This window comes from Bacillus massilinigeriensis (genome assembly GCF_900117315.1).
Taxonomy (GTDB): Bacteria; Bacillota; Bacilli; order Bacillales; family Cytobacillaceae; genus Bacillus_BE; species Bacillus_BE massilionigeriensis.
The window spans coordinates 1331946-1562631 of record NZ_LT630337.1 but is presented as its reverse complement, the minus strand read 5'-3'; the positions used below and the strand labels follow the sequence as shown (position 1 = coordinate 1562631).

236 protein-coding genes, 1 pseudogene and 1 other annotated feature (2 of these 238 only partly in view) are annotated in these 230686 nt (G+C 36.3%); of the genes and pseudogenes, 197 read left to right on the top strand and 40 right to left on the bottom strand.

Annotated elements, in window-relative coordinates:
- Nucleotides 1–364, top strand: partial view of a sporulation integral membrane protein YtvI gene (gene ytvI, locus BQ6100_RS07840; RefSeq protein WP_075981146.1) — the 3' portion only. 668 nt of this gene lie to the left of the window's left edge; only the last 364 of its 1032 coding nucleotides appear in the window; its start codon lies off the left edge, out of view; its stop codon occupies nucleotides 362–364.
- A gap of 31 nt (nucleotides 365–395) precedes the next feature.
- On the opposite strand, the gene BQ6100_RS07835 is transcribed toward ytvI, so the two are convergent.
- A complete protein-coding gene (locus BQ6100_RS07835; RefSeq protein ID WP_075981145.1) occupies nucleotides 396–701 on the bottom strand; it encodes a hypothetical protein in 306 nt (101 codons plus the stop codon).
- Nucleotides 702–885: 184 nt separating this feature from the next.
- Between BQ6100_RS07835 and BQ6100_RS07830 the strand changes: the two genes are divergently transcribed.
- From BQ6100_RS07830 to BQ6100_RS07795, 8 genes are all read left to right on the top strand, one after another.
- Complete coding sequence (locus tag BQ6100_RS07830; RefSeq protein WP_075981144.1) at nucleotides 886–990, top strand: YjcZ family sporulation protein; 105 nt, start codon at nucleotides 886–888, stop codon at nucleotides 988–990.
- Nucleotides 991–1012: 22 nt separating this feature from the next.
- Nucleotides 1013–1165, top strand: a complete 153-nt coding sequence (locus BQ6100_RS07825; protein ID WP_075981143.1) for a YjcZ family sporulation protein — start codon at nucleotides 1013–1015, stop codon at nucleotides 1163–1165.
- Between the two features lie 324 nt (nucleotides 1166–1489).
- On the top strand, nucleotides 1490–2122 hold the full coding sequence (locus BQ6100_RS07820) for a nitroreductase family protein (protein ID WP_075981142.1): 633 nt from the start codon (nucleotides 1490–1492) through the stop codon (nucleotides 2120–2122).
- A 187-nt stretch (nucleotides 2123–2309) separates the two neighbouring features.
- Nucleotides 2310–3890 (top strand): peptide chain release factor 3, encoded by a 1581-nt coding sequence (locus BQ6100_RS07815; protein ID WP_075981141.1) that lies wholly within the window; start codon nucleotides 2310–2312, stop codon nucleotides 3888–3890.
- Nucleotides 3891–4211: 321 nt separating this feature from the next.
- Nucleotides 4212–4979, top strand: a complete 768-nt coding sequence (locus tag BQ6100_RS07810) for a TerC family protein (protein WP_075981140.1) — start codon at nucleotides 4212–4214, stop codon at nucleotides 4977–4979.
- Between the two features lie 203 nt (nucleotides 4980–5182).
- Entirely contained in the window at nucleotides 5183–6385 is a 1203-nt protein-coding gene (locus BQ6100_RS07805) for a DUF5667 domain-containing protein (RefSeq protein WP_075981139.1), read from the top strand.
- 123 nt (nucleotides 6386–6508) lie between these two features.
- Nucleotides 6509–7264, top strand: coding sequence for an RNA polymerase sigma factor SigI (gene sigI / locus BQ6100_RS07800; protein WP_075981138.1), 756 nt, complete (start codon nucleotides 6509–6511; stop codon nucleotides 7262–7264).
- Nucleotides 7261–8358, top strand: a complete 1098-nt coding sequence (locus tag BQ6100_RS07795; protein WP_075981137.1) for an anti-sigma factor domain-containing protein — start codon at nucleotides 7261–7263, stop codon at nucleotides 8356–8358. The genes sigI and BQ6100_RS07795 overlap by 4 nt, the downstream gene beginning before the upstream one ends.
- A 43-nt stretch (nucleotides 8359–8401) precedes the next feature.
- On the opposite strand, the gene BQ6100_RS07790 is transcribed toward BQ6100_RS07795, so the two are convergent.
- Entirely contained in the window at nucleotides 8402–8605 is a 204-nt protein-coding gene (locus tag BQ6100_RS07790; RefSeq protein WP_075981136.1) for an alpha/beta-type small acid-soluble spore protein, read from the bottom strand.
- A gap of 213 nt (nucleotides 8606–8818) precedes the next feature.
- Here BQ6100_RS07790 and BQ6100_RS07785 point away from each other — a divergent pair, with 213 nt between their 5' ends.
- Complete coding sequence (locus tag BQ6100_RS07785; RefSeq protein WP_075981135.1) at nucleotides 8819–10174, top strand: TrkH family potassium uptake protein; 1356 nt, start codon at nucleotides 8819–8821, stop codon at nucleotides 10172–10174.
- Between the two features lie 53 nt (nucleotides 10175–10227).
- Here the strand turns inward: BQ6100_RS07785 and BQ6100_RS07780 are convergent, their stop codons facing one another.
- The gene (locus tag BQ6100_RS07780) at nucleotides 10228–10626 is read right to left on the bottom strand and encodes a DUF3905 domain-containing protein (protein WP_084780547.1); all 399 of its coding nucleotides are present in this window, start codon (nucleotides 10624–10626) and stop codon (nucleotides 10228–10230) included.
- Nucleotides 10627–10729: 103 nt separating this feature from the next.
- Here BQ6100_RS07780 and BQ6100_RS21425 point away from each other — a divergent pair, with 103 nt between their 5' ends.
- Nucleotides 10730–10891, top strand: a complete 162-nt coding sequence (locus BQ6100_RS21425; protein ID WP_097677904.1) for a hypothetical protein — start codon at nucleotides 10730–10732, stop codon at nucleotides 10889–10891.
- Nucleotides 10892–11026: a hypothetical protein gene (locus BQ6100_RS21825; RefSeq protein ID WP_261798573.1), complete on the top strand. Its 135-nt coding sequence runs from the start codon at nucleotides 10892–10894 to the stop codon at nucleotides 11024–11026.
- Nucleotides 11027–11088: 62 nt separating this feature from the next.
- On the opposite strand, the gene BQ6100_RS07775 is transcribed toward BQ6100_RS21825, so the two are convergent.
- Nucleotides 11089–12846 carry a B12-binding domain-containing radical SAM protein gene (locus BQ6100_RS07775; RefSeq protein WP_075981133.1) on the bottom strand — a complete coding sequence of 586 codons (1758 nt, stop codon included), beginning with the start codon at nucleotides 12844–12846 and terminating at the stop codon, nucleotides 11089–11091.
- A gap of 192 nt (nucleotides 12847–13038) precedes the next feature.
- Here BQ6100_RS07775 and BQ6100_RS07770 point away from each other — a divergent pair, with 192 nt between their 5' ends.
- Genes BQ6100_RS07770 through BQ6100_RS07760 form a run of 3 tightly spaced genes read left to right on the top strand, consistent with a single transcriptional unit; the run spans nucleotide 13039 to nucleotide 15954 of the window.
- The gene (locus BQ6100_RS07770) at nucleotides 13039–13758 is read left to right on the top strand and encodes a (Fe-S)-binding protein (RefSeq protein WP_075981132.1); all 720 of its coding nucleotides are present in this window, start codon (nucleotides 13039–13041) and stop codon (nucleotides 13756–13758) included.
- Nucleotides 13759–13806: 48 nt separating this feature from the next.
- Nucleotides 13807–15231, top strand: coding sequence for a LutB/LldF family L-lactate oxidation iron-sulfur protein (locus tag BQ6100_RS07765; protein WP_075981131.1), 1425 nt, complete (start codon nucleotides 13807–13809; stop codon nucleotides 15229–15231).
- A gap of 3 nt (nucleotides 15232–15234) precedes the next feature.
- Entirely contained in the window at nucleotides 15235–15954 is a 720-nt protein-coding gene (locus BQ6100_RS07760) for a LutC/YkgG family protein (RefSeq protein WP_075981130.1), read from the top strand.
- A gap of 39 nt (nucleotides 15955–15993) precedes the next feature.
- Here the strand turns inward: BQ6100_RS07760 and BQ6100_RS07755 are convergent, their stop codons facing one another.
- Nucleotides 15994–17031 (bottom strand): acyltransferase family protein, encoded by a 1038-nt coding sequence (locus tag BQ6100_RS07755; protein ID WP_075981129.1) that lies wholly within the window; start codon nucleotides 17029–17031, stop codon nucleotides 15994–15996.
- A 301-nt stretch (nucleotides 17032–17332) separates the two neighbouring features.
- Here BQ6100_RS07755 and BQ6100_RS07750 point away from each other — a divergent pair, with 301 nt between their 5' ends.
- From BQ6100_RS07750 to BQ6100_RS07740, 3 genes are all read left to right on the top strand, one after another.
- The gene (locus BQ6100_RS07750) at nucleotides 17333–18346 is read left to right on the top strand and encodes a 2-oxoacid:acceptor oxidoreductase family protein (protein WP_075981128.1); all 1014 of its coding nucleotides are present in this window, start codon (nucleotides 17333–17335) and stop codon (nucleotides 18344–18346) included.
- Nucleotides 18347–20641 carry a thiamine pyrophosphate-dependent enzyme gene (locus tag BQ6100_RS07745; RefSeq protein ID WP_075981127.1) on the top strand — a complete coding sequence of 765 codons (2295 nt, stop codon included), beginning with the start codon at nucleotides 18347–18349 and terminating at the stop codon, nucleotides 20639–20641. It abuts the gene before it with no gap.
- A 225-nt stretch (nucleotides 20642–20866) separates the two neighbouring features.
- The gene (locus tag BQ6100_RS07740; RefSeq protein WP_075981126.1) at nucleotides 20867–22666 is read left to right on the top strand and encodes a methyl-accepting chemotaxis protein; all 1800 of its coding nucleotides are present in this window, start codon (nucleotides 20867–20869) and stop codon (nucleotides 22664–22666) included.
- Between the two features lie 98 nt (nucleotides 22667–22764).
- On the opposite strand, the gene BQ6100_RS07735 is transcribed toward BQ6100_RS07740, so the two are convergent.
- Nucleotides 22765–23547, bottom strand: coding sequence for a carbon-nitrogen family hydrolase (locus BQ6100_RS07735; RefSeq protein WP_075983473.1), 783 nt, complete (start codon nucleotides 23545–23547; stop codon nucleotides 22765–22767).
- 244 nt (nucleotides 23548–23791) lie between these two features.
- Between BQ6100_RS07735 and BQ6100_RS07730 the strand changes: the two genes are divergently transcribed.
- Nucleotides 23792–24022 carry an aspartyl-phosphate phosphatase Spo0E family protein gene (locus BQ6100_RS07730; RefSeq protein WP_235816500.1) on the top strand — a complete coding sequence of 77 codons (231 nt, stop codon included), beginning with the start codon at nucleotides 23792–23794 and terminating at the stop codon, nucleotides 24020–24022.
- A gap of 86 nt (nucleotides 24023–24108) precedes the next feature.
- Here BQ6100_RS07730 and BQ6100_RS07725 read toward each other — a convergent pair whose 3' ends face one another.
- The 3 genes from BQ6100_RS07725 to BQ6100_RS07715 form a co-directional block, all read right to left on the bottom strand.
- Nucleotides 24109–24843: a ZIP family metal transporter gene (locus BQ6100_RS07725; RefSeq protein WP_075981124.1), complete on the bottom strand. Its 735-nt coding sequence runs from the start codon at nucleotides 24841–24843 to the stop codon at nucleotides 24109–24111.
- A gap of 148 nt (nucleotides 24844–24991) precedes the next feature.
- Complete coding sequence (locus BQ6100_RS07720; RefSeq protein WP_075981123.1) at nucleotides 24992–26221, bottom strand: MFS transporter; 1230 nt, start codon at nucleotides 26219–26221, stop codon at nucleotides 24992–24994.
- 219 nt (nucleotides 26222–26440) lie between these two features.
- Entirely contained in the window at nucleotides 26441–27934 is a 1494-nt protein-coding gene (locus tag BQ6100_RS07715; protein ID WP_075981122.1) for an ATP-binding protein, read from the bottom strand.
- A 212-nt stretch (nucleotides 27935–28146) separates the two neighbouring features.
- Here BQ6100_RS07715 and BQ6100_RS07710 point away from each other — a divergent pair, with 212 nt between their 5' ends.
- Nucleotides 28147–28587 carry a MarR family winged helix-turn-helix transcriptional regulator gene (locus BQ6100_RS07710; RefSeq protein ID WP_075983472.1) on the top strand — a complete coding sequence of 147 codons (441 nt, stop codon included), beginning with the start codon at nucleotides 28147–28149 and terminating at the stop codon, nucleotides 28585–28587.
- 69 nt (nucleotides 28588–28656) lie between these two features.
- Nucleotides 28657–30351 carry a M3 family oligoendopeptidase gene (locus BQ6100_RS07705; protein WP_075981121.1) on the top strand — a complete coding sequence of 565 codons (1695 nt, stop codon included), beginning with the start codon at nucleotides 28657–28659 and terminating at the stop codon, nucleotides 30349–30351.
- Between the two features lie 52 nt (nucleotides 30352–30403).
- Here the strand turns inward: BQ6100_RS07705 and BQ6100_RS07700 are convergent, their stop codons facing one another.
- Nucleotides 30404–32545, bottom strand: a complete 2142-nt coding sequence (locus BQ6100_RS07700; protein WP_075981120.1) for an ATP-dependent Clp protease ATP-binding subunit — start codon at nucleotides 32543–32545, stop codon at nucleotides 30404–30406.
- A gap of 198 nt (nucleotides 32546–32743) precedes the next feature.
- Here BQ6100_RS07700 and BQ6100_RS07695 point away from each other — a divergent pair, with 198 nt between their 5' ends.
- Nucleotides 32744–33781 (top strand): YkvI family membrane protein, encoded by a 1038-nt coding sequence (locus BQ6100_RS07695; RefSeq protein ID WP_075981119.1) that lies wholly within the window; start codon nucleotides 32744–32746, stop codon nucleotides 33779–33781.
- Between the two features lies 1 nt (nucleotide 33782).
- On the opposite strand, the gene BQ6100_RS07690 is transcribed toward BQ6100_RS07695, so the two are convergent.
- Nucleotides 33783–34394, bottom strand: coding sequence for a CPBP family intramembrane glutamic endopeptidase (locus tag BQ6100_RS07690; RefSeq protein ID WP_075981118.1), 612 nt, complete (start codon nucleotides 34392–34394; stop codon nucleotides 33783–33785).
- A 264-nt stretch (nucleotides 34395–34658) separates the two neighbouring features.
- Between BQ6100_RS07690 and BQ6100_RS21680 the strand changes: the two genes are divergently transcribed.
- Complete coding sequence (locus BQ6100_RS21680) at nucleotides 34659–34787, top strand: DUF6254 family protein (RefSeq protein WP_222705719.1); 129 nt, start codon at nucleotides 34659–34661, stop codon at nucleotides 34785–34787.
- A 97-nt stretch (nucleotides 34788–34884) separates the two neighbouring features.
- On the opposite strand, the gene BQ6100_RS07685 is transcribed toward BQ6100_RS21680, so the two are convergent.
- Nucleotides 34885–35076, bottom strand: coding sequence for a YkvS family protein (locus BQ6100_RS07685; RefSeq protein ID WP_075981117.1), 192 nt, complete (start codon nucleotides 35074–35076; stop codon nucleotides 34885–34887).
- A gap of 240 nt (nucleotides 35077–35316) precedes the next feature.
- On the opposite strand from BQ6100_RS07685, the gene BQ6100_RS07680 reads away from it, so the two are divergent.
- Both BQ6100_RS07680 and BQ6100_RS07675 read left to right on the top strand, forming a co-directional pair.
- On the top strand, nucleotides 35317–35511 hold the full coding sequence (locus tag BQ6100_RS07680) for a hypothetical protein (RefSeq protein ID WP_075981116.1): 195 nt from the start codon (nucleotides 35317–35319) through the stop codon (nucleotides 35509–35511).
- A gap of 271 nt (nucleotides 35512–35782) precedes the next feature.
- Entirely contained in the window at nucleotides 35783–36382 is a 600-nt protein-coding gene (locus tag BQ6100_RS07675) for a cell wall hydrolase (RefSeq protein WP_075981115.1), read from the top strand.
- A gap of 92 nt (nucleotides 36383–36474) precedes the next feature.
- Here the strand turns inward: BQ6100_RS07675 and BQ6100_RS07670 are convergent, their stop codons facing one another.
- Together BQ6100_RS07670 and BQ6100_RS07665 are read right to left on the bottom strand one after the other, a co-directional pair.
- Complete coding sequence (locus BQ6100_RS07670; protein WP_075981114.1) at nucleotides 36475–37113, bottom strand: TetR/AcrR family transcriptional regulator; 639 nt, start codon at nucleotides 37111–37113, stop codon at nucleotides 36475–36477.
- Nucleotides 37114–37329: 216 nt separating this feature from the next.
- Nucleotides 37330–37704, bottom strand: a complete 375-nt coding sequence (locus BQ6100_RS07665) for a PilZ domain-containing protein (RefSeq protein ID WP_075981113.1) — start codon at nucleotides 37702–37704, stop codon at nucleotides 37330–37332.
- Between the two features lie 527 nt (nucleotides 37705–38231).
- Between BQ6100_RS07665 and BQ6100_RS07660 the strand changes: the two genes are divergently transcribed.
- From BQ6100_RS07660 to BQ6100_RS07625, 8 genes are all read left to right on the top strand, one after another.
- A complete protein-coding gene (locus BQ6100_RS07660; RefSeq protein WP_075981112.1) occupies nucleotides 38232–38498 on the top strand; it encodes a phosphocarrier protein HPr in 267 nt (88 codons plus the stop codon).
- Nucleotides 38498–40216, top strand: coding sequence for a phosphoenolpyruvate--protein phosphotransferase (ptsP, locus tag BQ6100_RS07655; protein ID WP_075981111.1), 1719 nt, complete (start codon nucleotides 38498–38500; stop codon nucleotides 40214–40216). Before BQ6100_RS07660 ends, ptsP begins: the two co-directional genes overlap by 1 nt.
- 219 nt (nucleotides 40217–40435) lie before the next feature.
- Entirely contained in the window at nucleotides 40436–41146 is a 711-nt protein-coding gene (locus BQ6100_RS07650; protein WP_075981110.1) for an ABC transporter ATP-binding protein, read from the top strand.
- Nucleotides 41140–41898 carry an ABC transporter permease gene (locus BQ6100_RS07645; RefSeq protein ID WP_075981109.1) on the top strand — a complete coding sequence of 253 codons (759 nt, stop codon included), beginning with the start codon at nucleotides 41140–41142 and terminating at the stop codon, nucleotides 41896–41898. The genes BQ6100_RS07650 and BQ6100_RS07645 overlap by 7 nt, the downstream gene beginning before the upstream one ends.
- A gap of 73 nt (nucleotides 41899–41971) precedes the next feature.
- A complete protein-coding gene (locus BQ6100_RS07640) occupies nucleotides 41972–42508 on the top strand; it encodes a PadR family transcriptional regulator (protein WP_075981108.1) in 537 nt (178 codons plus the stop codon).
- A gap of 185 nt (nucleotides 42509–42693) precedes the next feature.
- Nucleotides 42694–43152 carry a hypothetical protein gene (locus BQ6100_RS07635; RefSeq protein WP_075981107.1) on the top strand — a complete coding sequence of 153 codons (459 nt, stop codon included), beginning with the start codon at nucleotides 42694–42696 and terminating at the stop codon, nucleotides 43150–43152.
- A gap of 68 nt (nucleotides 43153–43220) precedes the next feature.
- Nucleotides 43221–44096 (top strand): NAD(P)-dependent oxidoreductase, encoded by an 876-nt coding sequence (locus BQ6100_RS07630; protein ID WP_075981106.1) that lies wholly within the window; start codon nucleotides 43221–43223, stop codon nucleotides 44094–44096.
- 96 nt (nucleotides 44097–44192) lie between these two features.
- Nucleotides 44193–44372, top strand: a complete 180-nt coding sequence (locus BQ6100_RS07625; protein ID WP_075981105.1) for a hypothetical protein — start codon at nucleotides 44193–44195, stop codon at nucleotides 44370–44372.
- 33 nt (nucleotides 44373–44405) lie between these two features.
- Here the strand turns inward: BQ6100_RS07625 and BQ6100_RS07620 are convergent, their stop codons facing one another.
- A complete protein-coding gene (locus tag BQ6100_RS07620; RefSeq protein ID WP_075981104.1) occupies nucleotides 44406–45554 on the bottom strand; it encodes an aminotransferase A in 1149 nt (382 codons plus the stop codon).
- Between the two features lie 199 nt (nucleotides 45555–45753).
- On the opposite strand from BQ6100_RS07620, the gene corA reads away from it, so the two are divergent.
- The 3 genes from corA (at nucleotide 45754) to BQ6100_RS07605 (ending at nucleotide 48366) form a co-directional block, all read left to right on the top strand.
- Nucleotides 45754–46752 (top strand): magnesium/cobalt transporter CorA, encoded by a 999-nt coding sequence (gene corA / locus BQ6100_RS07615; RefSeq protein WP_075981103.1) that lies wholly within the window; start codon nucleotides 45754–45756, stop codon nucleotides 46750–46752.
- 124 nt (nucleotides 46753–46876) lie between these two features.
- The gene (locus BQ6100_RS07610; RefSeq protein ID WP_075981102.1) at nucleotides 46877–47347 is read left to right on the top strand and encodes a DinB family protein; all 471 of its coding nucleotides are present in this window, start codon (nucleotides 46877–46879) and stop codon (nucleotides 47345–47347) included.
- 113 nt (nucleotides 47348–47460) lie between these two features.
- Nucleotides 47461–48366: a chemotaxis protein gene (locus tag BQ6100_RS07605; protein ID WP_075981101.1), complete on the top strand. Its 906-nt coding sequence runs from the start codon at nucleotides 47461–47463 to the stop codon at nucleotides 48364–48366.
- Between the two features lie 72 nt (nucleotides 48367–48438).
- Here the strand turns inward: BQ6100_RS07605 and BQ6100_RS07600 are convergent, their stop codons facing one another.
- The 3 genes from BQ6100_RS07600 to BQ6100_RS07590 form a co-directional block, all read right to left on the bottom strand.
- On the bottom strand, nucleotides 48439–48909 hold the full coding sequence (locus BQ6100_RS07600; RefSeq protein WP_075981100.1) for a YkyB family protein: 471 nt from the start codon (nucleotides 48907–48909) through the stop codon (nucleotides 48439–48441).
- Between the two features lie 160 nt (nucleotides 48910–49069).
- A complete protein-coding gene (locus BQ6100_RS07595; protein WP_235816499.1) occupies nucleotides 49070–49912 on the bottom strand; it encodes a metallophosphoesterase in 843 nt (280 codons plus the stop codon).
- 244 nt (nucleotides 49913–50156) lie between these two features.
- Nucleotides 50157–50984 carry a C39 family peptidase gene (locus tag BQ6100_RS07590; protein ID WP_075981098.1) on the bottom strand — a complete coding sequence of 276 codons (828 nt, stop codon included), beginning with the start codon at nucleotides 50982–50984 and terminating at the stop codon, nucleotides 50157–50159.
- Nucleotides 50985–51171: 187 nt separating this feature from the next.
- On the opposite strand from BQ6100_RS07590, the gene BQ6100_RS07585 reads away from it, so the two are divergent.
- From BQ6100_RS07585 to BQ6100_RS07575, 3 genes are all read left to right on the top strand, one after another.
- Nucleotides 51172–52389: an EAL domain-containing protein gene (locus tag BQ6100_RS07585; RefSeq protein ID WP_075981097.1), complete on the top strand. Its 1218-nt coding sequence runs from the start codon at nucleotides 51172–51174 to the stop codon at nucleotides 52387–52389.
- A gap of 86 nt (nucleotides 52390–52475) precedes the next feature.
- A complete protein-coding gene (locus tag BQ6100_RS07580; protein ID WP_075981096.1) occupies nucleotides 52476–52715 on the top strand; it encodes a hypothetical protein in 240 nt (79 codons plus the stop codon).
- Nucleotides 52716–52906: 191 nt separating this feature from the next.
- A complete protein-coding gene (locus BQ6100_RS07575; protein WP_075981095.1) occupies nucleotides 52907–53419 on the top strand; it encodes a DUF3993 domain-containing protein in 513 nt (170 codons plus the stop codon).
- A gap of 55 nt (nucleotides 53420–53474) precedes the next feature.
- Here BQ6100_RS07575 and BQ6100_RS07570 read toward each other — a convergent pair whose 3' ends face one another.
- The gene (locus BQ6100_RS07570; protein WP_075981094.1) at nucleotides 53475–53714 is read right to left on the bottom strand and encodes a glutaredoxin domain-containing protein; all 240 of its coding nucleotides are present in this window, start codon (nucleotides 53712–53714) and stop codon (nucleotides 53475–53477) included.
- Between the two features lie 53 nt (nucleotides 53715–53767).
- Entirely contained in the window at nucleotides 53768–54727 is a 960-nt protein-coding gene (locus BQ6100_RS07565; protein ID WP_075981093.1) for an MBL fold metallo-hydrolase, read from the bottom strand.
- 184 nt (nucleotides 54728–54911) lie between these two features.
- On the opposite strand from BQ6100_RS07565, the gene BQ6100_RS07560 reads away from it, so the two are divergent.
- From BQ6100_RS07560 to BQ6100_RS07530, 7 genes are all read left to right on the top strand, one after another.
- Nucleotides 54912–55148, top strand: a complete 237-nt coding sequence (locus tag BQ6100_RS07560; RefSeq protein ID WP_075981092.1) for a YkuJ family protein — start codon at nucleotides 54912–54914, stop codon at nucleotides 55146–55148.
- A 297-nt stretch (nucleotides 55149–55445) separates the two neighbouring features.
- Nucleotides 55446–55898 carry a cyclic-di-AMP-binding protein CbpB gene (gene cbpB / locus BQ6100_RS07555; RefSeq protein ID WP_075981091.1) on the top strand — a complete coding sequence of 151 codons (453 nt, stop codon included), beginning with the start codon at nucleotides 55446–55448 and terminating at the stop codon, nucleotides 55896–55898.
- A gap of 104 nt (nucleotides 55899–56002) precedes the next feature.
- The gene (locus BQ6100_RS07550; protein ID WP_075981090.1) at nucleotides 56003–56887 is read left to right on the top strand and encodes a LysR family transcriptional regulator; all 885 of its coding nucleotides are present in this window, start codon (nucleotides 56003–56005) and stop codon (nucleotides 56885–56887) included.
- Between the two features lie 70 nt (nucleotides 56888–56957).
- Nucleotides 56958–57668 carry a 2,3,4,5-tetrahydropyridine-2,6-dicarboxylate N-acetyltransferase gene (gene dapD, locus BQ6100_RS07545; RefSeq protein ID WP_075981089.1) on the top strand — a complete coding sequence of 237 codons (711 nt, stop codon included), beginning with the start codon at nucleotides 56958–56960 and terminating at the stop codon, nucleotides 57666–57668.
- Nucleotides 57669–57728: 60 nt separating this feature from the next.
- Nucleotides 57729–58850, top strand: a complete 1122-nt coding sequence (locus BQ6100_RS07540) for an N-acetyldiaminopimelate deacetylase (RefSeq protein WP_075981088.1) — start codon at nucleotides 57729–57731, stop codon at nucleotides 58848–58850.
- A gap of 2 nt (nucleotides 58851–58852) precedes the next feature.
- A complete protein-coding gene (locus BQ6100_RS07535) occupies nucleotides 58853–59308 on the top strand; it encodes a TlpA family protein disulfide reductase (RefSeq protein ID WP_075981087.1) in 456 nt (151 codons plus the stop codon).
- Between the two features lie 148 nt (nucleotides 59309–59456).
- Entirely contained in the window at nucleotides 59457–60116 is a 660-nt protein-coding gene (locus BQ6100_RS07530; RefSeq protein ID WP_075981086.1) for a potassium channel family protein, read from the top strand.
- 56 nt (nucleotides 60117–60172) lie between these two features.
- Here BQ6100_RS07530 and rnjA read toward each other — a convergent pair whose 3' ends face one another.
- From rnjA to def (BQ6100_RS07515), 3 genes are all read right to left on the bottom strand, one after another.
- Complete coding sequence (gene rnjA / locus BQ6100_RS07525; RefSeq protein ID WP_075981085.1) at nucleotides 60173–61840, bottom strand: ribonuclease J1; 1668 nt, start codon at nucleotides 61838–61840, stop codon at nucleotides 60173–60175.
- Between the two features lie 3 nt (nucleotides 61841–61843).
- Nucleotides 61844–62056, bottom strand: a complete 213-nt coding sequence (locus BQ6100_RS07520) for a DNA-dependent RNA polymerase subunit epsilon (protein ID WP_075981084.1) — start codon at nucleotides 62054–62056, stop codon at nucleotides 61844–61846.
- A 518-nt stretch (nucleotides 62057–62574) separates the two neighbouring features.
- A complete protein-coding gene (def, locus tag BQ6100_RS07515; RefSeq protein ID WP_075981083.1) occupies nucleotides 62575–63129 on the bottom strand; it encodes a peptide deformylase in 555 nt (184 codons plus the stop codon).
- A 305-nt stretch (nucleotides 63130–63434) separates the two neighbouring features.
- On the opposite strand from def (BQ6100_RS07515), the gene BQ6100_RS07510 reads away from it, so the two are divergent.
- The 5 genes from BQ6100_RS07510 (at nucleotide 63435) to lpdA (ending at nucleotide 69575) form a co-directional block, all read left to right on the top strand.
- The gene (locus BQ6100_RS07510) at nucleotides 63435–64091 is read left to right on the top strand and encodes a YkyA family protein (RefSeq protein WP_075983471.1); all 657 of its coding nucleotides are present in this window, start codon (nucleotides 63435–63437) and stop codon (nucleotides 64089–64091) included.
- Nucleotides 64092–64661: 570 nt separating this feature from the next.
- Nucleotides 64662–65777: a pyruvate dehydrogenase (acetyl-transferring) E1 component subunit alpha gene (gene pdhA, locus BQ6100_RS07505; protein ID WP_075981082.1), complete on the top strand. Its 1116-nt coding sequence runs from the start codon at nucleotides 64662–64664 to the stop codon at nucleotides 65775–65777.
- 3 nt (nucleotides 65778–65780) lie between these two features.
- Nucleotides 65781–66758: an alpha-ketoacid dehydrogenase subunit beta gene (locus BQ6100_RS07500; protein ID WP_075981081.1), complete on the top strand. Its 978-nt coding sequence runs from the start codon at nucleotides 65781–65783 to the stop codon at nucleotides 66756–66758.
- 87 nt (nucleotides 66759–66845) lie between these two features.
- Nucleotides 66846–68159 carry a dihydrolipoamide acetyltransferase family protein gene (locus BQ6100_RS07495; protein ID WP_075981080.1) on the top strand — a complete coding sequence of 438 codons (1314 nt, stop codon included), beginning with the start codon at nucleotides 66846–66848 and terminating at the stop codon, nucleotides 68157–68159.
- Between the two features lie 3 nt (nucleotides 68160–68162).
- Complete coding sequence (gene lpdA, locus BQ6100_RS07490) at nucleotides 68163–69575, top strand: dihydrolipoyl dehydrogenase (RefSeq protein WP_075981079.1); 1413 nt, start codon at nucleotides 68163–68165, stop codon at nucleotides 69573–69575.
- Between the two features lie 98 nt (nucleotides 69576–69673).
- On the opposite strand, the gene BQ6100_RS07485 is transcribed toward lpdA, so the two are convergent.
- On the bottom strand, nucleotides 69674–70057 hold the full coding sequence (locus BQ6100_RS07485) for a hypothetical protein (RefSeq protein ID WP_075981078.1): 384 nt from the start codon (nucleotides 70055–70057) through the stop codon (nucleotides 69674–69676).
- A 286-nt stretch (nucleotides 70058–70343) separates the two neighbouring features.
- Here BQ6100_RS07485 and BQ6100_RS07480 point away from each other — a divergent pair, with 286 nt between their 5' ends.
- Nucleotides 70344–70583, top strand: a complete 240-nt coding sequence (locus BQ6100_RS07480; RefSeq protein WP_075981077.1) for a hypothetical protein — start codon at nucleotides 70344–70346, stop codon at nucleotides 70581–70583.
- 93 nt (nucleotides 70584–70676) lie between these two features.
- Here BQ6100_RS07480 and BQ6100_RS07475 read toward each other — a convergent pair whose 3' ends face one another.
- The gene (locus BQ6100_RS07475) at nucleotides 70677–71111 is read right to left on the bottom strand and encodes a DUF1885 family protein (RefSeq protein WP_075981076.1); all 435 of its coding nucleotides are present in this window, start codon (nucleotides 71109–71111) and stop codon (nucleotides 70677–70679) included.
- Nucleotides 71112–71324: 213 nt separating this feature from the next.
- Here BQ6100_RS07475 and BQ6100_RS07470 point away from each other — a divergent pair, with 213 nt between their 5' ends.
- Both BQ6100_RS07470 and BQ6100_RS07465 read left to right on the top strand, forming a co-directional pair.
- On the top strand, nucleotides 71325–71624 hold the full coding sequence (locus BQ6100_RS07470) for a DUF3055 domain-containing protein (protein ID WP_075981075.1): 300 nt from the start codon (nucleotides 71325–71327) through the stop codon (nucleotides 71622–71624).
- A gap of 236 nt (nucleotides 71625–71860) precedes the next feature.
- Nucleotides 71861–71986, top strand: coding sequence for a GapA-binding peptide SR1P (locus BQ6100_RS07465; RefSeq protein ID WP_075981074.1), 126 nt, complete (start codon nucleotides 71861–71863; stop codon nucleotides 71984–71986).
- A 225-nt stretch (nucleotides 71987–72211) separates the two neighbouring features.
- Here BQ6100_RS07465 and BQ6100_RS07460 read toward each other — a convergent pair whose 3' ends face one another.
- The gene (locus BQ6100_RS07460; protein WP_075981073.1) at nucleotides 72212–73681 is read right to left on the bottom strand and encodes an aminotransferase class I/II-fold pyridoxal phosphate-dependent enzyme; all 1470 of its coding nucleotides are present in this window, start codon (nucleotides 73679–73681) and stop codon (nucleotides 72212–72214) included.
- A gap of 184 nt (nucleotides 73682–73865) precedes the next feature.
- On the opposite strand from BQ6100_RS07460, the gene BQ6100_RS07455 reads away from it, so the two are divergent.
- Together BQ6100_RS07455 and BQ6100_RS07450 are read left to right on the top strand one after the other, a co-directional pair.
- Entirely contained in the window at nucleotides 73866–74825 is a 960-nt protein-coding gene (locus tag BQ6100_RS07455) for an NAD(P)H-dependent flavin oxidoreductase (RefSeq protein WP_075981072.1), read from the top strand.
- Between the two features lie 49 nt (nucleotides 74826–74874).
- Nucleotides 74875–75150 (top strand): UPF0223 family protein, encoded by a 276-nt coding sequence (locus BQ6100_RS07450; protein ID WP_075981071.1) that lies wholly within the window; start codon nucleotides 74875–74877, stop codon nucleotides 75148–75150.
- A 69-nt stretch (nucleotides 75151–75219) separates the two neighbouring features.
- Here BQ6100_RS07450 and BQ6100_RS07445 read toward each other — a convergent pair whose 3' ends face one another.
- On the bottom strand, nucleotides 75220–75849 hold the full coding sequence (locus tag BQ6100_RS07445) for a YktB family protein (protein WP_075981070.1): 630 nt from the start codon (nucleotides 75847–75849) through the stop codon (nucleotides 75220–75222).
- Between the two features lie 192 nt (nucleotides 75850–76041).
- Between BQ6100_RS07445 and BQ6100_RS07440 the strand changes: the two genes are divergently transcribed.
- Together BQ6100_RS07440 and BQ6100_RS07435 are read left to right on the top strand one after the other, a co-directional pair.
- Nucleotides 76042–76236 carry a hypothetical protein gene (locus BQ6100_RS07440; protein WP_075981069.1) on the top strand — a complete coding sequence of 65 codons (195 nt, stop codon included), beginning with the start codon at nucleotides 76042–76044 and terminating at the stop codon, nucleotides 76234–76236.
- Between the two features lie 225 nt (nucleotides 76237–76461).
- On the top strand, nucleotides 76462–77262 hold the full coding sequence (locus tag BQ6100_RS07435) for an inositol monophosphatase family protein (protein ID WP_075981068.1): 801 nt from the start codon (nucleotides 76462–76464) through the stop codon (nucleotides 77260–77262).
- Nucleotides 77263–77305: 43 nt separating this feature from the next.
- On the opposite strand, the gene BQ6100_RS07430 is transcribed toward BQ6100_RS07435, so the two are convergent.
- The gene (locus BQ6100_RS07430; RefSeq protein WP_075981067.1) at nucleotides 77306–77491 is read right to left on the bottom strand and encodes a YlaF family protein; all 186 of its coding nucleotides are present in this window, start codon (nucleotides 77489–77491) and stop codon (nucleotides 77306–77308) included.
- A gap of 216 nt (nucleotides 77492–77707) precedes the next feature.
- Here BQ6100_RS07430 and typA point away from each other — a divergent pair, with 216 nt between their 5' ends.
- From typA to BQ6100_RS07415, 3 genes are all read left to right on the top strand, one after another.
- Nucleotides 77708–79546: a translational GTPase TypA gene (typA, locus tag BQ6100_RS07425; RefSeq protein WP_075981066.1), complete on the top strand. Its 1839-nt coding sequence runs from the start codon at nucleotides 77708–77710 to the stop codon at nucleotides 79544–79546.
- Nucleotides 79547–79867: 321 nt separating this feature from the next.
- On the top strand, nucleotides 79868–80173 hold the full coding sequence (locus BQ6100_RS07420) for a YlaH-like family protein (RefSeq protein WP_075981065.1): 306 nt from the start codon (nucleotides 79868–79870) through the stop codon (nucleotides 80171–80173).
- A gap of 19 nt (nucleotides 80174–80192) precedes the next feature.
- Nucleotides 80193–80483 carry a hypothetical protein gene (locus BQ6100_RS07415; protein WP_075981064.1) on the top strand — a complete coding sequence of 97 codons (291 nt, stop codon included), beginning with the start codon at nucleotides 80193–80195 and terminating at the stop codon, nucleotides 80481–80483.
- Nucleotides 80484–80609: 126 nt separating this feature from the next.
- On the opposite strand, the gene BQ6100_RS07410 is transcribed toward BQ6100_RS07415, so the two are convergent.
- Complete coding sequence (locus BQ6100_RS07410; protein ID WP_075981063.1) at nucleotides 80610–80810, bottom strand: YlaI family protein; 201 nt, start codon at nucleotides 80808–80810, stop codon at nucleotides 80610–80612.
- A 146-nt stretch (nucleotides 80811–80956) separates the two neighbouring features.
- Between BQ6100_RS07410 and BQ6100_RS07405 the strand changes: the two genes are divergently transcribed.
- The gene (locus BQ6100_RS07405; RefSeq protein WP_075981062.1) at nucleotides 80957–81433 is read left to right on the top strand and encodes a pyridoxamine 5'-phosphate oxidase family protein; all 477 of its coding nucleotides are present in this window, start codon (nucleotides 80957–80959) and stop codon (nucleotides 81431–81433) included.
- A 124-nt stretch (nucleotides 81434–81557) separates the two neighbouring features.
- Here the strand turns inward: BQ6100_RS07405 and BQ6100_RS07400 are convergent, their stop codons facing one another.
- Complete coding sequence (locus BQ6100_RS07400) at nucleotides 81558–82145, bottom strand: YhcN/YlaJ family sporulation lipoprotein (protein ID WP_075981061.1); 588 nt, start codon at nucleotides 82143–82145, stop codon at nucleotides 81558–81560.
- A gap of 306 nt (nucleotides 82146–82451) precedes the next feature.
- On the opposite strand from BQ6100_RS07400, the gene BQ6100_RS07395 reads away from it, so the two are divergent.
- The 5 genes from BQ6100_RS07395 (at nucleotide 82452) to pyc (ending at nucleotide 90925) form a co-directional block, all read left to right on the top strand.
- Nucleotides 82452–83780 (top strand): PhoH family protein, encoded by a 1329-nt coding sequence (locus BQ6100_RS07395; RefSeq protein WP_075981060.1) that lies wholly within the window; start codon nucleotides 82452–82454, stop codon nucleotides 83778–83780.
- Nucleotides 83781–84065: 285 nt separating this feature from the next.
- Nucleotides 84066–84347, top strand: a complete 282-nt coding sequence (locus tag BQ6100_RS07390) for a YlaN family protein (RefSeq protein WP_075981059.1) — start codon at nucleotides 84066–84068, stop codon at nucleotides 84345–84347.
- A gap of 170 nt (nucleotides 84348–84517) precedes the next feature.
- Nucleotides 84518–85732: an ISL3 family transposase gene (locus tag BQ6100_RS07385; protein WP_075980355.1), complete on the top strand. Its 1215-nt coding sequence runs from the start codon at nucleotides 84518–84520 to the stop codon at nucleotides 85730–85732.
- A 382-nt stretch (nucleotides 85733–86114) separates the two neighbouring features.
- A complete protein-coding gene (locus BQ6100_RS07380) occupies nucleotides 86115–87326 on the top strand; it encodes an FtsW/RodA/SpoVE family cell cycle protein (protein WP_075981058.1) in 1212 nt (403 codons plus the stop codon).
- Nucleotides 87327–87484: 158 nt separating this feature from the next.
- The gene (pyc, locus tag BQ6100_RS07375; RefSeq protein ID WP_075981057.1) at nucleotides 87485–90925 is read left to right on the top strand and encodes a pyruvate carboxylase; all 3441 of its coding nucleotides are present in this window, start codon (nucleotides 87485–87487) and stop codon (nucleotides 90923–90925) included.
- Between the two features lie 60 nt (nucleotides 90926–90985).
- Here the strand turns inward: pyc and BQ6100_RS07370 are convergent, their stop codons facing one another.
- Nucleotides 90986–91948, bottom strand: a complete 963-nt coding sequence (locus BQ6100_RS07370; RefSeq protein ID WP_075981056.1) for a COX15/CtaA family protein — start codon at nucleotides 91946–91948, stop codon at nucleotides 90986–90988.
- 650 nt (nucleotides 91949–92598) lie between these two features.
- Between BQ6100_RS07370 and cyoE the strand changes: the two genes are divergently transcribed.
- The 7 genes and pseudogenes from cyoE to BQ6100_RS07335 all read left to right on the top strand — a co-directional run bounded on the left by cyoE (nucleotide 92599) and on the right by BQ6100_RS07335 (nucleotide 99477).
- Nucleotides 92599–93537 (top strand): heme o synthase, encoded by a 939-nt coding sequence (gene cyoE / locus BQ6100_RS07365; RefSeq protein ID WP_075981055.1) that lies wholly within the window; start codon nucleotides 92599–92601, stop codon nucleotides 93535–93537.
- Nucleotides 93538–93653: 116 nt separating this feature from the next.
- The gene (gene coxB, locus BQ6100_RS07360; RefSeq protein WP_075981054.1) at nucleotides 93654–94721 is read left to right on the top strand and encodes a cytochrome c oxidase subunit II; all 1068 of its coding nucleotides are present in this window, start codon (nucleotides 93654–93656) and stop codon (nucleotides 94719–94721) included.
- A 57-nt stretch (nucleotides 94722–94778) separates the two neighbouring features.
- Nucleotides 94779–96469, top strand: a pseudogene (gene ctaD / locus BQ6100_RS07355) (cytochrome c oxidase subunit I); the annotation flags it as partial.
- A gap of 175 nt (nucleotides 96470–96644) precedes the next feature.
- Nucleotides 96645–97274, top strand: a complete 630-nt coding sequence (locus tag BQ6100_RS07350) for a cytochrome (ubi)quinol oxidase subunit III (protein WP_075981052.1) — start codon at nucleotides 96645–96647, stop codon at nucleotides 97272–97274.
- A gap of 4 nt (nucleotides 97275–97278) precedes the next feature.
- Nucleotides 97279–97614: a cytochrome c oxidase subunit IVB gene (gene ctaF / locus BQ6100_RS07345; RefSeq protein WP_075981051.1), complete on the top strand. Its 336-nt coding sequence runs from the start codon at nucleotides 97279–97281 to the stop codon at nucleotides 97612–97614.
- A gap of 205 nt (nucleotides 97615–97819) precedes the next feature.
- Complete coding sequence (ctaG, locus tag BQ6100_RS07340) at nucleotides 97820–98734, top strand: cytochrome c oxidase assembly factor CtaG (RefSeq protein WP_075981050.1); 915 nt, start codon at nucleotides 97820–97822, stop codon at nucleotides 98732–98734.
- 275 nt (nucleotides 98735–99009) lie between these two features.
- Nucleotides 99010–99477, top strand: a complete 468-nt coding sequence (locus BQ6100_RS07335; protein WP_075981049.1) for a DUF420 domain-containing protein — start codon at nucleotides 99010–99012, stop codon at nucleotides 99475–99477.
- Between the two features lie 103 nt (nucleotides 99478–99580).
- Here BQ6100_RS07335 and BQ6100_RS07330 read toward each other — a convergent pair whose 3' ends face one another.
- Nucleotides 99581–99940 (bottom strand): YugN family protein, encoded by a 360-nt coding sequence (locus BQ6100_RS07330; RefSeq protein WP_075981048.1) that lies wholly within the window; start codon nucleotides 99938–99940, stop codon nucleotides 99581–99583.
- Between the two features lie 311 nt (nucleotides 99941–100251).
- Between BQ6100_RS07330 and BQ6100_RS07325 the strand changes: the two genes are divergently transcribed.
- Entirely contained in the window at nucleotides 100252–100686 is a 435-nt protein-coding gene (locus BQ6100_RS07325; protein WP_075981047.1) for a CBS domain-containing protein, read from the top strand.
- A gap of 142 nt (nucleotides 100687–100828) precedes the next feature.
- On the top strand, nucleotides 100829–101887 hold the full coding sequence (locus tag BQ6100_RS07320; RefSeq protein WP_235816498.1) for a CAP domain-containing protein: 1059 nt from the start codon (nucleotides 100829–100831) through the stop codon (nucleotides 101885–101887).
- 77 nt (nucleotides 101888–101964) lie between these two features.
- Here the strand turns inward: BQ6100_RS07320 and BQ6100_RS07315 are convergent, their stop codons facing one another.
- Entirely contained in the window at nucleotides 101965–102459 is a 495-nt protein-coding gene (locus BQ6100_RS07315) for a PaaI family thioesterase (RefSeq protein ID WP_075981046.1), read from the bottom strand.
- Between the two features lie 133 nt (nucleotides 102460–102592).
- On the opposite strand from BQ6100_RS07315, the gene ylbD reads away from it, so the two are divergent.
- The 5 genes from ylbD to BQ6100_RS07290 all read left to right on the top strand — a co-directional run bounded on the left by ylbD (nucleotide 102593) and on the right by BQ6100_RS07290 (nucleotide 104637).
- Nucleotides 102593–102997, top strand: coding sequence for a YlbD family protein (gene ylbD / locus BQ6100_RS07310; RefSeq protein ID WP_075981045.1), 405 nt, complete (start codon nucleotides 102593–102595; stop codon nucleotides 102995–102997).
- Between the two features lie 20 nt (nucleotides 102998–103017).
- Nucleotides 103018–103257, top strand: coding sequence for a YlbE-like family protein (locus BQ6100_RS07305; protein WP_075981044.1), 240 nt, complete (start codon nucleotides 103018–103020; stop codon nucleotides 103255–103257).
- Nucleotides 103258–103349: 92 nt separating this feature from the next.
- Entirely contained in the window at nucleotides 103350–103772 is a 423-nt protein-coding gene (locus BQ6100_RS07300) for a hypothetical protein (RefSeq protein WP_075981043.1), read from the top strand.
- A gap of 59 nt (nucleotides 103773–103831) precedes the next feature.
- Nucleotides 103832–104272: a YlbF family regulator gene (locus BQ6100_RS07295; RefSeq protein WP_075981042.1), complete on the top strand. Its 441-nt coding sequence runs from the start codon at nucleotides 103832–103834 to the stop codon at nucleotides 104270–104272.
- An 89-nt stretch (nucleotides 104273–104361) separates the two neighbouring features.
- The gene (locus BQ6100_RS07290; protein ID WP_075981041.1) at nucleotides 104362–104637 is read left to right on the top strand and encodes a YlbG family protein; all 276 of its coding nucleotides are present in this window, start codon (nucleotides 104362–104364) and stop codon (nucleotides 104635–104637) included.
- 80 nt (nucleotides 104638–104717) lie between these two features.
- Here the strand turns inward: BQ6100_RS07290 and BQ6100_RS07285 are convergent, their stop codons facing one another.
- Nucleotides 104718–105107, bottom strand: coding sequence for a DUF7147 family protein (locus BQ6100_RS07285; RefSeq protein WP_075981040.1), 390 nt, complete (start codon nucleotides 105105–105107; stop codon nucleotides 104718–104720).
- Between the two features lie 270 nt (nucleotides 105108–105377).
- Between BQ6100_RS07285 and BQ6100_RS07280 the strand changes: the two genes are divergently transcribed.
- The 3 genes from BQ6100_RS07280 (at nucleotide 105378) to coaD (ending at nucleotide 108230) form a co-directional block, all read left to right on the top strand.
- Nucleotides 105378–106808 carry a stalk domain-containing protein gene (locus BQ6100_RS07280; protein ID WP_075983469.1) on the top strand — a complete coding sequence of 477 codons (1431 nt, stop codon included), beginning with the start codon at nucleotides 105378–105380 and terminating at the stop codon, nucleotides 106806–106808.
- A gap of 367 nt (nucleotides 106809–107175) precedes the next feature.
- On the top strand, nucleotides 107176–107736 hold the full coding sequence (rsmD, locus tag BQ6100_RS07270) for a 16S rRNA (guanine(966)-N(2))-methyltransferase RsmD (RefSeq protein WP_075981038.1): 561 nt from the start codon (nucleotides 107176–107178) through the stop codon (nucleotides 107734–107736).
- Nucleotides 107737–107747: 11 nt separating this feature from the next.
- Complete coding sequence (coaD, locus tag BQ6100_RS07265; protein WP_097677902.1) at nucleotides 107748–108230, top strand: pantetheine-phosphate adenylyltransferase; 483 nt, start codon at nucleotides 107748–107750, stop codon at nucleotides 108228–108230.
- Between the two features lie 76 nt (nucleotides 108231–108306).
- On the opposite strand, the gene ylbJ is transcribed toward coaD, so the two are convergent.
- Nucleotides 108307–109527 carry a sporulation integral membrane protein YlbJ gene (gene ylbJ, locus BQ6100_RS07260; RefSeq protein ID WP_075981036.1) on the bottom strand — a complete coding sequence of 407 codons (1221 nt, stop codon included), beginning with the start codon at nucleotides 109525–109527 and terminating at the stop codon, nucleotides 108307–108309.
- Nucleotides 109528–109714: 187 nt separating this feature from the next.
- Between ylbJ and BQ6100_RS07255 the strand changes: the two genes are divergently transcribed.
- On the top strand, nucleotides 109715–110497 hold the full coding sequence (locus BQ6100_RS07255) for a patatin-like phospholipase family protein (RefSeq protein ID WP_075981035.1): 783 nt from the start codon (nucleotides 109715–109717) through the stop codon (nucleotides 110495–110497).
- Between the two features lie 3 nt (nucleotides 110498–110500).
- Nucleotides 110501–111523 carry a SepM family pheromone-processing serine protease gene (locus BQ6100_RS07250; protein ID WP_075981034.1) on the top strand — a complete coding sequence of 341 codons (1023 nt, stop codon included), beginning with the start codon at nucleotides 110501–110503 and terminating at the stop codon, nucleotides 111521–111523.
- 57 nt (nucleotides 111524–111580) lie between these two features.
- Here the strand turns inward: BQ6100_RS07250 and BQ6100_RS07245 are convergent, their stop codons facing one another.
- Nucleotides 111581–112801, bottom strand: coding sequence for a nucleotidyltransferase (locus BQ6100_RS07245; RefSeq protein WP_075981033.1), 1221 nt, complete (start codon nucleotides 112799–112801; stop codon nucleotides 111581–111583).
- A gap of 159 nt (nucleotides 112802–112960) precedes the next feature.
- On the opposite strand from BQ6100_RS07245, the gene BQ6100_RS07240 reads away from it, so the two are divergent.
- From BQ6100_RS07240 to BQ6100_RS07225, 4 genes are all read left to right on the top strand, one after another.
- Nucleotides 112961–113485: a YceD family protein gene (locus tag BQ6100_RS07240; RefSeq protein ID WP_075983468.1), complete on the top strand. Its 525-nt coding sequence runs from the start codon at nucleotides 112961–112963 to the stop codon at nucleotides 113483–113485.
- 83 nt (nucleotides 113486–113568) lie between these two features.
- Entirely contained in the window at nucleotides 113569–113742 is a 174-nt protein-coding gene (gene rpmF, locus BQ6100_RS07235; protein WP_009791160.1) for a 50S ribosomal protein L32, read from the top strand.
- A 134-nt stretch (nucleotides 113743–113876) separates the two neighbouring features.
- Nucleotides 113877–114635 (top strand): enoyl-CoA hydratase/isomerase family protein, encoded by a 759-nt coding sequence (locus BQ6100_RS07230; protein ID WP_075981032.1) that lies wholly within the window; start codon nucleotides 113877–113879, stop codon nucleotides 114633–114635.
- 81 nt (nucleotides 114636–114716) lie between these two features.
- The gene (locus BQ6100_RS07225; RefSeq protein ID WP_075981031.1) at nucleotides 114717–115361 is read left to right on the top strand and encodes an RsfA family transcriptional regulator; all 645 of its coding nucleotides are present in this window, start codon (nucleotides 114717–114719) and stop codon (nucleotides 115359–115361) included.
- A gap of 112 nt (nucleotides 115362–115473) precedes the next feature.
- Here BQ6100_RS07225 and BQ6100_RS07220 read toward each other — a convergent pair whose 3' ends face one another.
- Nucleotides 115474–115950, bottom strand: coding sequence for an N-acetyltransferase (locus BQ6100_RS07220; RefSeq protein ID WP_075981030.1), 477 nt, complete (start codon nucleotides 115948–115950; stop codon nucleotides 115474–115476).
- A gap of 646 nt (nucleotides 115951–116596) precedes the next feature.
- On the opposite strand from BQ6100_RS07220, the gene BQ6100_RS07215 reads away from it, so the two are divergent.
- The 21 genes from BQ6100_RS07215 (at nucleotide 116597) to ftsZ (ending at nucleotide 139477) form a co-directional block, all read left to right on the top strand.
- Nucleotides 116597–117481 (top strand): 2-dehydropantoate 2-reductase, encoded by an 885-nt coding sequence (locus BQ6100_RS07215; protein ID WP_075981029.1) that lies wholly within the window; start codon nucleotides 116597–116599, stop codon nucleotides 117479–117481.
- A 17-nt stretch (nucleotides 117482–117498) separates the two neighbouring features.
- Nucleotides 117499–117888, top strand: a complete 390-nt coding sequence (locus BQ6100_RS07210) for a DUF3397 domain-containing protein (protein ID WP_075981028.1) — start codon at nucleotides 117499–117501, stop codon at nucleotides 117886–117888.
- 85 nt (nucleotides 117889–117973) lie between these two features.
- On the top strand, nucleotides 117974–119608 hold the full coding sequence (gene bshC, locus BQ6100_RS07205) for a bacillithiol biosynthesis cysteine-adding enzyme BshC (RefSeq protein ID WP_075981027.1): 1635 nt from the start codon (nucleotides 117974–117976) through the stop codon (nucleotides 119606–119608).
- Between the two features lie 201 nt (nucleotides 119609–119809).
- The gene (gene mraZ, locus BQ6100_RS07200) at nucleotides 119810–120241 is read left to right on the top strand and encodes a division/cell wall cluster transcriptional repressor MraZ (protein WP_075981026.1); all 432 of its coding nucleotides are present in this window, start codon (nucleotides 119810–119812) and stop codon (nucleotides 120239–120241) included.
- 149 nt (nucleotides 120242–120390) lie between these two features.
- The gene (rsmH, locus tag BQ6100_RS07195; protein WP_075981025.1) at nucleotides 120391–121323 is read left to right on the top strand and encodes a 16S rRNA (cytosine(1402)-N(4))-methyltransferase RsmH; all 933 of its coding nucleotides are present in this window, start codon (nucleotides 120391–120393) and stop codon (nucleotides 121321–121323) included.
- A gap of 126 nt (nucleotides 121324–121449) precedes the next feature.
- The gene (gene ftsL / locus BQ6100_RS07190; protein WP_075981024.1) at nucleotides 121450–121818 is read left to right on the top strand and encodes a cell division protein FtsL; all 369 of its coding nucleotides are present in this window, start codon (nucleotides 121450–121452) and stop codon (nucleotides 121816–121818) included.
- Nucleotides 121815–124004, top strand: a complete 2190-nt coding sequence (locus BQ6100_RS07185; protein WP_075981023.1) for a penicillin-binding protein — start codon at nucleotides 121815–121817, stop codon at nucleotides 124002–124004. The genes ftsL and BQ6100_RS07185 overlap by 4 nt, the downstream gene beginning before the upstream one ends.
- A gap of 175 nt (nucleotides 124005–124179) precedes the next feature.
- Nucleotides 124180–126108: a stage V sporulation protein D gene (locus BQ6100_RS07180; protein ID WP_075981022.1), complete on the top strand. Its 1929-nt coding sequence runs from the start codon at nucleotides 124180–124182 to the stop codon at nucleotides 126106–126108.
- A 239-nt stretch (nucleotides 126109–126347) separates the two neighbouring features.
- The gene (locus tag BQ6100_RS07175; RefSeq protein ID WP_075981021.1) at nucleotides 126348–127808 is read left to right on the top strand and encodes a UDP-N-acetylmuramoyl-L-alanyl-D-glutamate--2,6-diaminopimelate ligase; all 1461 of its coding nucleotides are present in this window, start codon (nucleotides 126348–126350) and stop codon (nucleotides 127806–127808) included.
- A gap of 1 nt (nucleotide 127809) precedes the next feature.
- On the top strand, nucleotides 127810–128265 hold the full coding sequence (locus tag BQ6100_RS07170; RefSeq protein ID WP_075981020.1) for a hypothetical protein: 456 nt from the start codon (nucleotides 127810–127812) through the stop codon (nucleotides 128263–128265).
- 2 nt (nucleotides 128266–128267) lie between these two features.
- On the top strand, nucleotides 128268–129242 hold the full coding sequence (mraY, locus tag BQ6100_RS07165; RefSeq protein ID WP_075981019.1) for a phospho-N-acetylmuramoyl-pentapeptide-transferase: 975 nt from the start codon (nucleotides 128268–128270) through the stop codon (nucleotides 129240–129242).
- A complete protein-coding gene (gene murD / locus BQ6100_RS07160; RefSeq protein ID WP_075981018.1) occupies nucleotides 129243–130595 on the top strand; it encodes a UDP-N-acetylmuramoyl-L-alanine--D-glutamate ligase in 1353 nt (450 codons plus the stop codon). It begins immediately after the preceding gene.
- A 109-nt stretch (nucleotides 130596–130704) separates the two neighbouring features.
- Nucleotides 130705–131805: a stage V sporulation protein E gene (spoVE, locus tag BQ6100_RS07155; RefSeq protein ID WP_075981017.1), complete on the top strand. Its 1101-nt coding sequence runs from the start codon at nucleotides 130705–130707 to the stop codon at nucleotides 131803–131805.
- Nucleotides 131806–132048: 243 nt separating this feature from the next.
- Entirely contained in the window at nucleotides 132049–133152 is a 1104-nt protein-coding gene (gene murG / locus BQ6100_RS07150; protein WP_075981016.1) for an undecaprenyldiphospho-muramoylpentapeptide beta-N-acetylglucosaminyltransferase, read from the top strand.
- A gap of 65 nt (nucleotides 133153–133217) precedes the next feature.
- The gene (gene murB, locus BQ6100_RS07145; RefSeq protein ID WP_075981015.1) at nucleotides 133218–134126 is read left to right on the top strand and encodes a UDP-N-acetylmuramate dehydrogenase; all 909 of its coding nucleotides are present in this window, start codon (nucleotides 133218–133220) and stop codon (nucleotides 134124–134126) included.
- Between the two features lie 188 nt (nucleotides 134127–134314).
- Entirely contained in the window at nucleotides 134315–135061 is a 747-nt protein-coding gene (locus tag BQ6100_RS07140; RefSeq protein ID WP_075983467.1) for a cell division protein FtsQ/DivIB, read from the top strand.
- 14 nt (nucleotides 135062–135075) lie between these two features.
- On the top strand, nucleotides 135076–135771 hold the full coding sequence (locus tag BQ6100_RS07135) for a DUF881 domain-containing protein (RefSeq protein ID WP_075981014.1): 696 nt from the start codon (nucleotides 135076–135078) through the stop codon (nucleotides 135769–135771).
- Nucleotides 135772–135800: 29 nt separating this feature from the next.
- On the top strand, nucleotides 135801–136514 hold the full coding sequence (locus BQ6100_RS07130; protein ID WP_075981013.1) for a DUF881 domain-containing protein: 714 nt from the start codon (nucleotides 135801–135803) through the stop codon (nucleotides 136512–136514).
- A 19-nt stretch (nucleotides 136515–136533) separates the two neighbouring features.
- Nucleotides 136534–136878, top strand: coding sequence for a small basic family protein (locus BQ6100_RS07125; RefSeq protein WP_075981012.1), 345 nt, complete (start codon nucleotides 136534–136536; stop codon nucleotides 136876–136878).
- A gap of 140 nt (nucleotides 136879–137018) precedes the next feature.
- Complete coding sequence (gene ftsA / locus BQ6100_RS07120) at nucleotides 137019–138302, top strand: cell division protein FtsA (protein ID WP_075981011.1); 1284 nt, start codon at nucleotides 137019–137021, stop codon at nucleotides 138300–138302.
- A 38-nt stretch (nucleotides 138303–138340) separates the two neighbouring features.
- Nucleotides 138341–139477, top strand: a complete 1137-nt coding sequence (ftsZ, locus tag BQ6100_RS07115; protein WP_075981010.1) for a cell division protein FtsZ — start codon at nucleotides 138341–138343, stop codon at nucleotides 139475–139477.
- An 81-nt stretch (nucleotides 139478–139558) separates the two neighbouring features.
- Here the strand turns inward: ftsZ and hmpA are convergent, their stop codons facing one another.
- Entirely contained in the window at nucleotides 139559–140791 is a 1233-nt protein-coding gene (hmpA, locus tag BQ6100_RS07110; protein WP_075981009.1) for an NO-inducible flavohemoprotein, read from the bottom strand.
- 327 nt (nucleotides 140792–141118) lie between these two features.
- Here hmpA and spoIIGA point away from each other — a divergent pair, with 327 nt between their 5' ends.
- The 24 genes from spoIIGA to pyrE all read left to right on the top strand — a co-directional run bounded on the left by spoIIGA (nucleotide 141119) and on the right by pyrE (nucleotide 165232).
- Nucleotides 141119–142057: a sigma-E processing peptidase SpoIIGA gene (spoIIGA, locus tag BQ6100_RS07105; RefSeq protein WP_075981008.1), complete on the top strand. Its 939-nt coding sequence runs from the start codon at nucleotides 141119–141121 to the stop codon at nucleotides 142055–142057.
- A 44-nt stretch (nucleotides 142058–142101) separates the two neighbouring features.
- Nucleotides 142102–142821: an RNA polymerase sporulation sigma factor SigE gene (sigE, locus tag BQ6100_RS07100; RefSeq protein WP_075981007.1), complete on the top strand. Its 720-nt coding sequence runs from the start codon at nucleotides 142102–142104 to the stop codon at nucleotides 142819–142821.
- Between the two features lie 183 nt (nucleotides 142822–143004).
- Nucleotides 143005–143784: an RNA polymerase sporulation sigma factor SigG gene (gene sigG / locus BQ6100_RS07095; protein ID WP_075981006.1), complete on the top strand. Its 780-nt coding sequence runs from the start codon at nucleotides 143005–143007 to the stop codon at nucleotides 143782–143784.
- Between the two features lie 218 nt (nucleotides 143785–144002).
- On the top strand, nucleotides 144003–144269 hold the full coding sequence (locus BQ6100_RS07090) for a YlmC/YmxH family sporulation protein (RefSeq protein ID WP_075981005.1): 267 nt from the start codon (nucleotides 144003–144005) through the stop codon (nucleotides 144267–144269).
- A 110-nt stretch (nucleotides 144270–144379) separates the two neighbouring features.
- Nucleotides 144380–145198 carry a peptidoglycan editing factor PgeF gene (gene pgeF, locus BQ6100_RS07085; protein ID WP_075981004.1) on the top strand — a complete coding sequence of 273 codons (819 nt, stop codon included), beginning with the start codon at nucleotides 144380–144382 and terminating at the stop codon, nucleotides 145196–145198.
- Between the two features lie 10 nt (nucleotides 145199–145208).
- Nucleotides 145209–145880, top strand: coding sequence for a YggS family pyridoxal phosphate-dependent enzyme (locus BQ6100_RS07080; RefSeq protein WP_075981003.1), 672 nt, complete (start codon nucleotides 145209–145211; stop codon nucleotides 145878–145880).
- A 53-nt stretch (nucleotides 145881–145933) separates the two neighbouring features.
- Nucleotides 145934–146371 (top strand): cell division protein SepF, encoded by a 438-nt coding sequence (locus tag BQ6100_RS07075; RefSeq protein WP_075981002.1) that lies wholly within the window; start codon nucleotides 145934–145936, stop codon nucleotides 146369–146371.
- Between the two features lie 6 nt (nucleotides 146372–146377).
- A complete protein-coding gene (locus BQ6100_RS07070; RefSeq protein WP_075981001.1) occupies nucleotides 146378–146641 on the top strand; it encodes a YggT family protein in 264 nt (87 codons plus the stop codon).
- 78 nt (nucleotides 146642–146719) lie between these two features.
- Nucleotides 146720–147493: a YlmH family RNA-binding protein gene (locus BQ6100_RS07065; RefSeq protein ID WP_075981000.1), complete on the top strand. Its 774-nt coding sequence runs from the start codon at nucleotides 146720–146722 to the stop codon at nucleotides 147491–147493.
- Nucleotides 147494–147578: 85 nt separating this feature from the next.
- Entirely contained in the window at nucleotides 147579–148094 is a 516-nt protein-coding gene (locus BQ6100_RS07060; RefSeq protein ID WP_075980999.1) for a DivIVA domain-containing protein, read from the top strand.
- Nucleotides 148095–148142: 48 nt separating this feature from the next.
- Nucleotides 148143–148377 (top strand) — a binding site (T-box leader).
- Nucleotides 148378–148536: 159 nt separating this feature from the next.
- Nucleotides 148537–151302 carry an isoleucine--tRNA ligase gene (gene ileS / locus BQ6100_RS07055; RefSeq protein WP_075980998.1) on the top strand — a complete coding sequence of 922 codons (2766 nt, stop codon included), beginning with the start codon at nucleotides 148537–148539 and terminating at the stop codon, nucleotides 151300–151302.
- Between the two features lie 186 nt (nucleotides 151303–151488).
- Nucleotides 151489–151776, top strand: coding sequence for a TraR/DksA C4-type zinc finger protein (locus BQ6100_RS07050; protein WP_075980997.1), 288 nt, complete (start codon nucleotides 151489–151491; stop codon nucleotides 151774–151776).
- 80 nt (nucleotides 151777–151856) lie between these two features.
- Entirely contained in the window at nucleotides 151857–152321 is a 465-nt protein-coding gene (gene lspA, locus BQ6100_RS07045; protein WP_075980996.1) for a signal peptidase II, read from the top strand.
- Nucleotides 152321–153232, top strand: coding sequence for an RluA family pseudouridine synthase (locus BQ6100_RS07040; RefSeq protein ID WP_075980995.1), 912 nt, complete (start codon nucleotides 152321–152323; stop codon nucleotides 153230–153232). The genes lspA and BQ6100_RS07040 overlap by 1 nt, the downstream gene beginning before the upstream one ends.
- A 203-nt stretch (nucleotides 153233–153435) precedes the next feature.
- Nucleotides 153436–153978, top strand: coding sequence for a bifunctional pyr operon transcriptional regulator/uracil phosphoribosyltransferase PyrR (pyrR, locus tag BQ6100_RS07035; RefSeq protein WP_075980994.1), 543 nt, complete (start codon nucleotides 153436–153438; stop codon nucleotides 153976–153978).
- Nucleotides 153979–154091: 113 nt separating this feature from the next.
- On the top strand, nucleotides 154092–155405 hold the full coding sequence (locus tag BQ6100_RS07030; protein ID WP_075980993.1) for a solute carrier family 23 protein: 1314 nt from the start codon (nucleotides 154092–154094) through the stop codon (nucleotides 155403–155405).
- A 320-nt stretch (nucleotides 155406–155725) separates the two neighbouring features.
- On the top strand, nucleotides 155726–156655 hold the full coding sequence (locus BQ6100_RS07025) for an aspartate carbamoyltransferase catalytic subunit (protein WP_075980992.1): 930 nt from the start codon (nucleotides 155726–155728) through the stop codon (nucleotides 156653–156655).
- The gene (locus tag BQ6100_RS07020; RefSeq protein WP_075980991.1) at nucleotides 156618–157904 is read left to right on the top strand and encodes a dihydroorotase; all 1287 of its coding nucleotides are present in this window, start codon (nucleotides 156618–156620) and stop codon (nucleotides 157902–157904) included. The genes BQ6100_RS07025 and BQ6100_RS07020 overlap by 38 nt, the downstream gene beginning before the upstream one ends.
- Complete coding sequence (locus BQ6100_RS07015; protein WP_075980990.1) at nucleotides 157901–159007, top strand: carbamoyl phosphate synthase small subunit; 1107 nt, start codon at nucleotides 157901–157903, stop codon at nucleotides 159005–159007. The genes BQ6100_RS07020 and BQ6100_RS07015 overlap by 4 nt, the downstream gene beginning before the upstream one ends.
- Entirely contained in the window at nucleotides 158986–162198 is a 3213-nt protein-coding gene (carB, locus tag BQ6100_RS07010) for a carbamoyl-phosphate synthase large subunit (protein ID WP_075980989.1), read from the top strand. Before BQ6100_RS07015 ends, carB begins: the two co-directional genes overlap by 22 nt.
- Complete coding sequence (locus BQ6100_RS07005; RefSeq protein WP_075980988.1) at nucleotides 162195–162974, top strand: dihydroorotate dehydrogenase electron transfer subunit; 780 nt, start codon at nucleotides 162195–162197, stop codon at nucleotides 162972–162974. The genes carB and BQ6100_RS07005 overlap by 4 nt, the downstream gene beginning before the upstream one ends.
- Nucleotides 162971–163882 (top strand): dihydroorotate dehydrogenase, encoded by a 912-nt coding sequence (locus BQ6100_RS07000; RefSeq protein ID WP_075980987.1) that lies wholly within the window; start codon nucleotides 162971–162973, stop codon nucleotides 163880–163882. The genes BQ6100_RS07005 and BQ6100_RS07000 overlap by 4 nt, the downstream gene beginning before the upstream one ends.
- Nucleotide 163883: 1 nt before the next feature.
- Nucleotides 163884–164600 carry an orotidine-5'-phosphate decarboxylase gene (gene pyrF, locus BQ6100_RS06995; protein WP_075980986.1) on the top strand — a complete coding sequence of 239 codons (717 nt, stop codon included), beginning with the start codon at nucleotides 163884–163886 and terminating at the stop codon, nucleotides 164598–164600.
- Nucleotides 164597–165232: an orotate phosphoribosyltransferase gene (gene pyrE, locus BQ6100_RS06990; RefSeq protein WP_075980985.1), complete on the top strand. Its 636-nt coding sequence runs from the start codon at nucleotides 164597–164599 to the stop codon at nucleotides 165230–165232. Before pyrF ends, pyrE begins: the two co-directional genes overlap by 4 nt.
- 70 nt (nucleotides 165233–165302) lie before the next feature.
- Here pyrE and BQ6100_RS06985 read toward each other — a convergent pair whose 3' ends face one another.
- Nucleotides 165303–167012 (bottom strand): Rqc2 family fibronectin-binding protein, encoded by a 1710-nt coding sequence (locus BQ6100_RS06985; protein ID WP_075980984.1) that lies wholly within the window; start codon nucleotides 167010–167012, stop codon nucleotides 165303–165305.
- Nucleotides 167013–167283: 271 nt separating this feature from the next.
- On the opposite strand from BQ6100_RS06985, the gene BQ6100_RS06980 reads away from it, so the two are divergent.
- The 17 genes from BQ6100_RS06980 (at nucleotide 167284) to spoVM (ending at nucleotide 185230) form a co-directional block, all read left to right on the top strand.
- Complete coding sequence (locus tag BQ6100_RS06980) at nucleotides 167284–169962, top strand: calcium-translocating P-type ATPase, SERCA-type (RefSeq protein WP_075980983.1); 2679 nt, start codon at nucleotides 167284–167286, stop codon at nucleotides 169960–169962.
- Nucleotides 169963–170140: 178 nt separating this feature from the next.
- Entirely contained in the window at nucleotides 170141–171016 is an 876-nt protein-coding gene (locus BQ6100_RS06975) for a YicC/YloC family endoribonuclease (RefSeq protein ID WP_075980982.1), read from the top strand.
- Between the two features lie 59 nt (nucleotides 171017–171075).
- Nucleotides 171076–171339, top strand: a complete 264-nt coding sequence (gene remA / locus BQ6100_RS06970; protein ID WP_075980981.1) for an extracellular matrix/biofilm regulator RemA — start codon at nucleotides 171076–171078, stop codon at nucleotides 171337–171339.
- 9 nt (nucleotides 171340–171348) lie between these two features.
- Nucleotides 171349–171963 (top strand): guanylate kinase, encoded by a 615-nt coding sequence (gene gmk, locus BQ6100_RS06965; RefSeq protein WP_075983466.1) that lies wholly within the window; start codon nucleotides 171349–171351, stop codon nucleotides 171961–171963.
- A 2-nt stretch (nucleotides 171964–171965) separates the two neighbouring features.
- Nucleotides 171966–172166 (top strand): DNA-directed RNA polymerase subunit omega, encoded by a 201-nt coding sequence (gene rpoZ, locus BQ6100_RS06960; protein WP_075980980.1) that lies wholly within the window; start codon nucleotides 171966–171968, stop codon nucleotides 172164–172166.
- 182 nt (nucleotides 172167–172348) lie between these two features.
- Nucleotides 172349–173554 carry a bifunctional phosphopantothenoylcysteine decarboxylase/phosphopantothenate--cysteine ligase CoaBC gene (gene coaBC, locus BQ6100_RS06955; protein ID WP_075980979.1) on the top strand — a complete coding sequence of 402 codons (1206 nt, stop codon included), beginning with the start codon at nucleotides 172349–172351 and terminating at the stop codon, nucleotides 173552–173554.
- The gene (gene priA / locus BQ6100_RS06950) at nucleotides 173551–175965 is read left to right on the top strand and encodes a primosomal protein N' (protein WP_075980978.1); all 2415 of its coding nucleotides are present in this window, start codon (nucleotides 173551–173553) and stop codon (nucleotides 175963–175965) included. Before coaBC ends, priA begins: the two co-directional genes overlap by 4 nt.
- Before the next feature lie 62 nt (nucleotides 175966–176027).
- The gene (gene def / locus BQ6100_RS06945; protein WP_075980977.1) at nucleotides 176028–176513 is read left to right on the top strand and encodes a peptide deformylase; all 486 of its coding nucleotides are present in this window, start codon (nucleotides 176028–176030) and stop codon (nucleotides 176511–176513) included.
- Entirely contained in the window at nucleotides 176510–177475 is a 966-nt protein-coding gene (gene fmt / locus BQ6100_RS06940) for a methionyl-tRNA formyltransferase (RefSeq protein WP_075980976.1), read from the top strand. Before def (BQ6100_RS06945) ends, fmt begins: the two co-directional genes overlap by 4 nt.
- Complete coding sequence (rsmB, locus tag BQ6100_RS06935; protein ID WP_075980975.1) at nucleotides 177459–178808, top strand: 16S rRNA (cytosine(967)-C(5))-methyltransferase RsmB; 1350 nt, start codon at nucleotides 177459–177461, stop codon at nucleotides 178806–178808. The genes fmt and rsmB overlap by 17 nt, the downstream gene beginning before the upstream one ends.
- Nucleotides 178809–178810: 2 nt before the next feature.
- Nucleotides 178811–179893 (top strand): 23S rRNA (adenine(2503)-C(2))-methyltransferase RlmN, encoded by a 1083-nt coding sequence (gene rlmN, locus BQ6100_RS06930; protein WP_075980974.1) that lies wholly within the window; start codon nucleotides 178811–178813, stop codon nucleotides 179891–179893.
- Between the two features lie 4 nt (nucleotides 179894–179897).
- Nucleotides 179898–180647: a Stp1/IreP family PP2C-type Ser/Thr phosphatase gene (locus tag BQ6100_RS06925; protein WP_075980973.1), complete on the top strand. Its 750-nt coding sequence runs from the start codon at nucleotides 179898–179900 to the stop codon at nucleotides 180645–180647.
- A 5-nt stretch (nucleotides 180648–180652) separates the two neighbouring features.
- A complete protein-coding gene (gene pknB, locus BQ6100_RS06920) occupies nucleotides 180653–182644 on the top strand; it encodes a Stk1 family PASTA domain-containing Ser/Thr kinase (RefSeq protein ID WP_075980972.1) in 1992 nt (663 codons plus the stop codon).
- Nucleotides 182645–182753: 109 nt separating this feature from the next.
- Complete coding sequence (gene rsgA, locus BQ6100_RS06915; protein ID WP_075980971.1) at nucleotides 182754–183635, top strand: ribosome small subunit-dependent GTPase A; 882 nt, start codon at nucleotides 182754–182756, stop codon at nucleotides 183633–183635.
- 2 nt (nucleotides 183636–183637) lie between these two features.
- A complete protein-coding gene (rpe, locus tag BQ6100_RS06910) occupies nucleotides 183638–184282 on the top strand; it encodes a ribulose-phosphate 3-epimerase (protein ID WP_075980970.1) in 645 nt (214 codons plus the stop codon).
- Between the two features lie 85 nt (nucleotides 184283–184367).
- Complete coding sequence (locus tag BQ6100_RS06905; RefSeq protein WP_075980969.1) at nucleotides 184368–185021, top strand: thiamine diphosphokinase; 654 nt, start codon at nucleotides 184368–184370, stop codon at nucleotides 185019–185021.
- Nucleotides 185022–185149: 128 nt separating this feature from the next.
- Nucleotides 185150–185230, top strand: a complete 81-nt coding sequence (gene spoVM / locus BQ6100_RS06900; protein WP_017551496.1) for a stage V sporulation protein SpoVM — start codon at nucleotides 185150–185152, stop codon at nucleotides 185228–185230.
- 252 nt (nucleotides 185231–185482) lie between these two features.
- Here spoVM and rpmB read toward each other — a convergent pair whose 3' ends face one another.
- Entirely contained in the window at nucleotides 185483–185671 is a 189-nt protein-coding gene (gene rpmB, locus BQ6100_RS06895) for a 50S ribosomal protein L28 (RefSeq protein WP_075980968.1), read from the bottom strand.
- Nucleotides 185672–185971: 300 nt separating this feature from the next.
- On the opposite strand from rpmB, the gene BQ6100_RS06890 reads away from it, so the two are divergent.
- From BQ6100_RS06890 to BQ6100_RS06670, 45 genes are all read left to right on the top strand, one after another.
- Nucleotides 185972–186334: an Asp23/Gls24 family envelope stress response protein gene (locus BQ6100_RS06890; RefSeq protein ID WP_075980967.1), complete on the top strand. Its 363-nt coding sequence runs from the start codon at nucleotides 185972–185974 to the stop codon at nucleotides 186332–186334.
- A 16-nt stretch (nucleotides 186335–186350) separates the two neighbouring features.
- Nucleotides 186351–188024, top strand: a complete 1674-nt coding sequence (locus BQ6100_RS06885) for a DAK2 domain-containing protein (RefSeq protein ID WP_075980966.1) — start codon at nucleotides 186351–186353, stop codon at nucleotides 188022–188024.
- A gap of 233 nt (nucleotides 188025–188257) precedes the next feature.
- Nucleotides 188258–188920 (top strand): L-serine ammonia-lyase, iron-sulfur-dependent subunit beta, encoded by a 663-nt coding sequence (gene sdaAB / locus BQ6100_RS06880; protein ID WP_075980965.1) that lies wholly within the window; start codon nucleotides 188258–188260, stop codon nucleotides 188918–188920.
- A gap of 133 nt (nucleotides 188921–189053) precedes the next feature.
- Complete coding sequence (sdaAA, locus tag BQ6100_RS06875) at nucleotides 189054–189941, top strand: L-serine ammonia-lyase, iron-sulfur-dependent, subunit alpha (RefSeq protein ID WP_075983465.1); 888 nt, start codon at nucleotides 189054–189056, stop codon at nucleotides 189939–189941.
- A gap of 1 nt (nucleotide 189942) precedes the next feature.
- A complete protein-coding gene (gene recG / locus BQ6100_RS06870) occupies nucleotides 189943–191982 on the top strand; it encodes an ATP-dependent DNA helicase RecG (RefSeq protein ID WP_084780268.1) in 2040 nt (679 codons plus the stop codon).
- Nucleotides 191983–192107: 125 nt separating this feature from the next.
- Complete coding sequence (gene fapR / locus BQ6100_RS06865) at nucleotides 192108–192668, top strand: transcription factor FapR (protein WP_075980963.1); 561 nt, start codon at nucleotides 192108–192110, stop codon at nucleotides 192666–192668.
- Between the two features lie 159 nt (nucleotides 192669–192827).
- Nucleotides 192828–193820: a phosphate acyltransferase PlsX gene (gene plsX / locus BQ6100_RS06860; RefSeq protein WP_075980962.1), complete on the top strand. Its 993-nt coding sequence runs from the start codon at nucleotides 192828–192830 to the stop codon at nucleotides 193818–193820.
- A gap of 39 nt (nucleotides 193821–193859) precedes the next feature.
- On the top strand, nucleotides 193860–194804 hold the full coding sequence (gene fabD, locus BQ6100_RS06855; protein WP_075980961.1) for an ACP S-malonyltransferase: 945 nt from the start codon (nucleotides 193860–193862) through the stop codon (nucleotides 194802–194804).
- Nucleotides 194804–195547, top strand: a complete 744-nt coding sequence (gene fabG, locus BQ6100_RS06850) for a 3-oxoacyl-[acyl-carrier-protein] reductase (RefSeq protein ID WP_075980960.1) — start codon at nucleotides 194804–194806, stop codon at nucleotides 195545–195547. Before fabD ends, fabG begins: the two co-directional genes overlap by 1 nt.
- 136 nt (nucleotides 195548–195683) lie before the next feature.
- Nucleotides 195684–195917: an acyl carrier protein gene (locus BQ6100_RS06845; protein ID WP_075980959.1), complete on the top strand. Its 234-nt coding sequence runs from the start codon at nucleotides 195684–195686 to the stop codon at nucleotides 195915–195917.
- A 201-nt stretch (nucleotides 195918–196118) separates the two neighbouring features.
- Nucleotides 196119–196880, top strand: coding sequence for a ribonuclease III (gene rnc, locus BQ6100_RS06840; RefSeq protein WP_075980958.1), 762 nt, complete (start codon nucleotides 196119–196121; stop codon nucleotides 196878–196880).
- Between the two features lie 24 nt (nucleotides 196881–196904).
- Complete coding sequence (gene smc, locus BQ6100_RS06835) at nucleotides 196905–200471, top strand: chromosome segregation protein SMC (protein ID WP_075980957.1); 3567 nt, start codon at nucleotides 196905–196907, stop codon at nucleotides 200469–200471.
- 240 nt (nucleotides 200472–200711) lie between these two features.
- A complete protein-coding gene (ftsY, locus tag BQ6100_RS06830; RefSeq protein WP_075980956.1) occupies nucleotides 200712–201698 on the top strand; it encodes a signal recognition particle-docking protein FtsY in 987 nt (328 codons plus the stop codon).
- A 510-nt stretch (nucleotides 201699–202208) separates the two neighbouring features.
- Nucleotides 202209–202541 carry a putative DNA-binding protein gene (locus BQ6100_RS06825; RefSeq protein ID WP_075980955.1) on the top strand — a complete coding sequence of 111 codons (333 nt, stop codon included), beginning with the start codon at nucleotides 202209–202211 and terminating at the stop codon, nucleotides 202539–202541.
- 11 nt (nucleotides 202542–202552) lie between these two features.
- Nucleotides 202553–203905, top strand: coding sequence for a signal recognition particle protein (gene ffh / locus BQ6100_RS06820; protein ID WP_075980954.1), 1353 nt, complete (start codon nucleotides 202553–202555; stop codon nucleotides 203903–203905).
- Between the two features lie 164 nt (nucleotides 203906–204069).
- Nucleotides 204070–204342, top strand: a complete 273-nt coding sequence (gene rpsP, locus BQ6100_RS06815; RefSeq protein WP_075980953.1) for a 30S ribosomal protein S16 — start codon at nucleotides 204070–204072, stop codon at nucleotides 204340–204342.
- Between the two features lie 14 nt (nucleotides 204343–204356).
- Complete coding sequence (locus tag BQ6100_RS06810) at nucleotides 204357–204587, top strand: KH domain-containing protein (protein WP_075980952.1); 231 nt, start codon at nucleotides 204357–204359, stop codon at nucleotides 204585–204587.
- Nucleotides 204588–204663: 76 nt separating this feature from the next.
- Nucleotides 204664–205047: a YlqD family protein gene (locus BQ6100_RS06805; protein ID WP_075980951.1), complete on the top strand. Its 384-nt coding sequence runs from the start codon at nucleotides 204664–204666 to the stop codon at nucleotides 205045–205047.
- An 11-nt stretch (nucleotides 205048–205058) separates the two neighbouring features.
- Nucleotides 205059–205577, top strand: a complete 519-nt coding sequence (gene rimM / locus BQ6100_RS06800) for a ribosome maturation factor RimM (RefSeq protein ID WP_075980950.1) — start codon at nucleotides 205059–205061, stop codon at nucleotides 205575–205577.
- Entirely contained in the window at nucleotides 205574–206308 is a 735-nt protein-coding gene (gene trmD / locus BQ6100_RS06795) for a tRNA (guanosine(37)-N1)-methyltransferase TrmD (protein WP_075980949.1), read from the top strand. The genes rimM and trmD overlap by 4 nt, the downstream gene beginning before the upstream one ends.
- Nucleotides 206309–206453: 145 nt before the next feature.
- The gene (rplS, locus tag BQ6100_RS06790) at nucleotides 206454–206798 is read left to right on the top strand and encodes a 50S ribosomal protein L19 (protein WP_075980948.1); all 345 of its coding nucleotides are present in this window, start codon (nucleotides 206454–206456) and stop codon (nucleotides 206796–206798) included.
- Nucleotides 206799–206978: 180 nt separating this feature from the next.
- Nucleotides 206979–207530: a signal peptidase I gene (lepB, locus tag BQ6100_RS06785; RefSeq protein WP_075980947.1), complete on the top strand. Its 552-nt coding sequence runs from the start codon at nucleotides 206979–206981 to the stop codon at nucleotides 207528–207530.
- Nucleotides 207531–207552: 22 nt separating this feature from the next.
- Nucleotides 207553–208419, top strand: coding sequence for a ribosome biogenesis GTPase YlqF (ylqF, locus tag BQ6100_RS06780; RefSeq protein ID WP_075980946.1), 867 nt, complete (start codon nucleotides 207553–207555; stop codon nucleotides 208417–208419).
- 158 nt (nucleotides 208420–208577) lie between these two features.
- On the top strand, nucleotides 208578–209354 hold the full coding sequence (locus BQ6100_RS06775; RefSeq protein WP_075980945.1) for a ribonuclease HII: 777 nt from the start codon (nucleotides 208578–208580) through the stop codon (nucleotides 209352–209354).
- 12 nt (nucleotides 209355–209366) lie between these two features.
- Nucleotides 209367–211277, top strand: a complete 1911-nt coding sequence (locus tag BQ6100_RS06770; protein WP_075980944.1) for a hypothetical protein — start codon at nucleotides 209367–209369, stop codon at nucleotides 211275–211277.
- Complete coding sequence (locus tag BQ6100_RS06765) at nucleotides 211274–211558, top strand: EscU/YscU/HrcU family type III secretion system export apparatus switch protein (protein ID WP_075980943.1); 285 nt, start codon at nucleotides 211274–211276, stop codon at nucleotides 211556–211558. The genes BQ6100_RS06770 and BQ6100_RS06765 overlap by 4 nt, the downstream gene beginning before the upstream one ends.
- 257 nt (nucleotides 211559–211815) lie before the next feature.
- Nucleotides 211816–212976 (top strand): ADP-forming succinate--CoA ligase subunit beta, encoded by a 1161-nt coding sequence (gene sucC, locus BQ6100_RS06760; RefSeq protein WP_075980942.1) that lies wholly within the window; start codon nucleotides 211816–211818, stop codon nucleotides 212974–212976.
- A gap of 33 nt (nucleotides 212977–213009) precedes the next feature.
- The gene (gene sucD / locus BQ6100_RS06755) at nucleotides 213010–213912 is read left to right on the top strand and encodes a succinate--CoA ligase subunit alpha (protein ID WP_075980941.1); all 903 of its coding nucleotides are present in this window, start codon (nucleotides 213010–213012) and stop codon (nucleotides 213910–213912) included.
- A 138-nt stretch (nucleotides 213913–214050) separates the two neighbouring features.
- The gene (gene dprA, locus BQ6100_RS06750; RefSeq protein WP_075980940.1) at nucleotides 214051–214920 is read left to right on the top strand and encodes a DNA-processing protein DprA; all 870 of its coding nucleotides are present in this window, start codon (nucleotides 214051–214053) and stop codon (nucleotides 214918–214920) included.
- Nucleotides 214921–215371: 451 nt separating this feature from the next.
- Nucleotides 215372–217447, top strand: a complete 2076-nt coding sequence (gene topA, locus BQ6100_RS06745; protein WP_075980939.1) for a type I DNA topoisomerase — start codon at nucleotides 215372–215374, stop codon at nucleotides 217445–217447.
- A gap of 185 nt (nucleotides 217448–217632) precedes the next feature.
- Entirely contained in the window at nucleotides 217633–218940 is a 1308-nt protein-coding gene (gene trmFO / locus BQ6100_RS06740; protein WP_075980938.1) for an FADH(2)-oxidizing methylenetetrahydrofolate--tRNA-(uracil(54)-C(5))-methyltransferase TrmFO, read from the top strand.
- Between the two features lie 64 nt (nucleotides 218941–219004).
- Nucleotides 219005–219901, top strand: a complete 897-nt coding sequence (gene xerC / locus BQ6100_RS06735; protein WP_075980937.1) for a tyrosine recombinase XerC — start codon at nucleotides 219005–219007, stop codon at nucleotides 219899–219901.
- 12 nt (nucleotides 219902–219913) lie between these two features.
- On the top strand, nucleotides 219914–220456 hold the full coding sequence (gene hslV, locus BQ6100_RS06730; protein WP_075980936.1) for an ATP-dependent protease subunit HslV: 543 nt from the start codon (nucleotides 219914–219916) through the stop codon (nucleotides 220454–220456).
- Nucleotides 220457–220469: 13 nt separating this feature from the next.
- The gene (hslU, locus tag BQ6100_RS06725) at nucleotides 220470–221876 is read left to right on the top strand and encodes an HslU--HslV peptidase ATPase subunit (RefSeq protein WP_075980935.1); all 1407 of its coding nucleotides are present in this window, start codon (nucleotides 220470–220472) and stop codon (nucleotides 221874–221876) included.
- Nucleotides 221877–222081: 205 nt separating this feature from the next.
- On the top strand, nucleotides 222082–222861 hold the full coding sequence (gene codY / locus BQ6100_RS06720; RefSeq protein WP_075980934.1) for a GTP-sensing pleiotropic transcriptional regulator CodY: 780 nt from the start codon (nucleotides 222082–222084) through the stop codon (nucleotides 222859–222861).
- Nucleotides 222862–223218: 357 nt separating this feature from the next.
- The gene (gene flgB, locus BQ6100_RS06715; protein WP_075980933.1) at nucleotides 223219–223614 is read left to right on the top strand and encodes a flagellar basal body rod protein FlgB; all 396 of its coding nucleotides are present in this window, start codon (nucleotides 223219–223221) and stop codon (nucleotides 223612–223614) included.
- Between the two features lie 2 nt (nucleotides 223615–223616).
- Entirely contained in the window at nucleotides 223617–224075 is a 459-nt protein-coding gene (gene flgC / locus BQ6100_RS06710; protein WP_075980932.1) for a flagellar basal body rod protein FlgC, read from the top strand.
- Between the two features lie 69 nt (nucleotides 224076–224144).
- The gene (fliE, locus tag BQ6100_RS06705; RefSeq protein ID WP_235816574.1) at nucleotides 224145–224405 is read left to right on the top strand and encodes a flagellar hook-basal body complex protein FliE; all 261 of its coding nucleotides are present in this window, start codon (nucleotides 224145–224147) and stop codon (nucleotides 224403–224405) included.
- 68 nt (nucleotides 224406–224473) lie between these two features.
- Nucleotides 224474–226075: a flagellar basal-body MS-ring/collar protein FliF gene (gene fliF, locus BQ6100_RS06700; protein ID WP_075980930.1), complete on the top strand. Its 1602-nt coding sequence runs from the start codon at nucleotides 224474–224476 to the stop codon at nucleotides 226073–226075.
- Between the two features lie 11 nt (nucleotides 226076–226086).
- The gene (gene fliG / locus BQ6100_RS06695; protein ID WP_075980929.1) at nucleotides 226087–227103 is read left to right on the top strand and encodes a flagellar motor switch protein FliG; all 1017 of its coding nucleotides are present in this window, start codon (nucleotides 226087–226089) and stop codon (nucleotides 227101–227103) included.
- The gene (gene fliH, locus BQ6100_RS06690; protein ID WP_097677901.1) at nucleotides 227087–227863 is read left to right on the top strand and encodes a flagellar assembly protein FliH; all 777 of its coding nucleotides are present in this window, start codon (nucleotides 227087–227089) and stop codon (nucleotides 227861–227863) included. The genes fliG and fliH overlap by 17 nt, the downstream gene beginning before the upstream one ends.
- On the top strand, nucleotides 227860–229179 hold the full coding sequence (gene fliI / locus BQ6100_RS06685; RefSeq protein ID WP_075980927.1) for a flagellar protein export ATPase FliI: 1320 nt from the start codon (nucleotides 227860–227862) through the stop codon (nucleotides 229177–229179). Before fliH ends, fliI begins: the two co-directional genes overlap by 4 nt.
- A 4-nt stretch (nucleotides 229180–229183) precedes the next feature.
- Nucleotides 229184–229627: a flagellar export protein FliJ gene (gene fliJ / locus BQ6100_RS06680; protein ID WP_075980926.1), complete on the top strand. Its 444-nt coding sequence runs from the start codon at nucleotides 229184–229186 to the stop codon at nucleotides 229625–229627.
- A gap of 8 nt (nucleotides 229628–229635) precedes the next feature.
- Nucleotides 229636–230241, top strand: coding sequence for a MotE family protein (locus BQ6100_RS06675; RefSeq protein WP_075980925.1), 606 nt, complete (start codon nucleotides 229636–229638; stop codon nucleotides 230239–230241).
- A gap of 30 nt (nucleotides 230242–230271) precedes the next feature.
- Nucleotides 230272–230686 carry the beginning of a flagellar hook-length control protein FliK gene (locus BQ6100_RS06670; protein WP_075980924.1) on the top strand. The gene runs 962 nt beyond the window's last position, so only the first 415 of its 1377 coding nucleotides appear in the window; its start codon is at nucleotides 230272–230274; its stop codon lies off the right edge, out of view.

Genomic DNA, 230686 nt, shown 5'->3' with positions numbered 1-230686 from the left:
TTCCATTCTTAAAGCCTCACATGTTGTGCTTCTATCGTTGTTAATTGTTGTTGTTGATATTCTTCCAATTTTGGGTACTGGTTCGGTTCTTGTACCATGGGGTGTAGTTGCCATTTTACAGCAAAGAGAGCTATTCGGAGTTGGTTTAATCATTCTATTTGCTATCATAACGGTTGTAAGGAGGATAATTGAACCAAAGGTTTATGCATCCAATTTAGGTATTTCTGCTCTAGCCTCTCTTATTAGCCTTTACCTTGGGTTTAAAATCCTTGGATTTATTGGTTTATTTGTAGGTCCGGCTATTGTCATTGTTTTTGACACTTTGAGAAAAGCAAATATTATTCCAACTAATTTTAAATTATAGTACACAAGAATAGGGCAGGGATCTTCCTGCCCTATTTCCAATTATTATAAATGATTTTTCCCCCTGTTAAATCGATCGTGTTTCGTTCTCCCTTATATAGGACTTTTCCTTCCTTCTTAACAATTAACTTTTCATAAGTATATATATCTTTCCCATTAGGCATCTCAACAATGACTTTTCTGCCCAGCTCTTTATTTGGAGCTTCAATTTTGATTAAGCTTTGTAAATAAAGATGAATAGAAAAAAATCCAATAATGACTATAACAATGGTCAAGTTTAAGGAAAATCTTTGGTAAATGAGTTTCTTGTTATTAATGTGACGATCAGACCTATTCATTTTTATCCTTTTCCCCCTGTAAATCTCTTTTTCCCTTGATAAACATATGCATTAAATGAATAAAAATTGCATTATTCTTAAAAATTGTAAAAGATAGGTGGTTGCGGAAAAATGTGTGTTTGTCTATCGCAAATACTGGGTGTACGGAATAGGATATAGGGAAATCAATTAAGGAGGTATGAGCATGTCAGGAGTAGCAGGATATAATGCTGGTTTTGCTTTATTGGTGGTTTTGTTTATCCTTTTAATTATAATTGGTGCTTCATGGGGATACGGAGGATTTTGCTAATAATAAATAAGGGGGTTTAATTATGCCATTTGGTTACGGATATGGTCATGGCTGGGGGGGCTACGGTGGCTGCTGTTATGGTGGCTATGGATTTGGTGGCGGTGGTGCTTTTGCGCTAATCGTTGTATTATTTATCCTTCTCATTATTGTAGGGGCAGCATGCTTTAAGTGGTAAGAAGATTAGAAAAGAGGCAGGGGCAACCCCTGCTTTTTTCGTATGTCAGAATAATACTTTTTTTGAAATTATCTAACATGGTCATGTTCATATTTGATCTTCAATTGGGACTATTGCTAATCATTTTCACTTCAGGATTTAGTAAGTATGATTACATAGCCATTTTCAAACAATAAATAATACCTTATGTCATTTAGCGTTAGTAGTACGTTTATTCTTATAGTAGTATAGTCATTAATCTTGACTTGCCAAGGGAAACTGTGTAATGTAAGAATGTAATGTGATTACTAAAGGTAAGTTAACGATACTAGGGAGGCATCCGAAGTGACAACTGTAGCGAATCAAACGTTATCAGAGGTAATAAAAAAACGTCATTCTGTCAGAAAATATGACTCACAATTTTCTATTTCTAGAAAGGAAATAGAAGATATGCTAAAAGAAGCAACTTTAGCCCCTTCATCAAGTAACCTTCAATCTTGGCGCTTTATTGTGATTCAAGATCAAGAGACAAAGAAAGAACTTAGAGCGATCGCCAATAATCAAGAGCAAGTTGAAACAGCTTCAGCAGTTATTGCTGTTTTAGGTGACAAGGAAATGTATAAAAGTGTGGAAAAGGTATATAGAAGTGCCTATGAAGCAGGATTCATGGATGAAGCCAATATGAATCGATTAATTGCCAGCACCAATAATACTTATCCACATGCATCTGAGGAAGCCCGTAAAAATATCTCATCCTTTGACTGCGGACTTGTTACCATGCAATTGACTTTGATTGCCAAAGAACGGGGCTATGATACAGTAATTATGGGTGGGTTTGATAAAGAGAAATTTATTGAAAAGTTTAACGTCGATGAGCGATTTTTCCCTGTAGTGTTAATTTCGCTTGGAAAAGCTGATGCATCAGCATTTCAAACGACAAGATTGCCATTAGAGGATGTTATCTTACAATACAAATAGAAGGGGGGAGGTCAAACTAGGCCTCCTTTCTTTTTTGCACTTATGACCATCCATTTTATAAATTGGATAAAAATTTTTTCAAGTACTATAGGAAATTCATTAAACCAACATTGCAAACTTTCCACGAGAAAGATAAGATTAAAAATGCGTATGATTATTGTTTGCATGAAGAGAGGATAAGAAATATATGGCAAAAAATTTTAAAGAGGAAGTTTTATCTCGTCGAACGTTTGCAATTATTTCCCACCCTGACGCGGGTAAAACGACATTAACAGAAAAATTGTTGTTATTCGGTGGAGCAATACGTGACGCCGGAACAGTAAAGGGGAAGAAAACAGGAAAATATGCAACAAGCGATTGGATGGAAATAGAAAAGCAGAGAGGAATTTCTGTTACATCAAGTGTAATGCAATTTGATTATCACGGATGTCGTGTGAATATATTGGATACCCCTGGACATCAAGACTTTAGTGAGGATACTTATCGTACCTTAACAGCTGTCGATAGTGCGGTCATGATTATTGACTCTGCAAAAGGGATTGAGGAACAAACATTAAAGCTATTTAAGGTATGTCGTATGAGAGGAATCCCAATTTTTACATTTATTAATAAGCTGGATCGCCAAGGTAGACCACCATTGGAACTACTAGCTGAATTAGAAGAGGTTATGAACATTGAATCCTATCCAATGAATTGGCCAATTGGAATGGGAAAAGAGTTTTTAGGTATATATGACCGCTTCTATAATCGGATAGAGCAATTCAGAGTAGATGAGAGTGATCGTTATATTTCATTAAATGAAGATGGGGAAATTGAAAGGGATCATCCTTTGAAGGTTTCTTCCTTATACGATCAAACGTTAGAAGAGATTATGCTGTTGAATGAGGCTGGAAATGATTTTTCTGAAGAAAGGATAAAAGATGGATCATTAACTCCAGTATTCTTTGGTAGTGCTTTAACAAACTTTGGGGTGCAAACCTTCTTAGAGACCTATTTACAATTTGCACCTTCTCCACAGCCGCGTCAATCATCTGAAGGAGATATCGATCCATTATCAGAGGAGTTTTCAGGCTTTATTTTCAAGATTCAAGCTAATATGAATCCAGCTCACCGCGATCGTATTGCCTTTCTTCGAGTTTGCTCTGGTAAATTTGAACGAGGGATGACAGTCAATATTCCGAGGATAGGTAAACAAATAAAACTAGCTCAATCTACCCAATTTATGGCGGATGATCGCAGCACGGTGGATGAAGCCGTAAGTGGAGATATCATTGGACTTTATGATCCAGGTACCTACCAAATAGGTGACACATTAACGGTTGGAAAAAACTCATTCCAATATGAGCGTCTCCCTCAATTTACACCTGAGCTATTTGTTCGTGTAACTGCTAAAAATGTCATGAAACAAAAGCATTTTCATAAAGGAATTCAACAGTTAGTCCAAGAAGGAGCTATTCAGTTATTCAAAACGGTAAAAACGGAAGAATACTTACTTGGAGCTGTTGGGCAGCTTCAATTCGAAGTGTTTGAGCATCGGATGAAGAATGAATACAATGTTGAAGTTCTAATGGAAAGATTAGGCTCAAAAATTACTCGTTGGGTCGAAAAGGATGAGGTCAATGAGAATTTGTCCAGCTCTAGAAGTTTACTCGTAAATGATCGTTATGATAAAAAAGTGTTTTTATTTGAAAATGATTTTGCATTAAGATGGTTCCAGGAAAAGAATCCAGATGTCCATCTCTTTAATCCAATGGACAATTATCAATAATGCAAAGTAATGTTATAATTAGTGATTTCTTTAATGGATAATCATATATTTCCTTGAATAAATTCCAAGGATATTATACAATAAATACAACTTAATAAATCCAATCCTTTTATCAAAGGGGAGTAGCTTTTAGGGAAACCTAAAACAAAGTCGTCAATTCGTGGATACATAATCCATCGGCTTTGTTGGCATTTACTAATGTCTTGCAAGACCTTTGCCTGTTGGCAGAGGTCTTTTTTAATGCAAAAATGTCCCAAACAAGCCCATGTAGCCCTCTGCCAACAAAGCATTCATAAAAAATTTATTGGAGGGGGAAAGTACATGGATATGGGAATATTAGTAGAATACGGTTGGGTATTACTTGTTCTAGTAGGTTTAGAGGGAATTTTAGCAGCAGATAACGCTGTTGTTATGGCAGTCATGGTTAAACACTTGCCAGATAAAAAAAGGAAAAAGGCCTTATTTTATGGCCTGTTTGGAGCTTTTATCTTTCGATTTGCCACCCTATTTATGATTTCATTTTTAGCAGATGTATGGCAGGTTCAAGCGCTTGGAGCATTTTATCTTCTCTTTTTAACCGGACATCATTTGTATATTCGATTTAGAGGGAAGGAAAAGGAACATAAGCCTGTCGAAAACAAAACTTCATCCTTCTGGTTTACCGTTTTAAAAGTGGAGCTAGCCGATATTGCCTTTGCAATCGATTCAATGCTTGCCGCTGTTGCATTAGCATTAACTTTAACCCCATCTGGTTGGTTTCATATTGGTGGACTTGACGGTGGTCAATTCTTAGTAATGTTTCTCGGTGGCTTCGTTGGATTAGTAATTATGAGATTTGCGGCAAGTTGGTTTGTGTCATTGCTTAATAAAAGGCCACAACTTGAAACAGCTGCCTTTTTAATTGTTGGTTGGGTCGGTGTAAAGCTATCTGTTTTGACATTAGCCCATCCGCAAATTGCATTGATTGATGAGCATTTTCCAGAATCAGTCACATGGAAATTGATATTCTGGGTTATTCTAATCGCTATCGCTGGTGGTGGATTCCTAGTTTCAAATAAAAAGCAGGTTGAAGCAGAGAGTCATCTATAAAAATCTAAACCTTATAAACTGAGAAAAGTTCATATATTCTCGGTTTATAAGGCTTTTTTTATGCCTTCCGTTACAATTGGAATTCAAGTTCAATAGAGAAACTCAAAAAATATTTTATCCAAACCCCCACAAAGAAAATATAATCATCCGTAAAGTTTAGTGAGAAAGCGGCCGCTAAAAAAATAATGAGGTGAACTTAAATTATGAAACAACTAACTAAAAACAATATAAATAAATTATTAAAAGGATCTGTAGCCATTGCCATGGCAGGTGCCTTCACATTTTCACCATCCTTCGCTTTTGCTGAAGAAACAATAAGTGATAACAACCTTCCTGTAGTTGAAATGCCAAATACGAATGCTGATAATACAAGTGACAATACTCAAAATGAATCTGTGCAGCTAAATGAAGATTCACAGACCAACCCGTCTACTTTAGAGTCACCATCATTATTACCAGGTCATTTCTTTTATTTTGCAAAAATTGCATTTGAGAAAATTAAACTAGCTTTTACACTTGATAAAGTTGATGATGCAAAGCTATTAGCTACTTATGCAGCTGAACGTCTTGCAGAGGCAGAAAGCTTATTTTCTTCCGGAGATGAGCAAAAGGCAATTGAAACCTTACAAAAGGCAACGGAATATATGAAAAGTGCAGAAAGCATTGTCAATGATCGTCAGGAAAAATCAGATACAGAAGGAACAGAATCTACAAAAGATGAAACAACTACAAATGAAAATGAGACAGGCAGTGTTGTACCAGTACCAACAGAGGAAGAAAAAGCGGTAGAGGAAAATAAAGACCAGGAAATCAATAAGGAAGAAGAATCAGTTAATGATGTTAAAGTTCTAATATCACAAAATATTGTTGCTTTAACAGCTGCAATGAACAAGGTGAAAAATCCAACAGCTAAGGCTGCATTGCAAAAAAATATTGAAAAAGCCTATAAAAAGCTTCTGAAAAAACAAGCAAAATTAGCGAAAAAAGAAATAAATGAGGATTCTCAAGAAAATAAGGTGGAGGAAAAAGTTCCTGGAAATGACGGATCAACAACAACTTCTCCTTCTACTTTAACAACTGAACCCACTGAAACATCACAACAAACAGTTTCCATTGAAGATGAAACTAAAAAACAAGATGCATTACAAGAAAAAGAAATCTCTACTTCTTCAAAGAAAGCTACGAAAAAGGCTGTAAAAAAAGCTGCAAAAGAAGTAAAGAAAAGCAATAAAAAAGAAATAAAGCAAAAGGTCAAGCAACAAAAAAAGAACTATATTAAACAAGTAAAAAAAGAGAAAACAAGCAAGAAAATGATGGAAAAGCAAAAGCGAAATAAGAGTCAACAACAATCCCATAATCATGCTGTAAAAGGCAATGGAAAGCATAATGGTCAAGAGAAACATTAATAAAAATATGGATCATAAGCAATGGAAAGAAAGCAGCTAAGCCCTTCTTTCCAATACCTCCCCTCTTAAAAAATTGCCCAAATTATCGTATGATAGAATGTAATGATTGAGAGGTGAGGCTACCTGCTAAGTTTATTATTCCTATCCAAAACTAAAAAAAGTGAAAAGACTTTAGAAAATAAGGTAATTTCCATACAACAGGGTGATGTCGGTTTACAAAACGAATTGATTGAATCCTATAAACCATTTATTGCAAAAAATGTATCTGCTATTTGCAAGAGGTATATTAGCGAATCTGATGATGAATTTAGTATTGGCCTCATTGCATTTAATGAAGCCATTCAAAAATATAGTCCTAATAAAGGAAGTTCTTTATTAAGTTTTGCGGAAATCGTTATTAAACGAAGAGTTATAGATTATATTAGAGGACAATCAAGACATCAAACGAATCATCAGCCTGTTAAAAAAAACGAGCAGCATGAAAACGAAAGCAGCGATTCATACTTTGAGGATGAGTTATCAATAAAGGATTATCAGGAAAAAGAAGATAACTCAAAAAGAAAGGATGAAATCGTTCAATTTTCTCAATTGCTACTCCAATATGGATTATCCTTTCAGGATTTGGTTGAGCAATCACCAAAGCATTCGGATGCAAGAATAAATGCAATTATGATTGCAAAAACATTGGTACATGATGAGGAAATGAAGTCTTTATTTGTGGAAAAGAAGAAGCTGCCAATTAAGCAGTTAGAAAAAAGGGTCAATGTAAGTAGAAAAACTATAGAGAGAAATCGAAAATATATTATGGCTATATCATTAATTATGATAAGTGATTTTATTTATCTTAAGGATTATATTAAAGGGGTGTTGGAAACGTGAAAACAGGAATCATAATAGAAATCAACGAACGTTTTTTAACATTGTTAACCCCTGATGGTGAATTCATGCGTGCTTTAAAGCACAATCGACCATACACCCTTGGCGAAGAAATCTCCTTTTCTCCAATGGAGTTAGAACGTAAAAGGTGGTCATTTCTACCGTTTTTTCAAACCTTTAAGGGGAAAGCAGTGGTTGCAGCAGGGTTTGCCATAATATTAGCTGTTAGTACCTTTCTTCCTATGTATCAGGACAATAAGGTATATGCTTATATGTCCATCGACGTTAACCCTAGTATTGAATTAGCGGTTAATGATGATCTTCAGGTTGTAGAACTTATTCCATATAATAATGAAGGAAAAGAAATCATTGAAGAAATTAAGGATTGGAAAAAAAGCAATATCGAAGAAGTAACAAAGAAAATCTTAAGTGAAATAGATGAAAAAGGGTTTACGGATAAGAATCAGGAAATAATCATTGCAAAGGTTTATGCCGGAAAAAGAGAAAAGGTTATTGACCGCAAGCTAAATAACCAAATTAAACATATCAAGAATGAAGTTAAAAATGAAAAAATCGATGTAAATGTCGTTGAAGCAACTCAGGAAGAGAGAGAAAAAGCCAAAAAACAAGGATTAACCACTGGGAAATATATTGAGCAGAAGACAACAAGTTCGAGCACACAAACACTAAAATCAAAGCCTTCAGTGCAAAAACAATCCAATCAAAAGACTGAAAAAGCTGTAAAGCATCCATCAAAGCTTATTAATGAAAATAAAAATAAATATGAAACGAAAAAGAAGAAAGAATTACAGAATGCCTCAATAAAGGAAAAGTCAAAAAAGAATATATTCATGGAAGTAAGGAAAGAAAAGGATACGAAGGGAACAAAACAAGGTATAAGCAATAATGGTCAAGGAAATAAAAAAGAGAAGTCTGAGAAGAAATGGAAAAATAAACGAGAGCAAGTGAAACATAACAGAGAGAACAATGAAAAAAGTACTAAAAGAAGAAATTCAGGCTACTACCAGAAAGATCAGAAATATAAAAATAAAAAGTCAAAAGTGCATTCTTCTAAGAATAATTTTAATAATAATTAAAGGAAAGGTCCGGCAATTAAGCCGGACTTTTTTCCTGTCCATCTTATTGATTATTATTTTGTCCAGAAAGTTGAGCTTGAGCTTGTTGGACTAATCTTTTAGTGATTTCACCACCAACGGATCCATTTGCACGTGATACGGTATCTGAACCTAAGTTTACACCAAACTCCTGTGCAATTTCATATTTCACTTGGTCTAAATATTGTTCAATCCCTGGAACTAATAATTTATTTGAACTTCTAGCCATGAGTTTATCTCCTTATTTTCAATATATTTTACAGAGTGTTGTCTCTGTAGTCGTAGTATTTCACGTAATTACATAATCATGAGTGGAAAAGATTTAAAGAATTAATCTAGTTTTTCGATCGAATGAATATTCTGCCATTTAATTTCAGCTTTTAAAATTCGTTGATATTCATTATATTTATTATAGGTAAGTCTCGAAAGGATTGGATTTTATTTGGGAAAGATAAAGAAAGCAATCAAAATATTAACACCTGCTCAAGTTATTGTCGGCTATTATATTATTGCAGTATCGATCTCTGTTTTGATTTTAAGGATTCCATATGTCCATAAACCTGGTGTAAAAGTGGCTTTTATTGATTCAGTTTTTACTGCAATAAGTGCGGTAAGTGTGACAGGTCTAACTTCAATCAATATTTCAGAAACCTATAGTTTGTTTGGAATATTTGCTATCATGCTGATTTTACAATTTGGTGGGATTGGCGTTATGACTTTAGGAACCTTTTTCTGGCTAATATTTGGTCGGAAAATTGGTTTTAAAGAAAGAAGATTGATTATGATTGACCATAATCAGACTAGCTTGTCAGGTTTGGTTAATCTTATCAAGGAAATCTTAAAGATTATCGTTGTGATAGAGATTATTGGTACATTAGTTCTTGGCTTTTATTTTATCAACTTTTATCCAAGCTGGAAGGAAGCTTTTCTACATGGGATGTTTCTTTCTGTCAGTGCTACAACAAATGGGGGCTTTGATCTCACTGGTGCATCCATGCAGCCTTATGCGGGAGACTATTTTGTTCAAATGATTACTATAGTGTTAATCACACTAGGAGCTATCGGATTCCCGGTGTTAATTGAGTTAAAGCAGTATTTATTTAGTAATCAGCAACTAAACCAGAACTTTCGTTTTTCACTATTTACGAAGATTACCTCCATTACCTTTTTAGGATTATTAGTTATTGGTACACTTGTAATAATAATCTTTGAGTTTAATCATGCATTGAAAGGTCAAGTGTGGCATCGGACATTTTTTTATGCGTTTTTCCAGTCTGCTTCAACAAGGAGTGGGGGCCTGTCCACGATAGATGTTAGCCAGTTTGCAGATCCCACTTTGTTGATTATGTGTATTCTGATGTTTATTGGAGCATCTCCTAGCTCTGTTGGAGGCGGGATTCGAACAACAACTTTTGCTCTAAACCTTTTATTTTTATACCATTTTGCAAATGGGAATAGACATATAAAGATTTTTAATAGGGAGCTGCATGAAGAAGATATTTCGAAGGCTTTAGCTGTTTCATTAATGGCTATTTGCCTGTGTTTTTCAGCCCTTATTGTTCTATCCATTACTGAAAGCCAATCCCTTTTAGAGCTTCTCTTTGAAGTGTGTTCAGCGTTTGGAACAACCGGGTTATCCATGGGGATAACTGCAGATCTTTCAGTGGTAGGAAAGATAGTGATCATGATTCTAATGTTTATTGGAAGAATTGGTTTGCCATCCTTTATCTTTATGATGGGTGGAAAGGAGAAAAAAGTGAATTATCATTATCCAAAGGAAAGAGTCATTATTGGATAAATAAAATTTTTAGGAACAGAGCCATAAATAATGGTACTCTGTTCCTTTTTCTTTTAATCCGTTCCATGACTTACATCTTTCGTTTGGTGCATGAAAGGGTACCCTTTTGGAAGTTTCCTCTCTTCCAGTAGCTCTTTGTTTTCCTCTGTATTCCAACCAATATCATTTGTTGGGTGAACCCATTCATCACCAGACATGATTGCAGGATCTGTGTTTACATTCCAGTTTTCTAAGGGGGAATTAGGTGAGGAATAGTGACTATCACCAATAATTACACCGTGCTTGTTTATAAAAGGTGGCTCTATGTTCATTCCTGTTCCTTTAAAGTCTGGAGAATTGATTTGATGTGGCAAAGTATTATCAATATCTAGTTGAACATTTAAGGTTTTCTTCTTCAAATATACCTCTTCCTTTGACTGTGTTTTAACTATATTATCCGAAGCAATGGACATTTTATGATTGAATTGGATTGGGAAAATAAGGTGCAATGTAAAATACATGTTGAGATTTGAAATGTTTAAAATAATAAGGTAAACACGTAAGGAGGAGATCTTCATGGCAAAACGAAAAGCAGAATATGATGCAGCCGTAAAGCATAGTAAAACGCCAAGAAAAAACTTACAGGAAACGGAATTCTCTGCTGAATATATACATGGTGAAAATCCAATGAAGGGTGCTAATCGCAATTCCAAAAAAGGCAGAGAGGGACGATCCTAAATGGGTAAGAAAAAGGGAAAGGAACAAGCGAATGTTGAATTTGGGATGGAATTTGGAGATGTCAATTCTGCAAAGCAAATGGAATCAGTCATAGCAAATAAATTTGGAGAAAAAAATAAAAAGAGGAAAAAATAAGTTAGAGTTGAATTGTACCTTGCTGAAATGTTAATGAACAGCAAGGTACAAAAATGAAATCTTTATTTGTTAATCATGCTAAAGATGCAGCTATAGATGGTTGTTATTTCATTCTTGCTATCAAAGTAGGCGAGTAAACAAGAAGGTGTTTCAATGATTTTTCCTGATTTAAGATACTCTGATAGATCGAAGGGAACCTCTTCTAAAAGGGTATACTTATAAAGATCCCTCTCTAATAATCCTAGGTTAGCAAAGCCTTCTCCAAGGAGGAACGGGTTGTTCATCAGAGATTGGTAAAATTCAGATCGATCCTTCTTGTCGAAACTTCTATACCACCAAGGTTTTCTTGGCTTGTATTTTGCCTTTTCGAGATAGTCGAGTTTCATTAAGCCTTCCACGATATCAAGGTTTGGTAAGTTTATACTCTTGAGGAATTCGAATAAACGTCTAAAAAGATCCTCTAGCTGATGACCAATCCTTGACCAGCCCATTTCTTCCCAATAGGAACCAAAATCCTGAAAGAAGTTAAATGGAGTATCAAATCCCTTTGAAACTAGATACTCAACGGTGTGATCCATACGATGGTCATTCCAATATTTTTCAAGAACATCTTCAACCTGCTTGATACGAATGACATCACTAAAAGGGAGAATGCGATTGCTGACCATTTCATATGGTGGAAAGTCACTATATACATATTGGTATTCATCTGCTTGTTGGGTTAAGCCAGTTCCTCGCAGCATTTTTAAAAAGCCTAGTTGGAGCTCTTCAGGTCTCAACGCAAAGACGTCATTAAATGTTTTCTTGAATGAATCATAATCCTCTTCAGGTAGACCTGCAATTAAATCTAAATGCTGATCAATCTTTCCGCCCTCTTTTACCATAGTTACCGTTCGTGTTAGCTTTTCAAAATTCTGTTTCCTCTTAACTAACTCATTGGTATAATCATTGGTCGATTGAACTCCAATTTCAAAACGGAAAAGCCCAGGTGGTGCCTCTTTATTTAGAAATTCAATGACCTCAGGTCTCATAATATCTGCAGTTATCTCGAACTGAAAAACCGTTCCGGGAAGATGCTCGTCAATTAAGAAACGAAACATATCCATAGCATAGCTCCGGCTAATATTAAAGGTTCGATCAACAAATTTAAACACCCTTGCCCCATTTTTCATTAAATACAGAATGTCTTCTTTTACTTTTGCCTTATCAAAATAGCGAACTCCTACCTCAATCGAGGATAGGCAAAATTGACAGGTAAATGGACATCCTCGACTAGTCTCGATATAGACAATTCTTTTAGAAAGGTGAGGAAGATCCTCTTCAAATCGAAATGGGGAAGGAATGTTTCGTAAATCTAGCTTGTTTTGTGGTAAATTCATATGGATTTGCCCATCCTTGCGAAAGGCTATCCCACGGACTTTTTCAAGGTTCTGCTCACTATTTAATTCATGAAGCAATTGTTTAAATGGTTCTTCTCCTTCACCAATGACAATTGCGTCAAAATATTCAACCCTTTCTAACCATTCCTGGGCATTATAAGTTACTTCCGGCCCTCCTATTACGATAAAAATAGAAGGGTCAATTTTTTTTAGCATTTGGGCAACCTTTGCCGTTTCTTCAATATTCCATATATAACAGCTGAATCCAATAATATTCGGTTTCCTCTTATACAAATCTGTTACGATATTCATCACGGGGTCTTTAATCGTATATTCGGTTAATTCAATGTCAAACTCAGGTTGCGCATAGGCCTTTAATAAACGAATTGCAAGATTTGTATGTATAAATTTTGCGTTAAGTGTAGTACAAATAATGTTCATTGGGTAACTCCTTTAGAAACAATAGTGAGTAGAAAATAACAACATTTTATTATATCTTATTATCCCCAAAAAGCATAGAAGTTAAAAGCCTTGACTAGTGGTGCAAACAGTTGAAAATACAAGGTTGAATAGAAAGGATGAAAGGCGTAAAGTTATAATAGTAGATTGATAGTTAAAGGGGAGATGGAAAGGATGAGAGTTACTCTTTTTGCAACTTGCTTGGTAGATATGTTTAAAAGCAATGTTGGAAAATCTTCAGTGGAGTTGTTAGAGTACCTTGGGTGTGAAGTAGAGTATCCTGATTCACAAATTTGTTGTGGACAACCGGCGTATAACAGCGGTTACGTAAAAGAAACGAAAGAGGCAATGAAAAAAATGATTGATACCTTTCATGATGCCGAATACATCGTTTCTCCCTCTGGCTCATGCGCTTATATGTTTAAGGAATATCCAAAAATATTTAAAGGGGATCCAATTTGGGAACCTAAGGCAAAAGCTTTAGCTGAAAAAACATTTGAACTAACACAATTTATTGTTGAGGTATTAAACATCCAAGATGTTGGTGCAAGTTTTACAGGTAGTGCCACCTATCACCCATCCTGTCATATGACCCGTCTCTTAGGGGTTAAAGACGCACCTCTAATATTATTAAAAAATGTTAAGGGGTTAGAATATACCGTACTTCCTGGTAAGGAGAATTGCTGTGGCTTTGGGGGCACCTTTTCTGTTAAAATGTCGCAAATTTCTGAACAAATTGTAGATGAGAAAATTCAGCATATTGAAGAGACCGAGGCGGAATATCTTATTGGTGCTGATACAGGCTGTCTTATGAATATTGGAGGTAGAGTAGAGAGAAAAGGAAAGCCAATTAAGGTTATGCATATAGCTGAGGTTTTAAATAGTCGGCCATAAAATAGAGGGATAAGTGAAAGAAAGTCATGTAGGGGAGGGACCAAATTAATGGCGACGAAACTTGAGGGTAACAGCTTTAAAAATCGAGTGGAAAGGGAACTAGAAAAGTCATTTATGCGCGGAGCAGTTGCGAGCGGCCAAGATCGATTGAAATCATTTCGTTTAGTCGCAGCTGAAGAAATAGGAAATTGGGAAGAATGGCGTTCACATGGAGAGGAAATCCGAAAACACGTTCTTGAAAACTTAGATTACTATTTAAACCAGCTTAGTGAAAACGTTGCTAAAAGAGGAGGGCATGTGTTTTTTGCCCAAACGGCTGAGGATGCTAGAAATTATATTACAGAGGTAATAAAAAAGAAAAACGCAAAAAAAATTGTAAAGTCCAAATCCATGATGACGGAAGAAATTGAATTGAATGCTTGTTTAGAGAAAACTGGTTGCCAAGTAATTGAAACCGATCTTGGGGAATATATTTTGCAATTGGATAATCATGATCGACCTTCCCATATAATTGCTCCAGCTATACATAAAAACAAAGAGCAAGTAAGGGATATTTTTGCAGAAAAGTTAGGATATGAAAATACGGAGAAACCAGAAGAACTGACAGCTCACGCACGAAAAATGCTGCGCCCAGAATATTTAACGGCGGACGTTGGAATCACAGGATGTAACTTTGCTATTGCTGAAACAGGCTCCATTACTATCGTAACAAATGAAGGAAATGCTGACCTTTCTACCTCGCTACCAAAGACACAAATTACCGTTATGGGGATGGAAAGAATTGTCCCAACCTTTGAGGAATTAGATATTCTTGTAACTCTGCTTACGAGAAGTGCAGTTGGTCAAAAGCTAAGCAGCTATGTAACCGTGCTCACGGGTCCTAGAGAGGAAGGGGATGTTGATGGGCCTGAGGATTTTCATCTTGTAATAGTAGATAATGGCAGATCGGATATATTGGGCAGTGAGTTTCAACCTATCCTTCAATGTATACGATGTGCTGCATGTGTCAATGTCTGTCCAGTTTATCGTCATATAGGCGGGCATTCCTATGATTCTGTCTACTCTGGGCCAATAGGAGCCGTGTTATCTCCATTATTATTTGGATATGACAAATATAAAGAGCTTCCTTATGCTTCTACCTTATGTGGTGCTTGTACGGAGGCTTGCCCAGTAAAGATCCCATTACATGAATTACTTCATAAGCATCGTCAAGTAATAGTTGAAAAAGAGGGACGTGCACCGATTTCAGAAAAATTACTCATGAAGGCCTTTGGCTTTGGAGCTGCTTCCTCCTTTGCTTATAAAATAGGATCAAAGGTAGCACCAGCTGCAATGAATCCATACACTGACGGGGAGAAAATTTCAAAAGGACCAGGTCCATTAAAAGCATGGACTGAAATTCGAGATTTCCCTGCTCCTAATAAGGAACGATTTCGTGATTGGTTTAAAAATCGCGATAAAGGAGGGGAATAGATTATGCAAGGAAAGATTTATAATAGGGATCCCTTTTTAACAAAAGTTGCCAATCAACTAGGAAAATCTCAAGTGGCGAAAAAGCCGGAGAAATCGGAATGGAAGTATCACCCGGAAAAGCACATTTTAGAGGATGTAACCCAAGATGAGCTTGTTGAAATACTAAAAGAGCAATGCAAAAGCATTCATACACAATTTGTAACTGCAAATAAGGATGATTTAAAGCAAACAATTAAAAAAATGGTTGATGAATATGGCGGCGGTCCAATCGTTGCTTGGAAGGATGATCAATTTCAAAAATTTGGACTTTCTTCATTACTTAATGAAGAATGGCCCAATGAAAACGTGGAGGTTCATATTTGGGACCCTTCAGTAAAAGGAGAAAATATTGAGAGGGCGGAGAAGGCGAATGTGGGCATAGCCATCAGCGATTTGACTCTCGCTGAATCAGCAACGATCATCCTTTTAAGTGACAAGCATAGAGGAAGAACCGTTAGTTTTTTACCGACTACTTCAGTCATCATAGTTCCCAAAAGCACCATTGTACCAAGGCTAACTCAAGCCACACGTTTCTTGAGCGAGAAGGTTAGAAGAGGGGAATTGCTACCATCTTGTATCAACCTCATCTCAGGCCCTAGCTACTCCGCCGATATCGAAATGATGCTCGTACTAGGAGTGCATGGCCCTGTAAAAGTATCGTATATTATAGTTGAAGATTTGTAAGATAAACGAAAAGGGATGGCAATAAGCCATCCCTTTCTGCTAAGAAAGTTTATTCATATATACATGTGCATAATCCTTTGTCTTCATAAAGAATTCCTTCAGCTTTGTCCACCTTAATTCAATAATTGGTTGCGCAAAGGTAGTTAATATTTTGCTAGATAATAAGAGAGTTAATATTAATGAACACCCTGCTAATATTAAATATGCTAAAGGTGAATGAATATAATCTTGAATCTCACTCTCTCTGAAAAAGCGAACAATAAACCCATGAAGTAAATACACGTATAAGGTATTTTTTCCTAGATTCGTGAAAAAATACTTTTTCCTTGGAACAATTGCATAAAAGCTAAAAACCATTAAAAAGCTTAAACAGTAAAAACCCAATCTCATGAAAATAGCCAGATTATTCAAGGAGTCCATTTCATGATAGGATTTTCTTCCTAAAAGCCATTCATAATCGAAATCAGATTGGAAATAGAAAAACACACTAATGGTAATAAATGCTGCCAAAGAAATCATTTTTACCATCGGTTTTCTAAGGTAAGCAAAATGCTCCTTCTGCATCAAATATCCTATTAGGAAAAAAGGAAAATAGACAAATGTCCTTGAAAGGCTAAGGAATTCAGAAAATGTATCTAAGTACCCAATTCCTAACCCCAGAATGATCGCAATGGTAAATGAAATCCATCCTTTCATTTTTGCAAAGGGATAAAGCATGATATTCCAAAAAAACAAACTTAATAGATACCAAAGGGACCAATGTGGTGTAAGTGGGTCCACCTCTAGCTCAGGTTGATTATAGAGAAAATAATAAAAAACAGAATAAATAAGCTGAAAAATTAAATAAGGTAAAATTATTTTTTTACTAATTTTTTTCAAGTACCCCTTTTTTTGAAAACCCTTCGCAAAGTATCCTGAAACCAAAATAAAGGCAGGCATATGAAAGGTATAGATTACTTTGTAAATGGTATATATTTCCTCGCTATCTCCAATAAATGAACGAAGTAAATGTCCAAAAACAACCAAGATAATTAATATAAATTTAGCATTATCAAAATAACTTTCTCTTTGTAACATAATTCCTCCCAAAAGACCACTCTATAACCTTTTAATACTATAGCACTTAAATGTGAAAGGAATATTACAAAAGTATGAATTAAAAAATTGGAAACACACCTGTTGTATTACAAAATTCAAACTGTTATATATTAGATGTATCCGTGTTTTATTAGGTTTTTCGAGGATATTAATTATGTGTTTCAAAAAAAATCACAGAATGTTTGATTTTTATCACAGCAAAACATATTTCGGTAACCTAAAATATTAAATAAGATTTAAATTTCTATTTACTTATTTTTACATATTTAGGAGGGGGAACATGTCCTTTTTACCGAAAAAAAATGATTTAGGCTTTTTTGAGATTCGCCTTGAATCCATTGGTGGTTTAGGTGCAAATCTTGCAGGAAAGATGTTAGCGGAAGCCGGAGTTCTTGGGCTTGGGTTGAATGGGTCCAACTTTTCTTCCTATGGTTCAGAGAAAAAAGGTTCTCCAGTGAAAAGCTTTATTCGTTTCTGTGATTCTGATACAGAAATAAGAGCACATAGTCCAATCGAACAGCCCCATGTCATCGGAGTATTTCATGAGGCATTATATAAAACTGTGAATGTTGTAAGTGGATTATTACCTGATGGAATCGTTCTTGTTAATTCAACCAGGGAATTTGATGAGATCAAGAAAGACCTTCACTTAGAATATGGAACATTGGCCATTATTGATGCACTAACAATCGCAGTAGAGGAAAAGACAAAGGTTAATACCGCTATGTTGGGAGCGCTTTTCCGTATTTGCGACTTTCTAGACCCTGATGCAATGAGGGATGTAATTAGAAAGACATTTGAAAAGAAATATCCACATTTAGTTGAACCGAATATAAGAACATTTAATAGAGGTTATGACGAAGTAAAATTTAAAACTTATGAAACACCTGTAGATGCTGTAGGAAAAGATTTTGTGAGACCAAGACCATTACAGGGCTATAAGACACAAGAAATAGGCGGGGTGATTACAACTCAAGGAAATAGTATTTTAAAAGATTTAAGCGGTTCTCGCCAAGGCTTTTTACCGGAGTGGCATAAGGAAAAATGCATTCATTGTGCAGAATGCGATACTGCATGTCCAGACTTCTGCTTTGTATGGGAAGAAGGAGAAGATAAACGGGGAAGAAAACAGATGTTTCTTAAAGGAATAGATTATCAATACTGCAAAGGATGTTTAAAATGTGTGGAAGCATGTCCTACTGATGCCCTAGGAGATCTCCGTGAAATGCTAGGATATGCCGAAAAAAATCGAGTAAAACAAAACTTTCCCTATGTGACAGGAGGGGTACAATAAATGGCTATTATGGAAAGAGAACTACAAACCAATATTTCAGCTGAACAAATTACTACATTTGAATCAGGCAACGAAATGGCCGCAATGGCCGCAGCACAAATAAACTATCACATTATGGGGTATTTTCCAATTACCCCTTCAACTGAGGTTGCACAATTTCTTGATCAAATGAAAGCTCGCGGTGAACATGATATTAAGCTAATTGCAGCCGATGGAGAACATGGTTCTGCAGGTATTTGTTACGGTGCAGCTGCAACCGGGGCACGTGTATTCAATGCCACGAGTGCAAATGGATTTATGTATATGCTTGAACAACTTCCTGTTCAATCCGGAACACGCTTTCCTATGGTAATGAACCTTGTTACTCGAGCGATTAGTGGACCATTAGATATACGTGGGGATCATTCTGATTTGTATTTTGCTCTTAATACAGGTTGGGTCATCTTAACGGCAAGAACACCCCAGGCTGTTTATGATATGAATATTATGGCATTGAAGATTGCTGAGCATTCAAAAGTACGACTACCAGTCATTGTCGCTTATGACGGATTTTTTACTTCCCATCAAAAGCGTAAGGTGAACTATTTTAAAGATCGTAAGGTGGTTCAGGAATTTGTTGGGGAGTGTCCAACGGATTATAATTATGCCCGAAGTACGAAAAAACCAGTGACCATTGGTGCACATATGAATGGTGAAGCATTAATCAACAACCATTACCAACAGTCTGAAGCAATGTATGCAGCAGGAGAGGTATATAAAGAGGTTGCTGCGGAATATGCAAAAATTTCCGGCAGGGATTACAAGGTTCTTGATCTTTATCGAATGGATGATGCAGATGTCGCATTATTCCTATTAAATTCTGCAGCTGAATCTGCAAAGGATGTTGTCGACAAGCTAAGGGAAAAAGGTATAAAAGCTGGGGTAATAAGCCCAAATATCATACGTCCATTTCCTGCAAAGGAAATTCGCGAGGCATTGAAAAATGTGAAAGCCTTGTTAGTAGGAGAACGTGCGGATTCCTATGGAGCTCATGGTCCAAATTTAACACAAGAGGTTAAATCTGCTATTCAAGAGGATAAAGAAAACCAAACCATCGTCCTAAGTAGAGTATTTGGCCTTGGAGGTAAGGATTTCTATGCCGATGATGCAGAGAATTTCTTCAACATGGCGATAGAAGCTATGGAAAAAGGGTACGCTGAGAAGTCATTTGATTATTATGGCCATGTTCCAGGCGATCCGGAAAAAGTATTAAAGCCTGTTATCAATCCTCAATCAGGAGATGCCTTTAAAACAGGGTTAATCCAAGTGAATATGGATGAGGAAACCAACAAATTAAAGGTAAAAATTCCGCCATTAAGAGCATTGACGTCCAAACCAAAACGACTTGCTTCTGGCCATGGTGCATGCCCGGGCTGCGGTATTTTCCCTGGTTTGGAGTTGTTCTTTAAAGGTATCGAAGGGGACGTTGTCGTCCTTTACCAAACAGGATGTGCTTATGTAACGACAACTGCTTATCCGTATACATCTCACAAACAGACGATGATTCATAATCTATTTCAAAATGGAGCGGCTACCCTTTCTGGAACTGTTGAAGCGTTTCTGGAATTGAAGCGTCGTGGGGAAATTGAAGTATCTGAGGATGCTACATTTGTCATGATTACTGGTGACGGAGGAATGGATATTGGGATGGGGTCAGCACTAGGAACAGCCCTACGAAATCATAAACTAATCATGCTTGAGTATGATAATGAAGGCTATATGAACACAGGTTCTCAAATGTCTTACTCAACACCAATTGGCCATATGACAAGTACAACAAGTGTTGGAAAAACCCAAAAAGGAAAGGCATTCCACCATAAAGATACAGCGCAAATTATGGCAGCATCCAATATTCCGTATGTATTCACTGGTACAGAAGCCTTCCCTCAGGACCTGGTTAAAAAGGCAGCAAAAGCACAGTGGTACGCGCAAAATGTAGGTACGGTTTATGGTAAAATACTGATCACATGCCCATTAAACTGGAAATCAGAAGACCGCTTTGGGGGAACCATTATGGAAGCAGCTGTTAACTCTTGTTTCTTCCCACTATATGAGGTTGAACAAGGCGTAACAAATATAACCTATGATCCAGAAGCGAAGAAGAAAAGAGTCCCATTAACTGAATGGCTCAAATATATGGGTAAAACCAAACACCTATTAAAAGAGGAAAACAAGGAAATATTGGCTGACTTTGATCAAGAAATCGAAAAGAGATGGCATCGACTAAAAGCAAAACATGAAAATCCATTATTGTAATTTGAGAATGTTTGCTTAATCATTTTGGAGAGAATCCTCCTTAAGTGCTAGCACAAAGAGGAGGCCTCTTTTTTGTTCCTTTTAGTTTTTGTAATATTTAAATGGTTTAAAACTATATTTCTTCTCCAAAAATAATTAATTTTCTAGTATAATAAGTGATAAACTAATTAAATAGACTAATATTTGTGAAAATATTGTCTACAAAATGAAAATGGAGGGGAAACGTTGAAAAGGATTACTAAAATAAAGCCAAATAAAACAATAGAGAAAAGAAATGTAAGTAAAGAAAAAAAACGTACTTTTTCCTCTTCTCTATCAACAAATCGATTGTGGTTAAGGCTAAAGCTTGGTCAAAAGTATGGGGTAGCACTTGCTTTAACTATAGGGTTATTCACGATTTCAACCCTGATTACATTTATTTTGCTCACGGTTGCTAATGCCAAGATGGAGGTTGTTAAGAATACAGGAGAAAAAACGGTTTCCATAACTGAGGCTGCTTCCACCTTCCATAATAAAGGGAGTATTATCGGAACTTATATAATAGATTCAAAGCCCATGTACATAGACAAATTTAATGATGTAACAAAAGAATTTGACCAAATAAAAAAGGAGATTCAGCCAAAGTTAACAACCTCCAGCTCTAAAGAAATTTTAGAAGATATTAATGAAAATGATAAAAAGGTAACTGACGTATTTATTAATGATATTAAGGTAGCGCTGCAAAACGGAGAATCCTATAAAGTTCGAATTGGTAAGGAGCAAGTCGACAACATTGTCAATCAAACAGATAAAAAAATAAATGAACTAAGAACGACATTTAAAAAAGAACAGAAGGATGCCATTAGCTCTGCTAAATCCGGTTTACTAACTACCATTATTGTATTGGTCATTTCTATCATTGTATCTGCTTTCCTTGGCATTCTCACGATTCTAATTATCGGAAAATCGATTTCCAGAAAGCTTTCAAAGATCGTTCAAGTTTCAAATGAAATTGCTTCAGGTAATTTAAATATTGAATGTGATGAATATGAAGGCAATGATGAAATAACCGAATTAAGCAAATCAACGAATGCGATGAAAGAAAGGCTACAAGGGATGATTCAAGAAATCTCTGCGGTATCTCATTTTGTTAGCGAAAAAAGCGGAGAATTGAATATTTCAGCGAATGAAGTCAAAGCCTCTAGTCAGCAAGTCGCTTCAACAATACAAGAGCTTTCAGCGGGGGCAGAAGAGCAAGCCACATCTTCTACAGAATTAGCACATATGATGGAAGGGTATTTAGTGAAGGTTGAAAATGCTTCTAATAGTGGTTCCATCATCGAAAATGTATCAAATGAAGTATTATCTTTAACCAAACAGGGGAATATCCTAATTGATGGATCTCAGATTCAAATGCAAAAGATAAATGAAATAATGAAGGATTCAGTTCAAAAGGTTAAAGATTTTAATGAAAATACAAAGCAAATATCAAAGCTTGGCCAAGTTATTCAAGAAATAGCCGACCAAACGAATTTGCTTTCATTAAATGCGGCTATTGAAGCGGCACGAGCAGGAGAACACGGCAGGGGATTTGCTGTTGTTGCAGATGAAGTAAGAAAGCTAGCTGAAGGAGTTTCCCAATCTGTTTCAGATATCACAAATATCGTAAATGAAATTCAGGATGACTCTAGTATTATCGTACAATCACTCGAGCTTGGTTATCGTTCTGTTGAAGAAGGGACAAGCCAAATAGAAATAACCGGAAAAACCTTCAAAGACATATATCAATCTGTTGACCATATGACCAATAATATTAATGAAATTGCGAATAATTTGAAAGAAATAGTGGAAGGATCGGATGCAATGGATAGGAGAATTGAAAATATAGCTTCCGTTTCTGAAGAATCCGCTGCTGGAATTGAACAGACTAGTGCCTCTATTATGCAGACTAACTATGCAATGGAGGAAATTTCTAACAGTGCACAATCCCTTTCAGAGCTCGCTATTCAGCTCAATTCGATGATATCAAAATTTAAATTATCATAATAAAATAAGGATGGCCCAAAAGGTGACTCTATTCTACCTAGAATGGTATATATAGTATTATTTTTTATTAGTGAAGCTTTATATAAAAATAAGCTTCACTAATAAAACTCTGGTCTTCGGTCTTCAAATATTGGAATGGTCTTTCTAACCTCTGTTACCTTGTTTAATTCAATTTCACCCATTAATACCCCCTCATTACCATCAGCTTCTGCAATAATTTCTCCCCAAGGGTCAATAATCATTGAATGTCCTGCAAAAAGATTGCTATCATCTGACCCAGCGCGATTGCAGGCAATCACATAGCATTGATTTTCAATAGCCCTTGCTACAAGAATTGCACGCCAATGAGATAGTCTTTGTGCCGGCCATTCAGCAACAACGAAGATAGCCTTGGCTCCTTTAACTGTGTGAGTCCTTATCCATTCTGGAAAACGTATATCATAGCAAATGAACCCGGCAAACAGTTCACTATTTAATTCGAAAAGACCATTGGTGTTTCCCGGGCTTAAATATTTATGCTCACTCATTAGTTTAAATAAATGTAGCTTACTATATTGATGAATCTCATTCCCGTTTTGATCCACAATAAGAAGTGTATTATATATCCCCTTTGATGTTTTTTTAGGGACGGAACCACCAACAAAGGAAACGTTGTATTTTTTTGCTTGGTCTTTTAAAAAAGAGAGTGCTGTTTTTGCATAATCGTCACTAATTTCTGCTAATCTCGTAAGATCATATCCTGTTGTCCATAGTTCAGGTAAAACGATAATATCTGGTCTATGATTAGAAACGGTTTCAATATAGTTTTCTACCCTCCTGTAGTTTTCAGAAGGATTTCCAAAGGCGACATCAAGTTGAATATTTGCTATTTTCATTGATATGATCACTCCAGAGAAATTTTATTCACCATATTACCTATAAATATACCAAAAAATACAATTCTCCAAATAAATATACATGATTATTATGTCGGAAATTTAGGTGTTTCTACCTATAAAAATTTGTCGATTGGCGAAATTTTTAAAAAATTTTGTCTAATTTTGCGATTCTATTTACATTATTTGAAATTATTGTCATAATGCTTCATGTGGATAAAGCATAAGGGTATATTGGGAGGAAATAAAGGTGTGTCAAACAAGATATCGTATACTTGATGAAATTCAAAGAAAAAGGGAGAAAATGATCTCTTCTGCTGAAAAAAATGGTTTTACTAGTGATGATACTTTGAGATATAGCATGGAGTTGGATAAACTAATCTTTGAATATCAAAGCAATTATAAAGAAGAAATTCAAGAAACTGAAGTTAATTTTTCGATAAAACAAATGATACTAATTTGGCCAAAGGCTTGTATATAATCAATACATAGCTAATAAAAGAATGAAGAGGCTGTCTTAAGGAGGTGCCAAACCATCGGCATCTTTCTCTTTGGGAAAGCCTCTTTTTAAAATAAGTCAATTAATAAAACCATAAATAAAAGTCCAACAATAAAGGAGTAGGTAGAGGTACGTTCATTTCCATCTCCGTGACTCTCTGGGATGAGCTCCTTGTAAATGATAAACAACATGGCTCCAGCAGCAAATGCCAGACCGTACGAAACTAAATTATCTACAAGTGAGGTTAAATAAAAGCCTATTAATGATGTGACGATTTCAATTACACCTGTAAGAGTTGAAACAATAAAGGCTTTTACTTTCGTTATTTTTTGATTAACTAAAAATAGCGCTACTAAAAATCCTTCTGGTGCATTTTGAAAACCGATAGCCAATGCAATTAAATTCCCTGTTTCATGATGGGATTGAGAGGCATAGCTTACTCCAACTGATAAACCTTCAGGAATATTATGTAGAGTAATCGCCGCAATAATCAGCATCGCCTTTTTATCAAATTCAATCCCCATTTGTGAATGATGCAGGTCCATATGTGGAATATTTTTTTCTAAAAGAGTTAAAGTAAATACACCAAGAAATATGCCAATTGTAAGCTGGAGAAAATCCCCGTATTTTAAGGCCTCAGGTATTAATCCCATAGTAGATGCTGCCATCATAATTCCTGCAGAAAATGCAAGCAACAAGTCACGCCATCGATGAGCGATTGACCGATGCATAAATAAAATGATGAGCGCACCTAACCCTGTTGAAAGGGCAGAAAGGGTACTGCCAATAATTACTTGACTCATAATTCGAACTCCTTTTAATGAACTAATCCCATCTATATACATTTATTCATTTAAGGGGAGATAAACACACAATCATTTTATACTATATGCAAAAAAAGGTTCATAAAAATATGATTATTTTCAAAATCAACAAGAGCTACTTTGTCCTTCAGTTATTCCATTCCTTCAGCCTTTGATCAGAGGGTAAAAACATAGTTGTCATTCCGAGTAATGGTAAAAAGCCGGTCATGATAATTGTCTTTGATAGGCCGATAGTATCAGCTAAGCCCCCAAGTCCAACTGAACCAATTGCACCCATACCAAACGCAAGACCAACCGTTAGACCAGCCATTGTGCCAATTTTTCCAGGTACTAGTTCTTGTGCATACACTACAGTTACGGAAAAACTAAGCATTAAAATAAACCCAGTGATTAATAACATAATAATTACAATACTTAGAGGCATAAACGGGATGAGAATGGAAAAGGGAGCTGCCCCTATAAGTGAAATAAAAATGATATTTTTTTTGCCAAAACGGTCGGCTAAAGGTCCTCCAAAAAAGGTTCCAACCGCCCCAGCGACTAAAAAGGCAAATAAGAGTATTTGTGATTCTTTGATTGATAAAGCGTACTTATCAATTGCATAAAAGGCATAGTAATTTGTAATCCCTGATATATACCAGGAGCGTGCAAAGATAAGGAACAAGATTAATATAAGGGCATAGTATATAGATTTAGAAAGGCCTTTTTCTTTATTAAGTCCATTTCTTACTTTGCTTTTTATTGGTTGTAGCTTAATCCTCTCTTTATACCATTTGGCTATATAGATTAGCAGACATACAGCAATAGCTGCGACAATGGTAAAGAAAAATGCACCTTTTTGACCAAAAGGGACCAAAATTAATGCAGTGATAAGTGGCGCCAAGGCTTGACCGGTATTTCCACCAACCTGGTAGATGGATTGTGCTAGTCCACGACGGTTACCAGCACCTAAAAAGGCAACTCTTGATCCTTCAGGATGAAAAACTGCTGAACCTAATCCAATAAATATGACGGATAAAACAACAAATTCAAATTTTGGAGCCAAGGCAAGTCCAAATACTCCAAAAAGAGTAAAGGTTAGACCGATAGGCAACGCAAAAGGGAAGGGCTTGCGATCGGTAATGCTACCAAAAACAGGCTGTAAGATAGAGGCCACGATATTTAAGGAAAAGGCGATCATCCCTAGCTGGGTATAGGACAAATTCATAGTTTTTTCAAGGATTGGGAACATGGCCGGTACAACTGACTGAAGGGAATCATTTAATAGATGACAAAAGCCCATAATCAGTAGGATTCTATACGCCGTTGTTTCTTGGCTTTTTAGTAAAGGTTGTTCAATTTTTGCTGTTTGACTCATTGTTAACGCTCCTAAATATGATATTGATAACCCTAAATTCCAATTGAATAAAAAGATAAGAAATATTATAACTCTTCCAATCTCTATTTTTTCAATTATTTAAATTAAACAAAAAGATATTAATTTGTAATATATATTGAAAAAAGGCAGACTGCAACTACTTCCGTTGTCCTACAAGAAAGAAGTTGGTGCAATATGCCTTATTCATTATTCACTTTTTTAAATAAGTGGAAGGGAAATTTCCACTATTGTTCCTTCGTTCATTTTACTTGAGAGGGAAATTTCTCCACCAAATTCATGTATAATTCTTTTGCATACTACAAGACCTAACCCTGTACCGGATTCTTTTGATGTATAAAATGGAAGGAAAATTTTATCAAGGTTATCTTTAGGTATGCCTACCCCAGTGTCTGAAATCGATATTTTACATGATTTTTTTACTATCTCAACCTGAATGGTTAGTCGACCTCCAGATTGCATTGCTTCAAGAGCATTTTTTGATAAATTTAATATTACTTGTTTCATTTGATCCTTTGAGCATTTAATGATTACTGGTGTATCTGGTGTATGAAAGGTTAAAGAAACATGAAATAAATTTGCTTCAGAGGTGATGAGTGGCTTAACCTCTTCCACTATCTCTCTGATATCTATAATCTCCAATTTTTGAATCGTTGGTTTCCCTAAAATTAGAAATTCACTAACTATCTGATTAATTCGTTCAATTTCCTTTTGAATAACTGAAAAGTAGAATTGATCACTTGGTTCTTTATATTTTTCGCTTAATAATTGCACCAATCCCTTGATCCCTGTTAATGGATTTCGTATTTCATGGGCAGTGCTTGCAGCTAATGATCCAACAAGCTCTAATTTCTGGACTTCATTTTGTTTTTTCTCCTTAGCGGTCTGTCTTCGGAACAAATAGTATTTTATAATCAAAAAGAAAATATGGAAAAGTATTGTAATGACTAATATAGATGAGATTGAATCTATAATGAATTTTTGATCATTTTTATCCATAATCCTTATTTTAATGTTCCAAGGAAGTCGGTCGATGGGTATTGTTAACCAGTGACTATCATTGAAATATTCACCATTATCCACGTTAAAGTTCATTATTACCTTATCGTTTTGATTTGTGACTATCAGCTCGGATTCGGGTGTTAGAACTTTCATCACATTAATGACATAGTCAACTCTTATTTGTGCAATTAAGATAAATTCTAATTGGTTCTTTTTATCGATCAGAGGCTGTGCAACTCCAATGACTTTTTGACCATTATTTAGAATTTCCTCATTATTTGAGATGATAATGTCCTTCGTTTTTATTACTTCTTGGATATATTTCTTATTTGACTGATCTGGTTCATTTATGCTTGAGTTCGATCCAGTTATCATTCTTCCTTTAGAATCGAGAATTAATAGTCCACTATAACGTGGGTCAGATTGCTGTGCTTTTATTAACAGTGGTTTCATTTGCTCTGGGTTGTGAATGGTTGTATCAAAAGCGATGGATAGCATTTTTAATGTGGTTACCGTTTCACTTACTAGTTGATCCCAATGAGTTTCATGGATGGAAGCAATCCATTGGGCATGTGCCTTTCTTATTTCATAATCCTTATCCTCTTGATAATCAATATAGATAAGACTACATATGATTGTAGGTAAAATTACACCAATAAAGTAAATAATGGTCCTATGGATTTTTCTAGTCATTATTGTAACTCCATTACTTTCAGATATTGAATCATTATACCACTATCATGACCATCATTTAAGTGAATGATAAACAATAATGTAAAACAACATTCTTGTTGAATAGAATAATAAAACCAGTAACTGCATTCAATCTGGACATAGATTTTCAATACTTTATAATGAAGGATAGATATTAATGAATGACAACAAAAATAAAGGAATGGATATATATGAGTTCTAATGAAGTCAGCCAATCATTAAAATTATTTATTGTTCTGTCACGAGCCTACCGTGCATTGAATGAAAATGTAAATAAGCTTATTCAAACCTATGGCTTAAATCCAACAGAATTTGCTGTTCTTGAACTGTTGTATCATAAAGGGGATCAGCCACTTCAACAGATTGGTGAGAAGATTTTACTCGCGAGTGGCAGTATTACCTATGTTGTGGATAAGCTTGAACAGAAGGGTTTATTAAATAGAGTAGCATGTCCAAATGACCGTCGTGTCACCTACGCTCAAATTAGTGAGGAAGGGAAGAAATTTATTGAAGATGTCTTTCCAGGACATGAAATGAAAATTCATGAATGCATGTCTAATTTAACAGCTGATGAGAAGGAATCCATGATTAACCTCCTTAAAAAGCTGGGCCTTTCTCAGGGTAAGCAATAGCGTCTTTTGGTTTATTACTAAAACATATATTTTTATTGTATGACCACCATTTGCCAAGGAGGTTTTTTTATGAAATTTGAGGATTATGAGTATATGAAGCCGAATATGGAAGAGGTTGAGAAAAGATTTAATAGTATCTTGAATTCTTTTATCAATGCTTCCACAGTCGATGAGCAGATAGCTGCAATGAATGAAATAAATAAAATTCGAAATAATCTTAGTACAATGATAAATCTTGTGAACATAAGACATTCTATTAATACGAATGATGAGTTTTACAGGGAAGAACAGAACTATATTGATGAGATTCAGCCAGAAATTGAAGGTTTAGTGACTAAGTTTTATCAAGCCCTTGTTACTTCGAAATTTCGAGGTGTACTAGAAAATCAATTTGGGAGACAATTATTTGCTTTAGCAGAAGCACAGTTAAAGGTCTTTGCACCTGAGATTGTTCCTCTTTTGCAGAAGGAAAATAAGTTATCAACTGAATACACAAAGTTAATCGCTTCTGCGAAGATTATGTTTGAAGGTGAAGAGAGAACATTAGCTCAGCTTGAGCCTTTTATACAAAATAAAAATCGGGAAATGAGGAAAAAGGCAAGCGAGGCTCGATTTGGTTTTTTAGCAGAGCATGAACAGGAATTAGATCGTATTTATGATGAACTAGTAAAAGTTAGAACAGAGATTGCCCATAAGCTAGGCTATGATAATTTTGTTCCGTTGGCTTATTATCGTATGTATCGGACTGATTATAATGCCGAAATGGTGAAAAAATTTCGTGATCAGGTGAAGGAATTTATCGTTCCAATTGCCACTCAGCTAAGAGAACGTCAAAGTGAAAGAATTGGTGTTGAAAAGCTAAAATATTACGATGAAGATTTTAATTTCAAAACGGGAAATGCTGCACCAAAGGGTTCGTCTGAATGGATCATCGAAAATGGACAAAAAATGTATAATGAGCTTTCAAAGGAAACGGGTGAGTTTTTTACCTTTATGAGGCAAAATCATTTGATGGACCTTGTTGCAAAGAAAGGAAAAGCAGGTGGTGGATACTGCACCTACATTGAGGATTATCAATCACCATTTATCTTCTCTAATTTTAACGGTACATCTGGTGATATTGACGTTCTAACACATGAGGCTGGTCATGCATTTCAAGTTTATTCGAGTCGATATTTTGAAATTCCAGAATACTACTGGCCTACCTATGAAGCATGTGAAATTCATTCTATGAGTATGGAATTTTTCACTTGGCCATGGATGGAGCTATTCTTTAAAGAGGAAACAGACAAATATAAGTTTTCCCACCTAAGCTCGGCATTACTATTTTTACCTTATGGTGTGTCTGTTGATGAATTTCAACATTGGGTATATGAAAATCCGAATGCATCTCCAGAGGAAAGAAAAACTGCATGGAGAAAAATTGAAATGAAATATCAGCCCCATAAGGATTATGATGGGTTTAGCTACTTAGAAAACGGGGGATATTGGCAAAAACAAGGGCATATATATAATGATCCTTTTTATTATATCGATTACACCCTTGCACAGATTTGTGCGTTTCAGTTCTGGGTTCGTTCCCGCAATAATCAGGCTGAGGCATGGGAGGATTATGTAAAGCTTTGTAAGCTAGGAGGAAGCCTACCTTTTACAGAGCTTGTCAGGGAGGCTAACTTAATTTCTCCTTTTGAAGAAGGCTGTATACAGTCAGTTATTGGGGAAATTGAAGGATGGTTAAATCAAATCGATGATAAATGCTTATAGAAAAAGAAGGTTGACTTTTGGAGTCAGCCTTCTTTTTCATTCATTTTATTGATTATTTTGATTGGAGTGTAATTTGATCATCAATCATGATAACATGGATATCTTTCGCATCAGGGTTATCAATGATCATATCGGCCAGTTTGTCTTCAAGTTGCTGTTGAATTACTCTTCTTAAAGGGCGCGCACCAAAATCCGGATGATATCCAAGCTGAGCTAATTTTTCTTTTACTTCATTTGAAACATGGAGGTCAATATTTTGTTCCTTCATAGAATTTTTGAGTTCATTAAGCATTAAATCTACAATTTTTAATAAATGTTCCTTCTCAAGTGAGCTAAACTCAATGATATTATCGAAACGATTGAGAAATTCAGGTTTAAAATAGCTTCCTAGTTTTTGAAGGAGGTCTGAGTCATTCGTGTTTTGTGATTGATCAAACCCGACATGCACTTCTTTGAAGCCTGAACCTGCGTTACTTGTCATGATAATGACAGTTTCTTTAAAGTTAACTGTACGACCTTGGCTATCTGTCAATCGACCATCCTCTAGTATTTGCAGGAACATATGCTGAACATCGGGATGAGCTTTTTCAATTTCATCGAGTAAAATAATGCTATAAGGATTACGACGTACCTTTTCTGTTAATTGGCCAGCTTCCTCATGTCCAACATAGCCAGGAGGAGAACCAATGATTTTAGAAACGCTGTGCTTTTCCATGTATTCACTCATATCTAATCGAATAAGAGCATCCTTTGAACCAAATAGTTCTTCAGCTAAGGTTTTGGTTAATTCAGTTTTACCTACCCCGGTTGGCCCAACGAACAGGAAGGAACCAATTGGACGGTTCTTTGGTTTAAGACCTGCTCGGCTTCTTTTGATTGCCCTAGCTACCTTTAGAACAGCCTTTTCTTGACCGATGACCTTTTGATTTAAGCGTGATTCTAGGTTTTTCATCTTCATTTGTTCATTTTCATGAATCTTACCAACAGGAATTCCTGTTTTCTTTTCAACAATTTCTTGGATATGTTTCACTTCAACCAATGGAAGGTCATCTATTTTATGATTAAGTGCTATTTCAAGCTTTTCCTCTTCATCACGGAGCTTGGCTGCTTGTTCGTAATTTTCCTCTTTGAGGGCTACTTCTTTTTCTTTTGCAATATCCTTTAATCTTTGTTCAATCTTTTCAGTAGATGAATAGGTTGAATATAAGTTTAATTTTGATCCCGCTTCATCCATTAGGTCAATCGCTTTATCAGGTAAAAAACGGTCTTGGATATAACGATGTGATAGGGTAACACAAGCTTTAATTGCCTCATCAGTAAATTTAACATCGTGATAGCCTTCGTATTTTGACTTCAGACCATTTAATATATGAATCGTTTGTTCAACAGTTGGTTCGTGGACATATACTGGTTGGAAACGACGTTCTAGCGCAGGATCCTTTTCAATTTTTCTATACTCATTAAGGGTTGTAGCTCCTAGTACTTGAAGCTCTCCACGAGCAAGTGAAGGCTTTAATATATTACCTGCATCCATTGAGCCTTCTGCAGAACCTGCACCAACAAGTAAATGGATTTCATCGATAAAAACAATAATATTCTTTCTATCTTGAAGTTCAGCTATGATACCTTTCATTCTTTCCTCAAATTGCCCACGAATTCCTGTGTTGGCAACAAGTGAGGCAACATCGAGTAAATAAACTTCTTTATTAATAAGCTTGGAAGGAACCTTTCCATCCACAATCATCATTGCTAAACCCTCGGCAATTGCTGTTTTTCCAACACCTGGTTCACCAATTAAGACAGGATTGTTCTTGTTTCTACGATTTAATATTTCAATAACTCTATTGATTTCATCTTCACGACCAATGACTGGGTCAATTAACCCTGCTTTTGCTGCAATGTTTAAATTTCTGCCGAATTGGTCAATTAGTCCATCCCTTGTTCTATTCCCTTGTGTTGAAGGGTTAAAACCTGTTTGGTTCATTTCAGCCCCATTATTCTTCATAAATAGATCCTCAAAGGGTGAATGAGAGAATCCAGAAAAATGGTTTAGATTTGTGTGAAAAGTGGAACCGATTTTTTCTCTTTCGGATAGATAACAGCTTTGACAAAGGAATAGCTGTTTTTCATCTCCATTCAAGTTCATTCTTAGCTGAACATTGGCTTGATTTTGTTGACATTTTTGACAAAGCATTTGTTTTCCTCCTTTATTTAATAAGTTAAAGGTGTTTTGACTTTGACTATATTTGACCTTCCTTGATTCATATTATACTTTGACCTTTTTTGACTTTCAAGTATTTTGATTAACATTTTTGTTCCACCTTGTTATGAAAAAAAGCTCGTCTTACTTGAGTTTCTCTTTCATATATTGAAAGGGAAGGAGGAGATTCCGGTGAAGACGAATTGGGGTGCGGCCTTTCAAATTGCAGCGGTATATGTGGGTACCGTTGTGGGTGCTGGGTTTGCCACCGGTAAAGAGATTGTCGAGTTTTTCTCGAGATTTGGTTTTATTGGTTTATTAGGAATTTTAATGAGTGGATATATTTTAACCTTTTTAGGTTCAAAGCTAATGAGAATATCAGCTAGTATCGGTGCAAATTCATATCAAGAGTTTAACATTTATCTTTTTGGGAGTTTTTTTGGACCAATCATTAATATCATCATGCTTTTTATGCTTTTGGGTGTAACAGCAGTCATGCTCTCAGGAGCTGGTGCGATTTTTGAAGAACAGATTGGTTTACCAAAAACGACAGGAATTATTGTTACTTTAGCTTTATCCTTTATTGTAATGATTGTTGGTATTAAGGGGTTATTTGCGGTTAATACAGTTGTTGTTCCGATGATGGTTATGTTTAGTTTTCTACTTATGCTGCTCTCCTTTTCAATACCTGGATTTCTAGAGCAGCAATTAGTCATTCCACAAGTGGAGGATGGTTGGAAATCAGTAATTGCTCCGTTTTCCTACACAGCATTCAATTTGGGACTAGCACAAGCAGTACTAGTCCCAGTTGCAGCTGAAATAAAGGATGATCAAACGGTCAAATGGGGAGGAAGATTAGGAGGAATACTCCTTACTATTATTTTAATTTCAAGCCATACGACTCTCGTCATGCTACCAAATCTCGAATTGTATGAAATACCGATGGCCGTTATCATAAAAAAATTAGCCGAAGGGCTTTACTGGCTCTTTATTTTTGTTATTTACGGTGAAGTATTCACATCGGTGATTGGCAATATCTTTGGATTAGAAAGACAAATTCATTCGATTTATCCATTACGTAGTATTATTACGTTCTCACTCATTTATCTCATTACCTATTTGATAAGCCTGATTAAATATGGGACTTTGTTAGCTCACCTTTACCCAATCTTTGGTTATATCAGTATCATTTTTATTATTCTATTGTGGATTAAACCATTAAAAAATTGACCTAATAGAATGGGAAAAGGATAAAAAGTAAAAGGTCAAATATTAAATGGGATACAATAACAAGCGGGACGCTTTTCTTCCATGTATAGAGCATGCTCCAAAGAATGCCAGAGATCATTGCTGCAAGTGGAAGAATAAGTGTTCCAGAATAAAATTGTACTGATGTGTATAAAAGAACGGAAAGGATAACGGTTGTCGGGAAGTTCAAATATTTTGATAATCTTCTTTGAACAAATCCTCTCCAAAAGATTTCTTCTCCAGGAATAATGATTAATACAAGTACAATGTAATGCCAGGCCACCTTTGGTGAATATGTATCATATAAAGTTTCAATTTGAGATTGAAGGGGCAAATGCAACCAATGAATAAGCGCATTACCAACCCAGAAAACAGCAAAAAGAATAACTCCAGAAATCAATCCAATGATTAATGCATAAAAAAACGGGGCTTCCTTATCTAATTCATCCCTAAAAGTAGAGTAGCTTATCAAAAATAGCATGGACGCTGTGAAAAGATACCAAAAAACAACAGTAGTTTGAAACGTCAATAGGATTAATAGATGCGCCATTAACAATCCTACAATTAAGCGCAAATCCAATGCGCATCTTTTCATAAGGAAAACCCCTTTCTTACAAACAACATTATTGTAGCAAAAAATGTTGAAAAGAAAAATGTGGATTATACCTTGTTCAATGAACTGTCCTTAATATATCCAATATTTCATATCGATATGATTTAATCAAAAGAAAACTGTGAGAATGAATTCGTAATAAAGATAAGCAAAATGGTTCAAGCTAAAATCGTGTCTCATTACTCAATAATAAGATAACGAGTAAAAAAACATAGTATTTGATTAATAAGAAGGTGAGGGTATTATATGACTAAATCACAGAGGGAACAGGAAAGGGAATGGACGGTTAGGAAGCAAGATCAGCATCCACATGGTAAGGTAAAATCATTAAAGGAATTATCAAAGGAAACAAGGACAAATAAAGAGGATTTATAAAAATAGAGGAATATATAAGGGGTCTTACTCTTTTTATTCAATGGTTATTCTCAAAGTAATGAGAAAGCGAATACAGTTTTGAGTAGACCCCTTTCATTCATGATTGAGTCGCTTCTTTTATGACTTTATAGTTTTTATGGTTTACAACTGTTCTTTGGTCTAACTCAAGGTCTCGATAATTATCCATGTAAGTTAAGTCAACAATAACAGAGTTCTCGTTAACCTTTTCGACGATCCCTTTGAGTCCTTCTCTAAATTCAATTACATCTCCAACTCCGGCTTTCTTCAAATGTCTCTCTCCTTTTCCTTCCAGTTTCTATCTTTAATAACAGTTTGACTACTTTCCTCAAATTTGTAAAGAACTTTGTGAAAATCTTAGCCTTACGATTACTAAATTAAGATTGAATAAAGATTAGAATATAAACAATTACGTTATTTTATAATCCTATCGTCCTATTTGTGTCGGCTTTATGGTAAATATTAATTAGACGGAATTTCATAACGAAATAGAGAGAAGAGGGTGTTTTTAATGAAAGAAGACTTAGTTAATGAGGTGCTTGAAAAGCTTAAGAATGGGGAGATATCCGAATACTATGTGAAGAAAGAGGAATTTCTAGAATTTAGAAAAACTTTAGTAAAGCGTTCAGACTTTAAACATTTTCGTGGGGTAGCAAAGCGGGGCGGAGATGTCATTTATCAGTATTTACAGGAGCCAAGGAGCTAATTGTATAGTTTCTTCACGGAAAAGATATGAGTTGTTCGTTGTTACAAATTCGATACATATTGTAAAATATTGACCATATCCAACCACTAAAGGAATTTTTTCTGTAAACTCATATAAAGGGATTTTATTTCCAAGAATTTATTAAAGCTATAATACATATATGCTCAACGTACATAAAGGGATGTATCCATTTATTGGTTAATGCTTATTACTGTTACAATTGTTAGCCTAGTAGTAGAGCAACAAACGAAAACTACTAGGAGGTTCCAAAATGAAAAAACTTAAAAAGATTGTCATCGCAGCTGGACTAATCCTATCCATGTCATCATTCACTTTTGCAAATAAATCGGAAGCAGCAACAACACACAAGGTACAATATGGTGAGACGTATTGGAAAATTGCAACAAAATATGGTGTTCCTATTAATAACTTATTGAAAGTAAATAACACGAACAGTACAGCTTTATATGCTGGTCAAAATATAGTAATCCCTAATTCTACAATTTCTGCTACAGATAAGGATCTACTTGCACGTTTAGTTCGCGCTGAGGCAGAAGGGGAACCTTATGCTGGGAAGGTAGCAGTGGCAACAGTTATTTTAAATAGAGTGAAGCACCCAGATTTCCCTTCAACAGTACGTAACGTGATATATCAAATTGATTCCGGCTACTATGCTTTTACTCCCGTTCAAAATGGATCGATTAACAAACCTGCGGATGCTATATCTAAAAAAGCAGTAAATGAGGCAATTGCCTTTAGTGGAAAAGGAAATGGTTCATTATATTTCTATAATCCAAAAACGGCCAAAAGTGATTGGATTTTATCAAAAAAAGTAACATTAACGATAGGTAATCATCGCTTTGCGAAGTAAGATAACAAAGAGACTGACCCCAAAAGTCGTAATAAACGACTTTTCGTGGTCAGTCTTTTTTTAATCAAATGGAGTATGTCATTTGAATTTTTTCAAGACTTTATTTGATCACCGAAAAATCCTCTCCAAAATACATTTAATATACTATCCACCGCGTCATTCAGACTAGTGAAAATTTGGGAGTCCTCGGATAATTCAATATTTCCAACACGGACGAGAGAGAGATAGGCTTTAGTCGCAAATTTGACGTTTATTTCAGGGATTTCTCCTGCTTCCACTGCTTCAAGTAAACCGAGTTCTATCCCTTCGTAAATCTGTTCTTCTACCTGTTTCATATAATCAATTTGTTCATGTGATAGCATTTTCTTAACTTCCCTAGAAAAGCTATCAAGATTATGGGGTGTTGTTGATCTTAAATGAGCTTCCGTTACATCATAAAGTCGTTCATATAAAGGCTTATTCGAGCTCATCAATCTTTCAACCTGCTCTTTAATTCGCCTCATTAAAGAAACAATAGCTTCCTTATATAATTCAGATTTTGATTCAAAATAGTAATAGATGGTTGCCTTCGTTACATTTGCTTCACTTGCCACATGATCAATTGAAACCTGTTGAAACCCACTTTCAAGAAAGAGGCTTGCAGCTTTTTGTAAAATGAGCTCATCTGTAGGCATTGGTTTTTCTTTTGTTCTCGGTCTTCCCAACGGTTTAGAATTTGAATGATGACTCATAACAGCAGCCTCCCAGAGCATTTCTATCAAAAATAAAATACTTTATTAATTTAATTAACTAACCAGTATATATGATTAATATATCATACATTCTGCTGAATATTAGATGCATTCGTATGTAGAATAGCCGTTCTGGTATAAAACGTTACTGAATGTAAGAAAGGAGGTGCCCGAAATTTACCAATGGGACACCTCCTTTTTCAGTTAATCTAACAGTTATTTTATATGTATGCTTTTTCTTGAAAATTCCTTAAGTTCCTCTACTATTTCAATTTTTGTTTCTTGATCTTCAATACCCTGTAAACCATAGATGAAATGTGGGCCTGCTTCTCTTTTCCAAATGGGGGTTCCAAGAATCCTTATCACCTTATCATTTAATATAAAAGAAACCTCAAGCAATAATTTCTTTTTATCAAAAGGTAAAACAAGCTTTGTTGAGAACTTTAACCCATTTGGACTTAAGTCTAAAATTTCGGCTGTTGCCATTTTTGGTTCATTTAGGCGTTCTCCGTTAATACTTAATATTTTAAATTGACCTAGAATCGGCTTTTTAAATTGAAAACGAAAGGGTTCGTCTCTTCTGTATATCATTTAGAATCACCTGAATTAGAAAAATATTTCCATACTTCTATAAAAAATCATAGCTTTTAAACGAATGATTATCAAGTAAAATAAAGAAATATTCTGTTTTTGCATAAATTAACCATTTCTTAATAAAGAATAATAAATTAAAGCAAAAATAATATTATATAAAGAAACGAAAAAAATGTTAATATTTAGAAGTTTCAAAAAAATAAATCCATGGAGACATTTTTGACAAATGTAAGCGCTTTTTATGAAAGAACTTAAAAAATCCTTAAAAAATTCATTGCCCAAATCCTGCTGGGATGCTATTCTTTTTTAGTAATGTAGGTTGTCTGATGACTTAAACATAGGATTGAAAATACTATTTCATTTTTACATACATGTTTCAATCTACGGGTGGAAAAAATAACAAAAAGTCAGAAAGCAATAGTTATTGTAGAATAACTATTGCAAAAAGACGTATTCTAAGTTATTAGACAGACATTGATACATTTTAAAATCATTTTGGAAATATGAAAGGAGATTTCATTAATATGGCTCAAAAATCATTTAAAGTTATTGCTGAAACAGGTATTCATGCTCGACCTGCAACACTACTAGTACAAGCTGCAAGTAAGTTTAATTCTGATATTAATCTTGAATATAAAGGTAAAAAAGTAAACTTAAAATCCATCATGGGTGTTATGTCTTTAGGTGTTGGTAAGGGTGCAGATATTACAATTTCTGCTGAAGGCAGTGATGAAGCGGCTGCTCTTAAAGGTTTAGAAGAAACAATGAAAAAAGAAGGTTTAGCAGAATAATGAGTTTTTTGAATGGTATTGCTGCTTCTAGCGGAATTGCAATTGCAAAGGCTTATCGTTTAGTAGAGCCTGACCTTTCTTTTGAGAAAAAGTCAGTGGAGAATACAGCTAAAGAAGTTGAACGTTTTCAAGCTGCTTTAAACCAATCGAAGTCTGAATTAGAAGCAATTAAAGAAAAAGCACTAGTGGACTTAGGTGCAGATAAGGCTGCTATTTTCGAAGCACATTTGCTTGTCCTAAGTGATCCCGAATTAATAACACCTATTGAAGATAAAATTAAAACTGATAGTGTAAATGCTGAATTCGCTCTTAAAGAAACGGCTGATATGTTTGTTTCCATGTTTGAAACTATGGACAATGAATATATGAAAGAGCGTGCTGCGGATATTCGTGATGTAACAAAAAGGGTTTTATCTCATTTATTAGGAATTCAAATTGTTAATCCAAGCATGATTTCCGAAGAAACGATTATCGTAGCAGGAGATTTAACACCTTCTGATACAGCCCAATTAAATCGCCAATATGTAAAGGGCTTTACAACTGATATTGGTGGTCGAACATCCCATTCAGCAATTATGGCTCGTTCATTAGAAATCCCTGCTGTAGTAGGGACAAAAACAGCTACTCAAGAAATTAAAAATGGTGATTTAGTTATTGTTGATGGACTAAAAGGAGAGGTACATATTAACCCTTCACCTGAGGTCATCAAGCAATACGAAAATGAACATGCTGCATATGAAGCACAAAAAGCAGAATGGGCAAAATTAGTAAATGAAAAAACAGTCTCTGCTGATGGACATCATGTGGAATTAGCTGCAAACATCGGTACACCAAAAGACTTAAAAGGAGTCTTAAATAATGGTGGTGAGGCAGTTGGTCTATATAGAACTGAATTCCTTTATATGGGGAGAGACCAGTTGCCAACAGAAGATGAGCAATTTGAATCCTATAAGGCTGTGCTAGAAGAAATGAACGGCAAACCTGTTGTTGTTCGAACTCTTGATATCGGTGGAGATAAAGAGCTTCCATATTTGGATTTACCAAAAGAAATGAATCCTTTCTTAGGCTTCCGTGCCATTCGCCTATGCTTGGAGCAACAAGATATTTTTAGAACTCAACTAAAAGCATTGTTAAGAGCAAGCATTTACGGGAACTTAAGAATTATGTTCCCGATGATTGCAACGATTGATGAATTCCGCTCTGCAAAAGCAGTCCTTGAAGAAGAAAAGGAAAAACTTATTCAACAAGGAACTCAAGTTTCAGAAAATATCCAAGTTGGTATTATGGTCGAAATTCCATCTACAGCAGTAATTGCTGATTTATTCGCAAAAGAAGTGGATTTCTTCAGTATTGGTACAAATGACTTAATCCAATATACAATGGCGGCTGACCGTATGAATGAGCGCGTTTCCTATTTATATCAGCCATATAACCCGTCTATTTTAAGACTTGTTAAGAGGGTTATAGATGCTGCTCATAAAGAAGGAAAATGGGCTGGAATGTGTGGAGAAATGGCAGGAGATGAAACAGCCATTCCACTACTCTTAGGATTAGGGTTAGATGAATTCTCAATGAGCGCAACTTCTATATTAAAAGCTCGCTCTTTAATTAAAGGCTTAAATAAAGCTGACATGGAAAAATTAGCAGAAAAGGCACTCAATATGAGTACAATGGCAGAAATTGTAGATGCCGTTAAATCTGCTGTTAATTACAAATAAATAGTAGCTTCTAATTTATTGTGAAGGATCAATGTATTTTCACAAAAAACATTTCTGAGATGTCTCATTATGAGACATCTCTTTTTTTGTCTAATAATGTCGAGTGATTTTTATATTTATACTGTTTACATTTTCCAGAAATTCATGTAAGATGTATTCAAAGGTAATTACTCAACATTGAGTATACAAGTTTGTTTTAATGATTGAAGGAGGATGAACATGTATTATATTCAAGCAAATCAAATTCAAAAAAGTTATGGTTCAAGGAAAGTTGTTAAGGGAATAGACCTTAAGATTGGATACAACGAAATTCTTGCTGTAATTGGACCAAATGGGGCAGGAAAATCAACAACTTTAGAGATAATTGTTGGATTAAGGAAGGCAGATTCAGGAGAGCTAAGCTATTGGAGGAACAGTTATAAATCTCTAATTGGGGTACAGCTTCAATCCGTCCCATTCTTCCCAGGATTAACGGCTTTAGAGAACTTGAAGCTATTTGCTGCTTTTTATAAAAAAAGGTTATCTACAAAAGAAACGGAGAAGGTCATGCAAAAATGTGGATTAGGGGATTGTAGCCATACAGAGGCTTCAAAGTTATCTGGTGGACAACAGAAGAGATTAGCAATAGCTACTGCAATCGTTCATCACCCTGAGTTAATCTTCTTGGATGAACCAACAGCTGCGCTTGATCCGCGCTCTCGATTGGATATTCATAAGCTAATTACAGGGCTACATGAGGAGGGAAAAACGGTTGTATTTACATCCCATGATATGGATGAGGTTCTTAAATTAGCCACAAGGATTATCATGATAGATAACGGAAATCTAATCGCAGAAGGTGAACCAAGTGCATTGTGTAGAGAGCATAATGTCAAAGATTTAGAAGACTTATATTTAAAATTAACTACTAAGGAGGAATTAATATGTTAACGATAATTTTTCGTTCAATGCTAGTGACGTCATTAAGGGATCGAATTACCCTCTTTTATTCTTTAGCCTTTCCATTAGTTATCATGATAGGATTAGGATTATACTTTGATGAAGGTGAGATGCCAGTAAGAATTGTAACAGGTGTCACGGCTATCAGTACAATCTTTTGGGGGATGCAAGGAATTGCATTTCAAGTTCATTTTCAAAGAAATAAAGGGGTTTACAAACTATTAAGGCTGACTCCGATGCCAACTATTTCTTTCATTATCATTATGATATTAGCAAGAACATTTATTGGAATTATGCTAAATATCATGGTTTGGTTTATAGGGATGTTCTTTCTTCAAATTGATTTTGGTTTTCTTACCTTTGCTGCGACTTTATTATTAGTTGTGATAGGCACTCTTTGTTTTACAAGTATTGGTTTTTTCATTGCGAATATGGCTAATAATGAAGGGCAAATTAACATGTTTTCAAATTTACTTCAAATTCCAATGATTTTTATGAGTGAAGCCTTTTATTCTCTTAATTCAGCCCCGGATTGGGTTGCAACAGTAGGAAAACTATTCCCATTTGAATATTATGTGTTGGGCTTAAGAGGAATCGTAAATGGGGATGAAAATACACTATTACTCGGAGTAATGGTTCCGATAATCTACATGTTTGTGGCATTGATTCTCTCAGCTCTTACTTTTAAATGGGAAGGCAATAATATGAGAATAGGAAATAAAAGGGGAAAAATAGCATCCTAAAAAATTTACTCATTTTTACATTTATGCTACAATAATAGTCAAGGCTGAATACTTTTTGTTGGAGAGATAATAAATGACAAGATTAATGGTTTTAGGTTTGCTAAAGAAAAAATCTATGTCCGGATATGAAATACAACAAATATTACAACTAAGCGAAGTAGATCGCTGGGCTGGTATACTTCCAGGCTCCATTTATCACGCCTTAAAAAAAATGGAAAAGGAAGGTCTTGTCGAAGTTGAGACGATGGAACAAACTGGACATCGAATTAAGGCTATCTATAGAATAACTGAAGAGGGTATAGAAGAATATCGACAATTGTTAAAGGAATCACTAGAAATCTCATCTATCCATTTACCTAGCACCCTTTATACAGGATTAAGCTTTGTTCAAGATCTACCTAAAGATGTAGTGATAGAGGCATTATTAAAACAAAAAGATTACTTAATTCATGAGTTAGAGAGGCAAAAACAAGGAATAGAGGTGAAGAGAAAGCATATTCCAATTGATGAAATATCAGAGTTAACCTTTCAAAACATGTATAAACAGTATGAAATTCAAATTGAAATGCTTGAATCATTGGTTGAACTATATGAAAAACAAAAGGGCTAAATTTATTTTAGCCTTTTTCATTTTGAAAAAAATTATAATAATTCGATAATTTGAAGCGATATCCTTTAGAGTTTGAAAAAACTTATGTATAATAATCTCATCTTTACATAGAGGTAGGAAAAATAGTAAATGGTGTTTAGTGGAAATTAAAATAGGATATGGTAACAATGAAGGAGGAATGAGATTTGTTAAATCTATTAAAACTTCTTTTCATTGTTATTATCATTCTGTCTCTCAACAGTTGTGGTCAGCAACAGAGGGAATCGGTCATTAATAATCATTCTGAAGTAATCCTGACAAAAAATAATGAGCTACAATTTCGCTTCAAGCTTAATGAACAAACCTTAGGCAGTGTATCCATGTACAAGCTTAAAATATCTATTCACAATAAAAAATTGGCTTCAGCCTTGGGTAGTGATGAGATTATTTATGGTGAGGATGTTGTTTTTGATGGAGAATATGTCGAGGTGAAACAGGATAAGCAAAATGTGATCATAATGGACCCAATCCCTCTGAAGAAGGATTTACATACTTTTGAATTAGAGAGACTAATTGAAGGCGAGCATGCTATCACGGTACAGATTTATAATAATCAAAGAATATTAGCAAACGCACCATTAACCAATTTTTCTGCTAAATTATAAAAAATATTATAAACCTTTTATTTGTTTAATGAAATAACAGATAGAAGAATGGAGAGGGGAATTTCAACGTGTTAACTAAAGATAATACTGTTATTGGATTTATTGGAACAGGTGTAATGGGAAAAAGCATGGCAGGCCATTTGTTAAAAGCAGGATTTCCAATAGTTGTCTACACAAGAACAAAGGAAAAGGCTATTGAATTGCTAGAAAAAGGAGCGGAATGGGTAAGCTCTCCAAAGGAGATGGCCCAAAAAGCAAATGTGATTATTACAATTGTAGGATACCCTTATGACGTGGAAGAAGTATATTTAGGTGAAAATGGACTTGTTCCAAACGGTAAGGAGCATACTTATCTCATAGACATGACCACTTCAACTCCATCACTTGCCATCAAGATATTTGAGGAAGCAAAGAAAAAAGGCATTCATGCAATTGATGCACCTGTATCAGGTGGAGATATTGGAGCAAAAGAAGCACGTCTTTCCATCATGGTTGGAGGAACCAAGGAGGATTTTGATGCTGTCTACCCGATTTTTCAAGTATTGGGTACAAATATTATTTATCAAGGAAAGTCCGGGGCTGGTCAACATACAAAAATGTGTAATCAAATAGCTATTGCATCGAATATGATTGGTGTTTGTGAAGCCATCGCTTATGCAGAAAAGGCAGGTTTAGATCCAGAAAATGTGCTAAAAAGCATCTCTTCAGGGGCCGCAGGTAGTTGGTCATTATCCAATTTAGGACCAAGAATGGTTAAAGGAGATTTTGACCCAGGCTTTTATATTAAGCATATGATTAAAGACATGGATATTGCTTTAGGAGAAGCAAAAACAATGGGAATGGATACACCTGGATTAGCACTTTCTCGGAAATTATATGGTGAACTCGCTGATCAGGGAGAAGAAAACAACGGGACACAAGCCTTATATAAATATTATAAGTGAAAAATAATACCTAAAAAGGATAAGAAACCACTGAATAGAATAGGGGCCATCTCTGGCAAAATACTAAGGAAATCATGAGAGAGGTGGTAAGGCCTTATGGCTAAAAGAACGAAGAAAAATGATCCACAGCAAAAGAATAAAAAAGGATTTGATTCCGCTGTCATAAATGAAGAATTTGCCCATGAAATGGGAAGTGCGGATACAAATAAAATCCATCATGACAAGGCAAAAAAGGTTAAAATGGCAAAAAATAATGGGAAGTATAAGGGACAATAATAAAGATACAAAATGAGGCTAAGCAATTTAGCCTCATTTTTGCTTTAAATATCTTTCGATTCGATCTAGACCAATTTCTAGTGTTTCCATTGAACAAGCAAAAGAAAGACGAAAGTATCCTTCACCTAAAGGAGAAAAGGAGCTTCCTGGAACAACCGCGACTCCGGCCTTTTTCACTAAATCTAAGCAAAAATCAAAAGAAGGAATCGTAGAATCCGGCTGTTTAATGAAGAAATAAAAGGCACCGTCCGGTTTAACGACATCAAGTCCCATACCAATTAATCTGTTATAAACATATTCTCTTCGTTTGATATATTCGATTTTCATTATTTCCGCATCATTCATACCTACTGTTAAAGCCTCAATGGCAGCCATCTGTGAAATGGAGGTTGCGCAGGTTACATTGTATTGGTGTACCTTTAACATCTCTTTAGACACATATTTTGGAGCAAAGACGAAACCAATTCTCCACCCAGTCATGGAGTGTGATTTAGATAGACCATTAATGACAATCGTTTTTTCTCTTAGCATGGTCCCGATTGAAATATGTGGTTTATCATAAACGAGTTCACTATAAATTTCATCCGCAAGAATAAATATTTCTTTATCCTTTATCAATAGGGCAATATCCTTTAATTCTTCCTTTGTAAGACTCACTCCAGTCGGATTAGATGGATATGGTAAAACAATGCATCGAGTTTTATCCGTAATGTATTTTTCGATAATCTCAGCCGTAAAGCGAAATTGATTCTCTCTTATATCAGCGTGAACTGGGACAGCTCCACATAATCGTATAATTGGCTCGTAACCTGGGTAAACTGGTCCAGGTAGAATTACCTCAGATCCTTCTTCCAGGATGGTTCTAAATGTTATATCAATTGCTTCACTTGCTCCAGCTGTTACAATAACCTCAGTTTCAGAATCATATGTAAGACCGTATTTTTGGTGTACAAAATTGGCGGCAGCTTTTCTTAATGCTATGTCACCTGCATTGTGAGTATAGGATGTAATATTTTGATCAATAGCTCTTTTACCTGCTTCCTTCACATGCTCTGGAGTTGGGAAATCTGGTTGACCTATAGTAAATGAAATCATATCTTCCGTTCCTGCAACCATATTGAAAAATTTTCGGATCCCTGATATTTCTATCTCTTTAACCCTTTTGTTTATTAAGTTCTCCAAAGTAATTGCCCTCCTTTTTCTAGTATTATTCTAACATGTATTAATCATGAAAAAAGGTAATAGTTCATCAATCCCTTTCAAATGTTAATATTTAGTTGTCTTTTTATCAAAAAAAGAGTAAGTTGGGGAAAAGATAGTTATGATGCTGAAAGCATTCTGTGTATGGATAATAAACAATTCGTGAAATCTGGTGTTTAATATGATTCGAACAACGGTTATAAAAGGCGATAATGAAGTCCTATTCAACGTTCCAATGAAGGAACGACATCATCCTGATATTAAATGGTTTTGGGTCGACTTTAATGTCCCAACAGAAGAGGAATCGAGGCTCCTTGAAAAAGTTTTTAAATTTCACCCATTATCTGTAGAGGATTGTCTTGATGAATTCAGTCAAAGACCAAAGGTGGATTTTTTTGAGAAATATATGTTTTTTATTGTTCATGCTATTCATCAAGAAACATTAAATGCTACAGAAATAGATGTGTTTGTTAGCGACCAATATATTATCACCTTTCATCAAACACCTGTTAGAGAATTAAATAACTTATGGGAAAGAGTTCGGAAGGATGAAAAATTGAGGGAATCCCCTTTTCTTATTCTTCATGCCATTATTGATAAATTAGTCGATGATTACTATCCCCCAGTTTATCAAATAGAAGATGAGTTAAATTCTATAGAGGAAAACTCAAAGGATGAGACAATCAATGAATTGATGGAATATTTATTTGAGGTTCGAACGGAATTGTCAAGTCTAAGGAGGACTATTCTTCCAATGAGAGATTTAATCTACCGAATAATCCATTCTGAAAGGATGAGTAATTTGAGTGAACATAAAGTTTATTTTCATGATGTTCACGATCATTTGCTTAAGCTTTCTGAGTTGCTAGAATCCTATCGTGAATTTTCGGCTGACATTAGGGATAATTATTTATCCTTCAATTCAAATTCGATGAATACGATTATGATGACACTAACTGTCATTACAACAATATTTATGCCATTGACTTTTATTGCTGGCATTTATGGCATGAACTTCCATAACATGCCGGAGCTTGAATGGAAATATGGCTATTTTCTAATTTTGGGATTAATGGGTCTGATTGCAATCATTATGGTTTGGATTTTTAAAATCAAGGGTTGGTTTGGTTTAGGGAGAAGGTATTCAAAGAGGAAACATCATCATATCAAAATGAAATGAATATAATTAGACTGCGGAAAATGGTTATCTGACAGTCTTTTTTTGTTGTTAAAAATACGCTCATAAAAAAGGTGATTATTCCTATATGTGGAATTATAAAGGAGGAGGAATAGGAGGATGAAATATGCTGAAACAAGAAATAATAAATCATTATCATGAGATGAACGAATGGCTTCAGACATTGAAGAAAATCAATGAAACTCAGTGGCAAATGCCTATTGGGGAAGGAAAGTGGTCAGTGGCGGCTGTCATTACTCATTTGCTATTTTGGGATAGGTATTCCTTGAAGGAACGTTTTCCGTTATTTCTCGAAGGTGCCAAGTTGGAAGGTTTTCCTGATTATCAAATCATTAATGATTCTGCAAAGGAATATGCAGAGGGTAGTGGAATGAAGGATGATATTATTGAAGAGCTTCTTAAAATTCGATTGGAATTCATCAACCTAATTGAAAAATATACTGAAGCCGACTTGGATATCTCCTTTACCATTGGTAAGCATCCATTAACCATTCGCGATTATTTCAGGGATTTTGTCGAACATGATTTACATCATCTGAAACAAATTGAAGTTGTTTTGCTCTTATCAAGTAATTAAAGTAAATCACGAGTCACAATATTTTACGTTTTTAGCAAAAAAATGGTTTAAGGTAAAATATCCATTCATGATATAGTATTAATATATTATTTTTAGGAAGGGCGAAACAGGGAATGGATAATAAAAAAGGTATTCTATTAGAAAGTGGTACCAATGAGTTAGAGATCGTCGAATTTGGAATTGGCACTAATAAATTTGGCATAAATGTTATTAAAGTAAAAGAGATAATTAATCCTGTTACGATTACTCAAGTACCGCATGCACATAAAAATGTAGAAGGAATCATTGAATTAAGAGGTGAAGTATTACCGATAGTAAATGTCGCTACTGCATTAGGTTTCCCTCCTTCTGATCATCCAGAGCAAGATAAGTTCATCGTTGCTGAATTTAACAAGCAGAAGATTGTTTTCCATGTTCATAGTGTAACTCAAATACATAGAATTTCATGGGATCAAATTGAGAAGCCTTCAGAAATGTATCAAGGACCAGAAAGTCAAATCATCGGTGTCATTAAACTAAACGGAGAAATGATTCTTTTATTAGATTTCGAAAAAATTGTTGTTGAAATAAATCCTGAATCAGGTATCAATATACAGCAAGTACAAAAGCTGGGGACTCGTGAGCGGTCTAACAAAAGGCTTGTGGTCGCTGAGGACTCTCCATTATTAAGAAAACTACTACATGACACTTTAGCTGAAGCTGGTTATCATAATGTGGAGTTTTTTGAAAATGGACGTGATGCATTAAATTACTTGGAAAATATTTCGGAAACTGGAAAGGATGTTACCTCCCAGGTCCAATTGATCATCACTGATATTGAAATGCCACAAATGGATGGACATCATTTAACAAAGAGGGTAAAGGATAATCCAAATCTAGCCCCAATCCCGGTCATTATCTTCTCATCCTTAATTACGGATGATCTGAAACATAAGGGACAAATGGTTGGAGCCGAAGCTCAGGTAAGTAAACCGGATATTGCAGAGCTTGTATTGCTAATTGATCAACATGTATTATAGAATAATGGAGATTTGAAAAAGGCATATCAAAAAAGAAGCTAACAAATTGTTAAGCTTCTTTTTTTGATTATCTTAAAAATAGCTTTCTCCAAGCTTTTTAAATACGGGCTTATGATAATTTGGTTTGTTTTTAGTAGGGGTGTTAAAATTACTTTCTTTAAATCCGGTATAAGAAATCAGAAGCTTCTTGGCTTGACTTAAGGATAGTTTGGATTTTGGGTTCCGAACGTACTGATCCAGTTTGCCTAAGTGGGGTAAAGAGTCAAAATCATTTTTTGAGGGTGGAAGATGAAATGAATACTCCCCGCATACAATTAATACATCTGACTGTTGTTGGCTATACTTAGGATTAGCAGAAAAGTGTAATCCAACTTTTTTCGCCTTACCTTCTATTAAAAGCTTTTGTAATGCTTGATGTTTTAGCTTATATAAGTATTTCGGGTTTGGAGCAGTCTTTGCATGACGGTTCACGATGAAGATTGCTTGAGAGAGGTTTTCTGTTGTCGGTTTTAAACAAGAGGGCTTGGAACTGTCCTGGTTCAATTTGGAGACTCCTTTCAGTCCATTGATTTATTTTTTTGCTATTATTATACTCCTTTTTTTAAAAAGTTAAAAGGTTATGATAGAAAACGCTGTAAAATTCTTTGTCTTTAAGAAGTCTTCCTCATCAAGTTTCTCTCACCTGATGGGGAAGATTCCTTTATCATTGCGTATTTTTTAGAGAAAATACGGTTATTTCAGGCTTAGACATAAAACGAAAAGGCAATCTTGTTGTTCCTAAACCACGATTTACATAAAGAGTTAGAGGGTTATCTTGACCAATAGTATAATATCCTTCTTTGTATTTTTCGCCATAAGGAGGAGTAACAAGGGCTCCAAAAAATGGGATTTTGATTTGACCTCCATGACTATGACCGCTTATTTGAAGGTTGACTCCAAAAGGATGTGCTTGGTCTGCAAGGTCAGGTGCGTGGGACAACAGGATTGTATAGGTATTTTCTGGAACATTTTGTAAGGCTGTTTTGATATCTGGTTTTCCTAGCATAGCATCATCAATTCCCACAATATAAATGCTACTTTTATTTAAAGTTTGAATTTTTTGTGCATCATTTAGGAGAATAGTGAACTCTGATTTATTCATAATCTCTTTATAAATATTTGATCCATAGCCACCATGATCATGATTCCCATATACAGCAAATTTTCCAAAGGGTGCTTCCAACTGTTTTAATAAGGGAATAATACTTGCTGGATTTCCATATTGATTTGGAGCATCCATTAAGTCACCGGTAAACAAAATGAGGTCGGGTTTTAATGAGTTTATACGATTGACTACTTTTTGTAATTGAGTAAGGTCATATTGAAATCCTAAATGGGTATCGCTAAATTGAACGATTTTAAATCCTTCGAATTCTTTAGGGATTTTGGTATGCTTTATGTTAACTTTATTGATTTCTAGTAAATTGGGTTCGATCTTATTGGCATAGTAATATCCACCTACGCTAATTCCCACTATCGAGAGAAAGGAGGCAAGCATCTTTTTCATAAAAGATCTTCTATTCATTTTCTTCTTCGGCATATAATCTACCAACCTATCTTACATTTGTACCTACTAATACTAACAAACAAAGAATTGGAATTGAAGGATTTTCGACAATCTTTTTTGACTATCTAAAGAACAAGGGGATTGTAACAAAGTAAAACTCTATATGTATGACCAATAAAGGGTATTTATATAAATAAAAATGAGTCAAATTCTCTAAAAGAAATTTGACTCAAAACAAATGATTTTAATGGTAGCTAACTGCTCTACTTTTTAAGGCCTTCCAGGAGGATATAAATCTACTTTTTGATACACGAACTTGTTTTCTTCCTGAGAGTGGATCATTAAGGTACACAGATGTTGGATCATAGCCTACTAAAACAACCGCATGCAAATCAAGTGGGGTTTTAATATACTGATTTCCATGAATCCACCCTTCCCAACGATCAGGTAAGCGATAATCCCCAGTTGTCCAAACAACCGCAGGATAGCCCTTTGAAACATGGTCTAGTACCTCATCAAAGCTCCTATTTGTGAGGTTCACTGCTCTTTTTGGCAGGAATTCATTTACAAGATTGACAATAGGTTGATCGAAAACAGCATATCCTGCTTGTCGTCCTGTCATATCTCCAACAAAACCTTCAGCTGGATTTCCCCATCTTAATATATCGCCATTTTTTGCTCGAACTAATTGATCAGGATCTTTTTTTACTCTACGATATAGCTCCATTTTGTCTGTCTTTACACCGGCATATTTCAGAACCATGCTTAAGGACGTTACCTCACAGCCGTATTTTAGTTCTGGATTTTGCTTAACTAATGGAACATTTAATAAAACATGACTTTTTCTAGCTGATGCTACTATAGATTTTGACTTATCTGAATTTGTATTCTGTTTGTCTTCCAACATAGCATCATTCTTGCTTTTGATTGTTTGTGGTTGGGTTTTACCCGAAATATTGACTTGATTCTCTAATTGACTCTTATTAGAATTGGCCTGTTTTTGTTTGAAATCATCATGATAATCGCAACCAAGTAAAGGAAAAAGGGCGAAAAGAATAGAAAGTCTCTTCATTTATGAACCCTCTTTCTCATTTACTCCTTTTTATTATCACAAAAGATGTGATCCTATATGTGAGTAACATATTGCCACTGTTTGGTGTGAATTTTCAGAAATATAATGATATAATTCATTATAATTTCACTGTGGAGTGTTAACATGCTATTCTGAATAATAGCAACGAGAGAGGAGGATTTCATTTTTGGATGCTTTAGATATACTTACGAATTTGGAACATGTGGTGCCTTTTTTTCAACCAATTTTTAGCGCTGATGAGCACAGAATTATCGGTTATGAAATTTTAGGTAGAATTCGGACTGAATCTGGATATGAAAGCCTTGGTCCTTTTTTTCTTGATGAAAATATTCCTGATGAGTATCGTCTGGAAGTAGATAACATCGTATTAACAAAAGCATTAGAAAGAGCGATTATACTTGATGATGATGTCTTGTTATTTATAAATAGAGATGCTGAATTATTAATGATTGATGATGGGGAACATTTATTAGATATTCTTCGCGATTATGAGCATAAGGGTATTTCACTTGAAAGAATCGTTTTAGAGATTACAGAACGCAACTTTACCGGGGACTATGAGCATTTATGCCACCTTCTTAATTATTACAGAACCTACGGGATAAAAATTGCCATAGATAAATTAGGGGAGGATAGCAGCCAGTTAGATCAAATTGGTCAAATTTCTCCTAACATTTTAAAAATCAACCTTATGGAATTGCGCTCCATGAATTCAACATCTACTTTTCAGGATATACTCTATTCTTTATCGATTTTGGCCCGTAAAATTGGGGCGACATTACTATTTGAAAACATTGAATCCGTCTATCAACTTCAATTTGCATGGAAGCATGGTGGTCGTTATTATCAAGGATATTATTTGCATAAACCAGATGGCACCTTTGTTAATCGAGATATATTGAAAAGTAAACTAAAGGTTGAATTTCATCAATTTATTATGTATGAAAAGAAAAAAATAGAAGCTCTCTTCTCAATTACAGATCGTTTTCAAAAGAGAATCCATTCACTCCTTTTGAAAAACAAAAATTTCGAGGATTATGAAGTTTTATTAAAGAATCTGGCAAAAGAAATGAATAATATTGCCTTTAGAATATATATATGTGATGAAGATGGGTTTCAACGATCCCCAAATATCCTAAAAAGGGATGAGGAATGGGTGATCCAGAATGAGTACATGCAAAAAAACTGGAGCTGGCGCCCATACTTCCTGGAGAACATTTTTAAAATGAAGAGTGAAAAGAAGGGGATTTTGTCTGATCTTTATATTGATATTGAAACAGGTGATACGATTCGTACCTTTTCCTATCCACTAAGTCCAAAGGAATATTTGTTTATTGATATCACCTATGAGTTTCTTTATGAAAATGAGGAATTGCTTTATTAAACAAATTTGAATACACCATCTAAGAATAAATGTATTCCTTTTTAGGAATTCTATTAATAGCTAATTCCTAAAGGAGAAAGAAAATCATGAGTATGTACACAATGATTTTATTATTAGTTAGTTTAGGAATATTGTTATTTTCTCTAATCTATACGATGCTAATTATGAAGGAGCAGAAGGCAATCAAAGGGAATCTTGATTCACAAGTCTCTCAGCAAGTACAGGATCATGCTTATATTCGAAATCCTATCTTCTTGGCATATGCAATTTTTTTTGCCTTACTGATTTTAACTATTGTCTTTGTTATGCTAACTGTCAATTACTAAGGTCTCATGTTTCTATTGAGGCCTTTTTTTTTCGCTTTTCTTTTATAAAAATCTTGTCATATCTAGTAGGTTTTAGAGAGGTAAAGTCAATTTATGCCTATATTTTTCGAACGATTACGTCCAAATGTTGGAATATATGTTGGTAAAATATTTAGTAGGAGAGGTAAATTGATGAAAAAGGGAGAAAAAATGTGAGGCTATTATTAAAACTTATCATTGTTGCCAGTGTTATGTTTATTTTTCCAGGGGCAGATAAAGCAGAGGGGGACATCGATTCGAGAGAAAAGGTTATGAAGCTTCTAGAAGACGCATATCTTGCGCAGGTTTCCTTAAATGAAAAACCAAGAAGTATGAAAGAAATAAAGCAAATCTTATCTCCATATTTTACTGAAGGTTATATGAAGCTTTTTCTTAAGGAAAATTTGGTATCAGAGAAAGGGAAATATTTGACCTATGGTTCAGATTTTGCACCATATTATGTTCCATTTTTTGCATTCACAAATAGAACGAAGGTGGTCATTGAAGAAAAAAGGAGCTATGTCTTTGAATATTTTCCAGATAGTGATGTTGGACCAGTGACTTATCCAAGTCATTATGAAGGATTATTATTTAAGAAGATTTCAGGAAAATGGAAAATTTCCAATTATTTGTACGACACCATACCAAAACGTGTGATAGAGAAAGCAAAACGATCCGTAAATTAAATATACGAATGAAGGAGCTCCCATTTAATCAGAGCTCCTTTCATTTATTCAATGATTATTCAATATTCAGGGCTTCCTTTATTTTTTCTTGGTCAAATCCAATAATGATGACATCATCATTAATGACAAAGGTAGGAGTGGAGAAGGAATGATATTTATGAATTAATTCATTTCGAGCTTCCTTATCCTTTTTTATATCTTTAACTATATAGGGAATTCCGGAGTCTTCAAAATATCTTTTTGCATACTCACAGGGTGGACAATCTGGTTGGCTATATAGAACTAATTTTGACATTTTCTACCTCCCTTATTGATCCTATTTGAACTTAGAGTATTTGGTGAATCGATTCAAAGCTTTTGCATCTGCTTTAGTAAGTAATCGATAAGCCCCATCGTACATACCTTAATATCTAATGCAATAATTTCAAATGCTTGATGATCCTCTGCAACTCCTTTATCATATAACTGTTCTTTTATTAATGCTAGTATTCTTTCCGTTGTTAGACTCATCTTTTCCTCAAGGCTTTTTCCTTCTTGAATCGCTTTTTGTCCAACGTCAAGGAAAACCTGAAGCCATGTTTCAACCTGTTTGTATACCTCATTAGGATTTGAAGATAAACCGAAATGACCGAAGAAAATGTATTGAAGATTTTTACTCTTAAATAGCTGAATGGATTGCAGCATCTTTACAGGGTTAAATTGGTTAGGTGAGGTACTCGGTAAATATAACTCGATTCCATCCTGTTCGAGCTCAGGATAGGATACTCCCACAGTGTCTCCAGTGAACATTCCATTTAGGCGGGAGTGATGAATACTGAAATGATGATTGGCATGCCCCGGAGTATCAAAAAAGGTTAATGTACAATCATCACCAATAATTAACACATCTTGATCATCTTTTATTTCTAACCGATTTTCTGGGATAGGCAAAATAGGTTGGAATAATCGATCAAAATCATTACCATATACGGCTTTTGCTCCTTCGATTAAGCGGGATGGGTCAATTAAATGTCTGTAACCTTTTGGGTGAACAATTACTGTAGCATTTGGACAATGCTCTAGAAAAAGTCCTGCACCCCCTGCATGGTCAAGATGAATATGGGTGACGATTATATACTTAATTTCTTCAGGTTTTAATCCAAGGGATTCTAAGCCCCTTAAAATGTAAGGTACACTCGGGCTAGCGGAGGTTTCGATGATGGTTAATTCTTTTTCGGTTAGTACATATGTACCTGTTCGATTTTCTTGACCTAGATCAAAATCATCAATTAAATAAAGATTTTCAGCTAAATGTGCAGGCTTTTTCAAAAAAATCTCCCCTTTTTTCAGCTTTTACTTGTACAAATACATGTGATTATTTTATTCTGTTAATATTGGCATGTAAAGTAAAATGGTAAAAAATTCTGAATTTAATCTATATGGATAGAAACATGTCAAAAGAGAAACCTATTTATATACAGAGTTAGGTTTTGTTTTTGAAAGGAGAGGAACTATGTCACAGCTTCAAGGAATTATTTCTCGTTTAAAAAATTTACAAGAACAGTCTGTTGGCGGAGAAGCCACAGGGCGTTTTTTTGAGGTCAATGGTGAAAGAAAATGTCAGGTGACGTATCACCCAAAGACGGAGACATTTGAATTAGAGGTATACCACGATAAGGAAAAGCCAAAAAGATATCAATTTGATAATATTGATATGATTACGATTGAAATTTTTGATTTAATTCAATAATGAAAAAGGAAGGAGCCCTAGTGGTTCCTTTTATTTTTGAAAATAATCTGTGCATACTATTAATGAGGTGAAAATAATGATGCCGACAGTGAAATGTCCAAAATGTTTTTTCGAGTCAGATATGGATCATGTGTTAACAGCTCAGTCGAATCAAAACGTGATTTTTCATTGCCCAAAATGTCAATATGAATTAAGAAATATTCAAACAAGTAAAGGATAGGGTATAAGAGGAGCAACAGGCATGAATCTGTGATAAAATAGAATAGATCGTAAACCAATTAGAGGAGTTTTCGGCCTATGTATAGTCTTCACAGTGGGGAATTTTTGAAAAAAAATATTAGAGGTTTTATGATATCTTCTGAACGTGTAGCCCATGTTCAAATAGGTAATAACCTAGAGCATGCCTTATTAGTACTTACTAAAAGTGGGTATAGTGCGATTCCTGTATTAGATCCTTTTTATAAATTACATGGATTAATAAGTACTCCAATTATTATGGATTCGATTTTGGGTATTGAGCGTATAGAATTTGAAAAATTAGATTGTAGACGTGTAGAAGAGGTAATGAATCGGAAAATACCAAGACTTAACATTTCGGCAACTGTAGAGGAAAGTCTTAACTACCTCGTTGATCATCCTTTTCTATGCATAGAAACAGATGATGGCATCTTTGAAGGTATACTTACAAGAAGAACGATTTTAGATCAATTAAATCAATATGTACACTATTCAAATGAACGAGGAAAATAGGCTCAAGTTTATAGGGCCTATTTTTTTCTTTTTTTACCATTAACATTAAAATTCAATCTTCATTTGAGATATAATGAACACAAAAAGATAATGAGGGAATCCTTTTGACAACACTTTCTGAATTTCAATTATTATCCATATTGGCATCAGAGATGAATATGAGAAAGGCTGCAGAACGATTATTCGTTTCACAGCCTGCTTTGTCTCAACGCTTACAAACGATTGAGAAGGAATGGGGTACAAAACTATTTGTTCGTTCCCAAAAAGGACTATCATTAACTCCTGCAGGTGAAATTGTCATTGAATTTGTCAATGATGTTCTACAAAAAGAGGAAAGAGTTAGGGAGTCCATTTCAGCATTAAACTCTGAGGTTCATGGTACCTTAAAGATTGCTGTTGCCTCGATTGTTGGTCAAAATTGGCTGCCACAGGTTTTAAAAAAGTATGTCAATCGCTATCCACAAGCGAAAATATCCTTGATTACCGGTTGGAGTAGTGAAATCTTGAGACACCTGTATGATGACCAAGTCCATATTGGAATCATTAGAGGTACACCAGATTGGAAGGGTGTAAAAATTCATCTTTTTAAAGATAGTCTCTATTTGGTAGACAAAGAAATTACAAAACCTGAACAAATACTAGATACCGATCGACCCTTTATTCAGTTTAAGAGTGATTCTAATTACTACCAGGAAATCCAGGAATGGTGGCATCGGCATTTTCAAAATTCACCGAAGCGAACCATTATAGTTGATCAAATCGAAACCTGCAAGCAGATGGCCTTTAATGGAATTGGTTATGCTATTTTACCAGCCATCACGCTAATGTCTGGGGAGCAAAACATATATAAGATTCCTCTGCTAGATGAATTTAAGCAACCGTTAAGTCGCGATACATGGCTTCTAGGATATGAATCAGCCTTTCAACTAAAACAAGTCCAAGCTTTTGTTGAGCTGATAAAAGAGCATATCAAGGAAGAAGGAAAATAGTTTTTTCTTGTTTTCGACACTTTTGTTTGTTAAAGTAATTCTAACAATATACATAATAGGAGGCTCGTCTATGAAAATGATGGATGCAAATGAAATTATTTCTTTTATTCAGAATAGTACAAAAACAACACCTGTAAAGGTATATATTAAAGGTCAACTAGAAGGTATTAACTTTGGTAGTACTTCAAAGGCTTTTGTTACAGGAACCACAGGGATTGTCTTTGGGGACTGGGCTGAAATAAAAGTTGCCTTGGAGGAAAATAAAGATAAAATTGAAGACTATGTGGTGGAAAATGATCGCCGCAATTCTGCGATTCCACTTTTAGATATGAAAAATATTAAAGCTCGTATTGAACCTGGTGCTATCATTCGTGACCATGTTGAGATCGGTGATAATGCTGTTATTATGATGGGGGCTTCCATTAATATAGGGGCAGTAATTGGCGAAGGAACAATGATTGATATGAATGTTGTTCTTGGAGGCCGTGCAACAGTAGGGAAAAACTGTCATATTGGTGCCGGTACGGTCCTTGCAGGTGTAGTTGAACCGCCATCAGCAAAGCCAGTAATCGTTGAAGACGATGTGGTTATTGGTGCCAATGCTGTCGTTCTAGAAGGCGTAACCGTTGGGAAGGGAGCAGTTGTAGCAGCTGGAGCAGTTGTTATAGAGGATGTTCCTCCATATACTGTGGTTGCAGGAACACCAGCTCGAGTAATTAAACAAATTGATGAGAAGACAAAATCCAAAACAGAAATTAAACAAGAATTGCGTCAACTATAGTAGTAAAAGATGAGCGTGGAAAACCTTTCCGCGCTTTTTCAAATAGGAAAGGGAGAGCATATGAATCCATTTGTAAAAATTCGACGTGAGCTACATTTAATTCCCGAGCTAGGGTTTCAAGAATATAAAACACAGGCCTATTTGCTTTCTTACTTAAAGGAATTGTCTCAGGATCGTCTAGAGATAAAGACATGGAAAACAGGAATCTTTGTTAAAATTAGAGGCTTAAATCCTACAAAAACAATTGGTTATAGAACAGATATTGATGGTTTACCAATCCCTGAGGAAACAGAATTACCTTTTCGTTCTACCCATTTGGAGCAAATGCATGCTTGTGGTCATGACTTTCACATGAGTATCGCTTTAGGAGTACTTACCCATTTTGTGAACCATCCGATTAATGATAATCTCCTTTTTATTTTTCAACCCGCTGAAGAAGGTCCTGGTGGAGCCGAACCGATGCTAAAAACAGAGATTATGAACGAATGGAAGCCTGATATGATATTTGCTCTGCATATAGCCCCAGAGTATCCTGTAGGAACCATTGCCATTAAAGAGGGATTACTGTTTGCGAATACATCAGAGCTCTATATAGACCTTAAAGGATTAGGAGGTCATGCAGCATACCCACATCTATCAAATGATATGATTGTTGCTGCCTGTTCCCTTGTTTCACAGCTTCAAACAATCATTGCAAGAAATATCGATCCTCTTGACAGTGCTGTTGTCACCATTGGAAAAATAACTGGAGGTACAGTACAAAATATCATTGCGGAAAAGGCAAGACTGGAGGGAACCATTCGGACACTATCGGTTGATTCCATGAAAAAGGTTAAACAAAGGATTGAGGCTTTGGTAAGAGGGATAGAGATTGCATATGATTGTAAGGCGGAAATTGATTATGGCTGTAAATATCATCAGGTTTATAATGAGAAAAACCTCACAAGTGATTTTATGAGATTCTTAAAGGAAGAGACGAATATTAACCTAATCCAATGTAGAGAAGCAATGACAGGCGAGGATTTCGGATATATGCTTGCTGAAATACCTGGTTTTATGTTTTGGCTTGGTGTTGATTCTGAATATGGACTACACCACGCAAAATTAAATCCTAAAGAGGATGCAATTGATGTGGCCATCAAAACGATAACAAAGTATATTCAGTTTAAAGGGAATGAATAATCATGAAATTGAGAGAACCAATGCCGGAATTAACCGGATCTACCTTATGGATCAATGGGGAGGTTACAAAAGATCAACTTGTTGGTGAAAAACCGACACTACTCCATTTCTGGTCCGTTAGCTGTCATTTATGTAAAGCATACATGTCTAATATAAATAATTTAAGAGACCAATATAAGGGTAAATTAAATGTTGTGGCTGTTCATATGCCACGTTCAGAAGATGATTTAGATGAGGGTCTTATTAAGCTTACAGCTGAAAAAGAGGGAATTACACAACCTATATTAGTTGATGGTGAACATAAATTGAGTGATACAATGGATAATCGATGCGTCCCTGCTTATTATGTTTTCGATAAGGATGGTGTGTTACGTCACTTTCAGGTTGGCAGTGGTGGAATAAAAATGCTTGAAAGGCGTGTTATCCGATTAATAAATGAAGCTGAGAACGTTGAATAAAAACTAGTATAGTTTATCTTTAAAGGTGTCTGGTATCTTAAAAATGCCATTCACCTTTATTTTGTTGAATGATATTATTTCTTTTCTTTTTAACTTATTATGCTAAAATGAGTACATATTTGATTAAGTACTATCCGGAGGAATCATCGTGAAAAAAGAATTTGCTGTCATTGGATTAGGTCGATTTGGGGGGAGTATATGCCGTACACTTTCAGAGCAGGGTATGGAGGTTATGGCTATAGATACAAACGAGGATCGGGTAAATGAGTATTCCATGATTGCTTCACATGCTGTTGTAGGAGATGCAACAGATGAATCAGTAATCAAAAGCCTTGGAATTCGCAATTTTGATCATGTCATTGTTGCAATTGGTGATAATATTCAAGCAAGTATTTTAACGACTATTATCTTAAAGGAATTAGGAGTTAAAAATATAACTGTTAAGGCACAAAATGATTATCATGAAAAAGTATTAAGAAAAATTGGGGCAGATCATGTTGTTCACCCCGAAAGGGACATGGGACGAAGGATCGCTAATAATATTATCTCAAATAATGTCTTAGACTATTTGGAGCTTTCTGACGAACACAGTATTGTTGAGATTGTTGCAAGGGGAAAGCTTGCAGGACACACAATTATTGATTTGGATATTCGTGCCAAGTATGGAATCAATATCGTTGCGATTAAAAGAAACAACGACATAATCGTCTCTCCACAAGCAAATGAAACGATTGAAGAAGATGACATTCTAATTGTAATTGGAGCAGACAATGACATTAATCGATTTGAAAAGAAGGTCATGGCCTAAACAGACTAAAAATTGATACACAAAAAGCACCAAACTTAGCGGTTTGGTGCTTTTGTTCAAACTTCCATAATAATAGGTAAAATCATAGGTCGACGCTTTGTTTTTTCATATAGGAAAGGTGCCAAGGTTTCTGTTATTTCATTTTTTATTTCAGACCACTGGGTAGTCTTTCGTTCCATAACCTTGCTAAGATGCTTAGTTATTAAACTTTGAGCGTCATTAATTAAATCTCCAGATTCTCTCATATAAACAAAACCTCTGGAAATTAAATCAGGTCCAGCAGCAATCTTAAAGTCATTCATATTGATGCTCACTACCACAACCACTAGCCCTTCTTCAGAAAGAATGCGGCGGTCCCTCAGTACTATATTTCCAATATCACCGACACCATTACCATCGATATAAACGGAGCCTGAAGGAATTTTTCCAGCTACTTGTGCACTATCTTCTGATAACGCTAAAACTTCACCGTTATCCATAATAAAACAATTTTCCTCATTGACTCCACAATCAATAGCAAGCTTAGAATGCATTAGCTGCATTCGATATTCTCCATGTATAGGCATGAAAAATTTAGGCTTGATTAATCGAAGCATCAATTTTTGTTCTTCCTGACCACCATGACCAGATGTATGAATATTATTTAATTTTCCATGGATTACATCTGCTCCAGCTTTAAAAAGCATATTAATCGTTCTAGAAACACTAATTGTATTTCCTGGAATAGGAGAAGAAGAAAATACAACTGTATCACCAGGATTAATCTGTATTTGTCTATGCGTTCCATTGGCGATTCTCGATAATGCAGCCATTGGCTCTCCTTGGCTTCCAGTACAGAGGATAGTGACTTGATTTGCAGGTAATCGATTGATCTGCTGAGCATCAATAAAAGTATCCTTAGGTGCACGAATATAGCCTAGTTCAAGACCGATTTCGATTGCAGCTTCCATACTGCGTCCAAATACGGCAACTTTTCTTCCATTCATCACAGCAGCTTCTGTAACTTGTTGAAGCCGGTGGATATTGGATGCAAAGGTTGCAAATATGACACGGCCATCCACCTTACGAAAAATATCATGAATACTTTCGCCAACACGACGTTCTGACATAGTAAAATCAGGAACCTCACTATTTGTACTATCCGATAATAAGCATAGGACTCCTTCTTTACCTATTTCAGCCATTTTGGTTAAATTAGCTGGTTCACCGACAGGGGTGAAATCAAATTTAAAATCACCGGTATGAACGATTTGTCCTGGAGGAGTTTTGACAACAATTCCATAAGAATCAGGAATGCTATGGGTTGTTCTAAAAAAAGTGACAGAGGTTTTGCGGAATTTGATGATGTCATCTTCTTTAATTTCGTAAAGCTTAGCTTGTCTTAATAAACCGTGTTCTTCTAATTTGTTACGTATTAAACCTAATGCGAGCTTCCCGCCGTATATTGGTACATTGATTTGACGAAGAAGATAAGGAATTCCTCCAATATGGTCTTCATGACCATGAGTAACAAATAATCCCTTTATTTTATCCTCATTTTTGACAAGGTAGGAATAATCAGGTATGACATAATCTATGCCGAGCAGTTCATCTTCAGGGAATTTTATTCCGGCATCTATCAAGATGATTTCATCTTGAAACTGCACGCCATAAGTATTTTTACCGATTTCCCCTAGTCCTCCTAGAGCAAATACAGCAGTTTGATCATTTTTTACAAATTTCATACGTTATCCAATCTCCAATACTTTGAATTCTTCCTTTTGTTTTTCATATTCTAAGAATGCTCCTTTAACTTCGGTAACAAACTCAATATTAAATGGTTTGTTTGCCAATTTTGTTCGAACGTCACGTTCAGATTCTGCTTCAATAAATAACGTTTTCGTATTTTCACGTACAGGTATTTCTGTTTTAGTCTCTTGATAAAAAACTTTAAAAATCATGATTTATTCGCTCCTTATTCCGTATAACTTTTTCTATTATATATAAAAATAACACTTATTTCATTTTTTTTCATTTATTATTGAAAATTCTCCTCAATTAGAAGTAAGTGGTAAGAAGTATATATGTATTGAGATGTTAGAAGGAAGAAGCCCTTCGAAAAATGAAGGGCTTTAATATTATGCAATTGATTTTTTTCTAAGCAAATCTCTCCACTGTTTTAGAAGCTTTTTTTTAAGGTTCTTTAACATAGTGGAACATCTCCTTACTCTAATTTTATACGATACTTGTCCAAAGTAAAAGCCTGATTTTTAATAAGCCTTTTTCTTTTATTTTACTACTATTATATGATAAAATAGATATTTTTCTCATGGTTAAAGATGGAATAATCATTTTATTTTTAATGAGTACACAAAAAAACTAACAATCTGTCCTATAAAGAAGAAATTAGATTGTTAGCTTTTTGAATTTTTCTTCTGTTTTGCCCGATATTGAGCATTCTAGGTATGACGTTTATGGATTATCTTTCAACAGGTATTGCATTTTCCACTGGTTTAAATGGATCATCTTTATTAATGTGGTCATAGAACATAATTCCGTTTAAATGATCAATTTCATGCTGGAAACAGATGGCTGCTATACCCTTTAATCGTAATTTGACCTCTTTTCCTTCCAAATCTACCCCTTTGATGGTTACTCTCGCGTGTCTCGGAACATAACCGGGAATCGCTTCATCGACTGATAAACATCCTTCTCCAGAGGTTAAATAAGCACGTTCTACTGAGTGACTTACAATTTTAGGATTGAATAGTGCGTAACTGATTAAGTTGTCTTTTTCATCCTGTAAATGAACGGCAATCATTCTCTTTGAAACATTAATTTGTGGTGCTGCTAATCCAATTCCAGGACGCAAGCCGTATTCCTCTGCTATCTTGGGATCTTGACTATTTTTTACAAATTCAAGGAGACTATTTAAAATATCTCTATCCTCAGAAGAAGCAGGGAGAGGTACCTCTTTAGCTATTTGACGAAGGGTTGGGTGTCCATCCCGTACGATATCTTCCATTGTTAACATGTTTGTTAATCCCTCCAGTGAGTACTAAGATTAAAACTTACAATATGCCAATATTTCAATTAATTGACATTAAGTTTACAGGCAATCTTTCCCTAATAACGATTATTACTTCAGGTATTAAAATAAGTCTAACAGAACCAAAGGATTTTGTTAATATTTCATCATATTTCAAGTGAATTAAACATACTATTCTAAAAAGGACAAGCTTTGAACACGATTCAATTTCTACTTCCATTTTATATTGTCAAATATGTCGATAATCGCTATAGTAAATATCGTATTAGTAAGGGGGAGAAGGCGTGTCAATGTTGAGAAATAAACATCTAATTCTGATGTTTGTGAGTAGTGTATTCTTATTAACAGGGTGCTTTGGTCAATCACCTGAAGAAAAAATTTATGAGGTTTTAGAATTAGTTGCAACAGCTGAAAAAACCTTTGAAGAACAGCAGGATCCTCTAGTTCAATTGGAAAAAGATGAAAAGGTTCTATATGATAAAATTATTTCAATTGGAAAGAAAGACCAGGAACAGATAAATCAACTATCCGATACTGCGTTAGATAATATAGAAAAAAGAAAAAATCTCATGCAAAAAGAACAAGAGAGTATGGACAGCTCTGAAAAAGAATTTAAGAAGGCTGAGAAATTAATTGATGATATTAAGAATGATCAAGCGAAAAAAGAAGTAGAAAAGCTTCAAGATATTATGCAAGACCGGTATAAAACCCATGATTCATTATATGAGAACTACAATCGGGGCTTGGAATATGATCAACAGCTTTATCTTTTATTAAAAAATAAAGCAACGAATATCAATCAACTTGAGGATCAAATCGTTAAGATTAATAAAACCTATGGAAAAGTAATTAAAAATAAAGAAGATTTCAATCGATTAACAAAAAAATATAATGAAACTAAGCTATTATTTTATAAACAAGCAGAATTAAATATTAAAACGAATTAGAAAAGAATCGGCTATAAATAGTAGCCGATTTTTTTATTTCTCTAAGAATTATTTAAAGAAAGAATATTTGAAATGGGGAAAGGTTAATTGACTCGTAATCTAAGGAAAGACCAAAGAATAATTATGTTTTTGGTATAATTATTATTTAATTATCTTTATTATAACAGCTAGGATTATTGTGTTATTTTTATATAACAGTTTAATATAAAATGTGAAACAGATAACATAAAATCAATATTACATCTTCATAGTGAAAAACGTAAGAAACTTAAAACAATATATTTGACGGGATAAAAATCGTATTGTAAACTGATGATGTAAACAATTGGTGTGTTACATTAGTATTTTTTAAAATAGTGATACAGATTACTTTCCTGTGATATATTCTATGGACCTACGATTAATGACGAAAAGTATGAATCCAATAATCTACTCGAAATGCATTACATATAGAAGAACAACGGGAAATAATTATTTTATGTAGTTACTAACTACTTGATAGTTTGGGTATCCTATTTTTGTATTTACTTATTAATTATTATTTTTTATTAAGAAAGGATAGGTGTTTACATGGCTTCTGAAACAAAGAAGGCATTTTTAAATGCTGAAGATCAGTTTGGAATAATAGAAGATCAATTTAAAACCCTACAGATCTTAGATGAAGAAGGAAATGTAGTTAATGAAGCTGCAATGCCTGATTTAAGTGATGAACAACTTCAAGAATTAATGCGCCGAATGGTATACACAAGAATATTAGATCAACGTTCAATATCATTAAATAGACAAGGAAGATTGGGTTTCTATGCTCCTACTGCTGGTCAAGAGGCGTCTCAACTAGCTTCTCAATTCGCACTAGAAAAGGAGGATTTCATTCTTCCGGGTTATCGTGATGTACCACAAATGGTATGGCACGGACTACCGCTTTCTCAAGCATTCTTATGGTCTCGTGGACATTTCCAAGGTGGAAAGATTCCTGAAGGCGTCAATGTTATTGCTCCACAAATTATTATTGGTGCACAATATGTCCAAACAGCTGGAGTTGCATTAGGAATGAAAAAGCGCGGTGCCAACTCAGTTGCAATTACTTATACAGGTGATGGCGGTACTTCACAAGGTGATTTCTATGAAGGAATAAACTTTGCAGGTGCTTATAAGGCTCCAGCGATTTTTATTGTTCAAAATAACCAGTTTGCGATTTCGACTCCTCGTGAGAAGCAAACTGCAGCAAAGACACTAGCACAGAAGGCAGTTGCAGCAGGTATTCCAGGAATCCAGGTGGATGGTATGGACCCATTGGCTGTCTATACTGCTGTGAAGGAAGCTCGTGAACGTGCGATTAATGGGGAAGGTCCAACACTCATAGAAACAATAACATACCGTTATGGCCCACATACAATGGCTGGTGATGACCCTACAAGATATCGTACCTCTGATCTTGATAATGAGTGGGAGAAAAAGGATCCGCTTGTTCGTTTCCGTCATTTCCTTCAGAAGAAGGGACTTTGGAACGAAGAAATGGAAAGTGAAACAATAGAAAAGGCAAAAGAAGATATTAAGGTGGCTATAAAGGAAGCGGATAATGCTCCTAAACAAAAAGTTACTGATTTAATGTCAATTATGTATGAGGAAATGCCTCATAACTTAAAGGAACAATATGAAATTTATAAAGAGAAGGAGTCGAAGTAGGCCATGGCGCAAATGACAATGATTCAAGCAATCACGGACGCTTTACGTACAGAACTACGAAATGATCCGAATGTGTTAGTTTTTGGAGAAGACGTAGGAGTGAACGGCGGGGTTTTCCGTGCAACGGAAGGTCTTCAAAAGGAATTCGGTGAAGATCGTGTTTTTGACACACCACTTGCTGAATCTGGTATTGGTGGTTTAGCTGTCGGTCTCTCTTTACAGGGCTTCCGTTCTGTTCCAGAAATTCAGTTTTTCGGTTTTGTATATGAAGTAATGGATTCTATTTCTGGTCAATTAGCACGTATGCGCTACCGTTCTGGAGGTCGTTACAGCGCACCTGTAACAATTCGTTCTCCTTTTGGAGGAGGAGTTCATACTCCTGAAATGCATGCGGACAGTTTAGAAGGATTAATGGCTCAACAACCAGGATTGAAGGTTGTTATTCCATCAACACCTTACGATGCAAAAGGACTATTAATCTCTGCTATTCGTGATAATGATCCTGTTATTTTTCTAGAACATATGAAACTATATCGTTCTTTCCGTCAAGAGGTACCTGAAGAAGAATACACCATTCCATTAGGTAAAGCTGAGATTAAACGTGAAGGAACGGATTTAACAATTGTCACTTACGGGGCCATGGTACATGAATCTTTAAAAGCGGCTGAAGAGCTTGAAAAAGAAGGTCATTCAGTTGAGGTGATCGATTTAAGAACAGTTAGCCCAATAGATATTGATACAATTATTTCTTCGGTAGAAAAAACAGGCCGAGCTATGGTTGTTCAAGAAGCACAAAAGCAAGCAGGAGTAGCGGCAAATGTGGTTGCTGAAATAAACGATCGTGCAATTTTGAGTCTGGAAGCTCCAGTATTACGTGTAGCTGGTCCGGATACTGTCTTTCCTTTCCCACAAGCTGAAGGGGTATGGCTTCCTAACTTCAAAGATATTATCGAAACTGCGAAAAAGATACTTGAATTTTAATATGAAAATATTAGAGGGGCGTTTTAACCCCCTTTTATACTTAAATTGACTCTAATACAGATTGCATAAATAGGAGGGTGAATTCCATTGGCATTTCAATTTAAATTGCCTGATATCGGTGAAGGTATCCATGAAGGTGAAATTGTTAAATGGTTTGTAAAATCGGGTGATAAGGTTCAAGAAGACGATATTTTATGTGAGGTTCAAAATGATAAGGCAGTAGTAGAAATACCCTCACCTGTGGAAGGTACAGTACTAGAAGTACTAGTTGATGAGGGTACAGTTGCCACTGTTGGTCAGGTTCTTATCACATTTGACGCACCGGGTTATGAAGATTTAAAATTTAAAGGTGAAGAAGATGATGAGACATCGAAGGAGCAACCAAAAGAACAAACTCCAGTAGAAAACACTGCTCAAGAGGAAGCAACTGCACCGGTGGCAAATGGTCAAAATCCTGAGCCGGTTGATCCTGATCGACGTGTGATTGCTATGCCTTCAGTTAGGAAATATGCGCGTGAAAAAGGTGTTGAAATACGAAATGTTGCTGGAACAGGGAAAAATGGACGAGTATTAAAAACTGATATTGATGCATTCCTAACAGGTGGTTCACAAGTAGCGACAGAAGCACCTGCCAAAGCTGAGGAAACTGCTGAGATAGCTGAAACAAATGCTGCGGCTCAACCAATTCCAGCTGGAGAATATCCAGAAACTCGTGAAAAAATGAGTGGTATCCGTAAGGCTATTGCCAAAGCAATGGTAAATTCAAAACATACAGCTCCACATGTAACCTTGATGGATGAGGTTGATGTAACTAAGTTGGTTGCTCATCGGAAGAAATTTAAAGAGGTAGCTGCTAATAAGGGCATTAAGCTTACATTCTTACCATATGTGGTAAAAGCTTTAACCAGTGCATTACGTGAATTCCCTGCTTTGAATACATCCATTGATGATGCGTCTAGTGAGATTATTCATAAGCATTATTTCAATATTGGGATTGCCGCTGACACTGAAAAAGGTCTTTTAGTCCCTGTTGTGAAGGATGCAGATCGTAAATCTGTGTTTAATATTTCAAATGAAATAAATGAGTTAGCAACCAAAGCGCGTGAAGGTAAATTGGCACCAAATGAAATGAAAGGTGCTTCTTGTACGATTACAAATATCGGATCAGCTGGAGGTCAGTGGTTTACGCCGGTTATCAATCATCCTGAAGTAGCTATTTTAGGAATTGGTCGAATTGCCGAGAAACCGATTGTAAGAGACGGAGAAATTGTTGCAGCCCCTGTCCTTGCATTGTCATTAAGCTTTGATCATCGAATTATTGATGGAGCAACTGCTCAACATGCTCTTAACCATATTAAGCGTTTGTTGAACGATCCAGAATTATTGTTAATGGAGGCGTAATAAATGGTAGTAGGAGATTTCCCAATTGAAACTGATACTCTTGTTCTAGGTGCAGGACCTGGTGGTTATGTAGCTGCTATACGTGCAGCACAATTAGGACAAAAAGTAACTATTGTAGAAAAAGAAAATCTTGGTGGCGTTTGTTTAAATGTTGGTTGTATTCCATCAAAGGCTTTGATATCAGCTGGGCATCGTTATGAGCATGCTTTACATTCTGAATCAATGGGGATTACCGCTGAAAATGTAAAGGTTGATTTTACTAAGGTTCAAGAGTGGAAAGCTAGCGTTGTGAAAAAGTTAACTGGCGGTGTCGAAGGATTACTAAAGGGGAACAAGGTTGATATCGTTCGTGGAGAAGGTTATTTCGTTGATGCTAATAATATCCGTGTAATGACTGAGAATTCAGCACAGACTTATACATTTAAGAATGTGATTATTGCAACAGGTTCACGCCCAATAGAGCTTCCTACATTTAAATATTCAAAACGAGTATTGAACTCAACTGGAGCATTAAGTCTGCCTGAAATCCCTAAAAAAATAGTCATCATTGGTGGCGGAGTTATTGGGGTTGAGCTAGGAACTGCTTATGCGAATTTCGGTACTGAAATTGTTATTCTTGAAGGAAGCGATGAGCTTTTTGCGGGTGCATTTGAAAAACAAATGTCATCAATCGTTTCTCGTAACCTGAAGAAAAAGGGTGCAGAAATTGTTACGAAAGCAATGGCTAAGGGTGTCGTTGAAAAAGAAGATGGCGTTCTAGTAACCTATGAAGCAAAAGGAGAAGAAAAGTCCATTGAAGCTGACTATGTTCTTGTAACGGTAGGTCGACGTCCAAATACCGATGAAATTGGACTTGAACAGGTCGGAGTTGAATTAACAGACCGTGGTCTTATTCAGATTGATAAACAATGCCGTACCAATATTCCAAATGTGTATGCAATTGGTGATATTGTTGCTGGACCACAGCTAGCACATAAAGCTTCCTATGAAGCAAAAATCGCTGCAGAAGCCATCTCTGGGCACCCAGCAGAAATTGATTATCTCGGTATTCCTGCGGTTGTATTCTCAGATCCTGAGCTTGCAACTGTCGGATATACGGAAAAACAAGCAAAAGAAGAAGGAATAAGTGTTGTTGCAGCTAAATTCCCATTTGCAGCTAATGGACGTGCATTAGCATTAGATAGTACAGATGGATTTGTAAAGATTGTTACTCGTCAAGATGACAACTTAGTCATTGGTGCTCAGATAGCAGGACCAAGTGCTTCAGATATGATTGCTGAATTAGGTCTGGCAATTGAGGCAGGAATGACTGCTGAAGATTTAGCAATGACCATCCATGCTCATCCAACATTGGGTGAAATTACAATGGAAGCAGCTGAGGTTGCATTAGGAACTCCTATTCATATCGTAAAATAATATGAAAATAAGGCATTCCAATAAGGTGAATAGTACCTTACGGGAATGCCTCTTTTTATGTAAATAAAGAAATACTTTTTTTATCAATTTGAAATTGTTCAATATAATTCTTTTGATAATGCATTTTTAATAGGTTTTATGATTTTTTCTTTAGAAATTTGTCCATCTACACTTGTTAAAACCTTGTTTTGATATACAACAACTATTGCAGGGCATTCCTTTACATCGTATTCGTCTAAGTATTCTTTTGCGTCATCAGAAGAAATAATCAACATATTATTTACTTCATTAGGGAATTGTTTTTTCAATTCAATAATTGCATCATAATAGGATGCTTCATCATCAAAGTTTGTTTCCTTTGAAAAAAATAGTATTTGCTTAATATTATTATCAATGACAATTTCATCTGTTGTTTTTTCATCTGTGAAAAGGATGGATAAATAGATGAATAATGCAACTACTAGTACTAGCAATCCTTTCATAATAGGTTCCCCGCTTTTTATATAAATACTACTTATCCGAACTTAGCCTCATTTTTCATCATATTTTAACATAAGATGAATTATAAATATTTCATTTAATCTAAATGTTACATAAATGATAAGTTTTGTTATATTGTGGGGAATCAAGTAGTATTTTACCGGTTGTCTGTTAGTATCAAAGTTGTTTATGAATTATTAAATAATAGATTTCACATTTCATACATACATTGATATTCTTTTTTTCATCCTAGTAAGGAAATGTAATTATAGACATAGGTGGTGTGAAATGAAGAGCTACACTGTAATACTAATTCAATTGATTATTTGGAGTGGTTATAATTTAATGGAGTGGCTATCCAAACGAGATCAGCCTATTTATAATATCTTGATGTTTCTAATCTTTTTCTATCTTGCTATTATGATTAGTAATACGATTATTAGATCGACTAAAAAAACCTTTGTTCTTACGTTTTTAAGTTTAATCATCTACAGCTCATTTCATCTCACCTTAGTCTATATGAATTAGGGATTGAAATATGGAGTTATCTAATGACAAAAAATAGGCAGTCCCCTTTGAAGTCTGGCACATTTACTTGGGGCTGCCCTTGGTTGATTTAACTTACTTTCGAGGGTAGTAATACATAATTCTACTGTTAAATAAATGTAATTCACCCTTAAGTTTTTTTCCTAGAAACTTGCAGAATTCGGTCGCTTTCCCTTTATCTCCATAGGTTGACGTAGGGGGGAGGGTGACTTGAATAACTGTTTGTTCACTCTTTGTACCATCCCCTTCTATTTTTTCATTATTCACAATCCCTACTAGGATAGCGTGATAGCGGTCCTGGTTGGAATAAAGGTATAACCAATCACCCTTTTCGCCAGTCTTTTCTTCGATTTCATATGGAAAAGCTGCTGCATCATAGTTCCAACCAACCTGTTTACCGGTTTTAGCAGTTATTTCTTTATAATATAGAAAAAGATTCTTTAGTTCCTCTTTAGAAATACTCTCTTTTGCAGAAGCGGGAACTAATTTTATATAGGCATTATTAGTCATTCTCCATCCTCCCGTGTGAAAAAAATTTTCCCAACGATTTCCCTTGATCATGTATATTCTAGCATTGTTTAAAATCTTTAGACAATATAAATACATATAAACCAAATGGGAAAAGAGTACTATGTGTTATTTTGAAATAAATAGTGCTTGAAAAAATCGGGAATATCAATTATAATAAAATTCTAAATATTTAAACATCGAAGGAGGAAATATATGGAGCTATTTAACAAATTGTATGATGAATTTGAAAATGCTAATGTTCGCTTTGTTGGTTTTACCACCGAGAATACAAGATATGACTTCGGAATTATTTTCACCAATATGTTTTTCGGAAAACCTCTAGTTGTTTGCATGCAAACTGGCCGCTCATCTCTCCTCGACCCTAAAGACCTCGATGATGTCGATTATATCAAGAGAGCATTTCATATCCAAGATGAACAGCAGGCTATAGAATTAATAGAGTTCTTTTCATCCGCTTTACCAAGCATTCCATTCCACACTCAGTATGAATAAAGACACTGAAGAAAACCAGCAAGGATTTTCCTTTCTGGTTTTTTATGTGTAAAATATGTCATACTATTTTTCAAACAAAGTGAAATTGGTGAATAAAATATAAAAATCGATAATAAAAAATTAAATGTGTTATACAATTTAGGCTTGAAATTTTAAAAGTGTTATATTATTATTTAAATAAATAATATTTAAAACGCTTTCTTAATGAAAAATTACTTATGAAAAGGGGATTAATAATGGGAACAATCGTGTGCCAAAATTGTGATTCAACAATCGCTTATTTTGAAGATGAAAAGGTAACTGTTTTATATTCAAAATGTGATTGTCCAAATTGCAAGGAAAAACATCATCACGAAAAATAGGTTTTAGGAAATGGGGAAGTACTTTCCGATTGTTTGAAGGTAATTAGTATAGAAAAATAGTATATATATTTCGATTTTATTAGACCTATTCATAATGGATGGGCCTATTTTTATTTTACATACATTTTTCAAATGGCTGTGTTAAAGCTCATTGTTGAAATAGAAAAAAAGAAGCAGATATCAAAATTCAATATCTGCTTCTTGAAATAGTAGTAATAATTATTTTTATTTTATTGCCCGATGTTCCTTTATTACTCTTAACATACTTAAATCATAATCCTCTGGACCTTGGACTGGTAATCCAGCTTCCATATTCTTTTTAATGTAAACAAGATTATCCTCTGTAATAATCTCTCCTGGAATAAAAATAGGGATTCCAGGTGGGTAGACCATAATGAATTCAGCAATAATTCTTCCTTCGGATTCATCGAAAGGTACTAGCTCTGTCTCAGCATAAAATGCATCTCGAGGGCTCAAAGCTAATACTGGAATTTCTGGTAATAGGACGGATGTATGGATCTTTTCAGCTACATCCTTTCTTTCATCAGATAAATGCTTTAAAGCTTTAATTAATGTTTCTGCCTCTTCCTTTGTATCCCCTGGAGTTATGATGCAGAGAATGTTATATAAATCCGACATTTCTACTTCGATGTTATAATGTTCCCTTAACCATCTTTCTACATCAAAGCCATTTAAGCCAAGATCTTTCACTGATATGATTAATTTGGTTGGATCATAATCAAATGCTGATTGTGATTTCAAAATTTCTTCCCCAACACAATAAAGATGATCAATTGTATTGACTTGTTTTCGTATATACTGTGCTAAATTAATTGTACGGTCAATCAATTCTTTTCCTTCAGTGGCTAACCTTTTTCTAGCCACATCTAAGGAAGCTAATAAAAGGTAGGAAGTGGAAGTCGTGGTTAACATACTTAAAATGGATTGAACCCGTTTAACCGAGACAAGCCCTTTCTTTACATTTAAGATGGAGCTTTGGGTCATTGAACCACCAAGCTTATGGACACTTGTTGCAGCCATGTCAGCTCCAGCCTGCATAGCGGATAATGGTAAATCCTCATGAAAATGAATATGAACCCCGTGTGCCTCATCAACTAGTACAGGAATATTATGAGAATGTGCAAGTTCCACGATTTTCTTTAAATCGGCAGAAATTCCAAAATACGTAGGATTAATCACTAACAGTCCTTTGGCATCGGGGTGTTGTTCTAATGCCTTTTCTACAGATTGAATTGTAATTCCATGTGATATCCCAAGGTTTTTATCTACTTCAGGGTGAATAAAAATGGGGATTGCCCCGGAAAAAACAATCGCTGACATAACGGATTTATGAACGTTTCTAGGTACAATAATTTTGTCTCCAGGTCCACAAACAGCCATGACCATAGCCATTATGGCTCCGCTAGTTCCCTGTACAGAGAAAAAGGTATGATCCGCCCCAAAGGCTTCAGCGGCTAAATCCTGTGCTTCTTTTATCATCCCTTTTGGCTGATGAAGATCATCAAGTGGTCCAATATTGATTAAATCAATTGATAGAGCATTATCACCAATAAACTCTCGAAAATCAGGGTCAATTCCTGCTCCTTTTTTATGCCCGGGTATATGAAATTGAACAGGATTTTTTTTTGCATGGTTAAGTAAGCCGCTAAATAACGGTGTTTCATTTTGTAACAATTCTGCTCCACACCTCTTCAAAATAATATCTAAAAAAAATAAAACAAATGCATTATAGCATTATTCATTTTCTTTGCCTAGTGATTTTCTTCATGTCACATTATAGATAGTTTTAGGAATCAAGAGGAAAATAAAACATAAAAGTAGAACTAAATAAAAATATCGTTTTTAGGGAGGGGAGAAAATGAATTGGGAGACAAGAATAACGGATATACTCCAAATTCAATATCCGATCATTCAAGGTGGTTTAGCCTATTTAGCATACTCCGAATTAGCTGCTGCGGTATCTAATGCAGGTGGATTAGGGCAAATAACAGCTATGTCATTAGAAACTCCGGAGGATTTAAGAGCAGAAATACAAAAGGTGAGGGAGCTAACAGATAAACCCTTTGGAGTGAATTTTGCTATTGGCCAACATGGAAGAAAATATTCCCATTTTTTAGATGTTGCCATTGAGGAAGAGGTTCCTGTTATTTCAATGACAGGTGGAAATCCTGCACCCATTTTTGATCAATTAAAGGGAACCAATATTAAAAAGCTAGTATTGGTAGCTGCTAGAAGACAAGCGGAAAAGGCAGAACAATTAGGTGCCGATGCAGTTATGGTTGTGGGACAAGAAGGTGGTGGGCATTTAGGGAGGAATGATACAGGGACCTTCGTATTAATTCCACAGGTTGTAGATGCGGTAAATATCCCAGTAATAGCCTCAGGAGGGATAGGAGATGGCAGAGGCTTAATGGCTGCATTAAGCCTAGGTGCAGAAGGAATTGAAATGGGAACCAGATTTATCGCTACAAAAGAATGTGTCCATGCTTCTGATCGATATAAGGAACAATTAGTAAACGGGACAGAAAATGATACAGTGGTCATCAAAAGAAGCCTTGGTGCTCCTGCAAGGGCAATAAGCAATTCATGGACGGAAAAGATTATGAATATCGAGAAAAATAATGGAGGATACGAGGAGCTTAAGGATTTTATTAGTGGTGAGGCTAATAAAAGATATATTTATGAAGGAAAAATGGATGAGGGATTTGCCTGGGCCGGACAGGTTATGGGCCTTATTAAAGATGTACCAACCGTTAAAGAGCTTATAGATCAGATGATTAATGATGGGGAAAAGATTCGTAATAGATGGAAAGTATAGTATTTAATGATAAGAAAATTCAACAGGAATAACATAATGAGGTGATTTAGTGGAATATCAATATCCAATAGAACCGGACTGGTCCACAGAAGAAATAATTGATGTGATTAAATTTTTTGAAAATGTTGAAAGGGCTTATGAAAGCGGTGTTGACCGTGATTCTTTATTAGAAATTTATCGAAGATTTAAGGAAATTGTACCGAGTAAAGCAGAAGAAAAAAGAATATGTGGTGAATTTGAAGAAATCAGTGGATATTCCTGCTATCATACGGTGAAAAAGGTAAAAGAATCAAGCTCAGGTGAAAAAATTAAAATGAAAAAATAATGTTTTTGAAGAGGTTGACATATAATGGATATACACCCTAAAATTTATAGGTTGTCAACCTCTTACCAACTACTCTTCAGTTAACATGGTATATAAAGGAGCTAAATGTTGGAAAACAGCATCTATCTTATCAAGAAATGCCTTTCCAGATAACCCAATTGCCTCCTCTTTTGTTAAATGATAACCACATAGTATTTCAGCCTTTTTTACACTTTGCAATCTTTCAAACATTGAGAGTAAATCTTCCTTAGAAAGTTCGCCATGCTTGATTGCCTCAGGTTTTGTATGGTCCATAGACCAAACATAATCCTTTGGAATATCTTTATGAATCTTCGAAGTATTCGCTTCAAATATTGTTCCGTATTTTTCTTTCATAGGTGCCTCATAGATAATGGCAAACCAAATAAAAATATGGGTTTCCCATAATCCTATCTGAAAATGGGGCAGCATTTTATATCCCCTTCGGTTATTCGCAAAAGCAACCCATGTATCTTTTGGTGGATTGACTGTTCTTCGCGCATGTTTAGCAACATGTGCAATCATTTCATCACCAGTCAGTACTGAAAGTGTAGGAGCAAAATATGTACCAAATTCCTCAAGCTTTGGTCGAATTTGCTTATTTATTGCATCCATCCTAGCTTCTAAACCATCTATATTAAATACATCAAAATCTGATTGAGTAAATCCGGTAAATGTCATCGTTATCCCCCTCTCCATTTTGTCAAATATTGTAGCATAATCAGATAAAAAAGAAAAAAATAAGACATCCATTAAAACATGAAACCTGCTAGGTTATCGCACAAATTTGTTGCAACAACAACCTGAAACTCATAATATAAAGCATAAGTAGTTAAAATAGTCTGAAAATTAACGAAAGGAGTGCCTCGGTATATGAAACAAGTAGTTAATTCATTAAAAATGGAGAAGAAAGAGAAGGAAAGAAGAGCCGTTTTACGCCTAGAATTAGATTACGAATTAGCAACCTTATTTGATGCGATACAGGAAAATAATGAAGATCAAAAAAATCTTAGCAAGCAAAAATTAATTAAAATCAGGCAGGAATTATTAAGGCTTAAGGCTTTATAAGTACAAACATAAGGATAGGGAAAATGAAAACTTTGATTATTATTTATACATTACGTTTGGAATAACAAGCGGACTCTTATCGAAATGGTGAGGGTTCGTTTTTTGTTTTTCATGAAATATAGCGCGATTAACTTGAAGGGATTAATAAAATCCTATAAGCTTAAAATAAAACTAGTACTAATTACCATTCAATTTTGATCTAGATTTGTGAAGGAAGTTGATTTTATGGTGGATTGGAAAAAAATCGATACTTACGCTAAAAGTTGGATAAGAGAAGCTGGAGAAGAGATTAGACATTCGTTTAATCATACATTGGATATTGAGACAAAGTCCAATCGAAATGACCTTGTAACCAATATTGACAAGCAAACAGAACAATTTTTTATCGAGAAAATCAAGAAAGTATTCCCCGACCATAAAATTCTTGGTGAAGAAGGATTTGGAGACGAATTTGACTCACTTCATGGTATCATATGGATTATCGATCCAATTGATGGAACAATGAATTTCATCCATCAACAAAGGAACTTTGCGATTTCTATTGGAATTTATAAGGATGGAATTGGATATATTGGGTTAATTTACGATGTTGTAAATGATGAGCTATATCATGCCATAAAGGGAGAAGGGGCCTATTTAAACAATCGGAAACTTCACCCACTAAAGGAAACAAAGGTAGCAGAAGCCATTATTGCTTTAAACGTTACTTGGGTTATTAAAAATAATAGGATTGATCCCTCTATTTTAACGCGATTAGCTCTTGATGTACGTGGTACCCGTTCTTACGGTTCTGCTGCCATTGAATTAGCTAGCATTGCAGCAGGAAGAATAGATGCTTATTTTACGTTAAGACTTTCTCCTTGGGATTTTGCTGCAGGACTTGTTCTCCTTGAAGAAGTTGGTGGATTAGTAACGACATTAAACGGAGAGCCGCTTAATTTGTTGGAGCAAAATTCTATTTTTGCTTCCAAACCAGGTCTGCATCAGGAGATAATGGAGAAATATTTACATAATGGGGACTGGTAAAAAAAGATTGGGATGATATATCCCAATTTTTTTTTAGTCTTTATTATAGTTTTCCACTTTCTCTCATTTTTTTCTTCAATGAAAAACCAAAGCCCATGACAAGAATTAAACAGAAGAGGGTAATAAAAATACCTGGAGCATTTCTTTGTCCAATTGCAATTCCAGTACCCATCATACATGCAGCAGCAGCGATTGCAAATAATAAAAAGAGCCACTTAACTTTTTTCAAAACAACCCATCCCTTTAACGTTTTTTAGTAATTGAAAATTACTTGAAAGAATCTTTTATGTTTTATGTAAATTTCTGCTGTCAAAAAGCTTTTCTTATCATTTTACACAAAAAGCTTTTTGTTTTCTATAGGAAAGTGATATAATACTTTAGTTGTGAAAAGAACGTTAATTATGTATTCATGATATTAATGAATTTATTATAGGAGTGAACGTACTTGAAATTAAGAGAAGATATTCGAAATATCGCCATTATTGCCCACGTTGACCACGGGAAAACTACTTTGGTCGATCAATTATTAAAACAAGCTGGGACCTTTCGTTCAAATGAACATGTGGAAGAGCGGGCGATGGATTCAAACGATTTGGAAAGAGAACGCGGGATTACCATCTTAGCTAAAAACACTGCTATTCAATATAAGGATAAGAAAATTAATATCCTTGATACACCAGGACATGCTGATTTTGGTGGAGAAGTTGAACGGATTATGAAAATGGTTGATGGTGTTCTTTTAGTTGTAGATGCTTACGAAGGCTGTATGCCACAAACTCGTTTCGTTCTAAAAAAAGCATTAGAACAAAATTTAACACCGATTGTCGTTGTAAACAAAATTGATAGGGATTTTGCTCGTCCAGAAGAGGTTATTGATGAGGTAATTGACCTATTTATTGAGTTAGATGCAACGGAAGAACAACTTGAATTTCCTGTGATTTATGCTTCTGCGATTAATGGTACGGCTAGTACGAATCCTCAAAAACAGGATGAAAACATGGAAGCACTTTATGAAGCAATTATTGAGAACATTCCTGCTCCAATAGATAATCGAGAAGAACCATTACAGTTCCAAGTAGCATTATTAGATTATAATGATTATGTTGGAAGAATTGGAATCGGTAGAGTATTCCGTGGAACTATGAGGGTAGGACAACAGGTTGCATTAATGAAGCTTGATGGGTCAGTTAAGCAGTTCCGAGTGACAAAAATCTTTGGTTTCTTTGGATTAAAGCGACAAGAAATTCAAGAAGCTATTGCAGGGGATTTGATTGCCGTATCGGGAATGGAAGATATAAATGTGGGTGAAACAGTTTGTCCCATCGAGCATCAAGATGCACTACCTGTTCTTAGAATTGATGAACCAACACTACAAATGACCTTCTTAGTCAACAACAGTCCATTCGCTGGAAGAGAAGGGAAGTTTATCACATCACGTAAAATTGAAGAAAGACTGCGTTCTCAATTACAAACTGATGTCAGCCTTCGTGTAGAAAATACAGATTCACCAGACGCATGGATCGTCTCTGGTCGTGGAGAGCTCCATCTGTCCATCTTAATTGAAAATATGCGTAGAGAAGGCTATGAGCTTCAAGTTTCTAAGCCAGAAGTTATTGTAAAAGAAGTAGATGGTGTTCGATGTGAGCCTGTTGAACGTGTTCAAATTGATATTCCTGAGGAGCATACTGGTGCGGTTATGGAATCAATTGGTGCTCGTAAAGGTGAAATGTTGGATATGATTAATAATGGTTCTGGTCAAGTAAGATTAATCTTTATGGTACCAGCTCGTGGATTAATTGGATATACAACCGAATTCCTAACGTTAACTCGCGGATATGGAATCATTAACCATACTTTTGATAGTTATCAACCAATGGCAGTAGGACAAGTTGGTGGAAGAAGACAAGGTGTACTAGTTTCCATGGAAACTGGAAAGACCTCTACTTATGGAATAATGCAGGTCGAAGATAGAGGAACAATCTTTGTTGAAGCTGGAACGGAAATTTACGAAGGAATGATCGTCGGGGAGCATAATCGCGAAAACGATATTACTGTAAATATAACCAAGGTTAAGCAACAGACTAACGTCCGTTCAGCAACGAAAGACCAAACTGCGACGATGAAAAAACCACGAATCATGTCTCTTGAGGAGTCATTAGAATACTTAAATGAAGATGAATACTGTGAGGTTACACCAGATTCCATTCGTTTACGTAAAAAAATCCTCGATAAGAGCGAACGTGAAAGAGTAGCTAAGAAGAAAAAATACGCTGAAATGAATTAATTAATAATGAAAAATGAAACAGACTCAAAAGGTCGTAAAACACGATTCTTTTGAGTCTGTTTTTTGTTTTGTGTAATTTTAGAAGGAATATTTCATTATTTTTAGTTCATATAACAAAAAGTAAGCCAAGCAATAGAAGGATGAGGATCTTTTTGATATAATATTTTAAAATCTCTATTTATTTTTGTATAGAGTGTGTATTTTAAATTTAATAAAAATCTATTATTCAATTTACGATACATAAGTTTTGCCATATTCGTGAGTATTTCGGGAAATGTAGAAAAACAAACAAACGTTTTAAATAGGGAGTGCATAAGGGACATGGATGTTGGTTCGAGACTATCATTTTTTGCAGCGTTATTTCAAGTAGAACAAAATCCAGAAGTAGGCATGTGGCTTTTGTATCTAACCATCTTAGCTCTTTCCATTTTGGTCTATAATCTAGGATTTGCACAAAAACTGCCAGTATTAAAATCTGTAATCATTTATATTTTTCTTGCTTTAGGCAGCACAATTCTTTCATTCCTTGGTATATTTTTACCTGTTGCTGAAGGGTTAGTGCTTGCAGCCGTCATTCTTATTATATATAAAATTCGACTTCGCTATCATCAAAAGCATGCGGGTTAATCAGGATTAGGGGGAAGAAATGAAATCCTTACAAGACGCTATTTATAATTGGCTTACCATTAAAGTTGTAACGAATGAAAGGCCGGATGATTCAGCTGCAGTTGAAACAGAGAGACTATTTTATGAAATATTGATTGCTGAATTTGGATTAACGAATATTGAAATAATAATGGATGAGGAAATGTATTTCGTGAAGTATAGTCAAAATGGAAAATCAGATAACAAACGTTTTCCGCGTGAGTTAATTGATGTCATGTTAAATCAAATTAACCAAGAACCAGATAAATATGTAAATTATCCAGATGAGTAAAGTTAAATATTAAAAAAGAAATACATATGTCCAAAAACCGCTTTTTCAAAATATGGTACCTCATATCATCAATGGGGGACTTTTTTCAAAGCGGTTTTTGATTAATGGAAAATGGCAGATTACGACCTACCATTCATCCTCTTCTACTCTAGGTCGGTATAACTGAAATTTACCAGTAGCCTTTCTTTCATTTGTTTTCTCTGTAATTCTTTCTTCGCAGGGCTTGCACATATATGTGTGAATTGGACGATTTCGTAACCTTTTTGCTTGGAATGAATAATCTTCTATTGTTTCAATTTTATCGCAGAGAACACATTTAACTCTCATTTACACACCTCAACTATAAAAAAATCAATACTACTAGAGAATAGTATAACACGAAAGCTCTGAAGATTCTTTAAGCCCTATCATACTAAATTGCTGATTTCTTTATTTTGTAGTAAAATAATGGAAAAATCAAAGGAGGATTTGTTATGCCGAATCGGATAGAACCCAAATTAATTACACCATTGTATGAAATATTACAAAAAGAGCATTTTTGTACCATAGCAACGGTGGATTATGAAACGAATGGTCCAAATGTGAACTCTATTTCTTGGGTTTTTGCTTGTGACGACATGACTCTTCTTTTTGCTGTCGACAATAGATCAAGAATTGTTTTAAATATTAAACATAATGAAAAGATTGTTCTTCATTTGATTGCTAATGAATCGACCTATTCTATTAGTGGGGACGCAGTGATTAAGGTCGAAAAGATTGATGGAATTCCAATAAAGCTTGCCTTGATTGAAATGAAAATCAATGAAGTACGGGATGTTATGTTTTACGGTTCAAAGATTTCAGTTGAGCCAAAATATGATAAGACATATGATAAAGTTGCAGCTGAGAGGCTTGATAAACAAGTGATGAATGCATTAAAAAGGGAAGCTCAAATGGATCGTAAAGAATAATGTGAATTAGAATGTGAAGAAAAGCTTAGGTGTTTCTAAGCTTTTTTGTTTAAGTTATTATTATAGGGTTACATAATTAGAAGAGACAGTCCAATTGGGCAGTCTCTTCTAATTGAGTATGAAATTAGTCTTTTTGATGATTCGATTGTTTATCCTGTTTTTGTTCGAGCTGTCTATTATCATTGCTGTTTTGCTTATTCTTCGGTTTATCCGTTTGACTTTTTGTATTAGGATCAATAATGTCAGCAGGGATTTCTGGCATTAATCGACCGGAAATATCCGCCAATTCATTGATAATCCCCTGGATTGGCTCTCCTTTTTGAATATCCTCAGAAATTTCTCTAAGCCTTGCTGTCATATCGGGATCAGCGACAACCATAGCATTTGCACCGTTAGGATCATCTTTTAGGCCTTCAGAAACAGCGTATTTGATGGAACCAACCTGTGACCTATCAATATTGCTATTTACATCGATACCAACGATTGCGTACTTTCCTAATACAACAGCTGTTGCATCGTTGACTCCTTTAATGCTTGTTGCTAAATTGACTAAATGCTTTGAAATCTGCTGCCCTGTTTTTCGATCCACATTTTGAATGGTTGAATTATTGACACTAACCTTACTATTATTGTCCTGATTATTATTGCCATTATTGAAGCCACATCCAGAAAGGAAGAGTATAGAGAGAAATAGGGCTAACCAAATCTTCATAAGGCACCTCCAAGTATGTTCATGCAATTTTCCTTTTAAATGAAACACTTGTTTACATTGTTTTTTCCTTTATCAACCTTCAAAAAAATAATAAGTAATGGTTCTTCCCTGAAATAACTGTGGATACTTTATTTCAGTTAATTCATTCACTAATGCGCAAATTCATTTGCGTGATCTCTGTTATCAATTATTGTGTAAAATTTCTTCTATCTTTATTCGAAAATACATATATTTTACCAAGTCTATCCGTCCACTCGGTTAGTTCATACACAAATAAAGACCCCAAGAGGAGCAGGAGGCATCAGATTGAATAAAATATATGTGTTAGACACAAACGTCTTGTTACAGGATCCGTATTCAATATTTTCCTTTGAAGATAACGAAGTGGTTATTCCGGCAGTTGTTCTAGAAGAGGTGGATTCCAAAAAAAGGTATATGGATGAAATCGGAAGGAATGCAAGACATGTATCTAAACTGATTGACTCTTTAAGACAAACCGGCAAGCTCCATGAAAAAATCCCTCTTGAAAACGGTGGTGTATTGCGAATCGAACTGAATCACCGTTCCTTTAAGCAGCTTCAGGATATTTTTGTTGAAAAGACCAATGATAACCGTATATTAGCCGTGGCAAAAAATTTATCTATTGAGGAAGAAACAAAAGAAAATGGTAGACCTGTCATATTAGTAAGTAAGGACACTCTTGTCAGAGTGAAGGCAGATGCAATTGGATTACATTCAGAGGATTTTTTGAGTGACAGAGTAGTGGAAAATGACCACATATATACTGGAATTATCGAATTATATATGAACGTGGAATTATTAAATAAATATTATGAGAAGGGTGAGTTGCCCCTTTCAGAAATAACAAATCACCCATTTTATCCAAATCAATTTTTAATTATGAGGGATGCATTGGGTAGTTCATCCTCTGCCATTGGGATGGTTGAAAGGACAGGAAAAAAAGTAAAGAAACTCATCTTTGAATATGACCATATTTGGGGGATTCGGCCTAGAAATGTTCAGCAAACCATGGCGATTGAGCTTCTTTTACGAAAGGATTTACCTTTAATTACATTGATTGGAAAGGCTGGTACAGGTAAAACGTTGCTTGCATTAGCTGCTGGTTTAATGCAGACAGAGGATTTAGGGGAGTATAAAAAGCTATTAGTTGCTCGACCTATCGTTCCAGTAGGAAAGGACCTCGGCTTCCTACCAGGTGAAAAAGAAGAAAAGCTCAGACCATGGATGCAGCCGATTTACGATAATCTCGAATATTTATTTAATACAAAAAAACCAGGAGAATTAGATGCTATTCTAGCAGGAATGGGCTCAATTGAGGTTGAGGCATTAACCTATATTAGGGGTAGGAGTATTCCTGATCAGTACATTATTATTGACGAGGCCCAGAATTTAACAAAGCATGAGGTTAAAACAATATTAACCCGTGTTGGAGAAGGAAGTAAAATTGTCTTAATGGGGGACCCTGAACAAATCGATCATCCTTATTTAGACGCTTATAATAATGGGCTTACATATGTAGTGGAAAGATTTAAGGATCAAGCCATTGCTGGGCATATTAAACTCGTAAAAGGGGAAAGATCAGGGCTTGCCCAGCTGGCAGCCGATATATTATGAGCGGAAAATAATTGAGAAATTTTTCATCACATTATTGACTAAAATGAAAAAGAATGGGATGTCGTTAAGCAATCAGAAAACATCGACACAATATTTAGTGTAAATACGTGTTAAATGATTCTAAAAATTGATATTCCTCTAGTTCTGTGCGTCTTTAAGACATCCCATAAATTTAGCAGTCAATAGATGTTGAATTTTATCAAGTCGCTTATAATTCTTGCTTTTTTTATATCAACCGTATAAAATTTAAAGATAAGATAATCGCTCGGAAACGGGGGGATCGTGTTGGCGTCTGATATGGTAATAGATCATCGAGAAAAGGCAAGCGCGTTATTAAAGGCTGACGCTGATAAAATTTTAAAACTAATAAAAGTGCAGATGGATAACCTAACAATGCCACAATGTCCATTATATGAAGAAGTTCTGGATACTCAAATGTTTGGCTTATCTCGTGAAATAGACTTTGCTGTTCGGCTCGAATTAATTTCAGAGAAGGAAGGTAAGACTATTTTAGAAGAATTAGAAAGAGAACTTTCAGCACTTCATGAAGCGTCTCAAAGAAAATAGCGTAAAAACTCAAACGTCTAATAGTAGATGGTTTGAGTTTTTTTTTAAGGCTCTATAATATTTGTTGGGGTTAAGACACAACTTTTCAAACAATAAAAAACACGCAAACATCCATTTCTTTTATACTTGAATTGTCTAGAAACAAGTCAAAAGAATGGAGTTGCGTGCAAATGAATAATAACATGTATTTTCCGGGATTAAAAGATGTAGTTGTGACTAATGTTGAGGAGTCTGGTGAAGTTGTTCAAATTCATGTTGAAATGGAATTAAAGGTGCATCTCTGCCCTAGATGTCAGAAAAAAACGATTAAGGTTCATGATTATCGAATCCAAAAGATTCAACATTTGAAATGGTTTGAGAGGAAGACCCATCTTTTTTATAGAAGACGTCGTTATGTATGTGAGTGTGGAAAACGTTTTTCAGAAAATAATCCATTTGTTAAAAGGTATCAACGGACTTCGATTGAGTGGAATCAAGTCATATCCATTCGATCAATTAAGGGGAAAACTTTTAAAGAAACCGCTGAAAATTATGGAAGTTCAACAACAACAGTAGTTCGTCGATTCGATCAAATATCCAAAAGTGAAATCCATCCAGTGAAGGAATTACCTCCTGTCATAGCCATAGATGAATACAAAGGTGATACCAGTGAGGGAAAGTTCCAATTGATTGTGGCAAATCCGATTACAAAAGAACCTATTGATATCTTACCCAATCGTAATAAAAAAACGATAAAACAGTATTTGAAGGCCCATGGAGGTAATGTTCAAGTAGTAATCATGGACATGAGTCCCTCGTTTAAAGCAGCAGTTCAAGAAGCTTTGGGAAGACCGGTAATTATTGCAGACCATTTTCACTTTTGTCGATATATTTATTGGGCATTAGATGGGGTAAGAAGAAGGGTACAGAAGGATTTTCATAGCTACGATCGTAAGAAATGTAAAAGAATGAGACATATATTTTATAAAGCAAACGAGCGTCTAACAGAGGAAGAACGTTGGTATTTAGATCGTTACTTGAAAATGTCTGATGAATTAAGAAAAGCTTACGAACTAAAGGAAGCCTATCGTGCTTGGTTCTTACACGCAAAAGAGATAGGAGAAGATCAAATTTATACTGTCAAAAAAGAGCTAAAAGAGTTTTATAAAATGGTGGAGGATACTGGAATTAAGGAAATGTGTCAAGCAGTGAAAACATTTAAAAATTGGCAGATTGAAATACTTAACAGTTTTGTCTATAGGTACTCAAATGGCTTTCTTGAAGGAATTAATAACTCCACCAAAGTCCTCAAACGAAATGCATTTGGATTTAAAAACTATGAGCGTTTTCGGGCGAAAATATTATTACAACACAAGTTTAAAAGAATTGGGGTAAACATTGGTTAAGTTGTTTCAATAAGGGCTTACGATTTACCTTTCATTCTGATGAGGAAAAGAACTTTTCCTCATCAGAATGAAAGGCCACCAAGCGTAGCGCGGTAGCCTTTACCCCAACATTTGACGTAGAACCTTTTTTAAAAGATATAGGCTGTAATACTATAAGGAATCCTGAAAAATTTAGCCCATACCGTTGAACTGAATGAGTTGTGTATATCACATTTGGCGATTAGTATAACATAAAATCGGCTAATTAGTATGACATAAATATAGATAAATTTGGATTAATGTGATATATTATTTTTAACTTTTTTCTTTTCTTCAAAGAAGGATTTTATAATGTTATAGTAGAATAAAATATTAGGATGTTAGAAGATGAGGAAGAAGCTGTATGTTTAAGAAAATTTTAAAATCGTACGATTACTCATTATTAATAGTTGTTGTTCTTTTATCAATTTTTGGATTAGTCATGGTATATAGTTCTAGTATGGTAACCGCAGTACAAAGATATGGCTATAGCAGTGATTTTTTCTTCCAGAAACAAAGATTTAATTTACTACTCGCGGGTACCATTTTTGTTCTAGTAGCGCTTTTTCCATATAAAGCATTAAAGAGCAATAAGGTTCTTATTCCTATGGTCGCTTTATCGTTAATAGGATTAATCGCTCTTTTTGCTTTTGGACATGTTGCTGGTGGTGCATTAAGCTGGGTTAAGCTTGGAACCCGTAGCCTACAGCCTTCTGAATTTGTCAAGCTTAGCGTGATCATTTATTTGTCAGCAGTCTATGCAAAAAAGCAGTCTTATATTAACCAATTTAATAAAGGTGTTGTACCACCGCTATTATATTTAATACTTGTATGTATCTTTGTTGCTTTTCAGCCTGATTTCGGTACTGCTGCCATCATCTTTGCTATCTCCATAACTATTATTATGTCTTCAGGAATGAACATGAAAAATATTGCAAAACTAGTTACTATCGGAGTGGTAATCATTCTTCCTTTTATACTCTTCTTAAAGGATGAGATATTCTCTAAAGAAAGATTGGGTAGATTTGAAGCATTGGGAAATCCTTTTGCTATTGAACAGGATAATGGTTATCATCTTGTTAATTCTTATTTAGCTATTGGATCAGGTGGAGTAAATGGATTAGGGCTTGGGCAAAGCGTTCAAAAACTTGGCTATTTACCAGAACCACATACTGACTTTATCATGTCAATCATTGCAGAGGAATTAGGTGTTTGGGGAGTTTCCTTTGTCCTTTTATCACTAGGATTTATTGTTTTAAAGGGTATCATTGTTGCAATAAGATGTAAGGATCCTTTTGGAAGTCTTCTTGCTATCGGAATTTCTAGCATGATTGGTATCCAATCATTTGTTAACTTAGCAGGGATTTCAGGACTTATTCCTTTAACAGGTGTACCGTTACCATTTGTTAGTTATGGTGGTTCCTCCCTATTACAGTTAGCGATTGCTATTGGAATATTAATGAATGTATCCATGTTTGTGAACTATGAAAGAAATTACAAAAATCTACAGGACAAACGAAAGATTCAATCCTCTAAAGCCAATCGACATCCAAACAAAACGCTCTATCCACAGTAGAAAGATCAGCATATATTACTTGCTTTTCTATAAAAATGTTTCTAAAATAACTTATTAATCTAAAAAAATATCTTTTTCTTATTTACCAAGTTTTAAGCTAGGAATAATAATATTTGTAGTTTGAAACAGAAAATACATATACAAAGAGGTGTAGTAGTTTGAGCAGAAGAATTCAAAAACTTATGGTAGCCAACCGAGGAGAAATTGCTATTCGCGTTTTTCGTGCATGTACTGAGCTAAATATTAGAACAGTAGCAATTTACTCAAAAGAAGATTCAGGGTCTTACCATCGATATAAAGCTGATGAAGCCTATTTAGTAGGAGAAGGTAAGAAGCCTATTGATGCTTATTTAGATATTGATGGGATTATCGAAATTGCTAAAAGCACTGGCGTTGATGCCATTCATCCAGGATATGGATTCTTATCAGAAAATATTCATTTTGCGAAAAGATGTGAAGAGGAAGGCATTATTTTTGTTGGTCCAAAATCAAAACATCTTGATATGTTTGGTGACAAGGTGAAAGCCAGAACTCAAGCCATGCTTGCAGATATTCCGGTTATCCCAGGTAGCGATGGACCTGTTCAACGCTTAGAAGAAGTAATTGAATTTGGTGAATCTCATGGATTTCCAATTATTATTAAAGCAGCATTAGGCGGCGGCGGTCGTGGAATGAGGATCGTCAGAAGCATTGATGAGGTCAGTGAGGCTTATGACCGAGCAAAATCAGAAGCGAAGGCTGCTTTTGGTAGTGATGAAGTATATGTAGAAAAATTTGTAGAAAAACCGAAACATATCGAGGTTCAAATAATTGGAGATGACCATGGTAATATTATTCACTTATTTGAAAGGGATTGCTCCGTTCAACGTCGTCATCAAAAAGTAGTTGAGGTAGCACCTTGTGTATCAATTTCTGAAGATCTCCGCCAAAGAATATGTGATGCAGCAGTAAAATTAATGAAAAATGTCGATTATGTTAATGCAGGTACTGTTGAATTTCTTGTAGCAAATGATAAATTTTACTTTATTGAAGTAAATCCTCGTATTCAAGTGGAACACACTATTACGGAAATGATTACAGGTGTTGATATTGTTCATACCCAAATTCATGTTGCAGAAGGATTTGATCTTCATAGCAAGAAAATTGGTATACCAAATCAAGAGGATATAAAAATCAATGGCTACGCTATACAATCAAGGGTCACAACAGAGGATCCATTAAATAACTTTATGCCTGATACTGGAAAAATCATGGCCTATCGTTCTGGCGGTGGCTTTGGAGTACGTCTAGATGCAGGGAACGGATTTCAAGGGTCTGTTATCACGCCATATTATGATTCTTTATTGGTAAAATTGACAACCTGGGCAATGACATTCGAACAAGCTGCAGCAAAAATGGTCAGAAATCTCCAGGAATTCAGAATTCGTGGGATAAAAACAAATATACCTTTCTTGGAAAACGTTGTGAAGAACCAGAAGTTTATTACTGGACAATATGATACTTCTTTTATTGACCAAACACCTGAGCTTTTCTTTTTCCCAGTTAGAAAAGACCGTGGTACAAAAATGCTTTCTTATATTGGGAATGTCACAATCAACGGTTTCCCTGGAATAGAGAAGAAGAAGAGACCGGTATTTGATAAACCACGTATTCCAAAACTTTCTTTGGATAATCAGTATAGCAATGGAACAAAGCAAATACTAGATGAACAAGGACCAGAAGGGGTTGCTAGATGGATTAAGGATCAAAAAGAAGTTCTTTTAACTGATACTACTTTCCGTGATGCCCATCAGTCATTACTAGCAACAAGGGTCCGTACGACAGATTTTAAACATATTGCGCAAGAGTCAGCAAAGCTGTTACCAAATATGTTCTCTTTTGAAATGTGGGGTGGTGCAACATTTGACGTTGCCTATCGTTTCCTAAAAGAAGATCCATGGGAAAGGCTATTAACATTAAGGAAACAAATTCCGAATGTGTTGTTTCAAATGCTTTTAAGAGCTTCCAATGCTGTTGGATATAAAAATTATCCGGATAATGTGATAAGAGAATTTGTTAAGCAATCAGCTGATGCTGGTATTGATGTATTCCGTATTTTTGATAGTCTCAACTGGGCAAAAGGAATGGAAGTTGCCATTGATGCTGTTAGACAAAATGGGAAAATTGCAGAGGCAGCCATTTGTTATACAGGGGATATTTCTGACCCAACAAGGATGAAATATAACTTAAAATATTATAAGGATTTAGCGAAGGAGCTTGAACAGCAAGGGGCACATATTCTAGGGATAAAGGATATGGCAGGGCTATTAAAACCTCAAGCTGCCTACACTCTTATCTCAGAATTAAAGGATACAATCGATATTCCAATCCATCTTCATACGCATGATACGAGTGGAAATGGAATTTTCATGTATGCGAAAGCAATTGAAGCAGGTGTAGATATTGTGGACGTTGCCTTAAGCTCAATGGCTGGACTAACTTCACAGCCAAGTGCAAATACTTTGTATTATGCATTAGAAGGATCAGATAGGAAGCCTAATGTAAATATTAAAGCGTTAGAGGAACTTTCTTATTATTGGGAAGATGTAAGAAAGTATTATCAAGATTTTGAAAGTGGAATGGTATCTCCACATACAGAGGTTTACCAGCATGAAATGCCTGGTGGACAATATAGCAATTTACAACAGCAAGCAAAGGCTGTTGGCTTGGGTGATCAGTGGGATCAGGTAAAGGATATGTATTCCCGTGTCAATAAGATGTTTGGAGATATTGTAAAAGTCACACCATCATCTAAAGTTGTTGGGGATATGGCTCTATTTATGGTTCAAAACGATTTAAATGAAGAGGATATTTTAACAAAGGGCTGGACACTTGATTTTCCTGATTCTGTAGTTGAATTATTTGAAGGATATCTCGGCCAACCATATGGTGGATTCCCAGAAGAATTACAAAAGGTTATTCTAAAAGGGAAAGAGGCAATTACTGTTCGTCCGGGTGAACTTTTAGAGGAAGTTAATCTTGAAGATATAAAAGAAACCCTTTATAAAGAATTAGGTAGACAGGTGACTAGCTTTGAAGTCATTTCTTATGCGTTATATCCAAAGGTTTTCATGGAGTATATACAAATGGTAGAGCGTTTTGGTGATATTTCTGTACTAGATACGCCAACATTCTTATATGGAATGAGACTTGGTGAGGAAATCGAAGTAGAAATTGAAAAAGGTAAAACGCTAATCGTTAAGCTTGTGTCAGTAGGCCAACCTCAAGCAGATGGTACTCGTGTCGTTTATTTTGAATTAAACGGTCAGCGTCGTGAAATCAATATCAAGGATGAAAGTATTAAATCGACAGTAGCAACGAAGATTAAGGGAGATCCAAAAAATGAAAACCATATTTCCGCTACTATGCCAGGAACTGTTATTAAGGTAGTTGTTGAAAAGGGAGAAAAGGTTGAACGTGGCGATCATTTAATTATTACGGAAGCAATGAAAATGGAAACAACCGTACAAGCTCCTTTCTCAGGAGTAGTGAAAGATATTTATGTGAAAAATGGGGAAGCAATTCAAACTGGAGACCTATTAATTGAGTTAAGTAAATAGATGAAAAAAAGTTGCAGTTATAATTAACTGCAACTTTTTTATCATTGGATTTTGTTCCTTTTAGTGTGAGATGGTCTTTTGACTGTTTTTCATATCTTTCTTCATATTTGCCATTGCAATGGAATTTTTATTACTTCTAGTTGCGAGTAAAAAAAAGTAACTCAATACTCCAAATAAACAAGAAATGAAAAATGCATGAGCTAATGCGATGTAAAGATTTAATCTAGAATAAACAATCAATGCTCCAGCAATCACTTGTAATGAAACAAGAATGAAGGCAAAAATCCATCCCCAGTAAATTACTTTTTGATGCTTATAATGTTTGATACTTAAAATCATAATATAAAGAATCCAAAAGAAAATGATACCAGCAGCTAGTCGATGCCCCATTTGCACCCATTCATGCAAATTCACTGGAAGAGACGGTGCACTATTTACACATAACGGCCAATCCCGACAAACAAGGCTAGCTTTTACATGTCGTACTAAGGCACCTGTATAAACCACCGCATAACTATAGACCGTAATCCAAACGATATGTTTTTTCATCCTGTTATCAAGTATTAGTTTATCCGCTTCAAATTTTTTATCAATTTCAAAAATAAGAAGAGTCAAAAGAAAAACGGCTGCAAAAGAAATTAATGAAATTCCGAAATGAAGTGCAAGAACAAAACTATTTTGCCCCCATACAACTGCTGCAGCTCCAATTAATCCTTGAATCACAAGAAAGGCAAATGAAAGTAAAGATAAAAATTTAGTTTCACGAATATGACCTATCGAACGCCATGACCAGATGGCTAGGGTAAGTACCATTATGCCAACAACACCAGAAACTACTCGATGGGCAAGCTCAATAACCAACTCAAGAGTAATTTCACTAGGAATGAGCTGACCGTTGCAAAGTGGCCAGGACCTTCCACATCCCATTCCCGAACCGGTTTTTGTAACAAGCGCACCTCCTATTAATATGAAAAGCATCCCGATTGTTGTCAAAACAGCAAACCACTTAAGTGAACGCCTCAAAAAATTCCACCCTCTTAAATTATATGTTTCATAAATGATAGTGTAAGTAACGAGAACTACAAAAAAATATTTAAACTTATTCAAAAATAAATGATAAATATTATATCTGATTTTGACGAAAAAATCTGAATAGACGACATAGTTCTACCATTTTTGATAGTACACAAAAAAATCAAATAATACAATAAAAATAATTTTTACTATAATAATGGTAATAAAATGGTTGAATAAAAGTGTAGATTTTGCTAGAAATATATAGGAAGAAAATACTATTTTGCAAATATTTCAAAATATTATAATTTAATGGTTTTATTGTATCAAGAAGCAATGGTAAGATCTAATTAATGCATCCCAAAAAGCAAATAAAGTAAGAATGGTTATCAGCTGACACAAATTTTTCAAAATTTATTCAAAAAAAATTCACAAAAACAACCAAAAGTGTGATTTAATAGACAGAAGAGGGAATGTTTTTCTACACAAACGTTTAACAACATTTTTATGTTCATTATAGTAGAAATCATGAAGGATATCTAAGCAGAATCATCCCCTGGTTTTTTATTACTGATATAGCATTGATTATTAATATGATTTATATTAAAAGTAGAAGTATTTTGCTGTATGGGTGATAAGGGATGGAGGAGGAAAAAAATATGTCAAATTCAAGGGTTTTGAATGACGTTGGACTAAACGACAACAAGCAAAACCTTCATGAGGATATACCAAAAGCGACAGCTTTGCAGGATTTCCTAGCATTAATTAAGATTGGTATTGTTAATTCAAATGTTATTACAGCCTTTACAGGCATATGGCTTGCTTTACATTTTACGGGGAATGGATTTCTGAATCATTTAGATATTATTCTTTTCACATTATTGGGTACTTCCTTTATTATTGCTGGTTCTTGTGTGATTAATAACTATATTGATCGAGACATTGACCCATTAATGAATAGAACTAAGTCGAGGCCAACTGTAACTGGGAAATTCAGCAATGGAAAGGTATTATTTCTTGGAACTGCCTTTATTGTTATAGGTACCATTTTTCTTTTATTTACTACTTTATCTGCAACCATCCTTGGTTTAATTGGAGTTTTTAGTTATATTTGCCTTTATACTTTATGGTCAAAGAGATACTTTGTTTCAAATACTGTAATCGGCAGTATTTCAGGTGCAACTCCACCATTAATCGGTTGGGCAGCTGTTGATCCCAATCTCGATATTATTGCTTGGTGTTTATTCCTAATAATGTTTATTTGGCAGCCTCCTCATTTTTACGCACTTGCGATGAGAAAAGTGGAGGATTACAGGGCAGCAAAAATTCCTATGCTTCCTGTAGTAAAAGGATTTAAAGTCACAAAGCATCATATGGTTATCTGGGTTGCAGCCTTAATACCAATTCCATTTTTACTATCTTCACTGGGGATTCCGTTTGTTATTTTAGCAAGTATTTTAAATATTGGTTGGCTTCTTCTTGGATTATATGGTTACAGGATGAAAGATGATCTTAAATGGGCCAGACTAATGTTTATTTACTCATTGCAGTATTTGACAATCATATTTGTTGCTATGGTCTTAGTAACTTTCATTTGAATCAGGTAGAAAATTCTTTTTTCCAGAAATGGAAAAAAGAATTTATCTATATAATTATTTTTTTTGATTTAACATTTCAAAGAAATAATTCACGGAAAGAGGGGTTTGATTAAGCTATGAAAAGGCTTTCGAAATGGCGTCATCTATCCTTGTTTGCGATATTGACGCTCATTCTCTCCGGTTGTGGTGAACCGTTCCTTTCAACGTTAACACCAGCCGGTGAAGTTGCGAAAACGCAATATGATTTAATGATGTTAAGTACGGCAATTATGGTGGGGGTAATTGCGGTAGTAACAGTGATTTTCTTCATTGTTATTATCAAATTTCGTAGAAAGGATGAAAAAATACCAAAGCAAGTCGAAGGTAGTCATAAGCTAGAAATTATTTGGACTACTATTCCAATTCTTTTACTTCTTGTATTAGCGGTACCTACAGTTGCTGCTACATTCAAGTTTGCAGATGTTACAGACATGGATAAAAAGAATGAAGATGGAAAAAGAGACGCATTGGTTGTCAACGTTAGAGCAAGCCTCTACTGGTGGGAATTTGAGTATCCAGATCACAAAATTGTCACTAGTCAGGAGTTAGTTGTTCCAACAGATGAAAAGGTTTACTTTAATTTAAAAGCATCAGATGTTAAGCATTCATTCTGGATTCCTGCAGTTGGAGGAAAGATGGATACGAATACAGAAGTGGTTAATAAATTTTGGCTAGAGTTTGATTCAAAGGGTGCAGATAATGCAAAGGATCAATTTTATGGCAAATGTGCTGAGCTTTGTGGTCCATCACATGCATTAATGGATTTTAAAGTAAAAGCCCTTTCAAGATCAGACTTTGATCAATGGCTGAATAATATGCAAAATGCGAAAGAGCCAAGCCCAACGACGCCTCTCGCACAAGAAGGTCAAGATGTGTTTAACAAAAGCTGTATCGGTTGTCATGCGGTAACTCCACAAGATGCAAGACCTGAAGCAGCACGCCAAGCACCAAATTTAGCAACCTTTGGTGAACGCACAAGAATCGCGGGTGTTCTTGATCACAGTGAAAAAGATTTAAAAAATTGGTTAAAAGATCCTGAAACCTATAAGCCAGCGAACAAAATGACTGGTACATACGGAAATCTAACAGATACACAAATCGATGCTTTGACAGAGTTTTTAATGGGGCTTAAAGTTCAGGATTAATAGGGGATAAGTTTGAAAGGGAGGTAAAACTGTGAGTACCTACGCACAGAAGAAAGGATTCGCGGGAACAATATGGGACTATTTAACAACAGTTGACCATAAAAAAATTGCAATCCTTTATTTAATAGCTGGTGGACTTTTCTTTGTCATCGGTGGTCTAGAAGCGATGTTTATTCGCATTCAGCTAGCGGTACCGAATAATGACTTTGTAAGTGCCGGATTATACAATGAAATTATGACAATGCATGGTACAACGATGATTTTCCTAGCTGCAATGCCGCTTGTATTTGCTTTTATGAATGCGGTTGTGCCTTTGCAAATAGGTGCAAGAGATGTTGCATTTCCATTTCTTAATGCATTAGGTTTTTGGCTATTTTTCTTTGGTGGAGTGTTTTTAAACTGCTCTTGGTTTTTAGGTGGCGCACCTGATGCAGGGTGGACATCTTATGCATCTTTATCATTAGCGTCTAAAGGTCATGGAATTGACTTTTATGCTCTTGGATTACAAATTTCAGGTGCTGGAACGCTAATCGGTGGTATCAACTTCCTGGCAACCATTATTAATATGCGTGCCCCGGGTATGACTTATATGAGAATGCCAATGTTTACATGGGCATCATTTGTAACATCAGCACTAATATTATTTGCTTTTCCACCGCTTACTGTTGGACTATTCTTAATGATCTTTGACCGCTTATTCGGATCAAATTTCTTCGATGTTGCAAATGGTGGGAATACGATAATTTGGGAGCATTTCTTCTGGATTTTCGGTCACCCTGAGGTTTATATTCTTGTTTTACCAGCATTCGGTATATTCTCAGAAATCTTTGCAACTTTTTCTAGAAAACGTTTATTCGGATATTCATCAATGGTATTCGCTACTGTATTAATTGGTTTCTTAGGGTTCATGGTATGGGCTCACCACATGTTTACCACTGGTTTAGGACCTGTTGCAAACGCAATTTTCTCTGTTGCCACAATGGCAATAGCAGTTCCGACGGGGATAAAAATCTTTAACTGGTTATTCACCATTTGGGGAGGAAGTATTAAATTTACTACCCCAATGATGTACGCAGTTGCCTTTATTCCTTCATTTGTTGCCGGTGGGGTTACAGGGGTAATGAACGCTACGGCTGCAGCGGATTATCAATATCATGACAGCTATTTCGTTGTTGCTCACTTCCACTATGTTATCGTTGGTGGGGTAGTGTTTGCCTTACTTGCTGCTGCTCACTTCTATTGGCCAAAAATGTTTGGAACGATGTTAAATGAGTTTCTTGGTAAGATTACATTCTGGTTATTCTTTATTGGATTCCATCTAACATTCTTTGTCCAACATTTCTTAGGTTTAATGGGTATGCCAAGACGTGTTTTCACCTTCTTACCTGGTCAAGGTTTAGAAACAGGGAACCTGGTAAGTTCTGTTGGTGCAGCATTTATGGCAGTTGCAGTAATTCTTCTGTTATTGAATGTAATCATTACAAGCGTTAAAAATGTTAAGGTTGGTAACGATCCATGGGGAGACGGCCGAACACTTGAATGGGCTATTTCTTCACCACCACCTTATTATAATTTCAAACAAACTCCACTTGTTCGTGGGTTAGATGCTTATTGGATTGAAAAAATGGAGGGCAAAAAAGGATTAACTCCTGCTGAACCACTAGGTGATATCCATATGCCAAATTCTTCTTTCATTCCGTTTATGATTTCATTGGGGTTATTCATAGCTGCTTTCGGTGCAATGTATCAATTTGATCAAAAGGCAGATGATGTATTCGCTAATTCTACTGCTACCATTGTGTTTATCGTAGGAATGGCTATTACATTTATCTCCATGTTTGTTCGTTCAGTGAAGGATGATCATGGTTATCATATTCATAAAGAAGATTTAATCGATGAGGATGATAAGGGGGTTAAGGCATAATGCACGCTGAGGAAAAATTGAATTATGAAACATGGCCAGCTGCGCCTGAAAAATCAACCCTCGAGGGGAAAAATAAGTTTTTGGGTTTTTGGTTATTCTTAGGGGGAGAAACAGTTCTATTTGCATCCCTATTTGCAACCTATCTTGCATTGAAAGATAAAGTGCCAAATGCTGACCATGCGTTAGCAAAGGATCTGTTTGAGTTGCCTTTGACTTTTGTTGCAACGATGTTACTATTAACAAGTTCTTTAACTAGTGTTTATGCGATGTATCATATGAAGAACTTTAGTTTTAAGAAAATGCAAGCCTGGTTACTCGTAACTGTATTATTAGGAGCTGGATTCCTTGGCCTTGAGGTTTATGAGTTCAGACACTATATTCATGAATATCATCACACATTTTCAAGTAGTGCATTTGGATCAGCATTTTACACATTAGTTGGCTTTCACGGGGGTCACGTAGCTTTTGGACTTTTGTGGATTACAACGCTAATTGTTCGAAATGCTAGTAGGGGTTTAAGCCTTTATAATGCACCGAAGTTTTATGTAGCTAGTCTTTACTGGCATTTTATCGATGTTGTGTGGGTATTCATCTTTACTGTAGTATATTTAATGGGAATGGTGGGATAAACTGATGGCGAACCAACAATCAAATTCAGGAAACCCAAGAGTAGACATTGAATATCGTCGTAAAAAAAGCGCGGAAGAAATGAGATATCAAGTGGTATCCTTTTCCTTGATGATTTTTTTAACCCTTATTGCATTTATAGCTGTAGGATATGATGGCTTTTCAAACTGGTTTATTGTTCCATTTATTATCCTTTTAGCAGCTGTGCAAGTGGTGTTTCAATTGTACTATTTTATGCACATGAGCCATAAAGGTCATGAAGCACCTTCTCTTTTCCTTTATTCTGGTTTACTTGTTGGATTAGTAACGATATTAGCGTTTATGACTATTGTTTGGTGGTAGTTTGATCAGAAAATCGGCTTTTTATTGGCCGATTTTCTTTTTATAACATTGAAGTGATAAAAATATCCATTTTTCAATGGAATGAAATTGAAAATAAGGATTTATTAGGTCAATTTATTAGCGAAAATAAGAGAATGCAGTCATAATCATGAATATATATTCAAATGATGTTGTAGATCTTTTTATATAAAGAGGGGATTATGTAATGCTAACACTTGAAATATTCGGATTCAGAGCACTATGGAGCCCATATTTCCTTTTTGTTTTAATACTATTATCGATAGGTTATTTTTTAATTACAGTTAAATATAGAAACAGGTTTCAATCAAGCAAACCGTTGACGAAAACCCAAGGCACATTGTTTATACTTGGTATTTTATTTATTTATATTATTAAAGGGTCTCCCATTGATTTGATGGGGCATATTATGTTTTATGTTCATATGATCCAAATGGCTGTTCTATACTTAATTATTCCACAGCTTATTATCGCTGGTATTCCGGAGTGGATATGGAGGAAAGTTCTTATACTTCCAGTAATAAAACAAGTATTTGCAATTCTTACTAAGCCATTATTGGCATTAATCTTATTTAATGGGGTATTCTCGTTTTATCATATCCCATTAATATTTGATGTGATAAAAACAAATATGTGGCTACATGGGGCATATACGAGCATATTGTTCTGCTTAGCTGTAACCATGTGGTGGCCAATTGTAAACAATCTTGAGGAACAGGCATCTTTAAGTGGGATAAAGAAGGTTGGTTATATTTTTGCTAATGGAGTACTATTAACTCCTGCATGTGCTCTAATTATCTTCTCCGATACACCTATGTACCATACGTTTTCCGACCCAAACTCTTGGGCCCAAGCCCTTGAGTTGTGTGTACCATATGGAACTCTTTCTGGAATAGAATTGAGTGGACCTGAAATGTTCAATTCCATGTCTCTTATACATGATCAGCAGCTTGGTGGGGTTATTATGAAGATCATACAAGAAATAGTCTACGGAGTTGTTCTAGGTAGGGTTTTCTTCGAATGGTATAGAAAAGAACAAAAAGTGGATGAAATTGACATTGAAATGCAAAATGCCTATATAAATCCCCGCCCAGTAGAATAATCATTTGTGAACCGAGGGGCTGTCTATATAATTTGCTAAGCATATTATATAGACAGCCCTTTTTAGCATTCACAATCATCATTTATTCAAGAATTTCACACAATCTTTACAATTTTGTCAATTTAAGCAATCTTCCTTTCACAATCTGCTTGTTTATTGAATTATGAAGGAATGTCCATTAATATTAAAGTTGATTACAAAACAATCTGTTTTGCTTAGGTAATCATACATATTTATCATACTATAACTTTAGATGGGGGAAAGAGGAAAACATAATGAACAATTCGCTGCCAGTTTTACCAACGATAAGTACTTCTTTTATCGTACTAAGTGCGATAACAGTTGCAATTGGGTGGGGCTTAATACGTCAAAAAAAGGTTGAAGCCCATAAAAAAACAATGATAACAGCTGCCGTATTTGCTCTAATATTCTTTATTATCTATGCTACACGAACAATTTTCTTAGGAAATACAGCATTTGGTGGACCAAAAGACGTAAAGATATACTATACTCTCTTTTTATTCTTTCATATTTTGTTAGCTACCACTGGTGCAGTTTTTGGAATTGTAACCCTTTTAACTGGGTATACCAATAAATTGGCAAAACACAAAAAACTAGGACCCATCACTAGTATCATTTGGTTTTTTACAGCAGTAACAGGGATAGCTGTATATCTACTTCTTTATGTTATTTATCACGGGGGAGATACGACTTCTGTCATTAAAGCTATTATAGGATTTTAGTAAACTTAGATAAAAGTATTACTTACGACTAATGAAAAAAGGATGTCTCTTAAGGCGTTATGCATCTTAAGAGACATCCTTATTTTTTATGATTCGTCGAAAACTACAATGCAAAACTTTCGATTTTAGCTTTGAGTTCAGCAAGAATTTTTTCGGATTGATCTACAAGAGACTTTGGAAAGGATTCCCCTTCTCCGTATTCAACACCGTGTGGGTAATAGTATTTTCCTAGTAGAGGAGTCATCAGTTGAATTACTGCCTTATTAGCCCCTACATCCCCTTCAGTTGCGTACCCTTGAACGCGAAGGTAGAAAATACCTTCTTTTATATCAAACTTACGATCGTATGTAACTCTTTCATAATCCCATTGTCCTTCACGTACTAGACCGTAATCTGACATTAATTCATCTAAACGAGTTAGATTTGCCTTAAATTTCTCAATCCCTGTGTTCTCGAATCTCATTTTTTGTCCCTCCTACAGTACAATCAGCGAGCATAAAATAAAAATTTAGAAGTCAGAATCTGACCTTTTTATTCAAATTTAATGATAGTAGAAAAATGTAGAAGTTGCAATCACAACATGAAAGAAAACACAGTACTTTCACAATTTTTCTATAAATTATAATGATTTTGATATTTCGGAAATATACCGCGCTAGAAAATTTTGCATAATTCCTGCAGGTGAGGGAATCATATGTAAACGGTAAATGAAAAAATATTTAGTTTTCCTTGATACTGAATACTCAAAAATATGTTTAAGGGAGGCAATAGGTTATGGAACGAGTTGGAGATGTTATGACTAAAGAGGTTGAATGCTGTACATTACTCGATAATGTTTTTGAGGTAGCAACAAAGATGAAGGAATTTAATGTTGGTGCAATTCCTATAGTGGATAATGGGAAATTAGTTGGGATGATTACTGACCGTGATATTGCCGTAAGAGGGGTGGCAGAAAAACATCCAGGTTCTACAAAGGTTGAAGTCATAATGAGTAATCAACTAATAACGGTTTCACCAGAAACAAGTACAAAGGAGGCGGCTGAATTAATGGCGAAGCATCAAATTCGGAGACTTCCTGTGGTGGATAATAATGAATTAGTTGGGATTGTTGCTCTTGGTGATTTTGCGATACGGAAGCTATCAGATGAACAAGCAGGAAAAGCTCTTTCAGAAATCTCAGAACAAGCAGCGCAAGATTTTCAACATTAAGGGCACCTATTAGGTGTCTTTTTATTGCTACTAATTTCTCACAAGTAGATTTCATTATATTGAATGAAATCTACTAAAAGAATAATAATTTCCATTAGTAATCATATAATGATAGAAAAGCGGATTGATAGGGGGAATTATTATGAAGGCAGGAACCCGAAGGATAGTATTTACCGCATTTACAATTGTCTTATTCTTGGTGATTTCAATTAAGATGAATCCTTTTTTTATAAGGGATAGTCAAGCAAATGCCGTAGAGCAGGTGACTAAAGAGTCAGAAACAGGAAAAAATAACTTCGAATGGGATTTTCCAGATGATAGCCTTCTCAATTTGATAGGAAAAGATGTGAAAGAGCTTTACCCTATACTAGGAAAGCCCAACAGAATTGAGCCATCCTTTTATGATTATAATTGGTGGGTATATAATCAGGATTTAGAATCATATGTTCAGATTGGTGTTAGTCAAAATAAGATCGTAACGATGTATTTGAATGGGAGAAATATTAATATTAAACCTTTTCAGATTGGGGATAATTATGAGGAAATCATATCAAAATATAACTTGCAAACAGAAGTAAGCTTTGAACATGAGAAGGGGTCCTATCGGTTTGAATTATCTGATGAAGATTTGAAAACACAGCCGCTACTGCCTATCAATGATTTTTTTGCACAATTATATATTGATAAATTTACAGAAAAACTATCAGGTATCCGTATTTTAGATAAGAATAACCTGATAAAACAAAGGCCTTATGAGCTATTTTACAGAGGCGATTTAATAGAAAACACGACAAAAATTGAAGATAACATCGAGAAGATTGAGCGAGCTAATGAAAAACAAATATTAGATATTACGAATATTATCAGAAAAAGGGAGAAGGCAAACCCGCTGAAATGGGATGTGAAAACAGCAAAAGTTGCATTTTTACATAGCAAGGATATGTATGAAAGTAAAGTGTTCTCCCATGATTCAAAGAGATATGGGGAATTATCTGATCGCTTAAAAGCAGGAGAAGTATTCTACCAATTAGCCGGAGAAAATATTGCTGCCAATTATATTGATGCCCCAGCGGTAGTAGAAGGTTGGCTAAATAGTAAAGGACATAGAGAGAGTTTGTTAAATGAGAGATTTACTCATCTGGGTGTTGGTGTTTATAAAAAACATTATACTCAAAACTTTATTCAAAAATGGGAGCCATGATGGATAAAAAAACAAGGCTGATCCATTGCCTTTGCTGCAATCAGTCTTGTTTTTTCTTGAGAATAAATTTTCCCTTATCAATTAATCGTTCCTGATTCAATAACGAAAAAGCTTCCGGTAGCTTGGGCAATCTTTCTACCGTCAGAACGGAAAACGTCTGATGAAAGCACCATCGTCTTTGAACCTTTATGCTCCATTTTTGCTTTACAAACAAGGTAATCCCCAATGCCTGGTGATAGATAATGGATATTTAAACTTGAAGTAACAGCCCCGTATCCCTCAGGTAGTATCATATTAGCGTATACGCCCATTGTTGTGTCAACTAGTGTTGCTGTGAAACCACCGTGGACAATTCCAAGAGTATTGTTTAATAAAGGTGTAATCGGTATTTTAATTTCAAAACCGTCACCATTCCCTGAACGCTCCATTTTCATTATTTCGCTAATATAGGTAGTTAATGACTCCTTTCTTTTTCTGTTTAAACTTTCTAATAGGTCCATTAACACCCTTTGCTCTTCTTCATTCGCTTCCTCAACATAATCATTAAATAATTGCTCTAACTGTTTTTTCACTTAAGCACACTCCAATCATATCTGCAAAATATCTTATCACTTTTTAAGGATTTTTGAAAACCATCAGAATCACCTTTTTATAACTTACTCATATGGTAATATAGGTAAATGTATTGACCTCGAGGTGACTACATTGGAAAAGAAGAGTCTTCATCCCTCTATTATTAAATTTAAGGAATTTATTAAAGCAAATCCAAAAATTATGCAGGAAGTTAGAAATGGTAAGTATACTTTACAAGAGCTATATGAGGATTGGTATTTATTAGGGGAAGATGATCCAAAATGGGAAGCATTAATAACGGGTAAGGAGGAACCCGAAGAAACTTCAATTGATGATGAAAAGGCAGATTGGGTATCAAAAATTATGAGGAATATATCGAAGGTTGATCCGGACCAACTAAATACTTATATTTATCAAGCGAACCAGGCAATCTCCTCCATTCTTGGTGTCATTTCTCAATTTCAAGGTTCAAGCCAAACAAATCATCAAAAACAGCCTTCACAACCAAAACACCCATTTTCATTTAGGAAAGACTAATGATACCGGAGTGATATGAGATGAGAAAGGATGTAATCGAGTACATCTATAGGAATAAGGAGCTTAAGCAGTTTTTAAGAGAACAATCCAGGTGGTATCGGGAGCTTTCAAGAAATCCGAATAAATTGCAAGCATTTGAAATCGCCTCTCTCCATTACTATAAGAAGACCATTCCTCATCAGGTGGAAAAATTCACTTCTGGTGTACAAATGGCGTCATTAATGATGAGCATGTTTCAGTCAATGAATAATCCATCTTAAATTTTGGCTTTCTCGATTTAGAGAGGGCTTTTTTATTTGGACTAAAAAGATAGGGGTTGCAAACAATAAATCAAAAAGGAGTGTTAATGAGTATGAGAATCTGGATTGTTCATCTATTATTTATCCCGTCCGTTCTGTTAAGCGGCTGTCATAGAGATATCCCTGAACCCGAAGCTAGTGAAGGAAAAGTATCTGTTCAAAATCTATCCGATAATCATGTTTCTCCAGTCTTTCGAATAAATGAGACAAAACCATTTCATGTACAACACCAAGTCAAACAAAATCATGTACTTGTTGAATGCATGATACCTGAAATATCCTTTAGACATAATACAGATAAGGAAACTGGGAAAATCATTGTTTATATTGATGGAAAAAGAGAAATGGAGGTATCTAGTGCAGCATTTATTATAAAGGGGCTTTCAAGTGGCACCCATACGATTAAATTAGAGGTTATTGGAACAAAGAATCAACTGGTTCAGACTGAAACCATTAGTGTGGAAATTCCTTCCTAAGGTTGGATTCTTTTCTGTTGAATCGATTCATGATAAAATATGAATCGGAGGTGAGCTATTTGCTTGCTACATTAGAAAGTATAAAGATTTTAGACGAAGCAAATGAATTGGCAAAGATGATTTTAGAGTCAGATGTTGCTGAAAACTATCGTACTCATTTATATAGAATGAAAACTAATAAAAGCACACAGCAAAAGATTCAAGCATTTGTAAAAATGAAGGATTTGTATGAGGAAGTACAGCGATTTGGCCGTTACCATCCAGATTATAAAAAGGTAATGATGTCCATCCGGGAGACAAAACGGGAGATGGATCTTGATGAGCATGTTGCGAATTTCAAAAAGGCTGAAAATGACCTTCAAAGCTTATTAGACGAAGTAAGTGTTATCGTAGGTCATTCTGTTTCAGAGCATATCAAAGTTCCAACTGGTAATCCATTTTTTGAATCAAGCTGTAGTAGTGGCGGATGTGGTTCCGGTGGAAGCTGTGGATGCTCATAAAACTCCCATCCTCCTTATTCTTTGATTGCTTTTAACAGTTTTCATATGCTAGACTTATTAAAATAAGTCTTAAGAAGGGGAAAAGAATAATGCTAGGTCAGCGCCAAGGAATGATTATCTGGCTACACTCTCTTAAACAAGCAAAAATGCTTCGAAAGTTCGGAAATGTACATTATGTATCTAAACGACTCAAATATGTGGTTCTATACTGTGATCAGAAGGATCTAGAAGGGATTATGGAAAAGATAAATTCCTATAACTTTGTCAAAAAGGTAGAACCTTCCTTTAAACCGTTTTTGAAAATAGAATATGAAAATTCTAAGCCAGATAAAGCAAAAGAATATGACTATAAGATGGGAATTTAAAGGTGAGACCTAAGTGTCTCACCTTTTTTCGTCACTTCTATATAAATAAAATGCTTAAAGAAGTGTTTTCACCTTGGTTATTATTGCATAGGCAAAATAAATCGGTTCATCCTTAATATTCCAATTAAATGCTGGTAAAACAATTCCTTTTCAGCAAACTGCACAGAAGGCTTTACATCTATTTCAATAATTTCTTTTTGTAATTCATTTGCCAGTTCAGCAAATAATTCAAATCTTTTGTTTGGGGTGCTGTGTGGATTTGGAATCCCTTCTCGACAAATATAAAGGGGCTGAAATTTCCCAGGGTCAGTCGGCTGCAAAATTACAACAAGAGATGTAACTTCTCTCTCATCCATGGTAGTATGGAAGGCCATCATATGCTGAAGGCGGTGGCTATTGGCTCTTGTAAGTTCAATTAATTCATAAAGGTCAGAATATCCTTCCCCAAGTTCAATAAATCGTTGAATCAAAATAATCTCTCCCTTATTTTCGTTCCTTCATGTTCAAATTCTAAACTCTACTTTATCATTTTCAATCATAATATAGAAGAATTTTATAGAAACCTTCAAAGAATAAAATGTTTCAAAATAATAAAGTCCCTTGTTTTTAAAAAATTTCATGTGACGTTTTTTATATGATTTGATAAGGTAGTTCTATAATATAATAGTCTAATCGCTTGAAAAAATAATCAAATTATTTTGCATATAGTACTGGAGTTATGGAAAATGAGGAAAAATCCTATGTGGAAAATATCATTAAGTTTATTTTTTGCTTTGTCTCTTATCATAGGAGGCGTGCTTTTTTGGCAATGGAGCACATACTCCGATAAAAAGGCAGACACAAAAAATATTGAATTGGAAAAAGTAGAGCAAGAAATAACAGTCGAAGCCCAAAAAAGGGAGCTTAAAATTACTCAAAAGATTTCAGGTCTGTCTTCAAATAAGGAATATCGAATTCTCGCTCCTGATCGGATTAAAAAGTGGAAATGCATGATTAATGATAAAAAAGCATGCAATTCAAAGGATGAAAACCCAAATACTTTTCTTGCAAAAAATGGGGAAATGCTGCTGCAAATAAATATTTCTATGAAGAGGTATGGAAATTCCTCCTTTTTGTTAAGTGATTGGTTTGTGACGATCCCTAATACAAAAGTAGAGAATTCTACTGTGAAAATTATTGATTATGCAAAAAGGAAGGGTTCTTGGGTTACAGGCCTGCCTCTTAAAGGAAGTAAGAATTTAGATTATATCAGTTACTACCAATATAAAGGCGCTAATGATCCCGGCTCACTTTATTGGCAACCAAAGCCATTAAAGAAAAAGGATTACCCTGTTGGAATCACAGTTTTTTATGAAGGGAAGAAAAGCCCGGATTTTCATTTTGATTCTTTGAAGAATATAGCAAAATTCCCCTATGTTTCTGTCGTTGTGTCGAGCAATTATAACGAATCGAATGGAGAAGGGGTCATCGTAATTAACCGAACGACTCAGCTTAAATTGTTGGAAAAAAGACTGGCTTATTCTTTTTATTTAACAAAATTTGATCAACTACCTCTAGAAGAAAATTGGCTGTTGGATACGCTTGCTTCCTTATCTGTTAATCAAAAAAGTAAAACAGAAAAGGGAAATAGGATGATAAAGGAAATAAGAGAAAATCTCACGAGTGAGGAGATCAAAAATTTTTTAAAGGCCATTCAAAGAGAAGAAGCACTTTTAACAACTGTCAAAATGGATGAGCTCCTAAGTCAAATGCTAGGAAAGGATACACACTTCTTTACATTAAATAAAAATGAAGCTACGAAATTTATCCCGCTTTACCTTTATGATCAAAGAAAAGTGTTGGTTAATGATGAAATTAAAAAGGATGTTCACCTAATATATCAGGATAAAACGAAACTATTCCCATTTGAAATAACAATGAAGGAATTAGGCTATCAGGTGAAAATGATGCCAGATAAACAATCCATCCTCCTAAGCAAAGGAAATAATAACTACCGATTATATTTAAATGATTACATTTTTGTCTATAATCAAGGGACATATGGATTATTAGAAAAACCATTAAAAATATTAAATGGTACGGTTTATGTAGAACAAAAATGGCTACAATCCATCTTTAAAATCGGAGTAACAGAGTCTAATGAGGAAATTCGCTTAACAACTATAGAATAGACGTCATTTTTGAATAATCATCTACAGCTTTTTAATTTCAATAAAATTTTACTACAAAAATAAAAAACCCTGCATTTCTGCAGGGTCCTTCTATATCCTCTGTAAGGAAAGAAGGCAAAGGGAGAGGAGAAACCGGAGGAAGAACTTATGGGGAAACGTAAGTCTTCTCCGCGGTTGGCAACAACACCCTCGAATAGATGTTGTTACTTACATTATCTCCACAAACCAAAGGGTTATACATGGGGTGGGATAATTTTTTCATCTCAATCTCCTCATTTATTTCTGAATATTTTGGATATTGTCGATTCCTATCTAATTATGTTAGGATAAGTGGGAATGAAATTTAATAATGATTGTGGTGATAAGAATGAGAGTAGTGTCCGGAGACTTTAAAGGAAAAGCATTAAAGGCTGTTCCGGGTTCTTCAACAAGACCAACAACAGACAAAGTAAAGGAAGCCATATTCAATATAATTGGTCCTTATTTTGACGGAGGGATTGCTCTTGATCTTTTTGCTGGGAGCGGGGGTCTTGGCATTGAGGCTTTAAGCAGGGGTGTAGAAAAGGCAATTTTCATTGATCGTGACGGCAAAGCGATTCAAGTCATTTGGGAAAATATCAAAAATTGTGGACTTGATGAAAGAGTTGAAGTATACCGAAATGATTCGGATCGAGCATTGAAGGCAATTGTTAAAAGAGAGTTAAGTTTTGACTATATATTTTTAGATCCACCATACAAAAAGCAACAGCTAGAGAAAATAATAGGGATTATTGATAAAAATAAATTATTGCAAAAAAATGGTGTAATCGTATGTGAGCATAGTTCAGATATTACCATGCCCACTCAAATTGGAGATTTTAATAAAACTAAGCATGAAACATATGGTATTATCGCCATTTCAATTTATACATATGAGTTCGAACAATAAGGGGGATGTCAGTGAAACGTATTGCAGTCTGTCCAGGTAGTTTTGATCCGATTACTTACGGGCATATTGATATTATTAAAAGAGCAGCAAAGGTGTTTGATCAAATAAAAGTTGTTGTCATGCATAACTCATCTAAACACCCACTTTTTACACCAGAAGAACGAATGGATTTAATAAAGGAAGTGACAAAGGATATTCCTAATGTCCAGGTCGATACTTCAAGTGGGTTATTAATGGATTATGCAAAAAGTGTAAATGCTAATGCCATTATTAGGGGTTTGAGAGCAGTTTCCGATTTTGAATACGAAATGCAAATTACGTCAATGAATAGGGTATTAGAAGAAAATATAGAAACGTTTTTTATTATGACTAATAACCAATATTCTTTTTTAAGCTCTAGTATAGTGAAAGAAGTAGCCAAATATCATGGGAATGTTTCATCCCTGGTACCGCCTTATGTAGAGCTTGCATTAAATGAGAAGTATGCAAAATAAAAATAATTGATATTTAAAAGGATGAAAAAAGGCTAAAGAAATCATCAGCCTTCTTTCATCCTTTTATGCTTTAAATCTAATTTTCTACCTTCTTCATTCTTTTAAAATAAATGAGAATATAAATGATTAACGCTATTATTGTTAATAATGGACCTGTATCCTTAATAATTATCAAACAATCATACATCCAAGAGCTTTCATTAATCATAAAGGCAGGTAATGCATTCGATTGTTGTTCTATTTGATTATTTCGAGTATAGACGGGTTCCCAAAGGAGAAAAGCAAATATACTGGCGAAAAAGCCGTGACATATTCGGGCAATGAAAAAAGGTTTGAAGCGAATGTCAGTTTGTGCAAGTATACTGGCAACCTGAGCTTGAACACTAAAACCACTGAAAGCTAAAATAAAACTTGTGACAATGGCCTGATGCATTAAACTAGCTTCCTCGACCCCACTAGTCAATTTACTTCCTAACGTAATCTCAAATAATCCAGAAATAAACGGGATGCTAAGTTCTTCTGGTAAACGGAATAGCTGAAAAATATATTCGACGCCCAAGCTCAAAATAGCTGTAATATGTAAAAGAGTTAGGAGCCTGTTTATTACAGAAAATAAAATAATAAACCCGCCGATCATTAATAGTGTTTGAATAGATGACATGACTGCATCACCTAAAAGTTTCCCAATGGGGCGCTTATCGTTAATCCTCGTTCGATGCAAGGCGATAAAGGCTCTTTTTATTGAAATTCTTCTACTTTCTTTCCTTCTTTTACTCTTTAAATCTCTCCCGTAAAAACGCATCATGAAACCGACGCTTAAGTTTCCTAAATAATGCGATAAAGCTAGGAGAATCCCTAATTGAGGGTTATTAAAAAAGCCAACAGATACTGCACCAAAAATAAATAAGGGATTTGACGAATTTGTAAAGGAGGCTAACCGTTCCGCTTCGATTTTTGTTAGTTGCTTTTCCTGCCTTAGTCTTGCGGTGAGCTTTGCACCTGCTGGGTAACCTGATGCCATCCCCATCGCCCACACAAATCCACCTACACCAGGAACTTTAAACAAAGGCCTCATAAAGGGCTCTAATAAAACTCCGATAAATTTTACTACTCCAAAGCCTATTAACAGCTCTGTCACAATAAAAAACGGCAGGAGGGATGGAAAAACAATCATCCACCACATATTCAGACCTTTTACTGAAGCATCTACTGACTCTTGGGGAAATGAAACCATTGAAATGGCTATCATTAGTACAGTAATAGATAGAAATATCGTTTTAAGTTTGGATCGAAACACGCTTTCTTTGCCTCCCTCAAAGGTGAACTTACCGTGCAACTTTTTATAAACAATGATAGAATGTTTGTAATAATTTTTGTATTATGCCTTGTCCTCATATATTTCAATATACTCATAGAAAATGAAATTAGACCATAAGATTGAATTAGTCAGAGGAAAATTGATACACAGTAAGGAGGGTCCTTGAATGCATCAACCTAAAATTGGCCTTGCTCTTGGTTCTGGTGGTGCACGCGGGTTTGCTCATTTGGGTGTAATCAAGGTATTAGTTGAAGAAAGGATTCCTATTGATTTAATATCTGGAAGCAGTATGGGCGCAATGATAGGATGTTTTTATGCCGCAGGACTAGATATTGAGCGATTATATAAATTATCAAAGGTATTCAAACGTAAATATTTTTTGGATTTTACTGTCCCTAAAATGGGGTTTATTGCAGGTAAAAGGGTGAAAGAGTTTATTCGAATGTTTACACACGGCAAAACATTGGAACAACTGGATATTCCAGTTTCTGTAATCGCTACAGATTTATTAAGTGGTGAAAAAGTGGTGTTTAATCAAGGTTCCATTTCTGATGCAGTAAGAGCAAGTATTGCGATACCAGGAATCTTTGTTCCAGAAAAGCATAATGGCCGCCTACTTGTTGATGGAGGTGTAGTGGACAGGGTTCCTGTCTCTGTTGTGAAGGAAATGGGGGCAGATATTGTCATTGCAGTGGATGTTGCACATGTTAAAACAAATACAGAGATTACTTCCATTTTTGATGTTATTATGCAAAGCATCGATATCATGCAAATGGAGCTTGTTACCAACCGTGAAATCGCATCTGATATTATGATACGCCCTAGAGTAGAAAATTATAGTTCAAGAGCTTTTACAAATATCGATGAAATTATTAAAATGGGTGAGGAAGAGACTAGGAAGCATATTCCAAAGATTAAACAATTATTGGAGCAGTGGGAGGAGCAGTAGTTAATGAGGAAAAAGATTTACATCCGTTCTTTTGGCATTATCATCATACTCATTTTTTTAGCAAGTTCGTTCTATTATTTGCCGTTTTATGTTTCTAAACCTGGTATGGCAAAGGAGCTCGAGCCAATTATTAAAGTTGAGGATGCTTTTGAAGAAGAAGGAAGCTTTATGCTAACAACTGTAAGAATGGGAAGAGCCAATATCTATTCTTATGTAATCGCAAAATTAAGCAAGTACCAAGATATTTACCCATTAGAAGCCATTAGAGCAAAGGATGAATCTGAAGAAGAATATAATGTACGTCAGCTTTATTTAATGTCAAGTTCTAAAACAAATGCCATTGAAGTTGCTTATAAGAAAGCAGATATCCCCATCCAATATGATTACAAGGGTGTTTATGTATTAAATGTTGTTGATGACATGCCCGCAGAAGGTAAGCTTAAGCCTGGTGATCGAATTTATAAGGTTGATGGCAAGGATTTTGATTCTACTGAACAGTTTATTAATTACGTAAGCAAGAAAAATGAAGGCGATCGAGTAAAATTAGCTTTTCTTCGTAATGACCAAAAGGGGGACATCACCCTTTCACTTAAAAAGTTTCATGATGACCAATCAAAGGTAGGGGTAGGAATTTCGCTAGTAGATGACAAAGAACTTGAAGTGGAACCAACCGTTCACGTAGAGACTAGCGATATTGGTGGTCCATCAGCTGGACTAATGTTCTCACTTGAAATATATAATCAATTGACGAAGAAGGATTATACAAAAGGTTACAAGATTGCAGGGACAGGGACGATTTCAGTTGATGGTACAGTTGGACCTATCGGAGGGATTGAGCAGAAAATCATAGCAGCAGATAAAGCCGGTGCTGAAATCTTTTTTGCGCCAAATGAAAATGGTGAGAAGAACTCAAACTATCGCGATGCAGTTAAAACAGCAAAGGATATCGGAACGAATATGAAGATTGTACCGGTTGATACATTTGATGATGCTTTGGAATATTTGGATTCCATTAAAGCTAAATAAACAAAAAAATGGGGAGAGGTGTCACTTCTTCCCATTTTTTGATGTAAAATTGGCAATTTAATGCGCTTGATAGTATATAGGTGGTTGTGAATACTCCTTTTCTAGTAGTAATTGTTTTGCATCGCCTTTAGCCCCTAATGCGTATATTCTCGAAGCTTTTATGTCAAGTTGAATAGTGTCCTTTTGGAAGGATGATAGCTTTGAAATTAGTGGTAAAGATAATTGTTCCCTTTTTCCCTTTAAATATTTTCTTCCTTTATCTGACATGCCCAGGAGTCGCAAGTAACTTGGGTTTTCCTCAGCGATTCTCATTTCTTCTTTTTTCGTATTAGTTAAGATATGGACACACATTCTTTGGAGTCTTGTCCATGTATATCTTTTCGTTTTCAATAGGTTCATAAAATCTGTAAATGAGGTGGCCTTCAATCCCGCAGAAAGCACCCGATTCTCTATTCCTTCCTCTACCTCATAAATTTCCTTCAATTCAGCTGCTGACAAACTAATGAGCTGATATTTAAATAAATCCCAATAATCCTCCCACTGATGGAATGCTCCAATTTCCTTTTTATATTGAACAAGCCTTTCAAAGGTAGAATTTGGAACTAATTTACGGATGTGATTCATTTCATTTTTATCCTCAAATAAGGCCTTCCGGATGCTTGTAGCGCTTGCGATTGTTTCAGAGGAGAAATGCTCGTCATGATAATCCGCATTTTTTCTAGAAACTGTTAATACATTTAGGGGAAGCTTTTGCGAATGGACGGATTTCAAATAGTGATATCCTAATATATTGTTGGGTTTGGAAAGATCTAGGATATCTTCATTCGGACCTAATTCATGAAACGCCTGAGAAGCTGCTCTAGGGTAGCTATAACCCATATTCATGAATTTCTTCATTTGCATTTGATATTCTTCATTTTTTTCCTCTAGAAAGCTCAGAGTTTGAATAAAAGGATTAATACTACCGGCTTCACTTCCGAAGCAAAGGGAATCACAGCCAGCTGCTGCGAGAATAGACACTGCACCATTTGCGAATGTTTCGGCCTTTTGCGTAGCAAACTGATAGGGGAGTTCAAAGATAATATCAATACCAGCAGCTAAAGCCATCTCTGTTCGAGTCCACTTGGACACTAAGGCGGGCTCACCGCGCTGGAGAAAGTTCCCACTCATAACTGCAATCACAATATCACTTTTTGAAATTTCTTTTGATTGTTCTAGATGAAAAGCATGTCCATTGTGAAAAGGGTTATACTCAACAATCACACCGACTGCTTTCATAGTTTCACTCCTTGTTCATTCGAATGTTAATTTGTGTTAATATAGAAGATATTTGATTAAAGATGCAGGATAATGACCACATTATACTGTAAAGAAAAAATATTGACAAATAATTATATGAAAGCTATAATTACCTTTGTTGCCTTTGGGGTGATTCGTATGAAATGGACGTTAAGTCAATTATCAAAATATCGAAGCAAGGATTTACCGATTGATGAAACAATCATTGTAGACGATATTAAAGAAGTCGATCAAACAATACGAGATGTTTCACCAATGCATATAACGGGTCGAGCTGATATCGACTCGACAAAAGTGACTTTTCATTTACAAATAAATGGTCATCTTGTTTTGCCTTGTTCTCGTACGTTAGTTGATGTGAATTATCCAATTAATGTTGAAACAACAGAAACCTTTCTCTTAAAGGATTTCGAATACGAAACCGAAGAGGAAGTTCATCAAGTAAAGGCAGATATAATCGATCTCTATCCGGTTATCAAAGAAATTCTTTTACTTGAAGTACCTATGCAAGTTTTTTGCGATGAAAATAGCAGTGAGGAAGGGGCTCCTCAATCAGGTAACGATTGGGAAGTCATAAAAGAAGCGGATCAAACAAAAAAAGTAGATCCACGACTTGCTGGACTTGCGAAATTTTTCGATCAAGATCATTCATCTTCTGATTGAATATCGGAAGAAACAAAGAAGCAAATGAAGTTTTGAAATTGAACTTCATAACTTTCTTAATTCTCTTTAAGGAGGTGGGAATAATGGCTGTACCTTTTAGAAGAACATCTAAAACTGCGAAAAGAAAGCGTCGTACTCATTTTAAATTACAGGTTCCAGGTATGGTGGAATGCCCAAACTGCGGTGAAATGAAGCTTGCTCACCGTGTATGTAAAGCTTGTGGAACATACAAAGGAAAAGAAGTTGTAAACGACTAATTTCTTCGACTGAGATAAGAAGCACAGGAACATAATTGTTCCTGTGCTTTTGTCGTTTTATGTAGAACCCTCTTGTAAAATATATATTTTTGTATATAAAATAAAGAATATTCATATTCTTTAGGGGGAGTATCATGAAACCGTATCTTATTAGCGAGGAGCCAGAGGGATATATTTTATTTACCATTAATAGACCGGATAAGCGGAATGCAATTAATGATGATGTTATGAATGGATTGGCAGAAGCAATCGAAAAAACAGAAAAATCTTCAGCGAAGGCTCTTGTCATTACCGGTGCAGGTGAAAAAGCCTTTTGTTCTGGGGGAGATCTTTCGGTTTTTCATGAGCTTAGAACGGAAGAGCAAGCCTATCATATGCTTTCAAAAATGGCGAAAATTCTCTATCGATTACTGACATTAAATAAACCAACCATTGCTGTTATGAATGGGGCAGCCGTAGGTGGAGGCTGTGAGATAGCAACTGCGTGTGACTTCCGAATGGCCAAAACAGGAATAAAGGCTGGTTTTGTACAGGGAACCCTATGTATAACAACCGGCTGGGGCGGTGGAACAATGCTTTTAGAAAAAATTCCGGTTGCAAATGCATTGAAGATGCTGATGGAAGCACGTGTTTATCAAGCTGATCAATTAGTCGATCTAGGGTTTGTTCAATCAACTTACGAGGGAACCGAAGAGAGAGGATGGAAGAATAAGCTAGTCCCACTATTAAGTATAGAACCTGAGGTTTTACAAGCCTATAAAAATTTATTACTGCAAAAATGGAACTCAAGCAATTTGTGGGTGCGGATGGAAAAAGAGGTTAGGAATTGTGCGATTTTATGGGAAGGGGATAAACATCATCAACAAGTAGACTCCTTTAGAAATCGAAAATAGTTTATCTTCAAGTAGTGATTCGAGTCTATCTTTTCTAGTAGATGCATATGTATGATAAAAAACACTAGGAGGGATTGACGTATGCCAATAACTCGTCAAGATGCATGGTCTCAAGATGAGGATTTACTACTTGCAGAAGTAGTTCTAAGACATATTCGAGAGGGTAGTACACAGTTACAAGCATTTGAGGAAGTAGGTAGACAGTTATCTCGTACATCAGCTGCTTGTGGTTTCAGGTGGAATTCTTTTGTTAGAAAGCAATATAAATCAGGTATTGATTTGGCGAAGAAGCAAAGAAAGGAATTAAAGAAATCTGCTTCACCTGTACTCATGTCTAATGAATCTGTAACAAAAAAATCCAATGAATTTGTAGAGGAATCAACTTCTCAATTGACTGGAAAGGATAGTAAAAGCAGTCTTACCTTTGATGAAGTCATTAATTATTTGCAATCTATATATCAGGAAGCTAAGAAATCAATGAATCATGAAGAAGAAATCGGTGCATATGATCATAAAATACAAGCATTGGAAAAACAAATATATTATCTAGTGGCCGAGAATGAAAAATTAACAAAAGATATTAAGATGATTGAATCCGACTATAAAGCTCTAATAGAAATAATGGAACGAGCGAGAAAGATGGTTGTTCTACAAGAAGAAGATCGACAGCAAAAGGTCAAATTTCAAATGGACAAAAACGGGAATTTAGAACGTGTTGAAAAGTGAGTTTTACTCAAATATTAATAAACAAAGGGACTGATTCAAGTTAGAAGAATCAGTCCCAATTTTTATTTAAATAAGTGATTTGCAAGTGTATGGTTTAACCATATAAGGCTGTTTAACTTGCTGATTTTTCTTGAAGCTCTTCAGGGAATTCATCTGGAAGCCAAACAAGAAAATCATTTTCATCATCTTTATCAATAGGTGAAAAGCCTTTTTTCTCCCAAAACTTTTTTGAATTAACCCGTGGACTAGTTTTAATAGGCAATCCTTTTGATTTTGCAAACTCCACTAAAGCGGTACCGAATCCTTGGTTTTGGTACTCGGGTAATACCTCAAGCTTCCAAAGCTCAAGATAATATTTGGCTGACTTGAAGGAACGATCAAATTTAGCGTTAATCTTGTACAAGCTCATCCGGGCAACTAGTTTCTCCCCATAATAGATTCCGTAAAAAGGAGAATCACTATCATTATCAATGATATTTGCCTCAAGATCCTCTAGCATAGAAAGCTCCTGCAGTCCATACTCCTTAAATTCTTTAAATTCCTCCAGTGTTTTAAAGTTAACTTTTAGCTTCTCGACAGTAAGGCTCAATTTAATTTCCCCTTTGCAATGTTGTAGTAAAAAGAATAACTTCCAACAAGAGAACGTTTACTTTCGAAGTAATATTGCAATCCTGGGTAGATTGATCCCATTATTTTGTTAATGAATTAGGCTTATTTTTATTGAAGTTATAAATATATTGGAGTGAAAAAATGAAACAATGACTTTTCCTTATCATTGACACTATGGGCTTACCTTTTGAAATTCTACTTAAAGTAGTTTAGTAGGAGTAAACATTTAAGGAAGTATCATTTGCTGATTATGACGTTCAACATCTTTCGAAGAAGAGTGATAAGTCAAAAGAAAATTGGCTATGGTTTCGAAGTAAACGCTTTCACTAAACATTATATACTAACTAAACAAAAAATTCTGCACATAATATTGAAAACTTTTACAAAATTAGGAGAGATTATTTTAATTGATGTAAGAAATTATTCTAAAGTTTATTGGCGGTATGAAAGGAAATTCATTTTTTTGCTCCTGTGTACACAAAATCTGTCATACATCTGTTAAAATATGACTTACAAGCCAATAGAAAAATAACCTATTTTTTTCATGATTATTATTAAAATACAATGAAATTTCATTTAAACTAATACCATTTTAATAATTAGTCCTTATAAAAGAGGAGAATGATATGAAAATTGGAATTATAGGCGCAGGTTCCATCGGACTATTATTTGCCTATTATTTGCAAAAACACCATCAGGTTACTATTTATACAAGAACATTAGAACAAAAAATGTCAATAGCTTCAAACGGGTTACATCTATCAGAGAATGGACATGAATACCGAGCATTTGTTGAAGCGAGATGCATTGATGATTGGCATTGCAAGGAAGACTTGACATTAATAACTGTCAAGCAATACCAGCTCCCAAAGGTGATGGAGAAGCTTGAGAGTGATTGCCGTGGGGAGGAAGGTTCATTTCTCTTTCTACAAAACGGAATGGGGCATCTTAAATGGATCAATCAGTTAAAGGCCAAGAATATTTTTGTTGGGTCTGTTGAACACGGAGCTCTGAGAGAAAGCATGAACCATGTGATGTTTACAGGAAAGGGTAAGACGAAGCTCGCGGTTTTTCGAGGAGAAGCTCAGCTAATTTTAGAAATGATTGACCCATACAAACAGGGGTTTCCTTTTGTAATTGAGGAAGATTACTATGAAATGTTAATTTCCAAGCTAATCGTTAATGCGGTAATAAATCCGCTAACTGCAGTTCTTAAAGTGAAGAATGGTGAGCTAATAGAAAATCCTCACTATAATAAAGTTTTTATTCAGGTTTTTGAAGAAATAATGAAAGTGTTAGATGTACGAAATAAGTCACATTACTTTGATTTGCTCGTTTCTGTATGCAGGAACACAGCAACAAATCGTTCGTCTATGTTAAGAGATATTGAAGAAAAAAGGCAAACGGAAGTTGACGCTATATTAGGATATTTATTAGAACTGGCGCATATGAAGGAAAAAGAAGCGCCACTAATGTCAGCATTTTATCATTGTGTAAAGGGCAGTGAATAAAAGGGGAGGGGAATAGGATGGCTTCATTTCTTTCGGCAGTTGTATCTATCTTAATAATCATCCCGTTAATTGGATACCTCCTTGTATTTATCATTAGCAAACTAATGACCAGGCAGCATAAAAAGTCTGTACATATCGCTTTAGATATAAGCACATTTCTTCTAATTATATCTGTCCATTATTTAATTTTAACAATTTGGAATAAATCCTACTTTTGGATTGTAATATTATTTATGCTATTTGAAGCAATTGCTTTTGTCATAGTATATTGGAAGGTGAAAAAAGAAATAAATTTTGCACATGTGCTTAAAGGGTATTGGCGATTTAATTTCTTAGTCTTTTTTTCAATCTATTTTGTGCTAATGCTATTTGGAGTGATAAAAAGTATTAGTCAATCCATCATGTGAGATAAGCATGTTTTTTCCTTTTTTAAGATTTCAATGCTATACTCATGGAAGGAAAAAACAAGTTGACTAGAAAGGAAGTACATGAATGGAGATTTTGAATCTCTCTCTCCCTGCAACTAATCGATTTGCAACGGAATATTTAGCTCAAAATCAAACGATGGAAGGCCTTTTTCATTATAATTTTCTTAAATCCTCTGAATATAAGGAAAGATTATCTGAACTAAATAATAGAACTTTTATTAGGAGCGAGCTCGCAGAACATATTGAACATTTTATGAGCAGATTCCCATCTTCTTTTCAAGTAAAAGAGTCTATAGAAAAGTTGAAAAAGGATAATAGTGTAGTCGTTATAGGTGGACAACAAGCAGGATTACTGACAGGCCCACTTTACTCCATACATAAAGTCATATCGATTATCGTTTTAGCAAAAGAACAAGAAAGAAAGCTGGGTGTACCGGTTATTCCAGTGTTTTGGATTGCTGGTGAGGATCATGACTACCAAGAAGTAAATCATGTTTATATTCACAAAGACAAAAAAGTCGAGAAAAGTATATATCCTGAAAAGATCAGGGAAAAGAAAATGGTGTCAGACATTAAATTAAACAAGGATGTCTGTTCTGCTTGGATTATGAGTCTGATTGAAACATTCGGAGAGACCCAGTATACAAATGAGTTAATCGAATTTACAAACCAAGCCCTTCAACAATCTCATACGTTTGTTGATTTCTTTGCCCATATTGTCATGGAGCTTTTTAAAGATTACGGCCTTCTCATTATTGATTCAGGAGACCCGAATCTGCGGAGACTTGAGAGTGAATACTTTTTGAGACAAATAAGTAATGCAGGGCAAATTACTCATTTGGTAAAGTCACAGCAGCAGGAAATTAAGCAATTTGGTTTTCCACAGGCCATTGACCTATCTGATCACGCAGGAAATCTCTTTTATTATGACGAGCAAGATCAAGAAAGAATACTGCTAGAATATGATCCAGATGCGGCTCTTTTTAAAGGGAAAAATGATTTGGTTCAGTTTTCAACGAATGAATTACTTGAGCTTGCATTAGAATATCCCGAAAAGCTAAGCAATAATGTTGTGACAAGACCAATCATGCAGGAGTGGTTATTTCCAACCTTAGCCTTTATTGCAGGACCTGGGGAAATATCCTATTGGGCTGAACTCAAAAAAGCATTCGAATACTTTGACATGAAAATGCCCATAATTGTTCCTAGATTAAATATTACTTTGCTTGAGAGACATATAGATTCAGACGTAGATTCTTTTCACTTATCCGTTGAAAAAGTACTTATTGAGGGGATATCCAAGAGCAGGGAGGAATTTTTGCAATCCCTTAAGAATAAAAATCTAGAGAGGCTATTTGAAAAGACAAGCAAGCAGCTACTTGAAAATTATGAGCAAATAAAAGAATGCGCCAATATGGAAGACAAAGGGCTGATTCCTCTTATAGAGAAGAACGGCAGCATTCTGGGTGAACAGCTTCAATTCATGAGGAAGAGGATTGAAGAATCCATTCAAAGCAAGAACCTTGTTGTCTTGAATAAATACACTGCGATAGAGAACTCTTTAAAACCATTGGGTTCTCCACAAGAAAGAATTTGGAATATCTATTATTATTTAAATCAATATGGATTTCAGCTTATTCACGAAGTAATGAAACTCCATTTTGAGTTTGATGGCACACATAAAGTAATTAAGATATAAACGACTGTCCCATAAGGTGTCTTTCACCTTGGGCTGTCGTTTTTTTTTGCTTTTATAGAAAACGCATGTATTGCTTAAAAAAAGTCTGAAAATATTACAAAGTAATGGAGGAAAATAATTCCTGTGGTAGAATTTTTATAAATAGGTGGTGAAAAGTGGGGGGATGTGGTACATTTGAAATAGAAAGTGGGGGTAGTGGGTATGTTCATGGGTGAGTATCATCATAACGTTGACATGAAAGGTCGATTAATCGTTCCTGCTAAGTTCCGTGATGACTTGGGAGAAACCTTTGTTATTACCCGTGGATTGGACCAATGTTTATTTGGTTACCCACTTGAGGAATGGAAAATCCTAGAGGAAAAATTAAAGGGTCTACCCCTTACAAAAAAGGATGCTCGTGCATTTACCCGCTTTTTCTTTTCCGGTGCAACCGAGTGCGAACTTGATAAGCAGGGAAGAATAAATATTACAACTCCTCTATTACAGTACGCAAAACTTGAAAAGGAATGCGTCATTGTCGGTGTCTCCAATCGAATTGAAATTTGGAGCAAGCCTTTATGGGAGGACTTTTTTGCTCAATCTGAAGATTCTTTTGCAGAAATAGCAGAAAATATGATTGGATTCGATATATAATGGGAATGTTTTGTAAATAGGTACATACCTCATTCACTCTAATAGGATATACAAGTCTGGCTCGAGGCTAAAATCAATGACCCTCCTGACTATTCATTCCTTTAGACAATCAAAAACTCCCGATTTTTCGGTTAAAAAGGTGGACTAGCATGTTTAAACACACGACTGTTTTATTAGAAGAAGCGGTTAATGGATTAAATATAAACCCTGATGGTATTTATGTGGACTGCACACTAGGTGGTGCAGGGCATTCGGCATTAATATTATCTAAACTCTCCGATAAGGGAAGGTTATTTGCGTTTGACCAGGATGAAACAGCTATTGCAAATGCCAAGGAAAAGCTATCCCAATATGGAGATAAAATAACAATTATTAAAAGCAATTTTAAATATTTAAAAGAAGAGCTTGCCTCACTAGGAATTTATAAAGTTGACGGAATCCTTTACGATTTGGGAGTTTCATCTCCCCAATTAGACACTCCAGAAAGAGGCTTTAGTTATCATAATGATGCCCCTTTAGATATGAGGATGGATCAACAGGCAGAAATATCTGCCTATGATGTGATTAACTATTGGAAGTATGAGGACCTTGTAAAAATATTTTTCAAATATGGTGAGGAGAAGTTTTCTAAACAAATTGCACGCAAAATTGAGAATGCAAGAGAGAAAAAGCCAATTGAAACAACGAATGAATTAGTAGAAATCATTAAAGAGGCTATTCCCGCACCTGCTAGAAGAAAAGGTGGTCATCCAGCCAAGAGAATTTTTCAAGCTGTACGAATAGCTGTGAATGATGAACTGGGTGTTTTTGAGGAATCATTAAAACAAGCAATTGAACTATTGGATAAAAAGGGCAGGATAAGTGTTATTACCTTTCACTCTTTAGAAGACCGAATTTGTAAGGTAACACTTAAACAAGCAAGTGAAACACCAAATTTACCAGTTAATTTACCTATAATACCTGATGAATATAAACCAACCTTAAAGCTCATTACTCGTAAGCCAATCTTACCATCGGAAGAAGAACTAGAGAACAATAATAGGGCTCGATCAGCAAAATTGAGAATCGCAGAAAAGTTATAAAGAAAAGAAATTACCATGGTTTATTCCACTGTACAGAGTTTAGGCTTTTATCCACTCCCCACAAAAAAGGGAGAACGGCAAGATGGATTTTTTTAGAATCATTTCATTTATTAGGAGGCGAATTTCATGAGTAATCTGGCAAGGAAGCTACAACAAGAGCAAGAGCACAGACGTAAAATTGAGCGTAAAGAGTCATCAAAAAAAGCAAGGATTTCAAAATCGTGGCTTTCTCCTGGAGAAAAAATCCTATTATTGATTTTTGGAGCTGCCCTATGCTTCGGAGGAATCCATCTTGTTTCTAACCAAGCTATCATTTATAATATGAACAAAGATATTCAAAAAACAGAAGTTTCCATTCAAAACCAACAAAAGGTAAATAATGACTTAAAAATGCAGGTCAGTGAACTGAGTACATATGATAGAATAATAGCAAAGGCTAAAAACTTAGGACTTAAATTAAATGAGAACAATGTTAAGGTTGTGCAAGAAAGATGATAAAAAAACAAAAAAATATGAATGTAGGAGCAGCGATATTATTAGTAATATTTAGCCTGCTCTTTTTTGTCTTACTGTTTCGGTTTTTCAGTATGCAGGTTACAGGTAAGGTAGGAGGGGTTGACCTTAAGGCAAAAGCACAACAGAAATACATGAAGGTAGAACCGTTAGAGGCAAAACGAGGAACGATCTATGACCGTACTGGGAAGGTTGTTGCTGAGGATACATCCTCCTTTACGATGGTTGCGATTCTTGATAAAGAAATGACCATTATACCGAAGAAGCCACAACACGTTATAGATACTGAAAAAACGGCAAAGGAACTTTCGAAATATATCGATTTAAGTGAATCTGAAATCTATCGAATATTAACAAAGAAGAAGAAACAGGTCGAGTTCGGTAAGGCTGGAAGAGGTCTTACTTATGAACAAAAAAATGATATAGAGGCATTAAAGTTACCTGGAATTATTTTCTTAAGGGAAACGAAACGTTTTTATCCAAACGGTTACTTTGCCTCTCATTTAGTCGGATATGCTGACCAGAATAAGAATAAAATTTCCGGACAGCTTGGGATTGAAAAAAGCATGAATAAAGTCTTAACTGGTTCGAACGGAAGAATGGATTTCGAAAGTGATTTGTGGGGATACCTTCTACCAAATAGTAAAGAAAAGGTCACACCAGCTAAAAATGGAAATGATGTATATTTAACTATTGATAAAAAAATTCAAACCTTTCTTGAAGAGTCATTATCTAAGGTTGTGAATAAATATAATCCAAAAAAGGTCATTGCCATTGTGGCAAATCCTAAGACTGGAGAAATACTGGCAATGGGTCAAAGACCAACTTTTGATCCCATGACTAGGGATGGGATTGAGGAAAGCTGGCATAACCTAGCCATAGAGGAATCATTTGAACCAGGTTCTACCATGAAGGTTTTTACTCTTGCGGCAGCCATTGAGGAGAAGGTATTTAATCCTAATGGTTGGTATAAATCAGGCACTTATGCAGTAGGGCCAAATATCGTGCCTGACCATAACTATGGATTGGGCTGGGGCTCCATCACCTATTTAGAAGGGGTTCAACGCTCTTCAAATGTGGCCTTTGCAAAAATTGCCAAGGAACAGCTAGGATTTACGAGATTTCGCCAATATTTAACGAAATTTGGATTTGATCAACCGACAGGGATTGATTTGCCAAATGAAGCCAGTGGAAAAATTCTTTTTCGATATCCTATTGAAAAGGTTACAACTGCATTTGGTCAAGGAACTGCCATTACGCCGATCCAGCAAATACAAGCGGCAACAGCTATTGCAAATGATGGGAAAATGATGAGGCCCCATGTCGTTGAAAAAATCGTAGACTCAAATACAAATAAAACAATCAAAAAGGTAAATCCGGAGGTTGTAGGACAACCTATTTCGGCGGATACCGCAAAACAAGTAAGGGATATTTTAGAAACGGTTATTACCTCGGAAAAAGGGACTGGATATGAACGTTACAATATTACTGGATATGATGTGGCAGGAAAAACAGGAACTGCCCAAATCCCTGGACCCAATGGACGTTATCTAGAAGGACATAAAAATTACGTGTTTTCATTTTTAGGAATGGCTCCTAAGGATGACCCTGAATTAATTATGTATGTTTCCGTCCAGCAGCCAGAAATAGACGAGAGTACTAATGGTGCTGAGCCAGTATCTCTGATTTTTAAATCGGTAATGAAAAACAGTCTTCAGTATATGAATATTAAACCTGCAAAGCAAAAGAAAAAGGATATTATTACGATCCCAGACTTAACAAACATGTCCATTGAGGAAGCAACAAACATGTTAGAAACGAAAGGTATAGAGGTTGAGGTTTTAGGAATGGGTGACAAAATCATATCTCAGGTCCCAGCTAAGGATTCCACTCTACTAGAGGGCGAAAAGGTCGTTATAAAAGCAACCGGAAAAATGACTATTCCTAATATGATAGGCTGGTCATTAAGGGATGTATTAAAGGTTACAGAAATTGCGAACCTGAAGGTGAATTCTACTGGAAATGGGTATGTCACAAAACAAAATATTAAAGAGGGCACAGAAATTAAAGCTGGAGACTATCTTGTTATTGAGATGCAAACACCAAAGGAACAATTAGAAAGTAAGAAAAAGAAAAAGGATGACAATAAAGAAGTAGTACCCAATTAAATAGTTGAAAAGAAAAGGGATCATTTAGCTTTTAAATATAAAAATAGAAATTGGCTGTTTTAGCCAATTTCTATTTTTTTTTTTGAAAAAGTCCCTGTAGCCTTTTGTACTGGTCTATTAGAAAAGGTACAAGCATATATTGAAACGAGCCAAATGGAGGAGGTTCGGGAATATTATGCGAGTATCGAATGTAACCGTTCGAAAACGATTAACTGTATCATTACTAATAGGGTTTCTTATTTTTTTCATTATTGATGTTCGACTTGGGTATGTTCAGTTTTATTTAGGTGATTGGCTAACAGGACTTGCAAGGAATTCATGGAGTCGCGAAATTCCATTCGAGCCAGAAAGAGGAGATATTATTGACCGAAATGGCATCAAACTTGCCACTAATATAAGTGCTCCTACCGTTTATGTCGTTCCGAGGCAAATGAAAGAACCGGCCAAAACAGCGGAAAAATTAGCTGCTTCACTTAATCTTTCAAAGGAAAAAGTTTATAAGTATATCACACAAAATACATCGATTGTCCGAATAAAGGAAGGCAGGAAAATATCACACGAAAAGGCGAAGGAAATCAGAGGCTTAGGTTTAGAAGGGGTATATATTGGTGAAGATTCTAAGCGCCATTATCCGTTTGGAAATTACTTATCCCACGTTCTTGGTTTCGCTGGGATAGACAATCAAGGACTGATGGGCTTAGAACTATATTATGATAAGGAACTAAAAGGAGAAAAAGGCTCTGTACAATTTTATGCAAATGCAAAAGGTCAGAGAATGAATGATATGGCTGATGATTATCAGGCACCTATTGAAGGGCTTGATCTGAAACTCACCATCGATGCTAAGATTCAAACGATTGTTGAAAGGGAATTAGATATTGCACAAGCCACATATAATCCTGATGGTGTCATAGCAATTGCCATGAACCCAAATACGGGAGAAATACTGGCGATGTCCAGCCGACCAGACTTCGATCCAGCGAATTTTCAAAATGTTGCTCCAGAGATCTATAACCGTAACCTGCCTGTTTGGAGCACTTATGAACCAGGATCCACCTTTAAGATTATTACTCTTGCAGCAGCATTAGAGGAAGGAAAGGTGAATTTAGAAAAAGAACATTTTCATGATCCTGGCTTTGTTGCTGTTGATGGTGCGAGACTTCGCTGCTGGAAAAGTGGCGGACACGGGGATCAAAGCTTTCTAGAAGTCGTTCAAAATTCATGTAACCCCGGCTTTGTAGAACTTGGCCAAAGACTCGGTAAAGATACTTTATTTAAATATATTAAGGAATTTGGCTTTGGAGAAAAAACAGGCATTGACCTTCAAGGGGAAGGAAAGGGAATCTTATTTAATATAAATAAAGTAGGCCCTGTAGAATTAGCAACGACAGCCTTTGGACAGGGTGTTTCTGTTACTCCGATTCAACAGGTTACTGCGTTATCAGCGGCTATCAATGGAGGGACCTTATACACGCCATATATAGCGAAGGAGTTAGTTGATCCAACAACAGGTGAAGTAGTAATGAAGAACTCACCACAGGCGAAAAGAAAAGTGATATCTGAAAAAACATCTAAAGAAATTCGATATGCATTAGAGAGTGTAGTTGCACAAGGATCGGGCAAGAAATCCTTCGTAGAAGGGTATCGTATCGGAGGAAAAACAGGTACCGCACAAAAAGCGAAGGATGGTAGATATTTGGAGAATAACCATATTGTATCCTTCATTGGATTTGCTCCTGCAGATGATCCACAGCTTGTTGTCTATGTCGCTGTAGATAATCCAAAGGGTACCGTCCAATTTGGGGGTGTCGTCGCAGCCCCTATTGTTGGAAATATTATGGAGGATAGTCTAAGAAGTATGGGTGTAAAACCACGTAAAGAACAAATAGAAAAAGAAATAACATGGCCAGATACTCCATTAATCCAAGTCCCTGACGTTGTGGGAATGACCAAAAGAGAACTACAGGAGCAGTTTGTAAACTTAAGGATTGATGCAAGTGGAGACGGAGATATGGTCATAAAACAGTCTCCAGAACCGGGTGTAAAGGTAAAAGAAGGCTCAACGATAAGATTGTATTTTAATGATACAAAAAAGGATAATTAACAGGATAATATAAGGGTGGGTGGTGCTCCAACAGCCCACCTTATTTTGTGCAATAAAGCATTTTACCCGTACAGATAAAGGGGGAAAAATCTTTCTTCTCATATTTCCAATTAATAAATTCACTTCATTCTCAAAAACTGAATAATAAATGGCTAAAAGTTCATTTTTCATGTAAAATAATAGTCGCATGTTTCTACACAGCTTTTTAGTTTTTACTTTTTGAGAGGATTGAATAAAGAATGAAATTACATACTCTTCTAGAGAAGTTACACCCTCTTGTTCCTTTCAGTGGTGGAAATCCTGAAATTACTTCGCTTGAAAATGATCATCGTAAGGTTCAGGAAGGAAGCCTGTTTGTATGTATTAAAGGATACACAGTTGATGGGCATACACTGGCTTTTGATGCAGTAGAAAAAGGGGCTGTAGCTGTTTTGGCTGAAACTCATCTTGATCTTAGTGTTCCAGTCATTATTGTCAGAAGTACAAAGAGAGCATTAGCAATATTGGCGGATGCATTTTATGGTCAGCCAAGTCATAAAATGCACCTAATAGGAATTACTGGAACCAATGGGAAAACAACAACAAGTCATTTGATTGATAAAGTCTTGATGGATGCCGGACAGCAAACAGGTCTCATAGGGACGATGTACACAAAAATAGGCGCTAAAATAAATGAAACGAAAAACACAACACCTGAAAGCTTAACCTTACAAAAAACATTGAAGGAGATGGTTGAAGCAGGTGTGAATTCAGTTACCATGGAAGTATCATCCCATGCCCTTGATGAAGGAAGGGTTCATGGTGTTGATTACAACGTGGCGGTTTTTACAAATCTTACTCAAGACCATTTGGATTACCATAAGACGATGGAGGAGTATCGAAGAGCGAAGGGGTTATTATTTGCACAGCTAGGAAATGTATATCAACATAACCACCCGAAATTTGCTGTGTTAAATATGGATGACCCTGCAAGTGAGGAATATGTTCGCTCGACATCGGCACATATCATTACGTACGGGATCGATCATGATGCGGATTTAACAGCCAAAAACATTGAAATAAATTCAAAAGGGACTGTTTTTGAACTGCATAGTCCTTTTGGAATTCATAAGATCTCGATGCAACTTTTAGGGAAATTCAGCGTCTATAATGTATTAGCAAGTATTGGAGCGGGGTTAGCTTCGGGTATTCCAATTCAATCCATTATTTCAAGTATTGAGAGCATTGAAGGGGTTTCTGGTCGATTTGAATTAGTTAATGCGGGCCAAAACTTTACGGTCATCGTGGATTATTCCCATACGCCCGATAGTCTCGAGAATGCCTTAAAAACGATTAAGGAATTTTCCAAGAAGAGAGTGTTTGTCGTTGTTGGCTGTGGAGGAGATCGAGATAAAACCAAAAGACCGTTAATGGCAAAAATCGCGTGTAAATATAGTACCAATGCGATCTTCACCTCAGATAATCCAAGGAGTGAGGATCCAAAACAAATCCTCTTAGACATGACTGAAGGTGTAAAAGGAGAAAAATATGAGGTCATCGTTGATCGAAAAGAAGCAATTTTTCATGCCATCCAAGAGGCAGAGGAGAAGGATATTATTTTAATTGCTGGAAAAGGACATGAAACCTATCAGCAAATTGGTAAGGAGTTTCACGATTTTGATGATCGTCTAGTCGCTAGAGAGGCAATTGAGGAGAGATAACATGTTTTTGACCAATTCAGATTTAAGGGAATTGTTCCCACAATCTAAGGGATTTGTTTATGGGAGTATGTCATTTCAAACCGTTGCATTTCGTTCATCATATATACAACCAAAGGGATTATTTATCCCTGTTTTTCATGACTCAGGTGAATTACAAGAAGCAATAGAAAATGGTGCAATTGCAGCTTTGTGGGATAAAAATAAAGACATACCCAGATATACACCGAATGATTTCCCTATTTTTTTAACAAATGATTTATTGGAAGGCTTAATGAACATGATAAAACTATATAAAAATAAGATAGAAGAAAACAAGACAGATAAAGACGAGAAAACAAATTTCATTTTTTTAGAGGAAAATCTTCTGAATGAAACAGATGAGACATATGATATAGCTGTGATGGCTAAAAAGCTTAAAGAACTAATCGAACTAGATAAGCAGGAAGGGAGGGAATAAAAATGATGGAGCAGGTTATATTTTTCACCATTTTACTTGGATTTTTAATCGCTGTGTTACTTTCTCCAATTTTTATTCCTTTCTTAAGAAGGTTGAAATTTGGACAAAGCATTCGTGAAGAGGGACCAAAGTCCCATCAAAAGAAAACCGGTACTCCGACGATGGGTGGCGTGATCATCCTTTTTTCAATTTTAGTAACAACTTTGGTAATGACTGAAAAATTTTCAGAACCAACTGTAAAGACCTTTGTACTTTTACTTGTTACTTTAGGTTTTGGACTTTTAGGTTTTCTAGATGATTTTATTAAGGTCGTAATGAAAAGAAATCTCGGATTGACTTCCAGACAGAAATTATTAGGTCAAATTGTGATTTCTGTCATTACCTATTTCATATTACAACAAAATAACTTTTCAACTGAAATTCATATTCCGTTAATTGATTATTCATTAGACTTAGGCTGGGGCTATGCCTTTTTCATAATATTTTGGCTAGTCGGTTTTTCGAATGCGGTCAATTTAACAGATGGATTAGATGGATTAGTGTCAGGGACCGCAGCCATTGCCTTTGGAGCATTAGCCGTTCTTGCATGGAATCAATCGTTATTTGAAGTTTCTATTTTTTCCGTTGCCGTGGTGGGTGCTGTACTCGGCTTTTTAGTGTTTAATGCTCATCCTGCGAAGGTATTTATGGGGGATACTGGATCGCTAGCCCTTGGGGGGGCCATTGCAACGGTAGCTATTTTAACGAAATTGGAAATCTTGCTTATCATCATCGGGGGAGTTTTTGTAATCGAAACACTTTCGGTTATTCTTCAGGTCATATCATTTAAAACAACGGGAAAGAGAATTTTTCGCATGAGCCCACTGCATCATCATTATGAGCTTGTTGGTTGGTCTGAATGGCGAGTCGTGGTGACGTTTTGGACGGTAGGTTTATTGTTTGCAATTATTGGAATTTATATCGAGGTGTGGTTGTAATTGAAAAAGATAAATACGTATCGTCACAAAAAAGTATTGGTTTTAGGATTAGCAAAAAGCGGTGTTGGAGCGGCTTCCCTTTTACATAAGCTTGGTGCATTTGTAACAGTCAATGATCAAAAGCCTTTATCAGAAAATTCTGCTGCCCAGGGACTCCTTGAGCAGGGGATCAAAGTAATATGTGGAGAGCATCCAGTTGAACTACTTGAAGATGGGTTTGAATTGGTTGTGAAAAATCCTGGAATTCCTTATCATAATCCGATGATTGTAGAAGCACTTAGGAGGGACATTCCTGTCATTACGGAGGTTGAACTTGCTTATCAGGTGTCTGAAGCTCCTTTTATCGGAATTACTGGAACAAACGGAAAAACAACGACAACTACTTTAATATATGAAATGCTGCATACTGGGAAAAAAAAGCCTCTTATTGCAGGAAATATCGGAACGGTAGCCTCTGATGTAGCACAAAGGGCCCATGAAGACAATAACATTGTCATTGAGCTTTCATCCTTTCAATTAATGGGAATTGATGAGTTTAGACCAAAAATAGCTATAATTACAAATCTTTATGATGCGCATTTAGATTATCACGGTTCAAGAGAAGAATATGAAAAAGCGAAGGCAAGAATTACAAAAAATCAAAAAGAACAAGATTATTTAATTGTTAATGCGGAACAAGAAGAGGTTATGGATATTGCGAGGGCTTCCAAGGCTCAGATTATCCCTTTTTCAACAAAGAGAGTGCTTGAGAATGGGGTGTATATGGAAAATGGGTGGATTTGTTTGCAGGGAGAAAGAATTATGGAAACGAAGGATGTTGTTCTTCCAGGAGCCCATAATTTAGAGAATATCCTATGCTCTGTTGCTGCCGCAAAAATTTCAGGTGTTGACAACGATTCAATTTATAAAGTCTTAACAACATTCAAGGGTGTTAAGCATCGCTTACAATTCATTGAAGAAATCGAAGGAAGAAGATTCTATAACGATTCAAAAGCAACTAATATTTTAGCTACGACCAATGCTATTAAAGCCTTTGATGAACCTATTATCCTCTTAGCAGGGGGGCTTGATCGCGGCAATGAATTTGATGAATTATTACCTTTATTTAAAAAAGTTAAGGCAATCATTACCTTTGGTCAAACCGCTGAAAAATTAGAGCGTGTTGCAAGAGAAGCTGGAATAAAAAAGATTCAACGTGTCGATAATGTGGAAAAAGCCGTACCGGTTGCATTCGAGCTGTCTAATCCGAGAGATGTAATATTATTATCCCCTGCCTGTGCAAGTTGGGATCAATATAAAACTTTTGAGGTAAGGGGAGACATTTTTACTCGGGCGGTGCATAAGCTTAAGTAAGGGCTTGTCTTAACAAAAGAAACATGAAATAAACTCATCACTGAAAATGTTCGGGCGTGGCTTGTCCACTCTCGTGCAAGCCCTAAAACTTGCATTTGAGGTGTGAACATTGCCGACAAAAAAAGCGACTCCCGATATGATTCTGATCATTGCAACTTTTACCCTACTTGCTGTAGGCCTAATTATGGTCTACAGTGCAAGTGCCATTTGGGCAGAGTATAAATTTGGCGATTCCTTTTTCTTTGCCAAAAGACAGCTACTGTTTGCAGGAGTGGGTATAGCTGCGATGTTCTTTTTTATGAATGTGGATTATTGGACATGGCGTAATTGGTCAAAGGTGCTGTTAATTGTTTGTTTTATTCTATTAGTGGTTGTTCTAATACCTGGGATTGGAACCGAGCGGAATGGTTCTAGAAGCTGGATTGGTGTGGGTGCATTTTCCATCCAGCCATCTGAATTCATGAAACTTGCGATGATTGCCTTTTTGGCAAAGTTTCTTTCAGAAAATCAAAAGAAGATTACCTCTTTTAAGAATGGACTCGCTCCTTCCTTAGGTTTAGTATTTCTAGCCTTTGGGTTAATCATGCTTCAACCAGATTTAGGAACAGGAACGGTTATGGTTGGAACATGTTTAGTGATGATTTTTATTTCAGGTGCAAAAATAAGTCATTTTTTAGGGCTAGGAATGTTAGGAATCGCTGGTTTTGTTGGTTTAGTCATCTCTGCTCCGTATCGGATGAAACGGATTACCTCTTTCCTTGATCCATGGGAGGATCCACTCGTGAGCGGGTTTCAAATTATCCAATCTCTCTATGCAATTGGTCCAGGTGGGTTATTTGGTTTAGGCCTTGGTCAAAGTAGACAGAAATTTTTCTACCTTCCTGAACCGCAAACGGATTTTATTTTTGCGATTGTTGCAGAAGAATTAGGTTTCATTGGAGGTTCTTTTGTTCTGCTATTATTTGCTTTGCTATTATGGAGAGGCATTCGAATTGCCTTAGGGGCTCCAGACCTTTATGGGAGTTTTCTTGCTGTCGGAATCATTGCCATGGTTGCCATACAAGTTATGATTAATGTAGGAGTCGTAACTGGATTAATGCCAGTTACGGGGATAACACTTCCTTTTTTAAGCTATGGTGGTTCTTCCTTAACTCTAATGTTGATGGCGATTGGCGTTTTGTTGAATATTAGCAGGCATTCAAGATATTAGAGAGCTTTCCATTCTTCCTTTTTCCGTATAGTTAACCTAACCCTGTTGTTTGAGCAGGGTTCTTTTATTTTTTATTTGTATGTAAGATGATTGCTTTTTCCATAAATATTACATTTAAGTGACATTCTTATGTAGAAACCAAGTTTAAGTCTAGAGTATAGTAGAATAGGGGAGAAATAAGAATGGATTAATATATTGTTATTCTCCATCAGAAAATGTACACTCTTTAACGAGGTGAAAAAATTGCGTATTGTAGTTAGTGGAGGAGGAACCGGTGGTCATATTTATCCGGCTCTTGCCTTGATTCGTGAAATACAAAAGGAATCAAAAGATGCTGAATTTTTATATATTGGAACAGAAAAAGGGTTGGAAAGCAAAATTGTAAGAAGGGAACTAATTCCTTTCAAATCGATACATATTACAGGATTTAAACGAAAATTATCATTTGAGAACCTTAAGACTGTTTATCGATTTTTCAAGGGTGTCCACGATAGCAAGAAGATACTGAAACAATTTTCTCCTGATGTTGTCATTGGGACTGGCGGTTATGTTTGTGGACCGGTCGTATATGCAGCGTCAAGGTTAGGAATTCCAACGATTATTCATGAACAAAATAGTGTTCCAGGGTTAACAAATAAGTTTTTAAGTAGATTCGTCGATCGGATTGCCGTATGCTTTGAAGAAGCTGTCGATTTTTTTCCTAAAGAAAAAGTGGTGATGACAGGAAATCCACGTGCATCTGAAGTATTGGGGCAGGATGGAGTGAAGGGGCGTCTTTCTGTTGGACTTAAACTAAAGGTTCCTTCAGTATTAATTTTTGGGGGTAGCAGAGGTGCAAGACCGATTAATGAGGCTGTTTTGAAATCATTAACCGAATTTGGTGCTAGACCATATCAAGTTCTTTATGTAACTGGAGATGCCCACTTTGAGGAGGTTCAAAGGGAGGTTCAACTTGTAGGGAATCCAGAAAATGTAATCATTAAGCCATTTATCCATAATATGCCCGAGGTCTTGGCTGGAATTGACTTGACCGTTGCCCGTGCAGGTGCAACGACGCTGGCCGAATTAACCTCTTTAGGGATACCTAGTATTCTTATTCCAAGTCCATATGTTACGAATAATCATCAGGAAAAGAATGCAAGGGCTTTAAGTGATCATGGGGCAGCTTTCATTTTATTAGAACAAGAGTTAACTGGAAAAAAACTTGTGGAACAAATTGATCAAATCCTATTGGATAATGAAAATTTAACAAATATGAAGAAGGCGGCCATTCAGTTAGGGATTCCTGATGCAGCTAAAAGAATGTATAACCTAATGGAAGATCTTGTGAAGAAAAATCAAAAGTAGCCCATTTCTATTCTTTTGCATAAAATAAATGAACTTCACAGAAAGAGAGAGAAAGGGAGGTTAAGATGAAAGAATTTTTAGCGAAATTATATGCTTTAAATATAGGAAAAGTAAGAGAAAATGAACCTATGTCCAACCATACAACAATAAAAATTGGAGGCCCTGCTGATATTTTTGTTGAGCCATCAAAGCCGGAAAATTTGCAAAAAATAATGGAGTTGATAAATGAGTACGACATAAAGTGGAGAGCCATTGGCAGAGGTTCAAATCTGCTTGTCTCTGATAATGGAATTGAAGGAGTGGTTATCAAACTAGGCTCTGGTCTCGACCAGTTAGAGATCAACGAGAATGAAGTAAAGGTTGGAGGTGGTTACTCCCTTGTTAGCCTTGCCACATCCATAAGCCGAAAAGGATTATCTGGTTTAGAGTTTGCCGGTGGAATTCCAGGCTCCGTTGGTGGTGCAGTCTATATGAATGCAGGTGCCCATGGTTCAGACATCTCAAAGATTCTTACTAAGGCTCTTATATTATTTAATGATGGAAAGCTCGAGTGGTTGACAAATGAAGAAATGGAATTTAGCTATCGTACATCCATCCTTCAAAGTAAGCGTCCAGGAATTGTAGTGGAGGCTGTATTTAAGCTGCAACCGGGAGATAGGGAAACGATCATTGCAGAGATACAAAAGAACAAGGACTATCGAAAGGTCACTCAACCTTGGAATTACCCGTGTGCAGGGAGCATTTTTAGAAACCCATTGCCAAATTATGCCGGTAAACTGGTGGAGGAGGCAGGACTTAAGGGTTACTCCATTGGTGGAGCAAAAATTTCAGAGATGCACGGGAATTTCATTGTTAATGCTGGGAACGCAACGGCAAGTGATGTACTAAAACTTATTGATTATATTAAAAAGACGATTGATACACAATATGGAATCAAAATGGAAACGGAAGTCGAAATAATTGGTAGAAAGTAGCAGTATTTTCCTCTTTCGAATGTCAAATATTGTGTTATAATATGTCACTAGATAACTTTTTCAATGTTAGTATAACGGCATGATAATCTCGTGCCGTTTATTAACTAACAGAAAGTCAATGATTACTTCACAAAAAATGGACTAGCTTGATAAGGTGAAAGAAATTGATGCAATTTGGGGTGAAGGAGATGAAGCAAGGAAATGTCGTATCGCTTGAAGATCGAATTCCTAAATTAAAGCAACAAAGGAGAAGGAAGGCAAATAGAAGGTTAATTTTTCTATTATTCATATTCTTTTTTCTAATTGTCTGCGTTGTTTATTTCCAATCACCGTTGAGCCATGTAAAAACGATAACCGTTAAAGGGAATAAGGTATACACACAATCTGAAATCATCAATATTAGTGGGGTAAGCCAAAAGACTAATATATGGAAGGTGAATGAGGATGAAGTGGAAAAAAGCATCCGAAAACTTCCTGAAATAAAAAAGGTGCAGGTTTCTATTCAATGGCCAAATACCGTTATGGTTAAACTGCTTGAGGAAAAGAGAGTAGCCTACGTGGCAAAGGAGAATGTACTTTATCCTGTGCTTGAAAATGGCAAAATATTAAAGAAGCATGAAAAGGAAAATATTCCAATGAATGTACCGGTATTAAAGGGCTTTTCTGAAGGTGATATTATGAAGGAGTTACTATCTGGACTAAGCCAAATGCCAATTGAAGTGAAAAATGCAATCTCAGAAATACACTATTCTCCTAAAGAGACAGATGATTACCATATTATGCTATATATGAATGATGGATTTGAAGTTAGTGCCTCGCTACATAATTTCTCATCCAAAATGGCTCATTACCCTTCTATCGTTAGCCAATTAAACCCGGATAAAAAAGGGATTATTGATTTAGAGGTTGGTTCCTATTTTAAGGCTTTTGAGTAGGAAGGAGTAAATAGATGAAGAGAAAGGGGAAACATGTCATCCTTTCATTAATCTTTTTAGTATTAGGTTATATGATGGCATTTTCATTCCACATTACACAAACAGAAAATCAATCTTCAAATATAACAAGTAAACAATGGGATCGAGATATGGATCTTCACAATCAGATTATTGATCAAGAAGAAACAAATCGAAAGCTTCAAAAGGAGCTGAAGGAGAAGCAAAGAAAGGTCTTAGAAGTTGAAGAAGAATTAGCGAAGGAAGAACAAGTCTTTTTCAATCTAGCAGAGGATGCAGAAAAATATCGGATGTTTGTCGGTAAAGTTAAGGTAAAGGGTAAGGGTGTTGAGGTCACATTAGCCGATGGAGAATATGACCCTTCAACCGAAAATGCTAATAACTATATTGTCCATGAACACCATGTATTTAAGGTAATCAATGAGTTGTACATATCTGGAGCTAGCGCAGTTGCCATTAATGGCCAAAGAATTAATCATAGATCATATATTATGTGCAATGGACCAGTGATTGAAATAGACGGAAATCAACATCCAGCACCATTTGTTATAACAGCTATTGGGGATCCCGATATTTTATCTTCATCGCTAAATTTGAATGGCGGTGTAAAAGATATGTTAGTCAATGAGAATGTTGAATTTTCGTTAGAAAAGAAAGATGAAATAATAATGGAACCCATTTTAGGAAGTTAAGGCTTATTATTTCCTTAAAGGTGAGGAATGTGGATAAAAAAAAGACTCTAAACTTATTTATAATTGCCATTGTGATTGGATTTATGATTGCTATACAATTTCAAACGGTACAAAAACCAGTTGTTAGGGATACGAGAGATACTTGGCAGCTTCGAGAGGATTTGGCATCGGCAAAGGAATTACAATCAGAGCTATTATTAGAAATCACTTCTAATGAAGAGAAACTTGCTATGTATGAAACCGAGCGGAAGCAAAGTAAAGAGGCTGCATTAATTGATACAATAAAAGAATTAAAGAAGGAAGCAGGACTTGAAGAGGTTAATGGTCCAGGAATTACACTGATAATAAAACCTGCCTATGAGGATTTGCTTTTAAATCATACAAAGGCAGTCATTTCTCCAGATCTATTAAAAAGATTAATCAATGAAATGAATATTTATGATGCAAAGGAAATATCCATTGATGGGAAAAGGATTATTAATACAACAGTCATAAGGGACATCAATGGGGAAGCAAAAATTGATGGTCATTCATTAAATCACTTTCCTATTGAAATAAAAGTGGTTACAGATGATTATCAAAATGCGGAAAAGCTTTATAATCAGATGAAAGTATCAAAAATCGCGGAAGAGTTTTTCATCGACAGCTTAAAAATAAGTGTACTAGAACCGGAAGCAAAGATAACACTTCCTGGTTATCAGGATACGATACGGATTCAAAAAATGGAGCCCGTTAAACAATAGCGTAAGGAGTAAAGAAAGCATGTGGCTTCCTCTTTTAGGTTTAATAGTTGGGGTAATTCTTGGATTATTAACAGATATAAGAATTCCGGATGAATATTCAAATTATTTATCCATTGCAATTCTTGCGGCTTTAGATACATTGTTTGGTGGAGTAAGGGCGCATTTACAAAATATTTATGATGAAAAAATATTTGTATCAGGTTTCTTTTTTAATATCATTTTGGCAGCAAGTTTAGCTTTTCTAGGCGTTCATCTTGGTGTAGACTTGTATTTAGCAGCAGTTTTTGCTTTTGGGGTCAGATTGTTTCAAAATATCGCCGTAATTCGTAGAATACTGTTGTCAAAATGGTCGTCAAAACCATGAAAAATTAGAAAAAAAATGCTTTAATAAAAAGGGAAAACATTAGTTTTGACGAATAATTTTATTTATAAACAAAAAAACGCAATGATTATAATGATTGTTGTTGTTCAATTATTTGAGTCTTAAAAGGGAGGTGCCAAAGAATGAACAGCAATGAAATATATGTAAGTCTTGACATCGGTACATCCAGTGTAAAGGTAATCATTGGTGAAATGGTCAATGACTCTTTAAATATTATTGGTGTGGGTAATGTTAAATCTGAAGGATTAAGAAAAGGTTCGATTGTAGATATTGATGAAACCGTTCATTCTATAAGGCAGGCTATTGAACAGGCTGAGAGAATGATAGGTATGCATATAAATAAGGTAATCGTTGGAATTTCAGGAAACCATGTATTGCTTCAAGCATGCCACGGTGTTGTCGCTGTATCTAGTGAGAACCGGGAGATAACAGATGAGGATATTGCAAGGGTAATAGATGCAGCCCAAGTGGTTTCTATCCCTCCAGAAAGAGAAATTATTGATGTTATTCCAAGACAGTTTATTGTCGACGGCCTTGATGAAATTAATGATCCTAGAGGGATGATTGGTGTTCGCCTTGAAATGGAGGGCATCATAATTACAGGGTCAAAAACAATCCTACATAATACTCTTCGCTGTGTAGAAAAAGCTGGACTAGAAATATTAGATATTACTCTTCAACCTCTTGCAGCTGGTTCTTTAGCATTATCCAAGGATGAAAAAAACCTTGGCGTAGCCCTAATCGATATCGGTGGTGGATCAACAACAATAGCTGTTTTTGAACAGGGTTTTTTAAGAGGAACAAGTGTTTTGCCAGTTGGTGGTGACCATATTACCAAAGATTTGTCCATTGGTTTGAAGACATCTACAGAAGATGCTGAGCGGATAAAAATAAAATACGGTCATGCTTTTTACGATCACGCTTCTGAGGAAGAGGTCTTTAGCGTTCCAATTATTGGCAGTGATCAACATCAGCAGTATAACCAACGTGAAATCTCAGATATTATTGAAGCAAGAATGGAAGAAATTTTTGAATTAATTCTAAATGAGCTCAAGAGATTGGGGGTTAGGGACCTGCCTGGAGGATATGTTTTGACAGGCGGTGTAGCCAATATTGAAGGGATTTTAGAATTAGGACAAGCTATTTTACAAAATCGCGTTAGAATTGCGATTCCTGATTATATCGGGGTAAGAGAGCCTCAATATACGACAGCAGTCGGTCTTATCAAATTTGCATATAAAAATGCAAAAGTACAGGGCAGAAAAATAGGGAATGCAGCAAGCCCTGGAGAAAAGAAGGAAATAAGAACACAAAAACAACCGCAACCAAAACAAAAGCCGGTGAAGCAGCCGGAGGAAAAAATGTCATCTAGAGTAAAAAAATTCCTAGGTTACTTTTTTGAGTAAGATGGTATCAGGAATACGTCGAAATAGGAGGATTTATCATGTTGGAATTTGATACAAATTTAGAATCTTTAGCAACAATTAAAGTCATCGGCGTTGGCGGCGGTGGTAATAATGCAGTAAACCGTATGATAGAACACGGAGTTCAAGGTGTTGAATTTATAGCTGTTAACACAGATGCTCAAGCCTTAAACCTATCAAAGGCTGAAATAAAAATGCAAATTGGTGGGAAGCTGACTCGAGGTCTTGGTGCAGGTGCTAACCCAGAGGTTGGAAAAAAGGCTGCCGAGGAAAGCAAGGAACAAATTGAAGATGCCCTAAAGGGCGCTGATATGGTGTTTGTTACTGCTGGAATGGGTGGTGGAACAGGAACAGGGGCTGCTCCGGTGATTGCTCAAATCGCAAAGGAATTAGGCGCTCTAACAGTTGGAGTAGTAACTCGTCCTTTTACTTTTGAAGGGAAAAAACGTTCAACACAGGCTGCAGGTGGTATTGCAGGAATGAAAGAAGCGGTTGATACACTAATCGTTATTCCTAATGATCGTCTTTTAGAAATAGTCGATAAGAGTACACCGATGTTAGAAGCCTTCCGTGAAGCGGATAACGTATTAAGACAAGGGGTTCAAGGTATCTCAGATTTAATTGCTGTCCCTGGATTAATCAACCTTGATTTTGCCGATGTGAAGACGATTATGTCAAATAAAGGCTCTGCATTAATGGGGATTGGTGTTTCTTCCGGTGAAAACCGTGCGGCAGAAGCTGCTAAAAAGGCAATTTCTTCTCCGTTACTAGAAACATCTATTGATGGTGCTCAAGGCGTTCTTATGAACATTACTGGTGGAACAAACTTAAGTCTTTATGAAGTGCAAGAAGCTGCTGATATTGTTGCCTCAGCTTCCGATCAAGAAGTTAATATGATTTTTGGCTCAGTAATTAATGAAGATTTTAAAGATGAAATTGTTGTTACAGTAATCGCTACAGGTTTCAATGAGGATAATTCACAACAAAGACTCGTACGTCCCGTTCATAACAATACAAAACCAGGCGTAGAAAACGGAAGAAAAGAGCAAAGACGTGAGGAGCAGGCTTTTGACCAAACAAGAAATAACAGCTCTTCCCAAATGGAGGAAACTCTAGATATTCCAACCTTCCTTCGCAACCGTAAACGTAGAGATTAATCTTATTTTAATATACAAAGAGGCTGTCCCAAACAAGTGCCAAGCACCTTATGGGACAGCCTCTTTTGTATGAAAATATTATTAACTAGGTTGCTGTTCTTTAAAGGTTAATGCAGGTCCAAAAAATTCAAAGTGGATGTTTTTTTTCGGAACATTGATTTCTAACAAACCATCATACATTGCTTGCATGAAATTTACAGGGCCACACATATAGATCGTTGCATTTTTGTCGATGATTATTTGATTTAATGCCTCTGCTGTAATCAAGCCTTCTCCATCAAAGGCTTGATTCTCTCTATCGGTTTCGGTTGGTTTTTCGTAATAAAAATGTCTTTGAACTTCTCTATTTTCATCAACAATGTGGTCTACATCCTTGCTAAATGCATGGTAGTCACCATTAATCGCAGCGTGGACAAAGGTAATCTGTTGCTTGATGTTCTTATTGCTCAAGTGATTTAGCATGCTCATCATTGGAGTGATTCCTACTCCACCACTTAGAAGAATAATAGGGGTTGCAATTGTTTCTTGTAATACAAATTCTCCAGCTGGTGCGCTAATTTGTATGATATCTCCTTCATTTACGTGCTGGTGAAGATAGTTGGAAACAATACCATCTGGACGATTTTGTAAACCTTCCTCACGTTTAACTGAAATTCGATAATAGTTCTTATTAGGTGAGTCTGATAAACTATATTGACGAATATGGGTATTTGCTTGTCCAGGAATGGATAATTTAACGCTTATATATTGACCTGGAATAAAAGAAGCTAATTCTCCACTGTCAGCAGGTTGAAGGTAAAAGGAAGTGATTACTGAGCTCTCTTGAACCTTTTTCGCAATGACAAAATCTCGAAAATCCTTCCAGCCTCCTTTTTTCTCCTCTGCCTCTTCATATAATTTGGCTTCTACGCCGATAAAAGCATCCGCAATGACTCCGTATGCTTTTGTCCAAGCATCAATAATATCTTCAGTTGCAGCCTCTTTAAGAACATCCTTTATGGCTAGAATTAAATGTTCGCCTACAATCGGATAATGCTCAGGTTTAATCCCAAGAGATCGATGCTTATGAGCAATTTGTGTTACAACAGGGAGAATAGTCTCCAATTGATCTATGTATTTAGCAGCATGATAAACCGCATTTGCGAGAGCTCTCTGTTGACGACCCTGCTTTTGATTCGCATGATTAAAGATATTTAATAACTCTGGATGATTCGTAAACATTAAATGATAAAATCTTTTCGTAATTTCTTCTCCATGAACCTCTAATACTGGTACCGTGCTTTTAATTATCTGTATTGTTTTTTCATTTAACATGATTCATTACTCCTTTTGCTAGGTTTGCACTGTAATTATAGTGATAAACAAGTGTGGCTATAGTGATGTACATCACACTTCAATTGTTTTCACAAAGTACCTAAGAACAGGAGTAGAGAAAAAATGACAAAATCTGTAAAGATTATAGAAAATTTCTGCTATTTTGTTTACAGAAAGTGACACACTTCATTCATGTATGTAGGCTATACTAGACCGTAATAAGATTGCTAGAAACATCTACAGAAAAAAATAGGAGAAAGTAGAAACTTCTTAGGATATTACGAGAATCATATAGATGGATTCACAGAGATAAAAGGGGGTAAATGATTGACCGTTTATATTGATATCATTTGGGCTTTAAACCTCTTATTTGATTGTTTACTCCTCTATTTAACTGCGATCATTCTTAAAAGGGAAACAAAATATTGGCGGGTATTTTTGGGTGGTTTTATCGGTTCTATTTTAATATTATTAATGATTACTCCTTTACATACCTATTCATCAAATCCTTTAGTTAAATTATTGTTTTCTTTCTGGATGATAGTAATGACGTTTGGATATAAGCGCTTTTCTTACTTTTTAAACAACTTGCTGATCTTTTATCTAGTCACGTTCTTAATCGGAGGGGCCCTTATAGGTACTCATTATTTTTTGAATTTCGACAGTGAACTATCGTCATCAGTCTTTTTGGCAAGTGTGAATGGCTTTGGAGATCCGATAAGCTGGCTCTTTGTTGTTTTAGGATTTCCTATTGCTTGGCATTTTTCCAGAAGGAATGTTGAAAAAATTGAGATGACAAAGATTCAATACGATCAGATTATCCACGTCACCCTTACAATAGGAGAAAGTACGATTGCTCTAAAGGGGCTTATAGATAGTGGAAATAACCTTTATGACCCCATTTCAAAAGCTCCTGTCATGTTTGTTTCATTAAAGAATCAAGTAGACAAAATTAATCAAACGGTTTTTCAGATTGCAAGCTTTCCAGATGATTTTATTATGGGAAGAAAAACACTCCCATCAAGCTGGGAGAATAAATTAAGGATTATTCCTTACAAGGTTGTCGGTCAAGAGAACCAGTTAATCATAGCCATAAAGCCAGATCAGTTGATTATCGAACACGAGAAGGAGCAACTAGTAGTAGAAAAAGGCCTGGTTTCCTTTACACTTCAGCAGCTGTCGAGTGATGATATGTTTCAATGTATCGTGCACCCGAAGATGCTCACAGGTACAAAAAAAGTGACTTCCAACATTCATGTAAGTTAATACAACTATACTCAAAATCACACATTTTAGAAGGAGGATTTTACATGAAATATTTAAAACTTCGAATTTCTTATTATTGGTATAAATTTTTAACGAAACTTGGTTTAAAAACAGATGAAGTTTTCTACATCGGGGGAAGTGAAGCCCTTCCACCTCCACTAAGTAAAGAGGAAGAAGAGCTTCTATTGGAGAAGCTGCCTAAAGGAGATAAGGCAGCTAGATCCATCTTAATTGAAAGGAATTTAAGATTAGTAGTCTATATTGCCAGGAAATTTGAAAATACAGGGATAAATATTGAGGATTTAATTAGTATTGGGACGATTGGTTTAATTAAAGCAGTAAATACATTTAATCCTGAGAAAAAAATAAAGCTTGCTACATACGCTTCAAGATGTATCGAAAATGAAATTTTAATGTACTTACGGAGAAATAATAAAATTCGTTCAGAGGTTTCTTTTGATGAACCATTGAACATCGATTGGGATGGGAACGAATTGCTTTTATCAGATGTATTAGGGACAGATGAGGATATTATTACAAAGGATTTAGAGGCAAATGTTGATAAAAAACTTTTATTAAAAGCACTGCAGCAGTTGTCAGAACGGGAAAAGCAAATTATGGAGCTTCGCTTTGGATTAGGAAATGGGGAAGAAAAGACTCAAAAGGATGTAGCTGATATGCTTGGTATTTCTCAATCTTACATTTCCCGACTGGAAAAAAGGATTATTAAAAGATTAAAGAAAGAACTAAATAAAATGGTGTAACATCCCATTAGGATTATCTAGGGACAAAAGGTCCCAGTAAAAAATATTTTTTTACAATAATCCTTTATAGGGTAAGTGTTTTTTTGATTCACAAAGAAAGAACCAAGATGTTCAAATGCATATTTTTCCTGCTCACGGAGATACTGATTTTTGTACAGCAGCTCCTGTGAGGAGGGAATAGAATTGACTCGAAATAAGGTTGAAATTTGCGGAGTTGATACATCAAAGCTTCCAGTTTTAAAGAACGAAGAAATGAGAGAGCTCTTCAAAGAGATGCACAAAGGGGATTTAACTGCTAGGGAAAAACTCGTCAATGGGAATTTGCGTCTCGTTTTAAGTGTAATACAACGGTTTAATAATCGAGGCGAGTTCGTTGATGACCTATTCCAGGTAGGCTGTATTGGTCTCATGAAATCGATTGATAACTTTGATTTAGGACAGAACGTGAAATTCTCTACCTATGCAGTCCCAATGATTATTGGGGAAATACGGCGGTATCTACGCGATAATAATCCAATTCGTGTTTCCCGTTCATTAAGGGATATCGCATATAAGGCTCTACAGGTTAGGGAAAGATTAATGAGCGAGACGTCAAAAGAACCAACAGCTGAAGAAATTGCAAAAGTACTTGAGGTTCCACATGAAGAAATAGTATTTGCATTAGATGCCATCCAGGATCCGGTTTCTTTATTTGAACCTATCTACAATGATGGCGGTGATCCAATTTATGTGATGGATCAACTAAGTGATGAGCGAAATAAAGACATTCAATGGATTGAAGAAATAGCCTTAAAAGAAGGCATGAGAAGATTAAATGAACGCGAAAAGCTTATCTTACGAAAAAGATTCTTCCAAGGAAAAACCCAAATGGAAGTTGCCGAGGAGATTGGGATTTCCCAAGCACAAGTATCTCGTTTGGAAAAAGCAGCGATAAAACAAATGAATAAAAATATTCAAAGCTAAGCCACCAATTGGGTGGCTTTCTTCGTTGTTTAGGTAATATTCAATTTGCGAATCATGGTTAGCATTGAAATGAATGCTGTTCCATCTACCGCATATCTATTACCCTTATTTAAAGAAAAGTTCTGTCTACAAAAAAGTTGTTCATTGGTATATCTCCTGAAAATATCATTTTTTTATGCTCTCCCTTCATATATTTTAAAAAAGGAGTGGATTTTGAAATGGTGAAAATTTCGGAATTTCAAGTGAAGGATGTAGTTAGCGTTACTGATGGTAAAAAATTGGGCAATATCACTGACATTGAAATAAATTTAAATTCTGGAAAAATCGATGCCATCGTCATCAGTGGATCTGGAAAAGTATTAGGTTTTTTTGGGCGAGAAGAGGATATAGTCATCCCTTGGACCAATATTTTAAAAATAGGAACAGACGTCATTCTCGTACGTAATAAAGAGTCATTTACAACAGGATATATAGAGGAAAAATGAGTAAACCTGTTATACTGTGACCAGATGCTGGAATATGTTAAAATAATTTGTAAAGAAAAGTCAATTGTTAAGAGGTTTTGTCAGTTAAACATGTATAGAGAGGTAAATGTATGGATCCATTTATTATAAAGGAACAGGAATATTTCCTAATTGATGATTGGTGTAGAAGGGATTTGGGCCTTCTTGCTGGTTTTACAACAAAGAATGGGGGGTATAGTGGTTCCCCTTTTTCTAGTCTAAATTTAGGCTTTCATGTTAGTGACAAGGAGGAAGTTGTCTGTCAAAATAGAAGGAAAATGTCTAAACTTGTTGAATTTCCAAATGATACATGGGTTGGTGCGGAACAAACCCATGGTGTTCATATTGAAACAATCACAAGAGAAGATCGTGGAAGAGGTTCCTTGCAGTATGAGACATCATTTAAGTCCACTGATGGCTTCTTTACCATGGAAAAAGGAATCATGTTAACCCTTTTGTTTGCTGACTGCGTTCCGCTTTTCTTTTATGCTCCTACTAAGGGAGCAATTGGAATTGCACACGGAGGATGGAAGGGTACTGTTGGTGGGATTGCAGGTAGAATGATTGATGTTTTTAAAGGAAATGGGATCCAGCCTTCTGACATTTTTATCGTCATCGGACCTTCCATTTGCAAAAAATGTTATATTGTAGATAATCATGTCATAAACTTAGTGCAAAATATACTAGAAGATGTCGAGGAAAAGCCCTATAATTTAATAAAAGATCATCAATATCATCTTGACCTAAAACAGCTAAATAAAGATATCCTCATTCAAAATGGAGTACATAATGAAAATATAAAAATAACGGATTATTGTACTAGCTGTAATGCGGAACATTTCTTTTCTCATAGAAGGGATCAAGGGCAGACTGGAAGAATGATGGGTTTTATTGGCTTTAAGGAGGCTTAAGCAAAGAGAAATGAAAGTTCAAGACAACCTGACTAGAATCGAGCAGGAAATACAGTCAGCATGCAAGAAAAAGAACCGCAGTCGTTCTGAAATAAAAATCATTGCTGTTACTAAGTATGTGACACCTGAAAGGGCAAGGGAAGCAATGAATGCAGGGATAGATAATTTTGGCGAAAATCGTCCGGAAGGTTTGCTTGCAAAGCAGGAAGTTTTAGGGGACAAGCCTGTTTGGCACTTTATTGGCTCCTTGCAATCCCGGAAGGTTAAAACTATTATTGATAAAGTAGATTATATCCATTCATTAGACCGCTTATCACTTGCTGAAGAAATTCAGAAGCGGGCAAATAAACAAATAAAATGCTTTGTGCAAGTGAATTCATCCGGTGAGGCTTCAAAGCATGGCCTTTCACCTGCTGAGGTAATCCATTTTATTCATGCTCTTAAATCCTTTGATAAAATCCAAGTAGTCGGATTGATGACAATGGCACCCAATACCGATGATGAGGTCATATTAAGGGAATGCTTTCGTACATTGAAGGAGCTAAGAGATCAAATTGAAAATTTAAAACTGGATTACGCCCCTTGTCATGAATTATCAATGGGGATGTCTAACGATTTTGGCATTGCAATTGAGGAAGGATCGACGATGGTACGTATCGGAACAGCATTAGTTGGCGAATAGACAGTGTAGAATAACTAAACAATAATTATTTATCCATTAGGGAGGTGTAAGGAATGAGCATTAAATCGAAATTTAAAACATTTTTCTTTTTAGATGATGAATATAATGAAGAAGAAGACATGATGGAAGAAGAGGAATTGGAGCCAGTTAAGCAGCATAAACCGCATGTACAAAAACAAAATGTAGTTAGTCTGCAAAGCGTTCAAAAATCCTCTAAGGTTGTTCTGATTGAGCCGCGGGTTTATGCAGAGGCCCAGGATATTGCGGATCAATTAAAAAATCGTCGTGCTGTAGTTGTGAATCTTCAAAGGATTGAACGTGACCAAGGGAAAAGGATAATTGACTTCTTGAGTGGTACAGTATATGCCATAAGCGGGGATATTCAACGTATAGGTACGGATATATTCTTATGTACACCTGACAATGTCGAGGTGTCGGGTAATATATCTCAGATAATGTCTGAAAACGATTTTGATAATACGAGGTGGTAGCTTTACATGTACATTCTTCTAAGTATTTTAACAAAATTAATACTTTATTACTCATATGCTTTAATTATTTATATCTTAATGAGCTGGTTTCCAAATGCACGTGAAACAGCTATTGGGAGATTCTTTGAAAAGATTTGCGAGCCATATTTAGAACCATTTCGTCGAATTATTCCACCATTTGGAATGATTGACTTTTCACCAATTGTTGCGTTTTTAGTATTACGTCTTGCAACAAGCGGTCTTAACCAGCTGTATGTTTGGTTTATTTAATATAGCTGTTTAGCGAGGAGAACATTCACCAAATAATGTGGATGGTCTCTTTTCTAAATGGAAAAAGGGGCACTAACAATGAATCTTTATCAACATTTTCGACCTGAAGAACGTGCTTTTATAGACGTAGTGCTCCAGTGGAAGGATTATGTTGAAAATACTTATGCTCCTAAGCTAACCGATTTTCTAGATCCTAGGGAGCAGCACATTCTAAAAACCATTGTTGGACAAGATTCCAAAGTCCATTGTCAGCTTTTTGGTGGAATGGCAGGAACAGAAAGAAAGCGAGCATTATTATATCCAGAATATTTCCAAGTGGAAATGGATGATTTTCTCATCAATTTATATGAAATCCATTATCCAAGCAAATTTGTTAAAATTGAGCATCCACAAGTATTAGGAAGCTTGATGTCTTTGGGATTAAAACGTGGGAAATTCGGAGATATCTTAATACAAAATGAGCGAATACAATTTTTCGCATCTACTGAAATTGGTCCATACATCTTGACGCAATTAGAGTCAATCGGTCGAGCGAAGGTTCAAATTTCTCAAATTCCATTGACAGAGGCAATTAATATTCAGGATGACTGGAGGGAAGGCTCCATAACGGTCTCATCCCTTCGTATAGATACTATCATTTCAGGCATTTACAATATTTCAAGGCAGAAATCACAGGGCTATATTGGACAAGGCTTAGCAAAACTTAACTGGACAACAATAGAAAATCCATCCTTTGAATGCCAAGAAGGGGATCTTTTATCAGTAAGGGGACTTGGCCGGTCAAAAATAATATCTATTGATGGAAAAACGAAAAAAGAAAAATGGAAAGTAACCATAGGCAAACAAAAATAGAAGGATTTTGCAGGAATTCCATGAAAACTGTCGAATATTAGAAAAATACATATAATCTGTGCAAACAATCAGGGAGGTGGCCTTTATGCCATTAACACCATTAGATATTCATAACAAAGAATTTAGTAAAGGTTTTCGGGGATACGACGAGGATGAGGTAAACGAATTTCTCGATCAGGTTATAAAGGATTATGAGTTGATTATTCGTGAAAAAAAGGAAATGGAAGAGAAATTAAAGGATTTAAATGATCGACTAGGACATTTCAACAATATTGAAGAAACCTTAAATAAATCCATTGTTGTCGCCCAAGAGGCAGCAGAAGAAGTGAGAAGAAATGCTCAAAAAGAAGCAAAGCTTATTTTGAAGGAAGCAGAGAAGAATGCTGACCGTATAGTAAATGAATCTCTTTCAAAGGCAAGAAAAATTGCCCTAGAAATTGAAGATTTAAAGAAGCAATCTAAAGTATTTAGAACAAGATTCAAAATGTTGATTGAAGCACAGCTTGATTTGTTAAATAGTGATGATTGGGATCACTTGCTCGAGTATGAGCTAGATGCAACCGAATTAAAATCAACATCAAAAGAGGATACATTAGCTTGACGAATGCGTTATAAAAAGCATATAATTTCTTAACAAAAGCTAAATCATGAGTATACGATGATTGGGACAGTACAATTTTTCAAAAAGCTTTATTAGCGAGTCGGGGATGGTGGAAGCCCGAAAAGCTGAAGGATTGGAAAATCACCCTTGAGTACCTTACTTGAACATCATGTGATTATTAAAGTAGGGCGTTTCATTCACGTTACGAATGCTCAAGTGGATTCATTAAAGAAAATGGATCTATAAGGGTGGTACCACGGGAAATTACCTTCTCGTCCCTTTTCGGGATGAGGAGGTTTTTTATTTTTTCTAGGTTGGGTTGTAAGTTAGTTTATTATTGATTTTCTAGTCTTATTATTGGGCTTTGATAAACATACAAGTCTAATAAATCCAATATTTGGAAAAGGTATATTTATGATTTAACCAATATAGGAGGATCAAGATGGAGTACAAAGATACGTTATTAATGCCAAAAACAGAGTTTCCAATGCGTGGGAATCTTCCAAAACGTGAGCCTGAAATCCAGGCGAAATGGGAAGAATTAAATATTTATGGACTTGTGCAGGAGAGAACAAAGGGTAGACCTATGTTTGTTTTACACGACGGTCCTCCATATGCAAATGGTGATATCCACATGGGTCATGCCTTAAATAAGATTCTAAAGGATATGATCGTACGATATAAATCTATGAGCGGATACCATGCTCCATATGTCCCTGGTTGGGATACTCACGGTCTGCCAATCGAACAAGCATTGACAAATAAAGGTGTAAAAAGAAAAGAGATGACGGTGGCAGAGTTTCGTAAACTTTGTGAGGAATATGCTTACCAACAAATAAACAATCAACGGGAACAATTTAAACGTTTAGGTGTTCGTGGTGATTGGGATAATCCATATGTAACTTTGAAGCCGGAATATGAAGCACAGCAAATCAAAGTATTTGGGGAAATGGCGAAAAAAGGCTACATCTATAAAGGGAAAAAACCTGTGTATTGGTCTCCTTCAAGTGAATCTGCTTTAGCTGAAGCAGAAATCGAGTATCAGGATAAACGATCTGCCTCTATTTACGTATCCTTCAAGGTCAAGGATGGAAAAAGTGTACTTGACACTGATACTCAAATTATTATTTGGACGACAACCCCATGGACTATCCCGGCAAACCTTGGTATTTCCGTGCATCCGGATTTAACCTATGTCGTGGTTTTAGTGAATGGCCAAAAATATTTAGTTGCACAAGATTTATTAGAATCAGTCACCAATGAAATCGGTTGGGAAAATCCCGAAATTGTTCAGTCAATGAAAGGAAACGAACTAGAATATGTTGTTGCAAAACATCCAATTTATGACCGTGATTCACTTGTCATGCTCGGTGAACATGTTACAACTGATGCTGGTACTGGCTGCGTTCATACCGCACCTGGACACGGGGAAGACGACTTTATCGTTGGTCAAAAATATGGATTAGATGTACTTTGCCCAGTAGATGATAAAGGGGTCATGACAGAGGAAGCAGAAGGCTTTGCTGGATTATTCTATGACCAAGCGAACAAGCCCATTACTGAAAAGCTTGAGGAAGTAGGAGCTTTATTAAAGCTTTCCTTTATCACTCACTCTTATCCCCATGATTGGAGAACAAAGAAGCCAGTTATTTTCCGAGCTACGGCTCAATGGTTCGCATCCATTAAGGATTTCCGTGAACAATTGCTTGAAGCAATTAAGGAAACGAAGTGGGTTCCAGCATGGGGTGAAACTCGTTTGTTTAACATGGTTCGTGATCGTGGTGACTGGTGTATTTCCCGCCAACGTGCATGGGGTGTACCAATCCCTGTCTTTTACGCAGAAAATGGGGATGCGATTATTACAGATGAAACGATTGAACACGTATCAAACCTTTTCCGTGAATATGGTTCAAATGTTTGGTTTGAGCGTGAGGTGAAGGATTTACTACCAGAAGGATTTACTCATCCAAGTAGCCCAAATGGTATTTTTACAAAAGAGACAGATATTATGGACGTATGGTTTGACTCCGGTTCTTCTCATCAAGCCGTACTTGTAGAACGCGAGGATTTACAAAGACCTGCTGACTTATATTTAGAGGGATCTGACCAATATCGTGGCTGGTTTAACTCTTCTTTATCGACTGCCGTTGCTGTAACTGGTAAAGCACCTTATAAAGGGGTACTAAGCCATGGGTTTGCTCTAGATGGTGAAGGACGAAAAATGAGTAAGTCCATTGGTAATGTCGTAATCCCTGCAAAGGTAATGAATCAACTAGGTGCCGATATTTTAAGACTTTGGGTTGCGTCGGTTGACTATCAAGCAGATGTTAGGGTATCAGACGCAATCCTAAAGCAAGTAGCTGAGGTATATCGCAAGATCCGTAATACCTTCCGTTTCCTTTTAGGAAACTTAGCTGACTTTGATCCATCAAAGGATTATGTCCCTTACGAACAATTAAGAGAAGTGGATCAATTCATGCTCGTAAAGCTAAATAAGCTCATTAAAACAGTGAAAGAATCATATGAAAACTATGAGTTTTCAACGATTTTCCATGCAGTCAATAATTTCTGTACACTGGATCTAAGTGCTTTCTATTTAGACTTTGCAAAAGATGTTCTTTATATTGAGGCTGCAAATCATCCAGAAAGACGTGCGATTCAATCTGTGCTGTATGATTGTTTGCTATCACTGACTAAATTAGTCACACCTATTTTACCTCATACCGCTGACGAGGTTTGGGCATTTATCCCTTCTGTTGAGGAAATAAGTGTACAATTAACCGACCTACCAGAATATCAGGAGCTTGTGAATGCGGATGAATTAGAGCAAAAATGGACAGCGTTTATGAATTTAAGGGATGATGTTCTAAAAGCATTGGAAGAAGCCCGAAATGAAAAGATCATTGGAAAATCATTAACAGCAAAGGTTACTTTATATGTCAATGAAAAAACGAATGTGCTTCTAAACTCTATTCAAGAAAATCTTAAACAAATCTTTATTATTTCTGGTTTTGAAATTGCTGGAAGCTATGAAGATGCTCCAGAGAACGCTCTAAAATTAGAAACGGCTGCTATTGTAGTCACAAAAGCAGAAGGAGAGACCTGTGAACGCTGCTGGTCAGTAACCACTGATGTAGGCCATGATCATGATCATCCAACCCTTTGCAGCCGTTGTGCTAGTGTGGTAAAAGAAAACTATCATGCATAAGTTGATAAAAAACTCTTCGGATTTTCCGAAGAGCTTTTTTCTTAAGGATTTCCACCTTCGTTAATAATTGTTCCCTATGTCAAATTTTATTGAGTGTGCTTGTTTAGAGTCAGGAAATAATATACGAAACAACAAAATAATACAGATTTCATTTTCTAGCCGATATTTCAATAACGGAGGTTAAGTATGGATGCAACCCTTGTAAAGCTCTATTCAGAACTCCGTAACACAAGAGAGGAATTAAAGAAAAAACTACACGATGCAAATGGATCAAACATGATTAAACCCATTATTGCTGCTGAATTAAGGGATATTGAGGCAGCAATTGAAAAAATGGAATGTGGAACGTATGGAAGATGTGAAGTTTCTGGGGAATTCATTCCTCTTGATCTCCTTATGGATGTACCCACGGCAAAAACAGTAGAGGATTTTCACAAATTGAAGTCATATTATCGCAAACCTTTAACCCATTAAGGCTTTGGCTATAACTTTCTAATGAATTGTGATAAAATGCAGAAGGTAGCAAAAGAAATTGTGTCTGGGGGTTGCCTTTCTTGTTTTATTACATAATTGCATTAATGGTCATTGCACTTGACCAATTAACAAAATGGCTTGTAGTTAAAAATATGGATTATGGAGAAAGTATTCGTATTATAGAGAACTTTTTGTATATTACTTCCCATCGTAATCAAGGTGCTGCATGGGGAATTCTACAAGGTCAAATGTGGTTTTTCTACATCATCACACTGGTTGTTATCTTAGGTATTATTTATTACATTCAAAAAGCGACAAAAGGAAAAGTCCTTTTTGGTGTCTCACTAGGCTTAATTTTGGGAGGGGCAATTGGGAATTTTATTGACCGCGTGATTAGAAAAGAAGTGGTTGATTTTGTCCACACCTATATATTTGGTTACAACTTCCCCGTTTTTAATGTTGCCGACTCAGCATTAGTAATTGGCGTCGGATTGTTAATTATACATTTGTTTATTGAAGAGAGAGAATCAAAGGAGAAATCTTAATGGAAAAATGGGAATACACCGTTAACCAGGAGGAAAAATTGGAGAGAATAGATAAAATTCTTTCTACGCAATCTGAAGACTGGTCACGAACACAAGTACAGCAATGGATTAAAGATGGACTTGTTTTAGTAAATGGAAAAAAAATAAAAACGAACTATAAATGTCAGCCAGAGGATCAAATAGAAGTTAGTATCCCTGAGCCTGAAATCCTAGATTGTTTACCAGAAAAAATGGATTTGGACATTTATTATGAGGATCATGACGTTTTGGTTGTTAATAAACCAAGTGGGATGGTCGTTCATCCTGCTCCTGGTCATTTAACCGGTACCCTTGTGAACGGATTGATGTACCATTGTAAGGACTTATCAGGAATTAATGGTGTACTACGACCAGGAATTGTCCATCGCATTGATAAGGATACATCAGGCTTACTCATGGTTGCAAAAAATGATATGGCCCATGAAAAGCTTGTCAATCAACTCGTTGAAAAAACAGTAACTAGGAAATATCGCGCCATTGTCCATGGGGTCATTCCACATGATTATGGAACGATTGATGCACCACTCGGTCGTGATCCAAAGGATAGACAAAGTATGACTGTTGTAGAGAATGGGAAACATGCGGTTACTCATTTTCAAGTTTTAGAACGTTTTAACGATTTTTCCTATGTTGAATGTCAGTTGGAAACAGGAAGAACCCACCAGATTCGCGTTCACATGAAATATATTGGTTACCCACTGGCAGGAGATCCTAAATATGGTCCAAGAAAAACATTGAATATTAATGGACAAGCTTTACATGCTGGAATTTTGGGTTTTACCCATCCAAGAACAGGGGAGTATTTAGAGTTCGAAGCTCCTCTACCTGCGGAATTTGACGAATTGTTGGAAATGTTAAGAAATAATCGTTGACATGAAACAAAATGAGGTTTAATATAATTCTAGTTGAATAAGTCCTTTAATACAGTCCCGTGAGGCTGAGAAGGAGACGGATGATGCAAAAGGAATTCCTATATCCATTTTGCCATAGATATGTACCTAAAAATCCTCTCACCTCATGGTGTTAGGATTTTTTTTATTAAAGAATCCATTTCAAATAGGAAAGGGTGAGAGATGTGTCCCAGAAAGCGATTGTTTTAGATGAACAAGCAATTCGCAGAGCATTAACAAGAGTAGCACACGAGATTATAGAGAAAAATAAAGGCATCGATAAATGTATTCTAATTGGGATACGTACTAGAGGAATTTATTTAGCAAGACGTTTGGCAGAGAGAATTGAACAAATTGAAGGTAGACCGGTTCCAGTGGGTGAACTTGACATTACCCTTTATCGAGATGACCTTACAACGAAAACGGAAAATCAAGAACCACTTGTGAAAGGATCTAATATTCATACGGATATCAAAAATCAAAAGGTCATTCTTGTAGATGATGTGCTTTATACAGGAAGAACCGTAAGAGCAGCGCTTGACGCATTGGTTGATTTAGGTCGACCCGCTTCTGTCCAATTAGCCGTGTTGGTTGATCGAGGACACCGTGAATTACCTATTCGTGCAGATTATGTTGGAAAGAATATCCCAACCTCTAGCTCAGAAAAAATTGTGGTTGAATTAAATGAAGTAGATAAGATTGATCAAGTAAGTATTTTTGATAAATAATACATCACCCTTTTAATGAAGTCCGGAGAGACTACCAAAGGGAAAGCAAAGAAACATTGCTTTTATATCTTTGAAGACGGTGCATTAAAGGGTATTAGAAAAGGAGAATACCTATGAATAGACCAAATCTAGATATTAATGAAATACCATCACCTGGTAAATGGTTAACCCTAAGCTTACAGCATCTTTTTGCGATGTTTGGAGCAACGATTCTTGTCCCATATTTAGTAGGGTTAAGCCCAGCAATTGCTTTAATTTCAAGTGGTTTAGGAACGCTTGCCTTTCTGATTATCACAAAATGGCAGGTTCCAGCTTATCTTGGTTCTTCCTTTGCCTTTATCGCACCAATTATTGCTGCAAAAGCAAGCGGAGGTCCAGCAGCCGCAATGATTGGAACATTTTTTGCAGGATTAGTGTATGGAATTGTTTCTTTAATCATATATAAAGCTGGATACAAATGGATTATGAATTTACTACCTCCGATTGTTGTAGGACCAGTCATTGTCGTTATCGGGCTAGCCTTAGCTGGAACAGCAGTTGGCATGGCAATGAATGACCCTGTAACAGGGAAATACAGTTTACTACATTTTTCAGCTGCATTAGTGACGCTAATCGCAACGATCATCTTTACTATATATGGTAAAAAAATGCTCAGCCTAATTCCAATTTTAGCCGGAATTGTTGTAGGCTACATTTATTCAGTCATCATTGGTATCGTTGATTTTACTCCAGTGATGAAAGCAAGTTGGTTTGAAATGCCAGACTTTATTATCCCTTTTGTTGACTACAAGATAAATATTACTTTAGATATCATCCTGTTAATGGTTCCAGTAGCTGTGGTGACATTATCAGAGCATATTGGACATCAGCTTGTGCTAAGTAAGGTTGTTGGTCGAGATTATATTAAGGAACCTGGATTACATCGATCCATCCTTGGTGATGGTACAGCGACAATGATTTCTGCATTAATCGGTGGTCCACCTAAAACAACCTATGGTGAAAATATTGGTGTATTAGCGATTACAAGGGTCTATAGCGTATACGTTCTCGCTGGCGCAGCAGTGGTTGCTATTATATTCGGTTTCGTCGGCAAAGTAACAGCATTAATAGGTACAATCCCATCACCGGTCATGGGCGGAGTATCCATCCTCCTGTTTGGGATCATTGCTTCTTCTGGTTTAAGAATGCTAGTTGATAGTAAAATTGATTTTGGAAATAACCGTAATCTTGTTATCTCGTCTGTTATCCTTGTCATTGGAATTGGTGGAGCCTTTATCAAAGTATCCGATGAATTCCAAATTCAAGGGATGGCACTTGCCGCCATTCTAGGGGTATTGCTTAACTTAATATTACCTGGAAGAGAAAAAAATGTAGATTTATTTAGTCTAAATAATGATGAAGCAGATACGAGGAATGATGTAGCTTAAATCACCTTTTAAAGAGGTCCAGTGAGACTTAAAAGGGTGTTGGAAGTAAATCGGGTAACTCGTAATTTCGAGAGTTGGGTATAAGAAGGAAATCCCCAACACCGATAATCTTTTAACCGTACAGACGAATATCCTTAACCTTTTCATTACCTTTCGATTAGGAAGTATCAATCAGAAATGGGATTTTGAAAAGGTAAGAATTGACAGTCTGCAACAACACCCTGACAAACTAAGTGTCAGGGTGTTTTATTTATATAGCAAAGTTATAAATGTGTTTTTCAATAAAAGTGTTTCTCAGAAAACCATGAGGAGGATGTACGATGAAGCATTTATTAAGAACGACTGACCTATCACTAGAGGAGATTTTTGGGATTTTGTCTGATGCACAACATTTTTCAATGGGCGGTAGCTGGAAAACCATGGACCAAGCATTTGCAGCAAATTTATTCTTTGAGCCTAGTACGAGAACAAAATGTAGCTTTGAGGTCGCTGAACGTAGACTAGGTCTTGAAGTAATTCCGTTTGAAGTGAGTACCTCTAGTGTCCAAAAAGGGGAGACACTATATGATACAGTTCGCACGCTTGAATCTGTTGGGGTTAAGGCAGTAGTGATTCGCCATCAGGCAGATGAGTATTTCCGGGAATTGGTTGGTAGGGTAGGGATTTCGGTGATTAATGCTGGAGATGGATGTGGTCACCACCCAACACAATCTTTGCTTGATTTACTAACGATTCAGCAGGAGTTTGGTCATTTTGTCGGTCTTAAGGTTGCCATCATCGGAGATATACGACATAGTCGTGTGGCAAGATCGAATGCAGATACGCTCGTTCGATTAGGAGCTGAGGTAGTGTTTTCTGGTCCGAAGGAATGGTTTGATGAAAGTATTATGCAAAACGGCCATTATGAGGATGTTGATACAGCGATTGAAACCTCGGATGTAGTCATGCTATTGAGAATTCAACATGAAAGGCATACAAAGGATGGAAGCACAACAGCCGAGGAATATCATAGAGAGTTTGGCTTAACGGTAGAGCGTGAAAGAAGAATGAAACCAAGTGCGATTATTATGCATCCTGCACCAGTTAATCGGGATGTGGAAATTGCTGATTGTTTAGTAGAATGCGAACGTTCAAGAATCTTTAAACAAATGCAGAACGGTGTTTACATTCGGATGGCTGTATTAAAGAGATCGTTAGAAGGGAGCGTTAATCATGTCAACACTTATCAAAAATGGCCAGTTGCTTACTGACAATGGAGAACTAATAAAAAGTGATATATATATAAAAGATGGAAAAATCGTAGAAATAGGAAGTTCCATTTCAAAAGAGGCAGATGAGGTCATAGATGCAACGGACCTTATCATGTCACCTGGATTTGTCGATTTACATGTACATCTGCGTGAACCAGGAGGGGAAATAAAAGAAACGATTGAAACTGGGACTCTTGCAGCGGCAAAGGGAGGCTTTACAACAATTGCTGCAATGCCTAATACAAGACCAGTTCCAGACAGTAAGGAACAACTTGAATGGCTTAATCAAAGAATCAAGGAAAAGGCCGCAGTCCGAGTACTCCCGTATGCCTCTATAAGCGTCCGGGAGTTAGGCCAAGAGCTCACAAACTTTGCTGAATTAAAGGAAATGGGGGCCTTTGCCTTTACTGATGATGGGGTAGGCGTTCAATCTGCTGCGATGATGCTTGAGGCAATGAAAAATGCTGCCAAAAACGATATGGCTATTGTTGCCCATTGTGAAGAAAATACACTTATTAATAAAGGTTGTGTTCATGAGGGGGAATTCTCACAGAAGCATGGTTTAAAAGGGATACCATCTGTATGTGAGTCTGTCCAAATCGCTAGGGATGTTCTCCTTGCCGAGGCAGCAAATTGTCATTATCACGTTTGTCATATAAGTACAAAGGAATCTGTTCGTGTCGTACGTGATGCAAAAAGAGCGGGAATAAATGTTACTGCAGAGGTCACACCACATCATTTATTACTATGTGACGAAAATATTCCTAACCTGGATTCTAACTATAAAATGAATCCTCCATTAAGAGATAGAAGAGACCGAGAGGCATTAATCGAGGGTCTGTTAGATGGAACAATAGACTTTATCGCAACTGACCATGCTCCTCATACCGCTGAAGAAAAAGCAGAAGGCATGGAATTAGCGCCTTTTGGAATTGTTGGATTAGAAACAGCCTTTCCTCTTCTCTATACCCATTTTGTTGAAGAAGAGCTTATGACATTAAAGCAGCTCATTGACTATCTAACCATCAAGCCAGCTCAAAGCTTCAATCTACCATATGGGAAAATAGAAGTTGGAGCTGATGCAGATATCGTTCTCTTAGACTTAGAGCATCGTAAGGTCATTGATCCAAAAAGCTTTTTATCAAAGGGGAAAAATACCCCATTTGCTGGTTGGGAATGTTATGGATGGCCAGCATTAACCATATCACAAGGGAAAATCGTTTGGAGAAAAGGAAGTGTCACCGCATGAAGAAGCAATTAATTCTAGAGGATGGTACGATTTTTATTGGAAAAGGTTTTGGTAGTGATTCCTCTACCATAGGAGAAGTCGTTTTTAATACCGGGATGACAGGATATCAAGAAATTTTATCTGACCCCTCGTATTGTGGTCAGATTGTAACCTTAACCTATCCACTAATTGGAAATTACGGGATTAATCGAGATGATTTTGAATCCATTATCCCAGCTGTACAGGGATTCATTGTGAAGGAAGCGGCTGAATTTCCGTCCAATTGGAGAAGTAAAAACTCATTAAATGAATTCTTTCAAATGAAAAATATTCCTGGTATCTCCGGGATTGATACAAGAAAGCTAACTAGAATTATTAGAAAGCATGGAACATTAAAAGGGGCGATTTGTAGTGCACTGGAAGATCCCCAATCCATTATCGAAAAGCTAAAAGCAACTAAGCTTCGAAATGATCAAGTGAAACAAGTATCAACAAAGACTCCTTACCCAAGTCCAGGACGAGGTAGAAGGATAGTCTTAGTCGATTTTGGAATGAAGCATGGGATTCTACGAGAATTGAATAATCGTAATTGTGATTGTATCGTTGTGCCTTATAATACATCTGCTGAAGATATTATTTGTTTAAGTCCAGATGGAGTCATGTTATCCAACGGTCCTGGAAATCCAAAGGACGTACCGGAAGCGATTGAAATGATTCAAGGGATTTTAGGGAAGGTTCCGATTTTCGGAATTTGTTTAGGTCATCAATTATTTGCGCTTGCCAATGGGGCAAATACAGAAAAGATGAAGTTTGGTCATCGTGGCTCTAATCATCCAGTGAAGGATTTAAGGTCGGGAAAAGTTGCGCTTACGTCACAAAATCATGGATTTACAGTTGATGAATCATCGATTGCTGGAACCTCTCTAGAAGTTACTCACTTGGCATTAAATGATGGAACGATAGAGGGGTTACGCCATAAAAGCTACCCTGCTTTTACTGTGCAATATCATCCAGAGGCATCACCTGGACCTGAAGATAGCAATTACTTATTTGATCAATTTTTAGAAATGATAGAATCTGAGAAAAAGGGAAGTGCTCACAAATGCCAAAGCGTACAGATATAAATAGTATTTTAGTCATTGGTTCAGGACCAATCGTTATTGGTCAAGCGGCGGAATTTGACTATGCGGGTACACAAGCATGTATCGCATTAAAAGAAGAAGGGTACCGAGTGATTCTCGTAAATTCTAACCCAGCTACTATTATGACTGATACAGAAATAGCTGATGCCGTTTATATAGAGCCTCTCACACTTGATTTTGTGAGCACAATCATTCGTAAAGAACGACCAGATGCGATTGTACCAACCCTTGGAGGCCAAACGGGCTTGAATTTAGCTGTAGAACTAGCTAAATCAGGTGTCTTGGAAGAATGTGGGGTAGAGATTTTAGGAACGAAGCTTTCAGCAATCAATAAGGCAGAGGATCGAGATTTATTTAGAAGTCTTATGAATGAACTAGGGGAACCGGTTCCGGAAAGTGAAATCATCCATTCATTAGATGAGGCCTTTACCTTTGTTAAACAAATAGGTTATCCCGTGATTGTTCGCCCTGCTTTTACCCTTGGTGGAACTGGAGGCGGTATATGTCATAACGAGAGTGAGCTAATCGAAATCGTCACTAGTGGCTTGAAACATAGTCCTGTCACACAATGTTTGTTAGAACGTAGTATTGCTGGCTTTAAGGAGATTGAATATGAAGTCATGCGAGATTCAAATGACAATGCCATTGTTGTTTGTAATATGGAAAATATAGACCCAGTAGGAGTACATACAGGGGATTCGATTGTTGTTGCACCAAGCCAAACACTAAGTGATCGAGAGTATCAGCTTTTGCGTAATACTTCATTAAAGATTATTCGCGCATTAGAAATAGAAGGTGGCTGTAACGTCCAACTTGCATTAGACCCGGAGAGCTTTAACTATTATATTATCGAAGTAAATCCAAGGGTAAGCAGATCATCAGCGCTTGCTTCTAAAGCAACAGGCTATCCGATAGCAAAGCTTGCAGCAAAAATCGCAGTTGGTTTAACCTTGGATGAAATGATAAATCCTGTAACAGGCAAAACCTATGCCTGCTTTGAGCCAGCTTTAGATTATATCGTAACGAAAATTCCTCGCTGGCCATTTGATAAATTCGAATCAGCAAGCAGAACTTTAGGCACACAAATGAAGGCAACAGGAGAGGTCATGGCAATCGGCCGTACCTTTGAGGAATCCTTGTTAAAAGCCATTCGATCCCTTGAAGCGAATGTCTATCATTTAGCCTTACATGACTCAGAAACAATCAGTGACGAGCTTCTTGAGAAACGCATTCGAAAAGCTGGAGATGAGAGACTCTTTTACATCGCGGAAGCTATTCGAAGAGGGATTAGTATCGAAACCATTCATGAATGGTGCTTAATCGATCTCTTCTTCCTTCATAAGGTGGAGAAGATTGTCTTATTTGATGAAGTGGTTAGAAAAAGCCCTTTCCAATTAGAGGCTGGGAAAAAGGCAAAGGAAATGGGTTATGCAGATTCTGTCTTAGCCAGCATGTGGGATAGCACGGAACTTGAAGTCTATAATTGGAGAAAGCATTTTGGCCTTTTGCCAGTATATAAAATGGTTGACACCTGCGCAGCAGAATTCGAATCAGAAACACCATATTATTATGGGACCTATGAAGCGGAAAATGAATCGATTGTCACTGAAAGAAAAAGCGTAATCGTTCTTGGCTCTGGACCAATCAGAATCGGTCAAGGAATCGAGTTTGATTATTCCACTGTCCATGCAGTATGGGCGATTAAAGAAGCTGGTTATGAGGCAATCATTATTAATAATAATCCAGAGACTGTCTCAACAGACTTTAGTATTTCAGATAAATTGTACTTTGAGCCACTTACAATAGAGGATGTCATGCACATTATTGATTTGGAGAAACCGATTGGCGTTGTCGTCCAATTTGGTGGTCAAACGGCTATCAACTTAGCTGCTAAGCTAGTAGAAAGAGGTGTACGTATATTAGGTACATCTCTTGAAGATTTGGATCGGGCAGAGGATCGAGATAAGTTTGAACATGCTTTAACCATGATGGGAATTCCTCAACCAAAGGGAAAAACGGCGCTATCTGTTGCTGAAGCAATCGAAATAGCAAAGGAGATAGGTTATCCAGTACTTGTCCGACCTTCCTATGTTTTAGGAGGAAGAGCGATGGAAATCGTCTATCAGGAGGAAGAGCTCCTATACTATATGGAAAATGCCGTGAAAGTAAACCCAGATCAGCCAGTATTAATTGATCGTTATTTAACTGGAAAAGAAATAGAAGTAGATGCCATATCGGATGGAAAAGATGTTGTGATCCCTGGAATCATGGAACATATCGAACGTGCTGGAGTCCACTCAGGAGATTCCATTGCGGTTTATCCTCCTCAAAGTATAAGCAAGGATGTAAAGGATAAGCTGATTGACTATACGCAAAAATTAGCTAAAGGATTAGGGATAATAGGTCTATTAAACATTCAATATGTTGTTACAAAGGAAGACGTTTATGTGCTAGAAGTAAACCCAAGATCAAGCCGTACCGTTCCTTTCCTAAGTAAAATCACTCATGTTCCTATGGCTAAGATTGCAACAAAGGTCATATTAGGTCAAAGCTTGGAAAGCTTGGGATATCAATCGGGTCTAATTCCAGAGAAGGATGGAGTATTTGTCAAGGTTCCAGTATTCTCCTTTGCCAAACTAAGAAAAGTGGATACAACCTTGGGACCTGAAATGAAATCAACCGGAGAGGTAATGGGAAAGGACATCACCCTAGAAAAGGCTTTATATAAGGGTCTAGTTGCCTCTGGTATTAAGATTCATAAGTTTGGTACTGTTTTAATGACAATCGCAGATAAAGACAAGCAGGAAGCCATCCATTTAGCAAAACGATTTGCATCTATCGGTTATCGATTAATGGCAACAAGTGGAACAGCCAATTATTTGCGAGACTTCGGAATACCTGTAAAAGTCGTTGCAAAAATCGGATCGGAAGGCCCAGATTTACTCGATGTCATTCGAAATGGTGAAGTCCAATTTATCATAAACACTCTGACGAAAGGAAAGCAGCCTGAAAGGGACGGCTTTAGGATTCGCAGGGAATCAGCAGAAAATGGACTTCCTTGTTTAACATCTCTTGATACAGCAGAGGCCATATTAAGGGTCATCGAGTCAATGAATTTCTCTGCTGATCCAATGAATAAACCATCGGAAATTAGGGAGGCGATTCTATCATGATTAAGAAAGAATATTGCCAAGTCGTCTCACAAAAGGAAATTGCAGAAAATATATATGAGCTCACCTTAAAGGGTGAGCTTGTTCAAGAAATGAAAGAACCTGGTCAATTTGTTCATTTGAAGGTGAATGAGGGAAATGATCCACTATTAAGGAGACCTATAAGTATTTGCGATATCAATCATGAAGATTCTCAATTCACTATCATTTATCGAAATGCAGGAAGAGGAACAGCTTTTCTATCCAAGAAGGCTTCAGGGGAAATGGTTGACATTTTAGGACCGTTAGGAAATGGATTTCCAGTTAGTGAGGCATCCTCTGGGGATACTGCCATCCTTGTTGGAGGCGGAATTGGTGTACCACCATTGTATGAATTATCGAGGCAGCTTGTGAGGTCTGGGGTTAAAGTCATTCATGTTTTTGGTTATCAAACCAAATCCGTCGCCTTCTATGAAGAGGAGTTTAATTTACTTGGGGAAACGTATATCGCAACTGTTGATGGGTCTTTAGGTACAAAGGGGTTTGTAACAGACATTCTTAAGAGGGAACAATTTGACTTTGATATCATATATTCATGTGGTCCAACTCCGATGTTACAGGCATTATCTGACCTCTATCCAGAAAAAAAGGTTTATTTGTCTCTAGAAGAAAGAATGGCTTGTGGAATTGGGGCATGCTTTGCCTGTGTATGCCACAAGAAGAGTGATCCAACAGGACATTCCTATAAGAAGGTATGTAGTGATGGACCTGTATTCAAAGCAGGGGAGGTTTTGATATGAATCGATTACAGGTTGAGTTACCTGGATTATCATTAAAAAATCCAATTATGCCTGCTTCCGGTTGTTTTGGATTTGGACGTGAGTTCAGTGAGCTTTACAATTTAAGCGAGCTTGGTGCCATCATGATTAAAGCCACAACTTTAGAACCTAGATTTGGAAACCCAACCCCAAGGGTCGCAGAAACAACAGCCGGAATGTTAAACGCCATTGGTCTCCAAAATCCTGGTCTTGAAAAAGTTGTTCATGAGGAGCTTCCCTGGTTAGAGCAATTTGATGTACCAATTATCGCAAATGTTGCAGGATCGATGGAGGAAGACTATGTTGAAGTGGCAAGGGAGATTTCAAAGGCTAGGAATGTTCATGCTCTTGAATTAAATATTTCCTGTCCGAATGTTAAAACAGGTGGAATTGCTTTTGGAACAATCCCTGATGTGGCAAAGGATTTAACAAAGAAAGTGAAAGAGGTTTCAAGTGTTCCAGTATATGTTAAATTATCTCCTAATGTAACAAATATTGTCGAGATGGCGACAGCGGTGGCAGATGGTGGTGCTGATGGCTTAACGATGATTAATACATTAGTTGGAATGCGAATAGATATCAAAACGGGTCGACCAATCCTAGCGAATAAAACAGGCGGGCTATCAGGACCTGCAATTAAGCCAGTTGCTATTCGAATGATTTATGAAGTGAGTCAAAAGGTAAATCTTCCAATTATAGGAATGGGGGGAGTAGAGACAGCTGAAGATGTCATCGAGTATTTTTACGCTGGAGCAAGTGCAGTTGCTGTTGGAACAGCAAACTTTGTTGACCCTTTTGTCTGTCCAAACATTATCGAAAAGCTTCCTGAATTATTAAGCAATCTAGGGATCGAACATATTTCTGAATGTAGAGGAAGGAGCTGGAAATAGGATGACAGCCCCACTGATTATTGCGCTCGATTTTCCAAATAAGAACGAGGTATTTCAATTCTTGAATAAGCTTCCTAATGAAAAGCTTTTTGTGAAAGTTGGCATGGAGTTATTTTATCAAGAAGGTCCATCCATCATACAAGAATTAAAAGAAAAAGAGCATCAAATTTTTCTAGATTTAAAGCTTCACGATATTCCAAATACAGTGAAGAATGCGATGAAAGGGCTAGCAAGGCTTGGTTGTGACTTGGTAAATGTCCATGCTGCAGGTGGAAGAGAAATGATGGAATCCGCTTTGGAAGGGCTGGAGGCAGGCACTATGCATGGAAATATAAGACCAAAGCTTATAGCTGTTACCCAACTGACGAGTACATCGGAAGAGCAAATGATGAGAGAGCAATTAATTCAGGTCTCACTGCAGGAATCCGTTCGACACTATGCGTCATTAGCGAAAGAATCTGGTTTAGATGGAGTTGTTTGTTCAACCCATGAAGCAGGTATGATACGGAAAGAACTAGGGGAAGGCTTTTTAACGGTTACACCTGGAATTCGTTTAAATAGTGATCAAACCGGAGACCAAAAGCGAGTGGCAACCCCTAGTATTGCAAGAGAGTCTGGAGTTTCTGCCATTGTAGTAGGCCGTTCTATTACTAAATCAGAGAATCCACTTCTAAGCTATCAATTAATTAAGAAGGAATGGGAGGGAGTTTTACAATGAAAAAATTAATCGCTGAAAGATTACTAGAGATAAGGGCCGTTGCCTTACAGCCAAATGAACCTTTTACATGGGCATCAGGAATAAAATCACCTATTTATTGTGATAATCGGTTAACTCTTTCCTACCCGGAAATTAGAAGAGAAATTGCTAACGGATTAAAGGATTTGATTTTAGAAAACTTCCCTGAAGCTGAGCTCATTGCAGGAACAGCGACAGCTGGAATTCCCCATGCTGCCTGGGTTAGTGATTTGTTAAGTCTTCCGATGTGTTATGTCCGCTCTAAACCGAAGGGACATGGAAGAGGAAATCAGATCGAAGGAAGAACGGAAAAGGGTCAGAAAGTTGTTGTGGTGGAGGATTTGATTTCAACAGGTGGTAGTGTTATCACTGCTGTTGAGGCCTTGAGAAATGAAGGGTGTGAAGTCCTTGGGGTTGTATCAATTTTCACCTATGAGCTTGAAAAGGGTCGGAAGCTGCTTGGTGAATCAAAAATTAATGCCTATTCATTGACTGATTTCTCAACTTTAGTTCGCATTGCTTCAGAAAAGGGATATATGGAAGAAGAAAATCTAGATAAGGTATTGGAATGGAAGAAAAGCCCTGAGGAATGGGGTAAAAGTTTTATTCATTAAAGAAAAAAGAGGATGGTCCATTAGGTTTTTAAAATCGCCTTTTTGGTCATCCTCTTTCAGGATTTAAAAACTATTTTTTTAGCTTCAGCACAACTTCCTCATCAGGAGTTATATAAACCGTTTGTTGGTTATCATAAATGACAAAACCAGGCTTTGCTCCATTTGGCTTTTTTACATACCGAACCTTTGTGAAATCAACAGGAACAGAGCTTGAACTGCGGGCTTTACTAAAATAGGCTGCAAGTATTGCTGCTTCATGAATCGTTTTCTCATCAGGTTCCTTGCTTCTAATGACAACGTGGGATCCAGGAATATCTTTTGTATGAAGCCATACTTCATCTCTGGCTGCTAATTTATTCGTTAAATAGTCATTTTGTTTATTATTTTTTCCGACTATGATTTCTGTTCCATTGGAAGAGATATAATGGTCTAGAACTGGTTTTACACTAGCTGATTTTTTATTCTTTCGTTTCCTTCTGTCCCGAAGATATCCTCCCTCTACAAGTTCCTCTCTGATTTCCTCTATATCCTTTGTAGAGGCTGATTCAATTTGCTGAAATAATGCATCAAAATAGGCAATTTCCTCTTTTGTTTTTATGATTTGCTCCTTCACAAAATGAATTGCATTTTTCGCTTTTTGGTATTTTGTGAAGTACTTTTGAGCATTTTCCGATGGGGTTTTTAATGGGTTTAAAGGAATCTTGATAGTACCACCATTTTCATCATAGTAATTCAAAACCTCAATTTCTTTCATACCTTTTTGCATGTTGTAAAGATTCGCTGTTAATAATTCGCCAAAAAGCTGATATCGATCGGAATGCTCTGCTTCATTTAATGTATTCAGGAGCTTCTTGAGCTTCTTCTCATTCTTTTCTTTTTCATTTCGAATAAACCGCTCGAGGTCATTTCCTTGCTGCTTCACACGATCGCGTTCAGCTTTTCCAAAATAAAAACGATCAAGCATTTCGCTTAATGAGTGATAGAATTTAGATTCGCCTTGTATGTGTTGAAGCGGAAAAAGATAAAAGAGGTCTTTTCCGTTATTGGAAATGATTACGGGTGTGTATTGATTTTTCTTAATTGGACTCAAAACCTCTAAAAATGCCTTAGGAACGGTGATGCGGTTCGCCATTCCGGCATGGTGTAACACCTCTTTAGCGAAAAGTGGGGAAACACCAGAGAATTGCTCTACTAATTGACGATCAATCCTTCCTGCATGGAAATCAATCGATTTCAGTACATCCTCTTCTGTTGCTTCTAAGGGATTTGCTTTGTTTTGTGCAGGTGGAAAGATATAGGGCTGTCCGGGGAGGATAGCACGATGGGTGTTAACAGCAAATGAAATGTGCTTAATAGAATCTAGTATCACATTTTTCATTTTATCAACTAGAATGATATTGCTGTGCCGACCCATAATTTCTACGATTAGCTGTTTATTTGAGATATCTCCTACTTCATTTCTTCCTCTAACCTCAAAAACAATCATTCGGTCTAACTCCACCTGATGGATTCCCTCTAAAATATATCCCTCTAAATGTTTTCTTAACAGCATACAAAACATTGGGGGCTCATTGGGGTTATCATGCTGTTCATTGGTCAGCTGTGCACGTGCATAGCTTGGATGAACGGACAGCAGCAATTTATGGTTCTTACCCCCTGCTCTAATAATGATAACCACTTCATTTTTATTAGGTTGATGGATTTTATTTATTCGTCCACCCGTCAAAGTATCAGAGAGCTCATGCACCATCGCCCTCGTAAATAAACCATCAAATGACATATTCACATCTCTTTTCTATTTAAACTACATTGTCCTATTTTTCATGACTCCGTTTTTTCATAGGAACTCCACATTAATATAACATGATTTCGAATTTCATCCACAATAGGTACTCACCTTTTCCCTGCTTAATAGAATAGCAAAAGAACGAAAAGGAATCGAGTAAAACAGCGAATTCCCTTAGCATTTTTTTGGACGAGTGTGAATATGTTTAGGTTAGAGTGAGTTTAGGACAACTCTCTTTTAAATAAGAGGAGGAAGTGATCGCCGGATGAAATTCCATGAGATGAAGACCCAAGAAGTGGAGGAAGTCTTAAATACAGACTTTTCGGCAGGGCTAGCGGAGGATGATGCCAAAGAGAGAAGTAACAAGTACGGATTAAATGAATTAAAAGAAGGGGAAAAGCAGTCTGCTTTACTCTTATTTTTTAGTCAATTTAAAGATTTTATGGTTCTTGTCCTGTTAGGTGCCACACTTATTTCAGGATTGCTTGGCGAATATATAGATGCTATTGCTATTATTGCCATCGTAATTATCAATGGATTTCTTGGATTTTATCAAGAGAGAAGGGCTGAAAAATCCTTGGATGCATTGAAACAACTATCGGCCCCGCAAGTCCATGTTTTACGAAATGGAAAATGGTCAAAAATTGCCTCTAGGGATGTAGTAATAGGTGATGTTTTAAAATTTACAAGTGGGGATCGCATAGGAGCAGATATTCGTATTATCGATGCACATAGCTTGGAGATAGAGGAATCTGCTTTAACTGGTGAATCTATTCCAGTACAAAAAACAACTGAACGAATACTTGGATCTGATTTAGGTATTGGCGATATGGAAAATATGGCCTTTATGGGTACGATGGTCACAAGAGGAAGTGGAAAAGGGGTCGTTATTGCAACAGGAATGGAAACAGCGATGGGGAAGATAGCTGACTTGCTTCAAACAGCAGATACTACAGAAACCCCTTTACAAAGAAGATTAGAACAGCTTGGAAAGATCTTGATTACGGCTGCATTATTATTAACCTTTCTAGTCGTCATAGTGGGAGTTATTCAAGGTCATGATCTTTATACGATGTTTCTTGCTGGGGTTTCCTTGGCGGTAGCCGCCATTCCTGAAGGCTTACCAGCCATTGTCACGGTTGCACTTTCCCTTGGAGTTCAGAGGATGATTAAGAAGAATGCGATTGTCAGAAAGCTTCCTGCTGTTGAGACTTTAGGCTGTGCATCTGTTATCTGTTCTGATAAAACGGGAACGATGACCCAAAACAAAATGACCGTCACTCATCTTTGGAGCGGTGGGAAAACATGGACTGTAGATGGGGTCGGTTATCAGCCACATGGGGATTTTCATCATGAAAGCAAAGGGAAAATTCATATTCAAGACTATAAGGAATTACAACAATTGCTGATGTTTGGGATGCTTTGTAATCATGCTGACATTATACAAAAGGAGAAGGATTATATTCTTGATGGAGATCCAACGGAAGGGGCATTGCTCGTAGCTGCCATGAAAGCAGGCTTTAGTCGTGAAGGTCTTCTTAAAGAATATGAAATAATCAATGAATTTCCTTTTGATTCAACTAGAAAAATGATGAGTGTGATCGTTAAAGACCGAGGTGGAAGAACCTTTGTCGTTACAAAAGGAGCACCAGATGTATTACTTGGAATAAGTGAATCGGTCCTTTGGGATGGCAAAAAACATTTTATGACAAATGATATGAAGATAACCTTTCAAGAGGCAATTAATGGTTTAGCCTCTCAAGCCTTGCGAACAATCGCCATTGGTTATAGAGAAATATCTCCTCAGACGATTTTGTTAGTTGATCGGGAAGCAGAGCGAAATTTAACAATCATTGGTTTACAAGGAATGATAGATCCTCCTAGACCAGAGGTAAAAGCAGCAGTAAAAGAATGTAAGGAAGCAGGGATAAAAACCGTCATGATTACAGGTGATCATGTTATCACTGCAAAGGCCATTGCGAAGCAGCTAGGTATTCTATCAAAAAATAATAAAGTGATTGAAGGTAAGGAATTACAAGATATGTCTGTTGAAGAGCTGGAGGGAATCGTAGAAGATGTTACGGTATTTGCACGAGTATCACCAGAGCATAAGCTAAAAATCGTCAAAGCCTTGCAAAACAGAGGGCATATCGTAGCAATGACAGGTGATGGTGTAAATGATGCTCCAGCCATAAAAGCTGCTGATATTGGAGTAGCCATGGGAATTACAGGAACAGATGTAGCAAAAGAAGCATCCTCATTAATCTTATTAGATGATAATTTTGCAACCATAAAGTCTGCTATTTATGAAGGAAGAAACATCTATGAAAATATTCGTAAATTCATTCGTTATTTGCTCGCTTCAAATGTAGGGGAGATTTTAGTCATGCTATTCGCTATGCTACTAGCATTACCTCTTCCTTTGGTCCCAATTCAAATATTATGGGTGAATCTAGTAACCGATGGCTTACCGGCAATGGCACTCGGACTAGATCAACCAGAAGAGGATGTGATGAAAAGAAAACCAAGAAGCCCAAGAGAGGGAGTATTCGCACGCGGATTAGGTTGGAAGGTCATTTCAAGGGGATTCCTAATAGGATTAACGACATTATTTGCCTTTATGATTTCTTACCATCAAAATCCAGACAATCTCGCTTATGCGCAAACAGTAGCATTTTCAACCCTCGTCATTGCACAGCTTATCCATGTGTTTGATTGTCGAAGTGAAAAATCAGTATTTTCAAGGAATCCATTTGGTAATAAGTACTTAGTATGGAGTGTATTATCATCCGTCTTACTCATGCTTATTGTCATTTATTATCCACCTCTTCAGCAAATATTCCATACCGTACCAATATTAGCAAGAGATTGGTTATTAATTATTGGATTATCTGCTATTCCAACTTTTTTATTAGCAGGTTCACTTTTCGCAAGAAAAAAGTAGAAACTTATGTTATAATGCAAAAGGTAGTAGAGATGTACTCTATTACCTTTTTGCTTTGTAGAAGGGTATGATTTATAGAAAGCATCCGAATCAATTAGCTACACATGAAACTTATGGCGTGACTAACAATCTCTTGAATCGAAAGTATGGAAGATAAATTGAATGGATGTGTTATAAATTGGTTTTAAGTATGACGGGATTTGGAAGAAGTAAAAAGGAATCCGCAAGCTTTTCTGTAACTGTTGAAATCAAATCTGTAAATCATCGTTTTTCAGAATTTGTCATCCGAATGCCCAGACAATTGTTAAAAATAGAAGATAAATTAAAGAAGAAAATGTCTGAACAAATAAAACGGGGGCGAGTGGAAGTATTTGTCACAGTAGAAGGCTCTGCCGCTTTTCACCGTAAATTAGTCGTTGATTGGGAATTGCTCGATCAATATTATCAATACATAAATGAAATACAAAATAAATATGCTCTCCAAGACTTTGTTTCCTATAGGGATTTATTAAATAGGGAAGATCTTTTCTCAATAGAAGAAGAGAATGAAGGTAACGATGAATTAGAAGAACTGGTTGCTCAAGCTTTGGAAGAGGCTATCGAACAAATGATACATATGCGGGAAATTGAGGGAAAAGCATTAAAAAAGGATCTAGAGGCTCAGCTTCAAAAAATAGAGCTAATCGTTCATCATTTAACCGAATTTGCGCCAACGGTTGTTTTACAATATCAAGAGAGGCTGACAAAGAAACTTCAGGAGTTTTTAAGTGGAGAGATTGATCAGAACAGGATATTAACTGAGGTTGGGATATTCGCTGATAAATCGGATATCAATGAAGAGCTGACTAGATTAAAAAGTCATCTAAAACAATTTCTGCAAACCTTACTTGCCAATGAACCAATCGGTAGAAAGCTAGACTTTTTAGTGCAAGAAATGAACCGAGAAGTAAATACCATTGGCTCAAAAGCGAATCATTCAAGCATTGCTCAAGAGGTGGTTGAAATGAAAAGCCTATTAGAAAAAGTAAAGGAGCAGGTACAGAATATTGAATGAAGACGTTTAGAAAATAATTGTCAAGGTCAAAATAATTAACTGATGATTGGAGTTTAAACATGTCCATTAAATTAATTAATATTGGCTATGGTAATATAGTCTCAGCAAATAGAATTATTTCTATTGTAAGTCCTGAGTCAGCACCTATAAAAAGAATTGTTCAAGAGGCTAGAGAAAGAGGAACATTAATTGATGCTACATATGGAAGACGTACGCGTGCTGTGATTATTATGGATAGTGATCATGTTATATTATCAGCCGTTCAGCCTGAGACGGTTGCATCCCGTTTGAATGATCGTGATGAAATTAGTGATGAAGGGTAGGATTACATGTTGCAAGAGAGTGGATTATTAATTGTTCTTTCGGGACCCTCAGGAGTGGGGAAAGGGACCGTAAGAAAAGCAATCTTTTCTCAGCCTGATCTCGCATTTGAATATTCCATTTCCATGACTACTAGATCCCCAAGGGAAGGGGAAGTCAATGGAGTAGATTATTTCTTCAAATCGAGAGAAGAATTTGAGCAATTAATTGAACAAGGAAAGTTACTTGAATATGCTGAGTTTGTAGGTAATTATTACGGAACTCCTGTTGATTATGTGAGGGAAACCTTAAATAAAGGGAAGGACGTTTTCCTTGAGATTGAAGTAGAAGGTGCAAAGCAGGTAAGAGAAAAATTTCCTGATGGTTTGTTTATCTTTTTAGTCCCTCCGAGTCTTTCTGAATTAAAAAATCGGATTGTGACGAGAGGAACAGAAACGGAAGAAGTCATCAATAATCGTATGAGTGTGGCAAAAGATGAAATTGAAATGATGCATTTATATGATTATGTGGTCGAAAATGACCAAGTGGAGCTTGCGTGTGAGAGAATTAAAGCAATTGTTATTGCTGAACATTGTCGTAGAGAAAGAGTAGAACCAAGATATAAAAGAATGTTGGAGGCTGAGTAATCATGTTATACCCATCTATTGATTCATTATTAACAAAGATTGATTCAAAATATTCACTAGTGTCTGTTGCAGCAAAACGAGCTAGACAGCTCCGTCAAAAGGCCACACCTCAGCTTGAGAAATATGTATCACATAAATCTGTAGGGCAAGCATTGGAAGAAATCCATGCAAATAAGCTAACCTACAAAATAACCAAAGATTAATTACGAAAGATTAATAAAATATGAAGGGTCTGGTTCTCTCACTTGGTGCACAATAACAGGTGTAGCAATAAAGGGAACTGACCCTTTATTTTTTTGAATCGATGTTAAGGATAAATTAATGAAAAAAATCGACATTTCCTGCATAATGAAAAGAAGGAAGATAGAAGAGGAAGTGTAAAATCATGTTGAACGGCAAAAAAATTTTATTATGCGTAACTGGCGGAATTGCCGTATATAAGGCTGCCGCATTAACTAGTAAATTGACTCAAAAGGGAGCAATTGTAAAAGTTATTTTAAGTGAATCAGCCACTGAATTTGTTACACCACTGACATTTCAAGCTTTATCAAGAAACCATGTATATACCGATACATTTGATGAAAAAAATCCAAAGGTAGTTGCCCATATTGATTTAGCGGATTGGGCGGATTTAATTCTTGTTGCCCCTGCAACAGCCAATGTGATTGGGAAGCTAGCTAACGGAATTGCGGATAATATGATAACGACGACTCTTTTAGCTGCAACCTCTCCAATATTCATTGCTCCAGCTATGAATGTTCATATGTATGATAATCCCGCTGTGCAAAAAAATATGCAGACCTTATATGATTTTGGATTTCGCTTTATTGAACCAAGTGAAGGTTATTTAGCCTGTGGGTATATTGGTAAGGGAAGATTAGAAGAACCTGAAAAAATCGTGGAAATTCTCGAATCTCAACTTTCTTCAAAGAAATTCCTAAAAGGGAAGAAAGTAGTAATCACAGCAGGGCCAACCAGAGAAAAGATTGATTCCGTACGATTTATTTCCAACCATTCAACAGGAAAAATGGGATATGCGGTTGCGGAAGCAGCAGTTGAAGCAGGCGCAGAAGTAGTTCTTATTTCGGGTCCGGTTTCTATAAACTCTCCACAGGGGGTTCAATTGATTAAGGTTGAAAGTGCAGAAGAGATGTACAATGCTGTAATGAATGAGTATAAGGATGCGGACATCATCATTAAATCAGCAGCTGTGTCTGATTATCGCCCGAAGATTTCCTTTGATTATAAAGTGAAAAAGCAGCCAGGTGAACAATTACTAGAGCTTGAAAGAACAAAGGATATATTAATGGAGCTTGGAAAAATCAAGACAAATCAAGTATTAGTTGGCTTTGCAGCAGAAACGGATCATGTAGAAGAGTATGCAAAGGGAAAGCTTGAAAAGAAAAACGCTGATATGATCGTGGCTAATAATGTGAAAAAAGAGGGTGCAGGATTTGGTACTGACACCAATATAGTTACGATTTTTAAAAGGGATGGCCAAGCCATTGAATTGCCTCTTTTATCAAAAAGAGAAGTAGCTAAAAGAATTATTGAGGAAGCTTCAACCTTTGTAAAGGATGGTAAGGAATGAAAGTTGCTAGTGTAATAGTAGATGTACCAGCTAAACAAACGGATCGGGCTTTCGATTATCTTATTCCAGATGAGCTTATAGATATTATTCAACCGGGCATGCGTGTTATTGTTCCTTTTGGTCCAAGAAGGGTCCAAGGATTTGTAACAACCATTCATGAGAATTCTGATTATCCTCATTTAAAAAAGATCATTGAACCAATGGATATCGAACCGGCTTTAACTGAAGAACTCTTAACGCTTGGTGATTGGCTGGCTGAAAACACATTATGCTACAAGATCTCTGCATTCCAGGCGATGCTACCTGCAGCGCTAAAGGCAAAATATGAGAAAAAGGTTCAAATCATCAATCAGGAGCTCTTTCGAAATTCACCAGAACGAATGCAAGCCTTATTTGTGAACAAAACTTCCGTATCTTGGGAGATAATCAAAGATGCTGGTCTACTATCCGCTGTTCAGAAGGAAGTTTCGAAAGGATCCCTTGAGGTTCATTACGAAGTGAAAGGGAAAATAAACAAGAAAAAAAGAAAATATATTCTACCAAATGGGTCAAGAGAGGTTCTACAAACGAAGAAAGGTCAAATATCCTCCCGAGCAACTAAGCAAAGAGAGGTTATTGATTATTTTATTCAAGCCCCATATCCGATTGAGCAACGAGCTCTTCTTTCTGAGATGGGTGTCTCTTCATCCATGATTAAGGGTTTAATTGAAAAAGACATCCTTCTTGAAAAAGAGGTCGAGGTATATCGGGATCCTTATCAGGACCGTCAATTTGAAAAAACCGAGCCACTACCGCTCACAAATGAACAGGAGGAAGCAATTACCCCAATACTAGGGTCAATTGAGGAGGAGGAACATCAAGTTTTCCTTTTGTATGGGGTCACTGGCAGTGGTAAGACGGAGGTCTACTTACAATCAATACAGGAAGTATTAAAAAAAGGCAAGGAAGCCATAGTTCTTGTTCCTGAAATTTCCTTAACACCCCAAATGGTCGTGCGCTTTAAAGGTAGATTTGGTAATGAGGTTGCTGTCCTTCATAGCGGACTTTCCGTCGGGGAGAAGTATGATGAATGGCGAAGGATCTATAGAAAAGAAGTAAAGGTCGTAGTCGGGGCAAGATCAGCTATTTATGCTCCATTTGAAAATCTAGGCATTATTATCATAGATGAAGAGCATGAGACAAGCTACAAGCAGGAAGAAAATCCTCGTTATCATGCTCGGGATGTCGCAATTGAAAGAGGAGAATTTCATAACTGCCCAGTTGTTTTAGGTAGTGCTACACCATCACTCGAATCCTTTGCTAGGGCAAAGAAGAAGGTTTATCAATTATTATCTCTCCCAAAAAGGATGAACAATCAAGCATTACCTGCTGTAAATATTGTAGACATGCGAGAAGAACTAAGGGATGGAAATCGATCAATGTTTTCTAGAATCTTGTTTGAAAAAATACAGGATCGATTAGAGAAAGGTCAACAGACTGTTTTGTTTCTAAATAAAAGAGGTCATTCCTCCTTCGTTATGTGTAGAGATTGCGGATTCGTAGTCAATTGTCCTCATTGTGATATTTCCCTTACCTATCATCGCTTTCAATCACAGATGAAATGCCATTATTGCGGTTATGAATCTTACGTACCAACACATTGCCCAGAATGTCAAAGTGATCATATACGTTATTTTGGCACAGGTACACAAAAGGTGGAAGAAGAGCTTGGAAAGGTATTACCGGAAGCACGGGTTATCCGGATGGATGTGGATACCACTAGTAAGAAGGGGGCACATGAACGGTTATTAACAGAATTTGCCGAAGGAAAAGCGGATATTCTTTTAGGTACTCAAATGATAGCAAAAGGCCTGGATTTCCCCAATATTACCCTAGTAGGAGTATTAACTGCTGATACGATGCTTCATTTACCTGATTTCAGATCTGCTGAAAAAACCTTTCAGTTATTAACCCAGGTTAGTGGTCGGGCTGGACGGCATGAACTTGAGGGAGAGGTAGTTATTCAAACCTACTCTCCTGAACATTATAGTGTCGTACTTTCGGGTAAACAGGATTATGATGAGTTCTTCCAACATGAGATGCTTGTTAGGAAATTAAGAGAATATCCACCCTTTTATTATATTTCCTTAATCACTGTCCAGCACGAAAACTTAATGAAGGTCGTTTCAGTCACCGATAACATTACTAAATATGTCCAGTCTATTCTTTCTAAAGAAGCCATTATCCTTGGACCAGTTGCCTCCCCTATTCCCCGAATCAATGATAGATATCGCTATCAATGTTTGATAAAATACAAGCGGGAACCACAGCTAGTTAGCTGTCTGAAGGCGATTTTGGATCAATATCAACAAGAAACGAGCACCAATGGATTGCAAATATCTATCGATGTAAATCCTTATATTATGATGTAACAGGTTATGAATTTCAACTTTTTGGTTGAAAATAGAAAAAAGTATTTTTGGAGGAATCACACTTGGCTGTAAGAAAAATTGTCACTTATCCGGCAGAAATATTAGAGAAGGAATGTGAACCGGTTAAGGATTTTGATAAAAAATTATGGAAGCTACTAGATGATATGTATGAAACGATGATCGAATATGATGGAGTTGGATTAGCAGCCCCACAAATTGGGATAGCTAGTCAAATTGCAGTAGTATATATAGATGATGAGTCTGGAACCATCGAGTTAATCAACCCTGTAATAATTAAGACAAGCGGTGAGCAAACAGATGTTGAAGGATGCTTGAGTTTTCCAAATTTATATGGTGAGGTATCGCGACCATTTTATGTAAAAGTGAAAGCTCAGGATCGTAAAGGGCGAACCTACATCCTTGAGGCGGAAGATTTTCTTGCCCGAGCTATACAGCATGAGATAGATCACCTGCACGGTATTTTATTTACAACAAAAGTAACAAGATATGTAGAAGAAGAAGAGCTAGAAGGGGGAGAAGGAGCATGACGAAAATCATTTTCATGGGGACGCCGGATTTTTCTGTTCCAGTCTTGAGACAGATTATTTCGGAAGGCTATGATGTCATTGCTGTAGTAACACAACCAGATAGACCAGTAGGGAGAAAGAAAGTGTTGACGCCTCCACCTGTTAAAGTTGAAGCGGAAAAACTGGGGATACCAGTTTATCAGCCTGAAAAAATTCGTCAAAAGGAAGAGCTAGATCAAATTCTCGCATTAAAGCCAGATTTAATTATTACGGCTGCCTTTGGACAAATACTACCAAAGGAATTACTAGAGGCACCAAGATATGGCTGTATAAATGTACATGCCTCACTGTTACCGGAATTGCGTGGTGGGGCTCCAATTCATTATGCCATTCTCGAAGGTAAGAGCAAGACGGGTGTGACCATAATGTATATGGCAGAGAAGCTCGATGCAGGGGATATTTTAACCCAGGTAGAAGTGCCCATTGATGAAAGGGATACTGTAGGCTCCTTGCATGATAAATTAAGCATGGCAGGAACAAAGCTATTGTCGGAAACTTTGCCAAGGCTATTAAAAGGGGAATTAACTCCTATCCCTCAAAATGATGCAGATGCTACCTTTGCCTCAAACATTAAAAGAGAACAAGAAAAAATTGATTGGTCAAAAAACGGTGAAGAAATCTATAATCATGTTCGCGGATTAAATCCTTGGCCAGTTGCTTATACTACATTAAATTCTACCGTGTTGAAAATTTGGTGGGTGGAAAAATATCCTTCAACTAAAAAAGATATTCATCCAGGTACCATTATTGAAATTGAAAAGGAATGGTTTATTGTCTCAACAGGAAATGAAACAGCAATAAAAATCTTGGAGCTTCAACCTTCCGGGAAAAAGAAAATGACAGCAGAACAATTTTTAAGAGGTGCTGGATCACATCTTACCGTTGGAACACAGTTAGGAGCAGAAAATGAAAACGGCAAATAAGAATGTTCGCGAAGCTGCTTTAGAATTACTTGAAACGATTGAAAAAAACCAGGCTTATAGCAACCTATTATTAAATAATACGATTAAAAAGAATCAAATATTAAGTAAGGATGTAGGCTTATTAACGGAACTAACATATGGTACATTGCAAAGAAAAATGACATTAGACTTCTTTCTTGCACCATTTATTAAGAACAGCAAAAAGATGGAAAGCTGGGTAAAACAATTACTAAGGCTTACTCTCTATCAAATGGTTTATTTGGATAAAATCCCGGATCGTGCAGCGATTTTTGAAGCGGTGGAAATTGCAAAAAGGCGTGGACATAAAGGAATATCTGGTCTTGTAAATGGAGTTCTTCGCAGTATTCAAAGAGAGGGGCTGAATAGCTTACATACTATACAAGACCCACTGGAGAGGCTCTCCATTGAGACTAGTCACCCTCTGTGGCTTGTTAAAAGATGGGTCGAGCAATTAGGTTTTGAAAGAACAAAAGCAATGTGTGAAACCAATCTAACAGCTCCATTACAAACAGGGAGAGTAAATTTAACAAAGACAAGTAAGGAGAATTGTATCAGACGACTTCAAGAAGAAGGATTTCAGGTTGAAGAAAGTCCGATTATTCCAGAAGCCATTAAATGTCTAAAAGGAAACTTAGCTCATTCCCAAGCTTTTAAGGAAGGGCTTTTGACCATACAGGATGAAAGCTCTATGCTCGTAGGCTACGCACTAAACATTGATCAAGGGAATAGGGTCCTTGATGCTTGTGCAGCACCAGGTGGAAAATCAACACATATTGCGGAAAAGCTAAATCAAACAGGGCAAGTGATTTCCCTTGATCTTCATGAGCATAAAGTGAAATTAATATCCGAGAATGCAACAAGGCTTGGGCTTTCAAATATTAATGCTGAAGCAATGGATTCTAGAAGGGTTCAGGAATATTTTCAAAGCGAGGAGTTCGATCGGGTTCTTTTAGACGCCCCTTGTTCAGGTCTTGGGGTCATGAGAAGAAAGCCTGATATGAAATATACGAAAAAGGAAAGCGATGTTTTGCAGCTTCATTCAGTACAATTACATCTCCTAAAAGCTGTTGCCCCTTTAGTGAAAAAGGGAGGCTACCTCGTTTATAGTACATGCACAGTAGATAAGGAGGAGAATCAAGGCGTTATTGAAGCATTTTTAAAAGAAAATCAGGATTTTCATGGCGATGATACATTAAGTAGTAGGATGCCAAAACCTATTCAGGCCCTAATTAGTGGATTCGATTTACAGGTTTTACCTCAGGATTTTGGTTCTGACGGCTTTTATATAGCCTGTTTAAGAAAGAAGGTATAAGAGTGGAACAATCAAAAGAAAAAGCAACAAACGAGAATATAAAGCCATCTATCTATTCTTTAGAATTACATGCGTTAAAGGAATGGCTTAAAGAAAAAGGAGAAAAGCCATTTCGTGCAGAACAAATATTTGATTGGTTGTATAAAAAGCGAGTTCGTACCTTTGAGGATATGACAAATTTATCAAAGAACTTGCGGGAACTATTGAATGAGCATTTTTCCATTACCACCCTAGAGACATTAATTCAACAAACTTCATCCGACGGCACGATTAAGTTTTTGTTTGAATTACATGATGGTTTTTCGATTGAAACTGTACTTATGAGGCATGATTACGGAAATTCCGTATGTGTAACCACTCAAGTTGGCTGTAGAATTGGATGCACTTTTTGTGCCTCAACATTAGGAGGCTTGAAAAGGAATCTTGAGGCAGGAGAAATTGTAGCTCAAGTAGTAAAAGTTCAGCAAGCTCTGGATGATACAGATGAAAGAGTAAGCTCTGTAGTCATTATGGGAATTGGGGAACCATTTGATAACTATGATCATATGTTATCGTTTTTGAAAATTATCAATCATGATCAGGGACTGAATATAGGTGCACGACATATTACAGTCTCAACAAGTGGAATTATTCCAAAAATATATCAGTTTGCAGATGAAAATTTGCAAATCAATTTTGCCATATCCCTACATGCCCCGAATACTGAGATTAGGAGTCGCTTAATGCCGATTAATCGGGCTTACAAACTACCTGATTTAATGAAAGCGGTCCGTTATTATATTGACAAGACAGGGCGCAGAGTGAGTTTTGAATATGGATTATTTGGTGGGGTGAATGATCAAATAGAGCATGCAGAGGAATTAGCACAATTAGTAAAGGGAATCAAATGCCATATTAATTTAATTCCTGTGAACTATGTTCCTGAAAGAGATTATGTGCGAACTCCAAGGGATCAAATATTTGCTTTTGAAAAAACCTTGAAGGAACATGGGGTTAATGTAACCATACGCCGAGAGCACGGTCATGATATAGATGCAGCATGTGGACAACTTCGTGCAAAGGAGCGAAAAGAGGAGACGAGGTGATAGTATGAAAGCAATTTTTATGACAGACCGTGGAAGAATACGTCAACACAATGAGGATAATGGCGGTATTTTTATGAATAAGGATGGCCACCGACTTGCCATTGTTGCAGATGGTATGGGTGGTCATCGAGCAGGTGATGTTGCAAGTGAGCTGACTTTGTCCCATTTACAAAAATTATGGGAGCAATCAGAAAAGATTGAAACAGCAGATCAAGCAGAAGAGTGGTTAAAATCTCACATTACAGAAGTGAACTCTCTAGTATTTCAACACTCACAGGAACATTCAGAATGTGAGGGAATGGGGACAACAGTTGTTGCAGCTATAGCCACAGATCGATTTGCCACTGTAGCAAACATTGGCGATAGTCGTGGCTATATTTTAAATGAAACTGGCTTCCAACAGCTGACAGAGGATCATTCTCTTGTAAATGAACTGGTACGAACTGGTCAAATTACAAAAGAAGACGCCGAAAATCATCCGAGAAAGAATGTACTATTAAGAGCATTAGGTACAGAAGGCGCCGTTGAAATGGATATTAAAACCATTATTTTTGAAGATGGTGATATTGTATTGCTTTGTTCAGATGGTTTATCTAATAAGGTGTCTGAGGAAGAAATGCAGAACATTCTTAAAGGCGGAGAAACCTTAGAGCAAAAAGGAACTGAATTAGTCCGTCTTGCCAATGAAAATGGTGGCGAGGATAATATTACCCTTGTAATCTTAGAATATTTAGACAACAGTGAAAGAGGGTGATACTTATGCTTATTGGAAAAAGAATAAGTGGCCGATATAAGATATTGGAAATGATCGGCGGCGGCGGAATGGCGAATGTATACTTAGCCCACGATATGATTTTAGATCGTGATGTTGCAGTCAAAACCTTAAGGCTAGATTTCGCAAATGATGAAGAGTTTATTCGTAGATTTCATCGGGAAGCACAATCAGCGACAAGTCTCGCCCATCCAAACATCGTTTCGATCTATGATGTTGGAGAGGAAGAATCGATTTACTATATCGTTATGGAGTACGTGGATGGTCAAACCCTGAAGCAATATATTCAACAACATGCACCATTGAAGGTCGAAGAAGCGATCAATATTATGAAGCAGCTAACATCAGCTATTTCACATGCCCATCAAAATCATATAATTCATAGGGATATTAAGCCGCATAATATACTAATTGACAGAAATGGAAATGTAAAAATAACTGATTTTGGCATTGCAATGGCTCTAAGTGCAACAAGCATAACACAAACAAATTCAGTACTCGGTTCTGTTCATTATTTATCACCAGAACAGGCAAGAGGAGGAACGGCTAATCGAAAGTCAGATATTTATTCACTCGGTATAGTAATGTTCGAAATGCTCACTGGAAGACTCCCTTTTTCAGGAGAATCAGCTGTTTCCATAGCTTTAAAGCATTTACAATCTGAGACTCCTTCATTAAGGAGATGGAATCCCAGTATTCCACAAAGTGTAGAGAATATCGTATTGAAGGCAACAGCAAAGGATCCCTTCCATCGTTATGAAAACGTAGAGGAAATGGAAGATGATTTAAATACAGCATTATATCCTAACCGTATCAATGAGGAGAAATTTACGATACCGGTTGATATTGATGCAACAAAAGCAATTCCAGTAATCACGAATGATCGCCCTTTCCAAAACCTTGACGAAACCATTATTCATGGTGAAAACCAATCGGAGTCAGAAGATAAGGATAAAAGAAAAGAGAAAAAAAACTCAAAAAAATCAAAGCCTGATAAAGGAAAGAAAAAGCGAAAAAAATGGCCCGTCATTTTAGTATCTGTCTTTTTGTTCCTCGTTATTCTTGGAATTTTAGCCATTACGGTTCTTCCTGATTTAGTTTCACCTAATGATGTTGAGGTACCAGATGTTAGCGGTCTGGAATTAAGTGAGGCAAAAGCAGATTTAAGGGAAAGTGGCTTTAAGATTGGGGAAATCATTGAGGTTAATGATGAAAAGATTGAGGAAGGGTTAGTTATAAAAACGAATCCAAAAGAAGGTAAACTTGTTAAAGAAGGCAGCGAAATAGACATCTATCAAAGCTCAGGCAAAGAAAAATTTGAGCTCTCTAATTATCTAAACCGGGATTATGATGACGTAGTTCTTCTATTGGATAAAAGAAATTTTAAGGATATTATCAAAACAGAAGTGTATGATGATGATACCGAGGCAGGTACAATTATTGAGCAATTCCCTGAGCCAGGAAAACAAATTGTTCCTGAGGATACGGTTTTAAAATTGACCGTTAGCAAAGGGTCACAGCCAATTACATTAAAAGACCTTAAAGAGTACAATGAAAAAGGGCTTAAGGAATATGCAGATTCTGTTGGATTAAATATTGAAATCTCTAAAGAGGAATATGATGATCAAATTGAAAAGGGTCTTGTCATTTCACAAAGTCCATCTCCTGGAACACAGATGAAAAAAGGAGATAGGGTAACGGTTGTGATATCCAAAGGGAAAAAAGAAATCCCTCCAAAAACCGTATCTAGAGAGATAACGATTGATTATGAACCGGAAATCGAAGGCGAGCCACAAAATGTTCAGATTTTCATTGAAGATATGAATCGCAATATGACCGAGCCTTATAAAACGTTATCCATTACGCAATCTGTTACAAGAACCATCGAGCTTACAATTGCTCAAGGGGAAAAAGCTGGATATAAGGTCATAAGGGATAACAAGGTTATTATTGATGAAGTAGTTCCTTATCCTGAATAAAGAAAACGAAGAAAAATTAATGGAAGGGTAATTTTTTCGATATAATAAGATGTGTTATAGAAGAACATTGCCCTTCTCTTTCTAGAAATAAGAGGAAAGGAGAGATGCTATGCCAGAAGGCAAAATTATTAAAGCAATTAGTGGGTTCTACTATGTGCTTAGCGATGATAAAACTATTCAATGCCGTGGTAGAGGAGTCTTTCGAAAAAATAAAATAACTCCATTAGTAGGAGACGAGGTTGTCTTCGAAGCAGAGAATGATACAGATGGCTATATTTTAGAAGTGAAGGAAAGAAAAAATGAGTTAGTGCGACCACCGATAGCAAACGTGGATCAAGCATTTCTGGTTTTTTCTGCAGTTGAACCTGACTTTAGTCCTGCCCTTCTCGATAGATTTCTTGTGTTAGTTGAATTTAACCATATTAAGCCGATTATCTTAATTTCGAAGGTAGATTTAACAGGGAATAAACAAAGAGATTCAATAGAGCAATATGCAAATGAATACCAAAAGGCAGGATACCGAGTAATTTTAACTTCATCAGAAACAGATGATGGTGTTGAAGAGGTACTATCGTGTATTGAGGGGAATATTTCTGTCTTCGCTGGACAGTCCGGAGTTGGGAAATCGTCATTATTAAACGCATTAAAGCCTGAATTAGAATTAAAGACGAATGACATTTCTTCCCACTTAGGGCGGGGAAAGCATACGACAAGACACGTAGAGCTAATCCATATTGGAAACGGTTTAGTTGCCGATACACCAGGGTTTAGTTCCTTGGAATTCAATGAGGTGGAAATGGAAGATTTAAACTATTGTTTTCCAGAAATCCTTGAAAAAAGCAAAGACTGTAAATTTCGAGGTTGTTTGCATGTAGCAGAACCAAAATGCATGGTGAAGACATCCGTTGAAAATGGGGAAATACCAAAATATCGTTATGATCATTACATAGAATTTCTTCAGGAAATTAAAGATAGAAAGCCGAGGTATTAATTATGGTGAAAATTGCACCGTCAATTCTTTCAGCTGATTTTTCTAAATTGGGAGAGGAAATTAAAGATGTAGAACAAGGGGGAGCGGATTATATTCATGTAGATGTAATGGATGGTCATTTTGTTCCTAACATTACAATCGGACCCCTAATAGTTGATGCTATTCGCCCAGTCACTAAGCTACCGCTAGATGTCCATTTAATGATTGAGAATCCTGATTTATACATTGAATCCTTTGCCAATGCTGGAGCCGATTATATTACTGTACATGTTGAAGCATGCAGACATCTTCATCGAACCATTCATTATATTAAAAGCTTTGGAGTAAAAGCAGGAGTTGTGTTAAATCCAGCAACACCAGTGGAATCCATTCGCCATATTATCGAGGATGTGGATATGGTTTTGTTAATGTCTGTTAATCCAGGCTTTGGGGGGCAAAAGTTCATCCCATCTGTTTTACCTAAAATTAAAGCAGTTAAAGAGCTTGCTGATTCATTAGGCTTAAATATTGAAATTGAAGTAGATGGTGGGGTCAATGAAACAACCGCTAAAGAATGCATTGCAGCAGGTGCTAATGTTCTTGTAGCTGGTTCAGCCGTTTATAACGAAAAAGACCGCGGTAAAGCGATTTCAGCTTTAAAAGGTTAATAGTACTTGAATACAAAATAGAAAGTCAGCTGTTACCCGGCTGGCTTTTTTGACTCTATTTCTTACTTAATTAAAGGAGATTGTTATGATTATTAATATTCTAGGAGGAGGCCCCGAAGAATTAATACCTGATCTTTATGACTTAGATGAAAAAGAGGGGATATGGGTTGGGGTGGACCGAGGGGTCTACCGTCTTCTATCAAGAAATATTATACCAAATATAGCATTTGGAGATTTTGATTCTGTTTCATTAGAAGAATATCAAATCATTACAAGTAAAATATCTAATGTGAATAAATATAAAGCGGAAAAAGATGAAACAGATATGGAGCTTGCCATAAACTGGGCATTGCTGCAAAATCCCAAAAAAATATGCCTATATGGAGGAACAGGGGGAAGATATGATCACTTCATGGGGAATGTTCAGCTCCTACTAAAGCCTATTTTACAAGGAAGCAAAATCTGTATAGAGATGATAGACAGGCAAAATATCATTAACGTTCATCGTCCAGGAAGTTATACTTTAGAAAAAATAGATGGTTTTCCTTATATTTCATTCCTTCCTATAGCGGATAAGGTCTTGAACCTTACATTAGAAGGATTTAAATATCCTTTAAAAGACTGTCATATTCCATTAGGGTCTACACTATGTATTAGTAATGAACTTAATAATACTTATGGTACTTTTTCGTTTACAAAAGGCATATTAATGATGATAAGAAGTCGAGATTTAAAGTAACAGCAACATCTCGCATTCCTTTTTATTTTAATGACTTATCCTAAATGTACTTATTTTAATTCCTTGAATATGCTATTGAAGAAACGTATTAAAAAGTTGGATGTGTAAGATCCGCGAGGAGGGACATTATGAAATTTTATACGATTAAACTGCCAAAATTTTTAGGCGGCATTGTCCGCGCGATGCTTGGAACCTTCAAAAAAGGGTAATGGGAATAGCGAAGAAAACTTGCTGAAGATCATTTATAGAAAAAGAATGAAGAGGACTACTAAAAGGAGAAATCACCCTCAAGAATAGCACGAGGAATGCTATAAATTGAGGGGGTTCATCTCTTTGAAGGTAGCCTCATTTTTTATGTATTATAATGACAAATTGGACTATATATCCATTCGATTGGCAAAACTATCGAATAGACGAAAAAACAGAGCACCATTTATTGTGCTCTGTTTAACAAAGTCAAATTATACGCGTTCAACTTTACCTGATCTAAGGGCTCTTGCAGAAACCCAAACACGTTTAGGCTTACCGTTAACAAGAATGCGAACTTTTTGTAAGTTTGCTCCCCAAGTACGTTTGTTAGCGTTCATTGCGTGTGAACGAGAGTTACCAGAAGTGGTTTTTTTACCAGTTACAACACATTTGCGTGGCATATGTTTTCCCTCCTTACTTGCTAAGCTTGAAAATATGTTTTCATGCTTTTCATATACAATAAGATTATGTGAAAAACCACAAACACAGGGTTTTTCAGTCATTAAAAGATACTTTAATAATTTATCACACATATTTTATGTTTGCAATAGGGAAGGAAAAAGGTTTCAAGAAAAATTCCTTGACATAGTAGGTAGTATGGTGCGTTATAATAATGTGTAGTTTCTATGGTATACTTTTAATATTGTTGTAATTATAGTAAAATGGCTATAGCCAAGGATTATTCCAAAGGGGGAATAAATATGACCATCGAATTAAAAACCAAATACGGGCAAATTGACATCTCAAATGATGTAATCGCCACATTAGCTGGTGGAGCAGCAGTCGATTGTTACGGTATTGTTGGTATGGCTTCAAAAAACCAAATTAAAGATGGCCTTACAGATATTTTAAGAAGAGAGAATTTTACTCGTGGCGTGATTGTCCGCCAAGAAAATGATGAAGTCCATATTGACATGTATATTATTGTAAGCTATGGGACGAAAATTTCCGAGGTTGCTCACAACGTGCAATCAAAAGTAAAATACACTCTAGAAAAAACAGTTGGGCTGAGCACTGACTCGGTTAATATTTACGTTCAGGGAGTTCGTGTGACGAACCCGTAGTGAGGAGGAAATCTTTGTGTCAATAAAAACTCTAGACGGAAAACAATTTGCACAAATGGTTATTCAAGGTTCCAACCATTTATCTGCAAACGCAAAATTTGTGGATTCCTTAAATGTTTTCCCTGTCCCAGATGGTGACACTGGTACAAATATGAATTTATCTATGACTTCCGGTGCAAAGGAAGTTAAGAACAATATACAGGATCATATCGGAAAAGTTGGTCAAGCCTTGTCAAAAGGATTGCTTATGGGTGCTCGAGGAAACTCTGGGGTTATCCTATCGCAGCTATTCCGTGGCTTCTCAAAGGCCATCGAGCAAAAGAAGGTAATTAACGGAAAAGAGTTTGCAGGTGCACTAGAATCTGGTGTTGAAACTGCCTACAAAGCGGTAATGAAGCCGGTTGAAGGAACGATATTAACCGTTGCAAAGGATGCGGCAAGGCACGGTGTTGCAATGGCTAAGAAAACAGATGACATCATCGTTATTATGGAAGAGGTTGTTAAAGAAGCAAAAGCTTCGCTGAAGAGAACGCCTGATTTACTTCCGGTCTTAAAGGAAGTTGGTGTTGTGGACAGTGGTGGCCAAGGATTGGTCATTGTTTATGAAGGCTTTTTAGCAGAGCTAAAGGGTGAGGCACTTCCTGATGTTGTTACTACCCAATCTATGAATGATCTTGTCAATGCAGAACATCACAACAATGTACAAGGCCATATTAATACAGAGGACATCGTATTTGGTTATTGTACAGAGTTTATGGTTAGGGTGGACCAAGAGAAACTAAAGGGTAAACCATTCTCTGAAGATCAGTTCCGCCAGGATTTAAGTAAGCTCGGGGATTCATTGCTTGTTATTTCCGATGAGGAAGTTGTAAAAGTACATATCCATTCTGAACAGCCTGGAGAAGTCTTAAACTACGGGCAAAAATATGGAAGTTTAGTAAAAATGAAAATTGAAAATATGCGTGAGCAGCATACAAATATTGTTGGCGAATCGCATGTGGCAGAGAAGACTCAGCCAGTAAAAAAAGAAAAGCTTGAATATGGAATTGTGACGGTTTCAATGGGAAGTGGGATAGCAGACCTATTTAAGAGCATTGGAGCACATGCCGTAATTGAAGGCGGACAGACCATGAATCCAAGCACAGAAGACATCGTTAAGGCAATTAAAGAGGTCAATGCAAAGAAAATCATCATCCTGCCAAATAATAAAAATATTATTATGGCTGCTGAACAGGCAAAAGAGGTTTCTGAGGAAGAAGTCATCGTCATTCCTTCTAAAACCGTACCACAAGGATTATCAGCACTTTTAGCCTTTAATCCCAATGCAGAACTATCTGCTAATGAAGAATCAATGACTGAAGCCTTACAGAATGTGAAAACAGGCCAAATCACTTATGCCGTTCGTGATACCAGCATTGATGGTTTAGAAATTGAAAAAGACGATTTCATGGGAATTGCTGATGGCAAAATTGTTACCAAGGATAAGGATAAAGTAAAAGCATCACAAGAGCTGTTACAGAAATTACTAGATGAAGAATCTGAGATTTTAACAATCATTAAAGGTGAAGATGCTTCAACTGAAGATGTTGAAAAAGTAGTTGAATTTGTTGAAGCTAATTTTGAAGATGTTGAAATCGAAATTCATGATGGAAAGCAGCCGTTATACGCTTTCATCTTCTCAGTTGAATAGCAAAGAAATAAGCAAAGCAATAAATGAGGGTTAGCCTATATTAAAGGGCTCAACCCTTTATTTATGATAGAACATGGATAAATTTAACAATACATTTTTTTAGAAAACATACCAATTTGCTAAGAAAACAATATATTATATATTGGATAATAAAAATATTATTTATTTGTTTTCCGAATAATTCGTGTCTACAGCATTTATAGATATTTTTACAGCGAAGGAGGATAGATGGCATGAAATATAAAAGTGTTTTTGATATTATTGGGCCTGTTATGATTGGACCATCAAGCTCACATACTGCGGGTGCTGCAAGAATCGGAAGGGTGGCAAGAAGTCTTTTTGGACGTGAGCCGAAATGGGCACACATATCCTTTTATGGTTCATTTGCCGAAACTTATAAAGGTCATGGGACAGATGTTGCTACAGTGGGTGGAATATTAGATTTTGACACATTTGATGAAAGAATCATTCATTCCATTGAAATCGCAAAAAGTCGAGGAATGGAATTAAGCTTTATTGAAGAAGAGGCTATTCCTTTTCACCCAAACACCGCGAAAATAATTTTAGGTGACGATGATGGTGAACTTGAACTAGTAGGGATCTCTATTGGTGGAGGAAAGATTGAAATCATTGAACTTAACGGATTTGAATTGAAATTATCAGGGCACCATCCAGCCTTGCTTGTTGTTCATAATGACCGTTTTGGAACCATAGCAAATGTTTCAAACATATTAGCAAAATATGAAATTAATATCGGTCATATGGAAGTATCCCGTAAGGAAAAAGGCAAGCTAGCTTTAATGACGATTGAAGTTGACCAAAATATAGAGGAATCTGTTATTTTAGAAATAGAAAAATTACCAAATATCATTAAGGTAGCAAAAATAGTTGAATAGGACCGTTATTATATGATAACGCTTACATTCTTGCCTCGTTCATTCATTGGTAAGAATCATTCAATCCAATTACTCAACCATACAAAAAACAGAAGAATTGAAAAACATGACAGAAAAAGGGGAAGGTTGAATGATGTTTCGTAACGTTGCTGAGCTTGTTGAACTTGCCGTTACTCAAAATAAAAAAATTTCGGATATTATGATTGAACAAGAAATAGAAGTGACAGGGAGAACCCGTGAGGAGATTCTTTCCAAAATGGAAAATCAATTGCAAGTAATGGAAAGAGCAGTCGAAAGAGGATTAGGTGGAGTTCATTCCCATTCAGGATTAACTGGTGGAGATGCTGTTTTGTTGCAGAGATATATAGAAAAGGGTCAATTTTTATCAGGAGAACTCCTACTTGATGCCGTAAGTAAAGCAGTAGCAACGAATGAAGTCAATGCTGCAATGGGGACGATATGTGCAACCCCAACTGCTGGCTCAGCTGGTGTGGTACCCGGTACATTGTTTGCAGTGAAAAATAAGTTAAACCCTACTCGTGAACAGATGGTTGCCTTTTTATTTACCGCTGGTGCTTTTGGTTTTGTAGTCGCTAATAATGCCTCAATATCAGGTGCTGCTGGTGGATGTCAGGCAGAGGTTGGATCCGCTTCAGGGATGGCAGCTGCAGCTATTGTTGAAATGGCTGGAGGAACTCCAAACCAATGTGCAGAAGCTATGGCAATTACCTTGAAAAATATGCTAGGATTAGTATGTGATCCAGTAGCTGGTCTTGTGGAGGTCCCATGTGTGAAACGTAATGCTATGGGAGCTGCCAATGCAATGGTGGCAGCAGACATGGCTTTAGCTGGGATCTCAAGCAGAATTCCATGTGATGAAGTAATAGATGCCATGTTTAAAATAGGTCAAGCAATGCCAACGGCTCTAAAAGAAACAGCGCAGGGAGGTTTAGCGGCTACATCGACAGGTCGACAATTAGAGGCAAAGATCTTCGGTACTCCGCAGAAAGAAAGTGAATAATATGCTACAGCAATCGGTAACTGTAATTAAGGGAATTGGGGAAGAAACGGCTGAAGGGTTAGCCGAATTGAATATCCGAACAATAAATGATTTGTTTGAACATTTTCCATATCGATTTGAAGACTATCGTTTGCGTGATTTGGCAGAAGTAAATCATAATGAGAAAATTACTGTAGAAGGGAAGGTTCATAGTGAGCCTTCTCTTGCCTATTATGGAAAAAAACGTTCTCGATTAACGATCAAACTTTTAGTTAATAAGTATTTGATTTCTGTTGTTTTTTTTAACCAACCTTATTTGAAAAACAAGATTACTGTCAACGAAACGATTACTGTTACAGGTAAATGGGATCAGCACCGACAAATGATAACAGCCAATGAGGCAAGTATTGGACAACAAAAACAAACGAAAAACTTTGAACCGGTTTATAATGTGAGAGGGAATTTAACCGTCAAGGGGATTAGGAGACTGATCAAACTTTCCTTTTCACAATACGGCCAATACATAGAAGAAACACTTCCTCAAGTACTTATTTCTAAGTACAGACTTTTAAATCGAAAAGATGCCTTTCGAGCAATGCATTTTCCTTTGAACGAAGAGGATATTAAGCAGGCAAGAAGAAGGCTTGTTTATGAGGAATTCTTGACCTTTCAATTAAAAATGCAGGGACTGCGGAAATTTGAACGTGAAAATTCCAAAGGGATTCAGCAGAAATATCATCTTTCCAAAATAAAGGAATTTCTTGATTCACTCCCATATCCTTTAACAAATGCTCAAAAACGAGTCGTTAATGAAATTTTTTCAGATATAAAGTCTCCTTATCGTATGAATCGCCTTCTCCAAGGGGATGTTGGTTCTGGAAAAACCGTCGTGGCTGCTATTTGCTTGTATGCAAGTGTAACAGCAGGTTTCCAAGGTGCCATGATGGTACCAACAGAAATTCTTGCTGAACAACATGCAGAATCCCTTAATGAACTATTATCCCCATTTGATGTGAAATGTGAACTGCTGACAAGTTCAGTGAAAGGAAAAAGACGCAAAGAAATATTATCTCAATTAAGGGAAGGGGAAATTCATATATTAATAGGGACCCATGCCTTAATTCAGGATGAGGTAGAATTCTCTAATCTCGGACTTGTCATTACTGACGAACAGCATCGATTTGGTGTCGAACAGCGCAGGGTTTTAAGAGAAAAAGGAGAGAGCCCGGATGTTCTTTTTATGACCGCTACTCCAATTCCACGAACCCTAGCCATTACTGTGTTTGGTGAGATGGATGTATCGATTATCGATGAGATGCCAGCTGGAAGGAAAGCAATAGATACTTATTGGGCAAAGCATGAGATGTTAGAACGGGTATTAGGGTTTATGGAGAAGGAATTGATAAAGGGTAGACAAGCCTATTGTATATGTCCGTTAATCGAAGAATCAGAGAAGCTAGACCTACAAAATGCCATCGATGTACATACAACCTTAACGAACTACTTTCGCGACCGTTACCGCGTGGGCCTCATGCATGGAAAACTAAGTTCTGATGAAAAAGAGACAGTAATGAAGGAATTTAGTAATAACGAGGTACAAGTACTTGTATCGACAACAGTAGTTGAGGTAGGAGTAAATGTGCCCAATGCTACATTTATGCTCATTTATGATGCTGAAAGATTTGGATTATCACAGCTCCACCAGCTTCGTGGGAGAGTTGGAAGAGGAGAAGATCAATCCTATTGTGTTCTAATAGCCGATCCAAAAACAGATATTGGAAAAGAACGAATGAAAATCATGACAGAAACAAATGATGGATTTGTGCTGAGTGAGAAGGATTTGGAGCTAAGAGGACCGGGGGATTTCTTTGGAAAAAAACAAAGTGGTGTTCCTGAATTTAAGGTAGCTGACATGGTTCATGATTACCGTGCATTAGAAACAGCTCGTCAGGACGCGGCAACCTTGATTGAATCAAAAATATTTTGGGAATCAAGTGAATACCTGCATTTAAGAGAAAAATTATTAAATGCAGGAGTTTTAGCAGGAGAAAAATTAGATTAATATTTATGAAACGATTGTTTGCAAGATTATTGGAGAAAATGTTTCACACTTTATTCTTGCAATCTGTTTTTTGAAATTATATACTACTATTAGTACCTAGTCATAATATCTCGGACGGTGTATTTATGAGAAGAAATAAAAGAGAGCGTCAAAATTTATTAACACAAACGATAAAGGAAAATCCTTTTATTACAGATGAAGAATTAGCAGATAAATTTTCAGTTAGTGTCCAAACCATTCGATTAGATCGTTTGGAGCTATCTATACCTGAATTACGTGAGCGTATTAAAACGGTCGCAGAAAAAAGGTTTGAGGACGAAGTGAAATCACTCCCATTAGATGAAGTTATTGGGGAAATCATCGATATGGAGCTTGATCATTCCGCCATTTCAATATTAGATGTGAAAAGTGAACATGTATTTAAGCGAAATAAGATTGCCAGGGGTCACCATCTGTTTGCTCAAGCGAATTCTTTAGCTGTCGCAGTCATCGATGATGAATTGGCTTTAACAGCCAAGGCGAATATCCTTTTTACACGCTCCGTTATGGAGGGTGAAAGAGTAATCGCTAAGGCAAAGGTTATGAAAATTGATCAAGAACATGATCGAACATTTGTACATGTTGAGAGCTTTGTTAATAATGAAAAAGTATTTAATGGTGAATTTGAAATGTATCGTTCAAAGTAATTAGGTTTATTATCCTAATTACTTTTAGCTAGTGATTTTTTAACAGGTTTAAGGTCAGAAGACTAATGTCACGTCCGTGGGAAACGGAAAGTCTGGAACGTAAATCAACATTGAAATACTAACAGAGCCAAAAATAAAAGAATCAAAGGATGAACATTCATGAGATTAGCAATAGATGCAATGGGTGGAGATCATGCCCCTAAAGAAATCGTGCTAGGGGCTATGAAAGCCGTACAAGAATATAAAGATATTGAAGTAACACTTGTTGGAAATGAAAGACAAATAAAAGAATACCTTACCAATCAAGAGAGAATTCAAATATTACATACTGAAGAAGTGATTTTAGGGACGGATGAGCCTGTTCGAGCAGTCCGACGTAAAAAAAATTCATCCATGGTATTAGCTGCAAAGCTAGTTGCAGATGGAGAAGCTGATGGATGTATATCTGCAGGGAATACGGGTGCATTAATGGCAGCTGGCTTATTTGTAGTCGGACGTATAGAAGGAATTGACCGCCCGGCATTATCTCCTACCCTACCTACAATTAATGGGGATGGCTTTACACTGCTAGATGTAGGGGCAAATGTGGATGCAAAGCCAGAAAATCTCCTCCAATATGCCATTATGGGCTCCATATATAGTGAAAAAGTAAGATCTATCTCAAAACCAAGAGTTGGATTGCTTAACATTGGAACAGAAGAGAAAAAGGGTACCGAGCTGACTAAAAATACATTTCATCTCTTAGAAAATGCTGCTCTAAATTTTGTTGGTAATGTCGAGGCAAGGGATTTGCTTGACGGGGTTGCTGATGTCGTCATAACAGATGGCTTTACTGGAAATATGGTATTGAAAACAATTGAAGGAACAGCTATGTCTGTGTTTCAAATGTTAAAAACGGCTTTATCAAGTAGTGTGAAAAGTAAGCTAGCAGCGGCCGTGTTAATGCCGGATTTAAAGAAGCTTAAATCAAAGATGGATTACTCAGAATACGGTGGGGCAGGTCTTTTTGGGTTAAAAGCACCTGTTATCAAGGCCCATGGTTCTTCTGATGCGAATTCAATTTATAATGCGGTAAGACAAACTCGTGAAATGGTTGATAAAAAAGTTGTAGAAACAATTAAACAGACTATTGAAAGAGAAATTGTTAAATAAATGAAGTTTTTTTAAGGAATTTAAAGAAGAGGTGTTGTTATGGGTAAGTTGGCATTTTTGTTTCCAGGTCAAGGATCTCAAATTGTAGGAATGGGCAAAGAGCTTGCAGCAAATAGTCAGGAAGCAAGGGGAATTTTTCAAAAAGCAGATGAGCGTTTACAGGATCAGCTTTCAAATCTCATATTTGAGGGACCGCAAGAGAAATTGACATTAACAACAAATGCTCAACCTGCTTTACTGACGACAAGTATGGCCATATTAACTTTGTTTGAGCAAGCTGGAGTCAAGCCGGATTATGTTGCTGGTCATAGCTTAGGGGAGTATACCGCACTTGTTGCTTCAGGAGCTATATCATTTGAAGATGGTGTGTATGCTGTTCGAAAACGTGGGGAATTTATGGAGGAAGCAGTACCAAATGGTGAAGGTACGATGGCCGCTGTATTAGGATTAGATCGAGATAAGCTTGGTCATGTCACAGAAGAAATTACAAATAATGGAGACTCTGTCCAACTGGCCAATATTAATTGCCCTGGCCAAATTGTCATCTCTGGAACTCGCAAGGGTATTGAAATAGCTGCAGTGAAAGCAAAGGAAGCCGGAGCCAAAAGGGTTCTTCCTCTTGAGGTAAGTGGACCATTTCATTCCGATTTAATGAAACCAGCTGCTACAAGGCTTGCTGGTATACTAGAGGAAATTGCCATACAAGATGCAGATATTCCTGTCATAGCAAATGTAACAGCAACGGAAATGACAGATTCCAACGACATAAAGGAGAAACTAATCCAACAATTATTTTCACCTGTCTTATGGGAGGATTCCGTGCAAAAGATGATTTCCCTTGATGTGGATACCTTTATTGAAATTGGACCAGGTAAAGTGTTATCCGGACTTGTCAGAAAAATTGATCGAAATGTGAAAACTTATGCTGTTTCCGATGAAGAGACTTTCAGAGCTACTATGGAAGCCTTAAAGGAGGAAAAATGATGAGATTACAGGGTAAAATTGCACTTGTTACTGGTGCTTCAAGAGGAATTGGCAGAGAGATTGCTCTAGAGCTAGCAAGACTTGGTGCGAATATTGCGGTTAATTATGCGGGAAATGAAGCTAAGGCAAATGAAGTAGTTGATGAAATTAAGGCCCTAGGAAGAGATGCTATCGCTGTTCAGGCAGATGTCTCAAATGCTGAGTCTGTCACTAATATGGTGAAGGAAACGATTGAAAGGTTTGGAAGGTTAGATATTTTAGTGAATAATGCAGGTATTACAAAGGATAACCTTCTAATGAGAATGAAAGAAGAGGAATGGGATGCCGTCATTAATACAAACTTAAAAGGTGTCTTTTTGACTACGAAAGCTGTTACTAGACAAATGATGAAGCAGCGCTACGGCCGTATCATTAATATTTCTTCCATAGTAGGTGTGAGCGGGAACCCAGGTCAGGCGAATTATGTGGCTGCAAAGTCAGGTGTCATTGGACTAACGAAAACAGCAGCAAAAGAACTTGCTTCAAGAGGTATAACTGTTAACGCAGTTGCACCAGGGTTTATTACGACGGACATGACGGACAAATTGAATGAGGAAGTAAGAAATGAAATGCTCAAGCAAATCCCTCTTGCTGATTTTGGGAAACCAAGTGATGTTGCTCATGTCGTAGCTTTTTTAGCATCTGATGATAGTCGTTATATGACTGGACAAACACTCCATGTTGATGGTGGAATGGTCATGTAACAAGCATTCCTTAACTGAGTATAGATTTGCATGATCCTTTGAAGTGAATGGCAACACTTTTTTCATGAATATTATTGAATCAACATTTATTATTTAACAAAAATACAATATAATGTCTTGAGGGGAGGTGACAAGCATGGCAGAAGTATTAGAACGCGTAACGAAAATAATCGTTGACCGACTAGGAGTTGAAGAGTCTCAAGTAAAACTTGAAGCATCCTTCAAAGATGATCTTGGTGCAGATTCCCTAGATGTAGTTGAACTCGTAATGGAATTAGAAGATGAATTCGATATGGAAATCTCTGACGATGATGCTGAGAAAATTTCTACAGTGGGAGACGCTGTAAATTACATAAATAGCAAATTGTAATCGTTGGATCATAAGGGCTGTCCCAAAGCGAAGGTGTCAGGTGCATGGGGGGACAGCCTTTTCTCCTTCAAATGGGCCTGCCATCGATTAGGTATATAAGGAAAACTTGGAGAGAAAAATTCCTCCAAGTTTCTTTGCGTTTTTTCATGTAATTCCGTACACTTATAATGGTATGCAAATTATTAGCAAGGTGGAGTCATAATGAGAAAGATGGGAAAAGAGAGAGATAGACGCATACAAAATGCGATAGAAAAACAATTTAAAGAACTTCAAAGTAAAATAGGAATCCATTTTCATAATGAAAATTTGCTTAAACAAGCATTTACTCATTCATCATATGTGAATGAGCATCGAAGAAAGCCTTATGAAGATAATGAAAGGCTTGAGTTTTTAGGAGACGCTGTTCTAGAGGTAACTGTTTCTCACTTCCTTTATAACAAATACCCAATGATGAGTGAAGGGGAACTGACAAAATTACGTGCTGCTGTGGTTTGCGAGCCTTCACTAGTGGCATTTGCACATGAACTTTCCTTCGGTGTCCACGTTCTTCTTGGAAAAGGTGAGGAAATGACAGGTGGAAGAGAGAGACCGGCATTGCTTGCAGATGTTTTTGAAGCTTTTATCGGAGCATTATTCTTGGATCAAGGAATGGAATCAGTTATTCAATTTCTCGAAAAGGTCGTCTTTCCTAAAATAAATTCTGGTGCTTTTTCTCATGTGATGGATTTTAAAAGTCAGCTTCAAGAACTGATTCAGCGTGATGGAGTAGGTAGTATTGAATATAAAATTTTACAAGAAAAAGGTCCAGCTCATAATCGTGAGTTTGTTTCCATTGTCTCTTTAAATACAAAAGAGTTAGGAATGGGGTCAGGTCGATCAAAAAAAGAAGCAGAACAACATGCTGCCCAAATGGCTTTAGAAAAACTTAAAGCTCATATGTTTGATGACTATGAGAAGAAATAAAATGTGGGAGAAGGGGGGATTTACTTGTTTCTTAAACGTTTAGACATCGTAGGTTTTAAATCATTTGCTGAACGAATAAGTGTCGATTTTGTACCAGGAGTCACAGCAGTTGTTGGACCAAATGGTAGTGGGAAAAGTAATATTATTGACGCTGTTCGTTGGGTATTAGGAGAACAATCCGCAAAGTCCCTCCGTGGAGCAAAAATGGAAGATATCATTTTTGCAGGTAGCGATTCAAGAAAAGCTCTTAATTTTGCCGAAGTTACTCTTACATTAGACAATGAGGATTCCTTTTTGCCACTTGAATATAATGAGGTAAGTGTAACAAGAAGGGTTTATCGTTCTGGTGAAAGTGAATTCTTCATCAATAAACAGCATTGCAGATTAAAGGATATTGTCGACCTTTTCATGGATTCAGGCTTAGGAAGAGAGGCATTCTCTATCATAAGTCAGGGGAAAGTCGAGGAGATATTGAATAGTAAAGCAGAGGATCGTAGAACAATCTTTGAAGAAGCAGCCGGTGTTTTGAAATATAAAACTAGAAAGAAAAAAGCAGAAGGTAAGCTCACTGAAACGCAAGAAAATTTAAATCGAGTTAACGATATTTTGTTCGAACTAGAAAGTCAGGTTGAGCCTTTAAAGATTCAAGCCTCAATTGCCAAAGATTATCTACAGCAAAAAGAGGAGCTTGAAAAAATTGAGGTAGCTCTTACTGTTTATGAAATAGACGAGCTCCATGGAAAATGGGAAAAACTATCTCAGCAATTTGAAAAACATAAAGAAGAAGAAATGAATCTATCTATCTCTCTTCAATCTAAGGAAGCGCAAATTGAGGAATTACGTGATCATACTCAAGCTTTAGATGAGTCAATCAATGACTTGCAAACGGTCTTACTTCATGCCAGTGAGGAGCTTGAGAAATTAGAGGGAAGAAAGGAAGTATTAAAGGAAAGAAAGAAAAATGCTGACCAAAATAAGGATCAGTTGGAGAAAAATATTGAAGAGCTTACTATCAAGCTCAATTCTTTAGTAGAACAAAAAGAAGAAGAAATGAATACGGTAAAGTCATTGGAAGAAGAAGCTGAAGCGCTTCAACTTTCATTAAAAGAGAAACAAGGAAAAATGGCTTTATTTTCTGTAAATATTGAAGAGGAAATCGAATCCCTTAAAGGGGATTATATTGACTTATTAAACCAACAGGCAGCTGCAAAAAATGAACTGCAATATGTTGAACGTGATCTTTCACAGCTTGAAAATAAAAACGATAGATTAGAGGGGGAAAATGAAAAATACCTCCAGGAACGTAGTGAAATACAAAATCGAAAAAATGAAATTGAAGAAAGACTTGCTGAAATCCAGAAAAAACTAGAAGAACAGATTTCTATTTTTCGAAATGAACAAAACAAGCTGGAATCTTTAAGAAATAGCTATCAAAAGCAAGAAACCACTCTCTACCAAGCGTATCAGTACTTGCAAAAATCAAAATCTAGAAAAGATATGCTAGAGGAAATGGAGGATGACTATTCAGGATTCTTCCAAGGGGTTAAGGAAGTATTAAAAGCACGTGAAAGTAAGCTACAAGGTATAAAGGGTGCTATAGCAGAACTAATTACTGTTCCAAAGAAATATGAAGTAGCAATCGAAACAGCCCTCGGTGCAGCAATGCAGCATATCATAGTTGATACAGAGGAAAGTGGAAGAAAAGCGATTCAATATTTAAAACAAAACTCATATGGACGGGCTACATTCCTACCTTTGAATGTCATTAAAGGGAAATCTCTATCGGAAGGTCAGATTCAGTCCATTCAGAATCACTCTGACTATGTAGGTATCGCCTCAGACTTAGTTCAATACGAGAATACTTACGGGAATGTTTTCACAAATTTACTAGGGACTGTTGTCATCACCAAGGATTTAAAGGGAGCCAATGAGTTAGCAAGAATCTTGCAATATCGATGCCGTCTCGTTACTTTAGATGGAGATGTTGTCAATCCTGGTGGATCAATGACAGGTGGAGCCGTAAAGCAAAAGAACTCCTCACTCCTCAGTCGTAAGGGAGAATTAGAGGAATTAAAAACCAAGCTAATCACGATGGAACAACAAACATCACAGCTTGAGGAACAGGTCAAAGTATTTAAACTGAAAATACAGGATCAGGAGACAGCATTAGATGAATTAAGAAAACAGGGTGAGGAGCTGCGTATTGCAGAGCAATCAGCCAAGGGTGACCTTCGGGAAGTTGAACTAAAAGAAAAAAATAATAATGAACGCCTCACTTTATATGATTTAGAAAAGAATCAGTTTTCAGATGAAAAGAAAAGATTGATTACTCGAAAAGAAGAATTGCTTGAGCTTTTAGATAAATATCAGGTTCAAATTAAGACATTAGACCAAGAAATTGCCGGACTGACAGAGCAGAAAAATACGGATAGCTTGTCAAAAGAAACCCTCATCTCTGAAATCAATGATTTGAAGATTAAGCATGCGGCGAAGAATGAACAGCTTCTCCATGCTAAGGAGAAATTATCAAGGTGCATGACGGACTTAAATGACACTTCTGAACGTTTAGTAACCTACAAGGAAGATCTTGAACTTCTAACCTCTGAGATGACAGATAGTTCCTCAGGTGAGGTTCATTTAGAGGAAGAAGCGAAAAGAAGGCTCCAAGATAAAACAGAAACCTTAAACTTAATCTCTACAAGAAGAGAGGAAAGACTTCGTTTACAAAGTAATCTCGACGATCTTGAGCTAGAGGTTAAAGAATTAAAACGCCTGCAAAGAGGTATGACGATTAGCCTGCGAGATGAAGAAGTAAAGATTAACCGCCTTGATGTTGAGCTGGACAATCATCTATCGCACCTTCGCGAAGAATATCTGCTTTCTTATGATGGTGCAAAAGAAGCATATCCACTCCAAATACCTGCAGATGAAGCGAGAAAGAAAGTAAAGTTGATTAAGCTTTCTATTGAAGAAATGGGAACAGTAAACCTTGGAGCCATTGAAGAATATGAACGTGTTTCTGAAAGGTATGAGTTCCTATTAGAACAAAAGAAAGATTTGCAGGAAGCAAAGGATACCTTATTCCAGGTAATTGATGAAATGGATATTGAAATGAAAAAGCGTTTCGAACAAACCTTCAATGCTATACGCTCCCATTTTGAATATGTTTTCCAAGCCTTATTTGGTGGAGGAAGGGCAGATTTAAGACTGACAAATCCAGACGATTTGCTAAACACTGGAGTTGAAATCGTTGCACAGCCACCAGGCAAAAAGCTACAGAATCTTGGTCTACTATCAGGTGGCGAAAGAGCACTCACTGCTATTGCTTTGCTCTTTTCAATACTAAAAGTTCGCCCTGTGCCATTTTGTATCTTGGATGAAGTGGAGGCAGCACTGGATGAGGCGAATGTTTTCCGTTTTAGTCAATACTTAAAAACATATAGCTCAGAAACCCAATTCATTGTAATCACCCATAGAAAAGGGACGATGGAGGAAGCAGATGTACTTTATGGTGTGACCATGCAAGAATCTGGAGTGTCAAAACTAGTTTCCGTTCGCTTAGAGGAAACAAATGAACTAGTTCGATCTTAAGTAAAGGCTGTTTTCTCAAAGTTTGTTGTTATTTTGATGATAAATAAGTAGAGAGTAATGACTTAGCAGCCTGAATACACGTAGACTCCTGTGGGAATGCGAGAAAGGTGAGACCCTCGAGGAGCGTAGCAACGAGGAGGCTCACCGCTCGCCCACGGAAAGCGGAGTGTATTCAGGCTGCGGTTATAAAAGCAACAATCTATACGAAAACAGCCTAAGTAAAATAAGGAAGTGGAAAAAATGAGCTTTTTTAAAAAATTAAAAGAAAAAATTACAAAGCAAACAGACTCAGTCACGGAAAAATTCAAAGAGGGACTGACGAAAACTCGCGATAATTTTTCTAATAAAGTCAATGATTTGGTGTCCCGCTATCGAAAGGTAGATGAAGATTTTTTTGAAGAGCTTGAAGAAATTTTGATTCAAGCGGATGTTGGCTTTGATACGGTTATGAAACTAGTGGACGAGCTGAAAATGGAAGTGAAACGCAAGAATATTCAAGACCCGAAGGAAGTTCAAGATGTTATTTCAGAGAAACTTGTTGAAATTTACAATAAGGGGAATGACAGCACTTTAGGATTAAATATTCAAGAAGGTGGATTGACCGTCATCTTGTTTGTAGGTGTAAATGGTGTTGGGAAAACAACAACCATCGGGAAACTGGCCCATAAATTTCAATCAGAGGGTCGAAAAGTTCTACTTGCTGCAGGTGACACATTCCGTGCTGGGGCCATTGATCAATTAGAGGTTTGGGGAGAGCGGGTCGGTGTTGATGTGATTAAGCAAGCGGAAGGATCAGATCCAGCCGCGGTAATGTACGATGCGGTTAAAGCAGCTAAATCACGGAACGTAGATATTCTCCTTTGTGATACAGCTGGCCGTTTGCAAAACAAGGTTAACTTAATGAAGGAGCTTGAAAAGGTTAAACGTGTCATTGAAAGGGAAATCCCTGGTGCCCCACATGAGGTACTTCTTGTTCTTGATGCAACTACCGGCCAAAATGCAATGATTCAGGCGAAAACCTTTAAAGAAGCAACAGATGTCAGTGGAATTGTTTTAACGAAGCTTGACGGAACAGCAAAGGGTGGAATTGTTCTTGCCATCCGAAATGAATTGAATATTCCGGTGAAATTTGTTGGCTTAGGTGAGAAGATGGATGATCTTCAAGAGTTTGATGCTGAACAGTATGTATATGGGTTGTTTGCTGAGATTGTTGATAGTGAGGCTTAGATTGGATTTTTGAGTGAGCATGGTTGGTGGGCTTAGGTAGTTTGATTTTGATTGTTCGCAAATGGGTGGTGGTTCGCGAATAACCTTTGGTTTTCGCGAAAGTGGGGAATTTCTGCGAATAAGAGATAGAAATCGCGAATAAATAAAATTTTTCGCGAGAAAAAACTGAAATCGCGAATATAATTTTATTTTTGCGAATAAATTGCGATGTTTCGCGAATAAAAAGTGGATTTTCACGAATAAAAATTAAATTTCGCGAATAAAAAGCGGATTTTTGCGAATAAAACTTAAATCAAATGGAATGGACCATCTCATGAAGCTCCTTTAAGGAAAAATACGGGGAATATCCCCGTTTTTCCTTTCTAAAAATAACAAAAAACTCAAAAAGACCTCTTAAAACTATGGTTAATCAATCATTCCTATCTGTAAAGATATTTTCTTGACATCACCAAATGAACCATGTAAACTAGTGATTGTAAAGGCTTTTCACTTAACAAAGGGGGAACCAGTATGCTGGAGAAAACAACGAGAATGAACTATCTTTATGATTTTTACCAGACGTTGTTGACGCCTAAGCAACAAAGCTATATGTCCCTTTATTACTTAGATGATTTTTCTCTTGGTGAAATTGCTGAAGAATATGATGTCAGTCGTCAAGCGGTTTACGACAACATTAAAAGAACAGAAGCAATGCTTGAAGAATATGAAGAAAAGCTATTATTGTTTCAGAAATTTCAAAAGCGCAGTAAACTTTTTACACATTTAAAAGAGATGATCCAAGAGGATTCACCATCGAAGCAATCGCTTTTAGAGGTTGTTTCAGAGCTTGAAAAATTAGATTAGGAGGCGGCGTTATGGCATTTGAAGGATTAGCCGACCGACTGCAAAATACAATCCAGAAAATCCGTGGTAAAGGGAAAGTTTCGGAAGCAGATGTAAAAGAAATGATGCGCGATGTACGTCTTGCTCTTTTAGAGGCAGATGTTAACTTTAAAGTAGTTAAGGAATTTGTCAAAAAAGTGAGTGAGCGTGCGGTTGGACAGGAAGTCTTAAAAAGCTTAACCCCAGGACAACAAGTTATTAAAGTTGTAAAAGAAGAACTTACTGAATTAATGGGTGGAGAACAAAGCAAGATTGCAGTAGCTAGTCGTCCTCCTACCGTCATTATGATGGTTGGTCTTCAAGGGGCTGGGAAAACGACAACCACTGGAAAACTAGCGAACCTGCTCCGAAAAAAACATAATCGAAATCCTTTACTCGTAGCAGCGGATGTTTATCGTCCCGCAGCAATCAAGCAGCTAGAAACATTAGGTAAGCAGCTGAACATGCCAGTCTTCTCCCTTGGAGATAAAGTAAGCCCTGTGGAAATTGCAAAGCAAGCCATATCAAAGGCAAAAGAGGAACATAATGATTATGTTTTAATTGATACCGCTGGACGCTTACATGTAGATGAAGCTTTAATGGATGAGCTTAAGCAAATTAAAGAGCTTACCAAGCCTGATGAAATCTTTCTAGTTGTTGACGCAATGACTGGTCAGGATGCTGTGAATGTTGCAGGTAGTTTTAATGAGCAATTGGGACTTACCGGAGTTATCCTAACTAAGCTGGATGGAGATACCCGTGGTGGGGCAGCATTATCTATCCGTTCTGTAACCAATACCCCAATTAAATTCGTTGGTCTTGGAGAAAAAATGGATGCAATTGAAGCATTTCATCCAGAACGAATGGCATCTCGTATACTAGGTATGGGAGATGTGTTAACCCTTATTGAAAAAGCACAAGCTAGTGTTGATGAAGAAAAAGCAAAGGAATTGGAACAAAAGTTTCGGACAGCATCCTTCACATTCGATGACTTCCTAGACCAATTAGGACAAGTCAGGAATATGGGACCGCTTGACGAGCTTCTTAAAATGATTCCTGGTGCAAACAAAATTAAGGGCTTGGATAATCTTCAATTTGATGAAAAGCAGTTTACACATGTTGAGGCTATCATTAAATCAATGACGAAAGAAGAAAAACTTCATCCGGAAATGATTAATGCTAGTCGTAGAAGAAGAATTGCAAAGGGATCTGGAACAACTGTCCCTGAAGTGAACAGATTCTTAAAGCAATTTGAAGACATGAAAAAAATGATGAAGCAAATGAGTGGAATGCAGATGAAAGGGAAAAAAAGAGGTGGGTTTAAGCTACCATTTAATCCTTTTTAATCCTTTTTATTCCATAAAATAGAAGTGCATGACAAAATCCATCTTGCGACTTCTTACAAATTACCAACTATTATTTAACATGTAAAGAAAAAACACTTTACAAACTTTAAAACAATTGATATTATACTATCTTGTGTGAAACTATTCGGAGGTGCTTATTTAAAATGGCAGTAAAAATTCGTTTAAAACGTATGGGAGCAAAAAAATCTCCTTTCTATCGTATTGTAGTAGCTGATTCTCGTTCACCACGTGATGGACGTTTCATTGAAACAGTTGGAACTTACAATCCAGTTGCACAACCAGCTCAAGTTGAAATTAATGAAGAGTTAGCTCTTAAATGGTTAAAAGACGGTGCAAAACCATCTGACACAGTTCGCAATCTTTTCTCTAAACAAGGCATTATGGAAAAATTCCATAACGCTAAATACAGCAAGTAATTGCCTCAAAGCCAATGAAAGAACTCATTGAAACGATTGTAAAACCCCTTGTTGATTATCCGGATGAAGTGATTGTCCATGTAAATGAGGAAGACGATCATATTATCTATAAATTATCTGTTAATAAAACAGACATGGGAAAAGTGATAGGAAAACAAGGTCGTGTTGCAAAGGCTTTACGAACTGTTGTCTATGCAGCAGGAGCTTCACAACAGAAGAAAATTTTATTAGAAATAATAGAATAAGCAGTATTTAAAATAGGAGGGGATTCCCCTCCTTTTTTTACAATAGTGGTTTGTAAGCGCTAAGGAGGCCTAATAAATGAAAATCCTTCAAAGTGTTATCGTAAAGCAAGTATTAACTGAAAAAAGTAAAGAAGAGCTTTTAAGAAGATTGACCAATGATAAGAGTCAATACCAAAAAGAATGCGATCAGCTTCGATTCGAAATGAAAAAGCTGGAAAAGGCAAATAAGCTGCAACGAACAAAAATTGATCAGCATTTTGAAAAGGAAATTCAACATCGATTAGAAAAAATACAGCTTGTTGATTTCCAAATAGAACAATTACATATGCTACCCTTAGGCAGTGAATTAAAGGAAAAAGAGGTCCAAGCAATTCTCGAGATTAAAGAAGGAGATTGCTGGGATGATATAAATGAGAAAACAATTGTCATTAAAGATGGAATGGTCGTTGAAATACGCTAGAGGTGATGAAATTGGAAAAATGGTTTAACGTTGGGAAAATCGTTAATACTCATGGTATTAAGGGGGAAGTTCGGGTCATTTCAAGAACGGATTTTGCCAATGAACGTTACCAGCCTGGAAATAAGCTATATTTGTTTATGCCAGATTCAAATGAACCCACTCCTTTAATTATTAAATCTCACCGAGTTCATAAATCATTTGATTTGTTGACCTTTGAAGGCTTCGATAATGTAAATGATGTGGAGAAGATGAAGGGTGGTATCCTCAAGGTAACAGAGGAAGCTTTAGGAAAGCTCGAGGAAAATGAATTTTACTATCATGAAATTATCGGTTGCACGGTTTTTACGACTGAAGGTGAGTCTCTTGGGAGAATTACCGAGATTCTTACTCCTGGTGCCAATGATGTTTGGGTTATCAAAGGAAGTCGCGGTAAAGAAATCCTCATCCCTTACATTGAAGACATTGTAAAAGACGTTAATGTCCAGGATCGAAAAGTAGTAATCGAGCCAATGGAAGGATTATTATCATGAAAATCGATGTTTTAACGCTTTTTCCAGAGATGTTTGATGGGGTTTTCGGTCATTCGATTTTGAAAAAAGCTGAAGATCAACATGCTGTTAGCTATCATGTAGTAAATTTCCGTGAGTTTGCGGACAGTAAGCATGGACAGGTTGATGATTATCCTTATGGTGGCGGAGCGGGGATGGTATTAAAGCCGCAGCCTATTTTTGATGCGGTTTCCTCCCTTACAGAAGGAGTAAAGAAGCAACCACGAATTATTTTAATGTGTCCTCAGGGAAAGCGTTATAATCAAAAAATGGCTGAGGAATTAGCAAGAGAAGATCATTTAATATTCATTTGTGGGCATTATGAAGGCTATGATGAAAGAATTAGAGAGTACTTAGTCACGGACGAAATCTCCATAGGAGACTTTGTTTTAACTGGTGGAGAGCTAGGTGCGATGGTTGTCATTGATAGTGTAGTAAGACTATTGGGGGGAGTCCTTGGAAATGAGGAATCCCATCAAAAGGATTCCTTTAGTACGGGCTTCCTAGAACATCCACATTATACTAGACCTGCCGACTTTAGAGGGATGCCTGTTCCTGACATACTTATTAGCGGAAATCATCGATTAATTGAGGAGTGGAGGGCAAAGGAATCCCTTCGGAGAACGTTTTTCCGTCGACCGGATTTACTGGATGAAATAGAATTGACTGATCAACAAAAAAAGTGGATTGAAGAATTTAAAAAACAGGAATAAATATTGCAAGTATTTATCGGTTATGTTATGATAATTTTTGTGACTTAGACTGGATTCTTTTCAGTATATAGTCTGATAACGGTGTTCCGCTGCATTTATATAGGAAATAGTTGTGCAAGAGCATCTGTGGGAGGAGTTGAAAACGATGCATAAATTAATCGAAGAAATCACTAAAGAACAACTTCGCTCTGATCTTCCAGCTTTCCGTCCTGGTGATACTGTACGTGTACACGTAAAAGTTATCGAGGGTACTCGTGAGCGTATTCAGGTGTATGAAGGTGTTGTGATTAAGCGTCGTGGTGGTGGTATTAGCGAAACTTTTACAGTACGTAAAGTTTCTTACGGAGTAGGCGTTGAGCGTACATTCCCAGTACACACACCAAAAATTGCGAAGCTTGAAGTTATCCGTCGCGGTAAAGTTCGCCGTGCTAAACTTTATTACTTACGTAACCTACGTGGTAAAAAAGCTCGTATTAAAGAAATTCGATAATCGCATTAAAGAAGGAGCTTGTATAACAAGCTCCTTTTTCATAGTTAATGACTAATAAATGCATTCGTAAAGCATTGTATTTAAAATTCATGAAGATATGTTTATTTATTATTTTTTAGTAAAATAAACATATTAGGTTATGATGATAATAATTTTATATGGAAGAATGGAGGGGAAGAGATGGCAAAACAAAAGAATGAATTGTGGGAGTGGGTAAAGGCTTTAATTATAGCTGTTTTACTAGCCGCAGTGATTCGATACTTTTTATTTGCTCCAATCGTTGTTGATGGTGAATCCATGATGCCAACATTACTTGACAAGGATCGAATGATTGTCAATAAGTTTAGCTACAAAATTGGAGAACCAAAACGGTTTGATATCATTGTGTTTCATGCACCTGAGAATAAAGATTACATAAAAAGAGTTATCGGTCTTCCAGGTGACCGAATTGAATATAAAAATGATACACTTTACATCAATGGAAAAAAATATAACGAACCATATTTGGAACAATATAAAAGAGAAGAAGTGGATGGTCCGTTAACTGAACCATTTACTTTAGAAGAGATTATAGGGCAGTCAACTGTACCTGAAGGTCATTTATTCGTCATGGGAGACAATCGTAGATACAGTAAGGATAGTCGTCATATAGGAACAGTTCCAATGGAAAAAGTTCTGGGTAATACAAGTATTATTTACTGGCCATTAAAAGACATCCGAATTGTGAAATAAACCTTAGGGAGGTGTCCCTTATATGACTATTCAATGGTTTCCTGGGCATATGGCGAAAGCTAGGCGACAGGTTACAGAAAAATTAAAGCTAGTCGATATTATTTTTGAACTAGTAGATGCTCGAATTCCATTTTCCTCACGCAATCCAATGATTGACGAGATTATCCAGCATAAACCAAGATTGGTCCTTCTAAATAAAGCCGACATGGCAGACAAAGATAAAACAAATCAATGGATTCAATATTTTCGTTCAAAAGGTATACATGCATTGGCAATCAATTCCCAAGCTGGTGTTGGAATGAAGGATATTGTCCATGCCTCAAAGGAAATTTTACAAGAGAAATTTGACCGAATGAAGGCTAAAGGGGTCAAACCAAGGGCGATAAGAGCGATGATTGTCGGGATTCCAAATGTAGGGAAATCGACACTTATTAATCGCCTTGCTAAGAAGAATATCGCGAAAACGGGGAATACTCCAGGTGTAACGAAGGCACAGCAATGGATAAAGGTAGGGAAAGAATTAGAGTTATTAGATACGCCAGGAATTCTTTGGCCGAAATTTGAAGATCAGGATGTTGGTATGAAGTTAGCCATCACTGGAGCGATTAAAGATACAATCTTGAATTTACACGATGTGGCAATCCATGCCTTAAAATTCCTTGAGAGTGAGTATCCTGAGCGTCTTAAAGAGCGGTACAAGCTTGAAAGTATTCCATCGGATATAGTGGAGCTCCTTGATATGATTGGACGGCTTAGAGGCTGTTTAATGGGCGGAGGAGAAGTTGATTATGACAAAGTAACAGAGCTTGTAATCCGCGAAATCCGTACGGAGCAACTTGGAGCCCTCACCTTCGAAACTCCAACTATGCTTGAAGAGAAGCAAGGATAAGATTATTGATATTATTTGATATATTTTTCAGACCTTCAAGGTACAAAAATCATAAATAGAAGGCCTTCATATGAAGGTCTTTATTTTTTTGAAAAATAACCGATAAAAATGATATAGATACAACGAATCATGTAATAGAGCTACATAAAGGAGACAATATGCAAAAACTAACTATCTCAGAGATAGAAAATAAACTATCTTTCATTACAGAGCAAACAGATCCTTTCATAAAGCAGCTGGAATTAGATGATCGCAAAGGGGCAAAAAGTTTACTCCTTAAATGGAATAGAAAAATGGAAAGAGACCAGAAAGAAAAAACGAAATTTCATGAAATGTGTTACTTCGAAAATAAATATCGAAAACAAGGTTTTCAAAATATTGCAGGCATTGATGAAGTTGGCAGAGGTCCATTAGCTGGTCCGGTTGTTGCTGCAGCTGTCATCCTCCCAGCGGATTTTTATCTACCTGGTATTGATGATTCTAAAAAGCTAACTGAGCAAAAGCGTGAGGAATTTGCAAGAATGATTTGCGAGAAAGCCTTAGCTGTTGGTATTGGTCTGATCGATGTGGATGTTATTGATTCAATCAACATATTAGAGGCCTCCAAAAAGGCGATGCTATCTTCCATTTCAGAGCTTTCTATTAAGCCGGATTTCTTGTTAATTGATGCAGTGAAGCTTACTACCCCTTATCCACAAGAGGCAATTATTAAAGGGGATGCCAAAAGTGTGTCTATTGCTGCTGCCTCGATTGTTGCAAAGGTGACAAGAGATAGGCTGATGAAAGACTTAGATAAAGAGTATCCTGAATACGGTTTTTCACAAAATATGGGTTACGGTACAAAAGAGCACTTACTAGCAATTGAAAAGTATGGTGTAACGAAATATCATCGAAAAAGCTTTTCTCCAGTAAAAGATGCAAAGATAAGAGAGTAAGAAGGTGGTTTTATGATTTCGGCTAATTTAATCCAGTCATTATTGAAGCAAGAGTCTAACAGCTTATCAAAAGCTGTTTCCCTTCAACCTGGACAACTCATTAATGGGAAAGTAATCAAACTTTTTCCAAATCAAACAGCCGAAATTCAAGTCGGTGCAAATAAAATGATTGCTTCTCTGGAGGTTCCATTAACGGCGAATGATCGCTATTGGTTTCAGGTTCAGCCCGGTGAGGGAAAGGTCCATTTAAAGGTTTTAATAGGTCAAGGAAATAGTGAGAAAAGTACAACATCCTCCTTTGAAGGATTATTAAAACTCCTAGGCATGAATATGACAAAAGAAAATATAGATTTAATACGATTTTTTATTAAAGAGCAGCTCCCTTTAACTAAAGAATCCTTTACCACGGCAAGTCAGTGGTTAAATCAACTTGAAACACAAAAGGAAGGCTTAGAAGCCCTCAAGCAAATATTTTCAAGAAATCTCCCTCTATCAAAGGATATTTTCCTAAGTTTGACAGCTGCTATTAGAAATGAGCCGATGCATTCCCTTATTTCAAGGTTAAGTTTATTGTTAGAAAATGATCATGATACAGAAACCGGAAAGAAATTATATGAGCTTTCTACTAATCTATTAACTACAGGAAAAGAGAAGGCATATGAAAAGGCGATTACTCATTTATTTTCTTCATGGCTAGGTCAAGATAAAGAAAAATCAGAAGCTGCTTTTCAGATTTTGCAAAGGATTGGATGGCTGCCAAAGGGTTCAGAGGATAAAGTGTTGGACCATGCTTTGCAAAAAAGCCCATTCCTAGTAACGGATACGGAGAAGAATCAAGGGTCCAATATCAGTGGGGAACTTGTTCGACCAATTCAAACAATGGAAGAAAGGAGCCAATCCTCCTCCCTTGATAATGTGTTGGAGAATAGTAATCAAAAGCAAAATGTGGATTGGAGGAGAAGTCTTCCTAAGGAAGGATTGGAAATTCTGACTTCAATAATCAAGCATGAAAATAATAATCCGGAAAGCGTTAGGCGATTCCTTCACTCCTTCCAGGCAGATCCACAATTTACAGATGTTCAAAAGGATACTATATTAAAAGGAATAATCAATTTATTTTCTCGTACGGAAGGCGAAAAAGTGATGGATCTAGCATTTCATTCTTTAAGAGAATTCATCAATAGTAGTCATGCGGGGATGGGAAAAAGAAACTCCAATTCCGTGCTGGAGTTAATCAAGCAATTGTCCATGACTCTGGAAAGCGAGGCTACTAATTTGGAAAATAGTAGCTCCCTTTCAAATAAACTAAAGCTATTAATGAGGTCGATCGGGTTTATTTATGAACATGATACACTTCAGTTACTTCAAAATGGGCAACAACCAGGTTTGGAAGAGATTGATGCTCTAAAGCCTCTGTTAATTAAATTTTTAAATGAGGATCATTCCTTTCCCATTAAGGAGACAGCTGAACAATTATTAAATAAAATCTCAGGATTACAAATGCTTTCACAGGAAATAGGACCTATTCAGCAGTATCTTGTCCAAGTACCATTCAATTTTCTAGATAAAACAGTGGATTTAACGGTGCAATGGAACGGACGAAAAAAAGAGGATGGAAAAATTGATCCTGATTATTGCCGCCTTCTATTTTATTTAGAATTGAGTTCCTTGAAGGAAACCATTGTAGATGTGAAAATACAAAATCGGATTATGAATGTCACAATAATTAATAATCATGAATCCATTAAAGCAATTGCTGCTCCAATGTTGAATGGTCTGAAGGCCAATCTAAATGCCCTTAATTATCAGCTTTCTTCAATCACCTTTGAAAAAACCAATGTAAAGAACGATTGGAAATCAATGAAGGCTTTTGAAACCATCTACGATACAAAACAATATAACGGAGTAGACATAAGAATATGAAGAATAATATAAAAACAGAGAGAAAGGAAGCTATTGCATTAGGATATGATCCAGAAGGAAGTGATTCTCCCCATGTTTTAGCAAAGGGAAAGGGAATCATTGCCGATAATATCATAACGAAGGCGGAAGAGAATAATATTCCAATCCAAGAAGACCCCTCTCTTGTCTCACTTTTAAGCAAGCTAAACATAAACGAAAATATCCCTGATGAGCTTTATCAAGTAGTAGCAGAGTTATTTGCATTTGTATATCGAATAGATCAAAAGATAGATGAGAAATAAGGCTGGCTAAATAAGCTGGCTTTTTTTAATTTTCCAAATAAATATTATATTTTATGCATAAAGCTAGACAAGGTAGGTGTTGTCTTATAAAATGAAAGCGCGGTCTTATTTTTTGAAAAGTTAGATAGAAAAGCGAGCGCTCAGTCAGATAATATCATGAAGCAGTGAACACAGGGATACGATTATTTTGATTCGTTTTCCCATATGCATTTTTCATGTTGTCTTAAGACGGGTGCTAGATTAAAGGAGGATGGGGAATGAATATTCATGAGTACCAAGGAAAAGAAATCCTCAGAAAATACGGGGTAACAGTTCCTAATGGGAGAGTTGCTTTTACGGTTGAAGAAGCTGTTGAAGCTGCAAAAGATTTAGGTACAGATGTTTGTGTTGTTAAAGCACAAATTCATGCAGGTGGACGTGGAAAAGCTGGCGGGGTTAAGGTTGCGAAGAACCTAGAGGAAATTCGTACATATGCAAGTGAAATTCTAGGTAAAACACTTGTCACACACCAAACTGGCCCTGAGGGGAAAGAAGTAAAACGTTTACTAATTGAAGAAGGCTGCGATATTAAGAAAGAATACTATGTTGGTTTAGTATTAGATCGTGCAACTTCACACGTCGTTCTTATGGCTTCCGAAGAGGGCGGAACTGAAATCGAGGAAGTTGCTGCAAAAACTCCTGAGAAAATTTTTAAAGAAGAGATTGATCCAGTCGTTGGATTATTACCATTTCAAGCACGTCGAATTGCCTACTCTATTAATATTCCAAATGAATTAATTAATCAAGCCGTTAAATTTATGCTTGGACTATACCAAGCTTATATCGAAAAAGATTGCTCCATCGCAGAAATTAATCCATTAGTTGTAACTGGTGATGGTAAAGTTATGGCTTTAGATGCCAAACTAAACTTCGACTCCAATGCATTATACCGTCAAAAAGATGTGGTGGAATACCGTGATCTTGAAGAAGAAGATCCAAAAGAAATTGAAGCTTCAAAATATGATTTAAGCTATGTAGCCCTTGATGGAAACATTGGTTGTATGGTTAATGGTGCCGGGCTTGCAATGTCTACAATGGACATTATTAAGCATTACGGTGGAGAACCAGCTAACTTCCTTGATGTTGGGGGCGGTGCAACAGCTGAAAAGGTAACAGAGGCGTTCAAAATTATCCTTTCTGATCCAAATGTTAAAGGGATATTCGTTAATATCTTTGGTGGAATCATGAAATGTGACGTTATTGCCGAGGGAGTAGTAGAAGCTGCAAAGCAAGTTGGTTTGAGTGTTCCTCTTGTCGTTCGCTTAGAAGGTACAAATGTGGAGCTAGGAAAGAAAATCCTTGCTGAATCAGATATCAATATTATCTCCGCTGATTCGATGGCTGACGGGGCGCAAAAGATTGTTTCACTAGTTGGTTAAGGCAAATACGGATGAAAGAAAGGAGAAATTGAAGTGAGCGTATTTATTAATAAAGATACTAAGGTTATCGTCCAAGGGATTACTGGTGCTACAGCTAGATTTCATACAAAAGAAATGCTCGAATACGGAACAAAAATAGTAGGGGGTACTTCACCTGGTAAAGGTGGTACCGAAGTAGAGGGTGTTCCTGTATTTAATACAGTATCAGAAGCAGTAAAGGCAACTGGTGCGAATGCTTCTGTCATTTATGTATCCGCTCCCTTTGCAGCTGATGCAATTATGGAAGCCGTTGATGCAGAACTTGATTTAGCCATTTGTATTACCGAACATATTCCTGTTTTAGATATGGTCAAGGTTAAGCGTTACATGGAAGGAAAGAAAACTAGACTTGTAGGTCCAAACTGCCCTGGAGTCATTACAGCTGATGAATGTAAAATAGGAATTATGCCTGGATATATTCATAAAAAAGGTCATGTTGGGGTTGTTTCTCGCTCTGGTACATTAACCTATGAAGCTGTACACCAATTAACTCAAGCTGGACTAGGTCAAACAACTGCTGTTGGAATTGGTGGAGACCCAGTTAATGGGACCAATTTCATCGATGTATTAAAGGCCTTTAACGAAGATCCAGAAACATATGCGGTCATCATGATTGGTGAAATCGGTGGAACCGCTGAAGAAGAAGCAGCACAATGGGTAAAAGAGAATATGACAAAACCTGTTGTCGGCTTTATCGGCGGGCGTACGGCTCCTCCTGGCAAACGTATGGGGCATGCTGGTGCAATTATTTCTGGTGGAAAAGGAACAGCAGATGAGAAAATTAAAACCATGAATGAATGCGGAATTGAAGTTGCTGATACTCCTTCTGTCATGGGTGAAACCTTGATTAAGGTTCTAAAGGAAAAAGGTCTATATGACCAATGTAAAACACATTAATTATCTTAAATGAAATTGGAGAGGTTGGCTTTCAGTCAACCTCTCCTTCTCAAAAGATCCCACAATCTTCCCCTTATTTGAAATCTTTTATTTCCCTTAAGTTCCAACTCAATAGAAAAATAGAACAGGAGGAAAAAAATGGATGATTTTAAAAAGAGATTAGCTCATCTCCTTCATTGTCGCGGTGTTGGCTGGAAACTTGTGTATGACTTATTAGAAATAGATGTTGAATTAAAAAACTTATATAATGATTCAACTGCCGTATTAATCTCAAAACTATCCCCAGCTTCTTATCGTACTATATTAACTGACCTTCATTCCCATTCCACACTCGATCAAATTAGACAGTATCCATATAATCAAATAAAGATCATCAGCATCTTTGATCCATACTATCCACCCCTATTAAAAGAAATCTACCAACCACCTTGGATATTATATGCAAAAGGTGATGTTGAAATATTAAATCAAACTCCAAAATTAGCGGTTGTTGGATCAAGGGTAGCTACGGAATATGGAAAGAGGGCAATTGATTCTCTCTTTCCAAAGTTATTGGAAAGAGGAATTGTCATCGTAAGCGGGCTAGCTACAGGTATTGACACACTTGCTCATCAAACAGCAGTAATGAACAGTGGAAAAACCATTGCAGTATTGGGAGGTGGCTTTTATCATATATATCCAAAGGAAAATAAAGATTTAGCTTTTGAAATGATGAGAAACCAATTGGTAATTTCAGAATACCCTCCTAACACAAAGCCTGCAAGATGGCAGTTTCCAATGAGAAATCGAATAATCAGTGGGATTAGCTGGGGCACCTTTATTATAGAAGCAAAAAGTAGAAGTGGTTCATTAATAACAGCGAATTTAGCATTAAATGAAGGAAGAGAGGTATTTGCTCTGCCAGGTAGTATTTTTAGTCCATACTCCGTAGGGACGAATGAATTAATACAACAGGGAGCAAAACCGGTAAAATGTTCTCAGGATATAATAGAAGAAATTTATTATTAAAAAAGTTCCAAGACAAAACATCAATAAAAACTGTTGATAAAAACCATAAAAAAATATGAAAATTCATAAAAAATCCAAGAATTTACTAAAAGAAACCATTAATTAAAAGGAATTTTCACAAAAAGGTTGAAATTCTTTTCAATCTGTTATACATTTTGCAACATAAGTTTGAATATTTTTGGTGTCAAATATGATTAAATAAATGAATGAATATTATTAATTTCAAAGCAAAAAACTCAATGATTTTTACTCACCTTTTGCAAGTGAGAAGGTTTAAAAGTTTGACAAGGGAAAGCTTTTGATTAATAATAGTCATTATTTTGAGGGTAACTGAATTATATACTTTGTAAAGCAAAGAAAAATTTAAAAGATTACACTTGTAATAAGATTTTTTTGAGTGAGTATTAGTGATGTGTTATTGCTATATTATCCCTCTCAAGGAGGATTATGGATGTCAGATTTTCTTGTTATCGTTGAGTCACCGGCAAAGGCTAAAACGATTGAACGCTATTTAGGCAAAAAATATAAAGTAAAGGCTTCTATGGGGCATGTACGTGATCTACCAAAAAGCCAAATGGGTGTGAGTGCTGAAACCCATTTTGAGCCCAAGTATATAACTATTCGAGGTAAGGGTCCGATTCTGAAAGAGTTAAAAACAGCAGCAAAAAAGGCAAAGAAAATTTACCTCGCAGCTGACCCTGATAGAGAAGGGGAGGCAATTGCATGGCATTTAGCCCATACCTTGGATTTAGATATTCATTCAGATTGTAGAGTAGTCTTTAATGAGATAACAAAGGATGCTATTAAGGAGTCTTTTAAGCATCCTCGACCAATTAACACAGATTTAGTAAATGCCCAGCAAGCACGAAGAGTGTTGGATAGACTCGTAGGATACAATATCAGTCCATTGCTTTGGAAAAAGGTCAAAAAGGGACTTAGTGCAGGTCGTGTCCAATCGGTTGCTGTCCGTCTCATTATCGATCGTGAAAAGGAAATCAAGGCGTTTGTTCCCGAAGAGTATTGGACGGTTGAAGGGGAATTTCTAAAAGGCAAGAACCAGTTTGAAGCATTCTTTTATGGGATTGACAATAAGAAAAAGGAATTGCATTCTGAAGAAGAAGTGAAGGCATTATTAAATCAAATAAAAGGGAATTCATTTCAAATTACAAATGTGTCGAAAAAGGAACGAAGGAGAAACCCTGCTGCTCCTTTCACGACCTCTTCGTTACAGCAAGAAGCGGCAAGAAAATTAAATTTCCGAGCGAAAAAAACCATGATGCTTGCCCAACAACTATATGAAGGAATAGATTTAGGTAAGGAAGGCACCGTTGGATTAATTACTTATATGAGAACGGATTCAACGAGAATATCCGAAACAGCCCAATCTGAGGCGAACTCCTATATTATAGAACACTATGGTCAGGATTTTACCCAAGCAACAAAGCGAAAGGAAAAAAAGAATACGAATGCTCAGGATGCTCATGAAGCAGTTCGACCAACGAGCCCACTAAGAGAGCCAAGCACTATAAAAGGTTACCTCTCAAGGGATCAATTCCGTTTATATAAGCTCATTTGGGATCGTTTTATTGCTAGTCAAATGTCACCTGCCGTCATGGATACAATGAGTGTTGACTTGAAAAATGGGGATGTTGTATTCCGTGCAACGGGATCCAAAATTAAGTTTCCTGGGTTTACGAAAGTGTATGTTGAGGGTACAGATGACCAATCGGAAGAAAAGGATCGAATGCTGCCTGATCTTAAAGAAGGTGACGAGGTGTTGGTTAAAGATATTGAACCAAATCAACATTTCACACAGCCACCTCCTCGATATACAGAGGCAAGATTGGTTAAGACACTTGAAGAATTAGGTATAGGGAGACCATCTACCTATGCTCCGACCCTTGATACGATCCAAAAGAGGGGATATGTCGCTCTTGATAATAAGCGTTTTATTCCTACTGAGCTTGGAGAAATTGTTCATGAATTAATGATGGAATTCTTCCCGGAAATTATTGATGTAGAATTTACGGCAAAGATGGAAAAAGACCTTGATAATATTGAAGATGGTAAGGAAAAATGGGTTAATATTATCGACGGATTTTACAAGGAATTTGAAAAACGCTTGAAGGTAGCAGAACTTGAGATGCAGAAGGTCGAGATTAGGGATGAGCCTGCAGGAGAAAATTGTGAGTTATGCGGCAATGAAATGGTCTTCAAAATGGGCAGGTATGGGAAATTTATGGCTTGCAGTAATTTTCCAGATTGCCGAAATACAAAGGCCATTGTAAAGGAAATCGGGGTGACCTGTCCTAAGTGTAAAGAAGGAGAAATCATCGAGAGAAAAAGTAAAAAGCGTAGAATCTTTTATGGCTGTAACCGATTCCCTGAATGTGATTTCCTATCATGGGATAAGCCATTGCCACGGAGCTGTCCTAAATGTGAAGGCTTACTAGTTGAGAAAAAGCTGAAAAAAGGTGTACAGGTGCAATGTGTCAATTGTGATTATAAAGAAAACCAACAATCTTAAAGAGTGAGCTCTAAAGCTCGCTCTTTTTATTGGAAATTTGCCAGAAATATGTTAAAATTCATGTTCGTCTACTTTTAATAGAACTTTTATTCTTTTGAATCGTATTAATAAAATGAAAAAGAATAAGAAATAGGAAAACCATTTTTTACAATATTATTTACATACGTTCTTGGAGGTTCAACTTTATGTCTAATCAAACAATCAATGTTATCGGTGCAGGGTTAGCTGGTAGCGAAGCCGCATGGCAAATTGCCAAAAGAGGCATTCACGTCAATTTATTTGAAATGAGACCGGTGAAACAAACACCTGCCCACCACACGGACAAATTTGCCGAATTGGTTTGTAGCAATTCGCTACGCGCTAACACCCTAACAAATGCTGTAGGTGTATTAAAAGAAGAGATGAGAATATTAGACTCTGTTATTATCCAATCGGCAGATGAATGTGCAGTCCCTGCAGGGGGCGCTCTTGCTGTTGACCGCCACGAATTTTCCTCAAGGGTTACAGAGCAAGTTAAAAATCATCCAAATGTTACGGTCATAACGGAGGAAGTAACAGATCTTTCAGATACGCCTACTGTCATTGCTACGGGGCCTCTAACCTCTGAAGCATTATCGACAAGGCTAAAAGAAATTATGGATGAGGAATATTTTTATTTTTATGATGCAGCTGCTCCAATTATTGAAAAAGAAAGTATCAATATGGATAAGGTTTACTTAAAATCTAGATACGATAAAGGAGAGGCAGCCTACTTAAACTGTCCCATGACTGAAGAGGAGTTCAATCGATTTTATGATGCTTTAATCTCTGCAGAAACCGTTCCGCTAAAGGAATTTGAAAAAGAAGTCTTTTTTGAGGGATGCATGCCAATTGAGGTTATGGCATCAAGAGGGAAAAAGACAATGCTTTTTGGTCCTATGAAGCCCGTAGGTTTAGAAGATCCGAGAACAGGTCGTAGGCCATACGCGGTTGTTCAACTAAGGCAGGATGATGCTGCGGGGACGTTATATAATATTGTTGGCTTTCAAACTCATCTCAAATGGGGACCACAAAAAGAAGTCATTCAACTAATTCCTGGCTTAGAAAATGCTGAAATAGTCCGCTATGGGGTTATGCATCGAAATACATTTATTAATTCTCCTAAAGTATTAAATGCAACCTACCAATTCAAGAATCGACCAAATTTATTTTTTGCTGGACAAATGACCGGGGTTGAAGGGTATGTTGAATCTGCTGCAAGTGGTCTTATTGCGGGGATCAATGCAGCAAGATTAGTTAATGGGGAAAGTACTATTGAATTTCCAGCCGAAACTGCGATAGGCAGCATGGCAAAATATATCACGACAGCGAACCCTAAAAGCTTTCAGCCGATGAATGCGAATTTTGGTTTATTTCCAGAATTACCTGTGAAAATTAGGGGAAAAAAGGAAAGAAATGAAGAGCATGCGAAAAGAGCATTGGAGACAATTCAGAAATTTGTGAAAAATTTGTAAACTTCCTTGCAAGGGCTATGAAAGTGTGATACTATTTAGTAGCCCTTGAAAAGGTGGAATAAATATGGAAGAAAGCTCTCGTAATTATTTAAGGCTTTTCATCGAATATATGCAAATTGAAAAAAACTTTTCTCCTTATACCATTGAATATTACACGAATGATATAGAGGAATTTTTTTTGTTCATGTTTGAACAATCCATTAAATCATTATATGACATCCAATATTCAGACGTCAGACTTTATCTTACTATACTTTTTGAAAAAAAGCTCTCTAGAAAATCAATTTCTAGAAAAATTTCAAGTTTAAGAAGTTTTTTTAAGTTTTTAGTCAGGGAAAAGTTTGTGAGTGAGAATCCGTTTGCTCTGGCCTCCTTACCAAAACAAGAGAAAAGATTACCTCAATTCTTTTATGAGGAGGAAATGAGTCAGCTTTTTGATGCATGTAATGATGATACTCCATTAGGACAAAGAAATAAGGCTCTTCTTGAATTATTGTATGCCACAGGTATTCGTGTAAGTGAATGTAGTGGATTACTCATTAGAGACATTGACATGTTTTTATCAACAGTGCTTGTTCATGGTAAGGGAAGTAAAGATCGTTATGTACCTTTTGGTAGTTTTGCTCATGACGCATTAGAACAATACATACAATATGGACGTAAGGAACTTTTGAAAAATAATCACGATTATTTATTTGTGAATTTCCGAGGAGGCCCAATAACCTCTAGAGGAATCCGCGTGGTCTTAAATAACATTATTGAAAAGTCATCCTTAACAGGGAGCATTCATCCGCACATGATTAGACATTCGTTTGCAACCCATTTATTAAATAATGGTGCTGATATGAGAACTGTACAAGAGCTTTTAGGACACGCGTTTTTGTCTTCTACTCAAGTATATACACATGTTACGAATGAACATCTAAGAAAGACTTACATGAATCATCATCCAAGAGCTTAGGAGGAGGTAACTATGTCTGCTTTTCATGCAACGACAATATTTGCCGTTCAACATAATGGTCAATGTGCAATGGCTGGAGATGGCCAAGTAACTTTTGGGAATGCAGTTGTGATGAAGCACACAGCAAGAAAAGTCAGAAAGTTGTTTAATGGAAGAGTATTAGCAGGATTCGCTGGATCTGTTGCAGATGCTTTTACTTTATTTGAAATGTTTGAAGGGAAGCTTGAAGAGTTTAATGGAAATCTTCAGAGGGCAGCAGTTGAATTAGCGAAGCAATGGCGTAGCGACAAAGTATTAAGAAAATTAGAAGCGATGCTCATTGTAATGAATGAAACAGATTTACTACTCATATCTGGTACTGGAGAAGTTATTGAACCAGATGATGGAATTTTAGCCATCGGTTCTGGGGGCAATTATGCCTTAGCAGCAGGAAGGGCTTTGAAAAGATTTTCAGCTGAACATATGTCCGCAAAGGAAATGGCTGAGGCAGCATTAGAAATTGCTGCAGAAATTTGTGTATATACTAATCATAATATAATCGTGGAAGAATTATAGGGGAGGGTCTTTGATGAATAAAGGAACAAGCTTAACACCCCGTCAAATCGTTGAACGACTAGATCAGTATATTATTGGACAAAAGGATGCTAAAAAAGCTGTTGCAGTCGCGCTAAGGAATAGATATCGGAGAAGCCTTCTTCCAGAAAACCTGCGCGATGAAATTATTCCAAAAAATATTCTTATGATTGGACCGACTGGTGTTGGAAAAACGGAAATCGCCCGTAGGATTGCAAGAATTGTAAAGGCTCCATTTATTAAAGTAGAAGCAACAAAATTTACTGAAGTCGGTTATGTTGGTCGAGATGTTGAATCGATGGTTAGAGATTTAGTTGAAACTGCTGTTCGTTTAGTAAAAGAAGAAAAAATGCAAAAAGTTAAAGGAATAGCAGAAAAGAGCGCAAATAAAAAACTATTAGATTTACTTGTCCCATCAACCAAAAAGAATTCTAGCTATAAAAACCCTTTAGAAATGTTGTTTGGTGGAGGGAATGACCAACAGAATCAAGAAGATGACCCTTCAGAGGATTATACCCTTTTAGAAAGACGTAAGAGTATCAAGGAAAAATTGGCTAACGGTGAATTGGAAGATGAAATCGTATCCGTTGAGGTTGAAGAACAACCCCCTTCCATGTTTGATATGCTTCAAGGCTCTGGAATGGAGCAAATGGGAATGAATATGCAGGATGCATTAAGTGGACTGATGCCTAAAAAGAAGAAAAAAAGAAAAGTTACCGTTCGCGAGGCTAGGGTTATTCTTACAAATGAAGAAGCAGCGAAGCTAATTGATATGGATGAGGTCACTCAAGATGCTATTTATCGCGCTGAACAAACAGGAATTATATTTATCGACGAAATAGACAAAATTGCAAGTAAAAGCGGTGGGGGATCTACAGCAGACGTTTCTAGAGAAGGTGTGCAACGAGATATTCTTCCAGTCGTTGAAGGTTCGACTGTTGTAACAAAATATGGTTCAGTCAAAACAGATCATGTACTCTTTATTGCTGCAGGAGCCTTTCATATTGCAAAACCGTCTGATTTAATTCCTGAGCTGCAAGGCCGTTTTCCTATTCGTGTAGAGCTCACAAAATTAACTGTTGAGGATTTTTATAAAATCCTTATTGAACCTGATAATGCCTTAATTAAACAATATCAAGCCTTATTAGAAACGGAAGGTATAGAAATTGAATTTTCTGACGATGCTATTCGTAGGATCGCAGAAGTAGCTTTTGAGGTAAATCAAAATACAGATAATATTGGTGCTAGGAGACTACATACCATTCTTGAAAAACTTTTGGAAGATTTATCATTTGAGGCACCAGATATTTCAATGGAAAAGGTTACAGTTACTCCTCAATATGTTGATGAAAAACTTGGAGCCATTTCTAAAAATAAGGACTTAAGTCAATTTATTTTATAATTAATGATTAGGTATTTCTTTTTAGGGAATAAAATGGCATGATGTTGATTCCCTAAAACTTAGAAAGAGAATAGAGAAAAATTAAGGGAAGATTTGGAAGGAAATAGAGAAAAACTCCTTTGAAGAAATATTTGTAGAAATAATTATTGTAAAATTGAACCAATTAATTCGATTAAAAGGTTTTGGAAAATTAGGAGGAAGAAAAATGGATTTATTATCAAAAACGAGAAAAATTAACGCATTATTACAAAAGGCTGCTGGTAAGCAAGTAAACTTTAAAGAAATGTCTGAGACATTAAGCGAAGTGATTGAAGCAAATGTCTATGTGGTTAGTAGAAGAGGGAAATTATTAGGTTTTGCCATTAATCAGCAAATTGAAAATGAGCGTATGAAAAAAATGTTAGATGACCGTCAATTTCCTGAAGAATATACGGATAGTCTTTTCAATATTAAAGAAACCTCTCCAAATCTTGATGTTGAAAGTGAATATACAGCTTTTCCAGTGGAAAACAGGGAATTGTTTCAATCAGGGTTAACGACAATCGTTCCAATCATTGGTGGGGGAGAAAGACTTGGTACTTTAATTCTTGCCAGATTAAACGAAAAGTTTCATGATGACGATTTAATTTTAGGAGAATATGGTGCAACGGTTGTCGGGATGGAAATCCTTCGTGAAAAAGCTGAAGAAATTGAGGGCGAAGCAAGAAGTAAAGCAGTTGTACAAATGGCTATTAGCTCTTTATCTTATAGCGAATTAGAAGCAATTGAACATATATTTGAAGAACTAAACGGAAATGAAGGTTTATTAGTTGCTTCAAAAATAGCTGACCGTGTTGGAATTACCCGTTCCGTAATCGTTAATGCCCTTCGTAAATTGGAAAGTGCAGGAGTAATTGAATCTCGTTCATTAGGTATGAAGGGAACGTATATTAAGGTTCTTAATGATAAGTTTTTAGTTGAATTGGAAAAGTTAAAAACAAATTAATCCATTAATAAATGTAGATTTCAATTAAGATTAGGGTCGGAGTGAAATCCTGAACCCTAATCTTTTTTTTGGGGAATTTATGAAGAAGCCTGTTTTAGCTTGTTCTTTTGGGAATTTTTGTAGAAAAATAGATATTTTTATCGATTTGTTTCATCATTTTAGCTATTTTTCCTTATGAAACATTATCCCCCAAACGAAAAATGGTTAATTATTATTAGGAAATAAGACTTTTATTACATAGACATATCAAATATTTTTCATTACAATAAGCATTAGATAACAAATGCCGTCATTATTCCGCAAAATTAGACAAAAAACTTTAACACTATGTATATAGTAATTAGTGAGGTGGCAGATTTGAAATTGTTTTCAAATACTTTTACAACAATTGAGAATGCCTTAGACTATTCTTCTTTAAAACAAAAGGTTATTTCGCAAAATATTGCTAATGTAGATACTCCAAATTATAAGGCGAAGGATGTAAGCTTTAAATCTGTTTTCCAATCTGCATTGAGTGGTCCGATGTCTGCTCATCAGTCTGATCCAAGACATATTGAGTTCAAACAAACAACTAGTACAAATTCCTCTATCGTTAATCAAAAGAATGTTGCTTACAATGATAATGGGAATAGTGTCGATATGGATAAAGAGATGTCCGATCTTGCGACCAATCAAATTTATTACAATGCGATGATTGAACGGATGAATGGGAAGTTTTCAACCTTGCAGAATGTCATTCGAGGTGGTAAGTAATTATGTCAATTTTTAATAGTATAAATACATCGGCGTCTGCTCTTACTGCCCAGAGATTGCGAATGGATGTTATATCCTCAAATATGGCTAATGTGGATACTACACGGGCAAAGCAGCTTGAAAATGGAGAATGGGAGCCATATCGAAGGAAATCAGTTATTTTGCAGTCAAAGGATGGGAATTTTTCTTCGTTTTTAAATGTGGCTATGAATAATCAAGGCTCAGTTGGTACTGGAGTTAAAGTGAAGAGTATAGAAGATGATACTGAAACACCATTTAATATGGTTTATGATCCTGAACATCCAGATGCGGATGAAAATGGCTATGTAGCTATGCCGAATGTAGACCCGTTGAGAGAAATGGTTGATTTAATAAGCGCAACTAGGTCATATGAAGCCAACGTTACAGCAATGAATGCATCTAAAGGAATGTTAATGAAAGCATTAGAGATTGGAAAATAGAAAAGAGGTTACTAGATGAATAACGTGACTTTTCCTTCCACAACGACATCTAAAATATTTTCGGATGAAATGGTTTCAAGTAAACCTTCAACTACACCATTCGAAGCTCAAAAGAGTTTTGCGTCCGTCTTAAAGGAATCTATTAATCAAGTTAATGAAGCACAAGTCACTTCTGATAAACTGACAGAGAAGCTTGCAACAGGACAAGACGTAGATTTACATGAAGTGATGATAGCTAGTCAAAAGGCAAGCATCACACTTCAAGCAACACTAGAAATCAGAAATAAGGCAATCGAAGCATACCAAGAAATGATGAGAATGCAAGTTTAATAGAAAAAACGCAAATTCAATTGGTTATTAGTTGATGTCAACTAGACACAGGTAACCGGGGGTTCATAATGACAAGTACTTTTCAGAAATACTTTAATAATATAAAAGAATATTGGACAAGCCGATCAAAAAAACAGAAATTCTTTTTCATCGGTTCTTTCTTTTTTTTCATAGTACTAATTGCTGTCCTATCATTTTTTGTTACGAGAACGACTTTGGTACCTCTTTATAGCAATTTAACTCCGTCGGAGACTGGATCTATTAAAGAGAATCTAGACGGTAGGGGAATCGAGTCAGAAATAACAGATGGTGGCACGACCATTAAGGTGCCTGAAGAGCAGGTTGATACTTTAAAGGTTGAACTTGCAGCTGAGGGAATTCCTAAATCAGGAAGTATTGATTACTCCTTTTTTAGCCAAAAGGCTGGAATCGGGATGACTGAGAATGAATTTAATGTAGTGAAGCTAGAAGCTATGCAAACAGAGCTTGCTAATCTTATTAAAGGAATTGATGGGGTCAACGATGCAAAGGTAATGATTAGTCTTCCTGAAAAAGGTATTTTTGTTAGCGATAGCAATGAAGAGGCTTCAGCATCCATTGTATTGAATACAAAACCAGGCTATCAATTTGAAGAAAATCAAATCAAATCCTTATATCACTTAGTTTCTAAAAGTGTACCGAATCTTCCTACTGATAATATCGTCATTACCAACCAATATTTTGAGTACTTTGATCTGAAAAACAATGAAAATTCTTCAGGTACCACTTTTGCTGCTCAAAATGATATTAAAAAGCAGATTGAACGAGATGTACAAAGACAAGTTCAAAATATGCTTGGTACATTGATGGGGCAAGACAAAGTAGTAACATCTGTTACAGCTGATGTTGATTTTACACAAGAAAATCGAGAAGAAAATCTGGCTACCCCGGTTGATGAAGAAAACATGAAGGGGATTGCTGTCAGTGCTCAAAAGATTACAGAGACTTTTACTGGTGATGGAAGTAAGGCTGGGGGAACACCACAAGCTGAAGATCCAGCGGATTCATTAGGATCAAGCTATGTAGCTGGTAGTGATTCAAATGGAGACTATGAAAAAATCGAAGATACCGTTAATTATGAAATAAACAAAATACGAAAAGAAATAGTAGAAAGTCCATATAAGATAAAAGATTTAGGTATTCAGGTGATGGTCGAGCCACCAGTGGCTGATGATCCTAACTCACTTCCTCAAGAACGGGTAGATGATATTACGAAAATGCTAGGAACCATCGTTCGAACAACCATAAGTAAAGATGGTACAGAGCCTGAACTGACGGACCAAGAATTAGAACAAAAAATTGTTGTATCAGTTCAACCGTTTAAAGGGAAAACAACCGTATCTACAGGTGGATCCAAATCAGTTATCCCATGGTGGGTTTATGTCATTGGTGGAGTTTTATTAGCTGTAATTGGTTTACTAATCTTCCTATTTGCCCGTGCTCGTAAGAAACATGAGGAGTATGAGGATGAGCTAATGTTAGACCAAGTGGCTTCAACGATTTCTGTCCCTGATGTAAATGATGAAAAGGAAACAGAAGGCAGCTTAAAACGAAAGCAATTAGAGAAAATGGCAAAAGAGAAACCAGAGGAATTTGCTAAGCTATTAAGAAGTTGGATTGCTGAAGATTAGGAGGAGTGAAATTGGCAAAGAAAGATCAGAAAGATTTATCAGGAAAGCAAAAGGCTGCCATTCTTCTAATTTCACTTGGCCCCGATGTTTCTGCATCAGTTTATAAGCATTTAAGTGAAGAAGAGATAGAAAAATTAACATTAGAAATTTCCAGTGTAAAAAAGGTAGATTCTCACTCTAAGGAAGAGGTTCTTGAAGAGTTCCATAATATTGCATTAGCCCAAGATTATATTTCTCAGGGTGGCATTGGTTATGCTAAAACCGTTTTAGAAAAGGCATTAGGCACTGAGCAGGCCTCAATTATTATTAATCGATTAACCTCATCCTTGCAAGTAAGACCCTTTGATTTTGCAAGGAAAGCTGATCCAGCACAAATATTGAACTTTATTCAAAATGAACATCCACAAACGATTGCGCTAATTTTATCCTATTTGGATGCAACACAGGCTGGTCAAATTCTTTCTGAGCTTCCGCAGGAAATGCAAGCTGATATCGCTAGAAGAATTGCTGTCATGGACAGTACATCCCCAGAAATTATTAATGAAGTGGAGCAAATTCTAGAAAGAAAGCTTTCATCTACTGTGACACAAGATTACACACAAACCGGTGGAGTTGAAGCTGTTGTCGAAGTATTAAATGGAGTTGATCGACAAACTGAAAGAACCATTCTTGATGCTCTTGAAATCCAAGACCCAGAGCTTGCGGAAGAAATTAAGAAAAGGATGTTTGTATTCGAAGATATCGTTACCCTTGATAATCGAGCAATTCAAAGGATTATTAGAGATTGTGAAAATGACGATCTTATGCTTTCTCTTAAAGTATCTAGCGATGAAGTAAAAGAAATTGTGTTCAAGAATATGTCAACACGGATGGCAGATACGTTTAAGGAAGAAATGGAATATATGGGACCTGTTAGATTACGGGATGTTGAGGAAGCACAGTCAAGAATTGTTGCGATTATTAGACGACTTGAAGATGCAGGTGAAATCGTTGTAGCACGTGGTGGAGGTGATGATATCATTGTCTAGAGTGATTAAATCAGGTTGGACTCCACCACTTACTGAGGAAAAAAAGATAATTTCTATAAAGGTTATGGAAAGAAATCAAAATGAGAATCAAGAGGAAATATCTTTCCAAAGTGATGCAGATTATCAGCAATTAATGGAACAAGCTAGGTTGGAAGCGCAAGCAATCCTTGCTAAAGCTCAACAACAGGCGGATGAAATCATTTACCAAGTGAACAGTGATAAGCAATCTTGGGAGCAGGAAAAGCAAAGCTTAAGCGAGGAGGCTCGCCAATTAGGATATAACGAGGGCTATGAACAAGGTAGAATGGAAGGCTTTAACGAGTATCAAGAACATTTGAACCTAGCAAAAAGTGTCATTGATTCTTCTAAACAAGATTATTTCATAAAAGTGGAATCATCTGAAAATGTGATCTTAGATATCGGACTGAAGGTAGCAGGAAAAATTCTTGGAAAGACCTTAGAAAATCAGCCAGAGGAATTCCTATCAATCGTAAGACGTGCCTTAAAAGAGGCCAGAGATTACCGTGAAATTCAGATTCATGTTCATCCCGTTCAATATGATTTATTACTAAGTCAGAAAGATGAGCTAGTTAGAATTTTTCCAAAAGAGACAGATTTATATATTTATCCTGATGATGATTTAAGTGAGCTTACTTGTATCATTGAATCATCGAATGGAAGAATTGATGCAAGTGTGGACGGCCAATTAGTAGAAATAAAAGAGAAGCTCTTTGAGCTTTTGGAGAGTGAGAATTCTTGAAGCTTGCTGACGTTATTGAGCAAATAGACTCTATTAATAGCTTTAAAAAGTATGGAAGAGTAAAAAGAGTAGTTGGACTCATGATTGAATCGCAAGGTCCAGAAAGCTCAATAGGTGACGTCTGTTATATTCATGCTGGTCACAAAAACAGAAAGAGAATTATTCAGGCCGAAGTGGTTGGTTTTAAAGATGAGAATATTTTATTAATGCCATATACGGCCATTAATGACATTTCTTCTGGCTGCTTAGTGGAAGCCACCTCAAAACCTCTGGAAGTAAAAGTGGGGATGGGACTAATCGGGAATGTGATTGATTCCTTAGGAAATACCTTAGATGGCTCATTATTACCGAAAGGAATGTCATCTGTTCCTACAGAACAGAATCCGCCAAATCCCATGACTAGGCCACCTATCAATGAGCCTATTGAAATTGGTGTTCGACTCATTGATAGTTTACTAACAGTTGGTAATGGGCAGCGTGTTGGGATTTTTGCAGGTAGTGGAGTGGGGAAGAGTACATTGCTTGGTATGGTTGCACGTAACTCAAAGGCTGATTTAAATGTAATTGCCCTTATTGGGGAGCGTGGGAGAGAAGTACGTGAGTTTATTGAACATGATTTAGGTCCTGAAGGGTTAAAAAAATCAATCGTTGTAGTGGCAACAAGTGATCAACCAGCTCTTATGAGGATAAAAGGTGCTTTTACCGCAACCGCTATTGCTGAATATTTTCGCGATAAAGGGCTAAATGTCATGATGATGATGGACTCGGTAACGAGGGTTGCCATGGCACAACGAGAAGTAGGTTTAGCCATCGGTGAACCACCTACCACGAAAGGATATACCCCATCGGTTTTTGCTATATTACCGAAATTATTGGAACGAACTGGCAGAAACCAAAAAGGTTCCATTACAGCCATTTATACTGTGCTGGTCGATGGTGACGACATGAATGAACCGATAGCTGATGCTGTTCGAGGGATATTGGATGGACACTTTGTACTAGACCGTAACCTCGCCAATAAAGGACAGTATCCGGCAGTTAACGTATTGAAAAGCGTTAGTCGTGTCATGAATAACATTGTTCCTGATGAGCATCGTTACACAGCTGAAAAGCTAAGAGATATGTTAAGCACTTATATTAACTCAGAAGATTTAATCAATATTGGTGCATATAAAAAAGGTTCATCGAAAGACATCGACGATGCCATTCGACTATATCCTGAAATCATCTCTTTTTTAAAACAAAGAACAGAAGAGAAAGTTACAATGCAGGAAAGTGTTCAAGCTTTATATCAGTTAATGGAAAAGGATAGATAAGAATATGGGATACCAGTTTAAGTTTGAAAAAATATTATCTATTCGTGAAAGAGAAAAAGAGGAAGCATTATCTGTTTATAATGATTCGGTTAAAAAGTTTGAAGAAGTGGCTGAAAAATTATATTCCTTGTTAAAAAGGAAGGAAGATTTAGAAAACTATCAATCATCAAGATTGAAGGATGGTTTGTCGATACAAGAGATAAGACATCATCAGCTATTCATATCTAATATCGAAAAGAGCATTGAGTATTATCAAAAGATGGTAATCAATGCTCGCAATCGCATGAATTTTTATCAAGAGAAATTAATGGAAAAAAATATTGAAGTAAAAAAATATGAAAAAATGAAAGAAAAAGATTTGCTATTATTCGTTAACGAAATGAAAGCATCTGAGAATAAACAAATGGATGATATCTCGATTCAGTTTTATATGAATCGAGGAAGTTAGGTGATGAAATGGAAAAGGCGATGGAGCAAGAAGGAAAAAAATCTAATAAATTTCAATGGTTTTTATTCGTCATTGTAATTCCTCTATTGTTTGCTATTGCATTGGCATTAATCGTATTGACGATTGCCGGAATCAATGTGTTTGAGAAAGCTAAGGATATTAGTGAAAATATTCCTTTTATCTCTTCGATGGTGGAGGATGAAAAACCTAAGTCTACTGAATCCTTGGAAAAGCAGACCATTGAACTAGAGGCAGAAATTAAAGACCGAGAGGCAAAAATAGAACAATTAGAAAAGCAGCTTGATAACAAAGATTTAGAATTGGAGCGTTCCAATCTAGAAAAACAGCAGCTCCAAGCACAGATTGACGAGTTAAATGCTGTTCAAAATGAAAACAAGAAGGCAATGAAAGAAATCATCCAAACCTATGAAACGATGTCACCGAAAAAATCTGCACCTATCATCTCTGCCATGACAGAGGAGGAAGCAGTTAATATATTATCCAGCATGAAGGCTGAGACGCTTGCAGCTATTCTAGAGCAAATGGATACAAAGGACGCTGCAAGATTTACAGAAATATTAACAAATGATAGTCAGGCAGTACAAGCACAATAATCGTGGTTGCTTTGAAAGGAGGTGAGGAAAGTGGAAATAGGGGCACTTGGATTCATTAATAGTATGAGCCCAATAACTTCAAAGGAAAACTCATCGGGGCAAGCTTCTGGTGGCTTTGTTGGATTATTAAATGCTCAAATTCAAGGGAAAACTGGGGAACAATCTCAAAGTAATGACTCTCTTCAAGATATGCTAACCGAATCTGACCTTCAAAGTCTGGTAGATTTCATTAACACGGGAGATATTCTCGACCTAGATAATGGCTTTGCCTTGTTAGACAAGATTCTTTCATCAGGAGATAAGGATCTGATGGAAATGATTAAGGACTTTTTAGAAATCTCGGAAGCGTCTATCCAGGAGGCTATTCAATCTCTGAAAAACCTAATCTCACAAATTTCAATACCTAGTAACCAACCTGATGTCATACTACCAGTTAGTGAATTGG

Excerpts from the sequence above, each read along its gene's own strand:
- BQ6100_RS07835 (WP_075981145.1), bottom strand. The coding sequence starts at position 701 with ATGAATAGGTCTGATCGTCACATTAATAACAAGAAACTCATTTACCAA.
- BQ6100_RS07830 (WP_075981144.1), top strand. The coding sequence starts at position 886 with ATGTCAGGAGTAGCAGGATATAATGCTGGTTTTGCTTTATTGGTGGTT.
- BQ6100_RS07825 (WP_075981143.1), top strand. The coding sequence starts at position 1,013 with ATGCCATTTGGTTACGGATATGGTCATGGCTGGGGGGGCTACGGTGGC.
- BQ6100_RS07815 (WP_075981141.1), top strand. The coding sequence starts at position 2,310 with ATGGCAAAAAATTTTAAAGAGGAAGTTTTATCTCGTCGAACGTTTGCA.
- BQ6100_RS07810 (WP_075981140.1), top strand. The coding sequence starts at position 4,212 with ATGGATATGGGAATATTAGTAGAATACGGTTGGGTATTACTTGTTCTA.
- BQ6100_RS07805 (WP_075981139.1), top strand. The coding sequence starts at position 5,183 with ATGAAACAACTAACTAAAAACAATATAAATAAATTATTAAAAGGATCT.
- BQ6100_RS07790 (WP_075981136.1), bottom strand. The coding sequence starts at position 8,605 with ATGGCTAGAAGTTCAAATAAATTATTAGTTCCAGGGATTGAACAATAT.
- BQ6100_RS07780 (WP_084780547.1), bottom strand. The coding sequence starts at position 10,626 with ATGTCCATTGCTTCGGATAATATAGTTAAAACACAGTCAAAGGAAGAG.
- BQ6100_RS21425 (WP_097677904.1), top strand. The coding sequence starts at position 10,730 with ATGGCAAAACGAAAAGCAGAATATGATGCAGCCGTAAAGCATAGTAAA.
- BQ6100_RS21825 (WP_261798573.1), top strand. The coding sequence starts at position 10,892 with ATGGGTAAGAAAAAGGGAAAGGAACAAGCGAATGTTGAATTTGGGATG.
- BQ6100_RS07775 (WP_075981133.1), bottom strand. The coding sequence starts at position 12,846 with ATGAACATTATTTGTACTACACTTAACGCAAAATTTATACATACAAAT.
- BQ6100_RS07770 (WP_075981132.1), top strand. The coding sequence starts at position 13,039 with ATGAGAGTTACTCTTTTTGCAACTTGCTTGGTAGATATGTTTAAAAGC.
- BQ6100_RS07765 (WP_075981131.1), top strand. The coding sequence starts at position 13,807 with ATGGCGACGAAACTTGAGGGTAACAGCTTTAAAAATCGAGTGGAAAGG.
- BQ6100_RS07760 (WP_075981130.1), top strand. The coding sequence starts at position 15,235 with ATGCAAGGAAAGATTTATAATAGGGATCCCTTTTTAACAAAAGTTGCC.
- BQ6100_RS07755 (WP_075981129.1), bottom strand. The coding sequence starts at position 17,031 with ATGTTACAAAGAGAAAGTTATTTTGATAATGCTAAATTTATATTAATT.
- BQ6100_RS07750 (WP_075981128.1), top strand. The coding sequence starts at position 17,333 with ATGTCCTTTTTACCGAAAAAAAATGATTTAGGCTTTTTTGAGATTCGC.
- BQ6100_RS07745 (WP_075981127.1), top strand. The coding sequence starts at position 18,347 with ATGGCTATTATGGAAAGAGAACTACAAACCAATATTTCAGCTGAACAA.
- BQ6100_RS07725 (WP_075981124.1), bottom strand. The coding sequence starts at position 24,843 with ATGAGTCAAGTAATTATTGGCAGTACCCTTTCTGCCCTTTCAACAGGG.
- BQ6100_RS07720 (WP_075981123.1), bottom strand. The coding sequence starts at position 26,221 with ATGAGTCAAACAGCAAAAATTGAACAACCTTTACTAAAAAGCCAAGAA.
- BQ6100_RS07715 (WP_075981122.1), bottom strand. The coding sequence starts at position 27,934 with ATGACTAGAAAAATCCATAGGACCATTATTTACTTTATTGGTGTAATT.
- BQ6100_RS07710 (WP_075983472.1), top strand. The coding sequence starts at position 28,147 with ATGAGTTCTAATGAAGTCAGCCAATCATTAAAATTATTTATTGTTCTG.
- BQ6100_RS07705 (WP_075981121.1), top strand. The coding sequence starts at position 28,657 with ATGAAATTTGAGGATTATGAGTATATGAAGCCGAATATGGAAGAGGTT.
- BQ6100_RS07700 (WP_075981120.1), bottom strand. The coding sequence starts at position 32,545 with ATGCTTTGTCAAAAATGTCAACAAAATCAAGCCAATGTTCAGCTAAGA.
- BQ6100_RS07690 (WP_075981118.1), bottom strand. The coding sequence starts at position 34,394 with ATGAAAAGATGCGCATTGGATTTGCGCTTAATTGTAGGATTGTTAATG.
- BQ6100_RS21680 (WP_222705719.1), top strand. The coding sequence starts at position 34,659 with ATGACTAAATCACAGAGGGAACAGGAAAGGGAATGGACGGTTAGGAAG.
- BQ6100_RS07680 (WP_075981116.1), top strand. The coding sequence starts at position 35,317 with ATGAAAGAAGACTTAGTTAATGAGGTGCTTGAAAAGCTTAAGAATGGG.
- BQ6100_RS07675 (WP_075981115.1), top strand. The coding sequence starts at position 35,783 with ATGAAAAAACTTAAAAAGATTGTCATCGCAGCTGGACTAATCCTATCC.
- BQ6100_RS07670 (WP_075981114.1), bottom strand. The coding sequence starts at position 37,113 with ATGAGTCATCATTCAAATTCTAAACCGTTGGGAAGACCGAGAACAAAA.
- BQ6100_RS07665 (WP_075981113.1), bottom strand. The coding sequence starts at position 37,704 with ATGATATACAGAAGAGACGAACCCTTTCGTTTTCAATTTAAAAAGCCG.
- BQ6100_RS07660 (WP_075981112.1), top strand. The coding sequence starts at position 38,232 with ATGGCTCAAAAATCATTTAAAGTTATTGCTGAAACAGGTATTCATGCT.
- ptsP (WP_075981111.1), top strand. The coding sequence starts at position 38,498 with ATGAGTTTTTTGAATGGTATTGCTGCTTCTAGCGGAATTGCAATTGCA.
- BQ6100_RS07650 (WP_075981110.1), top strand. The coding sequence starts at position 40,436 with ATGTATTATATTCAAGCAAATCAAATTCAAAAAAGTTATGGTTCAAGG.
- BQ6100_RS07645 (WP_075981109.1), top strand. The coding sequence starts at position 41,140 with ATGTTAACGATAATTTTTCGTTCAATGCTAGTGACGTCATTAAGGGAT.
- BQ6100_RS07640 (WP_075981108.1), top strand. The coding sequence starts at position 41,972 with ATGACAAGATTAATGGTTTTAGGTTTGCTAAAGAAAAAATCTATGTCC.
- BQ6100_RS07625 (WP_075981105.1), top strand. The coding sequence starts at position 44,193 with ATGGCTAAAAGAACGAAGAAAAATGATCCACAGCAAAAGAATAAAAAA.
- corA (WP_075981103.1), top strand. The coding sequence starts at position 45,754 with ATGATTCGAACAACGGTTATAAAAGGCGATAATGAAGTCCTATTCAAC.
- BQ6100_RS07610 (WP_075981102.1), top strand. The coding sequence starts at position 46,877 with ATGCTGAAACAAGAAATAATAAATCATTATCATGAGATGAACGAATGG.
- BQ6100_RS07605 (WP_075981101.1), top strand. The coding sequence starts at position 47,461 with ATGGATAATAAAAAAGGTATTCTATTAGAAAGTGGTACCAATGAGTTA.
- BQ6100_RS07595 (WP_235816499.1), bottom strand. The coding sequence starts at position 49,912 with ATGAAAAAGATGCTTGCCTCCTTTCTCTCGATAGTGGGAATTAGCGTA.
- BQ6100_RS07590 (WP_075981098.1), bottom strand. The coding sequence starts at position 50,984 with ATGAAGAGACTTTCTATTCTTTTCGCCCTTTTTCCTTTACTTGGTTGC.
- BQ6100_RS07580 (WP_075981096.1), top strand. The coding sequence starts at position 52,476 with ATGAGTATGTACACAATGATTTTATTATTAGTTAGTTTAGGAATATTG.
- BQ6100_RS07570 (WP_075981094.1), bottom strand. The coding sequence starts at position 53,714 with ATGTCAAAATTAGTTCTATATAGCCAACCAGATTGTCCACCCTGTGAG.
- BQ6100_RS07560 (WP_075981092.1), top strand. The coding sequence starts at position 54,912 with ATGTCACAGCTTCAAGGAATTATTTCTCGTTTAAAAAATTTACAAGAA.
- cbpB (WP_075981091.1), top strand. The coding sequence starts at position 55,446 with ATGTATAGTCTTCACAGTGGGGAATTTTTGAAAAAAAATATTAGAGGT.
- dapD (WP_075981089.1), top strand. The coding sequence starts at position 56,958 with ATGAAAATGATGGATGCAAATGAAATTATTTCTTTTATTCAGAATAGT.
- BQ6100_RS07540 (WP_075981088.1), top strand. The coding sequence starts at position 57,729 with ATGAATCCATTTGTAAAAATTCGACGTGAGCTACATTTAATTCCCGAG.
- BQ6100_RS07535 (WP_075981087.1), top strand. The coding sequence starts at position 58,853 with ATGAAATTGAGAGAACCAATGCCGGAATTAACCGGATCTACCTTATGG.
- rnjA (WP_075981085.1), bottom strand. The coding sequence starts at position 61,840 with ATGAAATTTGTAAAAAATGATCAAACTGCTGTATTTGCTCTAGGAGGA.
- BQ6100_RS07520 (WP_075981084.1), bottom strand. The coding sequence starts at position 62,056 with ATGATTTTTAAAGTTTTTTATCAAGAGACTAAAACAGAAATACCTGTA.
- def (WP_075981083.1), bottom strand. The coding sequence starts at position 63,129 with ATGTTAACAATGGAAGATATCGTACGGGATGGACACCCAACCCTTCGT.
- BQ6100_RS07510 (WP_075983471.1), top strand. The coding sequence starts at position 63,435 with ATGTTGAGAAATAAACATCTAATTCTGATGTTTGTGAGTAGTGTATTC.
- pdhA (WP_075981082.1), top strand. The coding sequence starts at position 64,662 with ATGGCTTCTGAAACAAAGAAGGCATTTTTAAATGCTGAAGATCAGTTT.
- BQ6100_RS07500 (WP_075981081.1), top strand. The coding sequence starts at position 65,781 with ATGGCGCAAATGACAATGATTCAAGCAATCACGGACGCTTTACGTACA.
- lpdA (WP_075981079.1), top strand. The coding sequence starts at position 68,163 with ATGGTAGTAGGAGATTTCCCAATTGAAACTGATACTCTTGTTCTAGGT.
- BQ6100_RS07485 (WP_075981078.1), bottom strand. The coding sequence starts at position 70,057 with ATGAAAGGATTGCTAGTACTAGTAGTTGCATTATTCATCTATTTATCC.
- BQ6100_RS07480 (WP_075981077.1), top strand. The coding sequence starts at position 70,344 with ATGAAGAGCTACACTGTAATACTAATTCAATTGATTATTTGGAGTGGT.
- BQ6100_RS07475 (WP_075981076.1), bottom strand. The coding sequence starts at position 71,111 with ATGACTAATAATGCCTATATAAAATTAGTTCCCGCTTCTGCAAAAGAG.
- BQ6100_RS07470 (WP_075981075.1), top strand. The coding sequence starts at position 71,325 with ATGGAGCTATTTAACAAATTGTATGATGAATTTGAAAATGCTAATGTT.
- BQ6100_RS07465 (WP_075981074.1), top strand. The coding sequence starts at position 71,861 with ATGGGAACAATCGTGTGCCAAAATTGTGATTCAACAATCGCTTATTTT.
- BQ6100_RS07455 (WP_075981072.1), top strand. The coding sequence starts at position 73,866 with ATGAATTGGGAGACAAGAATAACGGATATACTCCAAATTCAATATCCG.
- BQ6100_RS07445 (WP_075981070.1), bottom strand. The coding sequence starts at position 75,849 with ATGACATTTACCGGATTTACTCAATCAGATTTTGATGTATTTAATATA.
- BQ6100_RS07440 (WP_075981069.1), top strand. The coding sequence starts at position 76,042 with ATGAAACAAGTAGTTAATTCATTAAAAATGGAGAAGAAAGAGAAGGAA.
- BQ6100_RS07435 (WP_075981068.1), top strand. The coding sequence starts at position 76,462 with ATGGTGGATTGGAAAAAAATCGATACTTACGCTAAAAGTTGGATAAGA.
- BQ6100_RS07420 (WP_075981065.1), top strand. The coding sequence starts at position 79,868 with ATGGATGTTGGTTCGAGACTATCATTTTTTGCAGCGTTATTTCAAGTA.
- BQ6100_RS07415 (WP_075981064.1), top strand. The coding sequence starts at position 80,193 with ATGAAATCCTTACAAGACGCTATTTATAATTGGCTTACCATTAAAGTT.
- BQ6100_RS07410 (WP_075981063.1), bottom strand. The coding sequence starts at position 80,810 with ATGAGAGTTAAATGTGTTCTCTGCGATAAAATTGAAACAATAGAAGAT.
- BQ6100_RS07405 (WP_075981062.1), top strand. The coding sequence starts at position 80,957 with ATGCCGAATCGGATAGAACCCAAATTAATTACACCATTGTATGAAATA.
- BQ6100_RS07400 (WP_075981061.1), bottom strand. The coding sequence starts at position 82,145 with ATGAAGATTTGGTTAGCCCTATTTCTCTCTATACTCTTCCTTTCTGGA.
- BQ6100_RS07385 (WP_075980355.1), top strand. The coding sequence starts at position 84,518 with ATGAATAATAACATGTATTTTCCGGGATTAAAAGATGTAGTTGTGACT.
- BQ6100_RS07380 (WP_075981058.1), top strand. The coding sequence starts at position 86,115 with ATGTTTAAGAAAATTTTAAAATCGTACGATTACTCATTATTAATAGTT.
- cyoE (WP_075981055.1), top strand. The coding sequence starts at position 92,599 with ATGTCAAATTCAAGGGTTTTGAATGACGTTGGACTAAACGACAACAAG.
- coxB (WP_075981054.1), top strand. The coding sequence starts at position 93,654 with ATGAAAAGGCTTTCGAAATGGCGTCATCTATCCTTGTTTGCGATATTG.
- BQ6100_RS07350 (WP_075981052.1), top strand. The coding sequence starts at position 96,645 with ATGCACGCTGAGGAAAAATTGAATTATGAAACATGGCCAGCTGCGCCT.
- ctaF (WP_075981051.1), top strand. The coding sequence starts at position 97,279 with ATGGCGAACCAACAATCAAATTCAGGAAACCCAAGAGTAGACATTGAA.
- ctaG (WP_075981050.1), top strand. The coding sequence starts at position 97,820 with ATGCTAACACTTGAAATATTCGGATTCAGAGCACTATGGAGCCCATAT.
- BQ6100_RS07335 (WP_075981049.1), top strand. The coding sequence starts at position 99,010 with ATGAACAATTCGCTGCCAGTTTTACCAACGATAAGTACTTCTTTTATC.
- BQ6100_RS07330 (WP_075981048.1), bottom strand. The coding sequence starts at position 99,940 with ATGAGATTCGAGAACACAGGGATTGAGAAATTTAAGGCAAATCTAACT.
- BQ6100_RS07325 (WP_075981047.1), top strand. The coding sequence starts at position 100,252 with ATGGAACGAGTTGGAGATGTTATGACTAAAGAGGTTGAATGCTGTACA.
- BQ6100_RS07320 (WP_235816498.1), top strand. The coding sequence starts at position 100,829 with ATGAAGGCAGGAACCCGAAGGATAGTATTTACCGCATTTACAATTGTC.
- BQ6100_RS07305 (WP_075981044.1), top strand. The coding sequence starts at position 103,018 with ATGAGAAAGGATGTAATCGAGTACATCTATAGGAATAAGGAGCTTAAG.
- BQ6100_RS07300 (WP_075981043.1), top strand. The coding sequence starts at position 103,350 with ATGAGAATCTGGATTGTTCATCTATTATTTATCCCGTCCGTTCTGTTA.
- BQ6100_RS07290 (WP_075981041.1), top strand. The coding sequence starts at position 104,362 with ATGCTAGGTCAGCGCCAAGGAATGATTATCTGGCTACACTCTCTTAAA.
- BQ6100_RS07280 (WP_075983469.1), top strand. The coding sequence starts at position 105,378 with ATGTGGAAAATATCATTAAGTTTATTTTTTGCTTTGTCTCTTATCATA.
- rsmD (WP_075981038.1), top strand. The coding sequence starts at position 107,176 with ATGAGAGTAGTGTCCGGAGACTTTAAAGGAAAAGCATTAAAGGCTGTT.
- BQ6100_RS07255 (WP_075981035.1), top strand. The coding sequence starts at position 109,715 with ATGCATCAACCTAAAATTGGCCTTGCTCTTGGTTCTGGTGGTGCACGC.
- BQ6100_RS07250 (WP_075981034.1), top strand. The coding sequence starts at position 110,501 with ATGAGGAAAAAGATTTACATCCGTTCTTTTGGCATTATCATCATACTC.
- BQ6100_RS07245 (WP_075981033.1), bottom strand. The coding sequence starts at position 112,801 with ATGAAAGCAGTCGGTGTGATTGTTGAGTATAACCCTTTTCACAATGGA.
- BQ6100_RS07240 (WP_075983468.1), top strand. The coding sequence starts at position 112,961 with ATGAAATGGACGTTAAGTCAATTATCAAAATATCGAAGCAAGGATTTA.
- rpmF (WP_009791160.1), top strand. The coding sequence starts at position 113,569 with ATGGCTGTACCTTTTAGAAGAACATCTAAAACTGCGAAAAGAAAGCGT.
- BQ6100_RS07230 (WP_075981032.1), top strand. The coding sequence starts at position 113,877 with ATGAAACCGTATCTTATTAGCGAGGAGCCAGAGGGATATATTTTATTT.
- BQ6100_RS07225 (WP_075981031.1), top strand. The coding sequence starts at position 114,717 with ATGCCAATAACTCGTCAAGATGCATGGTCTCAAGATGAGGATTTACTA.
- BQ6100_RS07215 (WP_075981029.1), top strand. The coding sequence starts at position 116,597 with ATGAAAATTGGAATTATAGGCGCAGGTTCCATCGGACTATTATTTGCC.
- BQ6100_RS07210 (WP_075981028.1), top strand. The coding sequence starts at position 117,499 with ATGGCTTCATTTCTTTCGGCAGTTGTATCTATCTTAATAATCATCCCG.
- bshC (WP_075981027.1), top strand. The coding sequence starts at position 117,974 with ATGGAGATTTTGAATCTCTCTCTCCCTGCAACTAATCGATTTGCAACG.
- mraZ (WP_075981026.1), top strand. The coding sequence starts at position 119,810 with ATGTTCATGGGTGAGTATCATCATAACGTTGACATGAAAGGTCGATTA.
- rsmH (WP_075981025.1), top strand. The coding sequence starts at position 120,391 with ATGTTTAAACACACGACTGTTTTATTAGAAGAAGCGGTTAATGGATTA.
- ftsL (WP_075981024.1), top strand. The coding sequence starts at position 121,450 with ATGAGTAATCTGGCAAGGAAGCTACAACAAGAGCAAGAGCACAGACGT.
- BQ6100_RS07185 (WP_075981023.1), top strand. The coding sequence starts at position 121,815 with ATGATAAAAAAACAAAAAAATATGAATGTAGGAGCAGCGATATTATTA.
- BQ6100_RS07180 (WP_075981022.1), top strand. The coding sequence starts at position 124,180 with ATGCGAGTATCGAATGTAACCGTTCGAAAACGATTAACTGTATCATTA.
- BQ6100_RS07175 (WP_075981021.1), top strand. The coding sequence starts at position 126,348 with ATGAAATTACATACTCTTCTAGAGAAGTTACACCCTCTTGTTCCTTTC.
- BQ6100_RS07170 (WP_075981020.1), top strand. The coding sequence starts at position 127,810 with ATGTTTTTGACCAATTCAGATTTAAGGGAATTGTTCCCACAATCTAAG.
- mraY (WP_075981019.1), top strand. The coding sequence starts at position 128,268 with ATGATGGAGCAGGTTATATTTTTCACCATTTTACTTGGATTTTTAATC.
- murB (WP_075981015.1), top strand. The coding sequence starts at position 133,218 with ATGAAAGAATTTTTAGCGAAATTATATGCTTTAAATATAGGAAAAGTA.
- BQ6100_RS07140 (WP_075983467.1), top strand. The coding sequence starts at position 134,315 with ATGAAGCAAGGAAATGTCGTATCGCTTGAAGATCGAATTCCTAAATTA.
- BQ6100_RS07135 (WP_075981014.1), top strand. The coding sequence starts at position 135,076 with ATGAAGAGAAAGGGGAAACATGTCATCCTTTCATTAATCTTTTTAGTA.
- BQ6100_RS07125 (WP_075981012.1), top strand. The coding sequence starts at position 136,534 with ATGTGGCTTCCTCTTTTAGGTTTAATAGTTGGGGTAATTCTTGGATTA.
- ftsA (WP_075981011.1), top strand. The coding sequence starts at position 137,019 with ATGAACAGCAATGAAATATATGTAAGTCTTGACATCGGTACATCCAGT.
- ftsZ (WP_075981010.1), top strand. The coding sequence starts at position 138,341 with ATGTTGGAATTTGATACAAATTTAGAATCTTTAGCAACAATTAAAGTC.
- hmpA (WP_075981009.1), bottom strand. The coding sequence starts at position 140,791 with ATGTTAAATGAAAAAACAATACAGATAATTAAAAGCACGGTACCAGTA.
- sigE (WP_075981007.1), top strand. The coding sequence starts at position 142,102 with ATGAAATATTTAAAACTTCGAATTTCTTATTATTGGTATAAATTTTTA.
- BQ6100_RS07090 (WP_075981005.1), top strand. The coding sequence starts at position 144,003 with ATGGTGAAAATTTCGGAATTTCAAGTGAAGGATGTAGTTAGCGTTACT.
- pgeF (WP_075981004.1), top strand. The coding sequence starts at position 144,380 with ATGGATCCATTTATTATAAAGGAACAGGAATATTTCCTAATTGATGAT.
- BQ6100_RS07080 (WP_075981003.1), top strand. The coding sequence starts at position 145,209 with ATGAAAGTTCAAGACAACCTGACTAGAATCGAGCAGGAAATACAGTCA.
- BQ6100_RS07075 (WP_075981002.1), top strand. The coding sequence starts at position 145,934 with ATGAGCATTAAATCGAAATTTAAAACATTTTTCTTTTTAGATGATGAA.
- BQ6100_RS07070 (WP_075981001.1), top strand. The coding sequence starts at position 146,378 with ATGTACATTCTTCTAAGTATTTTAACAAAATTAATACTTTATTACTCA.
- BQ6100_RS07065 (WP_075981000.1), top strand. The coding sequence starts at position 146,720 with ATGAATCTTTATCAACATTTTCGACCTGAAGAACGTGCTTTTATAGAC.
- BQ6100_RS07060 (WP_075980999.1), top strand. The coding sequence starts at position 147,579 with ATGCCATTAACACCATTAGATATTCATAACAAAGAATTTAGTAAAGGT.
- ileS (WP_075980998.1), top strand. The coding sequence starts at position 148,537 with ATGGAGTACAAAGATACGTTATTAATGCCAAAAACAGAGTTTCCAATG.
- BQ6100_RS07050 (WP_075980997.1), top strand. The coding sequence starts at position 151,489 with ATGGATGCAACCCTTGTAAAGCTCTATTCAGAACTCCGTAACACAAGA.
- BQ6100_RS07040 (WP_075980995.1), top strand. The coding sequence starts at position 152,321 with ATGGAAAAATGGGAATACACCGTTAACCAGGAGGAAAAATTGGAGAGA.
- BQ6100_RS07030 (WP_075980993.1), top strand. The coding sequence starts at position 154,092 with ATGAATAGACCAAATCTAGATATTAATGAAATACCATCACCTGGTAAA.
- BQ6100_RS07025 (WP_075980992.1), top strand. The coding sequence starts at position 155,726 with ATGAAGCATTTATTAAGAACGACTGACCTATCACTAGAGGAGATTTTT.
- BQ6100_RS07020 (WP_075980991.1), top strand. The coding sequence starts at position 156,618 with ATGTCAACACTTATCAAAAATGGCCAGTTGCTTACTGACAATGGAGAA.
- BQ6100_RS07015 (WP_075980990.1), top strand. The coding sequence starts at position 157,901 with ATGAAGAAGCAATTAATTCTAGAGGATGGTACGATTTTTATTGGAAAA.
- carB (WP_075980989.1), top strand. The coding sequence starts at position 158,986 with ATGCCAAAGCGTACAGATATAAATAGTATTTTAGTCATTGGTTCAGGA.
- BQ6100_RS07005 (WP_075980988.1), top strand. The coding sequence starts at position 162,195 with ATGATTAAGAAAGAATATTGCCAAGTCGTCTCACAAAAGGAAATTGCA.
- BQ6100_RS07000 (WP_075980987.1), top strand. The coding sequence starts at position 162,971 with ATGAATCGATTACAGGTTGAGTTACCTGGATTATCATTAAAAAATCCA.
- pyrF (WP_075980986.1), top strand. The coding sequence starts at position 163,884 with ATGACAGCCCCACTGATTATTGCGCTCGATTTTCCAAATAAGAACGAG.
- pyrE (WP_075980985.1), top strand. The coding sequence starts at position 164,597 with ATGAAAAAATTAATCGCTGAAAGATTACTAGAGATAAGGGCCGTTGCC.
- BQ6100_RS06985 (WP_075980984.1), bottom strand. The coding sequence starts at position 167,012 with ATGTCATTTGATGGTTTATTTACGAGGGCGATGGTGCATGAGCTCTCT.
- BQ6100_RS06980 (WP_075980983.1), top strand. The coding sequence starts at position 167,284 with ATGAAATTCCATGAGATGAAGACCCAAGAAGTGGAGGAAGTCTTAAAT.
- remA (WP_075980981.1), top strand. The coding sequence starts at position 171,076 with ATGTCCATTAAATTAATTAATATTGGCTATGGTAATATAGTCTCAGCA.
- rpoZ (WP_075980980.1), top strand. The coding sequence starts at position 171,966 with ATGTTATACCCATCTATTGATTCATTATTAACAAAGATTGATTCAAAA.
- coaBC (WP_075980979.1), top strand. The coding sequence starts at position 172,349 with ATGTTGAACGGCAAAAAAATTTTATTATGCGTAACTGGCGGAATTGCC.
- priA (WP_075980978.1), top strand. The coding sequence starts at position 173,551 with ATGAAAGTTGCTAGTGTAATAGTAGATGTACCAGCTAAACAAACGGAT.
- fmt (WP_075980976.1), top strand. The coding sequence starts at position 176,510 with ATGACGAAAATCATTTTCATGGGGACGCCGGATTTTTCTGTTCCAGTC.
- rsmB (WP_075980975.1), top strand. The coding sequence starts at position 177,459 with ATGAAAACGGCAAATAAGAATGTTCGCGAAGCTGCTTTAGAATTACTT.
- BQ6100_RS06925 (WP_075980973.1), top strand. The coding sequence starts at position 179,898 with ATGAAAGCAATTTTTATGACAGACCGTGGAAGAATACGTCAACACAAT.
- pknB (WP_075980972.1), top strand. The coding sequence starts at position 180,653 with ATGCTTATTGGAAAAAGAATAAGTGGCCGATATAAGATATTGGAAATG.
- rsgA (WP_075980971.1), top strand. The coding sequence starts at position 182,754 with ATGCCAGAAGGCAAAATTATTAAAGCAATTAGTGGGTTCTACTATGTG.
- rpe (WP_075980970.1), top strand. The coding sequence starts at position 183,638 with ATGGTGAAAATTGCACCGTCAATTCTTTCAGCTGATTTTTCTAAATTG.
- BQ6100_RS06905 (WP_075980969.1), top strand. The coding sequence starts at position 184,368 with ATGATTATTAATATTCTAGGAGGAGGCCCCGAAGAATTAATACCTGAT.
- spoVM (WP_017551496.1), top strand. The coding sequence starts at position 185,150 with ATGAAATTTTATACGATTAAACTGCCAAAATTTTTAGGCGGCATTGTC.
- rpmB (WP_075980968.1), bottom strand. The coding sequence starts at position 185,671 with ATGCCACGCAAATGTGTTGTAACTGGTAAAAAAACCACTTCTGGTAAC.
- BQ6100_RS06890 (WP_075980967.1), top strand. The coding sequence starts at position 185,972 with ATGACCATCGAATTAAAAACCAAATACGGGCAAATTGACATCTCAAAT.
- sdaAB (WP_075980965.1), top strand. The coding sequence starts at position 188,258 with ATGAAATATAAAAGTGTTTTTGATATTATTGGGCCTGTTATGATTGGA.
- sdaAA (WP_075983465.1), top strand. The coding sequence starts at position 189,054 with ATGTTTCGTAACGTTGCTGAGCTTGTTGAACTTGCCGTTACTCAAAAT.
- recG (WP_084780268.1), top strand. The coding sequence starts at position 189,943 with ATGCTACAGCAATCGGTAACTGTAATTAAGGGAATTGGGGAAGAAACG.
- fapR (WP_075980963.1), top strand. The coding sequence starts at position 192,108 with ATGAGAAGAAATAAAAGAGAGCGTCAAAATTTATTAACACAAACGATA.
- plsX (WP_075980962.1), top strand. The coding sequence starts at position 192,828 with ATGAGATTAGCAATAGATGCAATGGGTGGAGATCATGCCCCTAAAGAA.
- fabD (WP_075980961.1), top strand. The coding sequence starts at position 193,860 with ATGGGTAAGTTGGCATTTTTGTTTCCAGGTCAAGGATCTCAAATTGTA.
- fabG (WP_075980960.1), top strand. The coding sequence starts at position 194,804 with ATGAGATTACAGGGTAAAATTGCACTTGTTACTGGTGCTTCAAGAGGA.
- BQ6100_RS06845 (WP_075980959.1), top strand. The coding sequence starts at position 195,684 with ATGGCAGAAGTATTAGAACGCGTAACGAAAATAATCGTTGACCGACTA.
- rnc (WP_075980958.1), top strand. The coding sequence starts at position 196,119 with ATGAGAAAGATGGGAAAAGAGAGAGATAGACGCATACAAAATGCGATA.
- ftsY (WP_075980956.1), top strand. The coding sequence starts at position 200,712 with ATGAGCTTTTTTAAAAAATTAAAAGAAAAAATTACAAAGCAAACAGAC.
- BQ6100_RS06825 (WP_075980955.1), top strand. The coding sequence starts at position 202,209 with ATGCTGGAGAAAACAACGAGAATGAACTATCTTTATGATTTTTACCAG.
- ffh (WP_075980954.1), top strand. The coding sequence starts at position 202,553 with ATGGCATTTGAAGGATTAGCCGACCGACTGCAAAATACAATCCAGAAA.
- rpsP (WP_075980953.1), top strand. The coding sequence starts at position 204,070 with ATGGCAGTAAAAATTCGTTTAAAACGTATGGGAGCAAAAAAATCTCCT.
- BQ6100_RS06810 (WP_075980952.1), top strand. The coding sequence starts at position 204,357 with ATGAAAGAACTCATTGAAACGATTGTAAAACCCCTTGTTGATTATCCG.
- BQ6100_RS06805 (WP_075980951.1), top strand. The coding sequence starts at position 204,664 with ATGAAAATCCTTCAAAGTGTTATCGTAAAGCAAGTATTAACTGAAAAA.
- trmD (WP_075980949.1), top strand. The coding sequence starts at position 205,574 with ATGAAAATCGATGTTTTAACGCTTTTTCCAGAGATGTTTGATGGGGTT.
- rplS (WP_075980948.1), top strand. The coding sequence starts at position 206,454 with ATGCATAAATTAATCGAAGAAATCACTAAAGAACAACTTCGCTCTGAT.
- lepB (WP_075980947.1), top strand. The coding sequence starts at position 206,979 with ATGGCAAAACAAAAGAATGAATTGTGGGAGTGGGTAAAGGCTTTAATT.
- ylqF (WP_075980946.1), top strand. The coding sequence starts at position 207,553 with ATGACTATTCAATGGTTTCCTGGGCATATGGCGAAAGCTAGGCGACAG.
- BQ6100_RS06775 (WP_075980945.1), top strand. The coding sequence starts at position 208,578 with ATGCAAAAACTAACTATCTCAGAGATAGAAAATAAACTATCTTTCATT.
- BQ6100_RS06770 (WP_075980944.1), top strand. The coding sequence starts at position 209,367 with ATGATTTCGGCTAATTTAATCCAGTCATTATTGAAGCAAGAGTCTAAC.
- BQ6100_RS06765 (WP_075980943.1), top strand. The coding sequence starts at position 211,274 with ATGAAGAATAATATAAAAACAGAGAGAAAGGAAGCTATTGCATTAGGA.
- sucC (WP_075980942.1), top strand. The coding sequence starts at position 211,816 with ATGAATATTCATGAGTACCAAGGAAAAGAAATCCTCAGAAAATACGGG.
- dprA (WP_075980940.1), top strand. The coding sequence starts at position 214,051 with ATGGATGATTTTAAAAAGAGATTAGCTCATCTCCTTCATTGTCGCGGT.
- topA (WP_075980939.1), top strand. The coding sequence starts at position 215,372 with ATGTCAGATTTTCTTGTTATCGTTGAGTCACCGGCAAAGGCTAAAACG.
- trmFO (WP_075980938.1), top strand. The coding sequence starts at position 217,633 with ATGTCTAATCAAACAATCAATGTTATCGGTGCAGGGTTAGCTGGTAGC.
- xerC (WP_075980937.1), top strand. The coding sequence starts at position 219,005 with ATGGAAGAAAGCTCTCGTAATTATTTAAGGCTTTTCATCGAATATATG.
- hslV (WP_075980936.1), top strand. The coding sequence starts at position 219,914 with ATGTCTGCTTTTCATGCAACGACAATATTTGCCGTTCAACATAATGGT.
- hslU (WP_075980935.1), top strand. The coding sequence starts at position 220,470 with ATGAATAAAGGAACAAGCTTAACACCCCGTCAAATCGTTGAACGACTA.
- codY (WP_075980934.1), top strand. The coding sequence starts at position 222,082 with ATGGATTTATTATCAAAAACGAGAAAAATTAACGCATTATTACAAAAG.
- flgC (WP_075980932.1), top strand. The coding sequence starts at position 223,617 with ATGTCAATTTTTAATAGTATAAATACATCGGCGTCTGCTCTTACTGCC.
- fliE (WP_235816574.1), top strand. The coding sequence starts at position 224,145 with ATGGTTTCAAGTAAACCTTCAACTACACCATTCGAAGCTCAAAAGAGT.
- fliF (WP_075980930.1), top strand. The coding sequence starts at position 224,474 with ATGACAAGTACTTTTCAGAAATACTTTAATAATATAAAAGAATATTGG.
- fliH (WP_097677901.1), top strand. The coding sequence starts at position 227,087 with ATGATATCATTGTCTAGAGTGATTAAATCAGGTTGGACTCCACCACTT.
- fliJ (WP_075980926.1), top strand. The coding sequence starts at position 229,184 with ATGGGATACCAGTTTAAGTTTGAAAAAATATTATCTATTCGTGAAAGA.
- BQ6100_RS06675 (WP_075980925.1), top strand. The coding sequence starts at position 229,636 with ATGGAAAAGGCGATGGAGCAAGAAGGAAAAAAATCTAATAAATTTCAA.